The sequence below is a fragment of the Pseudarthrobacter sp. NIBRBAC000502771 genome (assembly GCF_006517215.1).
Taxonomy (GTDB): Bacteria; Actinomycetota; Actinomycetes; order Actinomycetales; family Micrococcaceae; genus Arthrobacter; species Arthrobacter niigatensis.
Genome location: NZ_CP041187.1, coordinates 3,567,340 through 3,797,017, shown reverse-complemented (window position 1 = coordinate 3,797,017; position 229,678 = coordinate 3,567,340). Strand labels below are relative to the sequence as shown.

The following is a 229,678-nucleotide window of genomic DNA, read 5'->3' as shown; positions in this document are numbered from 1 at the left end:
CTGTCCGCGAGCTGGTGGAAGGGCAGGCCCAGACCGGCGAGGAGTAACAATGGTCAGCACGCCCACCCGGCAACAGGGTGCCACGCCGAAGGGCGGCAAACCGCGGCCCGGCTCAACCGCCGTCCGGCAGCCCGCCGCTGCCGGTGCACAGCTGCGCACCTTGTACCGCCGGTTCTGGTCTACGCTGGAGGGCACCGGCAAGTCCCGGAACGGGTCCACCTATTACCTCATTCTTGGCGCCACCCTGGCCCTGACGGCCATTGGCATCATGATGGTCCTTTCAGCCTCAAGCGTTGAATCCATCGCCGCCGGGAAGTCCCCCTATGGCGACGCCCTCAAACAGGGCGTCTTCGCCGCAATCGGCATCTTCACCATGTTCGTGCTCTCACGCATCAATGTCGTCTGGCTGAAGCGCCTCGCATGGCCCGCCGTCGGGGCAGCCGTGCTGCTCCTGGGCCTGGTCCAGGTGGTGGGTACCGAGATCAACGGCAACCGGAACTGGATCGATCTTGGCGGCATCACGTTCCAGCCTTCAGAGGCGGCCAAACTTGCCCTGGCCCTGTGGCTGGCGACGGTGCTGGCGAGGAAAGGCAAGCTGTTGAGCCGGTGGCAGCACGTGCTGGTACCCGCCATACCCATGGCGGCCATCGTCATTGTCCTGATCCTGGTGGGCAACGACCTCGGCACGGCCATGATCATCATGATGATCATGGCCGCCGCGCTGTTCTTCGCCGGCGTTCCGCTCTACCTCTTCGGCATTGCAGGCATCATCGCGGCCGCCGGCACTGCCGTCATGGCCGTCACCAGTTCCAACCGCATGTGCCGCATCACTTCCTGGTGGACCGGGCAGTCCTGTGCCGACGGCATTGACGCGAACTACCAGGCAACCAACGGCATGTACGGCCTTGCCTCCGGCGGCTGGCTGGGGGTGGGCCTGGGGCAGAGCCGGCAAAAGTACAGCTGGATCCCCGAAGCCCACAACGACTTCATCTTCGCCATCATCGGCGAGGAACTCGGCCTGGTGGGAACCGTCGTCGTCCTGGTCCTCTTCGCCATCCTTGGCGCCGCGATCTACCGTGTGGTGGTGGCACAGGAAGACATGTTCCACCGCGTCCTTGCCGGCACCATTATGGTCTGGCTGTTGGGACAGGCCACAGTGAACATGTCAGTGGTCACCGGCCTGATGCCAGTCATCGGCGTTCCGCTGCCGTTTATTTCCTATGGCGGCTCGGCACTGCTGATGTCACTGTGTGCCGTAGGCGTGGTCCTGTCCCTGGCCCGCGAGCAAATGGCGCCTGCCATGCGGCCCAAACGGATGCTGAAGTTCAGGCCCAAGCCGGGGCGGGACAACAAACAGCCCAAGAATTCCAGAAAGCGTGCCTAACCCCCTATGACTCCGACACACCCTTCCATTGTCCTGGCAGGTGGCGGCACGGCCGGCCATATCAGCCCGCTCCTCGCCATCGCCGCGGCCCTGCGCAGCGAAGCCCCGGATGCCTCGATCCTGGCGGTTGGAACGCCATCGGGAATGGAAACCCGGCTGGTCCCCGCCGCCGGGGTCCAGTTGGCCACGATCGACCGCGTGCCGTTTCCCCGCCGGCCCTCCGCCGACCTGCTCCGCCTGCCGGGGCGGCTCGCCGGGGCAGTCGGGCAGGCCGGTGCCATCCTTGACCGGGCGCAGGCCGACGTACTGGTTGGCGTCGGCGGCTATGTCTGCACCCCCTTGTACCTGGCGGCACGGAAACGCCGCATTCCCATCGTGATCCATGAAGCCAACGCCCGCCCCGGGCTGGCAAACCGCGTGGGCTCCTTCTTGAACGGCCGGGTTGCCGTGGCTTTCGAGGGCACACCGCTCCGCAACGCCGTGCACGTGGGCATGCCGATGCGCAAGGAAATTTCCGGCCTGGACCGGAAAGCGGCAAGGGCAGCGGCCCGCGGGGCCCTTGGGCTCGATCCCCAGCAGCCCACCCTGATCGTGACGGGCGGATCGTCAGGAGCACAGAGCATCAACCGGGCTGTTGCCGCTTCCGTCGGGCTCCTCGCGGACGCCGGCATCCAGACCCTCCACGTCACCGGCCGCGGAAAGACCGTCCTTGACCCCTCCGGCCAACCCCTGGCCGCCAAGGGCTACCGGCAGGTGGAGTACATCGACGGCATGGAACACGCCTACGCCGCGGCCGACCTCCTGCTGGCCCGGTCCGGGGCTGCCACGGTATGCGAAGTTGCCGCGGTGGGCGTCCCGGCAGTCCTGGTGCCACTTCCCATTGGAAACGGGGAACAGGCACTGAACGCGGCGGGCCTGGTGGCCGCAGGCGGCGCGGTGCTGGTGGCCGACCGGGACTTCACGCCGGAATGGGTCGCCCGGGAACTGGTCCCGCTCGTCACCGACAAAGCCCGGCTCGCCGCCATGGAAGCGAAGTCCTACCGGCTCGGTATCCGAAACGCCGACCAGCGCATGGCTGGTCTTGTCCTGGAAGTGGTATCTGCATGAACGCCCACACCACCCCCCAACTGGCCTCCCTCGGCAGGGTGCACTTCATCGGTATCGGGGGAGTAGGAATGTCCGCCGTGGCCCGCATCATGGTGGCACGAGGCGTACCGGTCAGCGGCTCCGACGCAAAGGACCTCCCCGTAATGGCGGACCTGGCCGCGGGCGGTGCGCGCATCGCCGTCGGATATGACGCCGGCAACCTGGGCGATGCGGAGACTGTTGTGGCGGGGTCGGCCATCCGGGACGACAATCCGGAACTGGCGGCGGCGCGGCAGTCAGGGCTGCCGGTACTGCACCGTTCCCAGGCCCTGGCGGCCACCATGGGTGATGACACCGTGGTCACGATAGCCGGAACCCACGGCAAGTCGACCACCACCTCCATGGTCACAGTCCTGCTGCAGGCGGCGGGACTGGACCCGTCGTTCGCGGTGGGCGCCACGATCCCCGCGCTGGGCGTCAATGCCGCGCACGGCACGTCCGGCATCTTCGTGGCCGAGGCTGACGAATCCGACGGGTCCTTCCTGAATTACCGGCCCCGCATCGCCGTCGTGACCAATGTGGAGCCCGACCATCTTGACTACTACGGCACGGCTGAGGCCGTGTACGAGTCGTTCGACCGCTTTACTGCCCTGCTGCCGGCCGACGGCCTCCTGGTGGCCTGCGCGGACGACGCGGGGGCGCTGGCCCTGGCGGAGCGGACCAGGGCGAGGAGCAACACGCGGGTCCTGCTGTACGGCACCAACGCGGCTGCGGACATACGCCTGCACGACGACGGTCCCGGCCAGGTTGCGGTGGAGGCACACGGCGCCCGGTACGGGCTGTCACTGCAGGTTCCCGGACGCCACAACGCGCTGAACGCCGCGGCAGCGTTTGCCGTGGCCCTGGAACTTGGCGTGGAGCCTGCGGCAGCCGCCGCCGGCCTGGCACACTTCGCCGGCGCCTCACGCAGGTTCGAACTGAAGGGATCAGCGCGAGGCGTCAGGGTCTTCGATGACTACGCGCACCATCCCACGGAGGTCCGGGCGGCCCTCACCGCTGCCCGTTCGGTAGCGGGCGGCCACCGGGTCCACGTCCTGTTCCAGCCGCACCTGTTCTCCCGTACCCGGGAGTTTGCGGAGCAGTTCGCGGAGGCCCTCAACCTTGCCGATACCGCACTGGTCCTGGACATCTACCCCGCCAGGGAGGACCCCATTCCGGGCGTCACCAGCCAGCTCATCGCAGACCACCTCGCCGGAGGAGGGCGGCTCACTGCGGCGTCCGACGCCGTCGGGACCCTGGCCGAAGCCGCGGCGGACGGCGATGTGGTGCTCACCGTCGGCGCGGGTGACGTCACAGCCTACGGCCCGCTGATCGTGGAGGCGCTGCGTGCCTAGCTCCCGCCGGCCCACCTACGCCCCGCCCAAGCGGAGTGTCCGCCCCGACGCGCCGGCCGCGGACAACACGGAAACAGCGGCGCGGGCCGCCACATCCCCAAAGGGCACCTCCGGTTCTGACGTTATTACGGCATCCCGCAGCATCCCGGAGCCGTCGGCGCCCAAGCAGGCGAAGGTGGAAAAGCCCTCCGGCGCAACGGTCCTGGCCTTTCCCGAGCCCAAAGGGCGGCGCCGCAGGAAGAAAGTCCTGCTCGCCGCTGGAACAGTGCTGGCGCTGGTGGCGGGACTGCTGGCCGCCGCCATTTACTCACCGGTCCTGGCCCTGCAGACCATTGCGGTCACGGGGACGCACTTCGTGGCGCCTGCCCAAGTGCAGGCGGCGCTGGAACCCCTGCGCGGCAAGCCGCTGCCCCAGATCAGCGACGACGACGTGCGGGGCCTCCTCGGGTCCCTGGTCCAGGTCAAATCCATATCAGTCGAGGCGCGGCCGCCATCCACCCTCGCCGTTGCCGTGCATGAGCGGGTGCCGGTGGCCTTGGTCAAGCAGGGGGAGCAGTACCAGCTGGTTGACGTCGACGGCGTCCAGCTGGCAACCACGGACGATCCGGCGTCGGCGTCGCTTCCGGTGATCGACGGCGGTGCCGGCGCGATCGGCCAGGACCTGTTCCGCGCCACCGCGGCAGTGCTAGGTGCGCTTCCGGCCGACATCCTGGCCAAGCTGTCCAATGCGTCGGCGCAGTCCGTGGATGCCGTGGAGCTCAAGCTGGTTGATGGCCAGACGATCGTGTGGGGCAACGCCTCGGAGAAGGAACTTAAGGCCAAGGTCCTGGCCGCCCTCCTCAAGGCTCCGGTGGACCCCAAGAACCCGGTCAGGGTCTACGATGTCAGTGTGCCCCGGCACCCCGTGACGCGCTGAGCGCTTTCTTTCCCGGTATTAATCCGACACGCGGACCCGGTTATTGAATGTCGGAACCAGAGGAAATACCGTCACAGACAAGAGTTACTTGACATAACTATAACCTTCAACTCGAAGGTTAAGGTTTCAGCCTTTAAGCTCTCCATCAGTTTTCGCAATAAGACACGAACAAGGGACACGTAACGTGGCAGCTCCGCAGAATTACTTGGCCGTCATCAAAGTCGTCGGCATCGGCGGCGGTGGCGTGAACGCAGTCAACCGCATGATCGAGGTCGGCCTCAGGGGTGTTGAATTCATCGCCATCAACACCGACGCCCAGGCCCTGCTCATGAGCGACGCCGACGTGAAGCTCGACGTCGGACGCGAGCTGACCCGTGGCCTCGGTGCCGGTGCCAACCCCGAGGTGGGCAAGCAGGCCGCCGAGGACCACGCGGACGAGATCGAGGAAGTCCTCCGCGGCGCCGACATGGTCTTCGTTACCGCCGGCGAGGGCGGCGGCACGGGTACCGGCGGCGCACCCGTCGTAGCCCGCATCGCCCGCTCGCTGGGCGCCCTGACCATTGGCGTGGTCACCCGTCCGTTCACCTTCGAAGGCCGCCGCCGCGCCGGTTCGGCCGAGGCAGGCATCGATGCGCTGCGCGACGAAGTGGACACGCTGATCGTGATCCCCAACGACCGCCTGCTGTCCATCAGCGACCGCAACGTGTCCGTCCTTGACGCGTTCCGCTCCGCCGACCAGGTCCTGCTCTCCGGTGTCCAGGGCATCACCGACCTCATCACCACCCCGGGCCTGATCAACCTTGACTTCGCTGACGTCAAGTCGGTCATGCAGGGTGCAGGCTCGGCCCTCATGGGCATTGGCTCCGCGCGCGGCGAAGACCGCGCCGTGAAGGCCGCGGAACTCGCCATCGCCTCACCGCTGCTCGAAGCGTCCATCGATGGCGCCCATGGCGTGCTGCTGTCCATCCAGGGCGGTTCGGACCTTGGCCTGTTCGAAATCAACGAGGCCGCCCGCCTGGTGCAGGAAGTGGCCCACCCCGAGGCGAACATCATCTTCGGTGCCGTCATTGACGACGCCCTGGGTGATGAAGCACGCGTCACTGTGATCGCTGCAGGCTTCGACGACGTCAAGGCCACCTCACCCTCCATGGACCAGTCCCAGCCGCAGGCCGCGCCCCAGCGGCCCGCTGCCCCTGCTGCTGCTCCCGCCTCGGCCCACTCGAACAACGGGAACCACCAGCAGAACGTGCAGCCGATCCACGCTGGTGTTGGCGCCGCGGGACTGAGCAACTGGGGGCAGCAGCGTCCGCAGGCCGTTCCCGCTGACTCCGGCTTCGACGTGGACCTGCCCTCCGTGGTGGAGCCGGACCTGACCGGAACCCACCCGGATGACCTGGATGTTCCCGACTTCCTGAAGTAGGCAGCGGATTGTTCCATTGGCGCGCCGACATCCTTCCCGGGGTGTCGGCCGCATTCACCGACACGCGAGCGGGCAACCTTGCCCTGCACGTGGGGGATGATCCCGCCGCGGTCCGGGAGCGCCGGTCGCGGCTGGAAGAGTCCATTGCCGCGGCGCCCGGCTCGCTGCGCTTCATGAACCAGGTCCACGGCAATACCGTGGCCATCATGGACGCCGGGTCACCTGCGCCCGAAGCCGACGCCATGGTGTCCCGCGGCTTGCCCCTGGCTGTCATGGTGGCGGACTGCATTCCGGTGCTGCTGGCGGGGGAGTCCGGGAACGGACCCGTCCTTGCCGCCGTGCATGCCGGCCGCCCCGGGATCGCCAACGGCGTCCTGCCGGCCGCCGTGGACAGCATGAAGTCCCTGGGCGCCGCCCGTATCCGGGCCTGGCTGGGTCCGTCGATCTGTGGGTCCTGCTACGAAGTCCCCGACGCCCTGCGCGCTGAGGTGTCAGCCCTGGTTCCGGCAACCCGGAGCACCACCGCCTGGGGCACGCCGGCGCTGGACCTGCCCGCCGGTGCCCGGGCGCAGCTGGAGGCTGCGGGGGTTCAGGTGGAATATGCGGGCGGCTGCACCCTGGAAACGGACTCGCTGTACTCCTACCGCCGGGACCGGAACACGGGCCGCTTCGCCGGATTGGTCTGGTGCCATGGTTGAGCGGCCGGACGACGGGCCGGAACACGATCCCCGCAGCGCAGAACTCGCCGACAGGCTCGCCGTGGTGCGGAAGCGGATCGCCGCAGCGGCCGGCGAAGCGGGCCGCAGTGGCAACCTCCCCTCGCTGATCGTGGTCACCAAGTTCCACCCCGCAGCTGACATCCGGCGCCTGGCCGCCCTCGGTGTCACGGATGTGGGCGAGAACCGGGACCAGGAGGCTGCCGCCAAGGCGCTGGAGCTCGCCGACCTAAAGCTGGCGTGGCACTTTGTGGGCCAGCTGCAGACAAAGAAGGCCAGGTCCGTGGCGCGCTACGCGGCCGCCGTCCATTCGGTGGACCGGCCGCAGCTGGTGGACGCCCTGGCGAAGGCCGTGCGGAACGAGATGGATTCCAGTGGGCGTGCCCAGCTGGAGTGCTTCATCCAGGTCAGCCTTGAGGACGACGACGGCGGCACGCACCGCGGCGGGGCAGCACCCGCCGACGTGCCACTCCTGGCAGAGCGGATTGCCGGTGCCGATGGCCTCAAGCTGGCAGGCGTCATGGCAGTGGCTCCGCTGGGCGCCCCGCCCGGGCCGGCGTTCGAAAAACTGGCAGCCGTTTCCGCCCTGCTGGTGGCGGCGCACCCCGGTGCCGTTGCCATCTCAGCCGGTATGAGCCAGGACCTGGAGGCTGCCATCAAGTTCGGGGCGACACACCTGCGAATCGGTTCCGATATTCTCGGTTCCCGTCCTGCCGTGGGGTAGCGTCGGTCCTATTGGAAGTGATGGGCGGGGGACTCCAGTGCTGTCAAATCATTGGGCGGCCCGCTTACGGGACACGATTAGGAGTCGACCATGGCCGGCGCTCTGCGCAAGACAATGATCTATCTTGGGCTCGCCGACGGCGATGAGCATTACGAGCCCGAGCAACAGACCACACGTAAGGATGAGGACGAACCGATGGAAGTCGACCGCGAAGAACGCCGTGCCCCGGCGCCGGTCCGCGAAGTCAGCCGCGAGGCGTCCTACGCCCCTGAAGAGGAATACCGCGCCCCTGTGACCCCCATAAAGCGTGCGGCCTCAAGCCGTGAAGAGAACACCGGCCTGCGCCAGATCACCACCATCCACCCCCGCTCCTACAACGATGCCAAGCTCATCGGCGAGAGCTTCCGGGATGGTATTCCGGTGATCATGAACGTCACGGACATGGGTGAGGCCGACGCCAAGCGCCTGGTGGACTTCTCGGCAGGACTCGTCTTCGGCCTGCGCGGAAGCATCGAACGGGTCACCAACAAGGTGTTCCTGCTCTCACCGTCCTACGTCGAAGTGATTGGTGACGACAAGAAGGCCAGCGACACGCAGGCCAGCTTCTTCAACCAAAGCTAAGCACCACAGGCTGTTCACAGATGCCAGGCAGGGACACCTGTCTGGCATCTGTGCTGAAATAGACAAGACAACAGCAGTACGACAGCGTCCGCCGCCAGGGCCGGGCCGCATGAATATGGAGATATGAAATAAGTCATGGGAATTGTTTTCGGACTTCTCTATCTCGCCCTGCTGCTGTTCTTCGTGGCCCTCATCATCCGCCTGGTGTTCGACTGGGTACAGATGTTCGCAAGGGAATGGCGGCCCCGGGGCGCTGCGCTGGTGGCAGCGCACGCCGTCTACTCCATCACGGACCCTCCACTGAAGGGCCTGCGGCGGCTGATCCCGCCGCTCCGGCTTGGCGGAGTCTCCCTGGACCTGGGCTTCCTGATCCTGTTCATCGGCGTCAGTATCGCCATGAACGTCACCAGGGGACTGGCCTGATTTTTCCGCCAGGCCCAGCAATGCAGCCTGTTCCCTCCCGGAACGGCTACTGTAAAGCGAAGAAACTCCCGTTTGACACCGCAGTGTTGAATTAGAGTAAGCAGACCAAATTTAGGTACCTTAGTTTTGACGGCCGGAAGGCCTACTGACTAACCAGACCAGTGAGGTGACCAGATGGCTTTGACGCCAGAAGACGTTGTCAACAAGCGCTTTCAGCCCACCAAGTTCCGTGAGGGCTATGACCAGGACGAAGTTGACGACTTCCTGGACGAAATCGTCGTCGAACTCCGCCGCCTGAACCAGGAAAACGACGAGCTCCGCAAGAAGCTCGCCGAAGCAGGTTCCAGCGTTCCGGCAAGCTCTGCCGCCGCTCCCGTGGTGGAGAAGGTCCCCGCGCCGGCCAAGTCCGACAAGGACGAAGCCCGCGAGAAGGCAGAGGCAGAGGCCAAGGCATCCGAAGCCAGCAAGAAGAAGGACGTCCAGCCGGCCGCCCCGGCTGCAGCTGCACCGGCCGCGCCCGCCGCTGTTGCCACGCCTTCTGCTGAATCCGCCGCCGGCCTGCTGGCCATGGCACAGCAGATGCATGACCGCCACGTCGCCGACGGCCAGGCCCAGAAGGACAAGATCATCGCCGAAGCGCAGATCGAAGCCAGCAGCCTCGTCAACGACGCGCAGGAAAAGTCCCGCAAGATCCTCGGTGCCCTGGAACAGCAGCGCTCCGTCCTGGAACGCAAGGTGGAGCAGCTCCGCGGCTTCGAACGCGATTACCGTTCACGCCTCAAGGCCTACATCGAAGGCCAGCTCCGCGACCTGGATGCCCGCGGCTCCGTCGCGACCCCGGAAGTCAGCGAAGCCAACTAAGGCTGGCAGCACGTATTCTGAAAGCCGGTGGCTGAGGATTCCTCGGCCACCGGCTTTTGGCATTCACACCCAAGTTCCACGAATTGAAAGCACCATGACTGACGAACTTGCCGCCGATGCGGCACGCCCTGTCCCACCTTCGCCGCGCCCCCGCCGGGCGGTGCTGCTGTCCCTCTTCGCGGGGTTCGCGGTCTTCGCCTACGTCCTGGACCAGCTGACCAAACTCTGGGTCACTTCCACCATGGTGGAAGGGGAGCGGATCCCGGTCCTGCCCCCACTGCTGCACTGGTACTTCATCCGGAACTCCGGGGCTGCCTTCTCCATCGGCGAGAACGTCACCTGGGTGTTTTCGATCATCATGGCCGGTGTCGCCATCGCCATCCTGTTCCAGGTCCGCCGGCTGGGCTCCGCCTGGTGGTCCCTGGCCCTGGGCCTGCTGCTGGGCGGGGCGCTGGGGAACCTTACCGACCGGCTCTTCCGTGAACCGTCCTTCGGCATGGGACACGTGGTGGACTTCATCCAGCTCCCCAATTTCGCGATCTTCAACATTGCCGACTCCGCCGTCGTGTCCGCCGTCGCCATCATCTGCATCCTGACCATCCGCGGGATCGCCCTGGACGGAACGCGGCTGGGGAGCGCACACAAGGACACGGCCGGCCATGACTGACCACGTGGTTATCCCCGAAGAGTACGGCGGGGCACGTGCTGATGCCGGCCTGGCCGGGATCCTGGGCGTCTCGCGGTCCGTCGCCGCCTCCCTGCTTGCCGACGGCCACGTGCTCAACCGGGGCAAGGCCCTGGGCAAGTCGGCAAAACTCGTCACCGGGGACACCCTGGAGGTCACCGTCCCGGAACGGCGGGACCCGCTTGAAGTCGTGGAGGAAGCCGTGGAAGGCCTGAATATCCTGCTCGATGACGACGATTTCGTCGTCGTCGACAAACCCGTGGGCGTGGCGGCCCATCCCTCACCGGGCTGGGTGGGGCCGACTGTGGTGGGCGGCCTTGCCGCCGCCGGGTACCGCATCTCCACCTCGGGTGCCCCGGAGCGTGCCGGAATCGTCCACCGGCTCGACGTCGGCACCTCCGGGGTGATGGTGGTGGCCAAATCCGAGCGCGCCTACACAGCCCTCAAGCGCGCCTTCAAGGAGCGCACCGTGGACAAGGTTTACCACGCCGTGGTGCAGGGCCTGCCTGATCCCTTGACCGGAACCATCGACGCCCCGATCGGCCGCCACCCCGGGCACGACTGGCGTTTCGCCGTCATCGAGGACGGGCGCCCCTCCGTGACCCATTACGAAGTCCTGGAGGCGTTCGGCAAGGCCAGCCTGGTGGAGGTCCACCTCGAAACGGGCCGCACGCACCAGATCCGTGTCCATTTCTCCGCGCTCCGGCACCCCTGCGCCGGTGACCTGACCTACGGCGCCGATCCCCGCCTGGCCGCCACCCTGGGATTGACCCGGCAGTGGCTGCACGCCCGTCAACTTGCCTTCGACCACCCTGTGACGGGGGAGCGGGTTACGGTCAGCAGCGAGTACCCGCAGGACCTGGCCTACGCATTGGAAGTGCTGGAGTCCGGCCAGGCCTGACACGGCCGGCCTGGCCGGACCGCCCGGGGGCAGCGCTTAGAATAGTGCGGTGAGTTCCAGCAATGATTCGTTTGTCCACCTGCACACCCACACCGAATATTCCATGCTGGATGGAGCTGCCCGCCTGGGGGAGCTGTTCGATGAAACCGAGCGCCTGGGAATGCCGGCCCTCGCCACCACCGACCACGGCTACCTGTTCGGCGCGTTCGATTTCTGGCGCAAGGCCACGGACAAGGGCATCAAGCCGATCATCGGCGTCGAAGCGTATGTAACGCCCGGGACTGCCCGGACGGACAAGGAACGCGTGCGCTGGGGCGATGAGTCCCAGCGCAAGGACGACGTCTCCGGCGGCGGTTCCTACACGCACATGACGCTCCTGAGCTACAACAACGTGGGCATGCGGAACCTCTTCCGGGCCTCGTCCATCGCCTCCCTCGACTCGGTCTTCGGCAAGTGGCCCAGGCTGGACCGGGAGCTGCTCAACACGTATTCAGAGGGGCTCATCGCCACCACGGGCTGCCCTTCCGGCGAGGTTCAGACCCGGCTCCGTCTCGGCCAGTACCGCGAAGCACTGGAGGCCGCGGCCGAGTTCCGCGACATCTTCGGCGCTGAGAACTACTTCTGCGAACTGATGGACCACGGGCTGGACATCGAACGGCGGGTCACCGGCGACCTGCTGCGGCTCGCCAAGGACCTGAACCTGCCCCTGGTGGCCACCAACGACCTGCACTACACCCACGAGCACGACGCCAAGGCGCACGAGGCCCTGCTGGCCATCCAGTCCGGCTCCACTTTGCTGGAACCCACCTATGACAACGGCGGCTCGAGGTTCGCGTTCTCCGGCAGCGGCTACTACCTCAAGTCCCCGCAGGAAATGCGCGAGCTCTTCCGCGACCACCCCGACGCCTGCGACAACACCCTGCTGATCGCCGAACGCTGCGAGGTGTCCTTCAACACGGATGCCAACTTCATGCCCCGGTTCCCCTGCCCGCCCGGCGAGGACGAAACCTCCTGGCTGGTCGAGGAAGTGGACAAGGGCCTGCAGTACCGCTACCCGGGCGGTATCCCGGACGAGGTCCGCAAGCAGGCTGATTACGAGCTCGGCGTCATCACGTCCATGGGGTTCCCCGGCTACTTCCTGGTGGTCGCCGACTTCATCAACTGGGCCAAGAACAACGGCATCCGCGTTGGCCCCGGCCGTGGCTCGGGTGCAGGCTCCATGGTGGCCTACGCCATGCGCATCACCGACCTCGACCCCCTGCGCCACGGCCTGATCTTCGAACGCTTCCTCAACCCGGACCGCGTCTCCATGCCCGACTTCGACGTCGACTTCGATGACCGGCGACGCTCGGAAGTCATCGACTACGTCACCCGCAAATACGGTGACGAACGCGTGGCGATGATCGTCACCTACGGCACCATCAAGACCAAGCAGGCCCTCAAGGACTCCTCTCGCGTCCTGGGCTACCCGTTCAGCATGGGCGAGACGCTGACCAAGGCGCTGCCTCCCGCAGTCATGGCCAAGGACATCCCCCTCGCGGACATCCAGAACCCGGACGCCAAGCGCTACAGCGAGGCCGGCGACTTCCGGCAGCTGATCGCCACCGACCCCGAGGCTGCCAAGGTCTTCGAGACGGCCCTCGGCATCGAGGGCCTGAAGCGGCAGTGGGGCGTGCACGCCGCCGGCGTGATCATGTCCTCGGACCCCATCATCGATGTCATCCCCATCATGCGCCGCTTCCAGGACGGCCAGGTGATCACCCAGTTCGATTACCCCACGTCCGAGGGCCTGGGCCTGATCAAGATGGACTTCCTGGGCCTGCGGAACCTGACGATCATTTCCGACGCCCTCGAGAACATCAAGATGAACCGCGGCATCGACCTGGACCTGGAAAACCTGGAGCTCGACGACGCACCGTCCTACGAGCTCCTGGCCCGCGGCGACACCCTGGGGGTGTTCCAACTCGACGGCGGACCCATGCGGTCCCTGCTCAAGCTCATGAAGCCTGACAACTTCGAAGACATCTCCGCCGTGCTGGCGCTCTACCGGCCGGGCCCCATGGGCGCCAACGCGCACACCGACTATGCGCTGCGCAAGAACGGGATCCAGGAAGTCATTCCCATCCACCCGGAGCTGGAGGAACCGCTCAAGGAGATCCTGGGCGGAACGTACGGCCTGATCGTGTACCAGGAGCAGGTGATGGCCGTAGCCCAGAAGCTGGCCGGCTACTCGCTGGGCCAGGCAGATATCCTCCGGCGCGCCATGGGCAAGAAGAAGAAGTCGGAGCTGGACAAGCAGTTTGCCGGCTTCTCGCAGGGCATGCAGGACAACGGCTACTCCATGGAAGCGGTCAAGACCCTCTGGGACATCCTCCTGCCCTTCTCCGACTACGCCTTCAACAAGGCACACTCGGCAGCGTATGGAGTCATCTCCTACTGGACCGCGTATTTGAAGGCGCACTACGCACCCGAGTACATGGCAGCGCTGCTGACGTCGGTCGGTGACGACAAGGACAAGTCCGCCATCTACCTGAACGAGTGCCGCCGCATGGGCATCACGGTGCTTCCCCCGGATGTCAACGAGTCCGCCCTGAACTTCACCCCTGTGGGCAATGACATCCGCTTCGGCATGGGCGCCATCCGCAACGTCGGTGCCAATGCCGTCGAGGCCATGGTCACGGCACGCGAGAGCGAAGGCGCCTACACGTCCTTCAAGGACTACCTGATGAAGGTGCCGGCGGTGGTCTGCAACAAGAGGACCATCGAATCCCTGATCAAGTCCGGGGCGTTCGACTCCCTGGGCCACCACCGGCGCGCGCTTGCAATGATCCACGAAGAGGCCATCGACTCCGTCATCACCTTGAAACGGAACGAGGCGATCGGCCAGTTCGACCTCTTTGCCGGCTTCGAGGAGGCCGAGTCGGAGGCGTCCCTCAGCATCGAGATTCCGGACCTGCCTGAGTGGGAGAAGAAGGACAAGCTCTCCTTCGAACGCGACATGCTGGGCCTGTACGTCTCCGACCACCCGCTGCAGGGGCTCGAAGGCCTCCTGGCCCAGCACGCCGAGATGAGCATCACCACGATCCTGGGCGAGGACGGCCCGCAGGACGGGGCCATCATCACCATCGCGGGCATGATCACCTCCCTGAGCCGCCGCATCGCGAAAGCCAGCGGCAACGCCTACGCCCGTGCGGAAATTGAGGACCTGGGCGGTTCGATTGAAGTCATGTTCTTCGGCCAGGTCTACGGACCCATCGCCTCCGTGCTTGCCGAGGACCTGATCGTGGTGGTCAAAGGCAGGCTCCAGAAGCGCGACGACGGCGCCATCACCCTGAACTGCATGGAGCTTTCCGTTCCGGACCTCAGCGAAGGGCTGCACGGGCCCCTGGTGATCACCATGCCCACGCACAAGGCCACCGAGGCCGTGGTCACGGAGCTTGGGGACGTGCTGCGCACCCATCGGGGCAACTCGGAGGTCCGGCTGCACCTGCAAGGTGACACCCGGACCGAGATCATGGGCCTCCCCGTCCACCTTCGGGTGAACCCCAGCCCGTCGCTGTTCGGTGACCTCAAGGTCCTGCTGGGCCCGGCCTGCCTGGACGCCTGACAAACAGGCGGCCGACGCCGGGAATCACCTCCCGCCGTCGGCCGCTCCTTTGTGCCGTTCCACCGAAGCTGTCAGATCTCGTAGTCCAGCGGCACCGGCTGCCCATAGGCGCCCCCGTGGTACAGCAGCGGCGATCCTTCGCCGCCCACCTGGCCGTCCACCACCTGGACCACCACGACGGCGTTGTTCTCGAAGGAAAGGCGCATCTGGATCTCGCCGATCAGCCACCCGGCGACATCCTTGAGGATGGGCACCCCGTGCGGACCAATTTCCCAGTGGTTGCCTTCAAAGCGGTTCCCGGGGCGGGCGAAGCGGGCAGCAAGTTCCTGGTTGTCCAGGCCCAGCATGTGCACTCCCAAGTACTGCGTGTTGGCCACGGCGGGCCAGGACCTGGAACTGCGCGCCATGTTGAAGGTGAAGCGCGGCGGCTTTGCCGACAGGGAAGCCACCGACGTGGCGGTAAAGCCATAGGGCTCGTCCTGGTAATTCACGGTGATGATGGCGACGCCCGCGGCATGGCGGCGGAACATCTCCCTGAACGTCTGCTCGAACGGCTCGCTGTTGTCGGTCACCGGAACTCCTGGACTAGGTGGCGTAACTCTTTCCCCAAGCGTATTGGCCCGCGGTCATGGCCGGAAAACAGGCGGCGGGAGGACCGGCTCGAATGACCTTGCAGGAACCTTTGTTAAGGTGTGTTGCATGACGAACTTCGCCCGCCCCGCCAGGCGGCGGCTGCCCTGGTCCCTGCTGCTGGTCCCGGCGGCGGCTGGCATTCCGGCGGGACTCCTATGGTGGATCCTGGCGCCGGGCGGGTTGAACCTGATTACCCGGGACCCCGCCCTGGCAGCCGGAACGGCGCCCCTGGTGTGGCTTCCCCGCGACCTCACCCTCGCAGGCATCCTGGTTGTGGCCGGCTGCCTGCTGGCCGTGTTCCTGGCCGACGGCAAGCGTTCCGACCCGCAGGTGGCCCTGCTGGCCGGGCTGGCCGGGGCGCTGGCGGGCAGCGCCGTGGCCTGGGGGACAGGGGTCCTGGCCGGACGGCTGTGGGGCCCTGCCGTGGACACCGGAGCGAATGCCAGCATCGCCTTCTCCCTGCGGGCATGGCCGGTCCTCCTGCTCTGGCCCGCCGCGACCGCCGTGTCGGTCTTCATCCTTGAACTGGTTACAGCGGCCGGCAGGCAGCCCGACGAAGCCGGGATGGAAACGGCGGGGGCGAACAGCCCCGTAAAATAGAGCGGTGACCACATCCCCGGATTTCCCCGCCCCCGTGACAGCCGCCGTCGACTTCCGCACCATTGACCTTCGGGGCCGCAACCTGACCCTGCCGGCTCTTCGGGCCGCGGTGCCGCGTGCCAAGGGCCAGACCGTGGCGGACGCCGAGGAGAAGGTCCTGCAGATCATTTCCGCCGTCCGGCAGGGCGGCTTCGCGGCGCTGGCAGAACTTGCTGAACGGTTCGACGGGGTGGAGCAGCAGCACCCGCTGGTTCCCGGGGAGGCAATCGCCGCAGCACTGGACCAGCTTGACCCGGCCGTGCGGGCCGCACTCGAGGAATCCATCAGCCGCGCGCGGAAGTTCGCGGACGGGCAGCGTCCCCGCAATGTCGACATCGAGCTCGGCGACGGCGCCGTGGTGAGCCAGAACTGGGTGCCTGTGGCCCGCGTGGGACTGTACGTTCCCGGCGGCCTCGCCGTGTACCCGTCGTCGGTGATCATGAACGTCGTGCCCGCCCTGGCGGCCGGCGTGGAATCCATTGCCTTGGCCTCGCCCCCGCAAAAGGAATTCGGCGGCCTGCCGCACCCCACCATCCTGGCGGCGGCAGCGCTGCTGGGCATCACCGAGGTTTACGCCATTGGCGGAGCCCAGGCCATCGCCGCGTTCGCCTATGGCATCGAAGCCGCTGAGGCTGGTCCGGCACTGGAACCGGTGGATGTGGTGACAGGTCCCGGCAATATTTTCGTCGCCACGGCCAAGCGCCTGGTCAAGGGCGTGGTGGGCATCGACTCCGAGGCGGGAACCACGGAGATTGCGATCCTCGCCGACGATTCCGCCCAGCCCGCCCTGGTGGCCGCCGATCTTCTCAGCCAGGCCGAGCACGATCCCAAGGCCGCGTCAGTGCTCATCACCGACTCCGAAGACCTGGCCGCCGCCGTGCGTGCTGAACTGGCGCTGCAGGCCGCCGCTACCAAGCACTCGGCCAGGGTGCAGGAGGCGCTGTCCGGCCCGCAGTCGGGCGTGGTGCTGGTTGCCGGCCTGGAACAAGGGATCGCTGCCTGTGACGCCTATGCCGCGGAACACCTGGAAATCATGACCCGGAACGCCCCCGCCGTGGCCGCCCGCATCCGCAATGCCGGCGCCATCTTCGTGGGAGATTACAGTCCGGTCAGCCTTGGCGACTACTGCGCCGGCTCCAACCATGTGCTGCCCACCAGCGGGACGGCCGCTTTTTCCTCCGGCCTGAACGTGACCACCTTCCTGCGGGCCATCCAGGTCATCAACTACAGCCGGGACGCCCTGGCTGAGGTCAGCGGGCACATCGTAAGCCTGTCCCGGGCCGAGGACCTTCCGGCCCACGGGGACGCCGTCACGGCACGGTTCCCGGGCGACCAGTGACCACTACATGTAGTAATTACAGGATTGTTATTACCCCACATCTGCCCGTAAACTGGGTCATGCCACGGCACCGCCCCCCGGCGGTGCTGCTGGCTTCCACACCGTTGCACACCACGAGCGAAAAGGGGGAACGCCATGTACTGCCCGTTCTGCCGAAACCCTGATTCCCGCGTGGTGGACAGCCGGATGACGGACGACGGCTCGGCCATCCGCAGGCGCCGTCAGTGCCCCGAATGCGGCCGCCGCTTCACCACGGTGGAAACCACCAGCCTGTCCGTCATCAAGCGCTCCGGCGTCGGTGAACCGTTCAGCCGCAGCAAGGTGATCAACGGTGTGCGCAAGGCCTGCCAGGGCCGGCCCGTGAGCGAGGACGACCTCGCCATGCTGGCCCAGGAAGTCGAAGAGCAGATCCGTGCATCCGGGGCCGCTGAAATCGAAGCCCATGAAGTGGGACTGGTCATCCTTGGACCGCTGCAGAAACTCGATGAGGTGGCCTACCTCCGCTTTGCCAGCGTGTACCAGGCCTTTGATTCCCTCGAGGACTTCGAGACTGCCATTGCACTGCTCCGCCACGAGGCCGGCGAAGGCGCCAAGGGCGCAGCCGGTGCCGCAAAGAGCTCCGAGAAGAGCCCCCTCTAAAACTCCGGTGGCGGCAGCGGAGGGGAAGCCGCAGCCGCCACCGGCACCACTCCTACTTTGCCAGCTTGTGCTGGAGTGCGATCTCCAGGGCTGCGCCCACAATGCCTGCCTCGTTCCGCAGGACAGCCGGGACAATCGGGGTGCGGAGCTTGAGGTTGGGAAGGTACTCGTCGGCGCGCTTGGAAATGCCGCCGCCCACGATGAACAGTTCCGGTGAGAACAGGAACTCCACATGCGAGAAGTAGCGCTGCAGGAGCACGCTGTACTCGTCCCATGACAGGCCGTCCCGTTCGCGGGCAACGGCGGACGCCTTCGATTCGGCGTCGTGGCCGTCAATTTCAAGGTGACCCAGCTCTGCGTTGGGCACGAGCTTTCCATCGAAGATGAAGGCTGAACCGATGCCGGTACCGAGCGTGATCACCAGGACCGTGCCGGAGACTCCGGCGCCGGCACCGTACCGCGCCTCCGCCAGCCCTGCGGCGTCGGCGTCGTTGATGACTTCCACCGGACGGCCAAGCCGGGCGGTGAGGAGGGCGTCGATGTCCGTGTCCAGCCAGCTCTTGTCCACGTTGGCGGCGGAGTGGACCACGCCGTGCTGGATGATTCCCGGGAAGGTCACGCCCACGGGGGAACCGGCCTCCGGAGCTTCCGGGCGGGCCGAGAGTTCGGCCACCACCAGGGCTACGGCCTCGGCGACTGCTTCAGGCGTGGCGGGCTGCGGGGTCGGCACCCGGAAGCGTTCGCCCAGGAGCTTGCCCTTCTTCAGGTCGACAATGCCGCCCTTGATGCCCGTACCACCGATGTCGATACCGATCAGCGGTGCGTTCTTGTGCGACTTCTCGTCCTTCTTGGCCAATGGGATTCCGTTCTTGACAGGGGCGGGCAGGATAGTGGGCTGCTGGGGTGCGGCCCGTGGCAGGCGGCCGGGTGGCACCTGCAACATGCCCGGTAGCGGGCATGGGCGGGGCTACGGCAGGGTGAGGATTTCGGCGCCGGTCTCGGTGACCAGCAGGGTGTGCTCGAACTGGGCGGTGCGCTTGCGGTCCCGGGTGACCACGGTCCAGTCGTCGCTCCACATGTCCCAATCCACCGTGCCCAGGGTGAGCATCGGCTCGATGGTGAACACCATGCCCGGCTCGATCACGGTGTTGTAGGCGGGGGCGGCGTCGTAGTGGGGGATGATCAGTCCAGTGTGGAAGGCTTCCCCGACGCCGTGGCCGGTGAAGTCGCGGACCACGCCGTAGCCAAAACGTTTGGCGTAGGACTGGATGGTCCTGCCAATCACGTTGATTTCACGCCCGGGCGCCACGGCTTTGATGGCGCGGTTCAGTGACTCCTGGGTTCGCTCCACCAACAGCCGCGATTCTTCGTCCACGTCCCCCACCAGGAACGTGTAGTTGGTGTCTCCGTGGACACCGTTGAGGTATGCGGTGATGTCTATGTTCAGGATGTCGCCGTCCTGGACCACGGTGCTGTCCGGAATGCCGTGGCAGATGACCTCGTTCAGGGAGGAGCACAGGGACTTGGGGAATCCACGGTACCCGAGCGTGGAAGGGTAGGCGTTGTGGTCCAGCAGGAATTCGTGGCCCACCTTGTCCAGCTCGTCCGTGGTGACGCCGGGGCGGATGTGCTTGCCCACCTCCACGATGGCCTGCGCCGCGATCTTCCCGGCAATCCGGATTTTCTCGATGGTCTCCGCGCTCTTGACCTCGGAGCCGGTGAATTTGGCGGGGGCCGGCTTGCCGACGTACTCCGGACGGGGGATGGACGCCGGGACGGGACGCTGCGGACTCAAAGTACCCGGGGTGAGGGTGCCAATGGGTGCAGTGGAGGCAAGGGAAGGCATAGATTGATCATATAAGGGACCACAGAACGCCTAACAACCGACAAGCTGGGAGGGCGCGCGTAAGTGTCTGTGTTACGTGGATCACCCCGGTTTCCTGTCCTGAACGAGGAGCAACGATGACTGAGTACTGGTTCAACATCAACACCCACGAAGTGGAAGAAGACCGGCTCTCGGACTGGAGCCAGCTCATTGGGCCCTACAAGACCCGCGCAGAAGCGGAGCACGCCATCGAGAAGGTCAAGGCGCGCAACGACGCCTGGGAAAAGGGCGACGACGACTGACCGGCCGCTTCCTGCCTAGAAGGAGTGCTCCGGGCCGGGGAACGTACCGGAGCGGACATCGTCCCCGTAGGCGGTGGCGGCGTCGTGCAGGGTGCTGCGCAGGTCCGCGTACTGCTTGACGAATTTGGCCATCCGGCCGCCGCGAAGCCCCGCCATGTCCTGCCACACAAGGACCTGGCCCGTGGTGGCCTTCCCCGCACCGATACCCACGGTGGGGACGGTCAGCGCCGCGTCGACCGCCGCGGCCGTCTCCGCGGGAACCATTTCCATCAGCACGCAGAACGCTCCGGCCTCTTCAAGTGCGCGTGCGTCCTCGATCAGCCGTTGGGCGTCATCGCCGCGGCCCTGGACGCGGTAGCCGCCCAGGACGTGCTCGCTCTGCGGCGTGAAGCCGATATGGGCCATCACCGGGATGCCGGCCTGCACCATGGCGCGGACCGTGGGGGCGTAGTATTTTCCGCCCTCGATCTTCACCGCGTGGGCCAGCCCTTCCTTCAGGAACCTGACGCCGGCGGCGACAGCCTGTTCCGCGCTGACCTCGTAGCTGCCGAACGGCAGGTCTGCCACCACCAGGGCGCGCTTTGCGGACCTCGCCACCGCCCGGCAGAGGGGGAGCAGCTCGTCTACGGTCACCGGCAGGCTGGTTTCATTGCCAAAGACGTTGTTGGACGCCGAGTCACCGACCAGGAGCACTTCAATGCCCGCAGCGTCAAAGATCCCGGCTGTGTACTGTTCGTACGCCGTAAGCATGGCGAACCTGGTGCCGTCCCGCTTGGCCTGCTGAAGGTGGTGGATACGGACCTTGGCGGGCTTCCGTTCGGCAGGAACCGGCACGCCGGGGCCGTTGCCGTACGGGGCGGGTACTTCTGCGGACGCGCTGGAGCCGGAGCTGTTGGAAGCCATGGGATGAGCGTAGTGCGGTACCGGCCGTCCTAGCTACCGCGGGCATCCCCGCCAAAAGGTGATAAGCGCCATAGCTGCGTCCCTGATCGGGCCCGCATACCGCCGCCGGCGCCGGTACGGAGGCCCGATTGGGCAACCGCCAGGTTAATGGTGTGTTACGCACGGCGCAGGCTCAAGCATCGGCGCCGAATGATTAGTACAGTGATGGTGAACTGCTGCCGGCTTTCCCCTTTGCGCGGACCCGGAGCATGGACGTTGACCGGAGAAGAGGCCATCATGGACCGCCAGCAAGAGTTTGTCCTGCGCACAATTGAAGAGCGCGACGTACGTTTCGTGCGCCTGTGGTTCACCGACGTCGTGGGTTCGCTGAAGTCCGTGGCGCTGGCACCGGCGGAAGTGGAAGGTGCGTTCGAGGAAGGCCTCGGATTCGACGGCTCCTCCATTGAGGGACTGGCCCGTGTTTTCGAGTCCGACATGCTGGCCCAGCCGGACCCCGCCACCTTCCAGATCCTGCCATGGCGCGGCGAGACCGAGCAGACCTCCAGGATGTTCTGCGACATCCTTACCCCTGACGGCGAGCCCTCCGCGGCCGATCCGCGCAACGTGCTCAAGCGCACCCTGGCCAAGGCTGCGGACATGGGCTTCACCTGCTACACGCACCCCGAAATCGAGTTCTACCTGCTCAAGTCGCACGAACCGGGTCCGAACGGCGCTCCGGTACCCGTTGATGAGGGCGGCTACTTCGACCACGTGCCGGGCGGCGTGGCCCAGGACTTCCGCCGCACCGCGGTGACCATGCTGGAATCCGTGGGCATCTCGGTTGAATTCAGCCACCACGAGGCCGGCCCGGGCCAGAACGAGATCGACCTTCGCTACGCGGACGCCCTGCAGACGGCCGACAACATCATGACGTTCCGCACCGTCATCAAGGAAGTGGCGCTGCAGCAGGGCACGTATGCCACCTTCATGCCCAAGCCGTTCACCGACCACCCCGGGTCCGGCATGCACACGCACTTCTCGCTCTTCGAAGGCGACAGCAACGCGTTCTTCGAGGCAGGAGCGGAGTTCCAGCTGTCCAAGACGGCCCGCCAGTTCATCGCCGGCATCCTCAAGCACGCCCCGGAGTTCACCGCGGTCACCAACCAGTTCGTCAACTCCTACAAGCGCCTGTGGGGCGGCGGCGAGGCCCCCAGCTACCTCAGCTGGGGCCACAACAACCGCTCCGCCCTGGTCCGCGTGCCGCTGTACAAGCCCGGCAAGGGCCAGTCCGCCCGGATCGAGTACCGGGGCATCGACTCCGCCGCCAACCCGTACCTCGCCTACGCTGTCCTGCTCGGCGCGGGCCTGAAGGGCATCGAGGAAGGCTATGACCTCCCCGCCGCAGCCGAGGACGACGTCTGGTCGCTGAGCTCGGCCGAACGCCGCGCCATGGGCCATGATCCGCTCCCGGCCAGCCTGCACGACGCCATCCGCTCCATGGAGGACTCCGAGCTGATGCCGCAGATCCTTGGCGAACAGGTCTACGAGCACTTCCTGCGCAACAAGCGGGCCGAGTGGCAGGACTACCGGCTGCAGGTGACGCCCTACGAGCTGCAGCGCAACCTCGGCATCCTCTAGGTGCCCGGCGTGAGCCTGGCACGCCGCCTCATTGCGGCCGGATTCAGCGACCTGGAAAAGGGCGAACGGTTCCTTGCCGCGCGCGAACTCGAAGGCCTGGACCAGGACAGGCTCTTCGCCGGACTGCAGCTTGCCGCCAGCCCCGATACCGCCCTGCAGTCCCTGGTCCGGCTGATTGAAAAGCACCCGCAACTCCGGAACCTGGCAGCTGCCGACCTGGAGGAAAGCGAGCCCATGTACCGGGTCCTGGGCGCCTCCGAGGCCCTGGGGGAGTTCCTCATCAGGCACCCGGAGCACCTGGACGCGTTCGAGGTCCGGGCCAGCCCCGAGCCGCTGCCAGCCGATCCCGGACGGCTGCGTGCCACCCTCCTGCAGTCCGTGGGCGCCGACCCACGTGCCGCCCGGCCCGTTGCTGCCGCCACGGGAACGGACGCCTACGCCGCCCTGCGCACCGCCTACCGGCGCGGGCTGGTGGACCTCGCCGTGAAAGACCTCTGCGCCGCGGACCCGCTGGACTTCCTGCCATCGGTGGGCGGCGAACTGGCGGACCTGGCCGCTGCCGCCATCGAGGCCGCGCTGGCGGTCTCCCGCGCCGAAGCCGCGGAGCAGCACAGCGCAGCCGACATCGCCGACGTCGGCCTCGCCGTCATTGGCATGGGCAAATGCGGAGCCCGGGAGCTGAACTACATCTCCGACGTCGACGTCATCTACGTGGTGGACGCCGGAAGCCTGGAGGACGCGCAGGCCAACACCATCGGCACGGCCCTGGCCAGCGGCATCTCGCGGGCCATATCGTCCGTGGCGCGGGAACCGGGTCTGTGGGAGGTTGACGCCAACCTGCGGCCGGAGGGCAAGTCGGGGCCGCTGGTGCGCACCCTCGCCTCGCACGAGACGTACTACGCCAGGTGGGCCGAGAGCTGGGAATTCCAGGCGCTGCTCAAGGCCCGTGCCATCGCCGGCGATGCCGCACTGGGCCGGGCCTACGAAGAAGCCGTGGCCCCGCTGATCTGGAGTTCGGCCGGGCGGGACGGCTTCGTGGAATCGGTGCAGGCGATGCGCCGCCGGGTCACCGAGAACATTCCGGCCGCCGAGGAGCAGCGCCAGATCAAGCTGGGCCGCGGCGGGCTGCGCGACGTCGAGTTCACCGTCCAGCTGCTCCAACTGGTGCACGGCAAGGCAGATGAGACATTACGACGGCGGGACACCACTTCGGCGATCGCCGCACTGTCAGCGGGCGGTTACATTGGCCGCTCCGACGCCGCCGCCTTTGACAACGCCTACCGGTACCTGCGCCTCCTGGAACACAGGATCCAGCTGTTCCAGCTCCGCCGCACCCACCTCATGCCGGTTGCGGAGCCGGCGCTGCGCTCCCTGGCCAAGGCGGTGCTGGGGCCGTTTTCCAACGAACGGCCCAGCCCGGACACCCTGCTGTCCGCGTGGCAGCGCACCAAGCGCTCGGTCCGCGAACTGCATGAGCGCATCTTCTACCGGCCGCTGCTCAACACGGCGGCCAAGCTAAGCAGCGAGGACGCCAGGCTCACCCCCGAGGCGGCGCAGGGACGGCTTGCGGCTCTGGGCTACCAGGACCCGCGGGGCGCGATGCGGCACATTGAGGCGCTCACGGCAGGGGTGAGCCGCAGGGCAGCCCTGCAACGCCAGCTCCTGCCGATCCTGCTCGATTGGCTCGCCGAGGGGGTGGACCCGGACGCCGGCCTGCTTGCCTTCCGCCGCGTCAGCGAGGCGCTGGGCACCACGCACTGGTACCTTGGGCTGCTCCGGGACTCCAACGCCGCTGCCGAACGGCTGTGCCACATGCTGTCCAATTCCCGGTTGATCGCCGACCTGCTGGAGGTTTCGCCGGAGTCCGTGGCGTGGCTGGGCCAGGACAAGGACCTGGTTCCGGTGGGCTTCGAAGCCCAGTGGCAGGAAATCACCGCCAAGATGTCGCGGCACGAGGACCCCGAGAGCGCCATGCGCCTGATCCGGCTGATCCGGCGCCGGGAAATCCTCCGCATCGCGATCGCCGATTCCGCCGGCCTCCTGGACCAGGACCACGTGGGCAGGGCCCTTGCCGACACCGACCGCGCCGCAGTCCTGGGCGCCTTGCGGGTGGCCGAAGGGATTGTCTCCGCCGGCGGACCGCTCAAGACCACCGTGCTGGTGGTGGCCATGGGCCGCCAGGGCGGCAGGGAGATCGGCTACGGGTCCGACGCGGATGTCATGTACGTCCACCGTGCCCTGCCGGGTTTCTCCGAAGCGGAGGCGCAGGAACAGGCCGCCCGCATCGTGGCGAAGGTGTCCAGCCTGCTCACCCAGCCACTGAAGCCGGCCATCATGGCAGAACGCGTCCTGCAGATGGACGCCGACCTTCGTCCCGAGGGCAAGAACGGGGCCATGGTGCGTTCACTGGACTCCTTCGCCGAGTACTACCGCCGCTGGTCCCTCATCTGGGAGGCGCAGGCCCTGCTGCGGGCAAGGCCCATGGCCGGCGACGATGCCCTGGCCGCTGATTTCCTCAAGCTGATCGATCCCATCCGGTACCCGGAAGCCATAGCGGAACAGGACGTACGCGAGATCCGGCGCATCAAGGCCCGGGTGGAATCGGAGCGGCTGCCGCGCGGCGCCGACCCTGCACGGCACCTCAAACTGGGCCGCGGCGGCCTGAGCGACGTCGAGTGGCTGGTGCAGTTGCTGCAGCTCCAGCAGGCCGGGAAACACCCGGAACTCCGGACCACCTCCACGCTCGAGGCCCTTGGAGCCGCAGCGGATCTTGGCCTGCTGGACGCTGCAGACGCCGGCCTGCTTGCAGAGGCCTGGCGGCTGGCCAGCCGCATCCGGTCGGCCAACGTCATCTGGAGCGGCAAGGCCTCCGACCTCCTGCCGTCCTCGCGCCGCGACCTCGAGGCCGTGGCGCGCTGGTGCGGCTACGAGCCGGGCCATGCCGCAGCGCTGGAGGAGGACTACCTGCGGGTGAGCCGGCGGGCCCGGGCCGTCTTTGAACGTGTCTTCTATGGGCACTGACTGGGTTTGGCTCATTCCGCTCCGTGACCTGGACGCCGACGCCCGGGCCATCCAACTCGGCGCGATCGCGGACATGTCGCTGCTGCCCGGCCAGGAACGGTTCGTGGGCGACCCCCTGCGTATGGCCCTGGCAGGGCTCGCGGAAGAGTCACGGCACCCCTACGTCGTAGAGTCCGGCGGAAACGCAGCCGGTGTCCTGACCCTCCAGGCGGGGGCGGCAGGCCTTGCAGGGTGGCCCGACGAGAGCTCAGCCTGGCTGCTGCGGGGCTTCCTCATCGACAGCCGGCACCAGGGGAAGGGGCTGGGCACCCTGGCGGCTACCGCCGCTGTGGAGGCCGCACGCAAGCTCACCGCCCGGCACCAAAGCTGCGAGTCCGGCGTCGTACTTTCCGTCAATGAGGAGAACCCTGCGGGTTTCTTCGCGTACAGCCGCGCCGGTTTCGTCGACACAGGGCGGTACCTCGGCGGTTCGGCGGGGCCACAGCGGACCATGTTCCGCAGCTTCGCAGGCGCCGCGCCGGCGTAACGCGCCGGACCGGCATTGCGCTCAGCAAGCGTTTGCCCGATCATGTGGATTGGCGGTGTTCTTCAACCTTGTTGGGGGGAAGGCTGTACTGAGTCTTCGTCTCGGGGGGCATTCGTCAGGGGGTCCGGCTCCCGGTCTCAGCACGTCTGGAGGCGGGCCCCCACCTTAACGGTCTCAGTCCGTGGCATCGCGGCCCGGACAACGCGAAAGGCGGCCACCGGTTGAACCGGTGGCCGCCTTTCGCTGCTTCAACGCTCCTGCGGTGCAGGCCGCAGACTAGACGCCGTAGTAGAGCTCGAACTCGTAGGGGTTCGGGCGCAGGGACAGCGGGCGGATCTCGTTCTCGTACTTGTACTCGATCCAGGTGTCGATCAGGTCCTGGGTGAAGACGCCGCCGGCCTGCAGGAACTCGTTGTCCTCGCGGAGGGCCTCCAGGGCTTCCTCGAGGGTGCCCGGAGCCTTGGGGATGTCCTTGGCTTCCTCGGCGGGGAGCTCGTAGAGGTCCTTGTCGATGGGAGCCGGGGGCTCGATGCGGTTGCGGATGCCGTCAATGCCGGCCATCAGCTGGGCAGCGAAGGCCAGGTACGGGTTGGAGGAGGGGTCCGGTGCGCGGAATTCGATGCGCTTGGCCTTGGGGTTTGAACCCGTGATGGGGATACGGATACCGGCGGAGCGGTTGCCCTGCGAGTAGACCATGTTGACCGGGGCCTCGAAGCCCTTGACCAGGCGGCGGTAGGAGTTCACCGTCGGGTTGGTAAAGGCCAGGACGGCGGAGGAGTGCTTGAGCAGGCCGCCGATGTACCAGCGCGCGGTGTCGGACAGGCCGGCGTAGCCCTTCTCGTCGTAGAACAGCGGCTCGCCACCGTTCCACAGTGACTGGTGGCAGTGCATGCCGGAGCCGTTGTCACCGAAGACCGGCTTCGGCATGAAGGTCACGGACTTGCCCCAGGCGTCAGCGGTGTTCTTGATGACGTACTTGAACTTCTGCAGGTCATCGGCAGCGTGGGTCAGCGTGGTGAACTTGTAGTTGATCTCGGCCTGGCCGGCGGATCCAACTTCGTGGTGGCTGCGCTCGACCTCGAGGCCGGCTTCGTCCAGGGCAACGCACATGGCGTCGCGCAGGTCAGCCTGCTTGTCGGTGGGGGAGACCGGGAAGTAGCCGCCCTTGACCGGGGTCTTGTAGCCCAGGTTGCCGCCCTCTTCCTCGCGGCCGGTGTTCCAGTGGGCTTCCTCGGAGTCGATCTTGTAGAAGCTGCCCTCGGGGGAGGACTGGTACTGGACGTTGTCGAACACGAAGAATTCGGCTTCGGGAGCGAAGAACGCAGTGTCGGCGATGCCGGTGGAGGCCAGGTAGGCCTCGGCCTTTTCGGCTACGCCGCGGGGGTCGCGGTGGTACGGGTCACCGGTGCGCGGGTTGACGATCGAGAAGTTCAGCGCGAGGGTCTTCTCCATGCGGAAGGTGTCCAGAAACGCGGTGGTGACGTCCGGGATCAGCTGCATGTCAGATTCGGCGATGCCCTGGAATCCGCGAATGGAGGAACCGTCGAAGAGCTGTCCGTTGACGAAGAAATCAGCGTCGACACTCTTCGCCGGGACGTTGAAGTGCTGCTGGACACCCGGAAGGTCGGTGAAGCGGATATCGACGAACTTTACATCTTCGTCCTTGATGAACTTGAGGACTTCGTCCGCAGTCTTGAACATCTATGCTCCTAACGCATATGTAAATATGGCATGCACGCCACGTGATCCAGCGCAATCCAAAATCAGGGAGAACGCCTGTTGTCCCTGTCGCGTGTACCTGCCGGGGGATTGCTTGAAACTTCTAACAGACTATGGATCCGGGATTTCCCGTCCGTGTCCGCATTGTTTCGGGCAGGTTACAGAATGCCCTGCTATGACCACGGTATCGTCCGTCCACACTGTGGTCGAGCCCTATCCACAGTGTGGGCGCGCCGCCGGCGCGTGGATCGGTAAACTTGGACAGTGGTAGATCGCAAAGACATAGGCTCCTGGCTCACCGGACCGGACACTTCCGGCATCTCCAAATATCCGGGGGAGCGCCTGGGCCTGCCGGAGTCAGGTCCAGGGTCCATCGCCCGGGCAGGGCGGAGGATCGTTGCGATCATGATCGACTGGGGTATCGCCCTGCTCATCAGCAACTTTGCCTTTGGTGGCGATTCCTGGGCCACCCTGGCCGTCTTCGCCATCGAACAGACCCTGCTGGTGGGAACCCTCGGATACAGCATCGGCCACCGCATCATGGGCATAGCCGTGATCAAGCCGGGCGGCGGCACCCCCGGGCCGTTGGCCGGCCTGGTGAGGGCAGTGCTCCTCTGCCTGGTCATCCCCGCCGTCATTTTCGACCCGGACCAGCGCGGCCTGCACGACAAGGCCATGAATACGCTCCTCATCCGGCGCTGATCCCCACCCGCCGGCAGGTATCGGCGTTCTAGCGGCGGGGCAGTTGCCTCCCGCGTTGCTGCCGCCGGAATGCCGGCGCGTTCGTGAGGACCACACCGCCAACCACAATGGCGCCACCCACAAACTGCGCGGCCGTATGCACGGACCCGGCGAGCATGGTCAGGACGGCGGTGAAGACGGTGATCAGGTTGAGGAACACCCCTGCTCCTCCCGCCGGCAGGACCGTCAGTGCGCGGTTCCACAGCACGTAGGACAGTACCGACGGAAAGAATGCGATGAAGAGCAAGGACGCCAATCCACTGTCTGTGGCGGGGAGGGCCAGGCCGCCCCTGGCGAGGTGGACGGGCGCCAGCAGGGCCACAGCCAGGGCTGCCTGGACGGCCGTGGCCGTAATCGGCGGGACCTTCGGTGCCAGGCGGCCGACGACCGTGTAGGCCGTCCACACCACCACTGCACCCACCATCAAGACTTCCCCGGTGCCAAAACCGGCAGTGGCCAGCCGGCCCATGTCCCCTCCGCTGATGACGATGAGGACGCCCGCCAGCGCCGTCACGACGCCGGCCACAGCCAAAGGCGTGAGCCGTTCGCGCAGGAACACCGCCGCCGCCAGGGTGATCAGTGCCGGGTTGAAGGCGTTGATCAGTGAGGCGTTGAACGCATCGGTATGTTCCAGGGCGAAGTACAGGAGGAGGTTGTAGCCGAGCAGCCCGCACACGCTGAGCGCCAGCAGCCACGGCCACGCAGCCAGAACCGCCCGCCACGACGGCCGCTCCACCAGCTGGGCGATCAGCAGCAGCGGCACCAGCGCAATGGCCCACCGCAGGAAGACCAGGCTGAGGGGGTCGATGCTGTGGACTGCATCCGCACCCACCACATAATTGCCGGCCCAGAACAGCGTTGCTCCCAGCAGGGAGAGAACGGCCACCGTACACTTGCGCCGCGGGTGACCGGCGGCCCGCACCTCCGCCGCGTCGGACGGCTGTGCCGTCAGTCCCTGCTCAACGGATTCCACAGCGGTGTCCCATTCGTTAGGCGCGGCTTGATTCGAGGGCCGTGGCGGCGTCCGCTGCTTCGACTGCGGTGAGGTACCTGCGGCGCCCGGCCCAGCGTTCGAACAACAGGGTGGCGAACGGAAAAATTGCCGAGAACCCGGCCAGCGCTGCCACCCGGAACGGCCAGCGCTGCACGCGCCACAGCATGAGCGCGGCAACCCCGTAGCCGATGAAGAGGGCGCCGTGGATGGGGCCCGCCACCTGGACGCCGAGTTCCGTGGTGCCGGCAATCCATTTGAAGTACATGCCGGCAAGGAGTGCTGCCCAGCTGCAGGCCTCGGCCACGGCGAGGATGCGGAAGGCGCGGATCATCGTTGTCCTGAGGGGCATGGTCATGTCCTGTCGTGGTGTGATCAGCGGAGGCGCAGAAAGCGGAAGCCCTGCGCGCGGCGGGGAGGGCGCAAAAAAACGCCCCGGCCACCGGCAGGGCCGGTACCGGGGCGTTCTACCAGCTAGCGTCCGCGGTTGGGACGGGCTTTGTACGGGTCAATGCCTTTGGGAATGGGAAGCCTGGTACCGATGGACGCGATGCGCTTGGAGACCGTGCTCACTTCGAGCTTGGTCAGTTCGTTCTTCATCTTGCCCATCTGCTTGGCCACCTGGCTCAGCGGTACCTGGCCTTCGCCGCGGCCGGTCTGGATGGTGTGGACCGGAACGTTGGGGAGGATGCGGGCAAGGCGCTTGCGCTCGGCATCGAGCAGGGGCTTCACCCGGTGGGTGGGGCCTTCGCTGACAAGGACGACGCCGGGACGGCCTACGGCGCGGAACACGGCATCCTGCGTGCGGGGGTTAACGGCAACGGGCTGGTCTTCGGTGATCCAGCCGCGGCGCAGCGTCCCCAGGGCAGCGCCCGAAGCGCCGGGCTGGTTTTCGATCTGCGCGAACGCAGCACGCTCGGCCCGGCGGGACAGGATGAACGTAGCGGCCAGCAGGCCGAGCGGGATCCCGATGATCAAGCCCGTGATCCAGTTGTCCAGCCAGAAACCCACCAGGAAGCTCACGGCCACGACGCCGAGGAACACCAAAAGCATCAGCCACGGAACCATGGGATCGTGGCGGCGGGTCATGGTGAAGACCTCGCCGATCTGCTTGAGCCTGCTGGGCTTCTTGGCCTTCGCTTCCTTGGGCTTGCGCGTGAACAGGCCGCGCTTCACCGCGCTGGAGCCCGCCGGGGTGGAGTTGCTGGAGTCAGGGGATTTCGCCATAGTGCCTCAATTCTACGTGACTAAAACCAAAGGGCCGGACGCTGGATTCTTCCAGAGCCCGGCCCTATGCCACTTCATAAAGGAGAGGTCACGAGTGTGCGGCGAGGAGGGTGGCGGCTTCCTGGCGGGTGGTGCCGGAGTCCTGGATGCCTTCTGCGATGTGGGCGAGTTCGGCGGGGATGTCGCGGCCTTTTTTGCGCATGGCGGTGGCCCAGAGGCGGCCGGCGCGGTAGGAGGAGCGGACCAGGGGTCCGGACATGACGCCGAGGAAGCCGATTTCTTCGGCTTCGTGCTGGAGGTCCACGAATTCCTGGGGTTTGACCCAGCGGTCCACGGGCAGGTGCCGTTCGGAGGGGCGGAGGTATTGGGTGATGGTGATCAGGTCGCAGCCGGCCTGGTGGAGGTCGCGGAGGGCTTCGCTGATTTCTTCGCGGGTTTCGCCCATGCCCAGGATGAGGTTGGATTTGGTGACCATGCCCAGGTTCCGGCCCTGGGTGATGACGTCCAGGGAGCGTTCGTAGCGGAACGCGGGGCGGATCCGTTTGAAGATCCGGGGGACGGTTTCGACGTTGTGGGCGAAGACTTCGGGGGCGGAGTCGCAGATCGCCTTGATGTGGTCGGGGTTGCCGGAGAAGTCGGGGATGAGCAGTTCGACGCCGGTGCCGGGGTTCAGTTCGTGGATCTTGCGGACGGTTTCGGCGTAGAGCCAGACGCCTTCGTCTTCGAGGTCGTCGCGGGCCACGCCGGTGACGGTGGCGTAGCGCAGCTGCATGGATTGGACGGAGCGGGCCACCTTGGTGGGTTCGAACAGGTCCACGGGGGAGGGTTTGCCGGTGTCGATCTGGCAGAAGTCGCAGCGGCGGGTGCATTCGGAGCCGCCGATCAGGAAGGTCGCTTCCTTGTCTTCCCAGCATTCGAAGATGTTGGGGCAGCCGGCTTCTTCGCAGACGGTGTGCAGGCCTTCTTTTTTGACCAGGTTCTTCAGTCCGACGAACTCGGGGCCCATCTGGACCTTGGCCTTGATCCACTCCGGCTTGCGCTCCACCGGGACCGCAGCGTTGCGCTGCTCGATCCGCAGCATCTTCCGGCCTTCAGGTGCCAATGTCACAGTAGAGCTCCTTCAGGGCTCGAAACCAATACTTCTTCATGCTTGCGGAATTCCTCCACGAACCGCTCCGCGATGTCCGCGGGGTGGATTTCCCTGCCCGTTTCAAGGGACATGGTGGTCACTCCGGCGTCGGTGATGCCGCAGGCTATGATCTGGCCGTAGGGCGCAAGGTCGTTGCTGCAGTTAATGGCGACGCCGTGCATGGTCACGCCGTTCAGGACACGGATGCCGATCGCAGCGATCTTGCGGTCGGGGCCTTTTGAATCGGCCTTGATCCATACGCCCGCGCGGCCTTTGATGCGTTCTGCGTTGATGCCGTAGTCCGCCATGACGGCGATCATGATCGCTTCAAGGCGCTCCACGTAGTCCCTGATTCCGGAGCGGTTCTTGAGCTTCAGGATGGGGTAGGCAACCAGTTGGCCCGGGCCGTGCCACGTAAGTTTGCCGCCGCGGTCCACCGCGACGACCGGCGTACCGTCAAAGGGCCGCTCGTGGTCCTCGGTAAGCTTGCCGGCCGTATAGACCGCGGCGTGCTCCAACAGAAGGACTGTGCTGGGCGCACTTCCCGCGACAACTTTGTCATGGAGTTCGCGCTGGGCATCCCAGCCTTCCATGTAGTCAATGAAGTCGGGGGCAAGACCCAGCTGTGAAAACTCAAGAGTCATGGCATCCAGCTTAGACCCCGCAGCCGCACCGGCCCGGTTTAGTGTCCAAGCTCACCGGCGGGACTCAATGTGACCACGGCTGCCGGAGGCTGTGGATAACTTCTGCGGCGCGGCCGGAAGTCGGCTAGACATGGACCATGGACGATGCACAGGCACCCGAAGTACCGGGCTACGACGTCGGCAGGCTGCTGGGGCGGGGCGGCAGCGCGGATGTGTGGCTGGTACGGGAGCGCCGGACCGGACAGGAATATGCATTGAAGTGCTTCCGCGCCGACGGCACCGGCGCGGGCAGCAGTCCGGGAATCACCCAGGAGGAAGTGCGGCGGGAGATCCGCATCCTGTCAGTCCTGGACCACCAGCACCTGGTCAAGGCCCACGGGGCGGTGCAGGGCACCGAACCCGGCAGCGGTGCGGCCCTGACCATGGACTATGCTGCCGGCGGTTCACTGGCCCAGCTGGTCGCTTCCCGGGGCAGGATCAGCGTGGGGGAAACGGTCACGGTGCTCACGCCCATAGCCCAGGCCCTGGCCTACCTGCATGCCAAGGGCTTCACGCACTCGGATGTGTCGCCGGGAAATGTCCTGTTCACCGGGCAGGGAAAACCGGTGCTGTCGGACCTCGGAATTGCCCGGATGCTGGGCGATCCCGGCCGTGCGGGGGCCGCCGGAACCGGAGGATTCGTGGATCCGTCCCCGGTGGACGCCGTCCGCGCCGGCCTGCAGCCGGAACGCGACGTGTACTCGGTGGCCGCCCTGGGCTGGTATTGCCTGACGGGTGAGCCGCCGGGACGGACCGCCGACCGGCCTCCGCTGTCCCTGCTGGTTCCCGGTGTTCCCAAAGACTTGGCAGCCGCCCTGGAAGCAGGACTGAACGATGAGCGGAGGCTGCGGCCTGACGCACTGGCGCTGGCCACTGCCGTGTACCGCAGTGCTGAACCACAACCCGTGGACCTCTCCGGCGCCGTTCACCCCAGCGTCCTGCCGGAGCTGCTGACCCGCCGCCACGTTCCCCCTGTGTCGCGGGGCAGCGGACTCCGGGAGAAAATCCAGGGGCTCCGCCGCCGGGCGGAGGCCTCCCGGTGGTCCGCGTGGCCGGGCGCGGCAACAACCACAACCCCGCCCGCCAGGGGAAAGCACGCGGTGGGCCCTGCCGGTGGCCAGGTGCTGCGGCTTCTACGCCGTTCCGTGCTGCCGCTCGTGGCCGCGGCTGCCGCAGTGCTGTGGTGGCTGTCAGCGTCCGCAGTGCACGGCATGTGGCCCGGGAATTCTGCGCACGGTCCGGTCCCACCAGGTGCGTCCCCGGCCGCAACAGGTGGCGGTGGCCGGGAGGCCGTGCCCCTGGACGTGGCGCGGGAGCAGGCAGGGGCAGCTGATCCCGTAACAGCCGCGCAGGGGCTGGCGGCGGTTCGCGACTACGCCTTCAGCAGCGGTGGAATGGAACTGCTGGCAGACGTGAACGCCCCAGGGTCGGCCGCGGCTGCGGCTGACCAGAGGATCTCCAGCCAGGTCGCCGCTGGCCGGCGGCTCGCCGGATTCAGCACCACGCTTTCAGGGTTGACTGTCGAGGACGGGGCCACCGGCGTCCACGCGGTGGTGCGGGCCGTCTCCACTACGTCCGGGTACCAGGTGTTGGACCCGGATGACACCGTGCTGGCCACGGGGCCCGCGAGCCGGCCGCAGCCGCTGCGGCTGGTCCTGGTGTCCGTCGATGGCCGGTGGCGGGTCAGCGACATCCTGCCCGGCCAGTGAACAGCCCTTAGTGAACAGCCCGGGGAACCCTGGCATCCAGCATTGCCGGGTCGCCCCACTGCCTAGCCCCGCTGGACCGCGCCGGCCTTTCCCGCCACCCATTGGGCAGCATCTGCCAGGTGCCCGTGCTGCCACCGGAACCCGGCAGCTGCCAGGACGGCCGGCTCCATCCGCTGGCTGTACAGCAGGAGCTCCTCACCCAGGCCGGGCATCACGGTCCGCAGCACCGGGGCGGGGACCCGCAGCAACGCCGGCCGGTGCAGGGCCCTGGCCAAGGCCGCCACGATGGTATTCACATCCGCCTGTTCAGGGGCGGCCACATTGACCGGCCCGGAGACCGGGGAGGCCAACAGGAACAGGAATGCGGCCGAAACATCGGGAAGCGTTACCCAGGGCCAGAATTGCCTGCCGTTGCCAAACGGGCCGCCCACCCCCAGGCGCAGCAGCGGGAGCAGCTTGCCCAACGCCCCGCCGGACTGGCTGAACACCACTCCGGTCCGCGGCGTCACCACCCGTACGCCCGCCGGCGCCATCAGCGCGGCCTGCTCCCACTCAATGCAGATTTGCGCGAGTGTCCCCTCGCCTGCCGCTGCATCTTCCCGGAGGACGGTGTTGCCCGCGTCACCGTAGTAGCCCGAACCGGACTGGCTGATGAAGGCTGCGGGTGGAGCGTCGGACCGTGCCATAGCCTGCACCAGGGTCCTGGTGGGTCCCAGCCGGGAACTGAACAGTTCCTCCACGCGGTGCCGGGTCCACGGCCGGTCGCCGATGCCGGCGCCGGAAAGGTTGACCACTGCGTCCGCGCCGGACAGCACCGCGGGATCCAGGACCCCGGCCGCCGGATCCCAGCGAACTTCGCCGGCATTGGCCGGGGGCCTGCGGACCAGTGTCACCACAGAGTGGCCGGCACTGCGGAAGGCTGCGGACATGGAGGTGCCGATGAGCCCGGAGGCGCCGGCCATGACGATATGCATGGTCCATCTCACCACGGCAGCACCGGTTGTGTATCTCCCGCGGGGCAGGGGAGGGGATGGCTATGATCGAACGATGACCTCTTCCAGCTACTTCCGTTTCCCGCATCTGCACGGTGATCTGGTCACTTTCGTGGCCGAGGACGACGTGTGGATCGCGCCCCTGGACGGCGGCCGCGCTTGGCGTGTCTCCTCCCTCCAGCTCCCTGCCCGCAACCCGCGTTTTACCCCTGACGGCAAGCGCCTGGTGTGGACCGTAGTCCAGGGAACGGCGCCGGAGGTAGTGTCTGCACAGGTGGACGGCGGCGGGTACCGGCAGCTCACGTATTTCGGCCACAGCACCACCAAGGTCAAGGGATTCACCACGGGCGGTTCCGTGGTGGTCACCAGCGCGTTCCGCCAGGCCGAAAGCCGGCATACCCACGCCTACAGCGTCCCGCTCGACGGCGGCTGGGCCCAGGAGCTGCCCTATGGCCCTGTCGAGTCCGTTGCCTTCGGCCCCGAAGTCGGCGATGAACGCCCCGTGGTCCTGGCCAGTGTTCTCTCCCGCGAACCTGCATGGTGGAAGCGGTACCGGGGTGGAACTGCTGGGAAGCTGTGGATCGACCGCGACGGCAACGGCGAATTCGAACGCCTCCTCCCGGACCTTGACGGCAACCTCACCGACCCCCTCTGGGTGGACGGCCGGATCGCCTTCCTGTCCGACCATGAGGGCTACGGCAACCTGTACTCGGTCCTGCCCAGCGGTAAGGACCTGCGCAGGCACACCGACCATCAGGACTTCTATGTCCGGCACGCGGCCACCGACGGCAAACGGGTCATCTTTGAATCGGCCGGCGAACTCTGGGTCCTCCACAACCTTGGCTCGGACGCAGTGAAACTGGACATTAGCCTCGGATCCGCCAGCCAGACGAGGCGCCCCGCACTGCTCGACGCCGTCAAGCACCTCGGTGCGGTGGCACCGGATGTGGCGGGCGCCGCCAGCGCCGTCGAATCCCACGGCACCATCCACTGGCTGCGGCACAAGGACGGCCCGTCACGCATCATCGAGGCCACCCCGGGTGTCCGCGCCCGGTTGCCGCGGCCGCTGGGAGACGGACGCATTGCCTACATCGCCGACCATGACGGCGTCGAAGCACTGCATATCAAGGACATCGCCGCACCTGTTCCGCACACCGCTGGAAATCCGGGCACCCAGGCGCCGGATGCCCCCGCCGGGGCAGCAGCACCCGTTGAGGATGAAGCGGAGGCGGTCAGCCTGCCCCAGCCTGTCCCGGCGTCCGGCGCCAAAGTGCCGGCGGCAACAACGGCCCACGCGTCCACCGATGACGAGCAGCAGGCGGATGTGGCGCCCCAGGCCGATGCCCCCGGCACCGAAGCCCAGGCTCCGGCGGCGGACGCCGGTGTCACCGTGCCGACGCCGTCCCGGGCCAGTTCCCTGGAGCCGAGCCCCGACGGCCGGTGGGTTGCCCTTGGAACCTCCTTTGGTGATGTCTTCGTGGTGGACACCCGCACCGGAGACCTCACACCGGTAGCCAGCATCGGGGAGGGCAGCATCTCCGAACTGGGGTGGTCGGCGGATTCGCGCTGGCTGGTCTGGTCCGAACCCGTCACCTCCTTCGGTTCGCGCAGCCGGCTGCGCCTGGCCACCGTGGACCGGCTCGACGCGGAACCCGTGGAGGTTACCGACGGCCGCTTCCGCGACGCTTCCCCGGCCTTCACCCCGGACGGGAAATTCCTTGCGTTCCTGTCCAACCGCAGCTTCGACCCCGTGTACGACGGGCACTCGTTCGACCTCTCCTTCCCCAGCCCCATCAAGCCGTACCTTGTGGCGCTTGCTGCCGGGACGCCGTCGCCCTTTGGCCCTTCGGTTGATCCCGCGGGCCAGGAGCCGGACGCAGAAGCCGCGGACGGTGCCGGGGACGGCGCGGTGCCCGCCGTCACTGTCGATCCGGAGGGCCTTGCCCACCGCGTGATCGGCGTTCCCGTGCCGCAGGGTAACTACAGCTCATTGAAGGCCGTTGACGGCGCGCTCCTCTGGCTCGACTCCGTCCTGGCGGGCGTAACCGGCGACGGGAAGGCCAGCCAGGAGGACAAGGACGCCCGTCCCAGCCTGGTCCGGTATGACATCGCCCGGCGCAAGCAGACCACCCTGGTGGATGCCGTGGACAGCTACCGGCTCTCGGGTGACCGCAGCAAAGTGGTGGCGGTCGCCGATAAGCAGGTGACCGTTGTTCCGTCGGACGCCAAGACGGACGAGGAATCCGGCAAGCTGGTCAAGGTGGACCTGGGCAGGATCCGCGTCCTGATGGACCCGCTCAGCGTTTGGGGACAGGCATTTGACGAGGCCTGGCGCCTGCAGCGCGACTTCTTCTGGGCCGAGGACATGGCCGGCCAGGACTGGGAATCCATCCACGCCCGGTACCGCCCGCTGGTGGAACGGCTCGGCTCCCATGATGACCTCGTGGACCTCCTGTGGGAACTGCACGGCGAACTGGGAACTTCCCACGCCTACGTGCGCCCTGCAGCCGTCACCGAACGCGGCAGCCGTGGACAAGGCAGGCTCGGCGCCGACCTCGTACACACCGCCCGCGGCTGGGAGATCACCCGCGTCCTGGCGGGCGAGTCCTCTGACCCGCTGGCGACGTCGCCGCTGACCAGGCCCGGCGTCGGCGCGAAGGCGGGGGACGTCCTCCTGGCCGTCGACGGCGTCCCGCTGTCCGAAAGCACCACCCCCGCCATGCAGCTGGTGGGGGCCGCCGGCCGCGCCGTGGAGCTCACGCTCCTCAACGGCCCCGGACACGGCGGCGCTGAGGGCACCCAGCGGAGGGTCGCCGTCGTGCCTGTCAAGGATGAGGAACGCCTGCGGTACCAGGAATGGGTTGCGGGCAACCGGCGGACGGTCCGTGAGGCTTCCAACGGAACCTTCGGCTACCTGCACATCCCGGACATGATGGCCAACGGCTGGGCCCAGCTCCACCGGGACCTGGATACCGAAACGGCATTCGATGGCCTGATCGTCGATGTGCGCCGCAACCGCGGGGGGCACACCTCCCAGCTTGTTGCCGAGCTAATTGGCCGCAAGGTCACAGGATGGAGCATGCCGCGCGGCGAGAAGCCGCGCACCTACCCCCACCATGCGCCGCGGGGGCCCGTGATCATCCTCGCGGACGAGTTCGCCGGGTCCGATGGCGACATCATCACCCAGGTGTCAAAGCTCCGCGGCATCGGCCCTGTGATCGGAACGCGCACCTGGGGCGGTGTGGTCGGCATCGACAACCGGTTCACGCTGGCGGACGGCACCGGTGTCACCCAGCCCCGCTATGCCAACTGGTTCGGCGGCGGCGTGGGCTGGAGCGTGGAGAACTACGGCGTTGACCCGGACATCGAGGTCACCTACCCGCCGCACGCCTACGCCGCCGGGCGGGACCCCCAGCTGGAGTACGGCATCGGGGCGCTGAAGGAAATGATCCAGGAACTGCCCACCGACCGGCCGCCGGCGCGCTCCGGCTACCGGAAGCTGAAGCCTGCCCCGCTTCCGGCGCGCCGGCACGACGGCTAACCCGGGCCGGCAACGGCAAAGGCCCTGCCCTTCCGGATGTCCGGAAGGGCAGGGCCTTTGCGTTGTGCGGGGTGCGGAACCTAGGACTTCAGCGTGGCGTCGAGGGTGATCTCGATGCCGGCCAGGGCCTGGGACACCGGGCAACCCTTCTTGGCGGCCTCGGCAATGCGCTGGAAGTCTTCTTCCGAGATGCCGGGGATGCGGGCGTTGAGGGTCAGGTGGCTGCCGGTGATACCGGTTCCGGGCTGGAAGCCGACCTCCGATTTGGTGTTGACCTCTTCCGGAGTGAAGCCCGCCTGGCTGAGTTCGTGGCTGAAGGCCATGGAGAAACAGGCCGAGTGGGCCGCTGCGATCAGCTCTTCCGGGCTGGTCTTTCCGCCGGCAGCCTCCGTGCGCGCCTTCCAGGTGACATCGAAGGTGCCCAGGCCCGAGCTGTCCAGGGTGGTGTTGCCCGAGCCTTCGGTCAGGCTTCCGGTCCATACGGTGTGGGCATTGCGTGTTGTAGCCATGTCTCTCCTCAACGTCGATTCGGTCCGGGTCCGGCAGCAAGGCCGGGCCCACCGTTTCCCATCCTAGGGATCCGGCCCCTGCGGTGCACGGATTGTCCGCTCTCAGAGGATTATGACCGGTCCCCGGACGGGCTTTACTGCCAGATGGTGGCGATGGCGATGTTGACCAGGGCCAGGCCGCCTACGCCGTGGGCGAGGCCGGTGGACACAGGCTCACCCTTCTTGACCTTGCGGGTGCCGATGATGGCGAGGACTGCAACGACGATGGCAATGACGAACTTGATGCCCAGCTTGGCGTAGTTCGGGTCCTTGTCCGGCAGGAACGGAAGGATGCCCATCATGGCGATGCCGGTAAGAAGCTGAAGGAAGGCGCCGTCACGCTGGCGCGGGTGCACGGTAGGGGTCCGCATCGTGGCGATCCAGTAGCCCACGATCATGGCCGCGCCCACGACGTGCAGGAAAACCAGGATGTTAAAGAGGATAGTCATGGCTCCAGCTTAGCCAGTCAGTTCTACCGCCTGTAGCAAAGCCACGCTGGCCACCCACGCCTGGGTGCCCATTAAACAACGACGGCGGCGGGTGCCTCCGGTGGATATCCCACCGTTTGGCACCCGCCGCCGCTGCTCGTGGCTGGCTGTTACAGCCCCAGGTCCGCTTCGAAGGCGCCTTCTTCGAGGCGTGCCTTCAGCGTCTGGAGGAACCGGCCCGCGTCCGCGCCGTCCACCAGGCGGTGGTCGTACGTCAGGGACAGGTACATCATGGAGCGGATGGCGATCGAGTCGTCACCGTTTTCGTCGGCAACCACAACGGCACGCTTGACGATCGCGCCGGCACCCAGGATCCCTACCTGCGGCTGGTTGATGATCGGGGTGTCGAACAGTGCGCCAACCGAACCGATGTTGGTGATGCTGAACGTGCCACCGGACAGTTCATCCGGACCGATCTTTCCGTCGCGGGTTCGCGAGGCAACGTCCGCAATTTTGCCTGCCAGTCCGGCGAGGTTCAGGTTGCCGGCGTCGGCGATGACCGGAACCAGCAGGCCCTTGTCGGTGTCGACGGCGATGGCCAGGTGCTCGGCGTTGTGGTAGGTGATTTCCTGCTTGTCCTCGTCGTACGCAGCGTTGAGCTTGGGGTGCTGCTTGAGGGCCTCGGCCACTGCCTTGGCGATGAAGGGGAGGAAGGTCAGCTTGACGCCGTTCTGGGCCTGGAACGAGTTCTTGGCGCGGGCGCGCAGCTTGGCCACCTTGGTCATGTCCACTTCGTGCACCTGGGTGAGCTGGGTGGAGACCTCGAGGGATTCGCGCATGCGGCGGGCGATGACCTGGCGGATGCGGGGAGCCTTCTGGGTGGTTCCGCGCAGCGACGAGGCAGCTGCAGCCGACGCGGCCGGGGCGGAAGCGGCAGGGGCGGCTGCCGGAGCCGCTGCCGGGGCAGCCTTGGCTTCAGCGGCGGCCATGACATCCTGCTTGCGGATGCGGCCGCCAACACCGGTGCCGGACAGTGAAGCGATGTCCACACCGTGCTGGTTTGCCAGCTTCCGGACCAGGGGAGTGACGTAGCCGGATTCCGAACCTGCGGCCGGGGCGGCTTCCTGGGCTGCGGGTGCAGCCTGCGGGGCGGGAGCGGGAGCTGCGGCGGGGGCCGGTGCTGCGGCCGGAGCGGGAGCTTCCTGCTTGGGGGCTTCCTGCTTGGTGGCTTCCTGCTGGGGAGCCGCGGGTGCAGCCTGCGGGGCGGCGGCAGCGGGGGCACCCGAGCCGATGACGGCCAGCACGGAACCAACCTCGGCGGTCTCGTCCTCGTTGACCCGGATTTCCTGCAGCGTGCCGGCAACCGGCGAGGGGATCTCGGTGTCTACCTTGTCGGTGGAGACCTCGAGCAGGGGCTCGTCGACCTCGACGGAGTCGCCCACGGCCTTGAGCCAGCGGGTGACGGTGCCCTCGGTGACGCTCTCGCCGAGGGCGGGGAGCGTCACTTCATGGCTTTCGCCGCCGGCAGCCGGAGCGACCTGGGCGGGCGCTTCCTGGGCAGGTGCTGCTTCAGCGGGTGCTTCCTGGGCCGGGGCCTCCTGTGCCGGAGCGGCAGCGGGAGCTTCTTCGGCCGGGGCGGAACCGCCGCCAGAGCCGTCGCCGATGCGCACCAGCGGTGCGCCGACCTCGGCGGTCTCGTCTTCAGCGACCAGGATTTCTTCAATCACGCCAGCTACGGGAGAGGGGATTTCAGTGTCTACTTTGTCGGTGGAGACTTCGAGCAGCGGCTCGTCCACCTCTACCCGGTCACCTACCTGCTTGAGCCAGCGGGTGACGGTTCCTTCGGTGACACTCTCACCGAGGGCGGGCAAGTTAACGGATTCAGACATGTCGTCCCCGTTCTCCTTATTGATCTTTAGTGCGAATGATTGCTGCCTTGTTGGAAGCCTAGTGCACCCGGCCTGCGCGGCCGGGTGCACCGGGCCTGGTAATGCTGGGGGAACTAGCCGTGCAGCGGCTTGCCGGCCAGCGCCAGGTGGGCTTCGCCAAGGGCTTCGTTCTGGGTGGGGTGGGCGTGCAGCAGCTGCGCCACGTCCTCAGGGTAGGCTTCCCAGTTCACGATCAGCTGGGCTTCGCCCACCTGCTCGCCCATGCGGGCACCGATCATGTGGACGCCGACGACGGGGCCGTCCTTCTGGCGGACCAGCTTGACCAGGCCGGAGGTGCCCAGGATGGAGCTCTTGCCGTTGCCGGCCAGGTTGTATTCCTGGGTCTGGACCTGGTCTTCGCCGAACTTCTCCTTGGCAGCCTTCTCGGTGTAGCCAACGGTGGCGATCTCGGGCTCGGAGTAGGTGACCTTGGGGATGTTGATGTCCTCGACGACCACCGGCTTCAGGCCGGCGATTTCCTCGGCCACGAAGATGCCCTGCTGGTAGCCGCGGTGTGCCAGCTGAACGCCGGGGACGATGTCGCCGACGGCGTAGACGTTGCCGACGCCGGTGTGGAGGCGCTCGTCGGTGATGACGAAGCCGCGGTCGATGGTGATGCCCGCTTCCTCATAGCCGAGGTTCGCGGTGACGGGGCCCCGGCCGACGGCGACCAGCAGCAGGTCGGCTTCGAACGTCTTGCCGTCCACCAGGGTGACCTTGACGCCGTCGTCGTTCTGCTCGACGCCCTGGAAGAACACGCCGGTGGAGAACTTGATGCCGCGCTTCTTGAAGGCACGCTCGAAGTTCTTCACGATCGTGGCGTCCTCATTGGGAACGAGGGAGGGGAGGCCTTCGACGATGGTGACGTCCACGCCGAACGACTTCCAGACCGAGGCGAACTCGACGCCGATGACGCCGCCGCCCAGGATGATGGCGCTCTTGGGGATGTAATCCATGGTGAGGGCCTGGTCCGACGTAATGACCTTGCCGCCGATTTCCAGGCCGGGCAGGGTGCGGGAGTAGGAGCCGGTTGCCAGGACGATGTTCTTGCCCTTGTAGGCGGTGCCGTTCACGACGACGGTGTCGGTGCCCTGCAGCTTGCCTTCACCCTCGATGACGGTGATGCCCTTGGACTTGATGAGTCCCTGCAGGCCCTTGTACTTGCCGGCGATGATGCCGTCCTTGTACGCGTTGACAGCGTTGATGTCGATGCTGTCCAAGGTGACGTTCACGCCGTACTTGGCGGAGTCACGGGCGTGGTCGGCGAGCTCTGCAGAGTGCAGCAGGGCCTTGGTGGGGATGCAGCCGTTGTGGAGGCAGGTGCCGCCCAGCTTGCCCTTCTCCACGAGGCCGACGGTGAGGCCGAGCTGTACCGCACGCAGGGCCGCAGCGTATCCGCCGCTGCCGCCACCGAGTACCAGGATGTCGAATTCTTGCGCAGTTGCCTGATCGGCCACTAAAACGCTCCCTCGCGTGAACGATGACGCGTTCAGCGCGCATCATCTGGTCTTGGAACTTGCACTGCCGTGATTATGTCAGCAGGGCAACTCTCTTGCATTTGTGACTACCGTGGTTCACCTTAGCGAACCACCTATCCATGCTCCACCTTGGCACTGCGTTTGTGGAGCGCTTGTGTCCAGTGTCACGCGGCTCTGTGGCACAGGAATCACCTGGCCGCAGGGCCGCGTGGCACGGGGGCTGCAGCCGTTCTCAGGCGGCGGCCAGGATGTCCTCCACGTAGGCCACCAGGGTCCGGACAGTGCATCCGGTGCCCTGCTTGTGCGTGTAGCCGTACGGGCTCCCGTTATTAAAGGACGGTCCCGCGATGTCGATGTGCGCCCAGGGGATCTGTTCGCCTGCCTTGTCCTTACCCACGAACTCACGCAGGAACACGGCTGCGGTCATCATCCCGCCGTGCCGTTCGCCGATATTGGCCAGGTCCGCCACCTGGGAGTCCAGCGTGGGGCGCAGTTCCTCCGGCAGGGGCATGGGCCACACCAGCTCGCCCGCACGGTCCGCCGCCTCCTTGAGCGCACCGGTGACGCTGTCCGAACCCATGACGCCGGCGGTGCGGTTGCCCAGTGCGATCAGCTGCGCGCCGGTCAGGGTGGCCACGTCGATGATGGCGTCGGGGAGTTCGCGGCTGGCAGCGACGATGCCGTCGGCCATGACCAGACGGCCTTCGGCGTCGGTGTTGAGGACTTCCACGGTCTTGCCGCCGTACATGGTCAGGACGTCGGCGGGGCGTGAGGCGCCGCCGCCGGGCATGTTCTCGGCAATGCAGAGCCAGGCGGTGGCCTTAACCGGCAGGCCCAGTCCGGCGAGGGCCAGGACGGTGTTGAGGACGACGGCGGCGCCTGCCATGTCGCTCTTCATGTCACCCATGTTCAGGGCCGGCTTGAGCGAGATCCCGCCGGTGTCGAACGTGATGCCCTTGCCAACGAGCGCGATCTTTGCGGTTGCCTTGGCGGGGGCGTACTCGACCTTGACCAGGCGGGGCTGGCGCGTGGAGCCCTTGCCCACGCCCATGATGCCGCCGAAGCCTTCCTTTTCCAGGCGCTTCTCATCCCACACGGTGACCTTCACGGGCAGGCCCTTGGCCAGGTCCTTGGCTGCCTCTGCGAAGGATTCCGGGTACAGATGGCTGGGCGGCGTGTTGACCAGGGAGCGGGTCTGGTTCACGGCCCTGGCAACCAGTCCGGCACGCTTGAGGGCGGCTTCGAGCTCTGCGCTGCCAGCGAGTTCGGTGAAGATCATCGCGTTGCGGACCGGATCCTTGAGCCCGTCCGTTGAGGACCGGAACTCGGTGAAGGAGTAGGCGCCCAGCGCGGCACCCTCGGCGACCGCCGCCACGTCCTGGACGCCCGCCGTCGGGAATGCCAGGGTGACCGTGGCCAAACCGGCCAGCTGCCGCACGGCCGACCCCGCTGCCCTCCGAAGTGCCTCACCTGTGAGCGCCCCCGCAGCGGGGACCTTTCCGACGCCGGCCAGGACCAGGATGCCGGCACCGGTCTCGGGCAGGCCCGGCAGGCGGACCAGCTGGTCTGCAGCGCCGGTCACTCCGAGTGCCTTAAGTGAGTCTGCGAGTGCCTCTGCGGACTTTGCCGTCAGCGGGTTCTCCAGCAGGACGGGGCCGTCAGTTCCCTGCCCCACCCCGATGACCACTGCGTCGCTGGGGCTCTTCTTCAGGTCCCGCGAGACGGTACTAAGGTTGACTTCAGTATTCTTGACCACAGGGATGAGTCCTCAATTCTCGAAACGTTCGGGCAGGGATGCATGTTGGGCGCGCTGCCATAATGGCCCGGATCCGGCCGTTCCGGACGGTCACGGGGTGGGTTCAGGCCCGGCTGGCAGGCCAGTTCCGATCGTAGCCCTTCCCCGGCGCAGCATGGGAATTTCCTGAGAGGTGCGCCACACCGGCCCGAGGAATGCCGGGTGCCCGTGCAGCGTTATGAATGATGTCCACCCGCACCCCTGAAAGGAACATGCCGTGCTTGAACGGATTTCCGGCTCCCTGCTGGACCCCGACGCGCTCTATGCCAGCAACATCGAGCTGTTCCACAGCCCCGACCTGCAGGGGTTGAACCTGGTCATGGGTTTCACCGGGTTTGCCGACGCCGGCCACGTGGTGAAGCAGATCAATGCGGAACTGCTGGATTCCCTTGATGCCCAGCCGGTCGCGGTCTTCGACGCGGACCAGTTGATTGACTACCGGTCCCGGCGGCCGCACCTGAGCTTCGTTGAGGACCACATCGAGGACTACCAGGAGCCCCGGCTGGCCCTCTACCGCCTGGTGGACGGGCTGGGGAAGCCGTTCCTCCTCCTGGCCGGCTTCGAACCGGACCTGCAGTGGGAACGTTTTGCCCGTGCCGTGGTGAACATCGTGGAGAAGCTGGACGTCAACCTGGTCACCTGGATCCACTCCATTCCGATGCCCGTGCCGCACACCCGGCCCGTGGGCGTGACGGTTCACGGAAACCGGCCTGAGCTGATCGAGGGCATTTCGGTATGGAAGCCCACCGTCGAAGTTCCTGCCGCCGTCGGCCATATCCTGGAGCTGCGCCTCGTGGAGGCCGGACGCAACGTCGCCGGGTACGTCATCCACGTCCCGCACTACCTGGCTGAAGCTGAATACCCCACCGCCGCCGTCGCCGGCCTGGAATACCTGGGCGCTGCGGCGTCCCTCATGCTGCCTACCGACCGGCTCCGCGAATCGGGCCGCGAGGTCAGCCGCCAAATCGCCGAGCAGATCGAGGCCTCCGAGGAGGTCCAGCAGGTGGTGTCCCGCCTCGAAACCCGCTATGACGAGAAGGCAGACGGCATGGTGCGGCGCTCGCTCCTGGCCAACGAAAACGACGAGCTTCCCGACGCCGACGACCTCGGTGCCGCCGTGGAGGCTTACCTGGCCAGGGAGAACCCCGGGCAGTAGCGCGGCGTCACAGCATCCGCGGGGGCGCCCGCGGGCCGGGCATAATGAAGGAGTGACTGCACCCCGCGCCTGGCTTATCTGGACCATTGGAATTTTCGGGTACCTGGTTGCCGTGGCGCAGCGGACATCGTTTGGTGTGGTGGGCCTGGAGGCGACCGAGCGGTTCCACGCCACCGCCTCTGCCATCTCCTTCTTTACCGTCCTGCAGCTGCTGGTCTACGCGGGTCTCCAAATCCCCGTGGGACTGCTGGTGGACAGGTTTGGATCGCGGGCCATGATCGCCGGCGGTGCGGTCCTGATGGGACTCGGACAGCTGCAGCTCGCCTTTGCCGAAAGTATCCCCGGCGGAGTCCTGGGCCGCGTGCTCGTGGGCGCCGGCGACGCCATGACCTTTATCTCCGTGATCCGGCTCATTCCGCTGTGGTTCGCCCCCGCCCGCGTGCCCTTGGTCACCCAGCTGACAGGGATGTCCGGGCAGCTGGGGCAGCTGTTCAGTGTCCTGCCTTTCGCGCTGGTGCTGCACCTGTCCGGATGGACCCCGGCCTTCCTGATGCTGGCAGGAATGTCCGCTCTCGCCGTCGTACTTGTCGTCCTGATGCTGCAGGACGCGCCGCCGGGCAGCGAACGGCCGCACGCCCGGCAGGGGCTCAGGGCCACCGGGGCATCACTTGCCCGTGCCTGGCGCCAGCCCGGCACCCGACTGGGCATGTGGAGCCATTTCACCATCCAGTTTTCGGGCACAGTCTTTGCCATGACCTGGGGCTATCCGTTCCTGATCTCCGGGCAGGGCCTGGATGCCGGAACCGTTGCCGCCCTGATGGCGCTCTACGTTGCGGCCGCCATGGCCGTGGGCCCCTTCATTGGACGTTTCGTTTCGCGGCACCCGCTGCGCCGTTCCACCATGGTGCTGCTGATAGCCGGGGGAACCGCCGCTGCGTGGGCCGCCGTGCTGCTGCTGCCGGGCCGTGCCCCGCTGTGGCTGCTGGCCGGCCTGGTGGTGGTGCTCGCGATTGGCGGCCCGGGGTCCATGATCGGCTTCGACTTCGCCCGGACCTTCAATCCCGCGCACCGGATCGGCACCGCCACCGGGATCGTCAACGTTGGCGGCTTCATCGCGGCCCTGGTGTCGATCTTCCTGATCGGCCTGGTGCTCGACGTCCTCTACGCTTCCGGGTTCTCCCAGGGGGTGCTGTACGGCCTGGACCCCTTCCGGCTGGCACTGAGCGTCCAGTTCCTGGTCCTTGCTTTCGGCGCCGCCGCCATCCTCGCCTCACGGCGGAAGGTGCGCCGCCAGATGGCGGCACAGGGGATCGTGGTGCCGCCGCTGCGCAGCGCGCTGGCCCGCCAGCGCCGCGAAATCCTGGCGCGCCGCCGCCAGACAACGCCCAGCGACGACTGACTGCTCCTGCACAGGCCGCGTTTGATGCGGGCTGGACCAGCATGGGTCCATGGGCGGCCGGACTTGTCCACATACGGCCGGGACTCCCTTACGCTGTGCCGCGTCCGGACAAAGGCTGGAGCCATGACAGCTTCAGAACGATTAACAGTCCGCGGACCGGAAGATATTCTCAGTTTCATTCCACATTCCCTGGGGTACTGGCCTGCCTCCAGCCTGGTGGCCATCACCCTCCACGGCACGAGACTCGGCGCCACCCTGCGGCTCGACCTCCCGGGCCCGGATATCCAAGCAGACCCCGCCGGTTTTGCCGGCGCCGTCCGGAGTTACCTGGAGTCCGACCAGGAGGCTGACGGCTCCTTGCTGGCCGTCTTCACCAGCGACGCGATGATGGCTCCGCCATCGGCGTACCACCGCCTGGTCCTGGTGGTGCAGTCAGTCCTGGGCCGGGCCGGGATGCCCGTCCGGGACGCCTGGTTCGTGGGGGAGAAGTACTGGCGTGACGCACTGTGCGCCGATCCTTCGTGCTGCCCGCTTCCGGGGCGCCCGGTGCAGCAGATCCGGGACAGCACGCTGAACACCGAAATGGTGTACAGGGGCAGCAGCGTCGGCCCGGCTCCGGCAGCAGGCCCGCCGGCAGCGGCCGTCCCCGCCATCCACCGTGCAGCTGTCCTTCAGGCGCAGGCCGGCTGGGAGGAAGAGCTTGGCAGGCTCTCCGGGAGCAGGCAGCAGTTCAATGCCGTGCTCGACTTCTGGGAGATGCTGCTGGAGCGGACCGGGTCCGGGCCGTGGATCCCGGACGTTGAGCGGGACGCCTTCCTCAGGGCCACCCTGCTCTGCCACACCTGGCGTGATGCCGTGCTGGTGATGGCAGCCGCCGGCAGGACCGCCGCGGCGGCCGGGGCCGTCCACTTTGGTGTCTTTGAGGACCCGACGGGCGACGGCATTGACGCCTCCGTGGTGCCGTTGCCGCTGGTGCCGCCGGCAGCAGGTGCGCGCCGGAATCCGAGGGGAGGCCGGGCAGGGGCCGCTTCGGCAGGGCCCGCGGCGCTCCGTCCACGGGTGCCGCTTCCCGCACGGGGAACAAGGGCACGCGCCGAATCCGTTCCCGCAGGCTACGGAGAGGTCCTTATGGGCATGGCACCCGAGGTTCCCGATTGGGAGGCCCTGGAAGCATTGGACCGGGTCCTTGGGCAGTTGGCTGCCTTGGGCGGGCCTGCGGCCGCGGCAGCCCTGACGCTTCGGGGCTGGGTCTCGTGGTGCCGGGGCCGCGGCTCGTACTCGGCTGCCTACCTGGGGCAGGCCCTTGAGCTTGAGCCGGGCTACCGGCTGGCGGAACTACTGCTGGACCTCGTGGGCAGAGGAACCCTTTGCGGCTGGGCTGCGCGGAAAGACGCGGCCTGGCAGAAGTTCCGGGAGGTCCCGGCCGGGGAGTGAGCGGAGCCGTATCCTGCCGGCACGGAGATATCCACCCATGGAAGGGGCGCGCGGCCGCGCGGCGCGGCGGCACTGTCAGCGGCACCATGCGGGGCAGGAGTAACGGATGGCGGCAGGAGAGGCCGGATCCGGGCAAATCATGAGACAATGGATGCCGAGACCCGGTTGGGTCCGTGTACCGAGTGCTTGTAAGCGGTCCCGCAAGGGAACATTACAGCCGCTCCGGGAGTTGTCTTAAGTGACTCTGCCGGCCGTGGTGGCGCTTGGTTTTCATCACGGACTTGACAGGGTCATAGTGGTGTTGCCCGTATGGTGATTCCACAGACCACCGCTAGAAAGGTTTTCTGTGACCCCGTCTTCCACGAAGAAGGATTCCGCCGCCCAGGATGTCTTGTCCCCTGAGGAGAAGCAGGCCGCGACCAATGCCAAGCGGGCAGCCACACGTGCTGCCAACAAGGCTTCGGCAGGCGAGGCTGCAGCGGACGGCAAGCGCGAGCCCAAGAAGCGTGGGCCCAAGCCCGGCGCCAAGGCTGCAGCAGCGGCCGCGGGAAAGTCCGCCGGTGACACCGACTCGGATGAGGTCGAAGAAGTCGAGGAAGACCTCGACGTCCTCGAAGGGCCGGACGCAGTAGAGGATGCCGATACCGAGGCCGATCCCGTCAAGGGTGCAGCCGGCAGTGGCAAGGGCTTTGTCTACTCCGACGCGGACGACGACGACGCCCCGGTGCAGCAGGTCATGTCTGCCGGTGCCACGGCCGACCCCGTCAAGGACTACCTGAAGCAGATCGGCAAGGTGGCACTGCTCAACGCGGAGCAGGAAGTGGACCTGGCACTGCGGATCGAAGCCGGGCTGTTTGCCGAGGAGAAGATCGCCGCGGACGACGGATCCATGGACCCGAAGTATAAGCGCGAACTCGAATTCATCATCCACGACGGCAAGCGCGCCAAGAACCACCTGCTCGAGGCCAACCTCCGCCTGGTGGTCTCGCTCGCCAAGCGCTACACCGGCCGCGGCATGCTGTTCCTGGACCTCATCCAGGAAGGCAACCTGGGCCTGATCCGCGCTGTCGAGAAGTTCGACTACACCAAGGGTTTCAAGTTCTCCACGTACGCCACGTGGTGGATCCGCCAGGCCATCACCCGCGCCATGGCTGACCAGGCCCGCACCATCCGTATTCCGGTCCACATGGTCGAGGTCATCAACAAGCTCGCCCGTGTGCAGCGCCAGATGCTGCAGGACCTGGGCCGCGAACCCACGCCCGAAGAACTGGCACTGGAACTGGACATGACCCCTGAAAAGGTTGTCGAAGTCCAGAAGTACGGCCGTGAACCGATCTCGCTGCACACCCCGCTGGGCGAGGATGGCGACTCCGAGTTCGGCGACCTGATCGAGGACTCCGAGGCCGTTGTCCCCGCCGACGCCGTGAGCTTCACCCTCCTGCAGGAGCAGCTGCACTCGGTGCTGGACACCCTCTCCGAGCGCGAGGCCGGCGTGGTTGCCATGCGCTTCGGCCTGACCGACGGACAGCCGAAGACTTTAGACGAAATCGGAAAGGTCTACGGCGTGACCCGCGAGCGGATCCGCCAGATCGAATCGAAGACCATGTCCAAGCTGCGCCACCCCTCCAGGTCGCAGGTGCTGCGGGACTACCTGGACTAAGTCCCCGCAATGGCCAGGCAGGGGCCGTCCGGGACTCACTGAAAAGTGGGTCCCGGACGGCCCCTGCTGTTTCGCTCTGTTGTCTCCTGGTCTGCAGCGCCATGTCCCGTGCGGGCCGGGCCCAGTCCGGCCAGGGGTCCTTAAACGCCTGCGGGACCCCTCCGAATGGAAGAGTCCCGCAGGGTCGTTGTTACCGATGCCTCATCTAGTCGATTTCCACGGCAGCTTTCTCGTGAAGCTTTCCCGTCTCGTCGTGCCAGTCGGAGCTCAACGGCTTGAGCGTCGCTTCGACTGCACGGGCGTGGTGGCCGCAGAACAACAGCTCCCCGCCGGAGGACTCGAGTACAACCCGGACATATGCCTGGGCTCCGCAACGATCGCACCGGTCCAGTGCGTTGAGCGTGCGGTCTGCCACTGCTGTTGTCATGTCGGCCTCCTTAGTAGATCAGTACATCTATATAACCAGCATTCGTATCCAATCCATCGCAAGGATGGGGCAAGTTCGCTGTGCGCGTATCCGCAAGGTTCGGTCAAGAACTTCCCAGTTCCGCCCGCCACCACGGTCCGTGGCGCGCCGCACACCGGGCGGCGGGTGTGGCAGACGGTTCTGCCCGCTGCAGCGGACTACCCTAGAAGGTGCGGTCCCAGCGCCGCATCGACGTCCCTGAAGGAGTTCATCACCAGTGGCACCAAGCTCTGAGTACACCGCCCGGCACCTTTCCGTCCTGGAAGGCCTCGAAGCCGTCCGCAAGCGCCCGGGCATGTACATCGGCTCCACCGACTCGCGCGGCCTCATGCACTGCCTCTGGGAAATCATCGACAACTCCGTGGACGAGGCCCTGGCCGGGTTCGGCCACGACATCCGGATCATCCTGCACGCGGACAACTCCGTGGAAATCCACGACGACGGCCGCGGCATCCCCATCGACAAGGAGCCAAAGACGGGGCTCACCGGCGTCGAAGTGGTGTTCACCAAGCTGCACGCCGGTGGCAAGTTCGGCGGCGGGTCCTACACGGCCTCCGGCGGCCTGCACGGTGTGGGCGCATCGGTGGTCAACGCCTTGTCCTCGCGCCTGGACGTCGAGGTGGACCGGGGTGGCAAGACTTACAGGATGTCCTTCCGCCGCGGTGAGCCCGGCCGCTTCAAGGACACGGGGTCCCGCCTGGATCCGGCAGCTCCGTTCACGCCGTTCGTCAACGACTCCGTGCTGGACGTGGTGGGCAAGGCCAAGCGCGGCGTGACCGGAACCCGGATCCGCTACTGGGCTGACCGGCAGATCTTCACCCCCGATGCCAAGTTCTCTTACGAGGACCTGGTTGCCCGCGCACGCCAGACCTCGTTCCTGGTGCCCGGCCTCAAGCTGACCGTCCGGGACGAGCGCAGGGTCCCCGGGACCCCGGGTGAAGCAGGTCCCTTCGAAGAGGTTTTCCACCACGACGGCGGCATCTCCGAGTTCGTCGAGTTCCTTGCGGCCGATCCGGCCGTCACGGACGTTTGGCGGCTTCACGGTTCCGGAAAGTTCAAGGAGACGGTCCCGGTCCTTGATGAGCGCGGACACAGCCAGCTGGCCGAGGTCGAGCGCGACTGCGAGGTGGACGTGGCGCTCCGCTGGGGGATCGGCTACGACAGCTCCGTGCGGAGCTTCGTGAACATCATCGCCACCCCGAAGGGCGGCACCCACCAGTCCGGGTTCGAACAGGCCCTGATCAAGACCTTCCGGAAAGCCGTGGAGGCCAACGCCCGGAAGCTCAAGGCCGGCAACGACAAGATTGAAAAGGACGACATCTTCGCCGGCCTGACGGCCGTGCTGACCGTCCGGCTCGCCGAACCGCAGTTTGAAGGCCAGACCAAGGAAATCCTGGGAACCAGCGCCGTCCGCGCCATCGTGACCAAGGTGGTGGAGCGCGAAATCTCCGCCAAGCTGTCCTCCAGCAACCGGAACGACAAAGCCCAGTCGGCGCTGCTGTTGGAGAAGATCGTCAACGAGATGAAGTCCCGCATCTCGGCGCGCGTGCACAAGGAGACCCAGCGGCGCAAGAACGCGCTGGAAACTTCCTCCATGCCCACCAAGCTTGCCGATTGCCGGACGGACGACGTCGGGCGTTCCGAACTGTTCATCGTGGAAGGTGACTCCGCGCTGGGCACGGCCAAGCTGGCCCGTTCCTCGGACTTCCAGGCGCTGCTGCCCATCCGCGGCAAGATCCTGAACGTCCAGAAGGCCTCGGTGGGGGACATGCTCTCCAACGCCGAGTGTGCCGCCCTGATCCAGGTGGTCGGGGCAGGTTCCGGCCGCAGCTTCGACATCAGCGCCGCCCGCTACGGCAAGGTGATCCTCATGACCGACGCCGACGTGGACGGCGCCCACATCCGGACACTGCTCCTGACCCTGTTCTTCCGCTATATGCGGCCGATGATCCTTGAGGGCAGGGTTTTCGCTGCGGTGCCGCCCCTGCACCGGGTGGAGGTCATCAACGCCGGCCAGAAGGCCAACGAGATGATCTATACCTACTCCGAGGCCGAGCTCCACGTGTTGCTGGCCCGCCTGGCGAAGGAGGGCAAGCGGTACAAGGAGCCGATCCAGCGGTACAAGGGCCTGGGGGAGATGGACGCCGAGCAGTTGGCCGAGACCACCATGGATCCGCGGCACCGTACCCTTCGCAAGGTGGGGATCGAGAATGCGCAGCAGGCTGAGGAGATTTTCGACCTGCTGATGGGCTCGGACGTGTCGCCGCGCAAGGACTTCATCATTGCCGGCGCCTCCAGCCTGGACCGGGAGCGTATCGACGCCTGACCGCCGCCGGTTTTCGCGAGGCTGAACCACCGGGAGGCAGCGCGCGACGGCGGCGCCTCAGCCGAGCAGTCCGGGAACCACCAGCAGGGCGGTAGGCAGCGCCAGCAGGAGGATGCAGCCGGCCAGCACGGCGCTGCGGACAGCGGCAGGAAGCTGGGGCTGCGGCGTCAGGAGACGGCTGACCCGGGAGGCAGCCGTCCGGACCGCATCCGAGCCCGGGCCGCCCGATGCCGCCTCGAGGCCCGAAAGGGCAAGGGTAGGGGACGACGGCCGGATGTCGCCGCCCCCGGAGTTGCCCGCCGAACCGCTGGCCACAATGGCGATGGCCTTGATGAGCGTCGCTTTGCTTTCCGTCCGAAGGGCGACGTCGTCGGCCAGCATCTCGATCAGCGAATTCACCGACTCCTGCGCAAGCCGGGTGGTGGGCAGCCAGGGGAGGGCCTGCCGCCAGGCCGCGAAGGCCCACAGGAGCAGGTGGTGCCGCTGGCTCAGGTGGGCGTTCTCGTGGATGAGGACGGCACGAAGCTCAGCCGGTTCAAGGGCAGCCATCAGGCCATCCGACAGTACGGTGACCGAGCGGGCGCCTCCCGGAAGGCAGTAGGCAACAGGGGAGTCGTGGCTGATGACCAGAGTTCCGGCGTCCTGGCCTGACGGGGAAGCCAGGATGGCGAGCAGTTCGCGGTGCCGGCGCCGCTGCCGCTGGATCTTGTAGTACGTCAGCAACAGGGTGAAGACCAGGTGGGCCGTGAGCAGGGCGGCAGCGGACAGGGCAAAGATATGCCAGAACCCCAGCGCCGTGGTGGGGGCATTGAAGAGCACCATGCCGGCAAGGGCGCGCAGCCCCGCGATGAGGTTGTCACCCACAGGTTCCAGGCCGTAGACCAGCATGGCGCCGATCATGGAGAGACCACCTGCGAGTGCGATCGCCTGCCACAGCAGCATGGCCGTGAAGGGCGACCTGGCCGGCCATTGTGCCCGTGACAGGAGGATTGGCACCGGCCACGCCAGGATTATCGCAAGGACCGCCAGCAGGTATGAGGCCCAGAACATGGTGTGCTAGAGATGACCCAGCAGTTTGCGCAGCGTTTCGGCTTCACCTTCGGAGACAGACCCGATGAAGCGGGCCAGCACGGCCTCGCGGTCCGGGGCCGACCCAAGGACCTCATGCATGAGTTCGGCGGTGTGGTCTGCACGGCTGGACACTGCCTGGTACCGGTGCGGGCGGGTGCCGCGTTCGCGTTCGACCAGGCCCTTCTTTTCCAGGCGGGAAAGTACGGTAAGCACCGTGGTGACGGCGGGTTCCTTGCCTTCGTGGCCGGGGCCGCCCTGCGCCGCCGACGTGCGCGCCAACTGATCCCTCAGGGTATTGGCCGTAGCCGCTTCCTGGCCCGCCCAGAGCAGGTCCATCACTGCCCGTTCCAGTTCACCAAGACTAGCCATGTCACTTTTCCTTTTATTTCCCCGCACCGTGCGCTGTGCGCCAGGTGACGTCACGCGGTTGTTCAACTACACAACTAAATTTACCCCGAAAACGCCGAACCTTCTACATCGGGTAGAACATCTGGCGCGCCGCGCCCAGGTGGGCGATCCTAGGGAGGACGGTTGGTTTTCGTCCGCCGCCGACCATGTTCTACACTTTGTAGAAGTTACAGTTCTACGAAGCGTAGAAAACTGCATTGGCTAACAGTAGGGACTGCCATGGACGCCTTGGAAATCGCACGCTGGCAATTCGGCATCACCACCGTCTACCACTTCATGATGGTGCCGCTGACCATCGGCCTGGGCCTGGTGGTCGCCGTGATCCAGACGGCCTGGTACCGCACCGGCAAGCCGGAGTACCTGCGCATGACCAAATTCTGGGGAAAGCTTTTCCTCATCAACTTCATCATGGGCGTTGCCACCGGCATTGTGCAGGAGTTCCAGTTCGGCATGGCCTGGAGCGAGTACAGCCGCTTCGTCGGTGACGTCTTCGGCGCCCCGCTGGCCCTCGAGGCCCTCCTGGCCTTCTTCGTCGAGTCCACCTTCCTGGGCCTGTGGATCTTCGGGTGGAAGCAGCTCAAGCCCGCCATCCACCTTGCCTGCCTCTGGGTGGCCGTCGTCGGCTCGGCGCTGTCCGCCTACTTCATCATCGTGGCCAACAGCTGGATGCAGCACCCGGTGGGCGTGGAAATGATCAACGGCCGGCCCGTCATGACCGACGCCTGGGCCGTGTTCACCAACAACACCGCCCTGGTTGCCGTACCGCACACCCTGTTCGGCGCCCTCGCCGTGGCGGGCGGCTTCCTCCTGGGCATCGCCTGGTACCACCTGTGGCGGAGGCGGCACGACGGCGTCGACACCGTAGGCGCCGACGGCCGGATCATCCCCGGCGAAGACGCCAGCATTTCCGGCCGCGACCGGGCCGACTACAAGGTGTGGATCCGGTCCCTGCGCATCGGTGCCGTGGTGGCCATGATCTCCTTTGCCGGCACCGCCGTCACCGGTGACCTGCAGGGCAAGCTCATGTTCCAGCAGCAGCCCATGAAAATGGCCGCGGCAGAGGCTGCGTGCCACGACGGCACCGGCTTCTCCGTCCTGAGCGTCGGCAACGTGGGCTCGAAGAACTGCGACGACGTCGTGGCAGTGATCGAGGTCCCCGGCATCCTTTCCTTCCTGGCCAAGGGTGACTTCACCACCGAGGTGAAGGGCGTCGACAGCCTGCTGCCCGAGTACAAGGAAAAGTACGGAACCACGCTCCCGGACAACCCGATCTACGGGGACCGCGCCGGCCAGGAGATCCAGTACGTACCCGTCATGGAAGTCACCTACTGGGGCTTCCGGATGATGATCGGCTTCGGCGGCCTCGCGGCGCTGGCTGCGCTGGTGGCACTCTGGATAACCCGCAAGGGGACGGTGCCGGAATCCCGGTGGCTGATGCGCCTGGCAGTGTTTGGCATCCTTGCACCCTTCGGTGCCAACGCCGCCGGCTGGATCTTCACCGAGATGGGCCGCCAGCCGTTCGTGGTGGCACCCAATCCCGACCCGAGCGGCATCGACCAGGTGTTCATGTTCACCGCCGCCGCCGTATCACCCGGTGTGTCCGCAGGGGAGCTGATCGCCTCGCTGGTGGCCCTGACCGCCGTCTACGCCGTCCTGCTGGTGGTGGAAGTAAAACTGCTGGTCAAGTACATCCGCGGCGGTGTGGTCTCCGCTATGCCGGAACTCGGCCACGCCCCGGTGGACGAGAACGAGGATGAAACCCCGGGCCCAGGCGGCCCCAAGCCCGCCGACGACGTCCTGGCCTTCGCCTACTAGCAGAGGAAACACACAATGGAACTGCTGCCCACCATCTGGTTCATCGCCATTGCGGTGCTGTGGACCGGCTACCTCTTCCTCGAAGGTTTCGACCTGGGCGTAGGGATGCTGATGAAGCTCTTCGCCCGCAACAACACCGAACGCCGCGTTCTCCTGAACACCATTGGGCCCGTCTGGGACGGCAACGAGGTGTGGCTGCTGACTGCCGGCGGCGCCACCTTCGCGGCCTTTCCGCTTTGGTACGCGTCCTTGTTCTCCGCGCTCTACCTCCCGCTCCTGGTGGTCCTGCTCGCCCTGATCTTCCGCGCGGTGGCATTCGAGTACCGCGGCAAGGTGGACACCGACAGCTGGCGGAACCGCTGGGACTGGGCCATCGCGCTGGGTTCCTTCTTCGCCGCATTCGGCGTCGGCGCCGCCTTGGCCCTTACCACCACCGGGCTGCCGCTGAACGCCAACGGTGACCGCGAAGGCGGCCCCATGGCCTGGTTCAGCGGGTACGCCCTCCTTGGCGGCGCGGCAGTGGTGGGCTTCTCGCTCCTGCACGCGCTGGCATTCCTGGCACTAAAGACGGACGGGGATGTCCGGCACCGTGCCCGCCAGTGGTTCGTGCGGCTCCTGCCGGTCCTGCTGCTGCCCATCGCCGCATGGGCGCTGGCCATCCAGTTCATGGACGGGAAGCCCTGGACCTGGGCCGCCGTCGTCCTGGCCGTCGCCGCCGCCATCACTGCCTGGCTGCTGGCCCGGAAGGGCGCTGAAGGCAGGGCCTTCCTGGCCCTCGGCGGCTTCCTGGTGCTGGGCACGGCATCCATCTTTGGTGCGGTCTTCCCCGTGGTGCTGCCCTCCACGCTGGACAGCGCCTTCGACCTCACTGTCTCCAACGCATCCTCCTCGGACTACACGCTGGGGCTGATGAGCATCGTGGCGGCATTCGGCCTTCCCCTGGTGATTGCGTACCAGGCATGGACCTACTGGGTGTTCCGCCGCCGGGTAAGCACCGCGCACATCCCGGAAGCCCACAGCTTCCTCCCGGCGGTCGCTGCCAGGGCCTTCACCACCAAGGGCTGACGTGCGGCCAACATTTCCCGCCGGTCCGTCCACCCGCTCGGCGATCTACTGGCTGGGACTCCTGGCGGCGCTCAAGGCCCTGTCCCTGGTCCTGATCGGCCAGGCAGTGGCATCGGTCCTGGCCGGACTCGTCGCCGGGAACCCGGCCTGGGGGAGCCAACTGACCGCCGGACTTGCCGGCGTCGTGCTTCGGTCCCTGACCGTCTGGGGCCAGGCCGTCGCTGCCCGCCGCGCTGCCCTGGGCGTGAAGGAGGAACTGCGCGCCGAACTGCTGGAGCGGGCACTGCGCACGGGTGTGCGCGGATCCGGCCCGGGCGACGGCGGGCTGGCGGTCCTTGCCACCCGCGGCCTGGACGCCCTGGACAGCTACTACACCCAGTTCCTTCCCGCACTGGTCAACTGCGCCGCCGTTCCGCTGCTGCTGGGGGCCCGGATCCTCTTCGCGGACTGGGTCAGCGCGCTGGTGATCGTGCTGACAGTTCCGCTGATCCCGGTGTTCATGGTGCTGATCGGCAGGTACACCGAGGACAGCGTGCGGGAAGCCCAGGCCACCATGGCGCGGCTGTCGGCGCACATGCTGGAGCTGGCCAAGGGCCTGCCGGTCCTGGTGGGGCTGGGACGTGCCACTGCCCAGCGGAAGGCCCTTGAGGAGATCTCGGAGGAGTACCGCTCCCGCACCATGGGCACCCTGCGCACTGCTTTCCTGTCCGCCCTGGCCCTGGAGCTCATAGCGACCATCTCGGTGGCAGTGGTGGCCGTCTTCATCGGTGTCCGGCTGGTGCATGGCGACATGCCGCTGGAAGCCGGCCTGCTGGTCCTCCTCCTGGCACCTGACTGCTACCTTCCGCTGCGGGAACTCGGCACCGCCCACCACGCCAGCGACGACGGCAGGGTCGCACTCGCGGAAACGGCCGCCGTGACCAGTGCCCCCGAGCCGGCACCGCTCCCGGCCGCCAAGGCCGGCAGGCCCGGTGCCCCGCTGGAAGTCACCGGACTGACCGTGACATACGCCGGGCGGTCCGCAACCGCCGTCGGGCCCATGACGTTCACCGCGCCGCTGGACAGGATCACGGCACTGGACGGCCCCAGCGGCGCCGGCAAGAGCACCGTCCTGGGCGTCCTTGCCGGGATCATCGGCCACGGTGGCGGGACCAGCGTCACCGGCTCCATCAGCGGGCTTGACCGCCGCTCCGTGGCATGGGTGCCGCAGCACCCGGTCATGGTGGCCGGAACCGTCCTGGACGAGGTACTGCTGTACCTGTCGCCTGACTCCGGCCACGGCCCGGACCGGTTCGCCGCCGAAGATGCCGCCCGCCGCTGCCTGGCACGTGCCGGAGCCGGGCACCTGGCCCCAAAGCACCAGGCGGAACTGAGCCCGGGTGAGCTGCGCCGCGTCGCACTGGCCCGCGGCCTGGCCAGGATCGAGGCCGGTGCCACCCTCCTGCTGCTCGACGAGCCCACCGCGCACCTGGATGACGCGTCGGCCGTGATCGTGGAGGACGCCATCCGGCGGCTCCGCGGCCAGGTCACGGTGGTCCTGGTGGCCCACAACCAGCGCACACGGCAGCTGGCGGACCTGCTGGTACCGGTGGCGCCTGCGGCCCGGACCCACGCAGCGGCCCGGCAGGACGACGCCGATGCCGCGTTGCTGCCGGCGGCCCCCGCCGGCGCCCCGCATGGAGCCAGCGCTGCAGACGGGGCGGCCACGGACCGCGCTTCGACGGACAACCCCGTCACACGGAACCCGGCCGTACGTGCCGCTGAAAAGGCTGCCCCCGGGGCCTTCCGCCTGCTGGCAGCACTCCTGGCTCCGGTGCGGGGCAAGTTCGCCGCCGCCGCCTTCGTCGGCACCCTGGCGGCCGTCTTCGCCGTCGTGCTTTCCGGCCTGTCCGGCTGGCTCATCATCCGGGCGAGCGAACAACCGCCCATCCTGTACCTGTTGACCGCCATCGTCGGGGTCCGGTTCTTCGGCATCGGCCGGGCCGTGTTCCGCTACTGGGAGCGGCTGCTGCTGCACGATGCCGTGTTCGCCGCACTCACCCGGCTCCGCGGCCGGCTCTGGGAGTCGCTGAGCCGGCGTGCCCTCTCGCTGCGCCGGCTGCTGCAGGGCGGTAACGTTCTGGGTACGGTGATTGACGACGTCGATACCGTCCGGGACCTCCTGCCCCGGGTGGTCCTGCCGCCCGCCACCGCGGTGGCGGTGTCCGTCCTGGCCGTGGCCGCCACCGGCGTCCTGGTACCGGATGCACTTCCCGCCGTGGCCGGTGCGGCCGTCGGCGGCCTGCTGCTGGCGCCCGCCGCGGCCTTGTGGGGCGACCGCAAGTCCGCTGCCGCCGAGCAGTCCCTGCGCTCGGGCGTGCTGCGCCGCGTCACCGCTGCCCTCGATGCCCGCGCGGAACTGCACGCCAACGGCGTGGCACCACGCGTGCTCGAGGCGCTGCTGGCGGAAGACCGGGACGCCACCCGCGCTTCGCGGCGCTCCGCCTGGGCGGACGGGCTGGGCCATGCCGTTGCCACAGCAGCCTGTGGGACGGCAGCCCTGGCTGCTGCCTGGCTGGCGGGGCCCGCAGTCCTCGCGGCCCAGGTGGCACCGGCGGCCGCCGCCGTGGTGGTCCTTCTCCTGCTTGCCCTGGTGGAACCCTACGCGGCGATGACGACGGCGGTGCGCCAGTACCCCGCCCTGCGGTCCGTCATGCGCCGGGTGGGGGAGTCCGGCGCCCTGGCGGCCGGCAGCGAACCACGCGGGGGCCTGCAGCCCGTTTCCCGCCGGGCCGGGGACACGCCGGGCGTTGAGCTCATGGACCTGGCAGCGGAATGGCCGGGCGGCCCCCCGGTCTTCTCCGGCATCACTGCTGTGGCAGTTCCCGGGCGCTGGCTGGCGGTCACCGGACCGTCCGGCTCCGGCAAATCCACTTTGCTGTCGGTGCTGCTGGGCTTCCTGCCGCCGGCATCCGGACAGGTCCGGGTCACCGGCCGGGCAGCGTGGTGCCCGCAAGAGGCCCACCTGTTCGATTCCACGATCAGGGGAAACCTGCTGCTGGGACGGCCGATCGAGGACGGCCCGGCGCCGGCGTCCGACCGCGAGCTGGAGGCGGTGCTTGCCGCCGTCGGCCTTTCCGCGCTGGTGGGCAGGCTGCCAGCCGGGCTGGACACCCGCATCGGCCCCGGCGGCGCCTTCCTCAGCGGCGGCGAGCGCCAACGCCTGGCTGTGGCCCGGACCCTGCTGACGGGGGCGGAAGTGATCCTGCTCGATGAGCCCACCGCGCACCTGGATGCGGAGTCCGCGGCCACCATGCTGGCGGACCTGCGCGCCGGACTGCGGGACCGCACCGTGGTGCTGGTGACCCACAACCCGGCCGACATCCAGGCCGGTGATGCCCGGCTGGAACTTTCGGAGCCGGCCGGACAGTCCAGGGGCTCCCTGGCGCCTTCCCGCTAAGCGCTGCCGGACGCGCTGCCGCCGCGGCTTCGGCGGCCAAGCGCGCTTCCGTCAGCCATCGACGTCGTGCAGGTGGTGGACCACGTCGTGCAGGAAGTACTGCGAGAGCGTCAGGACGGTGAACTCGGAGCCGTTGCTGCGCACGCCCTTGCGCCCCCAGTCCTCATCGGGGACGCCGGCGAAGGCTTCGGCGGCCTCGTGTCCCTCCGCTGCCAGCTCCGGACCCACCTCGGACGGGTCGGCGTTGGCGTAATCCTTCTCGATGGCCGTCCGGTCCTGGTCCCAGTCAGCGAAGCGGGCGTCATCCTCGGCGAGCATCAGGTTCAGCCTCTGGTTGAACAGGGTAAAGACGTCCCGCACATGGCACGCGTACTCCACCGCGGACCAGGTCTGTCCGTTCGGGCGCTCCGCCGCGTCCGGCCGCCGAAGGACGGCCAGCCAGCGGGGAATCATGCTTTCGACGCTTCCCGGAACCGTGGCGGGCGTGGCGGTTGGGGCATGGAAGTTGCACTCCGGGCAGGGCCGGGAGAGGACCCAGGTCCAGTCCTTGTCATCAGGCACGATAGGCATGGGAGCAGTCTAAGCTGTGCGGGCCAAAAGACTCTGGGCCGCAGGGAGCGTCCCGGCTAGCGTGGCCGCATGAGCCCGGAAGCGCGCAAGGACGCGCAAAGCATGGTGCAGCTGGCCGGCCTGACGAAGCGGTTCGGCCGGAACACGGCGCTCGACGACGTGACCCTTACCATTGGGTCCGGCGAGGTGTTCGGCTACCTGGGTCCGAACGGGGCAGGCAAGACGACCACCATCCGGCTGCTGATGGGAATGCTGCGGCCCACATCCGGAACGGCGTCCGTCCTGGGAATGGATACCTGGCGCGAATCCCGCGACGTCCACCGGGTGGTGGGCTACGTTCCCGGCGAGCCGGCGCTCTACGACCGCCTGACCGGCCACCAGCACGTGGCCTACTGCGCCCATCTGCGGCACCGGGACGACAGCGGGCGTGCGGCAGAGGTGGCGGACCGGCTGGAACTGGACCTGGGAAAACCGGCCCGCACGCTGTCACGCGGGAACCGGCAAAAGCTCGCCATCGTCCTCGCGGTCATGTCCAGGCCGCGGCTGCTCGTGCTGGACGAACCAACCAGCGGGATCGACCCGCTGGTGCAGCAGGTGTTCCACTCCATCCTGCGTGAACACACGGCCGGCGGCGGGTCCGCCCTGTTCTCCTCCCATGTCCTGGGCGAGGTGGAGCGCGTCGCAGACCGGATCGGGGTGGTCCGGGGCGGCAAACTGGTGGCGGTGGAGCGGCTGCAGGACCTGGCCGCCCGCTCCCTGCACCGGGTGCGGGCCAGATTCGCCGGCGACGTATCCGTGGCCGAGTTTACCGGCGTCCCCGGGGTACGGGACGTGCTGGTGGACGGCCGGACCCTGAGCTGCAACGCCCCGCAATCGGCCCTGGACGCCCTGCTGAAACGGGTCAGCGCCCGGGAGGTGGAGGACTTCGAATGTTCCGAGGCCCCGCTGGAGGAGACGTTCCTGAGCTATTACGGGATGGAGCGGGCGGACGGCAGAGCTGCGCCCGGCCCAGCGGAACGCGCGGCCGGAGCGGTGGTGCACCGTGCTGGCTAGCGTCCTGCTGAAAACGCTCCGGGACCAGGGCAGGCTGCTGGTCGCCTGGGCCGTCTCCCTGGCCCTTGTCGTGGCCATGTACGCAGCCGTCTGGCCCTCGGTGAAGTCCCAGCCCTCCATCAGCGCCTTCATCGAGCAGATGCCGGAGGCGTTCCGTTCGCTCTTTGCCACTTCCAGCGCAGACCTGTCCACCCCCACCGGGTACATCCAGGTGGAACTGCTGTCCTTCATGGGTCCCATCGCAGTCCTGATCTACGCCGTCAGCTCCGGTGCGGGAGCCATCGGCGGGGAAGAGGACCGCCACACCATGGACCTGCTGCTCGCCAACCCCGTGGGCCGGGGAAGGGTGGTGGTGGACAAGTTCCTCGCCATGGTGGCGGGCACGTTCCTGCTGGCGGCCGTCATGGGTCTGTCCCTGGTGCTTGAAGGCAACCTGGTGGACCTGGTCCTGCCGGCAGACAAGGTGGCAGCGGCCATGCTGCACCTGGCGCTCCTGGGCGTCGTGTTCGGGGCGCTCGCCCTGGCGTTGTCAGCGGCAACCGGTCGGACCGGGCTCAGCCGCGGCGTCCCTGCAGTGCTGGCGGTCCTGGCCTACATCGTCAATGCCCTGGCACCCATGGTGGACGTTTTTGACCGGATCCAGAAGGTCTCGCCGTTCTTCCAGTACATCGCCCACGACCCGCTCCGCAACGGCACCGCCTGGGACAGTGTGCTGGTATCTGCCGTGACCATCGCGGTGCTGGTGGCGCTCGCCGTCGCCGGATTCCGGCGCCGGGACGTCGCCGGCTGAGCCGGCCACGCCGCCGGCACTACTCCGCGGTGTCGCCGGCTGCGCCGCCGTCCATCCACGCCATGGCAGGGCCGACTGCTTCGACGGCCTGGGAGAGCGGGACGCCCGAGCCGTCGCGGCGGCCATGCTCCTGGGGCAGTGACCGCGCCACTCCTGCCGCGGAGGACGCCTTGGCCGGCCCGTGGCCCGCCCAGGCCAGCAGGAGCATGTCCTCGCCCTTGAGGAACCGGTGCGACCGGACCCCGGCAGTGGCGCGCCCCTTGGCCGGATATTCGGAGAACGCCGTGACTTTGGCCGTGCCCGGGGCAGTGCCCGGAAGGGCGCCGTTGGTCCCGGCGATGGTGACCACGACGGCGGCCTCATCCTGGGGCTGTACGGCACCAAAGAAAATCACCTGGTCACCAGCGGCGAGTTTGATTCCGGCCATGCCGCCGGCGGTGCGGCCCTGGGGGCGGACCACGGCGGCGGGGAACTTCAGCAGCTGGGCCTCCCGGGTGAGGAACACCAGTTCGGTGTCATCGCCGCCGGCGGGAGCGACTCCCACCACCACGTCCTTGTCCTTGAGGGTGATGACTTCCCAGTCTTCCCGGTTCAGCGGGTAGTCCGGCTGGACGCGTTTCACCACGCCCTGGGCGGTGCCGACGGCCAGGACTTCATCCAGCCGCACGAACGCCACCAGGGTTTCACCCTTCACCAGGGTGAGGAACTCCTTGGCAGGGACGCCGCCGGCCAGGTTGGGCAGGCCGGCCACGGGCGGCAGGACCGGCATGTCCATGACCTGAAGCCGCAGCATGCGGCCCTGCGAGGTGACCGCCGCGATTTCGCCGCGGGCCGACGTCTTGACCACCGAGGTGTATACGTCGTGCCTGCTCCGGGGGCCTGCCTCGGCGAGCGGTTCCTGGTTGCTGGTGCGTGCCACCTGCCCGGACGCGGTGAGGATGGCCCAGCAGGGGTCGTCAGCGATTTCCAGGGAGAGCGGGGCAGCCTTGCCCTTCTTGGCCCCGGCGAGCTCGGCGGCGGCGACGGTGGGGGACACGGCCTCGGACTCCAGGAGCACGGTGCGGCGCGGGGTGCCGTGTTCCTCGGCGATCGCGCCGAGTTCGTCGGAGACCACGGTGCGGAGCAGTTCCTCGGAGTCCAGGATGGCCTGCAGTTCCGCGATCTCGCGGCGGAGTTCGTCCTGTTCTTTTTCCAGTTCAATCCGGGAGTACTTCGTCAGCTGCCGCAGGCGGAGTTCAAGGATGTAGTTGGCCTGGACCTCGGTGAGGTCGTAGATGGACATCAGCCGCTCACGGGCCGCCGCGGCCTCGTCCGAGGACCGGATGATCTGGATGACCTCGTCGATGTCCACGATGGCGATCAGGAGGCCCTCCACCAGGTGGAGGCGGTCCTTTTTCTTGCCCAGGCGGAAGACGGTCCGGCGGCGGACCACGTTGATCCGGTGGTTGACGTAGACGCTCAAAAGGTCCACCAGGCCCAGCGTCTGCGGCTGCCCGTCCACCAGCGTGACGTTGTTGATGCCGAAGGAGTCCTCCATCGGCGTGTACCGGTAAAGCTGCTGCAGGACCGCGTTCGGGTTGAAGCCGTTCTTCAACTCGATCACCAGGCGCAGCCCGTGCTTGCGGTCTGTCAGGTCCACGATGTCGCTGATGCCGGTCAGCTTCTTGGCGTTGACGGCGTCCTTGATCTTTTCGATCACCTTTTCCGGGCCCACCATGTACGGCAGTTCGGTGACCACCAGGCCGGTGCGGCGTGCCGAGAGCTGTTCGATCTCCACCTTGGCCCGGGTCTTGAAGGATCCGCGCCCGGTGGCGTAGGCGTCGCGGATACCGTCCAGGCCCACGATCCGGCCGCCGCTGGGCAGGTCCGGGCCCGGGACGAACCGCATGAGGTCCTCCAGGGTGGCGTCGGGGTGCGCAATCAGGTGCCGGGCTGCGGAGATAACCTCCACCAGGTTGTGCGGGGCCATGTTGGTGGCCATGCCGACGGCGATGCCGGTGGCGCCGTTGACCAGCAGGTTGGGGAAAGCGGCGGGCAGGACGTCCGGCTGGGTCAGCTGGTTGTCGTAGTTGGGGACGAAGTCCACCACGTCTTCGTCCAGGTGGTTGGTGAGCGTGAGGGCGGCCGCAGCCAGCCTGGCCTCGGTATACCGCGGTGCTGCCGGGCCGTCGTCGAGCGAGCCGAAGTTGCCGTGCCCGTCGATCAGCGGCAAGCGCAGGGAGAAGTCCTGCGCCATGCGGACCATGGCATCGTAGATGGCGGCGTCGCCGTGCGGGTGCAGCTTGCCCATGACCTCGCCCACCACGCGGGCGCTCTTGACGTGGCCGCGGTCAGGGCGCAGTCCCATGTCGCTCATCATGTACAGGATGCGGCGCTGGACCGGCTTAAGCCCGTCGCGGGCATCCGGCAGGGCCCGGGAGTAGATCACCGAGTACGCGTACTCCAGGAAGGAGCCCTGCATTTCGGACGTCACGTCGATATCGACGATGTTTTCCGTGTAGCTGTCGTCCACGATGGGTTTTGAACTTTGCCGGCGGGCCATGGGGTTTGGTGAATCCTTCTGCGGTTACTGCGCAGCCTTGGGGTGTGCTGCGATAGTTTTTGGCTAGGCTAAGCCTATGGTGGATCAGCCCGGGGACGGCGAATATCCGGAACATTGGGAAGCCGATGTCGTCCTGCGTGACGGCGGGACAGCGCATCTGCGGCCCATCCACCCGTCGGACGCGGACGCCGTCCAGGCTTTCCATACCGGGCAGTCGCAGAATTCAATCTACATGCGGTTCTTTGCGTTCAAGGCCCGGCTGTCCGCCAAGGAGCTCAAGCGGTTCACCGAGGTGGACTACAAGGACCGGGTGGCGTTCGTCATCACCATCGGCGGCGAAATCATCGGCATCGGCCGCTATGACCGGCTCAGCGATCCCACCGAGGCGGAGGTCGCGTTCAACATCGCGGACTCCCACCAGGGGAGGGGTATCGGCTCCATCCTGCTGGAGCACCTTGCCGCCGCAGCGCACGAAAACGGCATCCGGAAGTTCACCGCCGAGGTCCTGCCGGAGAACCGCAAGATGCTGATGGTCTTCTCCGACGCCGGCTACGACGTCAAGCGCCACTTCGACGACGGCGTCGTCAGCCTCGAGTTCAACATTGACCCCACCGAAAAATCCCGTGCCGTGATGGAATCCCGTGAGCACCGCGCTGAGGCGAAGAGCGTCCGGGAGTTGCTGGCGCCGTCGTCCGTTGCCGTGATCGGTGCCAGCCGCCGGTGGGGGACCGTGGGTTACCAGCTGCTGGAGCACATCATCGAGGGCGGTTTCCACGGCCCGGTGTACGCCATCAATCCCGAGGCGCTGGAACTGGCGGGCATGTTGTCCTACGGCAAGCTCTCCGAGGTGCCCCAGCCGGTCCAGCTGGCCATCATCGCGGTGCCCTACGAGGAGGTCGCCGGCGTGGTGGAGGAGTGTGCGGCGGCCGGCGTCAAGGGTGTGGTGATCGCCTCCGCAGGCTTTACGGACGACGGCGAGCGCGGCCTGCTGCGCCAGCGCGCCCTGGTGCGGCAGGCCAGGGCCAACGGGATGCGGGTGATCGGGCCGGCCTCGCTGGGCATCGCCAATACCCACCCGGACGTGTCCCTGAACGCCTCCATGGCCCCGACGATGCCCCTGCGCGGGAGCCTGGGCCTGTTCAGCCAGTCGGCGGCCATCGGCGTCTCGCTGTACGCCGCCTCGAGCCGGCGGAAGCTGGGCCTGTCCAGCCTCCTCTCGGCAGGCAACCGGGCTGACGTCTCCGGCAACGACATGATGCAGTACTGGGAGGACGACGCCGACACCTCGGCCGTGGGCCTGTACCTGGAGTCGATCGGCAACCCGCGCAAGTTCTCCCGCATCGCACGGCGGCTGGCACGCACCAAACCGGTCATCGTGGCCAAATCCGACACCATGGGGCTCCGCCTGCCGCCGGGGCATGCCGTCCGAACCACGCAGGCGCCGGCGGGAGCGCTCGACGCCATGCTGCGCCAGTCCGGGGTGATCCGCGTCGAAACCGTTGAACAGCTGGTGGACGTGGCACAGGTGGTATCAGCCCAGCCCCTCCCTGCCGGGCCCGACGTCGCCATCTTCAGCAACTCCCAGGCCCTGGGCAACGTGGTGGCGGACAGTGCGGCCGCGCATGGGCTGGGAGTGGCGCAGGTGGTCTCCGGACTCGACCTCGACGCCGGCCAGTCCGTGGCCCTGCCCCTGCTCCGGAAGGCCCTCTTGGATGCCCTGGCCTCCGACGCCGTGCACGCCGCGGTCGCCGCCCTGCTGCCCGCGCGCGGCCTGACCGTCGACGCCGTGGCCGAAGTCCTCGCGGAATGCTCCGCAGCAGCCGGGAAACCGGTAGTGGCGGCGTTCACTGGGATCCTGGACCCCACCATCACCGTGGAGGGCCTGGTGGGAACGGAAGGCTGCACCGTTCCCTGCTTCTCCAATCCCGGTGCAGCCGTGGCCGCCCTCGCCGCCGTGGTCCGCTACGCGGAATGGGCCGCGCGCGACCATGGGCACTTCGTGGAACCCGACGGCTGCGACCCCCGCCAGGCGGCGGCTGAACTTGATGGACTGCTGGCGGACGTCAGCGGCGAGCAACTCAAGCAACTGGACCCGGCGGCAACGACTTCACTGTTGGGCCATTACGGCATTTCCGTCCTGCCCTCGGCACCGTTCACCACCCCGGATGAAGCCGTTGCCGCCGCCGACTCGCTGGGCTGGCCGGTGGTGCTCAAGACCACCGAGCCCGCCCTCCGGCACAGGCTGGACCTTGGCGGCGTGCGGCTTGGCATCGAGGACGCCGAATCGCTGCGCCTGAACGTGCTGCAGATGCGGCGTGCGCTCGCCGCCTACGGAAACCCGGCGCTCGAGGTCCAGGCCATGGCCCCGGTGGGCCAGGCGTGCACTTTCCGGGCCATCGAGGACCCGCTGCTGGGTCCTGTCATCTCCTTTGGCCTTGCCGGTGACGCCGTGAACCTCCTGGACGACTGGGCCCACCGCGTTCCACCGCTCTCCGCAGCGGACGTCCACGACTTCATCCGCGCGCCCAGGGCGTCCCGGAAGCTCTTCGGCTACCAGGGCCTGCCTGCCGTCGACGTGCAGGCCCTGGAGGATCTTGCCGGCCGGCTGGCGTGGATGAAGGACAACCATCCGGAGATTGCGCTGGTGGAATTCAACCCTGTCCTGTGCGGCCCGGCGGGTGCCACCATCCTTGCTGCCGACGTGCGGATTGGCAACGCCGCGCAGCGCACGGACAGCGCGCGCCGGGCGATGCTGGGCTGAGGCGGTTAGCAAGTGACCGGACGATCTGTGAAAATGGGGGCATGAGCTTCCAGCCTTCCGCTTCGGCGCCCGAAACGCCCGGCAACGAAAACCAGGCAGTCCGCCAGCACAGCTCACACAACCACGGAGTCCAGGGCCAAAGCCTGGAGGACGCGCTGCAAAAGGCCGGCTTCTACCCGCGCCTGGTGTCGGACGTCGTTGACGATGCACTCGACGGACGCGACTGCGTAGCCCACCTGGTGCACCTGGAAACCCACTTCGACCGGGCAGAAGTGCGCCGCCACATTACGGTCCTGGTCCTGACCGCGGACATGCTGGTCATCACCCATGTGGACGACCAGCAGTTGGACGAGGCAGGGGAGCAGATCGTGGCCCAGATCTCCACCGAGTCCGTTCCCGTTGCCCAGATCCGGTCTGTGGTGCTCAGCTACATGTACGCGCAGCCGCAGAATTACAAGCCCTCCGACCCCGTCCGGGAGCTGACGCTGTCCATCGCATGGTCGGGCGGCCAGCGGCTGGACATGGGCCCCGCCAGCTGCGGCGATCCGCAGTGCGAGGCCGACCATGGCTACACCGGAACCATTGCGCAGGAGGACATCGTGCTGCGCATCAGCGCCGAGGCGGACGGACTGCAGGCCGTACAGGACGCCAAGCTGTTTGCCCGGGCACTGCGTGCGGTCAACACCGGTTCCGCCGCTCCTGTATCGCACGCCCAGTCCATGGGGCCGCGGCCGCGGTCCGGGGTGTTCGGCAACCGGCTCAGCCGCGGGCACCAGCAGCGCTGATGCCCGACGACAGCCACCAAGCCGCAGTAACCACTGGACGCATTCCCGACCTTCCGCCTGCTCCCGCCTACGGGCACCGCTCCATCGCCGAGGTCCTGACCAGCGCAGCGGCAAGCCTTGGCGTGGACGGATTCACCAACACCCTTGGACTCCCGGTGGCCTCACGGGTCTGCGTGGTCCTGGCGGACGGCTTGGGCCGGAACCTCCTCAAGCAGAAATCCGCGCACACACCCTTCCTGCGCTCTGTGCTGCAGGCCGGGCAGGGCGACGTCCCGGTGTGGCTGGACTCCGCCTTCCCTTCCACCACAGCAGCGGCCCTCTCCAGCTTTGGGACCGGGCTTCCCGCCGGCCAGCACGGCATGGTGGGCTACGACGTCCTGGACCCCGGCCAGGACAAGGTGGTCAACCTGCTGGGGAACTGGGATCCCGGCGTGGATCCGTCAGCGTGGCAGCCCTTTCCCACCGTGTTTGAACGGATTGCCGGCCAGGTGGACGTCAGCACCGTCAGCCTCTCCCAGTTCGACGGCTCGCCGATGACCCGGGCCGCCCTCCGCGGCGGCAGGTTTATTCCAGGGACAACAGCTCACGCCCGGACGGCCGCCGCTGCCGAAGCCATGGCGGCACCCGGCCCGGCCCTCATGTATTTCTACGTCAACGACCTGGACAAGGCCGGCCACCGCTACGGCTGCCGCTCCGAACAGTGGGAGCACCAGCTCGAAGAGCTCGATGCCACAGTCAAGCGCCTGAACTCCACCCTTCCCACGGGCACCACCATCCTGCTCACGGCAGACCACGGCATGCTCGACGTCGACGAACCGCAGCGGATCGACTTTTCCACCGACCCCGCGCTGGTGCAGGGCGTCCGCCACACGGCAGGGGAACCACGGATGGTGCACTTGTACCTCGAGGAAACCCACCTGTCGGACGGCGGCGCGGAGCGGCTGCTGGCGGCCTGGAAGGCGCGGTTCGGCACCCGGATCTGGGCCTTTACCCGCGGGGAGGCCATCGCGGGAGGACTCTTTGGTGCTGACGTCCGGCCCGCTGTTGAGGGCAGGATTGGTGACGTCATGATCGCGGCGCGGGACGCCGTCGCGCTTTACGACGGACGGCGCATGCGGCCAACTGCCATGGAGGTGGTGGGCCAGCACGGCTCGCTGACCAAGGCGGAGCGGGAAGTCCCGCTGCTGTGCTTCACTGCTGAAGGAAGGACGCGGCGGCGTGGCTGAGCTCATCTTTTTCTCCGGCACCATGGACTGCGGGAAGTCCACCCTGGCCCTGCAGATGGACTACAACCACCGGGCCCGCGGCCGTGGCGGCGTCCGGTTCAGCCGGAATGACCGCGCCGGCGAGTCCAGGATCTCGAGCCGCCTTGGTTTGGAGACGGATGCCGTGGAGGTCCTGGACAGCACCGACTTCTGGGAGGAAGTCATGCTGCGCCGCACCCAGGGCCAGCGGGTTGACTACCTGATCTGCGACGAAGCCCAGTTCTATACGCCCGAACAGGTGGAGCAGCTGGCCAAGGTAGTGGACGAGATCGACGTCGATGTCTTCGCGTTCGGCATCACCGCTGATTTCCGCACCCGGCTGTTCCCCGGTTCCCAGCGCCTGATCGAGCTCGCCGACCGGGTGCAGGTGCTCCAGGTGGAGGCGCTGTGCTGGTGCGGCCGACGGGCTACGCACAACGCCAGGACGGTCGACGGCGTGATGGTCACCGAAGGTGCGCAGGTGGTGGTGGGCGACGTGGACATGGTGATGGAAGCTGCTGCCCCTGAAGCCGGGCACGTACCCGTGGTGGGTTACGAGACATTATGCCGCCGCCATTTCATGCGGCGCGTGACGGCGCACGGAGCGTCCTTGATGGCACAGCAGGACCAGTTGCTGCCATTCGAGGTCGATGCCTGCCTCTGGCACGGATCGGGCGGGCCGGGCGAGAGCCGCGGGCCGGGGAGCAGAGGTTGAGAGACTGAAGGGTTCGCTCTCGCGGTGGTTGGTGACGGTGCCCTTTTGTGGTGGCTCCTGGTGTCGCGTAAGGGGATCCTTCACTGGGACATCTCGAGCAGATGAGCTTGTCGGACGGAGGATTTCGGAGGTTGGCCTTGATAATTCGACGCCTGAGAGCCATTAAGGTGACAGCATGAAGGTACTCACACATGCTCCTGCTGACCTCGTCATCGGAACGAGCGATGGTGTCGACGCGCGCTTCGCCGGAGTCCAGTTGAAAGACAAGCCGGGCGACGTCGGTGGTGCCAATGCACGAAGGGCCGGTATCCACTTGTTCCTCAGCGGTGTGCGCGGTGAAGAGACGATGTCGCGGGACGTCTTGTTCGAACGGGACCGCGATGAGTGGGCGGAACGGCGTAAGGCTGCGGGAGCGGATACAACCGAGAACGCGCCAGCGATGCCTGGTGTCGCTGTCTTCGAGCGGCTGACCGCCGTTGTGTCCGATGACCTCGGGACCGAGTATCAGTGGTCAGGAGGCCAGGTAGCCGGCGGCGGCACGGAATGGGAAGCCCACTGGATCTACATCCCAACTCCACCCGCGGAGGCCAGGACGCTTCGTTTCGAGTTCAACATCGACGGGCAGCCAACCGGACGGTACTGCGAGCTCAAGCTCTCCGAGTCCGACGCCGCCGGCCTCTGAAGGTCACTCTGCCCGTCGGAGGATCCCCTACAGGGCGCTTGAAGCGTTCGCTAGGCCACCGGCCTACGGGCGGTATGCAAGGTGAGCAGCGATCGAATCCGACCGCAATAGTAGGGTGCGAGGTGAACCAGACGGGAAGGCTTGTAGTCGAAGGGGAACCGTGATCTCAGCGCTCAATCAACTCGTCGATTTCATCGACGGCCACCTCACTGAGGAGATCGACATTGATGACTTGGTGGTCAGTCTCGGCACAACGGAGTACCACCTCCGCCGAATGTTCTCATCGCTGGCCGGCATGCCGCTCTCCGAGTACGTCCGCAGGCGCCGCATGACGGTGGCTGCAACGGACATTCTCGAAAAGGGCGAGCTGCTAGCAATCGCGGTGCGGTACGGCTACGGCTCGACCGAGGCTTTCAGTCGGGCATTCCGATCAGTGCATGGCGTCGGACCCGGCGACGTGCGCCGGGACGGAGGCCCCCTTCGCACGCAACCGCAGCTCAGGTTCCGCCTGACCGTAGAAGGGAACACCACAATGGACACTCGCATCGCAGATCGGCCGGCATTCCGGCTCATCGGCCATTCAGCCCGCGTGCCGCTTATCCACCATGGCCCAAACCCGCACATCCATGCGCACATCGCCTCACTACCAGCAGCAGAGCACTCCCGGCTCAAGGAATTGAACAACACAGACCCCGCTGGCCTGCTCCAGGTGAGCGCCGACGTCGACCCGGACTACACGGAGGGCAGCGAACTGACCTACCTTCATGGCGTCGCCGTCACCGAAACTACAACGGTGCCCGAGGAGCTCGACGCGATCGAGGTCCCCGCGGGAATCTGGGCGGTGTTCCACGCCGAAGGGGCGTACCCGGGGGTTCTGCAGTCCGTCTGGGCCTCCACTGCCACCGATTGGTTCCCGTCCAACCCGTGGCGACTGCGCCCGGGCCCCTCGATCGTGGCAGTCCTTGATCGCGCCGCCGACTTCAGCACAGCGAGCTGCGAATTGTGGCTCCCAATAGAACGCGCGTGACAGACCGCCCGCCGGCAGGACAATGCCGGCGGGCGCACGGCTTACTTTCCTGCGGGGTTCGAGTGCCCGGCGAAGGATCGGCTTACGGGCGTGCTTCTTGATTCCCAGCTCTGAGTCGTTGCATAGGATCGCTGGATGGGTCAAACAAGGCGTGTCATCCGAGCGGGCGATGGCGTTGGAATAAGCTACGTCGTCATTGACGGGAGTGAACCTGCCATCCTGATCCTCCACGGACTGGCTGGAAGTGGACAAGAGTTCTTGCCCACGGCACGTGCCCTACCCGGTCGGAAGATCATACTTGTGGACCAGCGGGGTCACGGCAGGAGCACGCGGCTACCCTCTGACACCTCGCGTGAGGCGTTCGTAAGTGATGTTGTCACAGTCATTGAAGGCGAGGCCTCCGGCCCTGTTCATCTGGTCGGGCACTCGATGGCTGCTCACACGGCAATGCTCGCCGCTGCGGCGCGCTCCGACCTAGTCCGGACCCTTGTACTCCTTGAGTGTGGCGAAGGGGGCGGCAGCGACCAAGAGCATGCAGCACTCGGTGAATACTTTCGTTCCTGGCCCGTGCCGTTTTCGGACCCTTCGGCGGCAGCCAAGTTTTTGGGGGACGGCCCGCTGCAGCGTGCCTGGGTAGAGGATATGGAGCACCGGGAGGACGGGCTGCACCCGCGCTTTGACCCGGAGGTGATGGTCGCAGCGCTTACCCCTCTCTCCGAACCGAGGTGGACGGAGTGGACACGCGTACAGACGCCCGCACTGGTCGTCTACGCTGACGACGGGATGTTCACCGAGGAACAAAAAACACAATTTGTGGAGCGAGGTAACAACGTCACACGCGTCGACCTTGCCGGGGGATCGCACGACGCGCATCTTGACGCATTCGAACAGTGGATGGAAGCGCTTACGGAGTTTCTGGACGTCCGGTAGAGGATCCTTTACCGCACAGGTTCCACTGAGCGGTAAATGACCTTCAACCTTGTCCCTCGTCGCTGTTCTCCAGGTTATTTATGCAACTCCATTTCTTCGGTCAGACGCCGACGATGTCCGTCGCCGCAAGCAGGTTGACCAGGAGAAGAGAACATCTGGGCAGATGATCTCCGGGAACCGGGCAATGTGCATCTGCAGGTGGTGAGAGCCTAAATCCTGACAAGCCAGCGCCAGTGCGTGTCCCCACTGTAAAAGACGCGGTTCGCCGCTCGATACGGGCTCCCCGAACGGGACGGAGTTGTTTCGCAGACTTCCGGTCATGCAAGAATCGCCGTATGGATCAGGATGGGCGGCACAGGGAAGAATTAATGATCCTTGAGGCTCTGATGCAGGCGATGGATCGGCGCGACGAGGTCTTCCAGGTGATTGAGGATTCAGAGGACGTGGACGAAGCAACCCGTCGCGTGGGTCGACTGTTGGGCGTGGGAATGGTGGGGAGCCGGGCAGTTCTAGACTTGCAGGCCAGGAGATTCACTCGCGGCCAGCGCCAGCGGTGCGCTTTTCGGGCAGAAGAACTCAGGACGATGTTGCCCGACGGGAGCTGAGTTGGCCGAGCGCAATTCGGCCTCTGCGTGATCGTCTTGGCATCGCGCCCCAGCTTCCAGTCCGGCCATGACTTGCGTCATGAGGTCCACCTGAGAAAGGCGCCCGTAAGCCGATCCTTCAGCGGGCGTACTTTTGCTACGCCGCTATGCTCACGGATGTGAGCCTTCCATGGATGCCGTTGCCACCGCTCGGGTTAGATCCTCGGCGGCCGTCCTCAACCGTGTCGTCCCTTATGCACAACGCCCAATAGCTTCTGAAAGCTCGTTCGGAGTGCTTGATGAGACCAGGACAGCGGTACCTCCGCGGGTGTTGATACGCACGGAGGGACCCCCCACCAAGTAGCCAGTCGTCGCATGCGGCAGTATGCGCAAGCCCATTCCCTCACGAACTCCCGTGGTCCGGTCGGGGGCAGCCCCTGTTATCTGGTCATAGGGGATGGTCGTCGTGAAGACACCCGCGACCCGAATATGCACCCCATGGATCCCAAGGCGCACGACCACTCGCATCACAAAGACGGCAGTGAACAGAGCTGCAAGCAAGATCGCGAGGACCAGGCTCGTCACTATCGGGATCTCTGCGCTCAGCGGAATCACAACCGCAGACGTGGTGATCAAGCCGAGAATGAGAACACCCACCCGGTACTGACCTGGCATGCGTCTGAAAAATGTTAGATCCGAAACGTCATGTCCTTCGTTCACCCCTCTATCGTTGCCGGAAGCGGTTCGGCCGTCCAACCAACTCACGCCCAGTCGCATCGCAGGGACCGCCCACCGCATCAGCAAGAGTAGAGGCGCCCAATTCGTCCTTCAACAGCTGCCCGTAAGCCGATCCTTCACTGCAACGCACCTGCGGTGTCGAGGCAGCTACTCGCTGTATTCCACATCCGCGAATGCCTTGACCTCTGCCCGAAGTTGCTCGGCGATAAGTGCGCCTTCAGCCTTCCAGGCCAATTCCTTGGTACGTGAACTCCAACCGTTCTCATAAAGATTCTCGACATCCCAAGCGTCGTACCAGGCACGGAGTCGGTCAGTTAGGTTGTCTGACAGTCCGAAGTCTGCGGGCTCCATCGTGTATTTGCTCGGATTGCCGGGGGTGCTGTTCTCCCAAAGTGGCCACCGGTGCCCGTAGTCAGGGAACAGGCGGATGACTCGACGGGCGGCGTCGTCTGACATGGCCAAAGACTAGCCCAAAGTGGCCGTCCTAATGTCGGCTCTCCGGTCTCGATCAGTCTGTCCGTATGCCGATCCCCTACGGACCACCCGGGATTAGTGCAGCGTCCAGAGGTGGCAAGCCTTCGGGATCTTTCGTCGGGGTGCGACGCTGAGCCTTTCACCCTGGGGCTCACATCATTGCCGACGCGCTTGCCCATAGCTGACTTTCGGGACCGGTTTCGGTGGCGGGAGCACCACGATTAACAGTGTGGCGAAAGGGCCGATGAAGACGGAAATGAGGAACCATACGATCCTGCTGCGGTTTTTCTGTTCAGCCAACCCGGCATTTATTAAGGCGATGGCGAACCAAACTGCTCCACCGGTCGAATAGTCATTCATAGAGCTACTCAATCACAGCAGAATCTCTGTGTTCGGATATGCCGGCTCGTCGGTACGCATCAAACAGGAGCCTCCGCTCGCTCGCGCCCATCTTGCAGGTACGCGCGGCTGACGTAACGGCCGTCGCTGTCCCGTAAGGGGGCCGCCCGCTAACTGTCCCGTAAGCCGGTCCCTTACCGCTATAACCTTGCTCTGACGTGCGGTGTTGCAGGCGCGCAGTTTGGGGTGTCCCGTATACCCGGCCGGCAAAAATGCCCGGTGAAGGTGCCCTAAACGCTACATACCATCGCACTGGTCTGGTCCTCCTCGAGACCCGTTAGCAGGTCCACGATGGACCCGCCGATGTTTGCTTGGGGGCCGCTTCAAAGATACCGGGGGAGTCTGTCCCGTTTGCACGCCGGCGGCCCTGGCTGAGGCGCTCAACATGGTTCCCTGCTGCGGATAGCGGCGCCAGGACCGATCTGTCACGGTTGGTATTGATCTAGGGAAGCAGACCCAAAATGCGTGGGCTGTCCGGCGAAGTCGAAACACAGGGCTACGGTACCCACCTGACCCCCGTGACCTCGTCGGCTGATTAACTCCCGATAATGCCCGTGTAATTGTCAGACCCCCTTGTCATGATGGCTTTATGGGGACAGCAGCGGTGGCCAAGGCTTATGCGGACATCAGGTCTGCCCTCGCCGTGCTGGACGCGGAGGTTGACGGCCAAGGCTCGTTACCGTTTTCTGCGGTTGACCCTCTGGCTGGTTTGGCGGATGGGTGCCTGGATGTTCTGGCTGGTGCGCGGGAGGTGGAGGCCGGGTTCGCGGCGTTGAAGGCGAAGGCGGCGGTGAAGTATTCGGAGTCTGCTTGTGCCGTTGCGGGTCCGGATGTGCCGGTGGTGGCGCAGGAGATGGCGGTCGCGGCGGAGATCGGGTGTGTGTTGGTGTTGGGGCCGCGGGCCGCGGGGTCGTTCCTGGCCACCTCCCATGCCTTGACGGCCGGGTTGCCGCTGACGTTGGCGGCGTTGCGGGCCGGGACGGTTTCGTGGCAGCACGCGGTGGTGATGGCCGATGAAACCGCTGGCCTGGATGCTGCCGGGGCGGCGGCGTTGGAGGCGCATTTCCTGGACCCTGGAGTGCCGGATGGTGCGCGGGGTTGCCCGGTCGGGGAGTTGCCGGCGCACCGGTTTCGGGCCAAGGCGCGGACATGGCGGGAACGCCACCATGCGGAGTCGATCGAGACGCGCCACGCCAAGGGGGTGGTGGAGCGGCGGGTGGAGTTCCGGCCGGACCGGGACGGGATGGCCTGGCTTAGCGCGTGCCTGCCCGCGGATCAGGCGGTGGCGGGCTGGAACCGGCTCACCGCCGAGGCCCGGTCAATGCAGGGTCCGGACGAGACCCGGACCATGACCCAACTCCGCGCCGACCTGTTCGCGTCCGCGGTTCTGGGCAGCGGGATTCCCGCCAGCACGGACGCCAGTGGTACCGCGGCCGGCAGCGTTGAAGAAACAGATGTCCTGCCGACATCAATAAGGGCGCAGGTGCTGGTCACCGTTCCCGTGTTCTCGTTGCTGGGCGTGACCGGTGAACCGGCAATGCTGGACGGGTACGGGCCGATCCCGGCTTCGATGGCCAGGGACCTGGTTGCGAGCGGCAGTGAGTCGTTCCACCGGGTCCTGGTGGACCCGCGGGACGGGGCACCGCTGGAAATCGGCAGGACCAGCTACCGCCTCACGAAAGCCATGCGAGCCTGGCTAAGGTTGCGCGACGCCAAATGCCCGTTCCCCGGCTGCAGCAACCACTCCCTCGACAACGAGGCCGACCACCTCCTCGCCTGGGCCAACGGCGGCACCACCGGAATCAGCAACCTGGGACAACCCTGCCCGAAACACCACAAACTCCGACACACCACCGGCTGGAAACCCACCCCCGCCACCAAGAACGAACCACCAGGCTGGACCTCACCCACAGGCCGGCACTACGCCAGCGAACACCAGGACTGGGAACCACCCCACTGGCCGAAGGGGTGGCCGTCCGGGTTATTGCCCGGGGCCGGCAACAGACTTGGAGAACAGAGCCTTCTGGAAGATGCCCTCGTCCAGTACCTTGCCGCGTGACGCACCCGCTTGCAGCGGGCCGCCGGCTGAGCAGCGCTGACAGCTACTGGTGCGTCCGGCGGTAGCGGATGTGGGTGGCCAGGGGAGAGTGGAGCACCTCAACGGGTTCGAAATCGAAGGACGCAATCCCGTCGAAGATCCGCTCACCTGATCCGAGCAGCACTGGTGCGATGTCGAGGGTCAGTTCGTCAACCACCCCAGCCGCCAATGCCTGCCGGACCGTGGATGCCCCTCCTGCAATATCAACGCCCTTGCCGCCGGCCGCCTCGAGCGCCGCAGCGTACGCCGCCTCGAAGCCGTCGGTGACGAAGTGGAAGGTTGTCCCTCCCTCCATCTGGATCGGATCATGCGGGTAATGGGTAAGGACGAACACCGGTGCATGGTAGGGCGGCTCGGGGCCCCACCATCCGCTCCATTCCTCGTCCCAGTCCCCGCGGACCGGACCAAACATGTTCCGGCCCATCACGTAGGCGCCCCGCGGTCGCATCAGCCAATCAGCCGCGATCCCGTTGGCCTCATTGGCGCGGGGATCGCCGATGTGCCAGCCGTGGAGTTCCAGCCCGCGCTTGCCCAGCGGGTTCTCGCGGCTTTGGTCGGGCCCGGCGACGAACCCGTCCAGGGACATTGACATGTGGCAGGTGGTGTCCGGCACAGCGAACCTCCAGGGTTAAGTGCAGCTTCTGACCGATCGGGTGCGGGGAGCCTAACATGCAGCAGTGGCAGGAACTACCCCCGGGAACGGGACGAAGGAAAGGTCCTAATCGCTCCGTGTGCCGAACACGATTTCGTCCCAGGACGGGACACTGGAACGCTTGGGCCGGGCAGGGCGCTCCGGGGCTTCGGTCTCCGGCAACTGCCCGGTGGAGGGGACGCATCGTTTTGCTTGGGTGCCGGACGGCGGGGATTGCTGCCCAGCAGTTCATCCAGGCCGGCCCCGCCGGAATTGCCGGATCCGGCAGCAGGCGCGGAACCGGACGGCTTTTGCGGGGACGCCGCAATGGTGATTTCCCGGGTGTCGGTGCTGACGCCGTCGTGAAGCCGCAGGGCGTCGTCGTTGCCGTCCCGGTGCGGCGGAAGCAGGCTCAGCCGGGACAACATCGACGGCCTCGCATCTCGGCGGCGGATGAACGAATCACCCTGCGCTGCCGGTGTTTCCTGCGGCCCGTCCTGTGGTTCGGTTTCTTCCGGTTCCGGCTCCGCCGGCGCCTCGGCGACCACCTCGGAAGGCCGTGGGTGGGCAGCCGGTACGCCGTGCGCCAGGAGCAGCGCCAGGGCGTCGTCCGAATCCTCGTCCACACCCAGCCGCTGGCCGCGCCGTGACCGGAGCATGTCCAGGAGCCCGTCGGATTCCTTCCCGGGGTCCTGGGCAGGGCCCTGGCTGCCGGGAGATGTCTTTGCGCTGTCCGCGTCAGTTTCAAAATCGAACGGGCGGTCGGAAACCGCAGTGAGGCGGCGGGCCGGAACGGGGCCATCCAACGGTTCGAGTTCGCTCAACTGCTGGGCCCAGCGGTTGGTGTTCTGCAGCGACTTGCGTCCTGGGCTGAAGGTCCAGAGCGCAGGCGGCTCTTCCCCAATGCCGGTGGTCCCGCCGGGTTTTGCCTCAAAGTTTGCCGAGACTGTCCAGGTGCCGTCCTGGCGCCGCCAGGAGTCCCATTCCACGGTGGCGGGGTCGATGCCATGCGCAGAGAGGCGGTGGGCCACCATGTCGTCCAGGGTTGCCGGGTTGTCGCCAAACGCGGACCGGAATGCGTCATGGCCGGGGGAGGGTGCCGCGACTTCAACCTTCCGTGCCTGCTGTGCAACGTACTCGCGCTCAGCAAGGACCGGGCCCTCGTAGCGCTCCACTTTGGCCAGCGGCATGCCGGACAGTTCCGCTACGTCGGCAGCGGTGGCGCCGGCACGGATCCGGGCCTGGATGTCCCGTGGAGACATCGGAACGGCTGGCCGCTCCATCCGCGGTTTGGCCGTGGACCGGCTGGCCGTCCTGAGGGCTTCATCGATCGGCAGCTGGAACATCTCGCCGCCGGCCCCGCTCAACAGGAGATGTGTCCCGTCGTCGTGCACGCCTACAAGCCGTAGATCCTGCATACAAAATCCTCCACCCTGGCATTACTATCAATCGAAACTCTGCCACCCGGCAGCGCTGAATTGGCTCAAGGAACAGGGCGCGCCGTGATTTTCCGCCGGATCCGGGCCCGGACGTGGAGTGAAGGCAGCGTTATGGCGTGGCCAGGGCGGCCGTCAGCTTGTCCGGATGCCGGGTGGAAGCCAGCCAGTAGGGGGTTTGGTCGGCAGGGTCCGTGATTTCGATTTTCACCACGGGATCGATCCAGCCGCGGATGCAAAGGTAGGCCAGGCCGTTGAGCCGGGTGCCGCGTTCCGCCGTCGCTTCGCCGGCTTCAAAGTGCTGAACGCTTCCCACGAACCGGCGTTCGATGGTGGCCCGTCCAACCGTGAGGGCATCCGCCGTGACGGTAATGGCGGGGGTGGAAAGGACAAGGAGCGCCGTAATGATGGCCAGCAGTATCAATGCCGCTGTGTAGCCCGCCGCCATGCTGATAGGTGCGAAGACCAGGATGCCTGCTGCAGAAACACCGGCAGCGATGACCCAGATCCAGGCGTTGGGCCACAGCTTCTCCCGGTAGATGACGGGTGCCCCGGCGGAGGGTGTGCTGGGAACGGACGCGGGCGAGCTTGATTCGGGCATAGGCCAAGCTTTCCACCTTTGGCCCGCTATTTCACCTTGGGTGGGGCCGCCGGGAGGTCCGCCCGCCACGGGTTCCTTAGGACTGTTCCGTGGGCGCGGGTTAGAGTGAGTGACTGTGACTGATCATCCCGCCACGGTAGACATTGCCCCGGACACAGCATTGCCAGCGCCTGCTGTTCCCACCCTCCAGGTCCAGTTGAAAATGCTGGATCCGGACCTGGAAGCGCCGACCTACGCACATCCGGGTGACGCCGGCGCGGACCTGCGTGCCCGCGAAGGTGTTGTCCTGCTCCCCGGGGAGCGCAAGCTGGTTCCCACCGGCGTCGCGATTGCGCTGCCGGAGGGTTTCGTGGCGCTGATCCACCCCCGCTCGGGCCTCGCCACCAAGCACGGCCTGACCATTGTCAACGCTCCAGGCACCGTGGACGCGGGCTACCGGGGCGAGATCTCGGTGACCCTCCTGAATACCGACTTGTCCCAGCCGATAGCGCTGCGGCGCGGCGATAGAATTGCCCAAATGGTCATCCAGCGGGTTGAGTACGCCCAGTTCATTCCTGTCAGCGAATTGAGCGGTTCCGTGCGCGGCACGGGCGGCTTCGGGTCCACGGGCGGATTCACCGTTCCTGGGGCCTGACCCCGCAAACGCATCCGCTGCCACGCCAGCACGTACGACGGCGGGACCTCCACGGGTCCCACCGGCACCATCCAGAACTGGCACATTTCAGGAATAAGGAGTCACCCATGGTCTTTGGGCTCGGCAGGAAAGCAAAGAACGAAGAACCGGCGCAGCCGGCTGAAGAACTGACGATTGCAGAGGACGGGGAAGGCGAACCGGGCACCGCTGCCCGCCGCCAGGACGGCCCCTTCGACGAGGCCGAAATCAGCAGCCGTGACGGCTTCGTTGACCTGGGCGCCCTGCTGATCACCCCGAGCGAGGGCCTCCAGCTCCGCCTTGAGGTGGAAGAAGCCACCCAGCGGGTGGTGGCAGTCACCCTGGACCTGAACGGCTCCAGCCTCCAGCTTCAGGCCTTCGCCGCCCCCAAGACGGAAACACTGTGGGACGAGATCCGGGAACAGATCGGCCAGTCGGTGGGCGCGCAGGGCGGACAGGTTGAGGAAGTGGAAGGCGCCTTCGGCACGGAACTGGTGGCCAAGCTGCCGGCCGGGCTGCCCGATGGCAGCCAGGGCTACCGCGTGGCCCGGTTCATCGGCGTGGACGGACCCCGCTGGTTCCTGCGCGGTGTCCTGGGTGGACCCGCGGCGCTGGAACGCCCGGCCGCCGAGCCGCTCGAGGCCCTGTTCCGGCAGGTCGTGGTGGTCCGCGGAGACAGCCCCATGCCGCCGCGCGACCTCTTGCAGCTGCGGCTGCCCAAGGATGCCTCAACCACTCCTCCGCCCGCCGCGACCACTTTGGAGGAGCCCGAACGTGGTCCCGAAATCACCCAGATCGGCTAAGTCCCCGGAGAACGGCAGCGCGCAGGCGGGACGCGGAATCACTCCTCTGGGCCAGTTGCCGGACCGGGGCAGGGTCCTGTGCCAGGGGCATATCGAATCAGTGACATTCGTCCCGGCCGACCGGACGGCCGAATTCAGCGCCATCGTCACGGAGGACGACGCTGTCCGTCCCGCCGGACCGGGGCAGGGCAGGCCCCCGAGGCTCCGTGTTGTCTGGCTGGGCCGCCGCCGGGTTCCGGGCATCGAAGCCGGTGCGGAAATCCGGGTTGAGGGGATGCTGGCCCGCGGCAAGGACATGCCCACCATCTTCAACCCCCGCTACGAGATTCTGTCCCGCCAGGAGAACGAATGACCGAGCACCAGCCCGAACAGCCAACCGGCCCCGAGAACCCCGGCAGGACCGGGCCGCAGGGCAGGCCGCAGGATGCCGGCCCCTCTCCGGTTGCAGGACTGGCCGCCGGGTACGCGGCCAAGGCCGGACTTCACCGCACCCATGACGGACAGGTGGACGTCCTCCGGAGCGCCGGGGGAGTGCAGGGCATTGCCGAGAGCATCGTTCCCGGCCTGGTCTTCCTGGTCGCCTTCACCGTCACACGTGAACTCAGCCTCTCCCTGGTGGCCGCTCTGGCTTCGGCCGCCATCTTCACCGTCGTCCGGCTGGTGCAGCGGCGTCCGCTGACCCAGGCGCTGGCGGGCGTGGCCGGCGTCGGTATTTCCGCGTGGCTGGCCAACACCACCGGCAAGGCAGAGGATTTCTACCTCCCCGGTTTCTTCACGAACGGAGCGTACATCCTGGCGATGGTTCTCTCCATTGCGGTCAAGTGGCCCGTGGCCGGCCTCCTCTTCGGCTTCATCCGCAACGAGGGCGTGGAGTGGCGCAAGGAACCGTCCCGGGTCAAGGCCTACCGCCTGGGCACGTGGATCATCGTGGCAGTCCTGGCCCTCCGGCTCATCGTCCAGGTGCCGCTCTACCTCATGGGCACGGACGGGCTGGCCGCACTGGCCACCACCCGCCTCATCATGGGCGCACCGTTGTACATCCTGGGCATCTGGGTGGCCTGGCTGGTAACCCGGCCGGCACCCAAAACCGCGCCGGCGGACTAACCGTCGAAGCCGTCGTCGTCCTGCGCGTGGCCGTGGCCGGCCGCGGCGGCCGGCTCGGCGTCGCCCACGGCCCGCTCCCCGGTGTCAATACTGCCCGGGGCGGAGGAGAGGAGCTCACGCAGCCTGTCCTCGGCCGCAATGGTGGTCACGAAGAAGAGCTCATCCCCGCCGTCGATGACGTCGTCCCGGCTGGGCGTGATGGGTGCCTGGTCGCGCAGGATCGCCACCAGGGTGGCGTCCTCGGGCCAGTGGATGTCTCCCACTGTCATGCCGATCACGTGGGAATCATGGGGAACGGTGAATTCCACCAGTGAAGCCACCCCGGTCTGCAGCGTCAGCAGGCGGACCAGGTCGCCGATCTCCACCGCCTCCTCCACCAGGGCGGTCATCAGCTGCGGCGTGTTGACGGCGACGTCGACGCCCCAGGAATCATTGAACATCCAGTCGTTCTTCGGGTTGTTGACCCGGCCCACGGTGCGGCCAACCCCAAACTCTGTCTTTGCGAGCAGGGACACCACCAGGTTGACCTTGTCGTCGCCGGTTGCGGAGACCACGACGTCGGCGTCCTCCACCTTGGCGCCCTGCAGGGTGGAGAGTTCGCAGGCGTCGCCCACCAGCCAGTGGGCGCCCCTGAGCCCGCTCCGGCCGATCACCTCGGGCTTGAGGTCGATCAGCAGGATCTCGTGCTTGTGCGCCAGCAGTTCCCGGGCAATGGATGATCCGACGCTGCCGGCGCCGACGATAACGACTTTCACTGGTACTCCTTGGCAGGGGCTTTGGCGAGGATCTGGGCGATCTGGGCGCTGCGGTCCACCTGCAGCATGGCGTGCACGGTGTCCCCGTCCTGGTACGCCGTTCCAGCGTCAGGGAGCAGGCCCTCGCCGAAGCGGGTCACATAGGCCACCCGGACGTCGGCAGCCTTTTCGATGCTGCTGATCCGGTGTCCAATCCAGCCGGCATCGAGGTCCAGTTCAGCCAGGACCAGCCGCCCGGAAGGTTCACGGAAATCACCGGCGAGGTGCTGTTCGGGAAGGATGCGGCGCAGCACCTGGTCCGCGCTCCAGCGGACGGCGGCCACCGTGGGGATGCCCAGGCGCTGGTAGATCTCGGCACGTCCCGGATCGTAGATCCGGGCGACGACGTGCGGGACGTGGAAGGTTTCGCGGGCCACCCGGGTGGCCAGGATGTTTGAGTTATCACCGCTGGAGACGGCAGCGAAGGCGTAGGCCTCGCCCACGCCAGCCTGCTTAAGGGTCTCCCGGTCAAAGCCCACACCGGTGACCTTCCGGCCGGTGAAGCCCTGGCGGAGCCGGCGGAACGCGCGGTCATCCTGGTCGATGATGGCCACGGAATGGCCGGCATCCTCCAGCGTGTGCGCCAGCGTTGCCCCCACCCGGCCACATCCCATGATCACGAAATGCGCCACCGTATCTCCTCTGTATCTGTGTCAGGATCGTGCAGCTAGAACTCTACCGGCATGGCACCTGTTAGGCCTGGCAGGCGCCCGTCATGACATCGACCGCGAATCAGACTAGCTTTGTGGGGTGTTGACAATACTGAACGCCGTCAAACGCGTCCTGGTGGGCAGGCCCTTCCGGAATGACCGCCTGGCCCATACCCTGCTCCCCAAGAAGATCGCCCTCCCGATTTTCGCCTCCGACGCCCTGTCGTCGGTGGCCTACGCACCGGACGAGATCCTGCTCACCCTGGCTTTGGCCGGCGTCAGCGCCGTGGCCATCTCGCCCTGGGTTGGCTTGGCCGTCATGGTGGTGCTGCTGACCGTGGTGGCCTCCTACCGGCAGAACGTGCACGCCTACCCGTCCGGCGGCGGCGACTACGAGATCGCCAATGTGAACATGGGAAAGTACGCCGGCCTGACCGTGGCCTCGGCCCTCCTGGTGGACTACGTCCTGACGGTTGCCGTGTCCATGTCCTCGGCTGCGGCCTACCTCACCACGGCTGTCCCGTCCCTGCACGGCCAGCAGGCAATCATTGCCACCATCGGCGTCGTGATCCTTGCCTTGGTGAACCTTCGCGGCATCAAGGAAGCGGGCAGCGTCTTCGCGGTCCCCACGTACATCTTCATGGCCTCGATCCTGGGCATGACGGCCGTGGGCATGTTCCAGGCCGCCACCGGGCAGTTGGGGCAGGCGCCGTCGGCCGCGTTCACCATCGTCCCGGCCGAGGGCTTCGACCAGGGCCTGGTGGGCCTGGCCGGTGCGTTCCTGCTGCTGCGGGCCTTCTCCTCCGGCGCCGCGGCGCTCACCGGCGTCGAAGCCATCAGCAACGGCGTCCCCAATTTCCGGCATCCCAAAAGCAGGAACGCTGCCACCACCCTGCTGCTGCTGGGCATGATCGGCGCCGCCATGCTGGCCGGGATCATCTACCTGGCCAACGCCACCAAGGTCCACATCGTCCTGGACCCGGCCAAGGAATTCCTGCTCAATGGGAACCCGCTGCCCGAGGGCTACATCCAGAACCCCGCCATCAGCCAGATTGCGCAAACGATCTTCGGCGCGGGCAGCATTCCCTTCTACATCGTGGTGGCCGCCACCGGCGTCATCCTGGTGTTCGCTTCCAACACTGCCTTCAACGGCTTCCCGGTCCTGGGCTCCATCCTCGCCCAGGACGGCTACCTGCCCCGCCAGCTCCGCACCCGCGGCGACAGGCTCGCGTTCAGCAACGGCGTACTGGCCCTGGCGGCAGGCGCGCTGATCCTGATCATCTCCTTCGATGCCGACGTCACCAAGCTGATCCAGCTCTACATCGTGGGCGTCTTTATCTCCTTCACCCTCAGCCAGCTCGGGATGATCCGGCACTGGGGCCGCGAACTGAAGCTGGCCAAGGACAAGGCCGTCCGGCGCAAGATGATCAAGTCGCGGACCATCAACAGCATCGGTTTCGGCATGACCGGACTGGTGCTGGTCATCGTCCTGATCACCAAATTCCAGCAGGGCGCCTGGATCGCGCTGCTGGCCATGTTCATCCTCTTCCTGATCATGTGGAGCATCCGGGCCCACTACGACAACGTCGCCAAGGAACTCGCGGTGGACGAGGACTCCTCACCGCGCGCCCTGCCCACCAGGGTCCACGCCGTCCTGCTGGTCTCGCACGTCCGGAAGCCCGTCCTGCGTGCCCTGGCATACGCCCGCGCGTCCCGCCCCTCCCGGCTGGACGCCATCACCGTGGACATCGACCCGGACGAGACGGCGCACACCATCGCCGACTGGGAAAAGCTTGAGATCCCGGTGCCGCTGACCGTCCTCGCCAGCCCGTACCGCGAGACCGTCACGCCGATCATGGACTACGTCAAGCAAATGCGCCTGGACTCCCCGCGGGACCTGGTGGTGGTGTACATCCCCGAGTACGTGGTGGGTAAGTGGTGGGAGCAGCTGGTGCACAACCAGACAGCCCTCCGCATCAAGACCCGGCTGCACTTCGAACCGGGCGTCATGGTGGCCAGCGTTCCCTGGCAGCTCAAATCCTCCGAAGAAGCCAAGAACCTCCAGGACGTCCAGTGAGCACCAGAACTTCCCGCGCCATCCAGCCGGCAGCTGCTCCGGCGGAAGGGGACCAGGCCGGCCACACCGGCCAGGAGGCCGTGCTCGACGTCGGACCGGTAGCCCACGGCGGGCACTGCGTGGCGCGCCATGAGGGCCGCGTGGTCTTTGTCCGGCACGCCGTTCCGGGCGAGAAGGTCCGGGTCCGGCTGACCGATGCGGGCGACGATGCCAAATTCTGGCGCGCGGACGTCATCGAGGTTCTCGATCCATCCCCGGACCGGGTGGAGCACTTCTGGCACGTGGCAGATTCCCTGCGTGCCTGGGGCCACGGCCACCCGCCGGTGGGAGGTGCCGAATTCGGGCACATGGCCCTGGCCAAACAGCGCAGCCTGAAGGCGGACGTCCTCGCCGAGCAGCTCACCCGCCTTGCCGGCTTTGAGCAGGTGCCCTCCGCGTGGAACGGTGCCGTGGAACCCGTCGGGGAAGCGGACGACGGCGGCACCGGCCTTGGATGGCGCACACGGGCCAGTTTCTCGGTCACCCCCGGCGGCAGGCTGGGCATGCACGCGCACCGTTCCGACTACATTGTTCCGGTGCGGGAGATGCCGCTTGCCAGCGAAGCCATCAACGCCCTGCGCCTCTGGGACCTGGACCTGCAGGGCATCGACCGGGTGGAGGTGGCCGCTCCGGCCAACGGGTCCCGCCCCCTGGTACTCCTGGCCCCTTCGCCCGGTACCAAGGACAAGCGGCTGCGGGCCATCGCCGCCGCGCTGCCGGCCGACGCATCGGTGGCCGCCTTCGATCCGTTGGCCGGCACGGTCGTGCAGCTCCGGGGGCGCACCTGGGTGCAGGAATCCGCCGTCGGCCATGACTACCGGGTGACCGGCGAGGGTTTCTGGCAGATCCACCGCGACGCGCCCGGGACCCTTGTGGGGGCTGTCACAGAATTCCTGCATCAGGGGGACTACCTCAACCCCGGTGCGGTGGTGGCTGATCTCTACGCCGGTGCGGGACTCTTTACCGCCGTACTGGCGGACGCCGTAGGCGGGACGGGATCCGTCCTCTCGGTCGAGGGGGCCCCGGGCACAAGCCGCGACGCCCGGAAGAACCTGCATTCTTCGCCCCAGGTGGAAGTGGTCCAAGGGCGCGTGGAGCGGGTCCTGCGCCAGAAACCGCGGAATTTCGACGCGCTGGTCCTTGACCCGCCGCGCGCCGGTGCCGGGAAAGCCGTCGTCGGGCAACTCGTGGCCGCCCAGCCCCGGGCCATCGCCTACGTGTCCTGCGATCCGGCGTCGTTCGCACGTGACCTCGGTTACTTCCGCCGCTCCGGGTGGGGACTCGCCGGGCTCCGGGCCTTCGACCTGTATCCCCACACCCACCACCTCGAGACGGTCGCATTGCTGGCTCCGGCTCCGTGATGCCGCTGCGGTTATCGACTACGATTGCCGTAGTAGTCCCACGTCGCGCCCGAATTCTCGGCCGGCCGTGTGCAAATTTTCGGGCCCTTGAGCTACTTAGGGCTTCCTAACTAGCAGGCGGTCAACCGCGCGACAAAGATGAAACTGTTGCGAGAGGAGTCCTGCGATGAGCACTGTGGACAGCTTCGGTTCAAAAGGCAAACTTAATGTAGCCGGAACCGAGTACGAAATTTTCCGGTTGAACTCCGTTGAAGGTGCAGAAAACCTTCCGTTCAGCCTCAAGGTATTGCTTGAAAACCTGCTGAGGACCGAGGACGGCGCGAACATCACTGCCGATCACGTCCGCGCTTTGGCAGGCTGGGATCCGAATGCGGAGCCCGATACAGAAATCCAGTTCACGCCGGCGCGCGTGATCATGCAGGACTTCACCGGCGTTCCCTGCGTGGTCGACCTTGCCACCATGCGTGAGGCAGTCAAGGACCTGGGCGGCGATCCGAAGCGGGTCAACCCCCTGGCCCCCGCCGAGATGGTCATCGACCACTCCGTCCAGATCGACGCCTTCGGCAACTCCGGCGCACTGGAGCGCAACATGGAGATCGAATACCAGCGCAACGGTGAGCGTTACCAGTTCCTGCGCTGGGGCCAGACCGCGTTTGACGACTTCAAGGTTGTTCCTCCGGGAACCGGCATTGTGCACCAGGTCAACATCGAGTACCTGGCCCGCACGGTCATGACCCGCGAAGTGGACGGTGCGCTGCGCGCTTACCCCGACACCTGCGTTGGCACCGACTCGCACACCACCATGGTCAACGGCCTGGGCGTACTGGGCTGGGGCGTCGGCGGCATCGAAGCCGAGGCAGCGATGCTCGGCCAGCCCGTCTCCATGCTCATCCCGCGCGTCGTGGGCTTCAAGCTCAGCGGCAGCATCCCCGCCGGCGCCACCGCAACCGACGTGGTGCTGACCATCACCGAAATGCTGCGCCAGCACGGCGTGGTGGGCAAGTTCGTCGAGTTCTACGGCGAAGGCGTCGCAGCAGTGCCGCTGGCCAACCGCGCCACCATCGGCAACATGAGCCCCGAGTTCGGTTCCACCGCCGCCATGTTCCCCATCGACGACGTCACCCTGGACTACCTGCGCCTCACTGGCCGGTCCGACGAGAACGTTGCCCTGGTCGAGGCCTACGCGAAGGAACAGGGCCTCTGGCACGACCCCTCCCGCGACATCAAGTTCTCCGAGTACCTCGAGCTGGACCTGTCGACCGTCGTTCCGTCGATCTCCGGCCCGAAGCGCCCGCAGGACCGCATCATCCTCACCGAGTCCAAGGCGCAGTTCCGCGAGGACCTCCGCAACTACGTCAAGGTGGACCTCGCCGACGGCAGCCTGGACGAAGCGATCGACGAGAGCTTCCCGGCGTCCGACTCACCTTCGTTCACCGCCACGGCAACCCACCTCACCGAGGAAGCCCCGCACGCCCACGGACCGAAGTCCAACGGCCGCCCGACGAAGAAGGTGGCTGTCAAGACCGCTGACGGCCGCGAATTCGAGCTGGACCACGGTGCGGTGTCGATCGCCTCGATCACCTCCTGCACCAACACGTCCAACCCGTCCGTGATGCTGGCGGCAGCACTGCTGGCCCGCAACGCCGTCGAAAAGGGCCTCGCCGCCAAGCCGTGGGTCAAGACATCCGTTGCCCCCGGTTCCAAGGTTGTCACCGACTACTACAACAAGTCGGGCCTGACCCCCTACCTGGAGAAGCTCGGCTTCTACATCGTTGGTTACGGCTGCGCCACCTGCATTGGCAACTCCGGCCCCCTCGACGCCGAAATCTCCGAGGCCATCCAGGCCAACGACCTCTCCGTCACCGCAGTCCTCTCCGGCAACCGCAACTTCGAAGGCCGGATCAACCCGGACGTCAAGATGAACTACCTGGCCTCCCCGCCGCTGGTCATCGCGTACGCCCTGGCCGGAACCATGGACTTCGACTTCGAGAACGACGCACTGGGCCAGGACGAAGCCGGCAACGACGTCTTCCTGAAGGACATCTGGCCCAACCCGGTCGAGGTCCAGCAGGTCATCGACTCCTCGATCGACAAGGGCATGTTTGCCCGCGGCTACGAGGGCGTCTTCGACGGCGACGACCGCTGGAAGGCCCTCGACACCCCGGCCGGCGACACCTTCGCCTGGGATGAGAAGTCCACCTACGTCCGGAAGCCCCCGTACTTCGACGGCATGAAGGCCCAGCCCGAACCCGTCAAGGACATCTCGGGTGCCCGCGTGCTCCTGAAGCTCGGCGACTCCGTCACCACCGACCACATCTCCCCGGCCGGTTCCTTCAAGTCCGACACCCCCGCCGGCCAGTACCTGCTGGCCAACGGCGTGGAGCGCAAGGACTTCAACTCCTACGGCTCCCGCCGTGGCAACCACGAAGTGATGATCCGCGGCACGTTCGCGAACATCCGCATCAAGAACCAGCTACTGGACGGCGTTGAGGGTGGCTTCACCCGCGACTTCACCCAGGCCGACGGCCCGCAGGCATACGTCTACGACGCCGCGCAGAACTACCAGGCAGCCGGCACCCCGCTGGTGGTCCTGGCAGGCAAGGAATACGGTTCCGGATCATCGCGCGACTGGGCCGCCAAGGGCACCGCCCTGCTGGGCGTCAAGGCCGTCATCGCCGAGAGCTACGAGCGCATCCACCGCTCCAACCTCATCGGCATGGGTGTCCTGCCGTTGCAGTACCCGGCCGGCGAGAACGCTGCCAGCCTGGGCCTGACCGGCACGGAAACCTTCTCGGTTGAGGGCGTCACCGCCCTCAATGAGGGCACCACGCCCAAGACCCTGAAGGTCACCGCCACCGCAGAGGACGGCTCCTCCAAGTCGTTCGATGCCGTGCTGCGCATCGATACCCCGGGTGAAGCGGACTACTACCGAAACGGCGGCATCCTGCAGTACGTGCTGCGCCAGATCTCCGCGAACTAGCGGGTTCCAACAGCAGCAACGATCCACCCCGAAGCCCCGGCCGGTCACCGACCAGCCGGGGCTTCGGCTTTGCATTCAAGCCAAGGCGTTAGAGTTAAACGGCACGTCTACCACCCGAAGGAGGGGTCATTGGGAATCTTGGACACCATCCGGAATCCGCAGGACCTGAACGAGTTGACCGAGGAACAGCTGGAACAGCTGGCCTCGGAGATCAGGGATTTCCTGATCACGAACGTCTCCCAGACGGGCGGCCACCTCGGGCCCAACCTCGGCGTCGTGGAACTGACCCTTGCCGTGCACCGCACCTTCGAATCTCCCCGCGACAGCATCGTCTTTGACACGGGGCACCAGTCCTACGTCCACAAGCTGCTGACCGGACGCCAGGACTTCAGCACGCTCCGCCAGGAAGGCGGCCTCTCCGGCTACCCGGACAGGGCGGAATCGGAACACGACATCGTGGAAAGCTCCCATGCGTCGTCATCCCTGTCCTGGGCGGACGGTATCTCCCGCGCCCGCCAGCTCACGGGGGAAGGTGACCGGCACGTCGTCGCCATCATCGGCGACGGCGCCCTCACCGGCGGGATGGCCTGGGAAGCCATCAACAACATCGCGGCGGACAAGAAGCGCCGCGTGGTCATCGTCGTCAACGACAACGGCCGCTCCTACGCCCCCACCGTCGGCGGGTTCGCCGACTACCTGGCGTCCTTGCGCCCCACCATCGACTCCTTCCGCGCCGCCCCGGCCTACGAAGGCGCGCTCGACTGGTGGAAAAAGAAGCTGCAGGACGGCGGCCCCGTGGGGCAGTTCACCTACAAGAGCCTGCACGCCATGAAAAAGGGCATCAAGGACTGGTGGGCGCCGCAGGGCATGTTCGAGGACCTCGGCATGAAATACATCGGCCCGGTGGACGGCCACAACCTCCAGGCCATGGAGCACGCACTGTCCACCGCCAGGAACTACGGCGGTCCCGTGATCGTCCATGCCATGACGGAGAAGGGCCACGGCTACGCGCCCGCGCGTGCCCACGAAGCGGACCAATTCCATGCTGTGGGGATCATCGACCCCGAAACCGGCGAGCCCACCGGTACCGGCGGCGCCCAGTCCTGGACCTCGGTGTTTGCCGACGAGATCTCAGCCATCGCCGACGAACGCGACGACATCGTGGGCATCACCGGAGCCATGCTGATTCCCGTGGGCCTGCACAAGTTCGCCGCCAAGCACCCTAAGCGCGTCATCGACGTCGGCATCGCGGAACAGCACGCGCTGACCGCCGCCGCAGGCATGGCCTTCGGCGGCCTGCACCCGGTGGTGGCCGTCTACGCCACGTTCCTGAACCGGGCCTTCGACCAGCTGCTCATGGACGTGGCCCTCCACAAGGCAGGCGTCACCATCGTCCTCGACCGCGCCGGCGTTACCGGCCCGGATGGCGCCAGCCACCATGGCATGTGGGACATGGCCATGGTCCAGATCGTCCCCGGGCTGCACCTCGCCGCGCCCCGCGACGCCACCCGGCTCCGGGAGGAACTGCGTGAAGCTGTGGCCATAAACGACGCGCCCAGCGTTGTCCGCTTCTCCAAGGGATCCGTCGGCCCGGCCGTCGAGGCAGTGGAACGGCTCAGCGACGGCGTGGACATCCTGGCCCGCCGGCCGTCAGGTTCCACCGAGAACGACGTACTGATCGTCAGCGTGGGCGCCATGGCCGAACTGGCCCTCGACGTCTCCAACCGGCTCGGCGCGCAGGGCATCAGCACCACCGTGGTGGACCCCCGCTGGGTCCTCCCCGTCCGCCGTTCGATCATCGCGTTGGCCTCGCACCACCGCCTGGTCATCTGCATCGAAGACGGCGTCCGCGCGGGCGGCGTCGGCTCCCGCATCCGGCAGGAGATGCGCGCTGCCGGCGTGGATACGGCACTGAACGAGGTAGGCCTGCCCGTGGAGTTCCTGGACCATGGCACCCGCAACCAAGTGCTGGAGCGGGTTGGGCTGACCGCCCAGCAGATCACGCACGACGTCGTCGCGCAGGTCCTGGGAACCAAGGTCCCCTTCGCGCGGCCCCTCCCCGGGCAGCAGCACCCCACCACCGGCAGCCTTCCGATCCTGTGAGGGACGGAGACGAGCTGAAGTATCCCGGGCCGGCGGGGGAGTCCGGACCAGTCCTGCACACCACCACCACGCGGGTTCCGAATGGTCTGGAGCCGGGCCAGCTGGTGGTCTCCAGGAACCGGAAATGGAACGGCAAAGCCCACTGGGTGGTCCCCGGGCGGTACCTCGGCGAGGACCGGCACGGATGGTGGATCTTCCAGGGAACCAACGAATTCTGCTCCCGCCCAGGCGCTGCGTTCTATACGCGCTCGGACGCTGTCCTGCTGGTGCCACGGCAGGGGGACTGGGTGGCCACGTTCTACGACTCCGCGCACCCCGGTGGAGTGCGGGTCTACATCGACCTCGCGGTAGGCCATGAGTGGACACACATCCGGCCTGCCGTGACCGAGTTCCATGTGATCGACATGGATCTGGACGTCATCCGGACCGAGGCCCGCGGCGTCTTCATCGACGACCAGGACGAGTTTGCGGCGCACAGCGTCTCCATGCACTACCCCCAGCGGCTGATCGAGGATATCCAGGCTGCCGCAGACGGGCTCTACCACGCCGTGAAGGCACAGCACGCGCCATTCGACGGCACCGACGTCGAATGGTTTACCAAAGGACGCACCATATGAGCGGCATTGTCAGGGTCTACAAGCGCGACGACGACGGCGCCCTGCACTTCAGGGAGGCCTGGTTTGACGAGGAATACTCCCAGTTCGTCATGAACTTCGGTGCCGTGGGTCACCAGAGCAAGACCGAGGAAACCGATGTCCCCGACGCCGCCGCTGCCGACGGCCTCCTGGACGCCTTCGCAGCCCAGTGCGCCGAGGACGGCTACGCTGAGGTCCCCAACGAGGAGCAGTCCTGGGTGGTGGCCCAGTTCGCCCTCAAGACCAAGGACGGCACCGACCGTGACCGCCGCCTTGAACAGAAGGCCAAGGACGCCCTGGTCAGCCACCTGGCCTGGCGCGGCCTGGGAACGGTGGAACGCTCCGAATTCACCGACTACAAGCTCAACATCTTCTGCCTGTGCCCGGATGTGAACAAGGCCGTCAGCGCCATCAAGGTCTGCGCCCGCAACGAGGACCTCGACTTCACCAAGCTCAGCATCGGGGCTGCCCCGTACAGCCAGCCGGACCATTACAAACTCAAGCATTCCGCCAAGCCCGCCAGCAGCTTCAGCCTCTAGGAGACGTTCGTGACCAGTTACCGCCGTGTTGGAGAATCAGGGCTGACGGTCTCCACCGTAGGCCTGGGCTGCAACAACCTGGGCCGCGCCAACACCGCCACCGAGTCGCAGGACGCAACGGACGCCGTCGTGAACGCCGCGATCGACGCCGGCATTACCCTGTTCGACGTCGCAGACAACTACGGCAAGGAACCCGGGCTCAGCGAAACCATGCTCGGCAAGGCGCTCGGCCGCCGGCGCGGGGACGTCGTCGTCGCCACCAAGTTCGGAATGGACACCCGGGGCGCCAACGGCCCCGACTTCGGTGCCCGCGGCTCCCGGCGGTACATTATCCAGGCAGCCGAAGCGTCGCTGCGGCGCCTGGACACGGACTGGATCGACCTTTACCAGTTCCACACCCCGGACCCACTGACGCCCATCGACGAGACCCTGTCAGCGCTGGACACCCTGGTCCGCAGTGGCAAGGTCCGCTACATCGGCCACTCCAACCGCTCCGGGTGGCAGATCGCCCAGGCTGAATACGTGGCCCGCGAACTGGGGACTTCCCGGTTCATTTCATCGCAGAACCACTACAACCTGCTGGACCGCCGGGCCGAGCTGGAAGTGACCCCGGCCGCGGAGGAGTTCGGCCTGGGCGTCCTGCCCTACTTCCCCCTGGCCAACGGCTTGCTCACCGGCAAGTACTCCCCGGGCCACGCCCCCGAAGGGTCGCGGCTCAGCCACACCCGCACCAACATGGTGGACGACGCCGACTGGGACCAACTGGGCAGGTACAGCGCCTTCGCGAAGGAACGCGGCCTCACGGAGATCGAGGTGGCCTTCTCCTGGCTCGCCGCCCAGCCCTCGGTGGCCAGCGTCATCGCCGGCGCCACCCGGCCGGAGCAGGTCCGGCAAAACGCCGAAGCCGCGAACTGGACCCCCACCCCGGAGGACATCGCCACCCTCGACGACATCTTCCCCGCCGTGCCCAAGGTCGCGCTGTTCTAGGCCACGATGCCCGCCTACCTCCTTGATGTCGATACCGGCATCGACGACGCCCTTGCCCTTGCCTACCTTGCCGCGCTCCCGGACACGGAGTTCGTGGCGGTCACGGCCACCCCCGGCAACGTCGATGCCGACCAGGTGGCCCGGAATACCCTGGCACTGCTGGAGCTGTGCGGCAGGCCGGGCGTCGAGGTGGCCATCGGGGCGCGCGGGCCGCTGTCCATTCCGCTCACCACCACACCCGAAACCCATGGGCCGCAGGGGATCGGCTACGCGGTGCTGCCCGGGCCCGCCGGACAGGTCTCGGCGCGGAACGCCGTTGACCTGTGGATCGAACACGCCCGCGCCAGGCCGGGTGAGCTCACCGCCCTGATCACGGCGCCGCTGACCAACTTCGCCCTGGCACTGCGGCGGGAACCGGAGCTCCCCGACCTCCTTGCCAAGGTGGTGATCATGGGCGGGAGCTTCTACCACCAGGGCAACACCACCCCCACCGCCGAGTGGAACACCCATGTGGACCCCCATGCGGCCAAGGAGGTCTACGCCGCGTACCGGGGACGGCAGCCGGAGAAACTACCCATCGTCTGCTCCCTGGACACCACCGAGCGGATGGAACTGCACCCGGCCCACGTTGAGGCGCTGGCACGGGCGGCAGGCGCCGCGGCTCCGGAACTGGTCCTCCCGGGGGACCCGGAGGGGCTCCGCAGCACCTCCGGCAACACCCTGGTCAGGCACCTGTCCGATGCCTTGCGTTTCTATTTCGAGTTCCACCGGCACTACGACCAGGGCTACCTGGCCCACGTCCACGATTTCTTTGCGGCCGGGGTGGCCGCGGGCACGCTCGAGTACACCGCCCGCCCAGCCACCGTAGACGTCGAAACGGACTCCCCGCTCCTGATGGGAACCACCGTGGCCGACTTCCGCGGACTGTGGGGAGCACCCCCAAACGCGCGGGTCGTGTCCGGCAACAACCCGGAGCAGGCGTTCCGCGAACTCGTGTCCGCCGTCGGAAGCCTGGCCCGCCGCGTGGGCTGAGGAACGCCCCTCCGTGGGCAATCGCCGGTAGAATAGGCTCCGGACCGGCCCGGCGCAGTTGCCGCCGGATTCTGCCGAGGTGACATAGGCAGCCACACTCCGGCCCGGTACTGCCGGGCCCACCGCCTGCACCCAAAGGAACATTCCCCATGTCATCGCCCTCTTTGACGCTCCCGTCCCAGGAACGCCCCGCGGCACGCCGCAGGCTGCTGGAGATCCTTGGCGCCCTGGCCATCGCGGCCACCTACGTCTACCTGGTCCTCAACCAGCCGGCAGACATCACCGGCGGCCCGGGAAGCGCGTCGGCCCTGATCGCCCTCACCGGGTTCCTGGCAGGGGCGGTCCTGCTGATCATTGCCGTGCTGCCCACCCTGCCGGCGTCCACCCTGGTGCTGATCCCGGTCGCACTGGTCCTGAACATCGTGCTGGGACAATTCGTCGGCAGCACCCTTGTTCCCTTCTACCTCGACGCCATCGGCACCGTGCTGATCGCCGTCCTGGCCGGGCCGGCCGCCGGTGCCGCCACCGGCGCCCTCAGCAGCATCGTCTGGTCCTTCTTCAACCCCACGGTGCTGCCGTTCGCCGCTGGCGCCGCGCTCATCGGCTGCCTGGCCGGCCTCGCGGCACGCTACGGCCTCTTCCGCCGGTTCTACCTGGCACCAGTGGCGGGTTTCATCACCGGCATCATTGCCGGTGTGGTGTCCGCCCCCGTGGCAGCCTTCGTCTTCGGCGGAACGTCGGGCGTGGCCACCGGCGCCATCGTCAGCGCCTTCCGGGCCATGGGGGACACCCTCCTGGCGGCCATCACCAAGCAGGCACTGCTGTCCGACCCCATGGACAAGGCCATCGTGTTCACCATCGTGGCCATCCTGGTCTACGCGCTGCCCCGCCGGGCGCGCCAGCAGTTCCCCTTCATCCGGCGCCACCGGGTGCTCGCCGGCACCAACCCTGCTTCGACGCCGGAGGGAACCCGGGTGGACGCTTCAGCGCCGGCACCCGCCCACGGGAATGGGTCCGGGCCGGCCAACGATTCATCACTGAACGGCTGACCCGGGCACCGTGACGGCACCCCCGGCAGGCAACCCGGCAGCACCGGCAACGGCGGGGCGGGAGCGGCTCAACCCGCTGACCTCCTTCGCCGTCGCAGGCAGCACGGCAGTCATGACGACGGCGGCGGCAAGCTGGCCGTGGTCCCTCACCGTGGTTGCCGCGTGCATTGTCCTGTCACTGGCTGCGGGGACGGCACACCGCGTGCTGCCGGCGGCGGCGGCGGTCATGGTTCCGCTCGGCCTGTCCCTGCTGGTCCTGCACGGGCTGTTCTTCCCGGAAGGCAGGACAGTGCTGGCAGCGTGGGGGCCTGCACGCATCACGGCAGAGGGCCTGGACTTTGCCGGGCAACGCACCCTGCAACTGGCCGCCGTCGTCATGGCCCTGCTGGTGTTTTCCTTCAGTGTCAGGGTCCCGGACCTGGTGGCGGCGTTGTCTGCCCGGGGCGTACAGGGCCGGTTCGCTTTCGTGCTGGCATCCACGCTGACCCTGCTTCCGGCCATCGCCGGGCGGGCACGCAGTATCCGGCAGGCCCAGGAATCGCGGGGCTTGGTCATCTCCCGGAGTTTGGTCTCCAGGGCGGCGGCGTTCCGGCTGCAGGCCATTCCGCTGGTCCTCTCCCTGATTGAGGATGCGGGTACCCGGGCTGCTGCCCTGGAGGCCCGTGGGCTGGGCAACGCCGGGCCGCGGACCAGTTACCGGATGGTGCCGGATTCCACGCTGCAGCGGGCGGCACGGTCCGTCCTGGTGCTCCTGGCACTGGCCTCCGTGGTTGTCCGTGTGGTCCTGGCAGGTACGGGTGGCTGAACACATGGTCACGGGCGGCTCCGGCATTCCCAACAGTGACGGCAAAGCCGGCAGTGCGTCCGCTCCCGTCCTGGCTGCCGGCATCAGGGACTTCACCTTCCACGAGGCGCCCGCCCCTGTCCTGCGGGATATCACTGTTTCGTGTCCACCGGGCTCGTTCACGGCCATCCTCGGCGCATCCGGAAGCGGCAAGTCAACCCTGGGCCGGCTGCTGTCCGGCTGGCTGCCACCGGGTGGGCACGGCACGCTGGCAGGCTTCCTCGAATTGGCCGGTACGCGGCTGGAGTTCGACGGCGGACCGGGGGACCCGCGGATTGATCCGGCCCAGTGGGGCCGGCACGTGGGGTTCGTGCCGCAGGACCCTGCCGCCGTCCTCTCCACAGTCCGGGCCACGGTGGCCGAGGAGCTCGCGTTTGGTTTGGAAAACACCGGCATGGACCGTGCCGGGATGGAAGCCGCCGTGGAGCGGACCGCCCGCCTGCTCGGACTTGGCAGCCTGCTGGGCCAGGACCCCGCGAGGCTGTCCGGCGGCCAGCTGCGGCGGCTGGCCATCGGCTGCGCGATCATCCCCGGGCCCCCGGTGCTGGTCATGGACGAGCCCTTCGCCTCCCTGGACGCGGCAGGGACCAACGAGCTGGCGTCCTTGGTCCGTGAGCTGATCAGGGGTGGGACCGCCGTCGTCATCCTCAGCCAGGCTGTTGACGCGCTGCTGCTGGAAGCCGGCACGTGGCTGGTCCTCGCGGATGGCAGGCTCGCCGGCGGCGGGCCTCCCGCGGCGATGCGCCCTGGCTCCGGGCTGCTGCCGCCAGCCATCCGGTGGCCCGGCGGCATCCAGGCCACAAGGCCATCCACCGCCGCAACGTCCAGCCGCCCGGGGCAGATGCCGCCAGCGAAGCCTGCAGCGCTGGAGCTGCGGGACGTGTCCTTTGGCTACCCGGACGCTCCGGTAGCCCGATTCAGGCACCGGAGGCGGGAACCTGGCTGCCGGGCGATGGTGCTGGCCGACGTCCACCTGGCAGTCCACCCGGGCGAAATCGTGGCTGTCACCGGGCCCAACGGTGCCGGCAAGTCCACCCTGCTGCGGCACTTCAACGGGCTGCTGCGCCCCACTTCAGGGACTGTGCTGGTCCGCGGCAGTGACATTGCCGGAGCTCCAGTGGGAAAAACAGCAGCGTCCGTGGGCCTGCTGTTCCAGCAGCCCCGCGACCAACTGTTCGAACGGACCGTGCTGCGGGAGGTCGGGTTCGGCCTGGACCGCCTGTATGGGCCGGCCCTGGCGGTGGAGCGCGCCGGCGCGGCACTCCAGGCTGTTGGCCTGGCGGATGCGGCCCGGGAGCATCCGGCCGAGCTTCCCGCGTCCGCCCAGCGGCTGCTGGCCCTGGCCACCGTCCTGGCCCGCCGGCCCGCCGTCCTGGCGCTGGATGAACCCACCGTTGCGCTGGACGGGAACGGGCTGGCCCTGCTGGACGCTGCCGTGCGCTCGGCAGCGGACTCGGGCGCCGCCGTCGTGCTGGTCACCCATGACCTGGGCTATGCACACGCGGCGGCGCACCGCATCCTGGCGCTCGACGGCGGCCGGCTGCACCCCGCCTGACCGCCGCTGCGCCTAGTCCCGGGACTTGCTCGACGCGATGCCGGGCTGCAGGAAACGCTTGCCGTTGACCCGCTCCGATGCACCCACCCGGTCCAGGTACGGCGTGATGCCGCCCAGGAACATGGGCCAGCCCGCGCCCAGGATCATGCACAGGTCGATGTCCTCGGGTCCGGCGACGACGCCTTCGTCCAGCATCAGGCCGATTTCCTCCGCCAGGGCATCCTGGACGCGGTGCAGCACCTGCTCCGCGGTGGACGGGCTGGAGCCAAAGGACAGCAGCTCAAGCGTGGACTGGGGGATGGTCCGGGAACCGTCCGGCGCGGTATCCCAGAGTGCCTTGACGTTGTTGTCGATGAGCTTCTTGAGGTTATCGGAGACCGGGAAGCGGTCACCGAAGGCGGCGTTCAGGGACTCCTGGACATGCTGCGCCACGGGCAGGCCCACCATGGCCAGCAGCGTGAACGGCGTCATGGGCAGCCCCATGGGCCGCAACGCGGCGTCCGCAACCTCCGCCGGGGTGCCCTCGTCGAAGGCTGCCGTCACTTCGCCCATGAGCCTCAGCAGGATGCGGTTGACCACGAACGCGGCCGCATCCTTGACCAGCACACCGGTCTTCTTCAGGGCCTTGGCCAGCTCGAAGGCGGTCGCGAGCACGGCGTCGTCGGTCCGCGGGGCACGGACAATCTCCAGCAGCGGCATGACGGCCACCGGATTGAAGAAGTGGAAGCCCACCAGGCGCTCCGGGTGCTTGAGGTCCGCGGCCATCTCCGTCACCGAGAGCGATGACGTGTTGGTGGCCAGGATGCACTCCGGCGACACGATGGCCTCCAGTTCGGCGAAGACCTGCTTCTTGATGTGCAGTTCCTCGAAGACGGCCTCGATCACGAAGTCGGCGTCCGCGAAGGCTTCCTTTGACACCGAGCCGGTCACCAGCGCCTTGGTGCGGTTGGCGGCGTCCGGGCTGACGCGCTTCTTCGCCAGGAGTTTGTCCACCTCGCCATGGACGTAGGCCACACCCTTGTCCACCCGGGCCTGGTCGATGTCGGTCAGGACCACCGGTACTTTCAGCTGCCGCGCGAAGAGCAGTGCCAGCTGGCCGGCCATCAGGCCCGCGCCCACCACGCCCACCTTGGTGACAGGCCGGGCCAGTTTTCGGTCCGGAGCGCCGGCGGGCCGCTTGCCGCGCTTCTGCACCAGGTCGAGGAACGCGTAGACGGTGGACCGGAACTCATCGGTCTGCATCAGGTCGGCCAGGGTTTCGCATTCCAGGGCCGCGGATTCCGCGGCGGTCATGGTGCGGTTGGCTTCGAGAATGTCCAGGACCTTGGCGGGGGCCGGAGAGGCGTTGGAGGTCTTGCCCTCCACGAACTTCCGCCCCGCGGCCACGGCGGCGGTCCAGCGGGCGGCAGCCTCCGGTGAGGCGGGGTCGACGGCGTTGGGCCGCTCCGGGACCACGTCGCCGGAGATGACTCCCGCGGCCCAGGCCAGCGACTGCTCCAGGAAGTCGGCAGGCTCGAAGACGGCGTCCGCGATTCCCATGCCGAATGCCTGTGCACCGGTCAGTGTCCGGTTGTTGCTCAGCGGGTTCTCGATCATGACCTTGACCGCGTTTTCCGGACCCACCAGGCGGGGGAGGATGTACACGCCGCCCCAGCCCGGAACCAGGCCCAGGAAACCTTCCGGCAGGGCCAGGGCGCTGGCCCCCGTGGAGACCGTGCGGTACGTGGACTGCAGCGCGATCTCCAGGCCGCCGCCCAGTGCGACGCCGTTAATGAAGGCGAAGCTCGGGACGCCCAGGTTGGCAAGGGTGGCGTAGACGTCGTGGCCCAGCTGCGCCATCCACAGTCCGTGTTCGCGCTTTTCGAGCGACTTCACGGCGGAGAGGTCCGCCCCGGCCACGAGGTAGTGCGGCTTGCCGGTGACGCCCACGCCCACGATTTCGCCGCGGGCTGCGCGTTCCCGCAGGCCTTCAAGCGCCGTGCCGAGCTCCACGAGGGTGTTGGGGCCAAGGGTGGTGGGCTTGGTGTGGTCCAGGCCGTTGTCGAGGGTGACCAGGGCAAAGGTTCCCGGGCTGGGCTTCCCTGCAGTTCCCGGCAGGGCGATGTCCTGGACGTAGGAGTGGGTCACGGTTTCGTTGGGGAAGAGGTCCGCCAACGTGCGGTAATCTGCGGCGCTCATGCCATGGCTCCTTCGGAAGCGGTAGCAGCGGTCTCCCCGGCGGGAGTTCCACTGTAGTCGGGGTGGTTCGGGTTCTCCCAGATCACAGTGCCGCCCATGCCAAGACCCACGCACATGGTGGTGATCCCGTAGCGGACCGATGGGTCTTCCTCGAACTGGCGGGCCAGCTGGATCATCAGCCGGACGCCGGAGGACGCCAGGGGGTGGCCTACGGCGATGGCCCCGCCGTAGCGGTTAACCCGGGGGTCGTCGTCGGAGATGCCGTAGTGGTCCAGGAAACTGAGGACCTGGACGGCGAAGGCCTCGTTGATTTCGAACAGGCCAATGTCATCGATGGTCAGTCCGGCATTCTTCAGGGCTTTTTCCGTGGCCGGCACAGGTCCGATGCCCATGACCTCCGGCTCCACTCCTGCGTAAGCGTAGCTGACCAGCCTCATCTTGACCGGCAGGCCAAGTTCGGCGGCCGCATCAGCGGAGGCCAGGACGGCAGCGGTTGCGCCATCATTCAGGCCGGCGGCGTTTCCGGCGGTGACCCGGCCGTGGGCGCGGAAGGGGGTGCGGAGGCCGGCAAGGTCGGCCAGGGTGGTGCCGGGCCGGGGCGGTTCGTCCTTGCTGTGGACCGTCCAGCCCTCTCCGGGCCTGCGGGCAGCAACGGGAACCAGGTCCGGCTGGATCCGGCCGTCCTGGTAGGCGGCGGCCAGCTTGTCCTGCGAGGCCACGGCGTAGGCGTCCGTGCGTTCCTTGGTGATGGCGGGGAACCGGTCGTGGAGGTTCTCCGCGGTGTTGCCCATGTTCAGGGCTGCCGGGTCCACCAGCCGTTCGGACATGAACCGGGGGTTCGGATCGGCGCCGGAGCCCATGGGGTGGTGTCCCATATGTTCCACTCCGCCGGCAACCACCACGTCGTAGGCGCCGAAGCCGATGCCGCCGGCCGTGGTGGTGACAGCGGTCATCGCGCCGGCGCACATGCGGTCGATGGCGAAGCCGGGAACAGTCCGTGGAAGGCCGGCCAGGAGTGCGGCTGTCCTGCCGAGGGTAAGGCCCTGGTCGCCTGTTTGGGTGGTCGCGGCGATGGCCACCTCGTCGATCCGCCCGGCGGGCAGCGACGGGTTGCGGCGCAGCAGGCCGCGGATGCATTTCACGATCAGGTCATCGGCCCGGGTCCCGGCGTAAATCCCTTTCTCGCCGGCCCTGCCGAAGGGTGTGCGGATGCCGTCCACAAAGACGACGTCGCGGACAGTGCGCGTAGATGCGCCGCTTCCGTGCTGGCTCACGTGTAACTCCTCATCGAGATGTGGCGCGCCGGTGCATGCCGGAGTGCGGCAGCAGCCAAGCGTCGGTCACACCGATGTTACTCGTGAGTAACTTAGCCTGCAAGGGCTTGGTCCAGGAAGGTTACTGGCCGCCGGCCACTGCGACGGGTTTGGGTTCCTTGGGCGGCAATGGCTGCGGGTTCAGGAAGGCGCTGGAGATCAGCGGGGCGGTGAGTTCCACCTGCCACTTGCGCGCACCGAGGGCCCGCAGCTCAGCAGCAATCGAGTCCTCGCTGACGTCTGCAGGAGGCCGCCACGCCACCCGCCGCAGGTAATCGGGTGTCAGCAGGTTCTCCAGCGGCAGGTTCAGCTCCTCGGCTTTTGCCTGCAGCAGGGGCCTGGCCGTGCCCAGGCGGGCAGCCGCCTCCGGATCGCGGTCTGCCCAGACCCTCGGCGGCGGTGGGGCGTTGGTGGCCAGGTGCAGCGGTGGGAGTTCCTGCATGTCCCGTGCAGCGGCGATGCAGCGCAGCCAGCGCGGAGCCTCGCGCTGGGCGGCGCGTCCATGGAATCCCTTGGTGCCCAGAAGCTGCGGGACAGTGGCCGGCATCGCCTTCGCGGCAGCCACCAGGGCCGAATCGGGAATGAGGCGGCCAGGCGCCACGTCGCGTTTTTGCGCCAGGGAGTCGCGTTCCAGCCACAATTCGCGGACCGCAGCCAGTTGGCGGCGGTCCCGGATCTGGTGCAGGCCGGAGGTTTTCCGCCAGGGGTCCACCCGGGGCGGAGCGATGCCGGCTTCGAGGATGGCGGCAAACTCCTGCTCGGCATATTCCAGCTTCCCGTCGGCCTGGAGCAGCTCAATGAGTTCCTCACGCAGCTCGGTGAGGACCTCGACGTCCAGGGCGGCGTACCGGAGCCACGGTTCGGGCAGGGGGCGGGTGGACCAGTCGGCCGCTGAGTGCTCCTTGGCAAGCCCGAATCCCAGGAGCTGTTCGATGACCGCCGCCAGGCCCACCCGGGGCAGCCCGGCCAGGCGCGCGGCGAGTTCGGTATCGAAAAGCTTGTCCGGCCACATCCCGAGTTCGGACAGGCAGGGGAGGTCCTGGCTGGCAGCGTGCAGGATCCATTCGACCCCGCGCAGGGCGTCGTTGATGATGTCCAGGTTCCCGAACGGTTCGGGGTCGATCAGCCAGGTCCCTGCGCCCTCGCGCCGGATCTGGACCAGGAAGGCGCGCTGGCCGTAGCGGAACCCGGAGGCGCGTTCGGCGTCAACACCGGCCGGCCCGGTGCCGGCGGCGATGGCGGCGGCGCAGCGTTCCAGGCCGGACTGGGTTTCGATGACCAGGGGAACGCCGTCCCGGGGTGCGTCGAGATCGATGATTTCGGGGATGGGACTGTCAAAGCCCTCCACCGTGATGTGGGGCGCGGCAGCAGCAGCCGGGACGCCGGCTGTGGTGTTTTCCGGAATGTTTGGGGTCATGATGCCCCCAGTTTACCGGGCTGCCCCGAAACCGTTCGGCTGGCCCCGCCGCCGGGGCGGCAGGGCCGTGACGCCGTCGGGCAGCGGCGGCAGGCCTGCGAACGTGCACACCATGTCGGACCAGGCTTCCAGGTGCGCCTGCACATCGGAGGAACCCGGCGTCCAGGAGGCCCGGAGCTCGATGTCGATGGACCCCGGCCGGCCGGCCAGGGTGCCGAAGCTTTCGGACAGGACGCGGGTGGCCGCGCCACCGGCCGCCCGGTACGGGGCCTTGTGGTTTTCCAGCGCTTCCACCAGCCACGTCCATGCCACGGTGCCCAGCATTTGGTCGTTGCCCATTTCCGGTTCCAGCTCGGCCCGGATGTAGGTCACGATGCGGAACTCGCCGTCCCAGACCGCTGAGCCGTCCGGGTCATGCAGGAGGATGAAACGTCCGGTGGCGAGTTCGGTCCCGTCCTCGTCCGCAGTTCCGGCCCCGGCTGGACCGCCGGCCGCGGCGAAAGCCAGGGCCGCCGGCCCGTGGACCGGCGTCGAAGGGGCACCGGTGCCGGGCGCCATGACTTCAGCGCCCAGCGCGACGGCGAAGGGGGCCAGCCGCGCGGGGGCAGGGATCTCGGCCAGGCGCAGTTCCTTCCGGCACCGGGCTTTCCTGAGGGTTCCCAAGGCGTGGAGAAAATCCGGGGGAACCTGGTCAAGTGCGTTCACCTTGGCAGATTACGGGGCGGGGCGCGGCCGGGGAGGAAGGCTCGCCGTCAACGGCCGGTCACCCTGCCCGTCCGTCCCGGTAATCCCGCAGCTCACGGCGGATGGCAGCGGCGAACGCATCAACATCCTCCTCCGTGGTGTCAAAGGAGCACATCCAGCGGACCTCCCCTGCTGCCTCATCCCAGTCGTAGAACCTGAAGGAAGTGCGCAGCCTGTCCGCCACGCCGGGCGGAAGGATGGCGAAGACGCCGTTTGATTCGGTTTTCTGGGTGGGGCGGACGCCCTCGATGGTGTCGACGGCGGCACGCAGCCGGGCTGCCATGGCGTTCGCGTGCGAAGCGGAGCGCAGCCAGAGCCCCCCTTCGAGCAGGGCGATGAACTGGGCAGACATGAAACGCATCTTGGACGCCAGCTGCATATTCATCTTGCGGAGGTAGACCAGGCCGTGGGCTGCCTCGGGATTGAGGGCCACCACCACTTCGCCGAACAGGAGGCCGTTCTTGGTGCCGCCGAAGGAGAGGATGTCCACGCCGGCGTCCTTGGTGAAGGCCCGCAGGGGAACGCCCAGGTGGGCGGCCGCGTTGGCGAGCCGGGCACCGTCCATGTGCAGCTTCATGCCCTTGGCATGGATGTGGTCGGCGATGGCGCGCACTTCCTCCGGGGTGTAGCACGTGCCCAGTTCCGTCGTCTGGGTGATGGACACTGCCAGCGGCTGGGCGCGGTGCTCGTCGCCCCAGCCCCAGGCCTCCCGGTCAATCAGCTCCGGGGTCAGCTTGCCGTCCGGGGTGGGGACCTGCAGCAGCTTCATGCCGCCGATGCGCTCGGGTGCCCCGTTTTCATCCATGTTGATGTGCGCGGTGGACGCACATACCACGGCGCCCCAGCGGGGGAGCATGGACTGCAGGGACAGGACGTTGGCGCCGGTACCGTTGAAGACGGGGAAGCATTCGATGCCCGGGCCGAAGTGGTCCACCATGAGTTCCTGGAGCCGCGCGGTGTAGTCGTCCTCGCCGTAGGACACCTGGTGGCCCTCGTTGGCGGCGGCCAGGGCTGCCAGCACCTCGGGGTGGACGCCGGAGTAGTTGTCGGAGGCAAAGCCGCGCACGTTCGGATCGTGCAGCCGGAGCGCCGAGCCTGTTTCTGCTGTGGTGGTCATGGGGTTGTTCACGCTTTCAGTCTAGGTACAGTCACGGCCACGCTCAGTCGGCCAGCCTGAGCCGGGCGCCGTTGAGTCCGGCCGCCGGGGTGTCGAAGAGCCGGACGACGGCGGCAGCCAGGTCAGCCACGTCCGTGGCCCCGGGGAACTTCCGCTCGGGGTGGGCGCGGCGCAGTTCGTCGTCAACCAGTGCCTTGACCACCAGGATGGTGGCAGCGGCAAGGCTCCCGCCGTCCCCGGAGGCGCGGCGGAAGCCGTCCGCCATGGCAATGGTCCAGGCCTCCGCGGCCGCCTTGGCCGCCACGTAGCTGGCCACCGCCGCGGTGGGTTTGTCCAGTGCGGTGGAGGACACCATGGCGAACCTGCCGGCAGGCGACGCGGCGATATCGTCAAAAAAGACGCGTGAGACATTCCGGAGCGTGGTGACCGCCCCGCGTTCCAGGAAGTCCCAGTCTTCGTCGGACTGATCGGCGATGCCCTTGGCTCCGCGCCAGCCGCCCACCAGGTGGATCACCGCGTCAACCGGCCCGAAGGCTCCGCCGAGCTGCTCCCGGAGCTGCCGGACGCCGTCGAAATCCGCGAGGTCGCACGTGAAGGGGGCGACGCCGTCGCCCGCCTTCTCTGCCGCCGCCGCGATCCGGGCGTGGTCCGATCCCACGGTGGCCACGCGGTGGCCCGCGGCAGCGAGGGCACGCGCAACGGCGACGCCGGACGGCCCGCTGCCGCCGGTGACCAGGACGCGGGCAGCGCCGGGGCCGGTCACAGGGCGGAGTGGCCGGTGATGCCGGCGGTCGACTCGATGACGGGGCGCATCTTCTTCTCCAATGCTTCGTAGAACATGGACAGCGGGAATTCGTCGTCCAGGACCTGGTCCGTGAGGCCGCGGGGCGTCCCCGCCAGCGGCAGCGCGTCCGGGCCCTTGGCCCACACGGAGGCCGGGTTGGGGGTGACGGTGGCCGATACCAGCTGGTAGGCCGCCAGCCAGTGGGCGGTCTTGGGCCGGTCGATGGAGCGCCAGTACAGATCGTCGATGCCGGCTCCGAGGGCGATCACGGCGTCGGCCACCTCATCCCAATCGATGGTAAGCCGTGTGTCCGTCCAGTGCAGCACATGCTGCTGGTGCAGCCAGGCGAACAGGAGCTGGCCACCGAGGCCGTCGTAGTTGCGGACGCGGCTGCCGGTGATGGCAAAGCGGAAAATGCGGTCAAAGATGATGGCGTACTGGACCAGCTTGGCGTGCCGGCGGGCTTCGGGGTCGGCGTCATCGTCTTTTTCGATCCGGACGGATTCGCGGAAGGCGGTGAGGTCGCAGCGCAGTTCCTCCAGCGAGTACAGGAAATAGGGCATCCGCTGCTTGATCATGAAGGGATCGAAGGGCAGGTCGCCGCGCATGTGCGTCCGGTCGTGGATCAGGTCCCACATGACGAAGGTCGCTTCGGTGAGGTCCTGGTCAACGAGCAGTTCCGCGGCGCCCGCCGGGAGTTCCAGGGAGGTGATCTCCGCGGCGGCCTTGAGTACCCGGCGGAACCGGGCAGCTTCCCGGTCAGCAAAGATGGCACCCCACGTGAAAGTGGGGGTCCGGCTGACAGCCACGGTCTCGGGGAAGAGCACGGCCGAGTTGGTGTCGTAGCCCGGGGTGAAGTCCACGAAGCGGATGGGGACGAACAGTTTGTTGGAGTACCCGCCGGCTTCCAGGCCCGCGATGAACTCCGGCCAGATCACCTCCACCAGCACGGCCTCCACCAGCCGGCTGCTGCTGCCGTTCTGGGTGTACATGGGGAACACCACCAGGTGCTGCAGGCCGTCGCGGCGCTGTTCCTGTGGCTGGAACGCCAGCAGCGAGGACAGGAAGTCCGGAACGGCGAATCCGCCCGCGGCCCATGCCCGGAAATCAGCGCACGCGGCCTCGAGGTAGGCGGCATCGTGCGGAAAGGCAGGGGAGAGGGCCGTGACGGCGTCCACGATGGTTTCCACGTGGCGTGCAGCTGTCGCGTGGTCCGCCGCCTCGAGAATTGATCCGTCCTGGACCTGGAGGGCCTGGAGGGCGGTGGCTGCGCCCTTGAGCCGCAGCCAGTCCTGGTTCTGCGCGGAAATACCGGTAATGGCGGTGGTCAGGGTCTCTGTCATCGTCGGCTGCCTTTCTGGTTGCTTGCTTCTCTGGCGAGCGTAGCAAGCAACCAGTAAGACTTATGCCCGGCTGGCCTTTGCATAAGCAGAACTTAGCCTAGTGCCGTTGCCGGCTGGATCGAGACCGTGCTTTGGCTGTGGGATCCGTGGATCCAGGGCTACGCCCCGTTAGCCCTGCGCCCCATGGTCTGCCCCCTGGTTTTCCGTCTCATCCTTGGTGACGAGCCGGAGGGAGACGGAGTTAATGCAGTAGCGCTGGTCCGTGGGGGTGCCGTAACCCTCGCCGTCGAACACGTGGCCCAGGTGCGAGCCGCAGGAGGCGCACCGGACTTCGATCCTTTCCATGCCGAGCGTCCGGTCGTGGATGTAGCGGACCTTGCCCTCGGCCAGGGGAGCCCAGAAGGACGGCCAGCCACAATGGGAATCGAACTTCTCGTTGCTCGTGAACAACTCGGCGCCGCAGGCGCGGCACTGGTACGTGCCCTCCGTGTGCGTATCCCAGTACTCTCCCGTGTAGGGCCGTTCCGTGCCGGCCTGCCGCAGGACGTGGTATTCCTCCGGGGTCAGTTCCTCACGCCACTGGGCATCACTTTTCCCGACGGACCCGGCTTGGGCCGCAGCCTCCTGCGCGGTGCCCTGCCGTGTCCCGCCGTCGACGCCCGGTGCCTTGTTGCCGAAGATGCTGTTTCCAAAGATGCTCATAGTTTTACCAACGCCTAGGAGTCGCCGATAAATCCCGAACCTGCATAGAGGTGGAGCACGGGCACTCCGAGCTGGTCCTGGGCCTTGTTGGCCCAGTCGGTGTGGAAGGTATCGGCCACGGCGTGCGGCCTGGTGATCACCACTGCCTGCGAGGCGCCCGTTTCCCGGACCTTGGCCACCAGGGCGTCCACTGCCTTTCCGTCCACCACCTGGCCGGTCACGTCCGAGCCCAGTCCCTGCAGCGCTGCGAGCGAAGCGGCCAGGGTCTCGCCGGCCTGGGCCCGCTCTGCGGCGGCGTCCGGGTTGCGTGCCGCCAGTTCGCGGAAAGCCTTGGCAACGTCCAGCATGGACAGGTTCTCGAGGAAGTCCACCAGCAGGTGGCGCTCTGTGTTCGCCGGCACCAGGACCACCAGGCGGCTGTCCGCGCCGTCCACCAGCCGTTCAATGTTCAGGCGGTCGTCCGCGCCGAGGGGTTCTTCAGTCAGGATGACGATGGGATCACTCATGGCCTTAGCCTAGTCCCGCCCGCGTGCCACATGCACTGACTGGCCATTCCGCCGGTTCCGGCCCACTTCCGGTTCCGCCTTGACCTTGCCGCGCCGTTCCCGTCCGGTTCCCGAATGCAGGCATCTGCGGCGGTGCCGGTAACAATAGTCACATGGCACCTTTCCGGCGAGCGCGCCCTGCAATGACTGCACCTTCCAGGGATACCGGCGGCGTGTCGCCGGGAGCCAAGTGGGCCATTGGGGGAGCCATCGCCGGGGGATCGGTGGCGAGCCTGCTGGGGGCCGGCTCCTCGGCGCTCGCCGTGTACTTCGCGCGCCGGGTCATCACCCCTGCCCGTCAGCGGACGGCGGACAAGGAAGTCCTGGCCGTGATCCGCGACGGGCAAAAGCAGCAGGTGATCCTGGCCGCCAATGAGGACACCACGGTGGACGGGGTCTATGGATTCTTTTTCGACGGCGGGAAGGGGCATGCGCGCATCGGCCGCATCGTTTCCTACTCGCCGGCGGACCGGACGGTGCTGCGCGAGGTGGAAGCCGTCTACAGCGGGGATCTTTCCACTGCACGCTGGGGCTGGTGGAGCGGGGCCACCTACCCGGACCCGGCCGCCGCCGGAATTCCGGCCGAGGACGTCCTGGTCCCCGTTGAACGCGGTGAAGCCCCCGCCTGGCTGGTCCGCGCCAAGGGAACCGCGCGGACCTGGGCCATCATGGTGCACGGCCGCGGGGCAACCCGCCAGGAAGCGCTCCGGGCGGTAGGGCCGGCCCTGGAACTGGGCCTGACCAGCCTGCTGGTGTCCTACCGGAATGACGGGCTGGCGCCCTCGGCGGACGACGGACGGTACGGCCTGGGGTCCACCGAGTGGCAGGACATTGAAGCCGCCATCGGGTATGCCCTGGCCAACGGTGCCGAGGAAGTTGTCCTGTTCGGCTGGTCCATGGGAGGGGCCATCTGCCTGCAGACCGCCGATCTCTCCCGCTACCGCCACCTGATCCGGGCGATGGTGCTGGACGCGCCGGTCATTGACTGGGTGACGGTGCTGGCGCACCATGCGCAGCTGAACCGGATTCCGTCCCTGGTGGGCAAGTATGGGCAGCTGATGCTGGGCCACCCGCTGGGACGGCGGCTCACGGGTCTCTCGGCGCCAGTGGACCTCAAAGTCATGGACTGGGTCTCCCGCGCCGTGGAGCTGAGGACGCCCAGCCTGATCATCCACAGCGTCGACGACGAGTACGTGCCGTACGGACCCTCGGCCCTGCTGGCCGAACGGAACCCGGAGATGGTCACGTTCGAGACGTTCAACCACGCCCGCCACACCAAGGAATGGAACGTGGACCCCGAGCGCTGGGAGCGGCTGGTGAAGGCGTGGCTGCGCCAGCAGCTCGCGCCGCGCCTCAACCCGGGATCCGGCCCGGACCCGGGCCTTAACTCGAACACGCCGGCCCGCCCGACGCCCGCGGGAGCGTAAGGTGCCGAAACAACGTCCGGCGGGAGCCGTAACCGACCGTGGCAGGGAACTGGCCGCAGGCCTGGCGGCCCTGGTGGCGTCATCCCCGGGCAGGCCGGTCCAGGCCTCGCACGCCCCCTTCGACGGCACCCTGCTTGGCGAAGTACCCATCAGCACGCAGGACGACGTCGGGGCCGCCGTCGAGACTGCCCGGACGGCGCAGCAGCTCTGGGCGGCCCGCTCCCTGGCCGCACGCCGTGCCGTGGTGGCGCGGTTCGTTGCGCTGCTGCTGGACAGGGAGCAGGACATCCTTGACCTGGTGCAGGCAGAGAGCGGCAAGTCCCGGCTTAGCGCCTTCGAGGAGTTCGCGGACGTCATCCTCACAGCCCGCTATTACGAACGCAACGCCGGGCGGCACCTGCGCCCACGCCGGCGCAAGGGCGCGGCTCCGGTCCTGACCCGCACCACCGAATACCGTATTCCGAAGGGGGTGGTAGGGGTCATCAGCCCCTGGAACTATCCACTGACCCTTGCCGTTTCGGACGCCATCCCGGCCCTGCTCGCGGGCAACGGCATCGTCCTGAAACCTGACTCACAGACGCCCTTCACGGCGCTGCTGATGCTCAAACTCCTCAGGCAGGCAGGCCTTCCGGAGGACCTGTTCCGGATCGTCACCGGGCCGGGAACCTCCATAGGCCCTGCCCTGATCGGGCAGGTGGACTTCCTGATGTTCACCGGATCCTCCCAAACCGGCAAGACCGTCGCCAGGCAGTGCGCGGAACGGCTGATCGGCTTCTCCGCCGAACTGGGCGGGAAGAACCCCATGCTGGTACTGGCGGACGCCGACATAGCCAAGGCAGCCGCCGGTGCCGTGTACGCCTGCTTCTCCAACTCAGGGCAGCTTTGCGTCAGCATCGAGCGGATCTACGTGCACGCCGACGTCCATGACAGGTTCCTTGCGGCGTTCACCGCCAAGGTGGAGGGGATCCGCATGGGCGCCGGGCCGGACTGGGAGATTGGCATGGGGTCCCTCATCAGCGCGGCACAGGTGGAGCGGGTGGACCGCCATGTCCAGGATGCGCTCGCCAAAGGCGCGCGGCTGCTCACAGGCGGACGGCGCCGGCCGGACCTGGGCCCGTTGTTCTATGAGCCGACCGTCCTGACGGGGATCACGGACGACATGCTCCTGGCCAGGGAAGAGACCTTCGGGCCGGTGGTCGCCGTCTACCGTGCCGCGGACGATGATGCAGCAGTCGCCCAGGCCAACGATTCGGAATTCGGGCTCAACGCCAGCGTCTGGTCCGCCGGCCATGGCGAAGAGGTGGCCCGAAAGCTGCTGACCGGGACTGTCAACGTCAACGAAGGCTACGCCGCCACCTGGGCATCCCATGATGCTCCGATCGGGGGCATGAAGGACTCCGGTGCCGGCCGCCGCCACGGCCGGGAGGGCATCCTCAAATACACGGAACCGCAGACCATCTCCGTGCAGCGGCTGCTCCCGGTAGCCCCTGCCCGGGGAATGTCCAACCACGCCTACGCGCGGATCATGAAAGGCGCCATCACGCTGATGGGCCGCCTGCCCCGAAACCGCTGACGCAGTCAGAAGAAAACCCAAGGAGAACTGGGATGGCCAAAGGAACCCGACTTGCCGGCGCAACACTGCTGGTCACTGGAGGCGGAAGCGGGCTGGGCCGCCGCATGGCGCTCGGCGCCGCCCGGCGCGGGAGCCGGGTGCTGATCTGGGACGTGGATGCGGCGGCGGGCGCAGCGGTGCGCGACGAGATCCGGGCGGCCGGCGGACAGGCCGACGCCCAGTACGTGGACGTGACTGACCGGGACGCGGTCAAGGCTGCCGCGGCAGAGGCAGGCACGGTGGACGTCGTGGTCAACAATGCGGGCGTAGTCAGCGGACAGCGGCTCCTCGATGCCACGGAAGACGCCATCGAACGGACCATGAACGTCAACGTCCTGGCCCTGTACTGGGTCACGCGCGCTTTCCTGGGCGGGATGGTAGGGCGCCGGCGCGGCACCGTGGTCACCGTCGCCAGTGCCGCCGGCCTGGTGGGAGTCGCCCGGCAGACGGACTACTCCGCCAGCAAGTTCGCCGCCGTCGGCTTCAACGAGTCACTCCGCGCGGAGCTCCGGGCGGACCGCGCGGACGTCAACACGCTGGTGGTGTGCCCTTTCTACATCAACACCGGGATGTTCGACGGCGTCCGGACCCGCTGGCCCCTCCTGCTCCCCATCCTCGAGGAAGAGGACGTGGCAGCCAGGGTCCTCGACGCGATCGAGGCCGGGCACCGGAAGTTGGTCCTGCCGCCCTCGTGAACCTGCTCCCGGTCCTGCGGGTGCTTCCGGTCGGCGTCTTTGACCGGCTCATGGATGTCCTGGGAGTCAACCGGACCATGGACCACTTCACCGGCCGCGCCCCGGGCCGGACCAGAGGACATTCGGGGTAGGTCCGCAGCTTTGTGCGGGGGCCCGTGACCCTGTGACAGGCCGGCGCAGAGGTCTATCCTGCTGCTCAAGGGGGGAAACCTGCGAAGAAATGGGGCCCCGAAATGCGCATGACAAGACGACAACTGTTACAGGCCGGCGCTGTGGCCGGGGCGGGACTCCTGGCCCCGCCCGGCATATCTGCAGCCGCGGCGCGCGGTCCTGCGGCCGGCCAGCAGGCCATGTTCACCGAGCAACTGCCCACCCTGGCCGAGCTGGGCGTCCTGGACATGCGGGGCGGGGGCCGTACCGCGCTGTGGGTCCGTAACGCCTCCCACCGGTTCCAGGAAAACATGGGCCCGGCGAATACCCTGGCCTACCAGGAGGCCGGCTCGTCGAGGACCTACCTTGGGCCCGTCATCATCGCCAGGAGAGGAGTTCCGTTTGAGCTGAAGGTCCGCAACGCAGCCGAAGGCCATCCCCTGGCTTCCGCCATCGACAGCGAGCTGGTCCCCCGCGGCAGCAACGATGCGAAGCGGCCGCGGACGTCAGTACACCTGCACGGCGGCAACGTCAGCCCGCAGTCGGACGGCGGCCCGGACCAGGCCTTTGCGCCCGGCGATTCCTACACGTACCACTACGCCAACAACCAGGATGCTGCCGGGCTTTGGTACCACGACCACGCGCTTGGAATGACCAGATTGAACGTCTACGCAGGACTTGCCGGCAGCTACCTGCTCAGGGACGGGTTCGACACCGGGGACGGCACGCAGCTTCCGCCACCGCCGTACGAGGTGCCGCTGATCATCCAGGACAAGATGTTCAACCCCGACGGTACGCTAGCCTACCCGCCAAACCCGGACCTGAAGGGCCCGGACGGGGCCCCGCGCCCTTGGGCGCCCGAGTTCTTCGGGGACGTGGCGACGGTCAACGGCAAAGTCCGGCCGAACCTCGATGTCGCCCGAGGCCGGTACCGCTTCCGCGTCTTCAACGGCTCCAACGCCCGGTTCTACGACTTCACGTTCGACGCCGGCGGCCCGGCACTGGCCTTCCACCAGATCGGGTCCGACGGCGGGCTCCTCAACGCGCCCGTCCGGCTGGACCGGCTGGTGATTGGCCCGGGGGAACGGGCGGATCTCGTAGTGGACTTTGCCGGGCTCCGGGCCGGATCGCGGGTGGTCCTGCGCAACAGCGCCCGGGTGCCGTACCCGGACGGGCCGGAATCCGTGGCGGGCGGCGCCATCCCGCTCCCGCAGGTCATGCAGTTCACCGTGACGTCCCGGACCGGCTATACCGTGCCCCTGCCTGCCCGGCTGCGGGACAAGGGCGGGGAAGTCACCAGCCTTCGGGAGGCAGCGCCGGCGAAAATCCGCCGGATGGCGCTCGTGGAGGTAGCCAACCCGGACGGCGTTCCCGTGATGGCCCTGCTGAACAACAGGATGTTCGACAGCCCGGACACCACCGAGGTGGAGGGCGACACGCTGGAACAGTGGGAGCTCATCAACACCACCGAGGACGCCCACCCGATCCACCTGCACTTCACCCAGTTCCAGGTGCTCAACCGGCAAAAATTCCATGCGGACGCCTACCTGGAGGAGACCGGCTACATTGATCCCGGCACCGGCCTGGTCACGCCGGGACGGGGCAAAGCGGTGGAAGTCGAGCGTTTCCTTATTGGCCGGCCCAGGGATGCGGCCGCCAACGAGCAGGGCTGGAAGGACACCGTGGTGGCGCTTCCGGGCGAAGTCACCAGGATCCGGGTTCCCTTCGGTGCGGGGGCGGCAGGCGGAAAGCCCCTGGCGATTGGCTCATCGTTCAAGGGCGACTACGTGTGGCATTGCCACATCCTGGAGCACGAGGACAACGACATGATGCAGCGCTACACCATCAAGTAGCTGCCCGTACCAGGACCGGGTGGTCAGGACCGGGGATTGCCGGCGGCCAGGGAGCTGATGGGCGCGGTGACGGCGCCCGTCAGCCTGGCCAGGTCAGCCGGGGCCAGCTCAATATCCAGGCCGCGGCGGCCTCCGGACACCAACAGGGTGTCCAGTGCCGCGGCGCTGGAATCCAGGACAGTGGGGGAGGGCTGCCTCTGGCCGAGAGGGGAAATCCCGCCCAGTACGTAGCCGGTGCGCCGCTGGGCCGCCGCAGGATCGGCCATGGCTGCCTTCCTGGCGCCCAGCGCCGCCGCCATGGCCTTCAGGTCAAGGGTGCCGCTCACCGGGACGATGCCCACCGCGAGCCTGCCTTCCACGTCCACCACCAGGGTCTTGAAGACCCGGGACGGGTCGATCCCCAGAGCTTCGGCGGCCTCCGTGCCATAGCTCGCTGCCGAGGGGTCATGGGTGTACGGATGCAGCACAAAGGGAACCCCGGCCGCGGTCAGTGCCGCTGTGGCCGGGGTTCCCTGGGAGTTGTTCCTGCGTGCCATGCAGCGTGGTCAGGCCCGGCTGCTGGATGCGGCGGCGACCTTGCGCTTGATCCGGCCCAGCATGGCCGTCATTCCCCGCATGCGCAGGGGGGTAATGGCGCGGGTGAGGCCGAGCAGTTCCGGCATGTCGTCGGGCACGGACAGGATCTCCGCCGCCGTCAGGCCATCCAGCCCCTCGTGCAGCACACCGGCAAAACCGCGGGTGGTGGGTGCCTCGGGCGGCGCCTTGAAGAACAGGTGGACCGCGCCGTCGTCGTTGGTTCCCGTCTCAATGGTGAGGAACAGCGGCGACTGGCACTCCACAACCTGCTCAAGGAGCTCAGGGTGGTCTTTCAGCCGGTCCGGAAGTTCCGGAAGTCCCTCCGAGAACTCCAGCAGCAGCTGCAGCCTCTCGGGTTCGGACACGGACTGGAAGTCGTCCACGATTGCCGCCAGGGCGGAAGGCAAAGCTTGAGTAGTCATCGTTCCAAGTCTACGCGGGGGGCGTGGTCAGGCGCCGACGACGACCGGAACGGAACCCCGCTCAGCGCCCTTCACGATCGGCACACGGACGGCGTTCCCCCACTCGGTCCACGATCCGTCATAGTTGCGGACGGTCTCGAAGCCCAGGAGGTACTTCAGGGCGAACCAGGTGTGGCTGGACCTCTCGCCGATGCGGCAGTAGGCCACCACGTCGTCGCCCTCGGCCAGGCCGGCCTCGCCCAGGTAGATGGCGGCCAGCTCTTCCCGGCTGCGGAAGGTGCCATCCCCGGCGGCCGCGCGGGCCCAGGGGATGGAGGCTGCCGTCGGGATGTGGCCGCCACGCAGGGCGCCCTCCTCCGGGTAGGCCGGCATGTGGGTGCGCTGTCCGGTGTATTCCTCGGGGGAGCGGACATCGATCAGCGGGCCGGTGCCCAGGTGTGCCAGGACGTCGTCCTTGAAGGCGCGGATCGGGGCGTCGTTGCGCTCCACCACGGGGTAGTTTCCGGGAGCCGGAGCAGGCCGCTCCTTGGTCAGTTCGCGGCCTTCGGCAACCCACTTGTCGCGGCCGCCGTCCAGCAGCCTGACGTCCTGGTGGCCGAACAGGGTGAAGACCCAGAGGGCGTAGGCGGCCCACCAGTTGGACTTGTCGCCGTAGATCACCACGGTGCTGTCGCGGGAAATACCCTTCGACGCCGCGAGTTCGGCGAAGGCCGCGCCGTCCACATAGTCCCGGGAAACTTCGTCGTTCAGGTCAGTGTGCCAGTCGATCTTCACCGCGCCTGGAATGTGGCCGGTTTCGTACAGGAGAACGTCTTCGTCGGATTCGACCACGATGAGGTCGCCGTTGGCCACTGCGCCGCTGCTGATGGCGGCCGCGAGCCAGTCGGTGGAAACGAGCCGCTCCGGGTGGGCGTAGGCTGCGAACTTCTCATTCTGTTCAACCGGGTATGGCATGGCTTGGCCTTTCAGTAAGAGCACGGGAAACCGTGGAACATGCATTGGAACCTGTTCCCACCCTAGCCAGCGCCTGAAGGGTTGTCCGTATTCCGTTAATAGGGCGAAATGTTGCCTTCGTCACGCCCAGGGGCGACTGGGCGGCGTTCCAACCGGGTACGGCCCGCATTGCCGGTATCCTTTCTGGGGACCAACCACCAGCAGAACGGACCACCTTGGTACAGATCGAACAGCTTGCCGCCCGCACTCCGGCAGTTTCGGTGGATGAACTCCTCAAGGGCTTCTACCCGTCGCCCCGGTTCGGAAAGGTTTCCTTTTCCAGCTACCGCCCGGACCCCAAGCAGCCCAGCCAGGCCGCCGCCGTGCGTGCCCTTGAGGGATTTGCCGACGGCGTGGGGTCGGGTAACGGGGGCGGCCTGTTCAAGAAGCTGTTCGGCAAGAAGGACGAATCCAGGGCGGGAATCTACCTGGACGGCGGTTTTGGTGTGGGCAAGACCCACCTGCTGGCGTCCCTCTGGCACGCATCACCGGGACCCAAGGCCTTCGGTACATTCGTCGAGTACACCAACCTGGTGGGTGCCCTCTCCTTCCGCAAAACCGTCGATGCCCTGAGCAGCTACCAGCTGGTGTGCATCGACGAATTCGAACTGGACGATCCGGGCGACACCGTCCTGATGTCCCGGCTCATGCGTGAACTGGCAGACGCCGGCGTCAAGCTTGCCGCCACGTCCAACACGTTGCCCGGTTCCCTGGGCGACGGCCGCTTCGCCGCCGTGGACTTCCAGCGTGAGATCCAGGTCCTGGCGGACCAGTTCGACGTCCTCCGCATCGACGGCGAGGACTTCCGGCACCGCGGCCTCCCTGCCGCACCGGCACCGTTGAAGAACAGCGAACTCAATGCGCACATGAAGGCGGAGTTCGACGGGAAGACGGTGGCCCAGGACGAGTTCTCCACCCTCATCCACCACCTGGCCGGCGTCCACCCCAGCCGCTACCGCCAACTGGTCGACGGCATCGACGGCGTGGTGTGGCGCAACGTGGAGACCATCACGGAGCAGGCCGTGGCACTGCGGTTCGTTGTCCTTGCCGACCGGCTCTACGACAAGGACGTGCCCATCCTGGCCAGCGGCGTCCCCTTCGATCAGCTGTTCACGGAGGAAATGATGACCGGCGGGTACATGAAGAAGTACTTCCGCGCCGTGTCCCGCCTGACCGCCCTGGCCCGCGAAGGCCAGAACCACGAGCCTTCCTAGGCGGACTTCCTGCCGGCCCGGCCACCAGGCCGGGGTTGCAGCACCAGCCGGACCACCAGGCCCGCCAAGAGCGCCCAAAAGGCCGACCCGATCCCGCCGAATACCAGGCCGGAGGCGGCCATCAGGAACGTGACGGCGGGGGCAATCCGGTCCTCGGCGTCCGCCAGCGCCGCCGAGGCGGCCGAGGCCAGGGTTCCCAGCAGTGCCAGCCCGGCAACGGCTTCAAGCATCCCGGCCGGTGCCTTGCTGACCAGCGATACCAGGGCCGCCGAGAAGGCTGCCAGCACCAGGTACGCCGCGCCGGACGTGAAGCCCGCGATCCATCTGCGGCTGCGGTCCGCGCCCGCTTCCTCCCCGGCCGCAAGGGCGGCGCTGAGTGCGGCGAGATTGATGGCGTGGCCGCCGAAGGGTGCACCGGCGAGGGTCCCTGCCCCGGAAACGAGCATGGCCGGCCGCCACGGTGTTTCGTAGCCAAAGGACCTGAGGACGGCCACCCCTGGAATGTTTTGGGAGGCCATGGTCACCACGAACAGCGGTACTGCGATTCCGGCCATGGCCTGCACGCTGAATGTAGGCATGGTCCACGCCAGTGCCGGGACCAAAGCGGCAGGTGCAGCGGGCGTTCCTGCCGACGCCAGCGACACTCCGATGACGCCCAATGCCACCAGCAGGGCGGCGGGCACCGCCCACCGCGGGGCGAACTTCATCATCAGCAGCCAGCACAGGATCACCGGTGCCACGAAGAGGGGCACCGAACCAAGGGCCTTGAACGGTGCCAGGCAGAGCTGAAGCAGGACACCGGCCAGCATGGCCTGGGCCAGGGATGGCGGGATGCGGGCCATCAGCCTGCCGAGCGCAGGCACCAGGCCGGTCAGCGCCAGCAGCAGCCCCGCCCCAAGGAAGCCTCCGACGGCGGCCGGCCACCCGCCGTCGGGCACTCCCGATGCAGCAAGCAGCGCTGCGCCCGGTGTGGACCAGGCCAGGGTTACCGGGACCCGGGAACGCCACGAGAGGAAGAGTACGCCAAGGCCAACAGTGAGCGTCACCGCCAGCAGGCCGGACGCCGCCTGGGCGGGATTGGCACCCACCGCCGTGAGGCCGGCCAGGACAACAGCGAACGATGAGGTGAATCCGACCAGTGCGGTGACGATCCCGGCGATGACCGGCCTGGAATCGGTCCGGACCAGGCCGGGACCGGCGGATGTGGCGGGTGCGGGGGACTTGGGCATACCGGCAGGGTACCGGCGCAGGTTTCCCAACCGGCAATCGGGAGCTCCGGAAGAAGCCGTTAAACGCCAAAGGTGCGGGTGCCGCCTCCCGGCGGGACCCGCACCTCCTTGACGTGCCGGGCAAGAGCCCTGGCCGAATCCTTTACGGAGCCCTGTCTACCGGCGGAACCGGATTACCAGGAGCTGCCGGGGGAACCTGCTCGGTGGCAGGTGCGTGCCCCGGGGTGCCGTTCTGGTCAACAAGCTTGGAAGCGCCATCCTGGATCTTGTCGACGTGGCCTGCGTACTTGCCGCCGGTCTTGGTGTCGACGAAATCGCCGGCTTTGGTAATGCCGTCCTTGATAGCCTGCTCGTTGCCGCGGATGAGACCCTGAGCCTTGCCCTTTAGATCGTCAATCAAACCCACGGACACCTCCCTTCTATCGCGGAGCCAGGTCGCTCCTCGCGCATTCGATCCTAGCCGGGCGCGGGAGGCGTGCCAAGGGAATGCCGTTCGCCTGCAGCGGATACCCGGAAACGAAAAAAGCAGCTCCGGAGAGCTGCTGTTCGTGTGTGGGCGATACTGGGATCGAACCAGTGACCTCTTCCGTGTCAGGGAAGCGCGCTACCGCTGCGCCAATCGCCCCGAAACCGGAAGACCGGCTGTGGGATGTAAGAGAGCGGACGACGAGATTCGAACTCGCGACATCCACCTTGGCAAGGTGGTGCTCTACCAGCTGAGCTACGTCCGCATTTGTGCAGGTTATTCCGGAGGATCCGGTGGTACTGCCGGCAAGTTGCCTTGCCGAGTGGGCGATACTGGGATCGAACCAGTGACCTCTTCCGTGTCAGGGAAGCGCGCTACCGCTGCGCCAATCGCCCATTGCATCCGGAAATCCGGAAACCCTGGTTTTCACCGAGGTGGGTACGGGATTCGAACCCGTGTATACGGCTTTGCAGGCCGCTGCCTCGCCTCTCGGCCAACCCACCGTGCTGGCGCCGATTCCGAAGAATGTTTGCCGTGACAGTGTCCTGCGAGCGGACGACGAGATTCGAACTCGCGACATCCACCTTGGCAAGGTGGTGCTCTACCAGCTGAGCTACGTCCGCATTTTGGAGGCTTGATTCCTTGCCGTTTCCGGCATTTCCTCGCGTTCCAACGAGTAAAAACAATATAGGAGGTTCCGGGAAACTCCAAATCGGAGGGAGCCGCGCAACTGCCAACCGCCGTCCTTCCCAGCGTCCACGCGGATTTTGTCGAGTTACAGGCGTGTAATTTCCGACGGCGGCGGTTGGCTTCCCGGGTCAAGGGATTGGAAGGTGCCGCGTTCGGCAGGCCGGGGGAAGGAGCGCTCCGGGCTGCGGCATCACCGATTTTTGAATTGGGGCAGACGTGGGCTAGCATTCAAATGCATCGGGGCGATTGGCGCAGTGGTAGCGCGCTTCGTTCACACCGAAGAGGTCACTGGTTCGAACCCAGTATCGCCCACCGCAGAGGTCCGTTTCCGCTCATCAGCAGCGGAAACGGACCTTTTTTGTGTGCGGCTCCGGACCCCCGGAGCTTTTGTCGGCCCCCTGTGAAAGAGTCTTTTGTATGACTGATCCGCTTCTCGCCCACGCCACCGAATACGGCCGGATGTACGCACGGTCAACGTCTGAGCAGTTCTCGGTGCCTTCCATCACCACGGTAATCAGCCAGCAGCCGCATGGGCTCGACGGCTGGTTCGGCTACATGGGCGCCAGCAGCCTGGCCAACGATCCGCTGCTGTCCGACTGCCTGGGGAGCCCTGCCAAGATCAAGCAGGCCATCAACCGTGCAGCCAAAGCCGCCGAAACCTACCGGGATGACGCCGCACGCCGCGGAGACCGTGTCCACAACTACTGCGAACAGGTGGCACTAAGGGCACTGGGCCGCCCCCATGCCATGAAGGAAGCCCGCGAGGCGCTGGCCGCCAACGGTGAGGAAGCCTTCGCTGTTCGGTTCGACGAGTGGTGGGAGCTCTTCCGCGTGGAGCCCATCGCTCCGGAAATCACGGTCTGGAACGACTCAGTGGGATACGCCGGCACCCTTGACCTCGTGGCCAGGATCAACGGGCGCATCTGCCTGATCGACTACAAGACCAAGGGAACAACGCGGGACGGGCAGGTCAAGCCGCTGGACGACAAAGTGGTCATGCAGCTGGTGGCCGGCATGAAGGCGGAAGAGAGCCTCGTGGACCCGGAAGCGGGAACCTGGGAACCCTGGAAGTACGGCGAGGACCCGGTCCTGCTGGCCGTGGCCATCGGCGAGACGGAAGTCCGCCCGGTCCGCGCCAACCCGGAAGTCCTTAAGCACCACTGGTGGAAGTTCTGCGCCCTGCGCCGCGTCTGGGAGCTCTCCGCAGACACCCTCAGCGCCGGCACCGCGCTGTTGCCCATCGCGCCTCCACCCCTGGCCCGCACCGCCTAACGGAACGGTGCACGTGGAGAGACTGCACCTAAACTGGACAGGTTCCCTTTTTGCCGCCAACCGTGAGGACACACAGCGCATGGCTATTCTGAATATCCGCATCATCGGCGATCCTGTGCTGCGCACAGTCGCCGATCCCGTGACGGAATTCGGACCCGACCTTGCCAAACTGGTCGCCGACATGACCGAAACCATGGAGGACGTCGAAGGCGCCGGCCTCGCCGCTCCCCAGATCGGCGTCAGCAAGCGCATCTTCACGTACCGGATCGACGGCGTCGAGGGCCACATCATCAATCCTGTCCTGGAAAACAGCGAGGACTACCAGCCGGACCATGTGGAGGGCTGCCTCTCCATCCCGGGCCTCGGCTTCCCGGTGCGCCGTTTCCGCGCCACCCGCGTCACCGGTGTTGACATGCACGGCAACCCGGTCGCCATTGACGGTGAAGGGATGCTGGCGCGCTGCTTCCAGCACGAAAACGACCACCTGGACGGCATCCTCTACACCGACCGCCTCGAGGGCGAGGACAGGAAGGCGGCGCTCAGGTCCATCCGCAACGCCAATTACGACGCCGTCGCCGGACGCACCACAGCCAAACGCGCCAGGAGTGTCGGGTCAAGCTTCGGCGGCGCCAGCTTTGGTGGAACCAGCACCCCCGGCTCCAGCTTCGGCGCAGCCGGGTGAGGGTCCTCTTCGCGGGGACACCCGCCGTCGCAGTCCCATCCCTGGACGCGCTGGTCAACGCCGGCTTCAACGTCGTTGCCGTACTGACCCGGCCCGACGCGCCGCTGGGCCGCAAGCGCGTGCTGACGCCGTCGCCCGTTGCCCAGCGGGCTGCGGAACTGGGCATCGAGGTCATCCGTGCGGCGCGCGTCGACGCCGATGCCATAGCCGGCATTTCCGCCGTGCAGCCGGACGTCGCGGCCATCGTCGCCTATGGCGGACTGGTTCCCCCTGATGCCCTGGGCATCCCGCGGCACGGCTGGGTCAACCTGCACTTTTCCCTGCTGCCGGCCTGGCGCGGAGCGGCGCCGGTCCAGCGATCCATCATGGCCGGAGACGACGTCACCGGCGCCGTGACGTTCCAGCTGGAGGAAGGCCTGGACACCGGTCCCGTCTTCGGCACCCTGACCGAGGCCGTCAAGCCCCAGGACACCGCCGGTGAACTCCTGGAACGGCTGTCCCACAGCGGCGCGGTCCTGCTGGCCCAAACCCTGTCCGCCATCGACGCCGGAAAAGCAGCGCCGCAGGCACAGGCCGGCGATGTGTCGCTCGCGCCGAAATTGACGTTGGAGGACGGCCACCTGAACTGGGCGCATCCGGCCCTGGCCATAAGCAGGCAGGCGCGCGGCGTCACCCCCGAGCCCGGTGCCTGGACCCTGCTCAACGGGCAGCGGGTCAAGCTCGAGCCGGTCCGGCTGCGGCCGGATGTTTCCGGGTTGGCCCCGGGAGCCGTGGAACTGAACGGCAAGGCCGTGCTGGTGGGAACGGGGTCGCACGCGGTGGAACTGACGCGTATCCAGCCTGCCGGGAAAAAGATGATGGCCGCCCCCGACTGGGCGCGCGGTTTGGCTTCACTGGAGAGCGTGGTGTTCGAATGACCGGGTCCGGAGGCAATACAGGCGGACGGGGCAGCGGCGGGAAAGGCGGGCAGGGCGGCAGCGGCGGACCTCCCGGCGGCGGCCGTGGCAACGGCGGTCCCCGGGACGCCAGCCGGCGGAACGCCAAGGGCCGCGAACGCAACCGCGGGCCGCAGCGGAGCTTCACCGGGCAGGCTCCGTCCCAGCGCACCAGGCGCGCGGATCCCGCCCGCCTCGTGGCCTTCGAGGTGCTCCGCGCCGTCGCGGCGGAGGACGCCTACGCCAACCTCGTGCTGCCGGCCCGGATCCGGCACCACCACCTGGACAAGCGGGACGCCGGGTTCGCCACCGAACTGAGCTATGGCGCACTCCGCAACCAAGGCACCTATGACGCCATCCTGGCACGGTGCGTTGACCGTCCCCTGGCCCAGCTGGACCCGGCCATCCTTGATGCGCTCCGCATCGGTGCCCACCAACTGCTTGCCATGCGGGTCCCGGCCCACGCTGCCCTGGACCAGACCGTGGGGCTCGCCCGCGCGGTGATCGGCGCCGGACCGTCAACACTGATCAACGCCGTCCTGCGCAAGGTCGCCGCCCGGAGCCTCGAGGAGTGGCTGGACCTGTTGGTGGAAGGCGAAACCGACGCTACGAAGGTAGCAGCGGTGAAGTACGCGCACCCCGAGTGGATCGTGCGCGCCATGCGCCAGTCCCTCGTGGCCCACGGCCGCTCCGCGGCGGAGATCGACGAGCTGTTGGAAGCTGACAACGCCGCCCCGGTGGTCAACCTCGTTGCGCTGCCCGGCCTGGGCAGCTTGGACGAAGCACTGGAAAGTGGCGGCGCTCCCGGGGAGCTTGTTGAAGGCTCAGCGCTTTCCAGTGGCGGCGACCTTGGCCGGCTGGCTTCCGTCCGCGCCGGCACCACCCGTGTACAGGATGTCGGTTCCCAGCTGGTGGCCAGGGCCCTGGCCGCGGTGGATCTTGGCGGGCCGGCGGACGGAAGCGCGGCCGTCAGCGCTCCGGCGGTGGACGGCGACGCTGAAGCGTGGCTCGATCTTTGTGCCGGTCCCGGCGGGAAGGCGGCGCTCCTGGGTGCGCTGGCGCACCAGCGGGGCGCCACCCTGCTGGCGAACGAACCGGCGCCGCACCGGGCCAAGCTGGTCAGCCAGGCATTGTCCGCCGTGCCGCATGGCAGCTGGCAAGTCCGCACCGGCGACGGCCGTGAAGTGGGCGGTGAGCAGCCGGAGCGTTATGACCGTGTCCTGGTTGACGTTCCCTGTACCGGCCTGGGCGCGCTTCGCCGCAGGCCGGAGTCCCGGTGGCGTCGCTCGCCCAAGGACATCGCGGACCTTGGGCCATTGCAGCGCGAACTGCTGGCGTCGGCCCTGGCCGCCGTCCGGCCAGGGGGAGTGGTGGCCTACGTGACCTGTTCACCGCATCCGGCGGAGACAACAGCGGTGGTATCAGACGTCCTGCGCAAGCGCACCGACCTTGAACTCCTTGACGCCGGAGCCGCCCTGGACGCGGTCAGCCTGACCGGGTCCCTTGGTGCCGGCCACGAGCTGACTGCCCAGCTCTGGCCCCACATCCATCACACCGACGCGATGTTCCTTGCCCTGATCAGGAAGAAAGCCTGACCATCAGGAACGGCGCGACACCCAGCAGCCACGGCGTGATCCATGCCGTGGGACCAGAACAACCAGCGAAAGGCATTTCCGTGACGCAGTGCTGCATCAACCCGAGCATCCTCTCCGCCGACTTCGTCAACCTTGAGGCTGAACTGCAGCGGATCAGCAATGCCGATGCCGTGCACGTCGATGTCATGGACAACCACTTCGTTCCCAACCTGACTATCGGGTTGCCCGTGGTGCAGCGGATCCAGGCCGTCAGCCCCGTACCGCTCGATGCGCACCTGATGATCGCGGACGCGGACCGCTGGGCGCCAGGGTTCGCGGACGCCGGCCTGGCTTCCGTGACGTTCCACGCGGAAGCATCCGTTGCGCCCATCAAGCTGGCGCGGGAACTGCGCAGCAGGGGGGCCAAAGCAGGGATGGCCCTGCGCCCCGCGACGGCTGTGGAACCGTACCTGGACATGCTGGCGGAACTGGACATGCTGCTCATCATGACCGTGGAACCGGGCTTCGGCGGCCAGGCGTTCCTGGACATCACCCTGCCCAAGATCCGCAGGGCCCGGGCGGCCGTGGAGGGTTCCGGGCTGGGGGTTGCCATCCAGGTGGATGGCGGCATTACCGAAGAGACCATTGCCCGCGCCGCCGAAGCCGGGGCGAACGTCTTTGTGGCCGGTTCCGCTGTGTATGGCGCCGAGGATCCGTCCGCTGCGATCGACCTGCTGCGCGCCAAGGGCAGCCGGACATTACGTGCCGCGACGGAATAACCGGGAGGCCATCCGGGTTGTGGCACAATAACAACACACATACGTGCTCCGGGGTCGGTGTAAGTCCGAACCGGCGGTGACAGTCCGCGACCCGCGAGCCGGTGTCCTCCCAGGAGGATTCCGGCAGACGGTTGAACCGGTGGAATTCCGGTACCGACAGTTAAAGTCTGGATGAGAGAAGCACGTACAGCTGTATCTGCGCAGCCTTTGGGCTCCGCAGCGTTCTGCTGTCGTATCCCCGGAGCCATCGCGGTTCGACAGGGAAGGAACGACGCACAATGAACCCCCAGCGATGGCTCTTAAACGCCGCAAGTCCTGCCGCTTCCAAGGCAGGCAACTACTCCGCATCGGCAGCCGCATGACGGGCGCCGCGAAACTCCAGCCGGACGCCGGCGTGGTCACAGCCTTCAGCGCCGCCGAAACGGGCGCCATGGAAGACGCCCTCAGGGCAGCACTGGAAGGCCCCCGCGGCGCGAATCCCCTCGTGGGGGCGGTCGTCATCGGGCCTGACGGCCGGCAGCTGGTTTCCGGCCACCACCGCGGTGCCGGGACCGCACATGCCGAGGCCGACGCGATAGCCCAGGCCGCCGCCGTCGGACTGGATCTGTCCGGCTGCACCATGGTGGTCACGCTCGAACCCTGCAACCACGTGGGCCGCACGGGTCCCTGCACGGAAGCGATCATCGCCGCCGGGATCACGGACGTGGTGTACGCCGTGGACGACCCCCATGACCCTGCTGCCGGGGGCGCGGCGACACTGCGTGCAGCAGGCATCCGGGTCCGCAGCGGACTGGGCGCCGATGAAGCCCTGGACCTGAACCGCCAGTGGTTCGAGGCAGTGGCTGCCAAGCGGCCCTTCGTCACCCTCCACATCGCGCAGACCCTTGACGCCCGCATCGCTGCCGAAGACGGCACCAGCCAGTGGATCTCCAGCCCGGAGTCCCTGGCGGACAACCACGGGATCCGCGGCCGCATCGATGCCATCCTGGTGGGCACCCAGACCGTGATGGTGGACAACCCGCGGCTGACCGCCCGGGATGCCGCCGGCAACCCGGCATCCAAACAACCCGTTCGTGCGGTCATGGGCCTGCGTGCCATCCCGGAGGACGCCGCAATCCATGGGGACGACGGCCGGGCCGTCCACCTTCCCACCCGCGATCCGCACGAAGCCCTGTCAATGCTGTATTCGTCCGGCATCCGGCACGTCATGGTGGAGGGCGGGTCCAGCATCCTGAGCTCCTTCCTGGCGGCCGGCCTGGTGGATGAACTCATCGTGTACCTGGCGCCCACACTGCTGGGATCCGGCACCCCTGCACTGAACGGGCTGGGCATCACCAGCCTTCCCGACGCCCAGCAATGGGAATGGGACGCGTCCGACGGCGGCGCGGTGCGGACGCTGGGCCGGGACCTCAGGCTCCACCTCAGACCGCAACGGCATGTTGCACTTGACCACCCACCAACCCGCGCAGCCGCGGAGCCAGCCCAGGGAGGCTACTGATGTTTACCGGAATTATTGCCGAGCAGGGGCAGGTGCTGTCCGTCGAGCGGGACGGCAACACCAGCGCCACCGTCCGGCTGCATGCGCCCGCCTCCACCGAGGGCCTGGCACTTGGGGGCTCCATCGCCGTCAACGGTGTCTGCCTCACGGCAACAGCGATTGACGGCAAGGACTTCAGCGTCGACGTCATGGGGGAGACCCTGGTGCGGAGCACCATCGGCGAGCTCACCGCAGGCGACTCCGTCAACCTGGAGCGGTGCGTTCCCGCAGGCGGCCGCCTGGATGGCCACGTGGTGCAAGGCCACGTGGACGGCGTGGGTGTCCTGCTGGAACGGGAAGCCCAAGGCAACTGGGAGCGGCTGCGCTTCGGCGTTCCCGCCAACCTGGCCCGCTACGTCGCCGAGAAAGGCTCCATCGCCATCGACGGCGTCTCCCTCACCGTGACAGCCGCCAGCCCGGCCGCGGAGCAGGAACCCTGGTTCGAAGTGGGCCTGATCCCCACCACCCTCGCCGAAACCGGCCTGGGCACCAAGACCACCGGCAGCCGCGTGAACCTCGAAGTGGACGTCCTGGCCAAATACACCGAACGGCTGCTTGCTTTCCGCGGCGCCGGCTCACCGGCAGGAAACGGCGAAGCCGCCCTGGCGGGAGGTGCACGGTGAACGCTGCAGTGCGCCTGGAACCCGCCGTCGCGAACGATCCCCAAACCAGCCAGCCGGTAACCGATGGCTCCGCCGCGGGCGGGGCGTCATCCGGACCCGCCCGGGGACTGGACTCCATCGCGGACGCCGTGCGGGCCATGGCTGCCGGGCGCCCGGTGCTGGTGGTCGACAACGAAGACCGCGAAAACGAAGGCGACATCATCTTCGCCGCCCAGCACGCAACTCCGGCGCTGATGGGCTGGACCATCCGGTACAGCTCCGGAGTGATCTGCGTGCCGCTGACCGGGGACCGCGCCGACGCACTGGCCCTGCCTCCCATGACGGCTGTCAACGAGGACGCTAAAGGCACCGCCTACACCGTCTCCTGTGATGCGGCCATCGGTGTCAGCACGGGAATATCCGCCACGGACCGGGCCCTGACCGCAAGGATCCTGGCCGACCCGCAGGCCGGACCGGCGTCCGTGACCAGGCCGGGGCATATTTTCCCGCTCCGTGCCGTTGATGGTGGTGTGCGGGAACGCCAGGGCCACACAGAGGCCGCTGTGGACCTGTGCCGCCTCGCGGGCCTTGAGCCTGTCGGGGTGATCGCGGAAGTGGTGTACGACGACGGCGAAATGATGCGCCTGGACGGGCTCCGTTCGTTCGCAGCTGAACATGGGTGCCCCCTCATCTCCATCGAGGACCTGGTGGCGTATCTTGAAGCCGGGGCCGGGGGCGCCCTGGATGAGGATGCCCGGGTGGTCCCGGGTGGAGAAAAGGAGAAACGATGACGGCAGCGGCAGCCAGCGACGACAGCCAGCACAACGGTCACCGCAAGTCCCACGCGGTGTCCGGCGAGGCGCCCCATCCCGTCAGCGGAGGACCGGTAGTGCAACTGCCCACCGCCTTTGGCGACTTCGTGGCGCAGGCGTGGACCGACCTTGTGACCGGTGTTGAGCACCTGGCCGTCAGCTCGCCAAACGCTCCCACCGACGGAAAAGCTCCCTTGGTCCGGCTGCACTCCGAGTGCCTTACCGGCGATGTCTTTGGCTCCTACCGGTGCGACTGCGGCGAACAGCTCGCCTTCGCGCTGGAGCTGATCCGGGACAACGGCGGAACCCTGCTCTACCTTCGCGGCCAGGAAGGCCGCGGCATCGGCCTTGCCAACAAGATCAAGGCCTACGCCCTGCAGGAAGCCGGCTTCGACACCGTGGAGGCCAACGAACAGCTGGGCCTTCCCGTTGATGCCCGCTGCTACAAGGCCGCGGCCCAGATCCTGGCCGAAATGGGCCTGCATGAAGTACGGCTGCTGAGCAACAACCCGGACAAGCAGAACAGGCTGGCCAAGGCCGGGGTGACGGTGGTGGAAATGGTTCCCACGGAGGTCCCCTCCCGTGAACAGAACATCCGGTACCTGCGCACCAAGAAGGACCGCATGGAACACCGGCTGCTGCTGGACTCCCAGGTGGCACCCGTGCCCGTCCCGGCTTCCGAAACCCCCTACGACCACGAACAAGACTGACGTCTTCACGAACGAACGGAACACTGAAAACCCATGAGCGGACACGGCGCCCCCGACATCGACCTCAGCACCCTCAACCCGGCTGAAACCTCGCAGCTGAAGCTGGCCATCATTGCAGCCAGCTGGCACACGCAGATCATGGACGGCCTCCTGGACGGGGCACTCCGCGCCGCCAAGGACGCCGGGATTGCCGAGCCCACCGTGCTGCGGGTCCCCGGCAGCTTCGAACTTCCCGTTGCCGCCGCCCGCCTGGCACCTCACTTTGACGCCGTGGTTGCCCTCGGCGTCGTGATCCGCGGCGGCACGCCGCACTTCGACTACGTCTGCCAGGCCGCGACGTCGGGACTCACCGACGTCAGCGTCTCCACCGGCGTGCCGGTCGGCTTCGGCGTGCTCACCTGCGACAACGAAGAGCAGGGCCTGGACCGCGCCGGCCTGCCCGGCTCCAAGGAAGACAAGGGCCACGAGGCCGTCACCGCGGCGCTGGCCACCGCCGTCGTCCTCAAGCAGTACCGCAGGTAAGCGGCACCGCGCTGCACGGGCGCGGTGTGTATTCCCTCACATCGCGCCCGTCATGCAACCGCCCGGGAAGCGCCGCTGCGTCCGCAGCAAGTAGGCTGGAGGGCGTGAAGAATTTCGAGACGCTGTTCGCTGAGCTCAGCGAGAAGGCAGCCACCCGCCCGGAAGGCTCCCGCACCGTCGCTGAATTGGAGTCCGGTGTTCACGGCATCGGCAAAAAAGTCGTTGAGGAAGCAGCCGAAGTCTGGATGGCTGCCGAATATGAATCCGATGAAGCTGCGGCCGAGGAAATCTCCCAGCTGTTGTACCACCTGCAGGTCCTCATGCTCGCAAAAGGCCTGACCCTGGAAGACGTCTACAAGCATCTGTAGCCACCGGCCGGCGCTTTGCCGCCGGCCTGCTGTGGCCTGCATTGCCTGAAACCCAGACCTTCCACCCAGAAAGAATTTCCCATGCTGCGAGTAGCCGTCCCCAACAAGGGCTCCCTGTCCGAAGCCGCGTCCGCCATGCTCTCCGAAGCCGGATACCGCCAGCGGCGCGACAGCCGCGAGCTGGTCATGGTGGACCCCGACAACGACATTGAGTTCTTCTTCCTCCGCCCCCGCGACATCGCGGTCTACGTGGGCCGCGGAACGCTCGACGTCGGCATCACCGGCCGCGACCTGCTGCTGGACGCCGAGGTGGAAGCCGAAGAGCTCCTGCCACTGGGATTCGCCGCGTCAACGTTCCGCTTCGCCGGCCCGGTGGGCGATTTCAGTTCGGCCGCCGAACTCGAAGGCAAGCGCCTGGCCACCAGCTACGACGGCCTGCTGCGCAACTACCTGGCCGAACGCGGCATCAACGCCAGGGTGGTCCGGCTCGACGGCGCCGTTGAATCCTCCGTGCGCCTCGGCGTCGCGGACGCCATCGCTGACGTCGTGGAAACCGGCAACACCCTCAAGGCCGCCGGCATGGAAATCTTCGGCGAACCCATCCTCAAATCCGAAGCCGTCCTCATCCGGCGCACCGGTTCCGGCGGGGAAGCGAACGGCACGGCCAAGGAAATCGACGTCCTTATCCGCCGGCTCCAGGGCGTCCTGGTGGCGCGCCAGTACGTGCTGATGGACTATGACATCCGCAAGGAGCTCGTGGAGAAGGCCGCCAGCCTGACCCCGGGCCTTGAATCGCCCACCGTCTCCCCGCTGCGCGACTCCGACTGGGTGGCGGTCCGGTCCATGGTTCCCAAGAAGGAAACCAACCGGATCATGGACGAACTGTACGACCTCGGCGCCCGCGCCATCCTGGTCAGCAGCATCCACGCCTGCCGCATCTGAGCACCGGCGACCCCCAGCAGCACTGAATATCCAGGAGTTCCCATGGCAGTAGCAGTCCGCGTCATTCCCTGCCTCGACGTCGACGCCGGGCGCGTCGTCAAGGGCGTTAACTTCGAGGGCCTCCGCGATGCCGGCGACCCCGTGGAGCTCGCCCACCGCTACGACAACGCCGGTGCCGATGAACTGACCTTCCTTGACGTCACCGCTTCCTCGGGCAACCGCGAGACCACGTTCGACGTCGTCCGGCGCACCGCTGAGGAAGTCTTCATTCCGCTCACCGTTGGCGGCGGCGTCCGCGGCGTGGCAGAGGTGGACAAGCTCCTGCGCTACGGCGCGGACAAGGCCTCCATCAACACCGCCGCCGTGGCCCGGCCCGACGTCATCGACGAAATCACCCGGCACTTCGGTTCCCAGGTGCTGGTCCTTTCCGTTGACGCCCGCCGCACCCGGCCGGGGTCCCAGCCCACACCGTCGGGGTTTGAAGTGACCACCCACGGCGGCCGCACCGGCACCGGGATCGACGCCATTGAGTGGGCCAGGGAAGCGGCCGACCGCGGGGTGGGGGAGATCCTGTTGAACTCCATCGACGCGGACGGCACCAAGGACGGCTTCGATCTCGAACTTATCAAGCTGGTCCGCGCCGCCGTCAGGGTTCCGATCATCGCGTCCGGCGGAGCGGGGGAGCCGGCGCACTTTCCGCCCGCCGTCGCGGCCGGTGCGGACGCGGTCCTGGCCGCCTCGATCTTCCACTGGGGACCGGACAACATGATGTCCCAGGTCAAGGACGCGATTCGCGAAGCAGGCTTCGAAGTCAGGTAGTCCCCACCCGCTCCCTCACCCCGCTTCGGCCAGGGAACCCTGCGGGCGCTGGCCCAGCCTTTAGAGTCCTACTTCGGCTGACTGGAGGAGGGCGACGGCGTCGGGCTGGCCTTCGAAGGTGACCAGGGCGTGGCGGGTGCGGCCATGGGCGTGCATGAGCAATTCACCCGGCTCACCGACGATTGCCACCGAAACAGGTGCCCGCTTTGCGACGTGGCGGGGGCCGGACGGACGGACCAGGACAATGCCAAGGTCCACGCCGCGGTAGAGGATGGCGGCACGCTTGACCAGTTCGTCCCACAACGCATCCGAGTAGGCCTCGTCCAGGGCCCTGGGCGCCCACCGGTCCACGGCACGGCGGACGTCCTCCGTATGGACGAAGTATTCAATCAGGTTGGCGCTCTCATCCAGCGCAGGGATGCTCATCGGAGAGAGGGCAGGCGGCCCGGCGCGGAAGGTGTTCACCAGCCGGGCGTAGTCCTCGTTGGTGGTGAGCTTGGCGGCCAGCTTCGCGGTGGCCTGGTCAGAGGCCTTTGCCAGGCGCTTGATGATCAAACCGAGCCCGACGGCGGCCTTCCGCTCGCGCAGGTAAAGGTGCGCGGCAAGGTCCCTGGTGCGCCAGCCCTTGCACAGCGTGGGCGCATCAGGGCCGGCCGCAAGCAGGGTTTCGGCAAGGACTTCTCGGGACGGTTCGACGAAATGCATCACTTGTGAAACTAGCACGAGTGGTGTGGAGATGGGCAGCACTGCGGCGGCCGGTGGCGTGCCGTTGTTCACAACAGGAGAACGCTCCGGCGGAGGCACTAGACTTGAGGCGATGTCTGAGCAGCCAACCCCCGTCCAAACCGCAGGATCCGCCGTGTCCCACGTGCCGGCGTCGTCCGTCGGCCCCTCACCGGCGAGCCCGCTTCCCAAGGAGGTGGCCGCCGCCCTCAAGCGCGATGGCGCGGGCCTGGTGGCCGCCGTGGTGCAGCAGTATGACACGAACGAAGTGCTCATGCTCGGCTGGATGGACGACGAAGCCCTGCACCGCACCATGACCACCGGCCGCGTGACGTTCTACTCCCGCTCCCGCCAGGAGTACTGGCGCAAGGGGGACACCTCGGGACACGTCCAGTGGGTGAAGTCCGTAGCCATGGACTGCGACGGCGACGCCCTCCTGGTGCGCGTCGACCAGGTTGGTGCCGCCTGCCACACCGGGACCCGGACCTGCTTCGACGGCAGGGACCTTGACGTCGTCGCGGGCCAGGCAGGCTAGGCCGAATACATGGCCCGGGCCGGCCCGCAGCCGGCTGCGGGCATCCCATGCAAAGCACATCCAAGGAACCGGCGCTGCCGGGCCTTTCGAAGAACAGGCGGACAAGCACAGCCATGCAGGACCTCGGAACCATCAGCCCCAGCCTTGAGGAGTTCCGCGAACTCGCCGGCCACAGCCGCGTCATTCCCGTCCGGCTCAAGGTGCTCGCCGACGCCGAAACCCCCATCGGCCTTTACCGGAAGCTGGCCCAGGGGCAGCCCGGCACCTTCCTCATGGAATCGGCCGCCGTGGGCGGAGCCTGGTCGCGCTATTCCTTCATCGGTGCCCGGTCGCGGGCCACGCTGACCACCAAGGACGGCCAGGCGCACTGGCTGGGCGAGCCGCCCGCCGGGGTACCGGCCAGCGGCAGCCCGGTGGATGCCATCCGCGACACCATCGAGGCCCTGCGCACGGACCGGTTCGAGGGGCTCCCGCCCTTCACGTCCGGCCTGGTGGGCTTCCTCGGCTGGGAAACTGTCCGCCACTGGGAGCGGCTGGTCAGTCCGCCGGAGGACGATCTGCACCTGCCCGAGATGGCCCTGAACCTGGTCACGGACATGGCGGTGCACGACAACGTTGACGGCACGGTCCTGCTGATTGCCAACGCCATCAACTTCGACAACAGCTCCGAGCGCGTCGATGAGGCCTGGCATGACGCCGTCGCCCGGGTCAAGGAACTCCTGGCCAGGATCAGCGCGCCCGTGGTGCAGCCGGTCTCCGTGCTGGCACCGGCAGCCCTGGACTTTGCGTCCAGCGTCCAGGAACGCTGGGACGAAGCCGAGTACCTGGCAGCCCTGGACCGCGGCAAGGAAGCCATCGTTGACGGCGAGGTCTTCCAGGTGGTGATCTCGCGCCGCTTCGAGATGGAGTGCAAGGCATCTGCCCTGGACGTCTACCGCGTGCTCCGTAACACCAACCCCAGCCCGTACATGTACATCTTCAGCCTTGAAGACGCCGGGGGCCGCGAATACTCCATCGTCGGGTCCTCCCCGGAGGCACTGGTAACGGTCACCGGCGAGGAAGTCATCACCCACCCCATCGCCGGTTCCCGCCCCCGCGGCAAGACCGTCGAAGCGGACAAGGCACTGGCCGAGGAATTGCTGGCCGACCATAAGGAACGCGCCGAGCACCTCATGCTGGTGGACCTGTCCCGCAATGACCTCTCCAAGGTCTGCGTTGCCGGCACCGTCGATGTCACCCAGTTCATGGAGGTGGAGCGCTTCAGCCACATCATGCACCTGGTATCCACCGTGGTGGGGCAGCTCGCCCCGCAGGCCAAAGCCTATGACGTCCTTAAGGCCACTTTCCCGGCCGGCACGCTCTCCGGGGCCCCCAAGCCCAGGGCGCTGCGCCTCCTCGATGAACTGGAACCGCACCGCCGCGGCATCTACGGCGGCGTGGTGGGCTACCTCGACTTCGCCGGCGACATGGACATGGCCATTGCCATCAGGTCCGCGCTGCTCCGCGAGGGGCGCGCCTACGTCCAGGCCGGGGGCGGCATCGTGGCAGACTCGGTGAACCCCACCGAGGCCATGGAAACCGTCAACAAGGCCGCCGCCCCGCTGCGTGCGGTCCACACCGCCGGATCCCTGCACAACATTTCGGCGGAATCCCTCCCCGGCGGGACCGATTCCTGATGACGAGTTCCGGAGCAACGGTTGACCCCGCAGGCAACGCCGGCACACCAGGCGGTGCCGGCAAACCCGGGACGCGCCGCGCCACGCCCGCGTGGGCACGCAAGTCCACGCTGGTGCTGCTGATCACGGTCCTCGCGCTGGCAGCCTTCGGCAGCACCACGCAAACCTGGATGACAGCCACCCTTGACCCCAACCAGGTAGGGCAGGCCGGCGCCGCGCAAAGTGTCATCCAGGTGCAGGGCAGCAAGGCCGCCACCACCGTTACGGCCCTGGCGCTGGTGGCCCTGGCCGGCGGACTTGCCGCTGCCATTGCCGGCAGGATCGCCCGGTGGGTCATCACCGCCATCATCGTCCTGGCCTCCGCCGGCGTTGTTACCGCCGCGGCGATCGTCCTGGCGGACCCGCTCGCGGCCGCGCAGGGCACCATCGCAGGCGCCACCGGGATCTCCGGCAGCCAGGCGCACGTTGAGCTCACCCCCTTCCCGGCACTCGCCGTCGTCGCCGGCTGCCTGCTGGCGCTGGCAGCCCTGCTGATCCTGCCGGCATCCCGCCACTGGAAGACACGGACGAAATATGACGCACCCGGCGCCGCCGGGACCGCTGCAGCGGCCGGGCCGGTGGATGAGATCGACAGCTGGGACCGGCTTTCCCGCGGCGAGGACCCGACCTAAGGCCTTCGGCCGCCACCGCCGGGCAAGGGCCTCCAGCCCTGCGGTACGCGGGCGGCGGCCAAAAAATGGCAGAATGTAAGCAGTATCCACCCTGAGGAGATTTTCCATGAGCAAAGCACCTGCGTCCGTTTCCAAGTCCGGCACCCGCCAGGTCGCCCCGGGCGCCATTGACCACAGCCAGGAACTCGGCCACGGCAACAGCCCGGCCGCATGGACCTGCGTTATCGTCATGCTCGTCGGCGCGCTCATCGCAGCCATCGCCTTCGTCATCGCCAGCACCCCCATCTTCATCGGCGGCGCCGTTGTCATGGTGATCGGCCTGATCCTCGGTTACGTCATGCGCAAAGCCGGCTACGGCGTTGAGGGCAGCAAGCTGAAGAACTCCGGCCACTGATGGCCACTGTTCTCGATGACATCAACGCCGGTGTCAGGGAGGATATGGACGCCAGGAAGCGCCTTGTTACCCTGGCCGAGCTGAAGGACCTGGCCCAGGCCGCGGCACCCGCCCGCGACGCCTGGGCAGCCCTCGGCGGGACGTCCCCAACGCGGGAACAGCTGAAAGTCATCGCCGAAATCAAGCGCCGCAGTCCCTCCAAAGGCGATCTCGCCAGCATCGGGGATCCGGCGTCGCTCGCCAGGCAGTACGCCGACGGCGGTGCCTCCGTCATCAGCGTCCTCACCGAGCAGCGCCGCTTCAACGGGTCCCTGGCCGACCTTGATGCCGTGCGCGCCGCAGTTGACATCCCGCTGCTGCGCAAGGACTTCACGCTCGACGAGTACCAGGTCTGGGAGGCCCGCGCCCACGGCGCCGACCTCATCCTGCTCATCGTGGCGGCCCTGTCGGACGCCCAGCTCTCCGAGTTCAGCGCCCTCAGCCGGGAGCTCGGCATGAACGTCCTGGTGGAGACGCACACCGAGGAGGAAATCGAGCGGGCCGTGGCGGCCAACGCCCGGATCATCGGCGTCAACGTACGCAACCTGAAGACGCTCGACGTCGACCGTTCCGTGTTTGCCTCACTCGCGGGAATGATCCCCGCAGAGGCCGTGGTGGTGGCCGAGTCAGGCGTCCGGGACGCTGACGACGTCACGCATTACGCCGCCAGCGGTGCCAACGCCATACTGGTGGGCGAGGCCCTGGTGAGCCACGCGACCCCCCGGGAGCGGATCGCCGAATTCACTGCCGCGGGTGCCGCCGCGATCGCTGCCCGCGCCTGAGGCACACAGCATTCATCCTGCGGGGCCGCTGGCGGGCCGGCAGGGCAGGCACATATTTCCGGCCTCCGGCCGGAGCCGCACACTTTTGACCACTACCAACCGAACAGGACAGGACTGATGGCTGACGCACCCTCGGGAAACGCTGACAACAAGACCGCGGAAGCATTCCTGCAGGGTGGATCCCTGCGCCACGCCCCCGGGCCGTACTTCGGCAACTACGGCGGGCGATGGATGCCTGAGTCGCTCATCGCTGCCCTGGACGAACTCGAAGAGACCTTCAACAAGGCCAAGGACGATCCCGAATTCCGGGCGCAGATCGCCGACCTGAACAAGAACTACTCAGGCCGTCCGTCCCTGCTCACGGAAGCCAAGCGGTTCTCCCAGCACGCCGGGGGAGTAAGGGTGTTCCTCAAGCGCGAGGACCTGAACCACACGGGCTCGCACAAGATCAACAACGTCCTGGGCCAGGCACTGCTCGCCAAGCGCATGGGCAAAACCCGCATCATCGCCGAAACCGGCGCCGGCCAGCACGGCGTGGCCAGTGCCACCGCTGCCGCCCTCATGGGCCTGGAGTGCGTGGTGTACATGGGGGCCGAGGACTGCCGCCGCCAGGCCCTGAACGTTGCCCGGATGGAGCTGCTGGGGGCCAAGGTCATTCCCGTGACCAGCGGGTCCCAGACCCTCAAGGACGCCATCAACGATGCCCTCCGTGACTGGGTAGCCAACGTTTCCACCACCCACTACCTCCTGGGCACCGCCGCCGGAGCCCACCCGTTCCCCGCCATGGTCCGCTACTTCCACGAAGTCATCGGCGAGGAGGCCCGCGCCCAGATCCTCGAGCAGGAGGGCCGGCTCCCGGACGCGGTCTGCGCCTGCATCGGCGGCGGCTCCAACGCCATCGGCATTTTCCACGGGTTCCTGGACGATCCCAGCGTGAAGATCTACGGGTTCGAGGCCGGCGGCGACGGCGTGGAGACCGGCCGTCACGCAGCCACCATCACCCTGGGCAAGCCCGGTGTCCTGCATGGCGCACGCTCCTACCTGATGCAGGACGACGACGGGCAGACCATCGAGTCGCACTCCATCTCCGCCGGACTCGACTACCCGGGCGTCGGCCCGGAGCACTCCTACCTGGCCGACATCGGACGCGTCAGCTACGAGCCCATCACGGACGGTGAAGCGATGGAAGCCTTCCGTCTCCTCTGCCGCACCGAAGGCATTATCCCGGCCATAGAGTCCTCGCACGCGCTGGCAGGAGCCATCAAGGTGGGCCAGCGGCTCGCCGCCGAAGACCCGGCCTCCGCCGGCGACAAGATCGTGATCGTCAACCTGTCCGGACGCGGCGACAAGGACGTGGCCACCGCCGCGGAATGGTTTGACCTGTTGGACAAGAATTCCGCCGAATCCGAAATCGGCAAAGAGGGGGAGCAGCTGTGAACAGCGCAGACATCGCCAGCCAGGCAGGAACCACCAGCAAGTCGGCAGCAGCCATCGACAGGGCGCGCGCCCAGGGGCGCTCGGCCCTCATCGGTTACCTCCCCGCCGGCTACCCCACCGTTGAGGACACCATTGCCGCGGGCATTGCCCTCGCGGAGAACGGTGCCGACCTGATCGAAATCGGCATCCCCTACTCCGACCCCGTCATGGACGGCCAGGTCATCCAGGCCGCCACCACCGAGGCCCTGGCCAAGGGCTTCCACGTCAGCCAGGTGTTCGACGTCGTTGCCGGTATTACCAGCAAGACCGATGCTGCCGTCCTGGTCATGACCTACTGGAACCCTGTGGTCCGCATGGGCGTGGATGAATTCTCCCGGCGCCTCTCCGAGGCCGGCGGCGCCGGCCTGATCACGCCGGACCTGATCCCGGACGAGGCCGCCGAATGGATGGCAGCCTCTGACAAGTACGGGCTGGACCGGGTATTCCTGGTGGCTCCGTCCTCCACGGCGGAGCGCATGCAGCGGACCGTGGACGCGAGCCGCGGCTTCGTCTACGCCGTGTCCATCATGGGCGTCACAGGTGCCCGGACATCCGTCAGCACGGCCGCCAAGGATGTTGTGGCAGCCGCACACGGAGCCGGCGCAGAACGCGTCTGCGTGGGCCTCGGCGTCTCCACCGCTGACCAGGTCCGCGAAATCGCCGCCTACGCCGAAGGCGTCATCGTGGGCACCGCCCTGGTGGCAGCGCTTCGGGACGGGGGAGTGGACGCCGTCGGCGCCCTCACCAAGGACCTCGCCACCGGCCTGGCCCGGGAATCCGGCCTTTCGCGGGAATCCAGGGCGTAGCCGTGCAGCCGCTCCTTCAGGCAACCGCCCTGTCACCCACGTTGGTGTCCGCCAGCATCCCCAGCCCGGACTGGTCCGGCTTCGACATCCCCCTCCCCTGGGGCAGCCTGCGGATCCACGCCTATGCGCTGTGCATCCTGGCCGGCATTGTGGTGGGCCTGTGGCTGACGTCAGTCCGCTGGGCCAAACGCGGCGCCCCTGAAGGCAGCGTCTGGGACATCGTCATCTGGGCCATTCCCTTCGGCATCATCGGGGGCCGGCTCTACCACGTGGTCTCGTCCCCGGACGCTTACTTCGGCCCCGGCTTCAACGGCACCGGAGACCTCTCCCTGATCCCCCAGATCCAGCGCGGCGGGCTGGGAATCTGGGGCGCCGTCGTCCTCGGTGCCGTGGGTGCGTGGATTGGCTGCCGGCGCAGCGGCGTGAAGCTGAGCGCCTTCGTCGATGCCGCGGCGCCGGGACTGCTCCTGGCCCAGGCCATCGGCCGGTGGGGCAACTACTTCAACCAGGAACTCTTCGGTGGGCCCACCACCCTGCCGTGGGGCCTGCAGATCGACGCCAACAACCCCAACTTTCCCGCCGGAATGCCGGCCGACACCCTTTTCCACCCGACATTCCTCTACGAGTCGCTGTGGAACCTGGCCGGCGTGGTGATCCTGCTGGCCCTGGACCGCCGGTTCAGTTTCCGGCGGAGCAGGCTTTTCTGGCTGTACGCCATGTACTACACGCTGGGCCGCGTCTGGATCGAAGCGATGCGGATCGACGACGCCGAGCAGATCAGCATCCTGGGCATCACCACCCGGCTCAATGTCTGGACCAGCATCTTCGTGTTCCTGGCAGCCCTGGCGTTCTTCGTTATCCTGGGGCTCAAGGGGCGCCCGGATCCGGACACGGTGTATCTCGCGGGCCATGAACCGGACCAGCCGGTCACGGCCGGCCCACATTCTGAGACCGTCACAGAGGTCCGGGATCCGGACAATGTTGTCTCAGATAGTGATTCGCGTGGTAATCTCCCTGATAACCACAGCGGTTCCAGGCATGCTTCCGACCCCACGGAAGAAGCCGCGGCGGCGCCGGCCGGCTCAAAGCCCGGAACGGATGCAACGGCTGCCGGACATTCCGGCAGCACAGCCACGGGATCCGCGTCGGAGGCCGGCACCGGAAAGTAGGGTGCCGTCCAGGCAGGGCAGTAGAGCCACCGCTCGAAGAGCCCGAAACCACAATGTCGTGGCATGGGGCACCGTCCGGACAGCGTGAAGCTGCTGTCCGGTGTTGCCCCGGGCAGGTGCCTGCGTAACCGTTAGTTCAGCAGGCTGCGCTGACCTACAATTTCCAGTAATCAACACTTTGTTGTGCCCTTGCAACGGCGCCGACGAGTGGGGCCAACGGTGTCCCTTCCATACGCACGATCAGGAGGAAGGACGTCTCCCATGACCCAAACTCTTAACACTCCCAGCTGGTCCGGACCGGATCAGCCTGAGGTTGCAGTGTCGCCGTTCAAGCGCTTCGCAGCCATGCCGGAGGCCGCCGGGCTGTACAACCCGGAACAGGAGAAGGACGCCTGCGGACTCGCCATTATTGCGACGCTCCGCGGCGAACCCGGGTACGACATCGTCGATGCCGCCTTGACCGCGCTGCGCAACCTTGAGCACCGCGGCGCCGTGGGCGCCGACGAGGGAACCGGCGACGGCGCGGGGCTGCTCATGCAGATCCCCGACGAGTTCTTCCGGGCCGTCACCGAGTTCGAGCTGCCGGCTCCTGGCCAGTACGTGGCCGGTACCGCGTTCCTTCCTGCCGAGCAGCGGGAGGCCGACGCCGCCAAGGCAGGCATTGAAAGCCTGGCCGCCGACGAAGGCCTGAAGGTCCTCGGCTGGCGTGAAGTGCCGGTGGTTGCCGACCTGGTAGGCGCCATGGCCCGTGCGTGCATGCCGTACTTCTCCCAGCCCTTCCTGGCTTCCGCCAACGGCGAGGAACTGGACCGCAACGAGCTGGACTCCCGCGCCTGGCGGATCCGCAAGCGCGCCCAGAACAAGTTCGGCGTGTACTTCCCGTCGCTGTCCTCCCGCACCATTGTGTACAAGGGCATGCTCACCACCGCGCAGCTGGAGCCGTTCTACCCGGACCTGTCCGACAAGCGGTTCAAGACCAAGCTCGCGATCGTGCACTCGCGCTTCTCCACCAACACCTTCCCGTCCTGGCCGCTCGCGCAGCCGTTCCGGACCATCGCCCACAACGGTGAAATCAACACCGTCAAGGGCAACCGGAACTGGATGCGCGCCCGCCAGTCGCAGCTTGCAAACCCGCTGCTGGGTGACTCGCCGGAAGAGCTGTACCCCATCTGCACCCCCGGCGCCTCCGACTCCGCATCCTTCGACGAGGTGGCGGAGCTGCTGTGGCTCTCCGGCCGCCCCATCACACACTCGATCATGATGATGATCCCGGAGGCCTGGGAAAACCACGCCACGATGGATCCGGCCCGCCGTGCCTTCTACGAGTACCACTCGCTGCTGATGGAACCCTGGGACGGCCCCGCCGCCGTCTCCTTCACCGACGGCAACCTGGTTGGCGCCACCCTGGACCGCAACGGGCTGCGTCCCGGCCGCTTCTGGATTACCGAGGACGGACTGATCGTCTTCGCCTCCGAGGTGGGCGTGATCGACGTCGAACCCTCCAAGGTGGTCAAGAAGGGCCGCGTGTCTCCGGGCAAGATGTTCCTGGTGGACACCGATGCCGGCCGCATCATCGACGACGAAGAGGTCAAGGCTGAAGTTGCTGCGGCCAACCCGTGGGCCGAGTGGGTCAAGGACAACCTGATCGACCTCAACGACCTGCCCGAGCGTGAGCACGTGGTCCACACCGCCGCGTCCGTGAACATCCGCCAGCGCACCTTCGGCTACACCACCGAGGAACTGAAGATCCTGCTGGGCCCCATGGCCCGGACCGGCGCCGAGCCCCTCGGCGCCATGGGTTCAGATACCCCCGTTGCCGTGCTGTCCAAGCGTCCGCGCCTGCTGTTCGACTACTTCGTGCAGTCCTTCGCGCAGGTCACCAACCCGCCGCTGGATGCCATCCGCGAGGAGCTTGTCACCTCGCTGACCTGCGCCATCGGACCCAACGGCAACCTCCTGGACACCAAGCAGGTCCGCCAGCCGCAGGTCCAGCTGCCGTTCCCGGTGATCAACAACGACCAGCTCGCCAAGATCGCCAACATCGAGGACGCCGACGGCAACCGCGTTGCCATGAAGGTCCGCGGCCTGTACCGCCCCGAAGGCGGCGAGAACGCGCTCCGCGCCCGGCTCACGGAAATCTGCGAGCAGGTCTCCGGCGCCATCAACCGCGGCGTGCAGTACATCGTGCTCTCCGACCGTGACTCCAACGCCCAGTGGGCGCCGATCCCGTCGCTGCTGCTGGTCAGCGCCGTGCACCACCACCTGCTGCGCAGCGCCAACCGCACCAAGACCGCCCTGGTGGTCGAGGCCGGCGACGTCCGCGAGACGCACCATGTTGCAGTCCTGATCGGCTATGGCGCCTCCGCCGTCAACCCGTACCTCGCCATGGAATCCGTGGAGCAGCTCATCGCGGCCGGGGACGTCACCGGCGTGACCCCGCAGGACGGCGTCTACAACCTCATCAAGGGCCTGGGCAAGGGCGTCCTGAAGATCATGTCCAAGATGGGCATCTCCACGGTGGCCTCCTACACCGGCGCCCAGACGTTCGAGGCACTGGGCCTGGGCCAGGACCTGGTGGACGAATTCTTCGCCGGCACGCACTCCCAGCTGGGCGGCGTGGGCCTGGACGTCATCGCCGCGGAGGTCTCCGCCCGCCACCAGATGGCCTACCCCGAGGGCGGCATCGAACAGCCGCACCGCCCGCTCCTGGGCGGCGGCGAGTACCAGTGGCGCCGCGACGGCGAGCCGCACCTGTTCAACCCGGAGACCGTCTTCCGGCTGCAGCACGCCACGCGTGAACGCCGCTACGACATCTTCAAGGCGTACACCAGGGGAGTGGACGACCAGTCCACCAACCTCATGACCCTCCGCGGCCTGCTCAAGTTCAAGAACGAGCGCCCGTCCGTTCCCCTTGAGGAAGTGGAGCCTGTCTCCAGCATCGTGAAGCGGTTCTCAACCGGTGCTATGAGCTACGGCTCCATCTCCCAGGAGGCCCACGAGACGCTGGCCATCGCCATGAACCAGCTGGGCGGCAAGTCCAACACCGGTGAGGGCGGCGAGGATGTGGACCGCCTGCTGGACCCGAAGCGCCGCTCCGCTGTCAAGCAGATCGCGTCCGGCCGCTTCGGCGTGACCAGCCTCTACCTGACCAACGCCGACGACATCCAGATCAAGATGGCGCAGGGTGCCAAGCCCGGCGAAGGCGGCCAGCTGATGGCGCAGAAGGTCTACCCGTGGGTGGCCCGCACGCGGCACTCGACCCCGGGGGTCGGCCTGATTTCCCCGCCCCCGCACCACGACATCTACTCGATCGAGGACCTGGCGCAGCTCATCTACGATGCCAAGCGCGCCAACCCCTCGGCGAGGGTGCACGTGAAGCTTGTCTCCGAAGTGGGGATCGGCACCGTGGCGTCCGGCGTGACCAAGGCCAAGGCCGACGTCGTACTGGTCTCCGGACACGACGGCGGCACCGGCGCCTCGCCGCTGAATTCGCTCAAGCATGCCGGTGTTCCGTGGGAGCTCGGCCTGGCCGAAACCCAGCAGACGCTGATGCTCAATGGCCTGCGCGACCGCGTGGTGGTCCAGGTGGACGGCCAGCTCAAGACCGGCCGCGACGTTGTCATCGCCGCCCTGCTGGGCGGTGAGGAGTTCGGTTTCGCCACCGCCCCGCTGGTGGTGGAAGGCTGCATCATGATGCGCGTCTGCCACCTGGACACCTGCCCGGTGGGCGTCGCCACACAGAACCCCGAACTGCGGGCCCGCTTCAGCGGCAAGCCGGAGTTCGTGGTCAACTTCTTCGAGTTCCTGGCCGAGGAAGTCCGCGAAATCCTGGCTGAGCTTGGGTTCCGGAGCCTTGAGGAGGCCATCGGCCACGCCGAGGTCCTGGACACCCGCGACGCGGTGGACCACTGGAAGGCCGACGGCCTGGACCTGGACCCGATCCTGCATGGCCTGGAGTTCGACGACGACGCGCCGCTGCGGAACATGACCGGCCAGAACCACGAGCTGGACAAGCACTTTGACCAACGCCTGATCACCATGGCCACCGAGGCGCTGACGGACCGTAGCCCGGTCAAGATCACCGTGGACGTCATCAACACCGACCGCTCGGTGGGCACCATGCTGGGCCACGTGGTTACCAAGACCTTTGGTACCGACGTCCTGGCCACCGACACCATCGACGTGACGCTCAACGGCACCGCCGGCCAGTCCCTGGGCGCCTTCCTGCCTGCGGGCATTACGCTGCGGCTGTACGGCGACTCGAACGACTACGTGGGCAAGGGCCTGTCCGGCGGCCGGATCATCGTCCGCCCGGACCGCACCAATGTGTTCAATGCGGAGACCAACGTCATCGCCGGCAACGTGATCGGCTACGGCGCCACCAGCGGCGAGATGTTCCTGCGCGGCCAGGTGGGCGAACGCTTCCTGGTCCGCAACTCCGGTGCCACCGCCGTCGTCGAAGGCATCGGCGACCACGGCTGCGAGTACATGACCGGCGGCCAGACGCTGATCATCGGCCGCACCGGCCGCAACTTCGGTGCGGGCATGTCCGGCGGAACCGCCTACGTCCTGGACCTGCGGACCACCCGCGTCAACAAGCAGGCGCTGGAGTCCGGCGAGCTGCAGCTGCGCGAGCTGGACTCGGAGGACCGCGACATCGTCCACAACCTGCTGGTCAAGCACGTGGAAGAAACTGACTCCCAGCTGGCGGCACGCCTCCTCGAGAACTTCGATGACACCGCTGCCCGCATCACCAAGGTGCTGCCGCGCGATTACGCGGCCGTGCTGCAAACCCGTCTCGACGCCATCGAAGAGGGCCTTGACCCCGACGGCGAAGAAGTATGGTCTCGAATCCTGGAGGTTACCGGTGGCTGATCCACGCGGATTTCTGAAAGTACGCCAGCGTGAAACCCAGCCGCGCCGTCCCGTTCCCGTCCGCATCATGGACTGGAAAGAGGTCTACGAGGCGCAGGAAAAGGGCACGCTGAAGGCCCAGGCCGGACGCTGCATGGACTGTGGTGTTCCGTTCTGCCACCAGGGCTGCCCCTTGGGAAACCTTATTCCCGAGTGGAACGACCTCATGTGGCGGGACAAGGGCGATGAAGCAATCGAGCGCCTGCACGCCACGAACAACTTCCCCGAGTTCACGGGCCGGCTCTGCCCGGCACCCTGCGAGGCGTCCTGCGTGCTGGGAATCAACCAGCCCGCCGTCACCATCAAGCAGGTGGAGGTTTCGATCATTGACGAGGCCTGGGACAACGGCTGGGTCAACCCGCTGCCGCCGGCGCGCCTCACCGGCAAGACTATTGCGGTGGTCGGCTCCGGTCCTGCCGGCCTGGCCGTCGCCCAGCAGCTCACCCGCGTGGGCCACACCGTTGCCGTCTACGAGCGGGACGACAAGATCGGCGGCCTGCTGCGGTACGGCATCCCCGACTTCAAGATGGAAAAGGAGCAGGTGGACCGCCGGGTCGAGCAGATGAAGGCGGAAGGCACCCGCTTCCGGACCGGCGTGTCCGTGGGGACGGACGTCACCTGGGAGCAGCTGCGCAGGCGCTACGACGCCGTCGTGGTCTGCACGGGTGCCACCGTGCCACGGGACCTGCCCATCCCGGGCCGCGACCTGGACGGCGTCCACTTCGCCATGGATTATCTGGTGCCCGCCAACCGCGCGGTGGCCGGGGAAACCATCGAGAACCAGATCAACGCCCACGGCAAGCACGTGGTGATCCTGGGTGGCGGCGATACCGGTGCCGACTGCCTGGGCACAGCGCACAGGCATGGCGCCGCGTCCGTGACTACGCTGGCGATTGGCAAGCAGCCCCCGGCTGAGCGGGCCAGCCACCAGCCGTGGCCGACGTTCCCGACCCTGTTCGAGGTTGCCAGTGCCCACGAGGAAGGCGGCGAACGCACCTACCTCGCCTCCACCGTCGAGTTCGTGGGCGAAAACGGCAGGCTTACCGGGGTGAAGGTGGCCGAGACCGAGTTCGTGGATGGCAAGCGGCTCCCCAAGGCCGGCACCGAGCGGATCATTCCCGCCGACCTGGTGTTCCTGTCCCTCGGCTTCACCGGCGCTGAACCGGCCGGAATCACCGAGCAGGTAAGCGCTGAATTCGACGGCCGCGGAAACGTGGCGCGCGATGGCTACTACATGACCAACACCGAAGGTGTGTTCGTTGCCGGTGACGCCGGCCGCGGGCAGTCCCTGATCGTGTGGGCCATCGCCGAGGGCCGCGCCGCCGCGGCCGCGGTGGACAAGTACCTGATGGGAAGCACCATCCTTCCTGCGCCTGTAGCGCCAACGGACCGCGCCATCGCCGTCCTCTGACCGCTGTCCCGGGGGATGCATCGAGGGTTCACCTCGCAGACAACTTAACCAATGCAAGAGACCAATAGGGTAGGTATATGAGACGCGCAAAAATTGTGGCTACGTTCGGCCCGGCAATTGCCAGCTACGAAAACACCCTCGCGGTGCTGGAAGCCGGCGTTGACGTCGCCCGCATGAACATGAGCCACGGTGACTACACCGTGCATGACAACACCTACGAGAACGTCCGCAAGGCCGCGTCCGACCTGAGCAAGGCAGTGGCTATCATGGCCGACCTGCAGGGCCCCAAGATCCGCCTGGGCCGCTTCGTTGACGGCCCGCACGCCCTCGCTGTTGGTGACATCTTCACCATCACCACCGAGGACGTTCCGGGTACGAAGGACATCTGCTCCACCACACTGAAGAGCCTCACCGAGGACGTCAATGTGGGCGACGCCCTGCTGATCGACGACGGCAAGGTGGCACTTCGCGCCATCGAGGTTGACGACGTCAAGGTGGTCGCCGAGGTCACCGTCGGCGGCATGGTGTCCAACAACAAGGGCATCAACCTCCCCGGCGTGGCAGTCAACGTCCCCGCGCTGAGCGAAAAAGACGAGGACGACCTCCGCTGGGCCATCCGCCGCGGCGTTGACCTGGTGGCGCTGTCATTCGTCCGGGATGCCTCGGACATCACCCGCGTGCACGAGATCATGGACGAGGAAGGCCGCCGCGTGCCGGTCATCGCCAAGATCGAAAAGCCGCAGGCCGTGGAGCAGCTGCCCGAGATCATCGACGCGTTCGACGCCATCATGGTGGCGCGTGGCGACCTCGGTGTGGAACTGCCGCTGGAGGAAGTGCCGATCGTCCAGAAGCGCGCCGTGGAGCTGGCACGCCGCTGGGCCAAGCCGGTCATCGTGGCCACCCAGGTCCTGGAGTCCATGATCGACAACCCCCGCCCGACCCGTGCAGAGGCATCCGACTGCGCCAATGCCGTGCTGGACGGTGCTGACGCCGTGATGCTTTCGGGTGAGACCAGCGTGGGCAAGTACCCCATCGAGACGGTCAAGACCATGGCCCGGATCATCGAGTCCACCGAGGTCCATGGCCTGGAGCGCGTTCCTCCGCTGGGGACGAAGCCCAAGACGCGTGGTGGCGCCATCACGCGTGCCGCCGTCGAAATTGCCGACCAGCTGGATGCCAAGTACATCTGTACCTTCACCCAGTCCGGTGACTCGGCCCGGCGCCTTTCCCGGCTGCGGCCCATCAAGGCCGTGTTTGCCTTCACCCCGGTGGAGCACGTGTGGAACCAGTTGGCACTGACCTGGGGCATCCAGCCGGTGCTGGTCCCCATGGTGGGGCACACCGACGAGATGACGTCCCAGGTTGACCGCAGCCTGCTGGAAATGGATCTGGTGGACGACGGCGACCTGGTGGTAATTGCCGCCGGTTCCCCTCCCGGAAAAGCCGGCTCCACGAACATGCTGAAGGTCCACAAGGTGGGCGACCTCGCCGACGCAGGCAGCCAGGGCGGCGAGCCCGGCAGCAACCGTGAGAAGCTCGGCCCCTGGCCGGAAAAGAAGAAGAAGAACCAGGCCACCCAGGCCTAGGCTTCAACGAAAAGGACCCCTGCCGGTTGGCAGGGGTCCTTTTCGTTGTGCTGGCCGTTTGGTGACCGTTCGAGCCTTGGGGCCGGGCCGTCGTCGTACTATCCCGGCCCGGCCGGGGCCTAGTTGACCTGGTTGATGATGGTTTCGGCGACCTCGCGCATGCTGAGGCGGCGGTCCATGGAAGTCTTCTGGATCCAGCGGAACGCTTCCGGTTCCGTCAGGCCCATCTTGGTGGTCAGCAGGCTCTTGGCTCGTTCGACGAGCTTCCGGGTGGCGAACTGCTCCTGGAGGTCGGAAACTTCGCTTTCGAGGGCCTTGATTTCCTCGTGGCGGGAGAGTGCGATCTCGAGGGCCGGGATGAGGTCAGCGGGTGTGAAGGGCTTGACCACGTAAGCCATGGCGCCGGCGTCGCGGGCACGCTCCACCAGTTCCTTCTGGCTGAAGGCGGTCAGCAGCACCACGGGGGCGATGCGGGCCTTGACGATCTTCTCGGCCGCGGAAATGCCGTCCATGACGGGCATCTTCACGTCCATCAGGACCAGGTCCGGCTTCAGTTCCTCGGCGAGCTGGACGGCCTTCTCGCCGTTGTCCGCCTCGCCCACGACGTCATAGCCTTCACCGCGCAGGATCTCGATGATGTCGAGGCGGATGAGGGTTTCATCCTCTGCCACAATGACGCGGCGCGCCGGCTGGGACGTGGGCTTGGACTCCGTCTGTTCAGTCACGGGATCTCCTTGAAAAGGTACGGCGGGACATCACTATCTTAGGTGCCACCGCGGCTGTACTTGGCTTGCAGGGTTCGTTTGCGGCGACGGCGGCGCGATTCTGGAATTCAGCCTATCTGCATGTAGAGTAATTCCGCGTACGTGAAGCGATCGCGTTGCTCACAGTCAGCTGTGGGCGTACTTTCGGTTCATGTAATCCGCGCCCGAGTGGCGGAATTGGCAGACGCGCCGCACTCAAAATGCGGTATCGAAAGGTGTGTGGGTTCGAGTCCCACCTCGGGCACAGCGTTTCCGCAGGTCAAGGGCCTGTTGAAGGAATGTGCGTGTACAAAATCCGCCGAAGTGTGTACACGAGCGTACCGTTTTGTGTGTGGCCAGCATCAGTACTCGCACCAAAAAGGACGGTTCGAAGTCCTACATGGTTCGCTGGCGGGACAAGAAGTCCAAGACCGCCCAAGGCCTTACCGTAGCCACTCTTACCGAGGCGGAAACCCTTAAGCGGCTGTTGGACGCCAACGGCCAGTCCTTTGAGATCGCTCAGCACGCCATCCTGACGAATGAGAAACGTCCGCCCACTGTGGCGGAAGTCATCCAGGAACACATCGACCTGCTAGTCCGCCCATCGAGCGGAACGGTCAAGACGTACCAGACCATGCTGGACCTCCACATCCGGCCAGTCATCGGTCATGTTCCCGTGGACAAGCTCGACTACCGCGTCATCGCGCACTGGGTGAAGTCCATGATGGCTAAGGGCAAGGCACCCAAGACAATCCACAACATCCATGGTCTGATATCGGCTGCGATGAACACCGCCGAGATGCTCGGCTACATCGGCCGCAATCCCTGCCGCGGGGTGCAGTTGCCGAACATTGAGAAGGCTGAAGATGAGGCCATGTTCCTGACTCATGCCGAGTACAGACTCATCATGGAGGGGATGGGGGAGAGGTACAGGGCCTTCACGGACTTCTTGGTCATGACCGGTACGCGCTTTGGAGAAGCGACAGCCTTGACCGTGGCGGATGTAGACCTGCTTTCCAAACCACCTACTGCCCGGATCAACAAGGCTTGGAAGCGGGATGGTCAAAATCAGTTCTATGTTGGCGCGACCAAGACCGGAGCTGGCAAGAGGACCATAGGGCTGAACCCGGCGTTGGTGGAGCTGTTGATCCCGCTCGTGGCAAGCAGGCCAGGAAAGGAACTGGTGTTCACGACGCCCACGGGCGGCCGGATCGTCCACAAGCTCTACTGGGCTGACTACTGGGTGCCTGCCGTTCGCACGGCCCAGGCAATCGGCTTGACCAAAAGCCCGCGAATCCACGACCTGCGCCACACGCACGCGTCCTGGCTGATCCAGGACGGCGTCCCCCTGTTCACTATCTCGCGCCGGCTCGGGCACGCTTCCACGAAGACCACGGAGCAGGTTTACGGGCACTTGATGCCTGAGGCATTGCAGGTGGGTGCCGACGCCACTGAGCGGTCCGTGACGGCTTTCCAGCGGCTGTAGCGAGCCTTAAGGGAGTCGGCGCCGGCGACTACGGATCTCGGTCATGTTGGCGAGTCCTGCCGGGTGCATGAACTGGGAAACGTGCACCTATTCCTGGGAGACGCTGTGGATATCGAATTTTTTGAGCCTGCCGAAGCAGCAGCGTTGATGCGCTGCACTGAGTCTTGGCTGCGTGACGGCGCGACCAGCGGAAAGTTCCCTCACGCCTGCTGGGGCAAGGGAAAGATCATCTTTACCTCAGAGCACATCCGGGAAATTGCGAGATTGAGCGAGATCCTTCCTGGTGGCGCGGAGTCCAAGCAATCAACGGAGCAACCCCTGACCAAGCAGCGGCTGATAGGGACCCGTTCCAAGGCCCGCCTGGCCACGGTGAATTGATTCGGCCTGCCAGGGGCTTCCTGGTTCAGTCCTTACACTTGCTCCGGTGTGGCGGGCACGACATGTCCTCTTACCGCTTGCACAAGGTGGCCGAAGTTAGTGTGAAGCAACTCGCCTCAATACGGAAGGGCCGTTCAAATCATTCGCTCGATTGCCCCAGCCCTGACAGTCGCTGCCGCCCTCTTGCTGGTCGGCCCGCTTGCCGGCTGTGACGCTGCCGCCCATGCCATAGAGGGCATCGGAACCGCTCCAAGTACCTCTGCTGGTCAGTCTTCGGGCGGTGGCGCTGCCCGAGAGGCAGGACAAGCCCTCGTCCAGCTTGAGACCATCCCGGTCAAGGGCCGAGCCCCAAAGACTGGTTACACCCGCGATGAGTTCGGACCCGCCTGGGCCGACACAGACCACAACGGCTGCGACACACGTAATGACATCCTCGCCCGCGACCTGACCGAGGAGACGTTCAAACCCGGTACCAACAACTGCGTCGTCGCGACAGGCACACTGGCCGACAAGTACACGGGCACCACGATCAACTTCGTCCGCGGGCAGGACGCCAGCTCCGACATCCAAATTGACCACATTGTCCCGCTTAGCGACGCGTGGCAGAAAGGTGCCCAGCAGCTGAGCGCAGATCAGCGCAAAGAGCTCGCGAACGACCCACTGAACCTCATGGCCGCCGACGGCCCTACTAACAGCGCCAAAGGCGACAAAGACGCCGCAACATGGCTTCCCCCGAACAAAGCTTTTCGGTGTGAATATGTCGAGCGGCAAACTGACGTCAAGGCCAAGTACGCGCTTTGGGTCACCCAACCCGAGCATGACGTCATTGTCGGCGTCCTGAAGAACTGCCTTTAATCCTGTCGGGGGCCCTTAGCCGATCGCTGTGCTGAGCCGAGGCCATTCCAATGCTGACGACCTTTGACCTCTTGGCGGTTCTAAGCAACTCTGTAATCGGACGAGTCGAGCTGGCATTGCGCTAACAGGCAAGCCGATGTGGTGATTTCCAGATCGCGTGGTCGAACTTCTGAAGCTCAACATCGGGGCGCTCCGCGGCATGCACGGCGGCGACAATTCGCCTAGCAGTTTCCGCCTTCACAGGCGCCAGATGTTGTTCTTTGAGTGCGGCATCGACAAAGCCACGGATCATTCGGTCTGCCTTGATCCCGGGCTGGCCAAGCAGCATGGTGAGGTACTCGTATGTCACGTCGCCGAGGCCCTTTACCTCCGTGTAGGCACTTCTGTGGTCCGGGTCGAGTGCATGGAGGTGCGTCGCGCTGCGAACTGGGGGAGTGAGAGAAAGAAAGTTGTCGGCCGCTTGGATGATGCACTCGCTCTTGAAGCGTCCGACGGTTTTACCGTTCCCCATGACCTCCCTTATTCGCTTCTCGCCTAGGTTGCGCAAGCACTCAAGGTCGTTTGCGGCGTCGGGGTAGGCGTCTCGGAATAACTTCGCCCTGCCGAGGACGCCTTTGGCCGGGTGCTTCGTCTTATAGACGGCTCGGATGGAGAACACGGCATCGACGAGAGACAAACCGATTTGGTCAGGCCACCCGCCCGGCCACGCGCTGAAATTCTTTTCGGGAATACTCTTCAATGCCTTCGCTACGGCCGCTATTGCCTGCTGTTCGTCAATTTGCCCCACCTCGCCTTTTTACGGTCAGAATATCCGACACCTTCGGCATAGCCGGATGTCGCCGCAGCCGGCGTGCGGTGACCGTTAGGAGCACGGCGTGACCGCCGGTGCGCGGCCTTCAAATTCGGCTTCGTAGCGTAGCGTTTGGGTTTATCACGGGTATCAGTGGTGTGGGCTGCCACAAGGAATCCCCCCGCCGTCGCCGCGTGCACAAGCGCTTGCACATCTGTGTCGCCGAGGGCGCCGCGTAGCACATCGATCAACTCGTTCACGTAATGGATTCTGGAGTAGTCGCCCGGTAAAGAGTTGCGAACCCTTCCGCGAAGTGTGAGACCAGAATCCGCCCATGAGCGGAGAGCGCGTCTTGTGGGAATTCCGGAACGAAGAATCGATCGCCCAGACCGATGCCGTGGTTGCCGAGCAGTTCAGTCGCCTCAGGAATAGCATCGCCCAGGTAAGGGACAGTGCGGCACGCCGTGTGCAAGGGGCGGTCTCGCGACTGTACATGAGCTGACTCCGCCAACGCGCGAGTCGAACCGGAGCAGGGACAAGGCAAGATCCTGCAGACCTCTCCGGTTGTGTCCGTCGGCGCCGAGCTTTTGTCAGCGACGCGTTAAAGACCACGCCTATACCTTAACGACACTCATAATAACAGTCCACTCGGCCCGAAAATTTACAATCAGTCCTTATGTTTGCGGGGTTTCTGGGCGGACCTTAACAATCGGAAGCCCGTGCTTTCCGCCAGTAAATTAACAATTCGTCTACCCTCAGAGGGACATCCGCGACCGCCCGCGGGAGACAAGCTTGTTTCAGCCGCAGGTTCCGCGGTTCGCAATAGGCGGCCACCTAGACTTCCTTCCATGCGCGTCTTCGACATCGCCTTCGACTACCTTCTCGACACCACGCCTCCGGGAACGGACGCGGACTCCAATAGTCCGCGGCTCAAGGCTGACCATCAGCTGCTCTGGACGAAGGAGCTATGCGGGGGCCAGCTGTTCGAACTGGCGGTCTCGGAAATTCCCAAGGTGCGTCGGAAAAACTACCTGATGTTCGAGCAGACGCCCGACAAATCGATCACGTTCGGCAGTGACGCCATCACGAACTCCTACACCAGGTGGGTGAAGCCCAAGGCCTTGGTCGAGGCTAAGGCCCAGTTGAATGAGGAGCAGAAGCGCCGCTATTTCGACCCGCCGTACACGATCGGCAGCGCCATGATCTGGCCCGTCAGGGGAATACACCTGCCCACCCTCAACACCGCCAGGGGAATGCGAGCAAAGATTGCGGACCGGATGGACCTGACGCTGGAGTGCATCCGGCGCCACTACGCCAAGGAACCAGACAGCCCCCTCGCCGACGTCATCACTAACTATTGGGACTTCTTCGAACTCTTCGGCACGTTCGAGAAGTTCGTGGAGTTCTTCCATTTCCAGGATCTCGTGACGCCGGAGGGGAAGATCGCCTTCTTCCTCGAGGAGGATGACGAGGATAAGGTCTTCACGCGCTCCGGCGTCCCGGTCACAAAAGACGAGTACATCAGGGTTCGGGAAGCCTCGCTGAAGTTCATAGCGTTGCGGGGCAACCGGATGGCCGACTGGGTCGAGGAGAACCACCCCGACATCAAGGTGCGGCGGCAATAACCGGGAATGCCCGGGATGCCTCGCCGCGATAAGTGGGGCCTGGCGGTTCAAGTCCCTATGTGACGCGCCAGGGACGCGTGAACTTCCTAGACTAAACAAGAACCGCTTGGTACACGTCATGGTTGCACTACCTCTGAAGTCTCCGCCAATAGCTGTACCTGCCTTCGTACTTCAGGCAGTTGGTAGATCCTGCCATTCATTTCTGTCTGTGTAACGGCGCTGAAAGCATGGTCCTGTCTGCCTGGTCCTTGGATGCGTCAATGGCCCGGTGGGCTTGCATGTACTAAGTGGCAAAGTAGGCGCCCGAGCCGCGGGTCGAGCATCCTAATGATCGCTCGACCGTCGGGTGGCACGTGCCGGCGAGCTTGCGACTCCACTCTCATCCTCTATGGCGCCGGAAACAGACGACTCCATTTTTGAAGTTTCAGAGCAATCCTCAAAAAATCGATCCGACCTTGTTCAGCTGGTTTCCTCCGACGTTCCTGGGCATTCGCAGGAGTGGAACGGCGATTCGGACGAGTGCGCGTCCTCATGGTCTGGGTTCCTGAGGTCGGTAACAGGACATTGGAACCCGGCGGATAGCTCCTGAAGATGCTTCTCAATTAGGTCCACTTGGGCGCCGAAGGTTCCTGCTAGCGGGGTGATTAGACCGGCGTCGCTCAGCAGCGTGATCTGTCGACGGACGGTCGACTGCGAAAGTCCCAGGGCACGAGAGGCATGCCCGCAAGACGCTGGACCATGCACGATTAGGAACCGAAGGAGTCGGCTTCGCGTCCGGTTCATCAAGATGTCCTCTGCCACGGAGACCCCCGCCGAATGACTGAGCTGAACGACCTGTAGACGGGTCTACAGGAGAACGATACGCTCATCCGTAAGGGGATGGAAGCAACCCGCAAGCCTTATTGCAGGCGGCGTTCCGCAGAGGAATACTGGCACCAGGGTCGGCGTGAACCATCGCACCAGAAGGGAGGCGGGTCTTGTCTTCTGACCAAGAGGCATTCAGTGCTGGCTCGTCTCCACAGGCAGAGTTGGCGCGACGCCTGAACCTTCTGCTTGATGTTGTGGTTGCCGAGCGAGGTCAGCCGGTCACGTTCCGTGAGGTTCAGCAGAAGCTGCAGAGCAGGGGAATCAAGCTTTCCAGAGCCCGCTGGTTCTACATGAAGGACGGCACGGGGAGACTCGTCAGTGACCCGGCGTTGCTGGGAGCTCTGTGTGAAATCTTCAATGTCGACCCTGGGTATCTGCAGGGAGGCGAGGCCGCTGACCTGCCCGAGCGCATTGATTCACAGCTTGAGTTTGTGAAGTCCCTGCGCGCAGCTCGTGTGAAGACGTTTGCGGCCAGGACTCTTGGTGATGTGTCCCCGGAAACGCTTCGTGTCATCACAGAGTATTTGAACAGGGACATCAGCCGGCGGCCGGAAGGTGAGCAAGCAGCGGCGGGTTCATCGTCAGACGCGGGTGAAGCAGCGGAATAGATCGAACAGGCGCTACCGCCGTCGCAAACGTTGCCACTACTTCTCGAGCAGGTAGCCTAGGTGCGCGTCGAGCAGTTCCTTTATTCGGGCTGCGTTGGCAGAGTACCGGGGCGAGCGCCCGTGCCGGCGCCCAGGTTCGACGTCGACTATCACCACGCCTGCGTCCTCCAGGGCGGTGAGGTGCTTAGCTACGCTCGGTTCGCCGGCGCTGACGGCTGCGACAATGTCGCCTCGCGTCGCCGGTCCATTCGCCGTGAGGAATCGGAGAATCTCGTTCCGCGACCGGTTGCCAAAAGTGGCGACGGCAGCCTCAACGTCAGCCGACCAGGCGGCGTCGTGTGGCTGGGTAATCCGCGGCATAGCCACATTCTTCCCGAAGGTTGACCAAAAAGTAAGAACGGCACCCTTGACGATACTTTAAGTATCTTCGACAATAACTTCTATAGCTTCTACTGGTCGTTGGTGGATCTGCGCATCCACATCCGCGAGTTGCTCTACCCGCGACTCTGCTTACTACTCGATCTGAACAAAAGCGGTGAAGTCGTGGAACTCGACGCCAAAGCAAATAAACCCATCCGGGAACCAGTTAAGACCATCACTGTCGACGTCTCATTGCTAAACCCTCCTGCGGCAGGGGAGTGCAATATCCCGATCGACCGCATCATGAGCGCGGTCAACAGTGTTCAGGGTTACGTGGTTTCCCGTCTTACGCGGATTGGGCGCATGTGCGATGTGGACGACCTCATGCAGGATATCCGGGTCGCCGTATGGGACGGCGTGACGAAGGGGCGCTACCGGGAGTTGCCCGGCATTCCGTTCGAAGCCTGGGTCCAAGGTGTCTGCAACAAGATCTGCGCGGCACACGTCCGGCGCGAACTTAGTCATCAGACTTTGCCGCTGCTCATGGATTTCACGACGGCGGAACCCTCACCTGAAGTGCTTGCTGTCGTCAGCGCCGGGTTGGGTTGGGACAGCACGGAGAAGTATGTCGATCACGCCTGGGCTCAGGCCATGCTTGGCCTGGTGCAAAAAAACGTGAGGGAGGATACCTGGCAATTGGCTGTCTCAAGCTTAGTCGGGCCAAGGCATTACGGGCCGCCCTCGCCAAGGGACAGGAGGCGCTGGCATGCCGTTACCGTCGTGCGGCAGACCGCCATGACTATCAATGCTGCTTTGAACTGCCACCCCGAGCCGGGGGTCAGCATGGAAGGTCTTTGCCGGTGCGCTGCGGATTGCCTTCCCACGGCTGTTCTGAGAAGAGTCGCGGAGACCATAGTCCGTCCAGGGTTGCGCGGCCTGCCTAGGTCTGTGCAGATGGCGGCGCTGGCGACGGAGCTTGGTGTCACTGAGCGGTATGTCGCCGTGAATATCGGTTTCGCGCGGCAGTTGTACCGGACAGCTTGGCGCGTGCTCCAGCACGAGGCCAACAGGCAGACTGCATAAGTCATGGTTGGCCGGGGACTGCGTGCACTCCTTCCGGTGGGCCGTCAGCGCTCGTTCGTTGCCGGACTCTTCGTTGTGTTGCTGATAGGCGGCCTTGTCATCCTGTTCCGGCCGGTCGGTAGGTCCGCTGCGGCGCCGGTCCCAAGCCCGACACCAAGCATGCCTCCAGCGTCAGTACCTTCCGGGACGCCCGCAGCAACGGGCGCGCCCTCTGCTCTCCCTGGCGAAACCAATGTGGCCGCACTGGCCTCGCCTGTTGATCTTTCGCCAACGCGCGACTTCCGTGCGCTCGCTTTAGAGGCAGCAAGGGGAATCTACACCTGGGACAGCCGCTCGTCGTCGTATTCGGATGTGTATGCACGGGTGCGCTCGTGGTGGGAGTTGCTTCCCGATGGATCCAACCCCTTATCGGTGTTAGTCAAAGAGTTCGAGGCCACTGGTGTGACTGCCACTTCCTTCGCGAGCCTTGGACGGGAGTCGGCGCGCCGGACCGGCACAGCGCAATCTGTTCGCTGCGATCTTGAGTTGGCCAAAGTTCAGGAATTCCCACCTCCCTGGGTAGGCCTTCATGTCTGCACTGTGATCGTGCAAGTGGTCGATGAGACGAGCAGGGACCAAAACGCTTATTCCGCACCTATAACGGTGATGCTGAACTGCCCGCCTGCGATTACAGCTCCGGCTGACCGCTGCGTCATGGTGGCCTTCTATGCGACCGCAGACCGGATCGTCTACTGATGCTCGGTCCTATGGCCGTGGCCGGTCTGGTTAAAAGGCGGGCACTCCTCAAGGGTGTCGCTGCCGCTTCGACTGTCCTTGTGCTTCTCGGCCTGATGGCGTTCGTCGCGGGTGTGGCTCTACTTGCTGGTCTGAGAAGGGAGCCAACTGTCGCTTGTGTTCCGGCTGATGCCGCATCTATCAGCACGGGTACGGGGACTGGCGGTGGCCTGGAGGTCCGCGATGGCAGCCAGGTCCTATACGAGCTGAACTCGCGACAGGAAAGCGTGGCGCGCGCGTACGTCGGGGTCGGCAAACAGCTCGGCGTACCCCGGTCGGGACAGATCATTGCCATCATGATGGCAATGCAGGAGTCGGGATTGCGCGTACTCGCAAACCCCAGCGTGCCGGCTTCCCTGGGCTTTCCGAATGACGGCGTCGGCAGTGACCATGACTCGATAGGATCGGCCCAACAGCGTCCCGGGGCGGGCTGGGGGAGTGTCGAGCAGCTAATGAACGCTTTCTACAACGCCCGCGCCTTCTATGGCGGCCCACTGGGACCAAACCGAGGAAGTCCTCGAGGGCTGCTCGACATACCGGGGTGGCAGGCAATGGACAAAGGCCTGGCTGCCCAGGCGGTCCAGGTATCTGCTTTCCCCGAGCTCTATGCGCGTTGGGAACGGGCAGCGACAGCCGTCGTTGCGGCCTTGGAAACAGACACATCGCCGGCTCTTTGCTCATCGTCACCGCCCGTAGAGCGGTCTGGGGCCCCTTGGCAAAATCTAAGTCAGCTCCGCCAGGACATCCTACGGTTCACGCAGGAAGGTCTAGGCGGACGGTATGTGTGGGGCGGTACTGCATTTAAGGCATGGGACTGTTCAGGTTACGTGCAATGGATCTACCGTCAGGCCGGTATCGAACTGCCCCGGGTAGAGCAGTGGCGTGTTGGGGTACAAACGGACACCCCGAAGCCGGGGGATTTGGTGGTTCAGAATCCGCAGGGACCGAACAACTGGGGGCACGTTGGCATCTACGCCGGCAACGGCATGATGTGGAGTGCCTTGAACCCTGCCGTGGGTACATTACTGCACCCAATCAGCTGGAATTCTGGCACCGCCTATTTTGATCTGCTTCCGCGCTGACTGCTCCTGTCGCGATTGGTGGGGCATCTGGCGTCAGACCCACCTCCCCTCACTGAGCGGTGTGACTGCAGGTTACGAGGTGGGTGCCCGCCTCTGGCCCCCAAAACTTTCGGAGTGTGGTCGATGAGACCCGCTTCCGGGACACCGACCACTGCGAGATCCCAACCGATCTACCATGCCTATATAGAGGAGCATGGAGAGGTGACGTGGTGACGGAGATCGCCTACTCATGAGACCAGTACCTTGATCAAGGATGGCAGGGGGACACCTGCTGCTCACAAAGGCGCAGATGGCGCTGTCACTCGCCGACTTTGCCCGTGGGGCTAAGGAAGACGGTGCGTAGCCGGTTCGCGGGTTACCGACATGGAATTGGCCTTTGATATCGCCATGGACTGTCTCGAGCTCAGACTTGGGAGCGATCGTGGACGAGGTGGGCTGGAAGACCGAGGCCGGCCCAAGCAGGCAACCGAGGCCCGCGCCGCCTTGATATCGGAGCCCTACGACGGCACGGGCGCCGCGACAAATAGGTGCCCGTCGAATTCGTTCGGCTGCACCACCGCATCCCGAATCAGTCGACGAACTGAGAGCAGCCTTCGCAGAGAAGCGGAGCCTGCAGTGGCAAAGAAAATCAGGCCTGCCTGACGGCAACGGGCTGATCATGATGGTCCGAGTCTACTCCACCGCAGGAACCCGCCGGCGTGTGGCGGTCGGAGGATTCCGAGCGTAGCGCCCCTGGCCGTTCAAGGTGCAGTACAGGGTTGCCGGCGGACGCCGAATTCCCGACTGCTTAGGGATGACTTCTGGTCCAATCGCAAGCTCGCGTCAGCGCCGGTCTGGATTGCCCCCGAGTGCCGTCAGACGCTCTTGCTCGCGACGGATCGCGATGGCGGCCGCGACAGTGGCCCCGGAGCGAATGGCCTCCGGCGGGATCGGCCGCAACGCGATGGCTTTAGCGGCGGCCTCGGAAGAAGCCTGCCCCTTTTTACCTTTGCGCTCCATGGGATCAATTCTAAATGTGGTCACTGCTACGCGCTGAGGCGTTCACGCTTCGGATCATCCACGCATGTCCCTCTCGCGTGCTAGTGGCTTGATCTGCCACCCGCGGATAGGGCGGCCCGTCGGGCCGCTTGCGGGAACTGTCCTTCCCACGATCTGGCTCGGAGCAAGTCGGTGTAGTGACATTTGCCGTTGGGTCCCTGATAAGTGCGCTTATCGGGGCATGGAGGAAGACCGCCCTCGCGTGACGCGGTGAGGGAAAAACAACCGCCGCACCGTCCCGGATAAGATCACGGGGAGGTAGTGCGAAGAGAAATCTAAGACCTGATCAGACTCTGATCGATTCGCCGCTCACCATGACCCGCCCTGGATGCCAGCCGCCTTTTTCCCGGTTCTTCAAGCCCCATCCGAACGTCCGTACCTTCGCGTGACGCGACGCTCTTGCCGAACCGGGCCCCAATGGGACAATCAGGAGAATGACGACGGCACTCCCTGAACTCTGGACCGACTGGTGCACCGTCGCAGGTGTACCCGATTTTCGGCTCGACGAGCCGACGCTCACGCTGTTCTCGCGGCAGGCGGATCCGCCAAAAGCTGTGCTCGCATCACTGCGCCGGCTGCTCGCCCCCGAACCCCAGACTGCCCCGGCCTGGCCGCGCCGGCGCCGGGACGACCCCAATTCCCTTCAGCGGCTGATCCAGCGCGCGACGGCGATCATCCAGCACCCGGACACCCACTGGGTCTTCCGGCTGCGGCTGCGCCGGATGCTCTTCGCTGCGGTTCTGCTGGCACCGCCCTCCCACGGAGGCCTCGGGCTGGACAGGTCAGGTGCGCTGAGACTGCCGCCGGACGCAATGAACCGGGTGCGCGGGCAGATCGGCGTCACCCCGGAACCGGATGCCTGTCCGGCGTGCGTCACCTGGTCGTGGCTCGATGTGCTCGGCACCAACTACGGATGGTCGCACGGTTCCGTCCGGGCCCTGGGGCACCGCCGCGACGAAGAAGGACCTGCGCACCGGCACCTGCGGCCAGACCCCAATCCGGACTGGCACCTCTGCGTCGGCATGCTGCCCGCCGTCGATCGCTGGGGGTGGATCGACCCCTACCACTCCATGCACCCGTCCTCGCTGTCGGCTGTCATCAGTGCCGCTGCCCTGCTGCTCGACGGTCCGGAGCCCGCACCTGGGCCGGGGCCTGCTGCGGCTGCGATGCAGGCCAGCCTCCGGCGGCAGATGTCGCGCGAGGAGGAAGAGCAGGTCCTCAAGCGCGCCGACGAACTGACCGCGCGTGTCGAGGCGATCCTTCGCGAGTTCGATAACGGCCGATAAAATCGTGTGCATGGGATTCGACTGGGAGCAGCTCCTCGGGACCAGGGGCGCAGGCATCTCGGACGCCTACGAACAGATCACCTCCGACGCGCTGTACCAGGACCACCCGAGCGCAGCTCCGCCCTCGGCCACCGAAGACCCGGGCGATGCGGTCGTCCAGCTGCCGTTCGACGAGATCTGATCCCGGACTCCCTCGCCCGAATGCCTGTTTAGGGACATAACCGCATTCCAGAGCGCATGCACACTTAAGTGCGCGGTCCTCCGGGGGTATGTCCTTAAGTAATTATGTGATGTGTTCCCTGTAATTACGGGCATTTCTCACCATGCGGAGCAGTGCTCTTCGGGTAGACAGAGCCCTTTCCGAGCTCCTGCCCGGCGCTCGTCATGCACGACGTGCGACCTCAAAGCTGGGATGACGACTCAGCGACATCGCCGCGCACTTCGGACTCGCAGAGGAGCCAGAAGATGGGTAGTCAATTACCCGACTGCGATTCCTAATCCTCAGCGTCAGGATCGTCACCCGATGCCAGCTTCTGCCGCAGGTAGTCGATATAGTCCGTACGGAGCACGTGCCGGGCTCGCGGGCGCTTCCCGCCGTTGATGTCCCGGACGTACTGCGCCAGCCGCTCCGGATTCTTGCCGGCCCACCCTTGAGCAAGGGCCCAGCCCTGCATGGCGTCGGCGTCCATCGGGATTCTGGCGTCGCGCAGCGCCAGGAGTACGCCGACCACCTGATCCTTCTCAAAGCCGGCCGATATCGTGTTGTTGTGGTTCACCGTAAGCGTCAGGCTTCTCAGAGCCTCCATGACGATCGGGTCGAGTTCGGCGGAGGGAGGCTTCCAGTCCGAGCCGTCGCCAAGAATGTCCGGTTTCATCGCCGTGACCCACGAGCGGATTCGGTCGGCGTTCCAAGTGATGACGCAGATGGCGCGGATCCCGTGGCCGTAGCGCACCAGCTTCCCGATGTCGTCCATGTCCGGCCAAGCCATCAGCACGGTACCGGTACCTTGTGGCGTCCCGCCACCACGACCGGTGATATGCGACACGTTGCTGTGTCGCTGCACGAGGCGCTCCAAGGCGTCGCAGTTGCCGAGGTTCGACTGTAGTGCCGTCCAGACAGAGAGCGTGTCATCCGTCTGCATCTGTTCGACGCACCAGTCGATCGCCGCGCTGATGCCCTCGTCATCGTAGCTCGCTACGGCTGTTGGGTACTCGGTGTCTCGGTCAAACATGTGTCCCCCTAATAGTGTCGTCAGGCTTAACGCTAACTAGGAGGTCCGACAAGAACAGCGGTGTCACGCGTAGATGAAGCAGGCAGGACTCGCCGCCAAGAAGGCTCCGTATCTTCAGATGCGCGGCGGCCACGGTCTGCCCGGTTAGCGTTTCGAAGGCGATGTGATCGTGGACCGTCAACGAATCGTCGCTTGAGGCGACAGACAGCTCGGCGACCTCAAAGGTACAACCAACTCAAGGGCCGCCCACAGGGCCGACGCCTCATGGTCGTCGATGGACTCGGCCTTGAGCCGCCTCCAGCCATCCATGGAGGCGTTGTACGGGACTACGTCTTCCCACGGCACTTGAGCCGGGAACGAGGGACGTTCTCTTCCCTGCCCGGTGGATGGCCGTGCAAGTGACGGATGTCGACCCGGAATCTTCGACCCTCCTGGTGCACCGCCACGATGTGCACCCGCTCGGACGGCGCATCGTCACGCAGCCTGTAGGCCCACTCTTCCCTTGGGCTGGGGCTACGTGAAACATCAGCTTTTGGTTCCATTGCCGCTCATTATCCGTCCACCCCCGGCTGCTGTCTCCTAGCAGATCCGTGCCCGCAGGGACAGGGGCCGGATCAGCCGTTGCCCAGCCTGCCCTAAAGCCTTGGGGGAGGGTGTTGATGGGCACTGTTTCTGCGGTTCTTCCGGCCGTGCGCTTGGGGCATCGACCTGGTGATAGCGCTTACCGCTCTGCTTTCGACCGTGAAGCATGTGACTTAGCGCCCAATACCTGTGCTGGTGGGGAGATTTCCCCCAAGTCAGGTCTGTCAATGGCCATTTGTTTCTGCCCACGGGCGGCCAGTTAATCGGCCCGCTGGTGGCCAGTAAAACTGCCCGGTGATGGCCAACAGATCTGCCCACTGAGGGTTGTCGGTGGGGTTGGCCATCGTGGGTCTGTTATTTCAGTTGGGTGACTCCTTTTCCCGCGAGGGCTTGGGTGAGTCGGATGGAATCGCCGCTGGTTTGGCAGACGTGGGCGTGATGTAGGAGCCGATCAACTGTGGCTGTGGCCAGGGTTTTGGGCATGAGTTCGTCGAAGCCGGCTGGGTGCAGGTTCGAGGAGATCGCGACGGAGCGTTTTTCGTAGGCGGCGTCCACGACTCTGTAGAGTCCTTCGGCGGCGTCGGTCGCCACGGGCAGCAGGCCGATGTCATCGATCACGACGAGTTCGGCGCGGAGGATTCTGGCGACGGCCTTGGTGACGCTGTCGTCGGTGCGATGCGCGCGGATGAGCGCGCCGAGGTCCTCGAGTCTGAACCAGGCAACGCGCATCCCGGCTTCGACGGCTTGCTGGCCGAGGGCTTCGAGGAAGAACGTTTTCCCGGTGCCGGAGGGCCCACAGACGACCAGGTTCTCCCTGCGGGTGATCCATTCCAGGGTGCGCAGGGCCTGCTGGGTCGGCGCCGGAATCGAGGAGACGGCCGGGTCCCAGACGTCGAAGGTCTTTCCGGTCGGGAAGCCGGCCGCTTTGCGCCGGGTGGCGAGCATCGACCGCGCCCGTCCTGCGGCTTCCTCGGTGAACAGGGCCTTGATGATCTCGGTCGGTTCCCAGCGCTGGGCTCGTGCGGTAGCGATCAGCTCCGGGGCCAGTGCCCGGGCGTGGGGCATCTTCAGTTGCCGCATTAGCGCTTCCAGCTCGGCTGGCAGGGCCGGGGCGGTGGTGTTCGTGGTTGTGACTGGGGTCATCGGCTCTGCTCCTTCGCTGGGGTGCTGGACGGACCGGCGCCGAGGCCTGCCCAGGCGCTGGTGCCTTGGGTGAGGGACCTGGTTTCGTCCGCAATGTGGGTGGTGGTGCGGCGGATGTTCGCGTTCAGGATGGACGGCAGGTCGCCGTGGGCGAAGCGGCCATGGAGCGCAGCATCACCCAGGGCACGGTCCACGGACTCGGTCCCGGCGATTTTGGCCAGGGTCACGGCCTCGGCCATTTTCACGTTGATCCGGCCTGTTCCTGCCGCGGCGGCTTCCACGAGCCAGGTCTTGGCGCCTGCGCCGATGGCAAGGAACTCGGCTTCTCCGGCGGTGCGTGCTTTCACGGCGTAGTCGCCCGGGATCCTGGTCCTGGTTTCGGGGAAGTGCTCATCGATGATCGCGGGGCTGCCGGGCCTTGCCCGGCCATGGCGGGCGACTTCGACCGGGCCGGTCGGGCCGTGGTGGACGATGATGACCTGTTCATCAGGCCCGGTGCCGTGGGAGCGGACGAACACCCTCGCGCCGAGCAGATGAGACGGCACGGAGTATTGGGCGTTCTCGAAGGAGACCATCGGGGTGTTCTCCGGGACTATACGGGCCAGCCCGAACGCGACCGTATGCGCGGTCTCCGGGACCCGGTGCAGCCGGGGCGCTTCCTCCGCCAAAACTACTGCGGGTTTGCGGCGGGTCGCCCGATGTTCCCGGTTGTTGACCTCGTCCATGAAGACCTGGCAGGCGGCCTCGAGCTCGGCGAAGGAGGCGTAGCTGGGCCTCAGGTTAGTGTCTGTGGGCACGAGGTCGGCTTTGGCCAGTTTCACCGACGCTTCGACTCCGCCTTTGGTGGCGGGGTCTGCGGGTTGGCAGGTCAGCACGGTGACCCCGTAGTGGCGGGCGAAGTCCAGGGTCTGCTGGTTCCGCACCGGGACCCCTGCGACGTGGGCGGTGGTGACGGTCTTCTCGTTATCGGTCAGAACATACGTCGGTGCTCCGCCCAGGATCCGGAAGCACCGGTCGAGGGCTGCGAACACGCTCGGCGCGGTGCGGTCCCTGAGCGGTATCACGATCCGGAAGCGGGAGAACGCCAGCCACGCAACGAACAGGATGGTGTTCACGCCGCCGATTCGTGGCCCGTCGCCGAAGTCGTACTGCAGCCACATCCCGGGCTCGGTGATCCACGGCCGGTGGACGCGGGTGTGTCCGAGCCGCCAGGCGGCTTTGACCTGAGCGATCGCGCGGCGGGTGGACCGCTCCGACCCTTCATAGCCCAGGGCGAGGAGCTTCTCGTGGGCCTTGTCGGCGCGAATCCGGCCCTTGGACGCCTCGATCCATTCCTCGATCTTGGGCAGGTAGGCGTCCGTGACCCTGGGCCGGGGCGCTGGTTCTGCGATTGGCCGGCCGGCGTCACGGGCTGCGACGTGTCTGGCAACAGTGTGGTGCGAGCAGCCTGTGAGCTCCGCGGTGGCGCGCAACGATCCGGTCAGATCGTAGGCAGCAAGAATTTCCATGATTTCTCCGTCATGCTTCATACAGGGCCTCTTCCTGGGACGACATTTGGTGCGACTAGACACCGTCATCAAATCCCGGGGAGAGGCCCCTGCCGCTTAAGACGCGGCAGGTTCAGTAAGGAAGTGGGCAGATCTCATGGCCACCGCTGGGCAGTTCTACTGGCCGTCAGTGGGCAATTACGTGGCCGCCTATGGGCAGTTTTTCATGGCCGCTTACACAGGTCGCCGGAGATCAGACAGCGAATGAAAATTGCGCTGGGCGTAGAAGCCCCTACACTCCTGCAGGACGAACGAGCAGCCGTGTTCCTCACCTCCCCTCCCAATCTGCGGTAGGTCCACAGCTCCGGGATTGCGTCATGCCAAGGAATGTCCGAGCTGACGGATAGAGTAGCCACATCTGAGCAAGGAGGAGCCGCATGGCGCTGACTACATCTCTGGCGGGGCGCGTCCGGAATACGAGCCTGCCGAAGAGCCATGCGCTCCTGCCTCTCCTGGAGGCTGTCGTCAACGGCGTCCAGGCCCTTGACGCGCGCTTCGGCGACGCAATCGAGCGGGGGCGTCTGACGGTCAAGGTCCGGCGCAGCCCGCAGGACGATCTGGGCTTCGGCTCAGCCGGTCCCGGCCGTGCGCTGAATCCGATCGTCGGCTTCAGCATCGAGGACAACGGTGTCGGCTTCACCCCGGAGAACATGGCCTCATTCGAAACCTTGGACAGCGACTACAAGGCTGGGATCGGTTGCCGTGGCGTCGGACGTCTGCTCTGGCTCAAGGCATTCGACAGGGTCTCGATCCGCAGCGCCTACGAAGACGGTGCAGCAGGGATGCTCCGTGGACGTCAGTTCAGATTCTCCATCGAGCGGGAGGTAGAGCATGTCGAGGACCCGGATGGATTCGAGGACACCGGCACGGTAGTGCTCTTGGACGGATTCAAGGATGCGTTTCAGCGAAACGCGCCGAAGACCGTCGACGCCATCGCCCGGGAAGTGTTCGAGCACTGCATCTGGTACTTCCTCCGGCCGGGCGGTGCGCCGGAGGTCACGATCGTCGAAGACGATGAGGCCGTGTCGCTCAAGGAGTTGATGGACGACTTCGTGTACTCCGAGATGCCGACGACCACGATCGACGTCAAGGGCGAGAAGTTCGACATGGTCAATCTGTGCCTCAAGTCGTCCACACGGAACCCTGCGCCGAAGCTCTATTGGTGTGCCGCGAGCCGCGTGGTCCTGGAGGAGAACATCACAAGCAAGGTACCCGGGCTCTACGGCAGGCTCAAGGACGAGACATCCGCCGAGTTCACGTACGTTTGCTATCTGTCCTCCGATTACCTTGATGCTCATGTTCGCTCGGATCGAACTGCCTTCGACATCAGTGAACGGGTCGCGGGCACGCCTCTGGTGGACGATATTTCGCTGGACGATATCCGCGCTGGGGTGCTGCAAGAAGTGGAGAAAATCCTCGCCGCTCCGCTCACCGCAGCCCGTAAAGAGGGCGCGGCCCGGGTCAACGACTTCGTGAGCAATCGTGCGCCGCGGTACAGGCCAGTTCTGACTCGACTTGAGTCACTGGGCGTTACAGTCGACCCATCCATAAAGGATCAGGACCTGGAGCTTCTTCTCCACAGAAACCTGCAGAAACTCGAAGCCGACGCCATCGCCGAGGGCCAGGTTGTGTTCGCTGAAGTTGGCTCCGTGCCTATGGAGAACTACGAGGAACGCCTCACCCACTACCTTGACACGGTTACTGAGATCAACCAGTCAGACTTGGCCGCGTACGTGTTTCGACGGCGTACGATCCTCGACATCCTCGCCCGCCTGATCAGGTCCGACGAACAGGGCAAATACAGGAGAGAGGACGTTATCCACTCGCTGCTTATCCCTATGCGGACCACCTCGAACGAGATCGGGACCGACGCCTCAAACCTGTGGATTATCGATGAGCGGCTTGCGTTTCACGACTACCTCGCCTCTGACAAAACGCTCAAGAGCATGCCGATCACCGGGTCCGATTCCATGAAGGAACCGGATGTGATCGCGACTCGGCTTGTTGACACTCCGGTACTTGCGGCAGAGGGGGAGAAGCTCCCGCTGCCGTCGATTGTCGTGATTGAAATCAAGCGGCCGATGCGCAACGACGCTTCGGAGGACAAAGACCCGATCCAGCAGTGCCTGGACTACGTCAAACGTGTACGCGCCGGCGGGGTTAAGACAGCATCCGGACGCCCGATCCCTGAGACACCGGAGCTGCCCGCGTTCTGCTACGTCGTCGCAGATCTTACGCCGACGATGATCGACCGGTGCAAGTATGCGGGCCTGCGCCCGACCCACGACGGCCTCGGTTATTTCGGCTTCAACGAACCGTATAAGGCTTACATCGAGGTCATGAACTTTGACCGGCTCGTCAACGCGGCCACTGAACGGAACAGGGCATTCTTCGACAAGCTGGGCTTGCCCTCTAGCTAGCGCGCACGTTTTCGTATCGTCCCAGTCCGCGCAACTGATTTGGCCATTGTCGCCGAGGTGCTCCCGGTGCAAGGCAGAAGAAAATTCCCCACGTGCGCATCGTGGAGAGGCATGGGGGATATGGTGCCAACCTGTTAGCCGAACGAGAAACCATCAGCTGGAACTGCGCAGGACCTGGCTTTTGTTCAAAGCTACGTTTTCGGGATGATGTCCGGCCTGTTCCTAGACTTGGGTGACGCTGTGGACGAGCATTGAATAATGAGCGTCGGCGAGACTGCCCCGGTCGACGACCAGACACGTGAAACCGGAAAACTGCTGAAGCGAGTACCTGGGCGGGCGCGGCCCCAGAAGGAGGCGCTCCGGGAGTTCGAGAAGGCTGTGGCCGAGCTACGGCAGCGGTACCAGCCGGTGTTCTGGCCTCTCTTCGTCCCAGAACCCAAGGACATGTTTCGCTGGCGCGTCCAGTTGGAGTGCGGATGTACACGCGAGGTCTACACGCACGGAGAGGACAAGTATCCGGACGATCGCAGCTACCTCGACCTCATCACCCGATGCAGGCTTCCCTCAGGAGAGTACTGGTGCACGACCGACCACGGGCGTACCCAGAAGCCATATCGCGACATCGTCGAGTGGGTTGATCGGAAGGTCACGGAGTTCCCGGCTGATCCCGAGGAACCGGAGTACGACTGGATGGATGCTGAAGACTGGGCGAAGATTCGGAAACCCGAGCCGCACTCGTCGGCGTTTTGGCGGGTCAAGCTCGCCTGCGGGCACTACGCGCAGGTCTGCACCGACGTGGACTGGAAGCCTGAGAACGGGCCCAGGCTGGTGTCCGAGGAGCGCATAGAGGAGATCCGCCGCGACTTCGAGGAAAGCTGGGCCGCGGAAGGGCACACTGGTTGGCCACACGAGGGCCCCGAGCGAGACCACATCCGGAAGATGATCGACCTGCGCTGGCCGCGCCCCGAACCAGAGAGAGACTGCTTCACGTGTACGCACGTCCGGCGGATCACTGGCTACCAGCGGATCGGCTGGCTAGTCTCGAAGACGAGTCCGGCACCGGCCCCGTCGCCAAACATCGACCGGAAGAAGATTGCGGCCCGACTTGCCGCGGCCGAGGCCGAGGTCCAGCGGCTGCGTAAGCAACTCGATAACCCAGACGATGCCTGAATCCGCATTCTGATCCCCATCGTCGCTGCTGGATCGGATCCTAGCTTCCACAACGCTCACGTGGCCGCTTTCCACGACGATGCCGCAGTTGTTACGGCACGGCCTGCTTGCGCTGCTCCAGTCGTTTTCGCTGGCCGTACCGTGTCATGCCCCGAGGCTTGTAGATGGCCAGGGCGGTTGTCAGAAGCAACACCAGGAGGCCACCGCCGGTGTGCAGCAGGGTAGAGGGAAAGCCCAAGCCGGACATCGCCTGGTTTGCCGCCGTGCCCGCTACTGTGCTGATCGTCTGGGTGTACAGCACCAGCACGACGGTCGCGATGAGCGTGAGGACGAGCTTGAAGAGCACCCAGTAATGCCGGAACAGACCCCACACCGTTCCGAGCGCGAGAATGAGGCCGGTCAGCAGGGAGGCGAAGGCCAGCGGAACGAGCAGGGACCAAACGGACGCCTGCAGGGCCAGCCAGAGGACGCGTCCCAGCTGAGGGTCCGGCCCGGGCAGGGCCGCAATGTCGAGGACGACGAAAACAGCGACAGCTCCGGTCCAGCCTACTGAGGACATGACATGCAGGGTCAGCACAAATTTCCGGGTCGCGGATGTCAGGAGCATCGGAGGCTCACATCTGGCCGCCGTCATGGCGGAACGCGGGCGGGTCAGGCTGGCTTTGCACAGCAGCGGGGGGTGAGACGGGTGCGGCAATGCCGAATCCGTGTCTGGCGGGGCCGTGCTGACCCCCGGTGAGCAGCATGACGGCAATGACGACAAGGATCAGGATGCCCGCAACGATCGCGGAGACTTTGACCCAGCGGGGCGGACCGGTCAGAGTCTCTCTGTCGCGTTCTGTGCCCATTTCTGGGCGGTTTCGCTCGTTTGTCATGTCGTTTCTCCCGTGCAGTCGTTAGCCATAGCGGCCGCTTCTTATAAGACAGTATGTATCGTACCCGTCAAGATGTCCAAGGCGCGACGAAGCGTATAATTCAGGAATGCCGAAACTCTGGAACCAGACCATCGAGACGCACCGGAGCGCGGTCCGGGCCGCCATCCTGGACACCACAGCTGCTTTGGTGGGGGAGCAGGGGCTGGCCTCGGTGACGATGTCGCAGATTGCCCAGTCAGCCGGGATCGGGCGGGCTACTCTGTACAAGTATTTTCCCGATGTTGACGCCATTCTCGACGCCTGGCACGAGCGCCAGGTCCAGGCACACCTGGAACAACTGGCCCACGTCCGGCACAGCGCCGACGGCCCTGAGCGGCAGCTCGAAGCCGTTCTCCAGACCTACGCCATGATTTCCTACTCGCGCCATGGCGGGGCAGAGGCGGCGCGGCTGCACCAGGGCCAACATGTGAGCCGCGCTCAGCAGCACCTCAACGACTTCCTCGCTGACCTGCTGCGCGAGGGCGCAGAGGCGGGGGTCTTCCGTGACGATGTCGCTCCCGACGAGCTCGCCGGGTACTGCCTGCACGCCTTGGAGGCGGCAGCCGGGCTGACCTCCCGCGAAGCCGCCCACCGGCTTGTTAGAGTCACGATGAGTGGACTGCGGCCACCGGCGGGAACACCGCATCTCCGGCCGGAGGAGATCGGCTAGCAGATAGATCAGCCAGCCGGCAGCGGGCGGCGGCCCGGTGTCTCACCCCACCGCAGTCAGGAGTGCGGCGCAGGCGTCTTCGCAGCGGCGGCAGACCTCGGCGCAGATCCTGCAGTGTTCGTGCATGCCGGCGTGCTGCTCGCACTCTTCGGCGCAGGCGGCGCAGGCGGCCCGGCAGGCTTCAAGCAACGCACTCGTAATGGCTGTATTGGTGGAGGTTTGGCGGGTCAGGATGTTGCCGGTAGCGGCGCAAATGTCGGAGCAGTCCAGATCCATGCGGATACAGGCTGCAAGGTCGGCGACCATCTTTTCGCCCAGGCAGGCGTCAGCGCAGGCCGTGCAGGCCTGCGCACATTCAAAGCAGGCTCCGATGCACTCGGCCAGCTTGTCCTGATCAAGAGTGCCGACCCCCTTAGGGTGGGCACCGAGCATCGCACTGATGTGATGAGTCATGATGCAGCTCCTGTCACTGCGGCCGGGCCATTGCCGGCCGTCACGCCCCACCCTAGACCCGCCGCGGTCACGCCGTCAGCCTCTCTCGCTGGCACCACCAGGCGACAGGCGTTCTAGCGAAGGATCAACTTGGCCAGCACGACGAAGAGTCCAGGCAGGAAGAGCACCAGGCGAAGGAACGATCCGACTGCTTCGGCGGCCCTGACCTGTTCCGGCTCTGCCGGCACCGCGGTGTCGTACAGTGCTGCTGCGATCCGAAGCTGGTAGCTCAGGACCTCCTGGCGGAAGATGAACCACACGACGGCGAGGACCATCATGGCAAAGCCGAGTTCCACGGTGATGCCGGACACCGCGGAGGGCGAGGTGCCGATTCCGTAGACCACGGCGATGTAAAGACCGGCCGCGGCCACGGCCACGCAGCTTGCAAGTCCCCAGCGGTGGCGCACCCCTTTAGCTGCTGTCTGGTCCTGCCGGTTCGCCCCGGCGCGCGGTCGGTCGGCCGCGGTCCGGATGCCGCCTCTGGTCAGGGCAATCCCCGCTGCGATGGCGGCCGCAACGATGGCCACACCGAACAGGAGCAGGAACGGGTCACGCATGGTCAGGCCCTCCTGTCCCGGCTGCCCTGGGGCCGGGCATCGGACGGCTTCCTGGGAGGCAGCTAGGATCTGCGCTTTCAGTGCCATGTGGTGCGCCCATGCTCGTAGACATCGCGGCTGCGCAGCGCTGCCTGGCGGGAGACTTCGGCGAGGCGGACGCGTCCCGCCGCCCGGTACAGGTCACTGGCCCATTCGAACTCGGCGGCGGCATCCCCGTACCGTGCCTCGTCGAAAAGGCGTCTGCCGATGTGGTGGCGGACCAGAGCCTCTCTGGTGCCCGTGGCCGCCAACCGCAGCGCTTCCTCCTGCAGTCGGGCGACGTCTCCCCACCGGTACCGGCGTTGGTGGGCATGGGCGAGGACCAGCAGCGGTTTAAAGCAGTCTTCAGAGCTCTCCAGCAGCTGGTGGCCCTCTTCCAGGGCCTCCTCGTGCCGGTCCAGCAGTGACAGAATCCACACACGCTCCAGCATGGGGCAGTCCCCGAGCCGGGCTTCCACAGCGTCCCGGTCCACGATGACATCGCGCAACGTGGCGGGATCTGTGCGCCAAATATCGCCGCCCGCCGTCACTCCACCATGCCTACGGTCCCGGGAGCGGCCGGACTCTGGGCTGTCCGGTGCCACATCATCCGTTGGCCCCTCCGGTGCAGGGAGCACCGGGTTCCGGTGCCTTGGGTGACTGGGCATAGGCGGCGATGAAGGCCGTAAGGCGGGAGTCGCTGGCTTCCTGCACCGCCAGTTGCGCGCCCCAGGCTGTCGCCGTGACGGGCGCTTTCTGTTCCTTGTCGGGGCTGAGCAGGACATAGGGCTTCCCTTGGGCCAGATCGGTGAGCTCGGTGACCTCGGCGGCCGGCAGGGCAGGGTTATAGGTCAGCCATACGGCGCCGTGTTCCAGGGAATGGACGGCGCGTTGTTCACTGATGGGTTCGGTGTAGACGCCGCAGTTCGTCCACGTGGCTGAGTGGTTCCCTCCCACGCCCGGCTGCTGGGGGTATGTGACGGCACCCTGGACATGATCGCTGGATAGCCCAGTGAAAGTCTGCAGACCTTCGATGGGTTTTTTGGCTGCCTCAGCGGCGGCCTTCCGTTCCCGAATGGAGCCGGTGACGGCAACGGCGACGACGACGATAGCAGCCAGCACCAAGCCGAAGCTGCCGTAAAGGAGGATGCTCCATCGGCGCTGTTTGGCTTTTTGCTTGGCCCGGACAGCGGCAACGATCGCCTGATGTTCTGCACGTCGTTCTCTGGCGTTGCTCATGCGGATGCTCCTTTGCGATGCTGGGCGGAATCCTCCGAATTATCGGCGTCCGCCTTGCCGACGGAAGAACGGGGACGTGACCTGAGGCGCTGGAAGAAATCTGTTGATGCCGAGGATTGCATGGGGATCCGTCATTTGATGTAGGAGAAGAGGGCCATCATGCCCCGTTCTGCGTGGTAGGCGTTGTGGCAGTGCGCGAGCCATTGGCCGGGGTTGTCGGCGTCAAAGATGACGGTGACGGTCTGCTTGGGCAGGACAATGACAGTGTCTTTACGGGCCCAGTCGAGGCCGACCTGGAAGGTATGCCCATGGAGGAGGTGCATGGGGTGCCACATGTCGCTGTCGTTAATGAATTTGACCTAAACTCCGTTCCCCCGTCCTGACCTTGAAGGGCTTGTCGAAGGGCTTTTTCATATCGAAGCGGTGCCCGTTGATATCTGCCTTCATGCCCTCGAAGCGGCCGCCGGTCTGACATCGCCGGAGGCCGTTCACCGGCTGGTCAAAGTGACCTTGGCCGGGCTCCGCCCGGTGCCCTGAGCAGGAAACGTTTCCTTGGGACCTGCGCCTGTCGGCAGCCCGGGACCGGCCGCCGCGGTCCACCCCGGGGCTGTCAGTCTGGGCTCCGATCAAAAGTGCCACAGGCGCACCGGTACATCAGCACGCCCCCAGATAGCTCAGGGGCGTGACTGACCAATGCCTCCGGGAAGAGAAGTGCAGGCATTTTGTCGGCTGGGACCAGACGCATAGGCTCACCGCAATGCATGTGGGTGATCAGCATTCGCCGCAGTTGCGGGTCGTCGACTGTGCTCCCGGACGGGGCAGCTATCCCGGCCAGGGTGCTGCCGGCGGGTGGGATGGACCCTTGACTCGGGGCTGAGGACTGCCTGGGTTTCATTTATTCCTTTCGACGGACGATGGCGCCACGGTCGAAGAGATCCGTGGCGCTGGTCGCGCCCATACGCGGATTAACGATTCGACTGGCATTTTCATCCCCTGGATGCTCCGGTGGCAGTGCTCAGGGACGCATTGGGGTTGCCTTAAGTCCGGGATGCTGCAGGGCAGGCCTTCCCGCGGGTGCCGGAAGGCGTTGGATCTCCGGTCACCGTTGGGTAGGGCCCTGGGGCAGGGTCAGCCGAGCGAGCTGAGAAGGTCGTTGCATGCCTTTTCGCAACGGCGGCATGCCTCGGCACAGAGCCGGCAGTGTTCATGCATGCCTGCGTGTTGTTCGCATTCCTCGGCGCAGGCTTTGCACGCTGTGGCACAGGCCTGGAGCACCGCGCGGGTGACGTTGGCATCAAAGGCGGTGTGGCGGGAGAGGACGTTTGCCGTGACCGCGCAGATGTCTGCACAGTCAAGATCGGTGCGGATGCATTTGGTCAACTCGGCGACCATGTCTTCGCCGAGGCAGGCATCAGCGCAGGCGGTACAGGCCTGTGAGCAGTCAAAGCACGCTGCAATGCATTCGGCGAGCATGTGCTGATCGATGCCGCCAAGATCCTTCGGGTAGGCATCGAGCATCTTGTGGGTGCTTCCGTGTGTCATTTCTTTCTCTCTTTCCAATACTGAACGGGAGGAACCTGGTGCGGAGACCGGCTGATGTTTCTGATGTGCCGGCTGTTTGGCTGATGTTCTCTCTCGGGCCTCCTTCTGATCGCTGAAGGCAGGACCCAAAGGGCGGCCGCACGCGGTGTTTACGCCAGCCTGGTCGAAGGGTGCCACTTGCAGGCCCTATGGCCTGGCGTTCGCGCGGCCGGACGTGGAGAACGTGCCCTTTTATGTCCGACTGACAGACAGTTGAGTTAGGGTTAGCGCCTGCCGGCTCAGCGGTGCTTGGGGCCTGTTAGCGATGTGGGATGCCGGGGGCCGGGCGCGCGGACCCGCGAAATCAGGGAGGAGCACTCCGGGCCTTGGCTGCGCCGCGTCGGTCACAGCAACGGGCCACGACCGTGGACTGACTGACCGGGTGTCTCCGGCCTCGTGGCACCCGCTGCGCGGGACCCCGCGGAGCACGTCGGAGGCGGATTGGGCTCCGACCGGCGTCACTCTGTCCGAACGTCCCCGAGGATTCTCCTGTCCCCCGGGGATCAAAGTCTGGCGCTGGCGCTGTGCGGCGGAGTAAGGGCTAGGGTCGGACACCCCCACCACGTGGGCCTGCCCATTACAGAAGGCAACTGGCCCGGCCACTAGGAGGACGATCACGAGGCAGGAAAGGACAGCCCGCAGCGCCGCAAGCCTGCGGACCAGCAGTGGAGGCGTCGAACGTTGAAGGGCCATCTGGTCTCTCCTGGGGGCAAGTCTCGCCCAGCGTATCCTTCCGGTGCCCCGCCAGTCACCATCCCTGCCCCCTTAAGCCCGGAGCGCCTTTGATAACGGATTTGTAACCTACGCCGACGCTTCGCTAGAGTCGTACCAACACATACCCCCAACGGGTATGGATGTGACCGCTTCGCCAAACCCCGCCGGCGGTCCGTGATCCTGATCTTTCTCAGGCGGGGGCGGAGGACCCACATACGGTGTGCCATGGTGCACCTTGGGGTGAAGCCGACCCTGTGACCACGCGTCCCAATCGCGTCCTGCAGGGCAGCCGGACAGTCCACTCGTCCGAATCCGACAGCTAACTTCGCCGGCGCCGAGAGGACCGCTATCTTGTCTGCCCAGCCAAAACACGGCCGTCGCCGCGCACTTCCGGCCGCTGCCTCAGCACGCCGCCCGCCGTTCTTCCGTGAACCCACGTTCCGGCTCCGCAGCCAGCAGTTCGGCCTAACAGCAGCCGTCACGGGAATGATCGCCCTCACTGCCCTGTCCGCGGCGCAGGCAGACCCCGGCAGCCGCGCTGCGGCCCAGCCCCGGCCAGCCGCCGTGGCAGCCCCGGCCCCGGAAACGGCGGTCACGGCAGCAGCCGACACTGTCCTCACATTTGACCGCCCGGAGGTGACCTCCCAGCCAGCGCCTGCGCCCGCTGCGCCGGCGCAGCCCGCAGGGGCGGTCAAAGCACCCGAGGTCGCCCACGCCCCGGCATCCCCTTCCAAGGGGTTGCGTGCCCCGCTCGCGTCGATTAACGTCAGCTCCCCCTTCGGCTTCAGAACCAGCCCGATCACCGGGGCCGCCGCGGAGCTGCACACCGGAATCGATTTGACCGGTGCGTGCACGACGGCGGTCTTCGCCGCCGGTTCCGGCGCCGTCACCGAGGCCGGCTGGAGTCCGTACGGCAGCGGCAACCGGATCGTCGTCGATCACGGCAACGGACTGAAGACCACCTACAACCACCTGTCCACTATCGGTGTCTCGGTCGGGCAGTCCGTGGCTCAGGGCCAGCAGATTGCAGGGGTAGGCACAACCGGTGCCTCCACCGGCTGCCACCTTCACTTCGAGGTCATGGTCAACGGCCAGACCGTCGACCCGGCTGCCTTCATCTAAGAGGTAGATGGCTGCGCTGACTGCTGTGAAAAGCGGCAGCCGCGCAATGAAGCGGTACAGTAGCGGGTGCGTCCTGCACCCTGTTTCTCTGCGGTCCTGACGGACCGCGCTCAGCGGGCTCGGGCGGATTACGCACGAGGGCCATCTGCGGGCGCCCACACAACGAGCCGGACAAAGGACTATACAGTGCAAATCCCAATTGTTGCCGCGGGTCTTTACGCCTTGGCTACGACGCCGGCCCCGGCTCCAGGCAACGAGGGTCTGAGGCCAGGGCTGGACGCGGATCAGGTAACTCCCGGATTCCTGGGTTTCGCGATGACGGCGTTCATGGTCATCGGAGTTGTCCTGCTCATGGTTTCCATGACCAGACGAATCCGGCGTGTACGTTACCGAGCGCAGTTCGAGCAAGGAAGCGAACCCGTTTCGGAAGAAACGGATGATGCCCGCAGCCAGCCTGGGGTCAACGAAACCGAGGCGACCAACGGAAGCGGACCGGGCGGTGAGGGCCCCGGACGGGGATGAGCCCGCGGCTCCCGCGGCAGGCCGTGTCGCCCAGGTACCCGGTTGGGTGGTTCCTCGCTCAGCACATGGCCGTGAAGGCCATGGCGGGCGTAGCCCCGGCCGGGGGAACTGAGTGCCTGTTGGTGCTTGGCCTCACTTTGCCGTAGTGACGATCAGGACAAGACGGCCAGCATGATGTCTGCGCCCAGAATCAGGGTGCACACCACAATGGTCAGTGTTCGCCCCCGCCGTGTGCGGGACTCCACCCGCAACGGGAAGAGCAACTGCCGGCCCAGGGTGTAGACCATGATGGAGCCGACGAAGACCAGCCCGGGAATGCTCGGTGGCCCTGCCAGCGTCACGGCCAGCGTTCCGAGGCCGATCAGCAATGACAGAAACGCCTCATAGAGCTGGACAGGGTACCTAAGCCGTCCTACCCGACGGTCCGAGGACCATAGCCCCCATCGCGAGGCGGTGGGGCGCCCGTAACAGCACCCGCTAAAGAAACATCCGGTCCGACCCAGGGTCATGCCGAAGAAGAGTCCGACCGCCGTCGCGTCCAGGATCCGGCCCGTCGGCAATCCAACGACCAGCGACCCGACGATGATGGTGGCCAGCGCACCGGCCAGGAACCCCTGGATGCACGCACCGGTTTTGAAGAACCCGCTCAGCGGCTGGCGGTTCAGGGCAAGCGACCAGAGCCGGGCACACACCCCGCCAACCGCGTTGGCCAGTACGGTGAGCCACACAGGAACTGCCGGGTCAATGCCCTGCCTGGTCAGGAACAGGGCCTGAACGAGAATAGCCAGGACCGCGCCCAGACCCAGTAGTACAGGCCAGGACCAGGCGTGGACGCCGGGCCCCTGGGCGAGGGCGTGAAACCTGGTATGAACCGAGGCTCGCTGCGGCAGGCATCCACTAAGAGCTGCGGCGCGACGCCGAGGGTCACTGTCGTTACGGGGGACCGGCGTCGCGGTGACATTCCATACCCCGCCGGTGATTCCGGATATGCGGGAGGTGACGGCGATCCGCCCGGTTCCCGGCTTGATCGAGTCGACATCTTCATACACTTCGAATCGTTCCGGCGGCGCCCCGACGCCTCCATCGGCCCGGTTACCGAAAAACCGGACAGAGAGATCATTCGGCCCCTCCCATGCGGCGGTGTCGAGCCAATACGTGGCGACCAGCCCCTGCGGCTCAAGCGGGTCGAAGAGCTTGGTACTGCGGCCTGTTTCTTTGGTGAGTGAGTGCGCGGTCGGGGCTGGCTGCGCTGCGGCAGATGGGCGGCGCGGGCCGGGACGTGCCGGGGTATGCCTGGCCGGGGAGTGCCCGGGTCTTTTCGGGGCCGGCCTCCGCCGTTTCTTAGTCATCGTGAATATGTCCTTCTGTGATGCGACCGCAGGGGATCAGAAAAGCGGTGAGATACGGTCGGAACGATTGGACAGTTGTCCGGCGTCCACAGGGCTTTCCGTCCCTCCTGGGGACGTCGTGCCGCGGTGGGGTCGATTTGGAATGCAAGGCTCATTCGGCAGGGCTGGAGATTTCCTGTTCTGTGCTACCGGGCTCATTGACGGCACGGGAAGCGGGACCGAGCACGAAAACCGTGGCAAATGAGGCCAGGGCGGCGACAATCACAACTCCTGTCAGCATCTCCAGGGACCACAGGACGCTCCGTGCCATGTTTGTTGCCAGGAGCTGGCCCGGCCAAACCAGCAGGGGCAGCAACGAAGCCAGCACAAGCTCCTGTGGGCGAAGCGGGACGCTGAGCCGCCGCAATGCAAAAAGAACGACATCGAGGAGCGCTCCGGCCGCCAGGGCTGCGATCACCGTGCCCATGTTGCGAAAATCCCCAAGGACGGCAGCCAGCAGGGCTACCGAGGTCACCACGATCAGTGCCGTCCCCGGCCTCGCGAGCCGGAAACGAATCAAATACGCCAGGGGAACGACGAGGATCAGCGAGGTCAGCACGTAACTTGCCAGACCCGCCGACGCTAAACCTTCCGCAATGTTGTGCGCATCAGTACCCTCAGGTGCGTGCCCGACGGCGACGGTCGCTGAATCCGTGATGAATCCGGAGAGAAAGCTCAGAGCGAACGCCGCGATGCCGGCGATCCCCAACACACCCAGCGTCGGCGCCAAGCGCCCGCTCATCGACAAGGGGAGGGCCCGAAGACGGAACGCCCGGACCGGACCTGACAGCAGGAGGGCACCACCCATGAACAGCAAAAGATGCGTCGGACTCAGCAGCGCGTCGAGTCCGAATTCCACCCCGAAGATCTGATGCCAGACCATGTCCAAAACGCCGCTCACCGCGAACAGTGCGGCACCGACAGCGGCCAGTCCATAGCCGGCGGGGAGGCGGGCGGGGCGATCAAGCCTGTACCGTGTTGCGGTGCGTCTGCTGATGACAGCCAGCCACACGATGAGCAGCAGCAGCCCCCCGTACAGAAGTGCATGCCACGGGGTGAAAAAGGAGTCCGGAAGACCGAGAACGTGAGCGCGTCCATCCAGATAGACGGCCGTGACAACGGCGATGCCGAGAGCCGCCGCGATCAGGTCTTCGGCAGCGGTGCTGGCGGGCGTGTTCTTGTGCGGATCTGCTCCGGAGCGTTTCCCCGGCTGCAGAGGCTCAATTCGGGGGTTAGAAACCATACCGACCTCCGTGAGATGGATCCATGCGCTTCGCATGCGGTCGTTCCCGCCCCGACCCCGGTCGTTTGTGGAGTCTGGGCATTTGGGCTCTCGCGTCACGAAATGTGGCGTTCAATAAATCAAAAATATACCCCCGGGGGTATTTGTCAAGGGTGCAGCGGGTCTGCTCCGCGGCTGCCCGCATCCTCCGTTGTCATGGCCTTCGGAAGCCAGCCGCCACATCCGAGGCTCCGCGGCCTTCACGCCGCTTATTGCAGCCCCTGCCCTTGGTTCCGCGTCGGCCCGGCACCGTCGCTGAGGGGCTTGATTGAGGGGAACGTACTGGGTTATGGCCAGCAGGATGCCGCTGTCCTGGTCGTCCATTGGTGACGTTCTGGCCTGCCCGTTGCTGGCCTTCCAGTGCGTCCCCGAAGAACGAAGCGGTGGCCAGACCTGTGGTGTAGCCGACCACCCAGGTCGCGCCGTTGTTGTTCGATGTCCCGGTCTTCGCCGCCACGGGTATCTGGGATGGGATCTTCGGGTTGATATAGACTCCTGAGCCGCGTTTGAGCACGTCCTGGAGTACGTAGTTCATGCCCCTGGCAACGTCAGGTTTAACGGCTTCCCTGCAGGAGGCTTCCGGCACCGGAAGCTGGCTGCCGTCGGCCGCGGACACCGCCTGCAGCGCCCTCGGGGCGCAGTACTGACCGTTGTTTGCGAAGGTTGCAAACGCGCTGGCCATATTCAGCGGGGACACGCCAATGGCACCGAGCAGATTCCCGAGCTGGTGCATGTTGACGGGGGTGCCATCCAGACCGTTGCGGATTCCCACGGCGTCAACCACCTTCTGAATTCCGCAGAAGTCCAGCTGCGCCGCGGAGGCGAACGTGGCCGTATTGATCGAGTTGTAGAGGCCGTAGTTGACCGGCATCGAGCGGTAGTACCCGTCTTCAGCGTTCTGGAGGTCGTCGGTTGCGTCCAGTCCGGCGGCTTTTTGGGCCTTGCTGTATGCGCCCAGGACTTTACCGCAGGTGACGAAGTTTCCCTCACCACGCCTCCTGGAGTGGTGCCAGCTGGCAGCACGAGGATGCCGCTTCCGGCCCGACGGCTTGTCCTGATCGGCGCAGCCTGCATGCTCGTGGGGATTCTGGCAGGCCGGTTCATCTTTGGCGGCCTTGTCCTGGCTTCGGCAGGAACCGGGACCCTGGCCGTGGCGCTCTCCTACAGTGCCGGCCCCAGATGGTTCTCCCCATTGTCCTGGCTCGTCAGCAGCGCCGGTGCGATCTGGACAGCAGCAACGGCGGGGTACTGGTGGGTCATTACCGCGGCCGCTGACGCCTCTGCGGCCGCACCAGCCATCGCGCCGGCCTTGTTCTACATCGGCCTCGGGGCACTCATCACCATGGCGGCCGGCTGCTCGCAGCCATGATCCTGCGGACAGTCCGGAGCCGGGGAGCCAGTCCGGGCCTGGAGCTGACAGAGGAACCCGGGAAAGGACAAGGCTCCGCCGCTCAGCCGCAGCCTCACCAGGGCGAATGACAGTGGGCAGGACGTGCGACACGCTTGCTTAACGGGGCTGGGCACAACACAGCCCCGACAGCCGTCAGTGCGGGAAGGGATCCCTTGAGCCGTAGAGTTCACTGCGTGAGGTTGAACTACTGATGGGCCACGGACACACCCACTCTCTTACCGAGACGGATCCGTCATCGGAGGCGGTGGCCCTGAGGCGTCGGGCAAACCGGCTGCTTTTCGCCGTCCTGGTACCACTGGCTCTGCTGACGTTGGCCGCCATGATCCTGATGTGGCCCTCCGGGGGCAGAGAAGGCCTCACCCTTGCCAACCCGTACGCCGGTGCGCCCGGCGCTACCTTTGAGACCGGCAAGATCCAGCGCGTGGTTCAGGAAAGCTGTACCCAGGAAGCAGACCCGGATGCCGGCGGACAGGGTGCATCCGAATGTGTCTTTGCGTTTACCGAGCCGGATAAAGGTGGCAGCCCGGTCAAGGTGATTATTAACCCTGACGTCGCGAAGTCCCATGGGGTAAAGGCCGGAGACAACATCAGCTACGTGGATTTGACGGCATCCGTAGGTGCCGGCGCCGGGCAGCAGGCCACACCCCGGTTCATTTTTGTCGACTTCGTCCGTACCGTGCCGATTTTTCTGCTGGCCGTCCTGTATTCCGTCGTGGTCGTCGCCGTGGCTCGCTGGCGCGGGCTCCGGGCTCTGGTTGGACTGGTGGGCGCATTCGCCGTGCTGGCCGGGTTCATGCTCCCCGGCCTGGTGGAAGGCAAACCCCCGCTGCTGATCGCAGTCGTAGGGTCGACCGTGATCATGATCGGCATGCTGTATTTCGCGCACGGGTTCTCCGCGCGAACATCCACCGCACTTCTGGGCACCATGTTCGGGCTGGGCGTCACCGCGCTGCTGGCGGCCTGGACAACGGACGCGGCGAATCTGTCAGGTCGCGGAAGCTTCGAGGCCGCCACCTTGGCCAACATATCGGGCGACATCTCGATCTCCGGCATCGTTCTGTGCGGACTGATCATTTCCGGGCTTGGCGTGCTCAACGACGTCACCATCACCCAATCGTCCGCGGTATGGGAACTCTACGAACTGGCTCCGGAAACCTCCGCCCGCAAGCTCTTCAGCTCCGCAATGCGGATCGGACGCGATCACATTGCCTCCACCGTCTATACGATTGCGTTCGCCTACGCAGGCGCCGCCCTTCCCATCATGATCATAGTGATGCTCTACAGCCGCCCCCTGGGCGAGGCGCTGACCAGCACCGAGATGTCGGAGGAGGTGGTCAGAACCCTGGTCGGCTCCGTGGGGCTGGTGCTCGCCATCCCTGTCACGAGCTTCATCGCCGTCCTGGTTGTCAAAGCAACAGGGCCCCGGCGATCCTTCCCTTGGGCCCGTTCCGCAGGTGCGAACGCTTCCCGAATTACAGGTGTCGACACAATCCTTTCCAGGGGCAGGGACCAGCTGCCGACAAATGCACCGTTGAAGTCCAAACCGGATGCGAGATAGACGCAAGGGCACTTCCATTGAGAACAGATGTCGCGACGGTGCGGATAGGCTTCCCTGACGGCCCAGACCGCGGCGCTGCGAGACTAGTCTGCTGAACGCAGCAACAGCCGGGGATGTGGCTGCTGCCTAGCTTCCGCATTTTGTGTCGTATCCCTGTCCGTCTTGGCCGGGCCGGCTGCTGGCGGACCGGGATGCAGGTAATTCAGGTGAATTCGTAGCCTGGTTGGGAGCACCTGGTATGTACGCGTGATTGTCAATAGTGCGTGGGGAAGCGTTCGCGCCCAAGTGGCTGGGACCGCTTCATTTGGTGAGGGACAAGGGCCGGGTTGTCCTGGTGCTCACCCCTTGTGGGCCGGGCCTGGCAGTGTCCAGCCTGTCGTTGGCAACAGGCCGCGGCACGCAGAGACATGCGCGGGTTGGTCACCGCAGGACGATGTGTTCGACTGGAGATTACAGCCGACGTCGAGCCTGATGAGCAAAGAGGAAATGTATGAGGCCCTGCGTCATACACGCCCACTGCATCAGCGACGTTCAGTTTCCGGAGGACACGTTGGATCTGCTGCATACCAGCGGGGTGGCCGTGGCGGTCATCGGGCTGTGCCTCCTGATAGGGAGGCTCGGGGACCGGCTGGGCGCGGATCTGCTGCTGCCGCTTCGCGGCGCCGGGGCGATGACGCTGACCCTTTACACGGTGCACGTGGCCGTGGTGGCGTCGTTTCATCCCCAGCCGCTGCCGCCGGGATGGACCGAGGAAGGAATGTACTACACCCAGGCCACGCTGGTCGTGCTGATAGGAATGGTCTTTGCGCTCCTGAAGACCCGTGGTCCCCTCGAATGGCTGGGTCATGCAGCCAACCACGAGGGACGCAACGATCCGGACAGGCTCCGCTAGAAGACATGACCATGAGATTGGTTGCCGAAGGTTGCCAGTAACGTGGCAGGCTGCGCACTCCGCGGCCAGCTCCAGCGGCTGGCATTCAGCCGGGTAGCTGACCTGCACGTCCACTATCTGCCTACAGCGGCCTTAAGGAACCCGGGAAGCGATAGCCCGTTTCGGCCGAAGGCTGCACCCCATCGAGCAGCTTGCCTGAACCCTGACCTAAACGCCCACGAATGTCAGACAACTCGAACAACTGAACCCACTGCCTTCCTTGATACCCCACCCGACGAGGATCGCCGGGTGGGGTATCGTCGATCGATCAAAATAACGCAACTCAGGATGGGCCGATGTTGTCCTTCGCTGTCTATGGGTAGTGGAAACGTCGTCGAGCATGCTGGCGCTCGGGGAAGGCCTTCCAGGCTTCGGCGCAGGAATCCGCTCCGGTCATCCCTAGCTGGGAGGGGAGGCCGCGGGTCGTCGGAATTCGGGGGGAAGGGCGGAATCGGCTTTGGCTGCGGACTCCGGGGCGCACCGCTCCAGGGCGTTCCTGGCCACCAGCAGCAGTCCCACGGGTCCTCCGGTTTCGTCGTCGATGGGGAAACGCGCGTCCGGGTAGCGGCGGGAGAACTCGACCATCATCTCGACGTCCTGGTCCAGCTTTTGCCGGGTCGTCTCGTCGATTCCGGCCTGGCACTGGGAGGCAAGTTCGTGCAGGGCGTCGTGGACCCGGTCTACTTCCGCAGATGGCACAGGGGAGCCGGTGGCGGGTTCGGTGATTCCGGGATTGGGGCCGGTGGAGGCCGGACGAGGCCCGGCCAGCAGCATGCCGGTCAGCAGCGCGCCGAGGATCAAGGCGGGCAGGCAGAGGACGATGATTCCGGCGAGAGCGACAGGGCGCCCTCCTGCCCGGCGAAATGAGCGGGTCCACGCCAGGAACCTGCTCATCAACGGCCCGGGATGAGTCGGCATCTGCTCAGGTCCACCTTCCACAAAAACGTCCCCCCACTTTACCCGCTCCACGGCTGCGCCGCTCACGGGAGAAACAGGAGAAGTCCGGCGATGACGTGGACGAGCGGTCCGCAGCCCCTGGATGACGTCGATGTCGAACAGCGCCTGGCGTGCAGGTCCCGCTTTCCTCCGGCGTGTTCAGTTCACGGGGTGCTCCGGGAGCCTAGCGGTCGCTGAAGGCCTTGGCTATGCTGGCCCGGAGGTGTTCGACCCGGAAGAGCCGGGATCCGGTGTATGGGCTGAGTCCCCGGTTCCGCCTGGCGGCCTCCGGGCGGTGGCGGCATCCCCCTTTGCCCGCCACTCGTTGCCGGTTCCGCGGACCCGGGTACCTTGGCCTGCAGCACGTCGCCCTTGTGGCGGACCGACGCAGCACTTGCCCCCAAAGGCCGGGGCTGCGGAGAACTCGAAGTCGAACTAATCGAAAGGCGGCAAAAGTGACCCACGCAAGCGTACACACCATGCTCGATACATACCCGAAGGACCTCGGCAACATCGACCAGCACAAGCTGGCCGAATGCATCGACACCTGCCTCGAATGCGCCCAGACCTGCACGGCCTGCGCGGACGCCTGTCTCAGCGAAGACATGGTCGCGGAACTGGCCAAATGTATCCGGACCAACCTTGACTGCGCCGACATCTGCCTCACGACCGGGAACATCCTCTTCCGCCATACCGGCTATGACGCGAACATCACCAGGGCCGTCCTGGAAGCCTGTCAGACCGTTTGCAGAGCGTGCGCGGACGAGTGCGAACGGCACGCCGGCATGCACGAGCATTGCCGGGTATGCGCCGAAGCGTGCCACCGCGGCGAGCAGGCGTGCGCGGAGCTCCTGGCCTCGCTCGGCTGAAGCATGCGGAACGGGTCCGGACTGCAGGGACAGGCGCCCTTGCCATCCGGATCCGGCGTCCGTCCCCCGGCCTTAGCAGTTCCGCAGGGTCCTGGCCCTCGCATTGTCCTCCGGGCAGTTGCTGACTCCGTGGTGCCCGTGGGGTTTGGCGGTGCTCCAACGCCGCCTCCCGTACCGCTTGTGGGGCCAGACCCGGGTCGTCGTCGATGGTGCCGGGGCTATAGCGGGATCGGGCAGGTCGGTGCTGCAACTCTGGGGGACGGTGGGCTGCCGTTGTACTCCGCGGCGTGCGGGTACTGTGGGCTTCTACGCCGGAAGTGCTTGCCGTCGGGCCTTCCAGCGCCTCCACAGCCGTGACTGGCCGCGCTCTGAGGCACCCATGATCCGCGCCGCGATGGCCCAATACGCGATGCCTGCGGCCACGGACAGCACCAGGGCCAGTTCCGGCTGGCCCTCCTTGAAGTCCGGGAACACCACCCAGTGGGTCACGTAGATGTACAGCGACGCGCTGGCAACCACTCCCACAGCACGGTGAAGAACCCTAGGCAACGGGATGGCCGGAATCCACGTGACCATTAGGATGCCCGCCAGGATGGTTGCTTCGCGCCAGGGGTCCCCGAAGTAGCCTGGCAGGGTCAGCGCCGCCAGGATGGAAAGCGCCAGGCGCTGCGGCCACGTCCGGGCCCGGGCAATCGCCCAGCCCAGGGCGAAGAGCCACAGCACGGGGCGCGTGTGCAGGATGTCCAACGGCACCAGGTTGTAGCGGAACACCAGCCCGAGGCCCACGAGTGCCAGGGGAAACGCCAGCGGGAAGCGTTTCTCCGCGCGGTGCGCCCAGGGGATGGACAACAGCGCGATCATGCCCACCAGGACGTACACCAGCACCTCGATGAACCAGAAGTGCCAGGCGTCAGTCCATCCCGCGGGCCCAATCATCGTGTTAAGCAGAAAAAGGTTGGCGATAGTGTAGTGGAACTTGTCGCCGGACAGCAGCATCACCGCGCCGATGAACGCCACCGTGGGCAGCACCACCCTGGCCAGGCTGCGGAGTTGGCGCCGGAACCGGGGAAGCCGCTCGCCGCCCAGTTGGAAGCGCGCGAAGTTGTATCCCGCCACCGCCACCAGGACATGGGCCGTGCCGGGCCAGCGGATCAGGTCGATGTGGGTGCTGATGATGGTCAGGATCGCGACCGCCCGCAGCACGATGCTGGTCTCGAGCGGCGCGATGATCCGCCTGAGCCTGCGTTTGGGCTGGCTTGGCCGGCGCGGCGTAAGGTCTTTGATGGGCGTCACGTGCCAGTTGGCCGGCAGATGGCCCAAAGCCCGCTCCAGCCGGAGCGACGCCGCCACGTAGGACAGCGAGTCGCCGCCCAGCGAGACGAACGTATCGTCGTCGCCGATGTCCTCACGCTCCAGGGCGTCGGCGAAAATCCGCTTCACGTCCCCGGGCGGGCCGCCCGCGGCAGGGTCCCTGCCGTCGCCGGCAGTTCCGCTCCCGTCCGCGACGGCGGTGCCAGCTGCCCCGGTGCCGCCCACACCGGTGCTTGACCCCGGAATGAGGGCTGCAGGCAACTTCGTGCTTCCGGGAGACGCAGCAGCGAGGGTAAGGACGGCGGGATAGTCGGTCTTGCCGGTCGCCAGGCGGGGCAGTTCGGCGACGGCGTGAACTGTGACAGCAGGGCGCGGCAGGCCCAGCTCCTGCGCGAGCATTTTGGCGAGCATCCGACCGTCGTGGGTTCCTTCGACGGCAGCCACGAGCTGGGAGTCCGTCCCGGTGCAGGCTGCACTGATGCCCAGGCCGGCGAGGACCTTTTCCACCTGGCCGAGGTCGATCCGCAGGCCCACGATTTTAACGAAGCGGCTGCGCCTGCCCACCACCTCGAACAATCCGTTGGAGTGCTGCCGGGCGAGGTCACCTGTGCGGAGCTCCCGGACGGTCCGACCCAGGGCCAGGTCCGCGGGCTCCTGGGCGTAGCCGAGCATCACGTTGGGCCCGCTGTAGACAAGCTCGCCGGGCCCTGGTCCGGGGTCAATCGGGCCTCCAAGGTCATCCGGGCCGGGGACAGGGTCGATCCGGAACTCTCCTCCGGGAACCGGGATGCCGATGGTTCCGGGGTTCTCCTCGGCCAGGTGCGGTGGCAGGTAGGCCATCCGGGCCGTGGCCTCGGTCTGTCCGTACATGATGAACAGGTCCCAGCCCTTGCTGCGGCCCAGCCGTGCGTAGCGGGTAACGGCCTCCGGCGCCAAGCGTCCGCCCGCTTGCGTGATGTAGCGCAGGGTGGGCAGGTCCCGGCTAGCGAAGCCCGCACGGTCGAGCAATTCGAAGGTGTAGGGCACGGCCGCAAAGGACGTGGCGCCGCGGTGCTGGAACAGCTGCCAGAAGCACTCATCCACCACGGACAGGCCGGTCAGCACCAACGCCGCGCCGCGAAGCAGATGGCTGTTGATGACCGAGAGCCCGTAGCAGTAGTACATGGGCAGCGTGGTCATGGCCCGGTCATCGGGGGTGATGCCCAGGTACTCGGCAATGGACTCGGCGTTGGACTGAAGGTTGCTGTGCGAGAGCCGCACCAGCTTGGGTGATCCCGTGGAGCCGGACGTGCTGATCAGCAAGGCCAGGTCCGGGTGCAGCTCGTGGATGGTCGCGGCCCGGATCTCCTCCAGCTGCAGCGCACCGGTCCCGTTCGCGCCGGGCGCAGGACGGATGACGACATCGGGATCGTAGGCGGCCACGAGCGAGGAGAGGGCGGCCGGGTTGTCCGCCGGGGCCAGGAGCAACGGATGACCGCTGGAGAGCGCGGCCAGGTAGGCCACCAGGGTGTCGATGCTGTTGTCGGCGGCGAGCACGACCAGCCGCCGGAAGGTGCCCAGACGGTGCGCGAAATCCTGCACCCGTCCGTCCAGTTCACTGTAGCTGACGGCCCGGGAACCTGTGAGGATGGCGGGTCGGTCACCATGGCGGGCAAGCCCCGCGGCAAAGGTAACCCCCGTGATTTCAAGGGGGAGAGTCACTGCGCCACCATAGAGGGAAGGCTTGCCTAACTTCAACTGGAATAATTAGGAAACGCTTGTGTGACGTATCATGTAGTTCCATCGGGGCCGCACTTCCGGTTCGCTCGAGGCACCACGGTCTGTGAACGATCGTTCAGCGAAGAACATCCCCCTGGCCGGGACGGCGGGGCGATCCTCACGGAGCGGTCCACTGCTGCGCGGTCGATGCGCTGGAGAGATACGACACCAGGACGGTGACGCCAAGAATCCACAGGTTGGGTCCGCCGCTTTGCCAGGGAACGGTCGCCAGCTATGAGGAGTCTCGCTGGGAACACAGTCAGTCACGTTACAGCGCGGCGCCGAAGGGACTGTTCGGGATTGCCGCCCGTGCTGTTCACCGTTAAGCGTGTTCTCCAACATTTCCAGGCTGTGGCCGAACGAAACCGGCGGCCCGATGCTGTACAGCGTTACACGCGTAGCTGGTTGCCGGCGGAAAACCGCGTGAGCAAGGGCGAAGAAATCTGGATCACGGATCGCGCGACGCTTCGCGACGTCGTCGGGGACCGGCAGGCTCCGAAGCAACGGCTGCGAGGACCGCGCAGCTCTGAAACGGGTCTGGGTCCTATCCCTCCTGGGGCACGAGGACGCCGCCCTCGCTGAGGGTCTCGCGCTGCTGGTCACCTCCAGTGAGAGGCTCCGGCCCTTGCTCCTACTCGCCCAGGCCTATCAGCGCCAGTACCAATGGCATGAAGCAGCCCGGCTGCAAGAGGACGCCCTTCGCCTAGCCAGGAGTGCGGCCCTGGAAGCACTAGTTCGCCACCAGATCGGCCGGCGCCTCTTTGATGAAGCCCGATATCGGGATGCAGCAACCGAATTTGAATGGGCCCACGACCTCTACCGTACGGCTGGCCGAGACCGCCTCGCAGGTGTTTCAGGGCCAGCAAGAGATCGGGCCCGGCAAGTCCTGACACAACAGCCACATCAGGGGAACGCCCATGAGGCAAACCAATAGCCGGGTTGAAATCGCGGCCACTGAATCCGGTTAAGAACACGCAGCCCCGGCCTGGCCTCTCCAGTTAAGGCGGCAACTTATGCCCTCATCGGAGGTGCCAGCGCCAGAGATCCCATAGGGCCGCGTACCAGCCCGTACTCTTGGCCGTCAGGACGACCTTCGGTTTTCCGGGAGCGTGGACTGCACCGAACTCGGTGAACATCTCTACTTCTTCCAGCGTGAGGAGAGCCAGCAGATCAGGCACCCCGGCCATCTCGGCTACCTCCAAAGTGCAGCGCGTGCACTGGGCCAAATGCAACTCATATGCAATCCGCTCCGATGGAGCCAGGGAGCCAAGAACATAAGCAGCGGCCCATCGGCCATAGTTGTCATTCTCGTTATTCATTTGTTCGGCGGCCTCCCCAAACGGAACGGAATCGGGCAGGTTTCCTGCAGGACAGGCGGCTCACCTGTTTATCTATAGACGTCAGCGCTACGGTTCTTGGTTCACATAACCTGCGTTTTCATGGGGTGTGGACCGGCACAACCTGGCCGAAATGCGCAGACACCTGCTTCGAATGCGGCGCAGACCTGCGCTGCCTGGGCCGCATGCACGAGCATTGCCGCATCTGCGCCGAAGCGTGCCGCCGCTGCGAGCAGGCGTGCGCGGAACTGCTGGCCTCGCCCGGTTAGAGCCCGTGGCAGGCCGGAATGCAGGCGTAGCCCGGCCCTCACGGACGCCCCTGCCGGGGTGCCGTGGGCCACGCAACAGAGCGCCGGGTTCGAAGCCACCTCCTTTGGAGAGCCCGAAACGTCTATTCCGGCTCGGGCGTCACCTGCCTGCGCGCTACTCTGTCCCGTGGCGGCAGTCCGGAAGAAGAACACTTCGCCTCATGCCTGAGCATCCTGCTTTTGACTTCTACAGCCCTGAATAGGAGTGAAGGCCGTTGAAGAACTGGTTGACGATGGTGAAATTGAAGACCACGCACAAGTAGCCCACGATCGACAGCCAGGCCGCGCGGGTCCCGGTCCAGCCGCGGGTGGCCCGGGCGTGCAGGTAGCCGGCGTAGACCACCCAGATCACGAACGTCCACACTTCCTTGGTATCCCAGCCCCAGAAACGGCCCCAGGCCTTCTCCGCCCAGATGGCGCCGAACATCAGCGTGAAAGTCCAGCCGATGAAGGCTATGGCGTTGATCCGGTAGGAGAGGTTTTCCAGACTCAGGGCTGACGGCACCAGGCGCATGAATCCCAGTTTGTCAGGGCCGCCGGCGGCGAGCGTCTTCTGCCGGTGCGACTGGACCAGCTGAAGCGCCGACATGGCAAAGGTGAGGGTGAACAGGGCCGAGGAGAGCACGGCGATGGAGACGTGGATGATCAGCCAGTAGCTCTGGAGCGCGGGGACCAGGTGCCCCACCGGAGTCCAGTAGGCCACGGAGGCAGCAACCAGCATGATGATGGCCAGGCCGAGCACGAAGGTGCCCAGGAAGCGCAGGTCGCGGCGGATGAGGGCCAGCAGGAACACGGCCGCCACCAGGAACGCGCCGGTTGTGAGGAATTCGTACATGTTGCCCCACGGCACACGCCCGGCACCCAGGGCCCGGGTCAGCACGCCGGCGGCGTGGATCGCGGCGCCCAGGACGGTCAGGGCGACGGCGACCCGGGCGGGTACCCGGCGTTCCGTTGCGTAGCGCATGTCCCCGGCGGCGGTGCCGTCCTCGACGGTGAAGCCTGACGTCGGGCGCTCCGCCCGCCCTTCCGGTCCGTCGGCGTCGTTCCCGCCCCGGCGCCCGGCAGCCACCGGAATCCTGACTTCGGCAGCGGCCGAATAATTCGCTTTCAGGTCCACGGCCTGCAGCATCTTGGAGCTGTTGGCGAGGTCCCAGGCGAAGGCGATGAACGCCACAGTGTAGGTGCCGGCGGCGAGCAGCATGAACAGTTCGCTGTACTGGCCCATAGTTTCGTTGAGGGGGAGCATTACTGATCCTTCCTGGTGGTTGAAGAGAGGAAGTCGGAGGTATCGGAGGCAAGCTGCCACTGGCGGGTGAGGAGTTCGTGGATCGCGGCGGCCTCGCCGGCCAGGCGGTGGTCCTCGCCGCGGGCCAGCAGCCCGTATTCGACCATGGTGCGCCCGTCTTCGTGGGTTCCCGTCCTGACCCACACGCGGCGGCGGTTCACGTAGAGCGAGGTGATGAGTCCGGCGACGGCCAGGAGCGAAAACACCAGGACCCCGGCCTGGCCGGGCGTGGACCGGACATCGAGCCCGATGTAGCGTTTGAGCCCGTCGAAGCTGATGCTGCCCTTCCCATCGGGAAGAGTGTAGGTGGCGCCGGGGGCGAGGGTGATGCCTGGTTCGGTATTCGGTGGGGTAGTTGTAGTCATGGGTTGTCTTCTTGTCTTGACGGGCGGGTAGGTTGCGGACCAGTGGGGGGAGAATTCCCTAAGGTGCGTTAGTCCGCGTCCACGGCCTCGTTGACGGCGCCCTCGATGAGGGATTTCAGGATGCCCTGGTCGGCCAGGCCCAGGATCCGGGAAGCGACCCTGCCCTGTTTATCGATCACGAGCGTGGTGGGGACGGCCTGCGGTGGGACGTACTGCGTCATGGCCAGCAGGATGCCGCCATCCTTGTCCTGCAGAGTGGGGTAGGTGACGCCGAAGGTCCGCTCGAAGGCGGTGGCAGCAGGTTCTTCATCGCGGACGTTCACGCCGTAGAACTGGACTCCCTTGGACTTGAACTGTTCGGAGAGGGCTTGGAGCCGGGGTGTTTCAAGGCGGCAAGGGGCGCACGCCGCGTACCAGAAATTCAGCACGGTCACTTTGCCGGCCCAGCCGCGGGAATCGACCGCAGTACCGTCAAAGAGGGCGCCTTTCAGGACGATCGGCTGCTTGCGGTCCGCCGGAGCATACTCGGTAACGGACCCATCGCCGGCGATGTAGTTCTTGTTATCACCCGCTTTGGCCTGCTGCGACAGAGCATCGCCGCTGCTGCCGCACCCGGACAGCAAAAGAGCCCCAACCCCGGTCAGAAGGGTCGATGAGATGAGTCGTCGACGCGAGAGGAGGGCCGGATGCTGCTGCGCACCCGCACCCGTGGCTGATGGTGTTGTGGCTGGGGGATCAAACATGGCAATCCTTCGAAATTGTAACTTCCGGTTGGTCTTGGCTAAGGCCACGTGCACACGTCGCCGGGGCGGGAGCGCCAGGCCACTGGACCGGTTTCGATCTGCACTTTGAGGTCATGGTGCACGACGGGACCGTCAATCCGGCCTCGTTCATGCGGGAGGCCCCCCAGCGCGGGCTGGAGCCGTGCCGGATGGGGCGGGCAGTTCAGCGCTCATGAGTGCCCTCCCGCAGGCGGGGACCTTTGAGGTGTTCCCGGTTCAGGGCCTCCAGTTCCTCATCCGTGAGCTCATCGAAGGTCCGCGCTTCGCGCCGGTCGCTGCGGGCGAAGCGGACGAACATCAGGATGATCAAAGGCACATCCACGGCTTCGGCCAGGAACCACAGCAGGTCCCCGGCAAGCTGCTGGTCCCGCAACGGGTTCGGCAGCCAGACCGGGTGGCCGGCCACGACCTGGGTTGCCCCGTCCAGAACCTGGGGGCTGATCCGCAGCAACACTCCCGGCAGGGCATCTGCGACGAGTTCGATGAACACGAAGATGAACTCAACAATGATCAGGGACGTGGCGTCCTTTGTTGATCCTTCTTCGATGATCGGTACCACCATCAGCATGCCCGCCAGCGGGACGAGGACGGTCAATGCCGAGTCCCACACGGGGTCCGTCCGCATTGGGTAGAACGCCGGGGTCAGGAAGAGAGTGAACAGGGCCAAGCCCAGCAACGCCGCCACGACGGTGTTGCTTAACACCCTGATCACCCGATGCCCCAGAAACGCCTGCAACCGCTCTTGGCCGGTGTCCCCCAGCACTTCCCGGGCCAGGGTCAAGGGCTTGCCGGCGGCGACGAGCAGCGGGACGAGGAACAGGTATGAGGTGATCTTCAACGTGAAGGCCCAGCGCAAATCATGGCTGTAAGCGCCGGTGAACCCGAAACTCAGCACTGCGAAACTGCCAAGACCCGGACCGAAGAAGATCATGGTCCTCCACCACGGCCACCGCACGTTTCGGCGCCTGGCAGTCCGCAGGCCCAGCGCATACAGAGCACCGGCCGCTACCGTGATGGCCAGGGCCGGCCAGTTTAGCGTCCACGAGGACACGACCACGTCCCAGGGCGGCATGATCAGCTCTTCTTCTTCTTAGTCTCTGTCCGGCCGGCAAGGATAGCGCCGATCATGATCAGGGCCGCTCCGGTCGGATACCCGGCGTAGAGATCCAGGGTCAGGCTGGGTTGCTCGCCGGACGGTGCCAGGTGCAGAATCCAGTGCCAGATGGCGACCCCGGCACCCGCGGCCATGAGCACCTGGCCGAGGCGCACGAGCCGCCGGTGACGACGATGCGCGGCCTCATGGTCTGCGACTGCCTTGTTGTCTTTCATGGGTTCTCCCTTTCGATGATGTGACCGTGCTAGACGATGTGACCGTGCTCAGCCGTTGCTGCCGCCGGTGCAGGCAGCACCGGGTTCCGGAGAGTTCGGCGACTGGGCGTAGGCGCTGATGAAGGCGGGGATGCGGGTGTCTGCGGCGTCGTCCAGGGTGAGCTGGGTTCCCCATGCGGTGGCTGTGACGGGCGTGGTCTGGTCTTTGTCCGGGCTGAGCAGCACGTAGCGGTTGCCCTTGGCCAGTTCCGTGAGCCGGCTGACCGCTTCCGGTGGGAGGTCCGGTTTGTAGGTCAGCCACACGGCGCCGTGTTCCAGGGAATGGACCGCGCGTTGGTCATTGACCGGCTCGGTATAGCTGCCGCAGTTCGTCCAGACCCCTGCATGGTCTCCGCCGACCCCGGGCTCCTGGGGGTAGGAGACGGCGTCCTGAACGTGGTTGCGGGACAGGTCCGTGAAGGTTTGGACTCCCTCGATGGGCTTCTTCGCTGCCTCGGTGGCGGCGTTTCGTTCCTGGACGGCTCCGGTAACGACGATCGCGACGGCGGTAATGATGGCAGCCAGGACCAGGCCGAAGCTGCCGTAGACGAGGATGTTCCATTTGCGCTGCTTGGCCTTCTGTTTGGCCCGGAGCTCGGCCAGGATGGCCTGGTTCTCAGCGCGTCGCTTGCTGGCATTACTCATGCAGGGTCTCCTTTACTGGTGTGAGAAGAGGGCTGGGGTTCCTCCGGCCGCGTGCCGGGCACGAAGGACCGGGGACCGGATCTGAGGATCTGAAAGAGGGCCAGCCCGGCCAGGAAGAGCAGTCCGGAGACCCAGGTGTTCACGCGCAGGCCCAGGATGAGGTTGGCGGGGTCCGAACGCATCAGTTCGAAGGCGAAACGTCCCGTGGTGTAAAAGACGATGTAGAGCGCGAACACGGACCCGGCACCGAGGGAATACTTCCGGTCCAGGAACATCAGCAGTGACGCTGCGGCCAGGCACCACAGCGACTCATAAAGGAACGTGGGCTGAAAATATCCGAGGACTTCCGGTGTGCCGTCGGCTGAGAGGACGGCCTGCCCGGTGGCCTGGTCCATGTCATAGATCTGGAGTTTCCATGGCAGGTCGGTGGGTCCGCCGTAGAGTTCGTTGTTGAACCAGTTGCCCCACCTGCCCAGGCCTTGGGCGATCAGCAACCCGGGCGCTGCCGCGTCCACGAACGCCGTGAAGGGGACTCCTGCGCGACGGGCGCCGATGGCTGCCCCGACCAGGCCCAAGGCCACGGCGCCCCAGATGCCCAGTCCGCCTTCCCAGATCCGGAACGCGCCCCAAGGGTCCCTGCCGGGGCCGAAATACAGCTGGTTGTCGGTGATGACGTGGTAGAGCCTGCCCCCGAGAATGCCGAACGGCACGGCCCAGACCACGATGTCCAGGGTCTGGGATGTCGTGCCGCCGCGGATACGGAGCCGGCGGGCCGTGAGCCAGGTGCCGATCACGATGCCGGCCAGGATGGCGAGTGCGTAGAAGCGGATGGTTAGCGGCCCCAGCTCGAAGGCGCTGATGGTCGGGGACGGTATGAAGAAGTCCGTGGTTGCTAAGGGTCGCATGATACCTGTCACTTGATGTAGGAGAAGAGGGCCATCATGCCCTTTTCTGCGTGGTAGGCGTTGTGGCAGTGGGCGAGCCACTGGCCCGGGTTGTCCGCGTCAAAAATCACGCTGACGGTCTGTTTGGGCCTTACGATGACGGTGTCTTTGCGGGCACCGCCGTCACCGACCTGGAAGGTGTGGCCGTGGAGGTGCATGGGGTGCCACATGTCGGTGTCGTTGATGAACTTCACTTCCACGCGTTCACCGGCCTTGAGCTCGAAGGCGTTCTCGAACGGTTTGGCCATGTCGAAGCGGACGCCGTTGATGCCCCAGTCGTATTTCTCCATTCCGCCGGTGAGTTTGAGCTCGTGGGTGCGGTCCGCGGTCCTGGCTTTGAGGGTGACCGAGGGGTCGGCCTTGAGCTGCCCGCCGTCGACCGCGGTTCCGTCCAGTTCGTTCGGCAGCACCGCCGGCAACGGCTGCTTTCCCGTGCCCGTGCTGATGAACCCAAGGGCCTGCCCGATTTTTCCTTCGGGCAGCGCCAGCACCGGGGTGTACCCTTCCCGGACCGTCAGCAGCGCGTCGACGCGTTCGCCCATGCCCAGCACCACGGCGTCGACCTCCTGGTGTTTGACCGGGAATCCGTCCGTGTGGGTGAGGGCGAGTTTCTGCCCAGGGATTCCGACACGGTAGGCAGTGTCCCCGGCGGCGTTGATGATCCTCAACCGGATCACGTCCCCGGCCCTGGCGGCCTGGATCTCGGCCTGCTCCGGGGTTTTTCCGTTGAACAGGTGGAACGGGTAGCCCACGTCCCCGGCATCCCCGCCAAGGAAATCGCTGCGCGAGCCCATCAGCATGTGCTTCATCTGCGGAACTGCTGATTCCGTTGGCCCCGGGAAGGAGCCGCCGGAACCTGACCCCATGGAGCTGTGGTCCATGCCGCCCATGGACATTCCCTGGGAGAGTTCGGCCAGGACCTCGTCCGGGGTCCCCGTGATGCCGTCCATCCAGTCATCGAGGACTATGACCCAGTCCTTGTCGTATTTCAGTGGTTCCGCCGGGTCCTCGATAATCATCGCCCCATACAGTGCGCGTTCGCGCTGCATGTCCATATGGGAGTGGTACCAGTACGTGCCCGGGTGCGGGAGCCGGAAGTCATAGGCAAATCCGGCTCCGGCGGCGATCGGATCCTGCGTGACATGCTGGACGCCGTCCTGGTCGTTCCTCAGTGCCAGCCCATGCCAATGGATGGCCGTCTCCTCGTCCAGTCCGTTCTCCAGGTTTACCGTGAGCCGGTCGCCGGCCTTCGCCCGGATCGTGGGGGCGACAAGATTCCCGTTATAGCCCCAGGTCGTAACCGATTTCCCGGCCACTATTGCTGTAATGGTGCCGGCGTTCAGGTCCTGGCTCACGGTCGCCCCGGTGAAGGGCCGGTCTGCTTCGAGGTCCGCGATGGCGGGGTCGGTTGGCAGTACCCGGACGGCATTTGAGACCGGCGTATTCGAGCAGGCTGCCAGGGCGGCAGCCGCCGCGCCGGCCACCGACAGGCCCAAAAAGAAGCGGCGGTTCAGATTAATGTTCATGAATAGTCCTTGGTGCGGCGGGAGGTATCGTTCCGCGCGGTTGTCAGATGGGGGTAAGGAAAGTCCCGGAGAGGTTTTGCAGCTGGTAGATCCACTGCACCCAAACACCGGTGACCATGAGCACACCGAGGATCATGAGCATGGCGGCGCCGGCGATGTTGACGATCCGGACGTGCCGGCGCACGAAGGCCAGGGCTGAACTGACCCAGCCCAGTCCCATGGCCGTCAGGGTGAAGGGAATGCCCAGGCCCAGGCAGTAGGCGAACGCGAGCAGGGCCCCGCGGCTGGCGCTTCCGGTGGTGACACTCAACGACAGCACGGCACTCAGTGTCGGGCCCATGCACGGTGTCCAGCCGAGACCGAACACAATGCCGAGCAACGGGGCACCGGCCAGCCCGGTCCTGCGGCTAAATGATATTTTCCGGGTCTGCTGCAGCCAGGGCACGAACCCGAGCAGCGCCAGTCCCATCAGGAGCACCACGGCGCCAAGGACGCGCATCAAAGTGTCCTGCCACTGCAGGAGCCAGGCCCCGATGGCCCCGAACGCGGCCCCGTAGAGGGTGAATACGGCAGCGAACCCCAGCACGAAGAGTCCGACCCCGGCCAGGACCCGGCGGCGGTTGCGCGGCTGGGTGGGGTCGGTCAGTCCTGACACGTACCCGAGATAGCCGGGAACCAGCGGCAGGATGCAAGGCGACAGGAAAGACACCAGGCCGGCAACCATGGCCAGCGGTATGGCAATGACCAAGGCACCGGAGGTGACCGTGGACGCGAAAAACCCGCCGATGTTCATGGCATCAGGAGGCATCGGCGAGCCGCAACGAGTACGCCCGTGGTCACAGCTGACCGGGGGACGTTCGGGCCGGGAGCCGGGGGCTGGCGTCGGAATTCTTCCGTCCCGACCATCATCACCGCCCCCTTATGGGAGGCGATGATAAGGGCGGGCTTGGACGGGTCAGCACCCTGCGCGGTGTCGAGCTTTTGCATGTCCTCCGTCCCCATGCCAATCATGCTGTAGGCCGGGGACCTCGTTGCCGGCTCGTTCCGGTTCTGCCGCCACACGGTCATTTTGTCGATCTCGGGTGCCTGCGCCGTGTTTTTGGTAGCCAGGGCGGTGACGGCGTCCGGATTGCCCTGTTTTTTGACCACCGTGTCTTTCATCTCCACGGCCTGACAGTGTGCACGATGGTCCGGTGCTCCCGCCGGGGCTGGCTGTAGGGCCGGGGCACTAGCCGCGGGGATCGCGGCAGCCGGAGGAGGATATAGGTACTTCTTATCCATGGAAAGGTTTGTCCTTCAAAATTCAGCAGACCGCCTCATGCGGGGTTGTCAACGCGCCCCGGTAAGGGGCGGGGGAAGATCCGCCAGGCGGGATACATGTTTCGGGCTTGGAGCTCAAATGCTGCGCCGGGCAAATGCCGACGCCGCCGGGCCCTTTACGTCCTGCTGATGGAAAGGTCGCCTGGAGAAGGACTTCCGGCGACGTAAAGGCTTTCGGCCGCGGGAACGATCGCGACCGGGCCGTATAGCACCGCCAAAGAGAGACCGGGCGGAGGAACTGCCAAAGACGCGGCGTCATGTGAAGGGACGCAGACTGCATCCATCCCGGCCATCGTGGCGCAGCTCTTGAAGTCGAAGCATGGGCTGGGCTCAAGGGGGCTGCTGCACGATGCCGGGGGCGCTGGCTCCGCGGCCCGGGAAACTGCCCGGCCAGTCTGTGTAGATGCCTGTCCCGGGAGCGTCTGTAGTGCTGCTGGTCCGGGTTCTGTGACGGCTCCGGACACGCTAGGGGTGCCGGTTAAAAGGTGCATTCCGACGATTCCGGCGATGAGTGCCAGCAGCAACACCATCAGACCCGCACGGTGCAAGGACGCCGGGGTCAGGGACCGGCTCGCTGCAGGTGCGGACATGGCGTTCCTCCCTTCCGGACAGGCGTGATTTCGTTTAAGGATACCGTGTCGCGTCAGACACGCAGGCCGTTCACCCTGGTCCGCGAATACCCGGCCGCGGCTGGTTTCATCCGGCCCCGCAGCTGCGCTTTCAGCGGACGCCCTAATCGGGCACGGAAAACAGGCATGCCACGGGGGACTGGCGGGTGAAAAACCGCAGCGATGCGTCGTGCCCTGGATGCGTCGCGAACTGCCGCAGGTCCGACATTCGACTCAACAGGTCATACGCTCTGCCTCGACCGCTCAGGACCTGCGCGTCATTCCAAGCAAGGGCGGGGCCATTCACCCATACTTTGAATGTGACCCCGGATCCCTTCCCTGTGCCCTCCCTGTCTCCCTTTGACGAGTCCGCCCTTCGGGAGCTGGTTTTACGCTGGCGGGAGGATCCTGCCGGCACCTACAGGACATGGTTCCTCTGGCCTGAGCGCGTCAAGAATTTCCGCTCCCTTCGCCGTGGGATTGAGCTGGTGAGTGCGGAGATCGAGGCCGGCACGTTCGGTACCGCTTTCCGGGGTTCTTCACTTGAGACGGTGGTGCATGGGGTCGCCGAGCAACGGCAGATCTTCAAGGGTGCAGATCACGCGTTTCTTTGGAAACCCAAGCTGCGGATCCCCGACATCTATGAGGACCGCGAGAACCAATTGGCGTTCGGCCGGATGTTGGAGACGTGCCGGTGCTGCAATACGGAGGCGCAATTGCTGGCGGCAGTGAGGTCGTTCACCCGGCGGAAAGTCAAGGGGCTGGGCCCGGCCGCCGCTAATCTGCTGTATTTCCTGCACCCCACGCTGATGCCGCCGTTCAACACCGCGATCGTCAAGGGCTATAACGCGTTGACCGGAAGCAAGGTGAAGCTCGGAAGCTGGGACGAATACCTGAGCATGCGCGAGGGCGTGATGTCCATCAACACTGCATTCCGGGATTTGCTCTCGAACGACCTCGGCGCGATCGCCGGCTTGCTCTTCGACATCGGGAGCGGCCGTTTCCCTGCCCCACCGCTGCCGGGTCCCGAGACAGCCGCAGCGAGGGCAGCGTGGCATGCCGACCTTGCCCGGGTCCGTGAGGAAGCAAGGCTGGACAAGGCGCAGGCCGTCGCGGAGCGCGATGACCTCACTCACACCGAAGTGCAGGGGTGGCTGCGTGACCTCGGACTCTCGCTCGGGTTCGATGTGTGGATCGCCAGCAACGATCGCGGCAGAGCCTACGCGGGAGGCCGCCTGGCCGACGGCTGCCTGACGGAGCTGCCGGCAGGGCTGGTGAACGGCACCGCCGCCAGCGCCATCAGGCTCATTGACGTCCTGTGGCTGGAACCGGGCGGAAGCGTGACCGCCGCCTTCGAAGTTGAGCACAGCACATCGATATACTCAGGAATCGTCCGCATGCTTGATCTGGCTCTCTCGGGTGAAACCGGGGCAGTAGAGGCACTGTATCTCGTGGCTCCGGATGCCCGTGAGGAGGAAGTTCGGACCCAGCTCCGGCGACCGGCCTTCAGCCGGATCACTGATCTGCACGTCCGATACCTGCCCTATGGGGAGCTCGAGACGAACCGGCACGCGATAGCCCGTTTCGGGCGTGGCCTGCATCCTGTCGAGCAGCTTGCCCGCGACCTGGGCTGAACATCTCGGCCACGACGGCGCATCTGCAGGATGAGGACTATCCTGCCGAGGGACCGAAGCCGAGACAAGACTCACGGGGTCGGTACGGCGACCTTCTGGTCGTCCGGATCCGTCCGCCGGGCAACCCAGAAATTGGCAGCACCGAATCAACAAGAACCATCGCCAGTGCGCTTCCTGTCCAATTATTCGTGCGCCACCAGAACAGGGCCAGAAGAACGTAGGCAAGGAACAGCGCACCGCGGACCGGACCCAAACCTGAATTCCGCAGCCTGTCCCGTCAAATACTTCACCATCATTGCCGGAATGAGCACCAGCCATGAACAGTTTCAGCCGCGGCCAGCACCCGGGATCACGCAGAAATCCTTTGGAAGGCCGTAGGAGCCTCAGGCGCTGAAGGAATGCCGGACAAACGCATCATCGGCCATGCATAGGGTCTGCCTCCGGCTCGGCCTCTTCGTGCCCGTTAGGGGAGTTGTGGCCGCGGTCGGCACGGCACGAAGGCGGCCCTGAAATCGTGCCTGTTCATAGTGGACCTTGCCCGGCCAGCTAGTGCAAGAGGTGGCAGAACCTTGTCCGGGTCACGGCGCTGCAACGTCCATTTTCCGTCCGTTCGGCCGCCGGGATTCGTCTGCTGGGCTGTTTCTAGCTTCGGGGCTTGACGGCCGGGGCGTCCAACGATGCGGGCACCGCGTCCGCCGGCTCACCGCTTGCCGCCGGTTCCGAAGCGGGCCTGGCGTCATGGCGGCCGAGGCGTTTGTGCCACCAGCGCAGGAGGTGGTCGATGACGATGCCCACAACGACTGCGAACGCCACGGCTATGCCGGCGCTGAGCAAAGGGTTGCTGTGCAGCCAGGGGAAGGAACCGGCCAGCATGCCGAGTCCGACCGAATACACCACCCAGGTGATGCACGCGAAAGCATCCAGGAAGAAGAACCGGCGGCGCGGAAAGGCGGTGGTGCCCGCAACATAATTCACGGCCACGCGCCCCCACGGGATGTAACGCGCCGTGAAGATCAGCACGGCGCCGCGCTTCTCCAGCTCATATTGTGCCCAGCCAAACACCTTCCGGACCTTCGGTTTACGCATCCACCCCCACCGCTCCAGGCCGATTTTCCGGCCGAGCAGGTAGGCCGTATTGTCCCCCGCGATGGCTCCGAGCAGGGCGGTGACGCCAAGAATCCACAGTCTGGGTTCGCCGCTTTGCCGAGAGAAGGCCGCCAGCGCGACGATGAGGGTCTCGCTGGGGACGACCATCGCGAAGCCGTCAACAAAGAAGAAGACGAGCAGAAGCGGGTAGATCCACCATTGTCCGGCCGCATCGAGCACGGTTTGACTAATAATCTCCATGCGGGCATCTCCCAGACAAAATAGAGGCGATGGAAATCGCTCTTCAGTGTCTCATGGCCCGGCGTCGGCTGTGACCCAGGCACGGTCCGATCCGAAGCGCCCGGGTTTGACGCCGCGGTGAAATCCGCCAATGAGCCCCACATCTCCTGCCACGCTCTGGGCGATGTTGGCTGGGGTTATCCTGCCCGGAAAGCGTGCAGCCCGGAATCAGAGAGTTCTCATCAACGCGGCGACCCACACGTGGCCCACTAATCCTTGGGGCCGGGCCAGGTTCTGCGGTAGCTGACCAACCGCGACAGGGCGTTATGTTTGAAGGCGCCTGCGTCCGTACCGCGTCACGGCGTAGTGCTTGTAGATGAAGGGCAGTGTGGCTTTCAGCAGCCCCATCGGGCCGGCCCCGGCGACATCCTTGAGCTCGGGTCCACCCTTGCTCAGAGTGCCGGTCTTGTCGAACAACTCGACGTCGATGGTCCGCATGCTCCTGGTCTTGCTCAACACCCCGGCCGCGGCTGCCGCTCGGCGCGTTGTCGGGGGTGCCCGGATTCACCAGGGTGGCAGGCGAGTCTGTACTGTTTGAGTGCTGGATTCACCAAGAAGATGGTGTCAGGCGCATCGGGGCGGTCGTTCGGTGGCCACGCCCGAAACCACGATACTAAGGAATAGAGAAACCCGATGAGTGATAAGGAAGAGATGCCCCGCATGTCAGAAGCGGTCCCGGTCACGGGTGCAGGCGGGCCCCAGATGCCGCTCGGTGCCCGGCGCCTTTTCATCATTGGATCCCTGGGCGTTCTCGCTGGAATAGTGGCAAGCCGTTTTTACTTCAGTGGCCTAGTCCTGGCCGTCGCAGGCATAGCGCTGCTGGGCGTGGCGCTTTCGTATCGGGACAAGAAACCATGGATGTCGCCGATCTCGTGGGTTGTCTGTGTCGCGGGCGGGCTGTGGACGGCTATCACTGCAGCTTATGGCTGGTCGATCAGCACGGAGGCGGATGCAGCGTCCTCGCATTCTGAGTTCGCCGGATGGTTGTTCACATCCGGATACGTCATGTTCGTTGTCATGGCAATTGGCGTCGCATCGGCGGTCGTAGTCAGGATCATTCGGCGGCGCCCCAAAGCCCATCCTTGAGCAACCATGACCGCCCCGTGTCCATGGACCTCATGGGCTGCGCCCCGCCGCTACTTGGTGGCCGACGACGGTCAAAGCCGGCCGCTTTGTCTTTGAATCAATGCGCCCACACGTTGCCGGCACGGTCAGGACGCCTGCAACGTGACTGCGGCTCCTTCGGGTTGCGCGCGCAGATAACCGGGGGAGCGGGGCGCCCCTGAGTGCTGCTGACCGGCCGCAGGGGGTGGATAGGTCTTTCCCCTGGGGCTAGGCACCCTCGCCGGAAGAGGGAGAAGTAACGACCGAGGCACGAATTTCGGGATGGTCCGGAGTCAGCTGGTTGAAATGAACCGACCCGCGCTTGCCTGGGCATGCGGACCACCGAGCAGGGCATCGAAACCGGCGCTTGTACCCTCGAACATGGCAGGAATCCCCAGATTTTGGATGTGCCTTTACGTGTTCGGGATGCCCACGTTTCGCTTTGAAACGGCAGTTTCAGCCTCAAAAGCCGGCTGCCATATATCCTTCCGGGCCCAGCGCGGGGGCCATCCCACGCACCGGATAGGGTGGACAAATGCGCCCGCTCCACAAAATTACCACCGTCAGTGGTCCCATCCGATGGTTCGGTCTTCCAGCAGCAGCGGCAATCCTGGTTGTGATCACAGCCTGCTCCCCAGTCGTGGACGTAACACCCGCGAAGGATGCGGCAAACCCCGCTTGTGCACCGATGATGGTGGCTCTTCCCGACGCTATCGGGGATGCCACCCTACGCAAGACCAACAGCCAGGCCACGTCCGCCTGGGGAGATCCATCCCGCGTGATCCTCCGCTGCGGTGTCAACGTACCTGGCCCCACAACTGACAGGTGCGTCAGCGTCAACGGCATCGACTGGGTTATCAAGGAAGGGGACCCGGTGTGGACACTGACCACCTTCGGCCGCGAGCCTGCTACGGAAATCCTGATGGATCCGGACAAGATCAGTTCGGCAACAGTCCTGGCCGATCTTGCCGATGCGGTTGGAAAGATCCCGGCAACAAGGAGGTGCCTCGGGCAGGAAGACACCAGATGAGGTAGGAAAGAGCCGCCACAGTGCGTCCCACAGACCTCGCCAAGCATGCAGATCCGGCCAAACGCACCCCTCCCTCGCGGTGACTCCGGTCAATGACCGTGAAGGGCCGGACCGTAGCGGCTTCGGTCCTGGGTTCCCAGTTGGCTGTGCAGCATGCGGCTACGGCTGGCGAATTCTACGCGCGCTGCGCTGGACCCGGCGCCAAGAAACTTCAGGGTGCTGAAGTTTCGGGTTCACCGGTGTGCCACAGCGTGAACTGCGTTTATGCCGAAGTCGTCGGGGCGGAGCAGGGCCAGGACGATCAATCAACTGGCACTCAGGGGCTACCTGGTCACGCTCGACTTCGCAGGCCGAGCCAAGGACTCACGACGAAGATTAATTTCGCGGTCAAGACCGGCAGTTTTTCCTGTACGGATTCGGTTGTGTTGCCGAATAAGAGAACGGCCCGGACCCAGGGTTCGGAAGGTCGCATCTGGTGTGGCTCGAGAAGTCCGCGCTGATGCCCATCGAAAACCGTGATCCCTTGGCGGTCCGAATTCTTGGGTGGGCGGATCCCGGTTCTCAATTGTGATGCTGGACTTCCTCGACCGGTCAACGGTGACCATCCATGGCGTCGAGGCGGCTGGTTCCCGCCGTTCCGTAAAAGGAGTTGGCACGGCAGGCGGGAACGGTGGACCCTTCCGTGCGGCGGCCGGCTCTTGCGGAATCGAAAGCGCGGCGGCTATGGAGACCTGTAGCCTTGTTGGAAGAAGAAGTCGCACTGATGTGCGTGGTGTGACGGCGCACAGTCAAGGAGAATCCATATGGCCGGATCTGAAAACCCCCGCAGGACCATGGAATCCCCGCGAGACGCTCCCGGGATTCCGCCACAACCGCTGGCGGGAGGCCAGGAAACCGCCGGCGACATCACCGGCCGCCCCGGGGATCCGGTCCGCCCAGCGACAGCCGGGCCGGGCATCGGGGGATCAACCAGCGACTTGCCCACCAGCGCAGACAGCGCACCTTCGAGGGGGCACGCGGCCGTCCCAGGATCCCTGTTCCGACGATTCCTTCAGGTCCTTGTGGCGGTGTTCTTCCCGGTGATTGTGGTCGCCGGTGCCGTCCGGGCTGTGACTTCGCCGTTGTTCCTCTGGGTCGAATACCAGCGCCCCGGATTTCCGGCTGACAGCTTCGGCTTTTCCACCGAAGAACGCCTGATCTACGGCTCTTACACACTCGATTATGTTCTGAACCTCGCCCCGGCCGGATACCTCGGCAGACTCGTGAACGCAGAGGGCGGAAGGTTGTTCCTTGAAAGCGAAGTGGGACACATGGCGGACGTCAAGGGTGTCCTCTCGGTCTCCTTCCTCGTGGCGTTCGTGATGCTTCTGGCCGCTGTAGCCTCGTGCGTGTACCTCGCCCGCAAGTATCACGGAGCGGTCCGAAGGGCCCTGTTCTCCGGGGCGGCGCTGACGCTGGCCCTGATCGTGGCGCTGACGGTTTTTGCGGTCCTGGCCTGGGAAGCTTTCTTTACTCAGATCCATGCGTTGTTCTTCGCCGCCGGTACCTGGACGTTCCGGGTAGATGACACGCTGATCAGGCTGTTTCCCGAACAGTTCTGGACCGACGCGGCGATGACGATCGCCGCCCTCGTGTTCCTCGTCACCACGCTCACTGTTGCCTTCGGCTGGCCCGTCCGGCGGCCACGACTTCCCGAGGACGGCAACAGAGGCATGACAGCGCATGCCCGGTGAACTTGTCCGGCCGGCATCCTGTTCAGACTGGGTGAACTGGCACGGAGATACCTCTGAATCGCAACGTCAACGGACAAGGCCTCGAAAGACACGAGCCCAGCCAAACTTTCCACCACCCATCAGACCCGATGCCGGCCGATTGCTGCCATCGCTCCGGCCTCTTTATGAACCCTCTGCTGCCAGCCGATACCCGTACACCGGTCAGGATTTTAGAAACCCTGCACTCAGCTGGCGTGCGCTTTGACGATGGCGCCCAGCGTCTGTTGATGTCTTGAAGGAAATTTTCATGAACAAGAAGTACATGACCATCCCGGCCGCTGCGATCGCCGCAGCCATCGCGCTGGCTGGCTGCTCAGATGGCTCCGGCGGCAGCATGCCCGGCATGAACCATGGCGGCTCCGCCATGTCATCCGGTTCCGCATCTGCGGCCACCTCCCCGCCGGCCACGGCGCCGGCAGCTGCCGTCCCGGATCAGGTCAGAGGACCCAATGATGAGAACGCGCCCCTGGTCGCGGGGATCGCGGCCGCGCTGCTGGCACTGGGCGGGGGCATCTTCTACGTGGCGCAGCGCCGGGCCAGAAACTCAGGTGCCTGAGGCCGGCCGTCGGCGGTCGAAAACGGATCATTCCTGATTCTTTCCGGGAAAGCGGACCGGGTTAGCCGTCGAGGCAAGGACCGCCCCCAGATCGAAGAGCGGCGAGGAGTAGTCCAAGCGGCAGCGGGTTCGCCGGTGCAGCGTACGTCTGCACCTTCGCTGGCTGGTCCGACGCGGCGTTCATCATCAATATATCGGGGTTGAACTCAACAGCGCCGGGCAGATTGTCAGCAAATTCGCCCAGGTCCACGCAGGCACCCGCGTCCCCAAGTGCGGGGACGCCTTTGTCCAAACCCCTGACGACCCTCAAGCGCGGCCTTCCCGTACCAGACCGGATCTCGATGCATCGGCTAAACCCACGAACGTACTGTTTCCAGCACGGCCCCAAAAGCCCGTTGACCGATACGCCGCCCAGCGGTATACCTTGGCGGTGTTGGCAGAGCCAGGCGAAGACCCGTCCCTTCCGGAAGCCAACAGAGGAGGTCCTTCATGAAGGTGCGGTCCAGCAGCGAGTCCTCGTCGTCCGCTCAGCACAGCGGCGCCGTGCCAGGGCGGGCGGTGCCCACACTGGTGGCCGAGGATCTGGTCACATCGGTTCTTGGTCTTCTGATTGTGACCGCCGTATACCTGGATGGGCGTGCCCATGTTCTTGGCCTGCCTGATTCCTTCTTCACTCCATGGCATGCCTTCCTGTATGGGGGCCTGTTGATGCTCGTGGGATGGCTGGCCGTGCTTGGCAGGCGCGCGGCCGCTCGCCAGCGAGTGGCCCGCCTGGCCGTTGTTCCCGCCGGCTATGGGCACGCCGTTGCGGGCGCCGCCGTCTTTGGCGTGGGAGGCATCTCCGACATGGTCTGGCACCAGCTTTTCGGTGTGGAGTTCGGAATCGACGCCCTGCTCAGTCCCACGCATCTGGTCTTGTTCGCCGGGGGCGCCTTGTTGTTCTCCGGACCCATCAGGGCTTCCCGGCTGCGGGCCGGTTCATCCTCACGGCTGACGGGAGTTCCTGTCCTGCTCGCCGTAACGGCGATAACCGCCGTCGCCGCTTTCGCCCTCAGCTACCTGTCCGGGTTTCTGGCGGACCAGGCGACCATGGCCATATCACATGCCCCCGAAGGAACAGCTGAACACATAACGGGAGAGGCGATCGCGTCCGCCGGTCTTGCCAGCTACCTCGTGACGTCGCTGGTCATCGTGGTTCCCCTGGCGCTCCTGATTCGTTTCGGACTGGCCGTCCCGGGAACAGTGACCTTCCTCGTCACATCACTTGCCCTCTTGGCCTCCGTCCTGGCGGACTTCCCCAACCCCGGCGTCATCATGGCCGCCGCGGCCGCGGGCGCGGGCGCTGACCTCGCGCTTGCAGGTTTGGGTGGGCTTGGTGCCTCTGTGCGGGTTCGGGAACTCGTAATGGCACCCCTGCTGCCTCTGCTGCTCTGGCCGGGACAGCTTGTTGCGGTGGCCGCCGCAGAACCCGTTCTGTGGTCTCCGGAGATGGTTACAGGAGTAGTGATCGTCTCAGCGGGGGTGTCCTTCGCCGCCGTCTTCGTCCTTGGAATGACATCGTCGAATGTGGCCAGGTCACCGGAGTAAGCAGTTCTGGCAAGGAGCCAGCGGCACCGAATATCCGGGGCGCTGTTGAAGGACAGTCCGTAAAGATCCGGTCTCGATGGCGGTTCCGCATACCTGGATGCGGTGGGGGTGCCCGGGATCGGCGCACCGTATCTACGCTGAAGCATGCGCAGGATTTGGCTGGCCACAGCTTTGCTGGCCGCGGCATGCGTGTCACCGGTCACGTCATGCCCTGCGATTGCCCAGGCCCCTGTGGTGACGGTGACTGTCCTGCAAAGCTATGTCCCGGCGGTGCGCATTGTCCACCTGAAGGCATGCCAGTCCGGGGTGTGCAAGGAGGGTGACCTGGCGCTGGCTGCCGGCACCAAGCCCGTGAACGAAGGCTGCGAGGGCCCTGATGCCGTGTGCCCTCCGACCGCGTCTCCCGACGGGACACTCTATGGCCACCTTTGGCTGGATCTGATCACGGAGGATCCTATTGACGCCACGGTGTCGGGTGTCGGCGCCGATGGGTCACCGTTGCCCGTCCGCACGATTACCTTCACGCCCAAGCTCACGCAGTGCCCAAAGTTCATCACCGCAAACCTTCTCCTGGACGCCGACGGCGTGCGTCAGGCCTGAGCCGCACCCACTGAGCATCCGACCACGTTGAGAACGATTCCGGCACCGATCAGGACCATGGCACCAAGACCAGGCCTTGCGGGAGGGGGTTCCGGTGGCCCAAAACTCATTCAACAAAACCGCAGCATACCGCTGGCCCGGTATCCGGAGAGGGCTACACAGTGTGCGCAGCCCTGGACCAGGACTGCCGTCATTGTCAGGGGTGTGCCCGTGGGCGCGGAGATAAGTGCCATCGTGCGGGCCTCGATCCCCCGACGCACGCAACCACCCCCCTCAGGCTCCCTTACGGCTTGGATCCGGTCACCAACAGTCACGTCCTGGTTCTGGCCGGAACGAAAACGTTGTGCATGCGAAAGATCTAAAACGGCCCGTTAGCTGGAGACAACCCAGATCGAAGCGGCCGCGGCCGATCCGAGATCGATTTCGTTTCCGCTGTCCTCAACGCGGACGCTGGTGACGTCGGCGTAGGGGCGCTGGCCGAGGACGGTCAATCGTGTGTTTGGCCGGAGTCCAAGTTCGGAGAAGTATCGGAGCATGTCCGGGTTGGCGTCCGAGATCCTGGTGATGGTGACGCCGCGGACGGGGGTCACGGTGGTTAGCTGGCCGGCGGCCGGAAGATGGGGCTGACCGTCCGCAGTCGGGATCGGGTCACCGTGCGGGTCATGCGTGGGATGGCCGAGGTGGGCGTCGATTCTCTCGATCAGGGCGTCCGACACCGCGTGCTCGAGCACTTCGGCCTCGTCATGGACTTCATCCCAGCCATAGTGGAGCACCTCGACCAGGAACGTCTCCAGCAGCCGGTGCCTACGGACCATGGTGAGTGCATGCTCCCGTCCGAGATCGGTCAGTTCGATGCTGCCGTAGGGGGCGTGGGAGAGGAGTCCCTGCCGGGCCAGTTTCCGGATTCCGTCGGAGACCGTGGGCGGGGTCACCCCCAAGCGCTCGGCCATGACCCTAATGGTGATCGGCGTGGCGGACCATTCGGTGGCGGTCCAGATCAGCTTGAGGTAGTCCTGGGCGGAATGGGTCAGGTCGGAAACAGGCATAACAGAGATTTTATCAACAAAACATGAATGTTAGACTTCTCAAACAATGATGTTTGAAGATGGAGGTCCTGTGGACGCCCTGAAATCGGCAAAGTCCAAAATGCCGAGCAGGCGGGCGATGCTGTCCGGTGCCGCCGCCTTTGCTGCCGTGCCCGCGCTGTCGGCCTTTACCGCACCGGAACCCAAAGGCCCGGGGGAAACCTCAGGTCCGGAAGGCATGAATCACGGCGCCATGCAGCCACCGGCCGCCAACAAGCCTGCGAACGCAGGCACCCCGGCATCGGTGGCGATGACACAGGCCGGGCATGCCGGATTCCCCACCGGATCGGTGCCCGTGGAGCGGGCAGGGATTGACCCTTCGTCCATCCTGCGGGACTTTGACCGCGGCAAAACCAGCACCCTGCCGGACGGGCGGACCCTGCGGGAGTGGGACATCGTGGCGGTGGACAAGGATTTCGAGATCGCTCCGGGGGTGACGTTTCCGGGCTGGAGCTATAACGGCCGGATCCCCGGACCCTCGCTCTGGGCCCGGGAAGGCGATGCGCTGCGGATCAACTTCACCAACGCAGGGGCGCACCCGCACACGATGCATTTCCACGGTGTCCACAGGGCCGAAATGGACGGCACTCCGGGAATCGGCCCAGGGTCCATTTCCCCTGGGCAGAGCTTCACTTACGAGTTCAATGCGACCCCGTTTGGCACGCACCTGTACCACTGCCACCAGTCACCGCTGGCCCCGCATATCGCCAAAGGCCTCTACGGGGCCTTCATTATCGAACCCAAGGAGGGCCGGCCCAAGGCCGATGACGAGATGGTGATGGTCATGAACGGCTACAACACCGACGGCGGGGACGACAACGAGTTCTACTCCGTCAACGGCTTGCCCTTCCACTTCATGGACTACCCGGTCCAGGTCAAACAGAACGAACTCGTGCGGATCCACCTGATCAACGTGCTGGAATACGACCCGATCAACTCGTTCCACGTCCACGGGAACTTCTTCCATTACTACCCCACCGGGACCATGCTGACACCGAGCGAATACACGGACACCATCTCCCAGGTTCAGGGCCAGCGCGGCATGCTTGAGCTGCGCTTCCCGTATCCGGGCAAGTACATGTTCCACGCGCACAAGACCGAATTCGCCGAACTGGGCTGGATGGGCTTCTTCGAGGTGAGCGCATCATGACACGCACGCACACCACACCCGCCGCACCGGCATCAACGTCAGCGTCGGCATCCAGGTCAACAGATCAGACAGTCGTCCGGCGGCCGAAACCCCGGTGGCTGCTCGGTCTCGGACCCCTGGTCCTGATAGCCGTCCTCCTGGGCCTGTTTTCCCTGCTGAACGGCCCGGGCCTGTCCCGGCTCGGCCAGGGAGTTCCACCCAAGGAAGAAGTGGCGGTGGAGGACGTCCGGCTGACCCCGGGCCAGATCATCATCACTGTCCGCAACGAAGGCCCGGACCCGGTGGCCATCGCCCAGGTCGACGTCTCGGACTACTACGCAGCCTTCACCCAGACCACCGAGACCATGGCCCCGCTGCAGACCAGCACCATCACCGTCAGCTACCACTGGGTGGACGGGGACCCCTACGAGATCGCCCTGGTGACCTCCATCGGGGGCAAGATCCCCGCCGCCATCGACGCCGCCGCGCTGAGCCCCGAACGCGACGGCTCCTTTTTCGGCCTGATGGCACTGCTCGGCGTCTACGTCGGAGTCATTCCGGTGGCGCTGGGAATGCTCTGGATGCCTTTCGTCCGGCGCTCCTCCGCCGCCTGGGTGCGCGGACTGCTCGGCGTCACCGTCGGGCTGCTGGCCTTCCTGACCTTCGACGCCACCCTTGAGGCCTTTGATCTCGTCGCCGGCACCAGCGCCTTCGGCGGACCCCTCGTCGTGATCCTGGGGGCGCTGCTGTCCTACCTGGTGCTGGAGGCGACCGACGCCTGGATGCGCCGGCACCAGGACCTGCACACCACAGGGGAGCCCGCCGCACTTTCGCCGCGCAGGCTGGCCCTGCTGATCGCCGTCGGCATCGGGCTGCACAACCTCGGAGAGGGCCTCGCCATCGGCTCGGCCTACGCCGTGGGCTCCTTGGCCCTGGGCGCCTCCCTGATCATCGGCTTCGCCATCCACAACACCACCGAAGGCCTTGCCATCGTCACCCCCATGGCCCGAACAAGACCCTCCCTTGCCCGCCTCGCCGTCCTGGGCCTGATCGCCGGCGCCCCTGCCGTGCTCGGGGCACTGATCGGCTCCACCGTGTACCAGCCCACCCTGGGCGCATTCCTCCTCGGTCTCGGCGCCGGGGCCGTCGGCCAGGTCGCTGTCAAGCTCCTGCCAATGCTCAAGGACCCCGAAGGAAAGACCTTCACGCCGCTGACCGCCGGGGGAATCGTGGCAGGCCTGGCCGTCATGTTCGGCACCGGCCTGCTCGTCGTGGCCTGAAACCGGCCAAATCCGTGCCGGCGGAGGCCTGTGCCATGCCACCTGACCATGGCAGCCGTTGAGACAGTAGGGATCCATCCCGCCGGTCCCGACCTGTTCGATCAGGTTGTTGTCCTGATGGATCAAGCTGGCGCGGGATAATGAGGCCATGGCCAAGACTCCCGCCCAGCGCATCAAAAAACACGGCAGCAAAGCCACGGTCCCCGCCCACCAACTGCCTCCTGTGATCAACTCCACAACCAGCCGGTCGCCGCAAAAGGCGCAAGGTAACAGCAACCTGATCGTTGTTGCCGGCGTCGTAGCCAGCCTTTTCTTGTTCTGGTACCTGCACTTGCTCACGCTGAACCAGATGACGCAGTTGTCCGGCGGTCTCGCGATGCCGGATTCCCTTGTGGGCGGCTTTTCCACCGAGTATGTTGGGCAGCTGCGCGCTGCCATGGACGATGACGCCCGCGGGCAGCTCGGCTACGTCCACAAAACCGCGGGGACGCTGTTTCCTCTCATTTTCGGCTTCAGTTGGCTCCTGCTGATCGGCACGAACGTGGCCGTCAAGACCGTGCGTTGGGCGTTGTGGATGGCGCCGATACTCTTCGTCATCATCCGACTGTGGGCCAACGCTGCCGTTGACGCCGCCCTTGCTCCTGCCACGCCCGATGCCAGCGCGGTGGCTGCGGCGTCAGCCCTCACGGTCGGGGGCTGGGTGCTTCTCATCCTGAGCCTGATGGCGGGAGGGGCGGCGGTGTTCCTGGGACGCCGGGACGCCCGGCGGAAGCCCAGGCTGCCCTGACGATCCGCTGTTCCCACCGGAGAATGCGAAGGTTTCCACCCGAACGAACTGCGGGTGAAGTCAGTATTGCCGGTCTCATGTGGTTCGGACGGGCCCTTCTGGCAAATGAAAGAATCAAGTCCGACGTCAGAGCTTCCGCAGCCGCCGCCACATGGGGCAAAGGCGGCAGACGGCATCAAAGGCGACGGGCCGATAGTGGTCAAGGCCAAATGATGGCGTTCCGAATCCTTAACCATATTTAAGCGACGATGAGCAGCACGGGATGGGCGAGACCCCGACTCCTCCAGTTGCGCTGACCCGGCGCACGTAATGCCGTGACGCCCCTTCCGCAAAGCTAACGGAACGATTACGGTCCGATTAGTCAGCTATAGTGGAGCCTGAAGCATCGATACCAAAGCGTTACCTGATCCGGAGCCAAGCTCTGCCAGCGGATCAGGTGCACGAGTCACCAACTGGCAGAGGCGGAGGAACCATAACCGGCAGTCGCAGGACTGCCTTGGGGTGAAGTCCGTCAGCAGCAAGCCCTCATCCAGCTAAAAATCCTTCCGGGGACATCTCTGCGCAGAGTGCTTGTTACGGCGGACCGGGTCTTTGAACTCTCTGACCCGAATCCGACAGCTAACTTCGCAGGCTTACCCGGAGAGGAAAAAATCTTGGCCAGGCAATACTCCAGGGGCCGCCGACGCGCGACAGGCCCCGCTTCGGCGCGCCGGGCGACCGAGGTGTTTACCGCGGACAGGCCCCGCGATCCGCAGCGAGAAGCACGCCGTCGCCGGGGACCCTTCCGCCAGATCACTGATTTCGCCGCCTCCAGCGGTATCGGCCAGAAGGGCGGCATCGCGTTGGCAGCAACGGGCCTGGCACTCACCGTGACTGTTCCGGTGACCGGCCCTGTGATGGCCGCCCAGGAACCCGTTCAGGCCGCGTCCGCCGTTTCCGCCGCCCCACAGCCTGAAATTTCCGCGGCGCCGGGAGCTCGAATCGACTTCAGCCGCTCCCCGGTAGCCACGAAGGCGGACCCGGACGGCAAGTTGAAACAACTGCTCAGTGCCCAGTCGGCCGGTGCCCTCACCCGCGCAGCCTCCGCTGGAACTCTTGGCGCTCCGCTCGCTGCGATGACCACAGTTTCGCCGTTCGGGCTCCGGGTCAGTCCCATCACAGGCGGTTCAGGAGATTTCCATCGGGGACAGGACCTCGTCGCCCAGTGCGGCACTTCCGTCCTGGCCGCTGCCGCAGGCACCGTCACCTTCGCAAGTTGGGACCAGTATGGCGGAGGGAACCGCGTGGTCGTGGATCACGGCAACGGCCTGAAAACCACATACAACCACCTGTCTTCCTTCAACGTGACCAAGGGGCAGGCAGTATCCCGGGGAGACGTGGTGGCCTTCAGTGGGACCACGGGCGCCTCCACCGGCTGCCACCTCCACTTCGAGGTTGAAGTCAACGGGAAAGTTGTCGACCCCACCGGCTGGCTCTAAATTCAACTGATAGCGGGCTCCGCGCAAGCTTGCTCGCAGCGGCGGCCGGCTTCCATGCAGATACGCCAATGTGCTCGTGCATGCGATTCGCACTCGTCCGGGAGTCCGTGCAGACGGTCTGACAGGCTTTCAGGACGGCCCTGGTGATGTCCGATTTCGTAGCCGGTGTGCCGGGACAAGATATTCCCGGTAATGCCGCAGATGTAGGCGCTGCATATGGCCCAGTGCACTCGCTGCACGTCAGAGGTAGCCGGGATGGCCGTGCGCCTGAGCTGCCGGCACTCCTGACGCTGGAAGAAGTGGAAATGATCACTGAGTTCGGCGCAGTCCACGTTCCCGGAAAACCCGGGTCGTCCTGACGGCCACAGTCCGGGCTGGTGCGCGGCTCTACCGTGGAGCGTCGGGATCTGATGCGATCTCTGGCGCTGGCTCCTGGCGATGAGGGCAAAAGTTGCCGCTGATGCGAACGGAGAGATGCCCTGCAGCCGGACGGACTCCGGGCCGGGATCACCGAAGCTGGGGCGCTTTCGCACAGGACCTAGCGGTCCAACGCCGAGCCCGTGCCGAGCATCTTTCCGCCACGCCGATGACATGCTGGGCAGGGTCGGCCCGCTACCCGCCGCCTCCAGGCCTCGGGCCGAATTTCGTCACACGCTAATCATGTCCCCTGGAAGCTTCGCGTTTATACCGGCGATCGGTAGCGCAAGCGAGGGGATCCAGGCCGGCGCAGAAGTGAAAGATGCACGCCGCCATCTCTGATCTCCGAAGTACGGTCGAGGCCCGGTCCGGGGCGCGTCCGGTCACTCACCAAAGGTCATCGAAGCCGGGCTGGGCAGAACAGCTTACGCAGTGTCAGCAATCTGGAAATTGCCGGAGGCGGATGCGTCCGGGCCGCTGGATCGCCAAAAAGTTATGGTAAAAAGCCTAGGCGGCAGGAAGCGATTCGATAATGTTGATGAACCGGGTAGTGACGAGGGGTGATGGGTGATGGCTGTCGCTGCTCTCATCCTCACCGGAGTTTTTGCCCTGCTCGACGTCGCGCGCCACGTGATCCAGCGACGCAGCACGGGCGACGCCGGGATCCGGCAGTTCTCGGTCGGGCCTGGATCCCTGCAATGGTGGGCGCACTGGGGCATGGAATTCGGCACCCTGATCACGGGCGTGGCCGCGCCTATCGCAGACCTGACCGGACTCGCGCCGCTCGAGGTTCTGGACCACCCGGTGGCTCGCGGTGTCGGCACGGCACTTGCCGTGCTCGGCATCTTGGCTACCTTCGCCGCCCAACTTGCGATGGGAGCATCCTGGCGTATCGGTGTGGACGAAACCGAGCGAACCGTCCTGGTCACCTGGGGCCCGTTCCGGCTCGTCCGCAACCCGATCTTCAGTGCCGTGTTCCTGGCGTTCCTGGGCCTGACGCTGATGGTGCCCAACGTGGTCGCGGTCGCCGGGTTCGCCGCCATCCTTGTCGGCACCCAGATGCAGGTGCGGCGTGTCGAAGAGCCATACCTGCGCCGTACGCATGGCACCGCATATACCGACTACGCCTCACGGGTGGGCCGATTCCTACCCGGCATCGGACGGCTACGGTCTGATCAGCGGAATGAGCGTTGATGTCTGGCACGGGACGGCAGTCTGTAACCCCGGCAGGCAGCTGATGCCGTCCACCCGGGACCGCGCACCGCTTCAGCTGCCGACGCCACCCGCTACTTAGAGGAAAGCACCAGGGAAAAACACTGTTCCCGTGAAGGGCAACCGTGGCATCCGCGCACAAGAACCCGACCCTCATATGGTCGCCTCGGGATATGTAGCTGTCTTCGACAGGGACATCCTGCACGCCGGCCAACCGAACCTAGCCCCGCCCGCTGCGCTGGGCCAATGACAAGGACGGAAACCATGAGGAATGGGGCAGAATTCGCGCAGCACTTTGAGAAGCTCAAGGTAGGAAATCGCCTCTGCGGCAGCCGCCCCAACTGCAGATCTCCGGCTCTTTCAGGTCGACAAGACGCACCATCAGTCTCAGCAAACACTCGGGCCCCGGACATCACCCTGTTACCTTGCCGTTATACGTTGTTGAGGACCGATGCTTCCCCTCCCTAGAAGGAAATCATGGCCTTATCGTCTGACCTGTCCGATACCGTCGACCCTTCCGCCGTCGCGCCGCCCCCGGGCGCTCCACACAGGGGCGCGGCCCCGCGCGGGAGGAGGACGTTCCTACACGGCTTCAGGGACGATGCCCCGGCCTCGCTGGTTGTCTTCCTGGTGGCGCTGCCGCTGTCCCTGGGCATCGCCGCGGCCTCCGGAGCTCCGGTCATGGCCGGTCTCATCGCTGCTGCGGTCGGTGGGATCGTTGCCGGCGCCCTGGGAGGCTCGCCGCTTCAGGTGAGCGGGCCGGCGGCCGGCCTGACGGTCGTCGTTGCCGGACTCGTGGACGAGTTCGGCTGGGCCGCGACTTGCGCGATCACGGCCGCCGCTGGTGTGGTGCAGCTGCTGCTGGGCTTCAGCCGGGTGGGGCGGGTGGCACTGGCCGTCTCCCCGGTGGTCGTCCGGGCGATGCTCGCCGGGATCGGCGTCACCATTGTCCTGCAGCAGCTCCAGGTCCTGCTAGGCTCCAAGCCAGCAGGGTCACCGCTGGAAAACCTTGCCCGGCTTCCCGAGGCGATCACAAATGTGGAGCTGCACTCGGCGGTGCTCGGCCTGCTGGTCATCGGGCTGCTCGTTGCATGGAAGCACCTGCCGCAGGCCGTACGGAAGGTCCCCGGCCCTTTGGTGGCCGTCGTCGCCGGCACCGCAGTCTCGACAGCGTTCGCGCCCGGGATTGAACGGATCACCTTCTCCGGGTCCGTGTTCGATGCCGTGGCATTGCCGGAGCTGCCCGAGGGGAGTTGGGCGACGGCGGGCATGGCGGTCATTTCGGTGGCGCTCATTGCCAGCATCGAATCGCTGCTGTCCGCGGTAGCCGTGGACAAGATGCACACCGGTCCCCGCACCGACCTCAACCGGGAACTCGTGGGCCAGGGCTCGGCAAACCTTGTGTCCGGGATGCTCGGCGGCCTCCCCGTGACCGGGGTGATCGTTCGCAGCGCAACCAATGTGGAGGCCGGCGCCAGGACGCGGAAGTCCGCCGTGCTGCACGGTGTCTGGGTCTTGCTGTTCTCCGCCCTGTTCGCCGGACTGATCCAATTGATCCCGCTGGCCGTGCTGGCCGGGCTACTGATCGTGATCGGCGCCCGCCTGATCAAGATCGCGGACATCAGGACCAGCCTGCGCACCGGAGAGATCTGGGTCTACGCCGTGACGCTTTTGTGCGTCATCTTTCTCAACCTCCTGGAAGGCGTCATGATCGGACTGGGCTTCGCCGCCGTGCTCGTGTTGTGGCGTGTCCTTCGCGCCACCATCCATGTCCTGCCGCCCAAGCCGGGCCCTGACGGTATCTGGCGCGTCGGAATCGCCGGTTCCTGCAGTTTTTTTGCGTTGCCCCGGTTGAACCGCGTGCTGCACTCGATCCCCGAAGGCATGGACGTGCTGGTGGAGCTCGGCGCGGACTATCTCGACCATGCGTTCCACGAGGCCCTGCTCGCTTGGAAGAAACAGCACGCCGCGACCGGGGGCACGGTCCGTCTCGAGGAGTACGGAAATACTGTGTTCCGGGACGCGGCAGGCAACACTCCCCAACGTCAGGAGGCCCTGGAACTCCCGCTGCCGCCAAGGGCGAACTGGCAGTCCGGCGACGCGGACGACGTCGAGCAGTTGGGACTGCGGTCCATCCTCCTTGGCGTCGACAAATACCACCGCCGGCACGCGGACAAGGTACTCCCGCACGTGCAGGATCTCGCAGACGGCCAGAACCCAGACACCCTGTTCATCGCCTGCGTAGACTCACGGGTCAACCCCAACCTGATCACCAGCAGCGGCCCGGGCGACTTGCTCACCCTGCGCAACATCGGCAACGTGGTCTGCAACGACGGACAGGACACCTCCATCGAATCGGCCCTGTCATTCGCCGTCACCGGACTGGGCGTGGATTCCCTTGTGATCTGCGGCCACTCCAACTGCGGAGCCATGAAGGCCGTCATCGCAGATGCCGAATCCGGCACCGGGCCGGATGCCTCCGGCCTGGGCCAGGCCTTCAGCTCCTGGCTCGAACACGCCAGTCCCAGCCACCGTGCATACCTGGACGGGCATCCGGTGGCAGCCGCTGCAGCAGCTGCAGGCTTCGGACGCCTGGATCAGCTGGGGATGGTCAACGTGGCCGTGCAGTTGCGCAAACTGGAAGACCACCCGCTGGTGGGACCCGCACTGGCAGAAGGCCAACTGCAGGCCACGGGGCTCTTCTTCGACATCGCAACAGCCCGGGTGATCCTGGTCACCGCGGACGGAATCCAGCACCTCGACCAGCCAGCCGGGCAGTCCCTGAGGATTTAGCACCGTCCACGTCTCTTGGTCTGAGGACCCATAGGCCATCCCGCTCCCGGGATGGCCTATGGGTCCGGCGGCACGATTTTGGGCCCGGCCGGCGACCGGCACTCAGCCGATCCCTGATTTACACGTTCGATACCTGCACTACGGGCGACCCCACCGAAAACCGGCGAGAGAACAAGCCGTTTCGGCCGCGTTCTGCATCGCTTCGCATCGCATCGGGCAGCCTGCCAATTACCTGAGCTGAACACGTTCTCGGCTGGCGCGTGCTGAACGACCGAGGGTTTGGCGGACTACGGGACGGGTACGGGGACCCTTCGGGCGCCCAAATCCGTTCGTCGGGCAACCCAAAAGCCGCCCGTCGGCAGTACGGAATCTACAAGAACAATGGCCAGTACCCGGCCGGTCCACTGATTTTTCCGCCACAGGAACAGGGCCAGAAGTACGTAGGCGACGAACAGCGCACCGTGCACAGGGCCCAAGAGTTGAACTCCGCCCGCCTGCCCTATCCCGTACTTCACGATCGTTGCCAGGATAAGCAGCAGCCATGACGCAGCTTCAGCCACGGCCAACACTCGGAATACACGCAGAAAGTCCATGGGACCAAAAGTTAGCAGCATTGGCTGGGAGAATGCCGGGGAGCGTTCTGATCCGATCCGCCAGCATGACCCGTACCACTGCCGCGTCAAAGTCCGGGACTACCTGCCCGCGGGCTCCGGCGGAAGTATGGCCTACCGTGACCATCGGGCGGCCGCTTCGCGTTACGGCGCCGGGGCGGTTCGCTGTAACGGGTAATACAAGTCGGTGCACGAAGCCATCACCTGAGCTGTGATGGCGCCCTTGCCGCAAGCTGACGCCTGGCGCTTCGCCGCACCCAGGTTAGGCGCCTCGTCGCTGGGTCGCCAGGGGTGGCTTTCAGCGGCTGTTGGCCGGCGCACGGTTTGCGTATTACTATGAGCCTTAGTAGACGAGGAAGACGGCGGCGCCAATGCGCTCCTGGACAAGGATATCTACCGTCGGCGACGACGCTTCGTTGCTTTCGGTCGTAGCTTCAACAGGCACCGCGCTTGCTGTCGGCACGGGGCGGATGCACGAGCAGATGACGTACGGCATGCCGGACATGGCCGGCGGCCGACCGGAAGCCCTCAGACACGTACCTGAGAATTATGGAGGCTTACTATGAGTGAAGTGCTTCTTCCCTTGGCTCTGCTGGCATGCCCGCTGACCATGGGGCTGATGATGTGGTTCATGATGCGTGGTGGTAAAGACAGCTTGGAGCCGTCCCCGCCAGCTGACAACGACGCCGAACTGGCAGAACTCCGTGCCCAAGTTGACCAACTGCGCGCGGCCCAGCGGGAAGCCGCAGACACCACCGTGGAGCCGCCTGCCACAGCTGACGGATTCCGATGAGCGGGCTTGTGCTCGCCGCGGCGGTCCTTGTGGCATCGCTGGCCCTGACGTACTTCTTCTGTCTGCGTCCGATGCGCCGGGGCCGGTGCGCCATGGCGCCCAAGGCCCAGGCCGACGGACATTTCGCCGCTCCGGTGGATCGCGAGGCTGAAATCGCCCGCCTGCGCGACGAGATCGCGGCGCTGCATGCGGCAACCCCGACCCGCGAATCCCGCTGACCGCCATAGTGACCTGACGGCGGAAGACCGAAGCCCGGCAACGGCTGACTTATCTGGTGCTGCCGCCGCGGTCTGCCTCTGCCCGCACACCATTCGACCCGGACAGGCCATCCATCCGGCATCTGCCCCAAACTGCAAGGATCAATACGTGCCTACTGCATCCAAACCCACTGCCATCAAAAAACCCCAGCCGAAAACTTCCAAATCCGGGCGCAGGATCAGCCGACGATGGGTGGCCATCGCCACCGCCGCGGTGATCGCTCTCGGCGCCGGGATAGGTTTCTTCCTGGCCACGAGCGGTGGGTCCAGGGACGGGACTGCGGCCGCTATCAAACCGTACGTTGGTGGGGACCTGCACGTGCTGACAGCCCTCGGGGACCGGCTTTATGTCGGCGGGCACGACGGCGGGGCTGTCTCCGCCGACAACGGCAGGACCTGGACTCAGCTGGCCTCGTTGAAGAGTGCGGATCCGATGGGTGCGGCAGCCAGCGGCGATACGACGCTTATCGGGGGGCACCCCGGCCTGTTCCGGTCCACGGACGGGACCTCCTTCAGCAAGGTCACGGGCCAGGGCGGGCTGGGGGATGTCCACGCCCTTGGCGGTGCCGGAGGCACCGTCTACGCCGGAACCGCGGCGCGGGGGTTGCTGGCCAGCAACGACGGCGGTGGGAGCTGGGAGGCCCGTAACGCCGAGGCCGGCAGGATGTTCATGGGCGTGATCCTGGTCGACCCCGCTGACCCGCAACGGCTGATCGCCCCCGATATGTCGGCCGGCCTTGTGGCCAGCGCCGACGGCGGCGTTACCTGGAAGCCGCTGGGCGGTCCGGGCGGGGCGATGGCAGCCGCATGGGACCCGACCAACACCCAGCGGCTGCTTGCCGTCGGCATGGCCGAAAGCGCCCTGAGCAGCGACGGCGGCAAAACCTGGACCCCCCTGACGGTGCCCCAGGGCGCAGCCGCAGCGACGTTCTCCCCGGACGGCACAACAATCTATGCCGCGGCGCCCGAAGGCACGACCGCTGCCGTCTTCGCCAGTACCGACCAGGGACAGACCTGGAAGGCTCTGAACTGAGTCCCGACCGGCCAACGTACGGACGCTGCTTTAGAGCTGCTGGTTGTGGATGCAGGACCGGGCCTGTAGCCCACTTCAGCTGTCCTGTCCGCCGAGTCCTCAGCGTTAGGGGCCTGGGGGATTACTATGGAACATAGTTGAGTCCGGCCGCTCCGGCCGGACACGGAGAGGCGCGGGTTGTGGCACGTCAGCTAGGGGAACTGGAACAGCTGGTCATGGACCGGATATGGTCCCGGGACCATCCCGTTGCCGTGCGCGAGGTCCTCGAAGACCTGCAGCGCGAACGGGTCCTGGCCTACACGACAGTGATGACCGTGATGGACAACCTGCGCCGCAAGGGCGTGCTGACGCGGAAAAAGGCCGGACGGGCCTTCCTTTACCGCCCTGCGCAGACCCGAGAACAGCACGCGGCCGCCTTCATGGGCGAGGTCCTGGCCGGCAGCCGTGACCGGCAAGTGACGCTGCTGCACTTCCTGGAACAGATACCCGCGCATGAGGCGGCCCGACTGCGCGAGGCGCTGGACGCGCGCCGTCCGGAAGGGAACGAGGCCAGCCGATGATTGCTCCGGTGATGCTGATTCTTCTTGGGCTGATGCTGGCGCTGCTGGGCCCTGTCGTGCTGCGGCGGAGCAGCTGGCTGGAGCGGTGCCCGCGAATAGGCATTGCCGCCTGGCAGGCTCTGAGCTTTTCGCTGGTGTCCACGGTCATACTCGCCGGTGCGGCGGTGGCAGTTCCGGTGGTGCCGTGGACCACGGATCTGGCGGAACTCGTCCGGGCCTGCGCGATGGCACTGGTTGAGCAGTATTCCACTCCGGGCGGCGCCGTCGTGAGTACTACCGGCGTCCTCGCCGTTCTCGCCGTGCTTGCCAGGGTCGGATACAGCGCGGCCAGGGGCCTGAGAGCCGCAGCCAGTACCAGAAGCCGGCAGCTGCAGTCCCTGGCGTTGATCGCCCGTCCCCACCGTGACGTGGACGCGCTTGTGGTCGAACATCAGGCTGCGGCCGCGTACTGCCTTCCCGGCCGGGGCGGCAGGATTGTTTTGACCAGCGCCGCCTTGGCGGCCCTGGACCGCGGTCAGCTCGACGCCGTGATGGCCCACGAACGGGCACACCTGAATGGACGCCACCATCTCATTCTTGCAGCGGCCGATGCCCTGCGTCATGCCTTCCCGGGCGTGGCGGCCTTCCGCGAGGCCCGGAGCGCCCTGGGGCGGCTGGTGGAGATGCTGGCCGACGACAACGCCGCCCGGTGCGCCGACCGCCTGACAGTGGCCACGGCCCTGGTTCGGATGGCGGAGCACGGCGCGACCCCCGCGGCAGCGCTCGGAGCCGGGGACGAATCCGCGCTGAGCCGCGTCCGGCGTCTCGTCGCACCTGCCCGGCCACTGGGGGCAGGGCAGACCGTTGTCGCAACGCTGGCAACCGGGGCATTGCTGGCCCTGCCGATGTTCTTCGCGGTCGTCCCCGCGTCCGCGGCCGGCGCGATGCCGCCCTGCCCTGCCGATGGCATCGCAAGAGCGACTTGACCTGGACCGGTTATGCTTTCCCCGCGTTTAGGCGGGGCCCGGCAATCCCGAAGCGCGTGCCGACCTACGCGACTGGCACGCCTCGGCGCGGGCACTAAGAGATGCAGCACATAGAAGAGACGGTGTGCTCAACCACATCGACTACGAAATCGTCCTCGCAACCGGGTTCGGGCTCAACACGCTGAAGCCGGTCGACGGGATCCTCCGCGGCTACTTCGGGCGGCTAACCTCCCAAACGTCCGGCTCCGGCGTGCTGGTCGACGCCATCACCCTGCTGCGCCTCGTGCGGGCGACGTTGCCGCGAGGCGGGACCACCATCACATCGAATGAAGCGGAAGCATGAGCTGCGTGCAAGCGCCCGGGATGAATGCGAAGGCGGGCCTGCTGGCAGCCGGCGCGATCCTCGCTCTCGGTCCCTGGGGCTTCACGCCGGAGGAGCTCCACGAAGTCTCCGGCCCTGGTCCGTTGATCTCGGAGATCCACCAAAAACTGAGCGCCGCCAAGCGGGAAGGACGCGGGCTCCCGGCTGTGCCGTCCGACGCGGAGCTGCGCGACCTCGAAGCAGGCATGAGGCATTTGGTCGACCTCGTGGAGTCTCCCGGCGGCTCCGATGGTACCCCTGGATGACCTATGTCGATCTTCGATTTCACAGCGCCTGCCCTAATCGACCACCCTGACTATCTCAAGGTGCGCCAAGCGCTGGACTATGTAACGATCGAGCGCTCGGGGCGGGCTTCGGCAGAAGATCGGGCACAAAGTGGCACCGTGGCCCTCCAAGGAGACCGGGCCTTGGACGCGACGCGCCTCGTGAGATTCATTCCGCGATCCGTGTCGTCGTCTGTGGCTTGTGCCGGGCCGCTATCGATGGCGAAACGCTCCGTGGCTGCGGTGCCGGGTCGTGCGCAAGGGCGGGCGGTTCCATCAGTGGCCCTCCTTCGGATGGTGTTTGGGGTGCGGGCGAGCGGGACGACGAGGACAGACCGGTGCTGGCGGTGGGTGAGATGGACCGCGACGGACTCGACCAGCGACTCCTCTGCGACGGTGTCTCTGCCAAGCTGGTTGACGACTGTGGCGGGATCGACGGGAGTGGTCCGCAGGCGCTCTGAGCCGGTCGCCGACATTCAGGCGGCAGCGAAATTGCTGCGTCGCGGGTGGGTTCCCGTGAGCGCAGCCACCTCGCCACCGCCCTCTCCGATCAGGGTTAGCGGGACGGCGAGGCTGAAGGTGCCGGCCTCGCTGCCGTAGTTGGTGGGCTTGAGGGCTGGTTCCTGATCATCGTCTCGGGCGGTTCGGGAAACGCTTCCGTGGAGTACAGGCCGGCGACCTGAGACATGTAATTTGCCCACTGTGGGCCAGCGATCATGTACCCGTCGATGCCTTTGTAGAACTTGCCGTTGATGCTTACGTTTTGTCCTGCGTTGTTGTCCCTCCAGCGCGTCCCCGAAGAAGGAGGCTGTAGCAAGTCCTCGAGTGTAACCCACCACCCAGGTGGCGCCGTTGTTGTTTGAAGTACCCGTTTTAGCGGCGGCCGGTGTTCCGGCGGGGATCTTAGGTGTGATGTATACCCCCGAGCCTCGTTTGAGGACATCTTGAAGCACGTAGTTCACGCCCTTGGCGACGTCCGGTTTGAGGGCCTCGCGGCAGGTGGTTCCCGGGACGGGGAGTTCGCTTCCGTCGGCCTGCGTGATGCGAACCAGGGCTCGGGGTTCACAGTATTGCCCGTCGTTGGCGAATGTAGCGTAGGCGTTGGCCATGTTTAGAGGCGATACGCCGGTGCCTCCCAGGAGATTGCCGAGTTGATGAATGTTCACGGGCGTGCTGTCCAGGCCGTTGCGCACCCCCAGAGCGTCGACTACTTTCTGGATTCCGCAGAAGTCCAGTTGGGCTGCCGAGGCGAATGTGGCGGTGTTGATGGAGTTGTACAGCCCGTAATTCACTGGCATGGGCCGGTAGAACCCTTCCTCGGCGTTCTGGAGGTCGTCCGCGGCATCCAGACGGGCAGCTTTCTGGACCGTGCTGTAGGCGCCGGAAACCTTCCCGCACGTCGATTTCCATGGGAAGCCGACCGGGTAGACGCGTTTGGACGCATCCACTGTCACGGTGATGCTTTTGCCCTCGTTTAACCATTGGGCGAATATGAACGGTTTCATGGTGGATCCAGGTTGAAAGCCACCGGCCCCGTTAAGGTCGTTCCCGGCGGCGTCTTTGGCATCGACATTAAAGTTCAGCTGCGTGTCGAATTTCCCGTCCTGCGGCAGGTACACGGTGTTTTGGGCCATGGCCAGGATCTTCCCGGTTCCTGGCTGCACGGTGATAAGGGATGCGCCCCACTTGCCAAGGTTTGGCCCGGCAGTGGCATCGACTTGCTGTTGCGCCGCGTTCTGCAGCCTGCTGTCCAGAGTGGTATTGATCGTCAGGCCGCCCCGGTATAGCCTCCTTTCCCGTTCCGACACGTTGGAGCCGTAGGCCGGGTCGTTGAGCACCAACCGCGCAACGTAGTTGCAGAAGTACGGTGCCATTTGGGCGCCGGCGCAGCCTTGCCGGGAGGGTGTGAGCTGCAGGTCAGGTCCGGTCGCGACCGCGGCGTCGTACTCTGCCTGTTGTATTTTCCCTTGCGCGAGCATGTTGCCCAGGACCTGGTTCCGGCGGGCGATGGATTTGTCCGGGTTTACGGCTGGATCGTAGAAACTCGGGCTGTTCACCAACCCGGCAAGGAGGGCGGCCTGCGGCAGGGTTAATTCCTTCGCGGTCGTGTTGAAGTAATACCGGGCCGCAGCTTCGGCGCCGTAGGCGTCCCGGTTGAAGAACACAATGTTCAGGTACCCCTCAAGGATCTGTTCCTTGGAGAACTTTTTCTCCAGGGCGATGGCCAGCTTCATCTCCCGCAGTTTGTCGCCAATTTCCTTTTGCCCGTTGAGGACTATTTCGGATTCGCGGCCCGAAGAAGCAAGGGATTCGTTGATGACGTTGGTGACATACTGCTGGGTCAGCGTGGAGGCGCCCTGCCGGGCGCCGGTGGTCAGGTTGCGTGCCAGGGCACGCAGGATACCCTGCCCGTCGACTCCGCCGTGCTCGAAAAACCGGCTGTCTTCAATCGCCACGATGGCGTCCTTGAGGTACGGAGACATCTCATCCAGCGGAACGCTGGAGCGGTTCTCCGCGTAAAAAGTGGCGATGATCTGTCCGTCCGAGGCCAGGACCTTGGTGGATTGTGAAGGAGGTTCGACCGCCAGTTCGGCCGGCAGACTAGCGAACAGCGCATTGGAGCCGCTCAGAGCCGCCCCTGCCACCGCTGCCCCGGGCACCAACAAACCAGCAACCAGGACGCCCGCCAGAACGCAAACCCAGCAGCTTCCCCGGCCCAGTTGCACGCGTGCCGGACCACCGCCCAGCCGGTGGAATATCGCTCATAACATTTCCCTTCTACAGTTCTGATGCTTGCTGAAATCAACCCGGTCTTCGGCGCCCGGTACTGTCACGCGCACGGCTTGTGCCCGGCTACCTGATCTGGTCCGCCGGCAGGGCACTGTAGGCCGGGACGGAACCCGAATGTCGGGTATGTGGCGGATGGGGTCCTGAAGACGCGGAGCCTCCGGTGCCGCGCCAAGAGGGTCTCCTCCCTGCCCGCGAGCCTGAAAGCCACACTCCAGCGCAACCAAGCGCCTTGGGAACTGCTCCCGATGTGGAGTGGGCCTGGTTGTTGTAAGGAGAGTTGTGTCCCGGATTCAGACTGTCAGCAGTGGGGACGTTGGCGTGAATTTGCCGCAACGGTCCCGGGGCTGCGCCGGGAGAGCCTTTTTTATCTCCGGCTAATTGTTTATGTCCGGCTGATACAGAAGTCACCGGGCGACGGCGCAGCACCTAGATACACATAGTGGGGGCGCTCGTCATCAGTCCTGGGCGCGGCCTGGGTGTCAAACGCTGCAGAAGGTGGCTGCGCCGACAATGAAGTCTTGGCTGCTGAGAGGACGCAGCTCGAGCCAGTGTGTGACATGTTGGGGCAATCAGCGGCAGTGATGCAGGAAGACCGGCCGCCGGCTTTGCCCTCACCACCAGCCGAAACGGGGGAGTGAGCACTCTCGGCGGCGGCGGCGATGTTTGGGCCCCCCGACACCGAGGTATTGGCCGCCGTGGCATGAGCGCCGGCCAATATGTGCAGAGCCAACATAGCGGCAGCGACGGACAGAAGAACGGTCACCAAGCCCGCCCGCCGGAGAGACGACGCGACGGGGCCGATTCGGGCCACAGTCATAGGGTCCTCCTTCCGCAAAAGCACTGGCACGTATAAGAGTAGCGGCAGGCGCCGAAAGTGCCGTGCACTTCGGGCACCTGCCGGTACAACTAGGTGTATTGACCTGAGAGGTTGATGACGCGGCTGGCCGGTGTCTTACCTTTGAGTGCAGTGTGGGCTCGATGGTGATTGTAAGCATGGAGCCAGTCGGGGAAAGCAGCAACTCGCTCGGCTTCTGAGCGGTAGGGGCGGATGTAGGCCCATTCCTCAAGCATGGTGCGGTTGAACCGTTCGACTTTGCCGTTGGTTTGTGGTCTGTAGGGGCGGGTGCGTTTGTGTTTGATATTCGGACCCAGCGCTTCGGCGAAAGCATGGGACCGGTAGCAGTTCCCGTTGTCAGTCAGAACACGTTGGACGGTAACTCCGTGTTCTTTGAACCAGGCGTTTGCCCGCACCCAGAAGCCTGCTGCCGTTTCCTTGGTTTCGTCAGTGAGGATCTCGGTGTAAGCCAGTCGTGAGTGGTCATCCACGGCATTGTGGAGGTAGTGGTAGCCGGGCCGGCGGTTGGCCTTGGTGCCGGTCTTGTTCTTCCAGCCAGCGGTCCTGCCCACGACTCGATGTCCGCCGCCATCGGGGATCCGGCCCAGCTTCTTGATGTCCACGTGGACCAAATCCCCCGGCCTGTCGTGTTCATAACGGCGGATCACTCGTCCTGTGCCGCGATCGAGCCAGGTTAGTTTCGCCAGCC

202 protein-coding genes, 7 tRNA genes, 6 pseudogenes and 3 riboswitches (2 of these 218 running past the window's edge) are annotated in these 229,678 nt (G+C 66.0%); of the genes and pseudogenes, 129 read left to right on the top strand and 86 right to left on the bottom strand.

All coding sequences use genetic code 11. From position 1 onward, the window contains the following. From murD to dnaE, 14 genes are all read left to right on the top strand, one after another. Positions 1-47, top strand: the end of a protein-coding gene (murD, locus tag NIBR502771_RS17690; RefSeq protein WP_210411249.1) for a UDP-N-acetylmuramoyl-L-alanine--D-glutamate ligase. It extends 1,531 nt beyond the left edge of the window; only the last 47 of its 1,578 coding nucleotides appear in the window; the start codon falls outside the window, past its left edge; the stop codon is at positions 45-47. A 2-nt stretch (positions 48-49) separates the two neighbouring features. Continuing rightward, entirely contained in the window at positions 50-1,384 is a 1,335-nt protein-coding gene (gene ftsW, locus NIBR502771_RS17685) for a putative lipid II flippase FtsW (protein WP_141160851.1), read from the top strand. A gap of 6 nt (positions 1,385-1,390) precedes the next feature. After that, positions 1,391-2,491 carry an undecaprenyldiphospho-muramoylpentapeptide beta-N-acetylglucosaminyltransferase gene (gene murG, locus NIBR502771_RS17680; protein WP_141160850.1) on the top strand — a complete coding sequence of 367 codons (1,101 nt, stop codon included), beginning with the start codon at positions 1,391-1,393 and terminating at the stop codon, positions 2,489-2,491. After that, the gene (gene murC / locus NIBR502771_RS17675; RefSeq protein ID WP_141160849.1) at positions 2,488-3,864 is read left to right on the top strand and encodes a UDP-N-acetylmuramate--L-alanine ligase; all 1,377 of its coding nucleotides are present in this window, start codon (positions 2,488-2,490) and stop codon (positions 3,862-3,864) included. Before murG ends, murC begins: the two co-directional genes overlap by 4 nt. Continuing rightward, a complete protein-coding gene (locus tag NIBR502771_RS17670) occupies positions 3,857-4,780 on the top strand; it encodes a cell division protein FtsQ/DivIB (RefSeq protein ID WP_141160848.1) in 924 nt (307 codons plus the stop codon). The genes murC and NIBR502771_RS17670 overlap by 8 nt, the downstream gene beginning before the upstream one ends. Positions 4,781-4,964: 184 nt before the next feature. Next, a complete protein-coding gene (gene ftsZ, locus NIBR502771_RS17665; protein WP_141160847.1) occupies positions 4,965-6,200 on the top strand; it encodes a cell division protein FtsZ in 1,236 nt (411 codons plus the stop codon). A gap of 8 nt (positions 6,201-6,208) precedes the next feature. Continuing rightward, the gene (locus NIBR502771_RS17660; RefSeq protein WP_141160846.1) at positions 6,209-6,898 is read left to right on the top strand and encodes a polyphenol oxidase family protein; all 690 of its coding nucleotides are present in this window, start codon (positions 6,209-6,211) and stop codon (positions 6,896-6,898) included. Continuing rightward, positions 6,891-7,640 carry a YggS family pyridoxal phosphate-dependent enzyme gene (locus tag NIBR502771_RS17655; RefSeq protein ID WP_141160845.1) on the top strand — a complete coding sequence of 250 codons (750 nt, stop codon included), beginning with the start codon at positions 6,891-6,893 and terminating at the stop codon, positions 7,638-7,640. Before NIBR502771_RS17660 ends, NIBR502771_RS17655 begins: the two co-directional genes overlap by 8 nt. A 90-nt stretch (positions 7,641-7,730) precedes the next feature. Continuing rightward, positions 7,731-8,261 (top strand): cell division protein SepF, encoded by a 531-nt coding sequence (locus NIBR502771_RS17650; RefSeq protein WP_141160844.1) that lies wholly within the window; start codon positions 7,731-7,733, stop codon positions 8,259-8,261. 135 nt (positions 8,262-8,396) lie between these two features. Further along, a complete protein-coding gene (locus NIBR502771_RS17645) occupies positions 8,397-8,684 on the top strand; it encodes a YggT family protein (RefSeq protein ID WP_141160843.1) in 288 nt (95 codons plus the stop codon). Between the two features lie 174 nt (positions 8,685-8,858). Beyond that, positions 8,859-9,545 carry a DivIVA domain-containing protein gene (locus NIBR502771_RS17640; protein WP_141160842.1) on the top strand — a complete coding sequence of 229 codons (687 nt, stop codon included), beginning with the start codon at positions 8,859-8,861 and terminating at the stop codon, positions 9,543-9,545. Positions 9,546-9,639: 94 nt separating this feature from the next. Beyond that, positions 9,640-10,212 (top strand): signal peptidase II, encoded by a 573-nt coding sequence (gene lspA / locus NIBR502771_RS17635; protein ID WP_141160841.1) that lies wholly within the window; start codon positions 9,640-9,642, stop codon positions 10,210-10,212. Continuing rightward, the gene (locus tag NIBR502771_RS17630) at positions 10,205-11,131 is read left to right on the top strand and encodes an RluA family pseudouridine synthase (RefSeq protein WP_141160840.1); all 927 of its coding nucleotides are present in this window, start codon (positions 10,205-10,207) and stop codon (positions 11,129-11,131) included. The genes lspA and NIBR502771_RS17630 overlap by 8 nt, the downstream gene beginning before the upstream one ends. Positions 11,132-11,180: 49 nt before the next feature. After that, positions 11,181-14,738 carry a DNA polymerase III subunit alpha gene (gene dnaE / locus NIBR502771_RS17625; protein ID WP_141160839.1) on the top strand — a complete coding sequence of 1,186 codons (3,558 nt, stop codon included), beginning with the start codon at positions 11,181-11,183 and terminating at the stop codon, positions 14,736-14,738. A gap of 71 nt (positions 14,739-14,809) precedes the next feature. Here dnaE and NIBR502771_RS17620 read toward each other — a convergent pair whose 3' ends face one another. Further along, positions 14,810-15,310, bottom strand: a complete 501-nt coding sequence (locus tag NIBR502771_RS17620) for a flavin reductase family protein (RefSeq protein WP_141160838.1) — start codon at positions 15,308-15,310, stop codon at positions 14,810-14,812. A 127-nt stretch (positions 15,311-15,437) separates the two neighbouring features. On the opposite strand from NIBR502771_RS17620, the gene NIBR502771_RS17615 reads away from it, so the two are divergent. From NIBR502771_RS17615 to nrdR, 3 genes are all read left to right on the top strand, one after another. Continuing rightward, positions 15,438-15,971, top strand: a complete 534-nt coding sequence (locus NIBR502771_RS17615) for a hypothetical protein (protein WP_141160837.1) — start codon at positions 15,438-15,440, stop codon at positions 15,969-15,971. A gap of 4 nt (positions 15,972-15,975) precedes the next feature. Next, the gene (gene hisD / locus NIBR502771_RS17610; protein ID WP_141160836.1) at positions 15,976-17,349 is read left to right on the top strand and encodes a histidinol dehydrogenase; all 1,374 of its coding nucleotides are present in this window, start codon (positions 15,976-15,978) and stop codon (positions 17,347-17,349) included. 135 nt (positions 17,350-17,484) lie between these two features. Next, positions 17,485-17,988: a transcriptional regulator NrdR gene (nrdR, locus tag NIBR502771_RS17605; RefSeq protein WP_141160835.1), complete on the top strand. Its 504-nt coding sequence runs from the start codon at positions 17,485-17,487 to the stop codon at positions 17,986-17,988. Between the two features lie 52 nt (positions 17,989-18,040). Here the strand turns inward: nrdR and ppgK are convergent, their stop codons facing one another. Both ppgK and map read right to left on the bottom strand, forming a co-directional pair. Then, a complete protein-coding gene (ppgK, locus tag NIBR502771_RS17600; protein ID WP_141160834.1) occupies positions 18,041-18,844 on the bottom strand; it encodes a polyphosphate--glucose phosphotransferase in 804 nt (267 codons plus the stop codon). 111 nt (positions 18,845-18,955) lie between these two features. Then, entirely contained in the window at positions 18,956-19,834 is an 879-nt protein-coding gene (map, locus tag NIBR502771_RS17595) for a type I methionyl aminopeptidase (RefSeq protein ID WP_141160833.1), read from the bottom strand. A 116-nt stretch (positions 19,835-19,950) separates the two neighbouring features. Here map and NIBR502771_RS17590 point away from each other — a divergent pair, with 116 nt between their 5' ends. Then, positions 19,951-20,115 carry an SPOR domain-containing protein gene (locus NIBR502771_RS17590; protein ID WP_141160832.1) on the top strand — a complete coding sequence of 55 codons (165 nt, stop codon included), beginning with the start codon at positions 19,951-19,953 and terminating at the stop codon, positions 20,113-20,115. Between the two features lie 15 nt (positions 20,116-20,130). Here the strand turns inward: NIBR502771_RS17590 and panB are convergent, their stop codons facing one another. Beyond that, entirely contained in the window at positions 20,131-21,018 is an 888-nt protein-coding gene (panB, locus tag NIBR502771_RS17585; protein ID WP_141160831.1) for a 3-methyl-2-oxobutanoate hydroxymethyltransferase, read from the bottom strand. Between the two features lie 276 nt (positions 21,019-21,294). Here panB and glnA (NIBR502771_RS17580) point away from each other — a divergent pair, with 276 nt between their 5' ends. The 3 genes from glnA (NIBR502771_RS17580) to NIBR502771_RS17570 are packed head-to-tail and all read left to right on the top strand — an operon-like array spanning position 21,295 to position 26,182. Further along, on the top strand, positions 21,295-22,635 hold the full coding sequence (gene glnA, locus NIBR502771_RS17580; RefSeq protein ID WP_141160830.1) for a type I glutamate--ammonia ligase: 1,341 nt from the start codon (positions 21,295-21,297) through the stop codon (positions 22,633-22,635). Positions 22,636-22,644: 9 nt separating this feature from the next. After that, a complete protein-coding gene (locus NIBR502771_RS17575) occupies positions 22,645-25,656 on the top strand; it encodes a bifunctional [glutamine synthetase] adenylyltransferase/[glutamine synthetase]-adenylyl-L-tyrosine phosphorylase (RefSeq protein WP_141160829.1) in 3,012 nt (1,003 codons plus the stop codon). After that, the gene (locus NIBR502771_RS17570) at positions 25,646-26,182 is read left to right on the top strand and encodes a GNAT family N-acetyltransferase (RefSeq protein WP_141160828.1); all 537 of its coding nucleotides are present in this window, start codon (positions 25,646-25,648) and stop codon (positions 26,180-26,182) included. The genes NIBR502771_RS17575 and NIBR502771_RS17570 overlap by 11 nt, the downstream gene beginning before the upstream one ends. 276 nt (positions 26,183-26,458) lie before the next feature. Here NIBR502771_RS17570 and glnA (NIBR502771_RS17565) read toward each other — a convergent pair whose 3' ends face one another. Further along, positions 26,459-27,883 (bottom strand): type I glutamate--ammonia ligase, encoded by a 1,425-nt coding sequence (glnA, locus tag NIBR502771_RS17565; protein ID WP_141160827.1) that lies wholly within the window; start codon positions 27,881-27,883, stop codon positions 26,459-26,461. A 282-nt stretch (positions 27,884-28,165) separates the two neighbouring features. On the opposite strand from glnA (NIBR502771_RS17565), the gene NIBR502771_RS17560 reads away from it, so the two are divergent. Next, positions 28,166-28,603, top strand: coding sequence for an RDD family protein (locus tag NIBR502771_RS17560; protein ID WP_141160826.1), 438 nt, complete (start codon positions 28,166-28,168; stop codon positions 28,601-28,603). 28 nt (positions 28,604-28,631) lie between these two features. Here the strand turns inward: NIBR502771_RS17560 and NIBR502771_RS17555 are convergent, their stop codons facing one another. From NIBR502771_RS17555 to lipB, 5 genes are all read right to left on the bottom strand, one after another. Beyond that, the gene (locus NIBR502771_RS17555; protein ID WP_347887675.1) at positions 28,632-29,615 is read right to left on the bottom strand and encodes a DMT family transporter; all 984 of its coding nucleotides are present in this window, start codon (positions 29,613-29,615) and stop codon (positions 28,632-28,634) included. Between the two features lie 16 nt (positions 29,616-29,631). Continuing rightward, the gene (locus NIBR502771_RS17550) at positions 29,632-29,985 is read right to left on the bottom strand and encodes a DUF3817 domain-containing protein (RefSeq protein WP_141160825.1); all 354 of its coding nucleotides are present in this window, start codon (positions 29,983-29,985) and stop codon (positions 29,632-29,634) included. 122 nt (positions 29,986-30,107) lie between these two features. After that, a complete protein-coding gene (locus NIBR502771_RS17545; protein WP_141160824.1) occupies positions 30,108-30,860 on the bottom strand; it encodes a DUF4191 domain-containing protein in 753 nt (250 codons plus the stop codon). An 88-nt stretch (positions 30,861-30,948) separates the two neighbouring features. Then, the gene (gene lipA, locus NIBR502771_RS17540) at positions 30,949-31,968 is read right to left on the bottom strand and encodes a lipoyl synthase (RefSeq protein WP_141160823.1); all 1,020 of its coding nucleotides are present in this window, start codon (positions 31,966-31,968) and stop codon (positions 30,949-30,951) included. Beyond that, entirely contained in the window at positions 31,965-32,633 is a 669-nt protein-coding gene (lipB, locus tag NIBR502771_RS17535; protein WP_141160822.1) for a lipoyl(octanoyl) transferase LipB, read from the bottom strand. The genes lipA and lipB overlap by 4 nt, the downstream gene beginning before the upstream one ends. A gap of 137 nt (positions 32,634-32,770) precedes the next feature. Between lipB and NIBR502771_RS17530 the strand changes: the two genes are divergently transcribed. Further along, positions 32,771-34,381, top strand: a complete 1,611-nt coding sequence (locus NIBR502771_RS17530; protein ID WP_141160821.1) for a serine/threonine-protein kinase — start codon at positions 32,771-32,773, stop codon at positions 34,379-34,381. A gap of 62 nt (positions 34,382-34,443) precedes the next feature. Here the strand turns inward: NIBR502771_RS17530 and NIBR502771_RS17525 are convergent, their stop codons facing one another. Beyond that, positions 34,444-35,355, bottom strand: coding sequence for a TIGR01777 family oxidoreductase (locus NIBR502771_RS17525; protein ID WP_141160820.1), 912 nt, complete (start codon positions 35,353-35,355; stop codon positions 34,444-34,446). Between the two features lie 73 nt (positions 35,356-35,428). Here NIBR502771_RS17525 and NIBR502771_RS17520 point away from each other — a divergent pair, with 73 nt between their 5' ends. Then, positions 35,429-38,914 carry a S41 family peptidase gene (locus NIBR502771_RS17520; protein WP_141160819.1) on the top strand — a complete coding sequence of 1,162 codons (3,486 nt, stop codon included), beginning with the start codon at positions 35,429-35,431 and terminating at the stop codon, positions 38,912-38,914. An 80-nt stretch (positions 38,915-38,994) separates the two neighbouring features. Here NIBR502771_RS17520 and NIBR502771_RS17515 read toward each other — a convergent pair whose 3' ends face one another. The 5 genes from NIBR502771_RS17515 to NIBR502771_RS17495 all read right to left on the bottom strand — a co-directional run bounded on the left by NIBR502771_RS17515 (position 38,995) and on the right by NIBR502771_RS17495 (position 45,052). Next, positions 38,995-39,423 carry an OsmC family protein gene (locus tag NIBR502771_RS17515; protein ID WP_141160818.1) on the bottom strand — a complete coding sequence of 143 codons (429 nt, stop codon included), beginning with the start codon at positions 39,421-39,423 and terminating at the stop codon, positions 38,995-38,997. 134 nt (positions 39,424-39,557) lie between these two features. Next, a complete protein-coding gene (locus tag NIBR502771_RS17510) occupies positions 39,558-39,911 on the bottom strand; it encodes a hypothetical protein (RefSeq protein WP_141160817.1) in 354 nt (117 codons plus the stop codon). Positions 39,912-40,060: 149 nt separating this feature from the next. Then, positions 40,061-41,779 (bottom strand): 2-oxoglutarate dehydrogenase, E2 component, dihydrolipoamide succinyltransferase, encoded by a 1,719-nt coding sequence (gene sucB / locus NIBR502771_RS17505; protein WP_141160816.1) that lies wholly within the window; start codon positions 41,777-41,779, stop codon positions 40,061-40,063. A 113-nt stretch (positions 41,780-41,892) separates the two neighbouring features. Then, entirely contained in the window at positions 41,893-43,275 is a 1,383-nt protein-coding gene (gene lpdA / locus NIBR502771_RS17500; RefSeq protein ID WP_141160815.1) for a dihydrolipoyl dehydrogenase, read from the bottom strand. A gap of 253 nt (positions 43,276-43,528) precedes the next feature. Continuing rightward, positions 43,529-45,052 carry a leucyl aminopeptidase gene (locus NIBR502771_RS17495; protein WP_141160814.1) on the bottom strand — a complete coding sequence of 508 codons (1,524 nt, stop codon included), beginning with the start codon at positions 45,050-45,052 and terminating at the stop codon, positions 43,529-43,531. A 256-nt stretch (positions 45,053-45,308) separates the two neighbouring features. Here NIBR502771_RS17495 and NIBR502771_RS17490 point away from each other — a divergent pair, with 256 nt between their 5' ends. From NIBR502771_RS17490 to NIBR502771_RS17475, 4 genes are all read left to right on the top strand, one after another. Beyond that, a complete protein-coding gene (locus NIBR502771_RS17490; protein WP_141160813.1) occupies positions 45,309-46,247 on the top strand; it encodes a proteasome assembly chaperone family protein in 939 nt (312 codons plus the stop codon). Positions 46,248-46,299: 52 nt separating this feature from the next. Continuing rightward, on the top strand, positions 46,300-47,646 hold the full coding sequence (locus NIBR502771_RS17485; RefSeq protein WP_141160812.1) for a nitrate/nitrite transporter: 1,347 nt from the start codon (positions 46,300-46,302) through the stop codon (positions 47,644-47,646). Positions 47,647-47,769: 123 nt separating this feature from the next. Continuing rightward, a complete protein-coding gene (locus tag NIBR502771_RS17480) occupies positions 47,770-49,080 on the top strand; it encodes a DUF4192 family protein (protein WP_141160811.1) in 1,311 nt (436 codons plus the stop codon). A 346-nt stretch (positions 49,081-49,426) separates the two neighbouring features. Next, a complete protein-coding gene (locus NIBR502771_RS17475) occupies positions 49,427-50,740 on the top strand; it encodes an RNA polymerase sigma factor (protein ID WP_141160810.1) in 1,314 nt (437 codons plus the stop codon). Between the two features lie 205 nt (positions 50,741-50,945). Here the strand turns inward: NIBR502771_RS17475 and NIBR502771_RS17470 are convergent, their stop codons facing one another. Further along, positions 50,946-51,167 (bottom strand): hypothetical protein, encoded by a 222-nt coding sequence (locus NIBR502771_RS17470; protein ID WP_013600696.1) that lies wholly within the window; start codon positions 51,165-51,167, stop codon positions 50,946-50,948. Between the two features lie 256 nt (positions 51,168-51,423). Here NIBR502771_RS17470 and NIBR502771_RS17465 point away from each other — a divergent pair, with 256 nt between their 5' ends. Continuing rightward, positions 51,424-53,532: a type IIA DNA topoisomerase subunit B gene (locus NIBR502771_RS17465; protein WP_141160809.1), complete on the top strand. Its 2,109-nt coding sequence runs from the start codon at positions 51,424-51,426 to the stop codon at positions 53,530-53,532. A gap of 57 nt (positions 53,533-53,589) precedes the next feature. Here the strand turns inward: NIBR502771_RS17465 and NIBR502771_RS17460 are convergent, their stop codons facing one another. Next, on the bottom strand, positions 53,590-54,582 hold the full coding sequence (locus NIBR502771_RS17460; protein ID WP_141160808.1) for a M56 family metallopeptidase: 993 nt from the start codon (positions 54,580-54,582) through the stop codon (positions 53,590-53,592). A 6-nt stretch (positions 54,583-54,588) separates the two neighbouring features. After that, on the bottom strand, positions 54,589-54,972 hold the full coding sequence (locus tag NIBR502771_RS17455; protein WP_141160807.1) for a BlaI/MecI/CopY family transcriptional regulator: 384 nt from the start codon (positions 54,970-54,972) through the stop codon (positions 54,589-54,591). A 258-nt stretch (positions 54,973-55,230) separates the two neighbouring features. Between NIBR502771_RS17455 and NIBR502771_RS17450 the strand changes: the two genes are divergently transcribed. From NIBR502771_RS17450 to cydD, 3 genes are read left to right on the top strand one after another with little or no spacing between them, the layout of a single operon-like run. Continuing rightward, complete coding sequence (locus NIBR502771_RS17450) at positions 55,231-56,826, top strand: cytochrome ubiquinol oxidase subunit I (protein ID WP_141160806.1); 1,596 nt, start codon at positions 55,231-55,233, stop codon at positions 56,824-56,826. A 15-nt stretch (positions 56,827-56,841) separates the two neighbouring features. Continuing rightward, positions 56,842-57,891 (top strand): cytochrome d ubiquinol oxidase subunit II, encoded by a 1,050-nt coding sequence (gene cydB, locus NIBR502771_RS17445; protein ID WP_141160805.1) that lies wholly within the window; start codon positions 56,842-56,844, stop codon positions 57,889-57,891. Between the two features lies 1 nt (position 57,892). Continuing rightward, positions 57,893-61,330 (top strand): thiol reductant ABC exporter subunit CydD, encoded by a 3,438-nt coding sequence (gene cydD, locus NIBR502771_RS17440; RefSeq protein WP_141160804.1) that lies wholly within the window; start codon positions 57,893-57,895, stop codon positions 61,328-61,330. A 51-nt stretch (positions 61,331-61,381) separates the two neighbouring features. On the opposite strand, the gene NIBR502771_RS17435 is transcribed toward cydD, so the two are convergent. Beyond that, positions 61,382-61,900 (bottom strand): DinB family protein, encoded by a 519-nt coding sequence (locus tag NIBR502771_RS17435; RefSeq protein ID WP_141160803.1) that lies wholly within the window; start codon positions 61,898-61,900, stop codon positions 61,382-61,384. Positions 61,901-61,969: 69 nt separating this feature from the next. Between NIBR502771_RS17435 and NIBR502771_RS17430 the strand changes: the two genes are divergently transcribed. Beyond that, positions 61,970-62,953 carry an ABC transporter ATP-binding protein gene (locus tag NIBR502771_RS17430; RefSeq protein ID WP_246839719.1) on the top strand — a complete coding sequence of 328 codons (984 nt, stop codon included), beginning with the start codon at positions 61,970-61,972 and terminating at the stop codon, positions 62,951-62,953. Beyond that, positions 62,943-63,743 carry an ABC transporter permease subunit gene (locus NIBR502771_RS17425; RefSeq protein WP_141160802.1) on the top strand — a complete coding sequence of 267 codons (801 nt, stop codon included), beginning with the start codon at positions 62,943-62,945 and terminating at the stop codon, positions 63,741-63,743. The genes NIBR502771_RS17430 and NIBR502771_RS17425 overlap by 11 nt, the downstream gene beginning before the upstream one ends. Positions 63,744-63,762: 19 nt before the next feature. On the opposite strand, the gene NIBR502771_RS17420 is transcribed toward NIBR502771_RS17425, so the two are convergent. After that, positions 63,763-66,285: a DNA topoisomerase (ATP-hydrolyzing) subunit A gene (locus NIBR502771_RS17420; protein ID WP_141160801.1), complete on the bottom strand. Its 2,523-nt coding sequence runs from the start codon at positions 66,283-66,285 to the stop codon at positions 63,763-63,765. 76 nt (positions 66,286-66,361) lie between these two features. Between NIBR502771_RS17420 and NIBR502771_RS17415 the strand changes: the two genes are divergently transcribed. The 8 genes from NIBR502771_RS17415 (at position 66,362) to NIBR502771_RS17380 (ending at position 75,034) form a co-directional block, all read left to right on the top strand. Beyond that, on the top strand, positions 66,362-69,046 hold the full coding sequence (locus NIBR502771_RS17415; RefSeq protein ID WP_141160800.1) for a bifunctional GNAT family N-acetyltransferase/acetate--CoA ligase family protein: 2,685 nt from the start codon (positions 66,362-66,364) through the stop codon (positions 69,044-69,046). A gap of 41 nt (positions 69,047-69,087) precedes the next feature. Beyond that, the gene (locus NIBR502771_RS17410) at positions 69,088-69,831 is read left to right on the top strand and encodes a DUF5998 family protein (RefSeq protein ID WP_141160799.1); all 744 of its coding nucleotides are present in this window, start codon (positions 69,088-69,090) and stop codon (positions 69,829-69,831) included. Beyond that, positions 69,831-71,057, top strand: coding sequence for an alkaline phosphatase family protein (locus tag NIBR502771_RS17405; RefSeq protein ID WP_141160798.1), 1,227 nt, complete (start codon positions 69,831-69,833; stop codon positions 71,055-71,057). Before NIBR502771_RS17410 ends, NIBR502771_RS17405 begins: the two co-directional genes overlap by 1 nt. Next, positions 71,050-71,790, top strand: a complete 741-nt coding sequence (locus NIBR502771_RS17400; RefSeq protein WP_141160797.1) for a thymidine kinase — start codon at positions 71,050-71,052, stop codon at positions 71,788-71,790. Before NIBR502771_RS17405 ends, NIBR502771_RS17400 begins: the two co-directional genes overlap by 8 nt. Positions 71,791-71,965: 175 nt before the next feature. After that, positions 71,966-72,472, top strand: coding sequence for a hypothetical protein (locus tag NIBR502771_RS17395; RefSeq protein WP_141160796.1), 507 nt, complete (start codon positions 71,966-71,968; stop codon positions 72,470-72,472). Positions 72,473-72,632: 160 nt separating this feature from the next. After that, complete coding sequence (locus NIBR502771_RS17390) at positions 72,633-73,499, top strand: AraC family transcriptional regulator (protein ID WP_141160795.1); 867 nt, start codon at positions 72,633-72,635, stop codon at positions 73,497-73,499. A gap of 135 nt (positions 73,500-73,634) precedes the next feature. Further along, positions 73,635-74,429 (top strand): alpha/beta fold hydrolase, encoded by a 795-nt coding sequence (locus tag NIBR502771_RS17385; RefSeq protein WP_141160794.1) that lies wholly within the window; start codon positions 73,635-73,637, stop codon positions 74,427-74,429. Positions 74,430-74,797: 368 nt separating this feature from the next. Further along, entirely contained in the window at positions 74,798-75,034 is a 237-nt protein-coding gene (locus NIBR502771_RS17380; RefSeq protein WP_246839718.1) for a DNA gyrase subunit A, read from the top strand. A gap of 864 nt (positions 75,035-75,898) precedes the next feature. Here the strand turns inward: NIBR502771_RS17380 and NIBR502771_RS17375 are convergent. Continuing rightward, positions 75,899-76,207 carry a hypothetical protein gene (locus NIBR502771_RS17375; protein ID WP_141160792.1) on the bottom strand — a complete coding sequence of 103 codons (309 nt, stop codon included), beginning with the start codon at positions 76,205-76,207 and terminating at the stop codon, positions 75,899-75,901. Between the two features lie 1,006 nt (positions 76,208-77,213). Here NIBR502771_RS17375 and NIBR502771_RS17365 point away from each other — a divergent pair. Continuing rightward, positions 77,214-78,683, top strand: a complete 1,470-nt coding sequence (locus NIBR502771_RS17365; protein WP_141160790.1) for an HNH endonuclease signature motif containing protein — start codon at positions 77,214-77,216, stop codon at positions 78,681-78,683. A 43-nt stretch (positions 78,684-78,726) separates the two neighbouring features. Here the strand turns inward: NIBR502771_RS17365 and NIBR502771_RS17360 are convergent, their stop codons facing one another. The 3 genes and pseudogenes from NIBR502771_RS17360 to NIBR502771_RS17350 all read right to left on the bottom strand — a co-directional run bounded on the left by NIBR502771_RS17360 (position 78,727) and on the right by NIBR502771_RS17350 (position 81,390). Then, positions 78,727-79,335, bottom strand: coding sequence for a dihydrofolate reductase family protein (locus tag NIBR502771_RS17360; protein WP_141160789.1), 609 nt, complete (start codon positions 79,333-79,335; stop codon positions 78,727-78,729). Positions 79,336-79,440: 105 nt separating this feature from the next. Continuing rightward, positions 79,441-80,771, bottom strand: a pseudogene (gene sepH, locus NIBR502771_RS17355) (septation protein SepH). Between the two features lie 130 nt (positions 80,772-80,901). After that, a complete protein-coding gene (locus NIBR502771_RS17350; RefSeq protein WP_141160788.1) occupies positions 80,902-81,390 on the bottom strand; it encodes a DUF3093 domain-containing protein in 489 nt (162 codons plus the stop codon). Between the two features lie 115 nt (positions 81,391-81,505). On the opposite strand from NIBR502771_RS17350, the gene dut reads away from it, so the two are divergent. From dut to NIBR502771_RS17330, 4 genes are all read left to right on the top strand, one after another. Then, entirely contained in the window at positions 81,506-82,024 is a 519-nt protein-coding gene (dut, locus tag NIBR502771_RS17345; RefSeq protein ID WP_141160787.1) for a dUTP diphosphatase, read from the top strand. A gap of 107 nt (positions 82,025-82,131) precedes the next feature. Further along, positions 82,132-82,845, top strand: a complete 714-nt coding sequence (locus NIBR502771_RS17340) for a DUF3710 domain-containing protein (RefSeq protein ID WP_141160786.1) — start codon at positions 82,132-82,134, stop codon at positions 82,843-82,845. 46 nt (positions 82,846-82,891) lie between these two features. Then, positions 82,892-83,197 (top strand): OB-fold nucleic acid binding domain-containing protein, encoded by a 306-nt coding sequence (locus NIBR502771_RS17335; RefSeq protein WP_141161614.1) that lies wholly within the window; start codon positions 82,892-82,894, stop codon positions 83,195-83,197. Further along, on the top strand, positions 83,194-83,949 hold the full coding sequence (locus NIBR502771_RS17330) for a DUF3159 domain-containing protein (protein WP_141160785.1): 756 nt from the start codon (positions 83,194-83,196) through the stop codon (positions 83,947-83,949). The genes NIBR502771_RS17335 and NIBR502771_RS17330 overlap by 4 nt, the downstream gene beginning before the upstream one ends. On the opposite strand, the gene NIBR502771_RS17325 is transcribed toward NIBR502771_RS17330, so the two are convergent. Together NIBR502771_RS17325 and NIBR502771_RS17320 are read right to left on the bottom strand one after the other, a co-directional pair. Beyond that, positions 83,946-84,704 carry a TrkA family potassium uptake protein gene (locus NIBR502771_RS17325; protein ID WP_141160784.1) on the bottom strand — a complete coding sequence of 253 codons (759 nt, stop codon included), beginning with the start codon at positions 84,702-84,704 and terminating at the stop codon, positions 83,946-83,948. The two genes, NIBR502771_RS17330 and NIBR502771_RS17325, sit on opposite strands and share 4 nt — an antisense overlap. Next, positions 84,701-85,375, bottom strand: coding sequence for a TrkA family potassium uptake protein (locus NIBR502771_RS17320; protein WP_141160783.1), 675 nt, complete (start codon positions 85,373-85,375; stop codon positions 84,701-84,703). Before NIBR502771_RS17320 ends, NIBR502771_RS17325 begins: the two co-directional genes overlap by 4 nt. A gap of 118 nt (positions 85,376-85,493) precedes the next feature. On the opposite strand from NIBR502771_RS17320, the gene NIBR502771_RS17315 reads away from it, so the two are divergent. From NIBR502771_RS17315 to NIBR502771_RS17265, 11 genes are all read left to right on the top strand, one after another. Further along, positions 85,494-87,470 carry an APC family permease gene (locus NIBR502771_RS17315; protein WP_141160782.1) on the top strand — a complete coding sequence of 659 codons (1,977 nt, stop codon included), beginning with the start codon at positions 85,494-85,496 and terminating at the stop codon, positions 87,468-87,470. Then, positions 87,467-88,870, top strand: coding sequence for a class I SAM-dependent RNA methyltransferase (locus NIBR502771_RS17310; protein ID WP_141160781.1), 1,404 nt, complete (start codon positions 87,467-87,469; stop codon positions 88,868-88,870). The genes NIBR502771_RS17315 and NIBR502771_RS17310 overlap by 4 nt, the downstream gene beginning before the upstream one ends. Before the next feature lie 166 nt (positions 88,871-89,036). Next, on the top strand, positions 89,037-91,850 hold the full coding sequence (locus tag NIBR502771_RS17305) for an aconitate hydratase (RefSeq protein ID WP_141160780.1): 2,814 nt from the start codon (positions 89,037-89,039) through the stop codon (positions 91,848-91,850). 129 nt (positions 91,851-91,979) lie between these two features. Then, positions 91,980-93,953: a 1-deoxy-D-xylulose-5-phosphate synthase gene (dxs, locus tag NIBR502771_RS17300; RefSeq protein WP_141160779.1), complete on the top strand. Its 1,974-nt coding sequence runs from the start codon at positions 91,980-91,982 to the stop codon at positions 93,951-93,953. After that, positions 93,950-94,570 (top strand): DUF402 domain-containing protein, encoded by a 621-nt coding sequence (locus NIBR502771_RS17295; RefSeq protein ID WP_141160778.1) that lies wholly within the window; start codon positions 93,950-93,952, stop codon positions 94,568-94,570. Before dxs ends, NIBR502771_RS17295 begins: the two co-directional genes overlap by 4 nt. Further along, positions 94,567-95,127 (top strand): hypothetical protein, encoded by a 561-nt coding sequence (locus NIBR502771_RS17290; RefSeq protein WP_141160777.1) that lies wholly within the window; start codon positions 94,567-94,569, stop codon positions 95,125-95,127. Before NIBR502771_RS17295 ends, NIBR502771_RS17290 begins: the two co-directional genes overlap by 4 nt. Before the next feature lie 9 nt (positions 95,128-95,136). Further along, entirely contained in the window at positions 95,137-96,114 is a 978-nt protein-coding gene (locus NIBR502771_RS17285; protein WP_141160776.1) for an aldo/keto reductase, read from the top strand. Positions 96,115-96,120: 6 nt separating this feature from the next. Continuing rightward, on the top strand, positions 96,121-97,146 hold the full coding sequence (locus NIBR502771_RS17280; protein WP_141160775.1) for a nucleoside hydrolase: 1,026 nt from the start codon (positions 96,121-96,123) through the stop codon (positions 97,144-97,146). A 149-nt stretch (positions 97,147-97,295) separates the two neighbouring features. Then, positions 97,296-98,195, top strand: a complete 900-nt coding sequence (locus NIBR502771_RS17275) for an ECF transporter S component (RefSeq protein ID WP_141160774.1) — start codon at positions 97,296-97,298, stop codon at positions 98,193-98,195. Between the two features lie 10 nt (positions 98,196-98,205). Continuing rightward, on the top strand, positions 98,206-99,000 hold the full coding sequence (locus NIBR502771_RS17270) for an energy-coupling factor transporter transmembrane component T (RefSeq protein WP_141160773.1): 795 nt from the start codon (positions 98,206-98,208) through the stop codon (positions 98,998-99,000). Positions 99,001-99,004: 4 nt separating this feature from the next. Then, a complete protein-coding gene (locus tag NIBR502771_RS17265; RefSeq protein WP_141161613.1) occupies positions 99,005-100,594 on the top strand; it encodes an ABC transporter ATP-binding protein in 1,590 nt (529 codons plus the stop codon). Positions 100,595-100,606: 12 nt separating this feature from the next. On the opposite strand, the gene NIBR502771_RS17260 is transcribed toward NIBR502771_RS17265, so the two are convergent. The 9 genes from NIBR502771_RS17260 to NIBR502771_RS17220 form a co-directional block, all read right to left on the bottom strand. Beyond that, positions 100,607-102,772 (bottom strand): 3-hydroxyacyl-CoA dehydrogenase NAD-binding domain-containing protein, encoded by a 2,166-nt coding sequence (locus tag NIBR502771_RS17260; protein ID WP_141160772.1) that lies wholly within the window; start codon positions 102,770-102,772, stop codon positions 100,607-100,609. Next, positions 102,769-104,046, bottom strand: a complete 1,278-nt coding sequence (locus tag NIBR502771_RS17255; protein WP_141160771.1) for an acetyl-CoA C-acyltransferase — start codon at positions 104,044-104,046, stop codon at positions 102,769-102,771. The genes NIBR502771_RS17260 and NIBR502771_RS17255 overlap by 4 nt, the downstream gene beginning before the upstream one ends. A gap of 121 nt (positions 104,047-104,167) precedes the next feature. Then, positions 104,168-105,502 (bottom strand): HRDC domain-containing protein, encoded by a 1,335-nt coding sequence (locus tag NIBR502771_RS17250; RefSeq protein WP_141160770.1) that lies wholly within the window; start codon positions 105,500-105,502, stop codon positions 104,168-104,170. A gap of 12 nt (positions 105,503-105,514) precedes the next feature. Further along, on the bottom strand, positions 105,515-106,207 hold the full coding sequence (locus NIBR502771_RS17245; RefSeq protein WP_141160769.1) for a DUF3000 domain-containing protein: 693 nt from the start codon (positions 106,205-106,207) through the stop codon (positions 105,515-105,517). A 58-nt stretch (positions 106,208-106,265) separates the two neighbouring features. Further along, positions 106,266-107,363 (bottom strand): low specificity L-threonine aldolase, encoded by a 1,098-nt coding sequence (locus tag NIBR502771_RS17240; protein ID WP_141161612.1) that lies wholly within the window; start codon positions 107,361-107,363, stop codon positions 106,266-106,268. A gap of 43 nt (positions 107,364-107,406) precedes the next feature. Further along, the gene (locus NIBR502771_RS17235; protein ID WP_141160768.1) at positions 107,407-108,126 is read right to left on the bottom strand and encodes an SDR family NAD(P)-dependent oxidoreductase; all 720 of its coding nucleotides are present in this window, start codon (positions 108,124-108,126) and stop codon (positions 107,407-107,409) included. After that, positions 108,123-109,490, bottom strand: coding sequence for a DUF6421 family protein (locus NIBR502771_RS17230; protein WP_141160767.1), 1,368 nt, complete (start codon positions 109,488-109,490; stop codon positions 108,123-108,125). The genes NIBR502771_RS17235 and NIBR502771_RS17230 overlap by 4 nt, the downstream gene beginning before the upstream one ends. A 168-nt stretch (positions 109,491-109,658) precedes the next feature. Next, complete coding sequence (msrB, locus tag NIBR502771_RS17225) at positions 109,659-110,192, bottom strand: peptide-methionine (R)-S-oxide reductase MsrB (RefSeq protein ID WP_141160766.1); 534 nt, start codon at positions 110,190-110,192, stop codon at positions 109,659-109,661. A 14-nt stretch (positions 110,193-110,206) separates the two neighbouring features. Beyond that, positions 110,207-110,698 carry a hypothetical protein gene (locus tag NIBR502771_RS17220; RefSeq protein ID WP_141160765.1) on the bottom strand — a complete coding sequence of 164 codons (492 nt, stop codon included), beginning with the start codon at positions 110,696-110,698 and terminating at the stop codon, positions 110,207-110,209. Between the two features lie 182 nt (positions 110,699-110,880). Between NIBR502771_RS17220 and NIBR502771_RS17215 the strand changes: the two genes are divergently transcribed. From NIBR502771_RS17215 to NIBR502771_RS17200, 4 genes and pseudogenes are all read left to right on the top strand, one after another. Next, positions 110,881-112,164, top strand: a complete 1,284-nt coding sequence (locus NIBR502771_RS17215; RefSeq protein WP_141160764.1) for a S9 family peptidase — start codon at positions 110,881-110,883, stop codon at positions 112,162-112,164. 1 nt (position 112,165) lies between these two features. Then, positions 112,166-113,737, top strand: a complete 1,572-nt coding sequence (locus tag NIBR502771_RS17210; protein WP_141160763.1) for a succinic semialdehyde dehydrogenase — start codon at positions 112,166-112,168, stop codon at positions 113,735-113,737. A 32-nt stretch (positions 113,738-113,769) separates the two neighbouring features. Continuing rightward, positions 113,770-114,569, top strand: a pseudogene (locus tag NIBR502771_RS17205) (SDR family oxidoreductase); the annotation flags it as partial. Between the two features lie 141 nt (positions 114,570-114,710). Further along, entirely contained in the window at positions 114,711-116,474 is a 1,764-nt protein-coding gene (locus NIBR502771_RS17200) for a multicopper oxidase family protein (RefSeq protein ID WP_246839716.1), read from the top strand. Positions 116,475-116,497: 23 nt separating this feature from the next. On the opposite strand, the gene ybaK is transcribed toward NIBR502771_RS17200, so the two are convergent. Genes ybaK through NIBR502771_RS17185 form a run of 3 tightly spaced genes read right to left on the bottom strand, consistent with a single transcriptional unit; the run spans position 116,498 to position 118,426 of the window. Then, on the bottom strand, positions 116,498-117,010 hold the full coding sequence (gene ybaK, locus NIBR502771_RS17195; RefSeq protein ID WP_141160761.1) for a Cys-tRNA(Pro) deacylase: 513 nt from the start codon (positions 117,008-117,010) through the stop codon (positions 116,498-116,500). Positions 117,011-117,019: 9 nt separating this feature from the next. Further along, a complete protein-coding gene (locus tag NIBR502771_RS17190) occupies positions 117,020-117,472 on the bottom strand; it encodes a SufE family protein (RefSeq protein ID WP_141160760.1) in 453 nt (150 codons plus the stop codon). 27 nt (positions 117,473-117,499) lie between these two features. Continuing rightward, a complete protein-coding gene (locus NIBR502771_RS17185) occupies positions 117,500-118,426 on the bottom strand; it encodes a sulfurtransferase (RefSeq protein ID WP_141160759.1) in 927 nt (308 codons plus the stop codon). A gap of 215 nt (positions 118,427-118,641) precedes the next feature. Here NIBR502771_RS17185 and zapE point away from each other — a divergent pair, with 215 nt between their 5' ends. Next, on the top strand, positions 118,642-119,679 hold the full coding sequence (gene zapE / locus NIBR502771_RS17180) for a cell division protein ZapE (protein WP_141160758.1): 1,038 nt from the start codon (positions 118,642-118,644) through the stop codon (positions 119,677-119,679). Here the strand turns inward: zapE and NIBR502771_RS17175 are convergent. From NIBR502771_RS17175 to NIBR502771_RS17145, 7 genes are all read right to left on the bottom strand, one after another. Beyond that, positions 119,676-120,908 carry a benzoate/H(+) symporter BenE family transporter gene (locus NIBR502771_RS17175; RefSeq protein WP_141160757.1) on the bottom strand — a complete coding sequence of 411 codons (1,233 nt, stop codon included), beginning with the start codon at positions 120,906-120,908 and terminating at the stop codon, positions 119,676-119,678. The two genes, zapE and NIBR502771_RS17175, sit on opposite strands and share 4 nt — an antisense overlap. Positions 120,909-121,050: 142 nt before the next feature. After that, on the bottom strand, positions 121,051-121,314 hold the full coding sequence (locus NIBR502771_RS17170) for an antitoxin (protein WP_141160756.1): 264 nt from the start codon (positions 121,312-121,314) through the stop codon (positions 121,051-121,053). A gap of 147 nt (positions 121,315-121,461) precedes the next feature. Beyond that, positions 121,462-121,533, bottom strand: a tRNA-Val gene (locus NIBR502771_RS17165). A gap of 33 nt (positions 121,534-121,566) precedes the next feature. Then, a tRNA-Gly gene (locus NIBR502771_RS17160) sits at positions 121,567-121,639 on the bottom strand. A 58-nt stretch (positions 121,640-121,697) separates the two neighbouring features. Next, positions 121,698-121,769 (bottom strand) — tRNA-Val (locus NIBR502771_RS17155). 37 nt (positions 121,770-121,806) lie between these two features. After that, positions 121,807-121,877: transfer RNA gene (locus NIBR502771_RS17150), tRNA-Cys, on the bottom strand. 47 nt (positions 121,878-121,924) lie between these two features. Then, positions 121,925-121,997, bottom strand: a tRNA-Gly gene (locus tag NIBR502771_RS17145). A 307-nt stretch (positions 121,998-122,304) separates the two neighbouring features. Here NIBR502771_RS17145 and NIBR502771_RS17140 point away from each other — a divergent pair. The 14 genes from NIBR502771_RS17140 to hisF all read left to right on the top strand — a co-directional run bounded on the left by NIBR502771_RS17140 (position 122,305) and on the right by hisF (position 133,618). Then, positions 122,305-122,376, top strand: a tRNA-Val gene (locus NIBR502771_RS17140). Positions 122,377-122,481: 105 nt separating this feature from the next. Further along, positions 122,482-123,336 carry a cytochrome gene (locus tag NIBR502771_RS17135; protein WP_141160755.1) on the top strand — a complete coding sequence of 285 codons (855 nt, stop codon included), beginning with the start codon at positions 122,482-122,484 and terminating at the stop codon, positions 123,334-123,336. 79 nt (positions 123,337-123,415) lie between these two features. Then, positions 123,416-124,018: a peptide deformylase gene (gene def, locus NIBR502771_RS17130; RefSeq protein WP_141160754.1), complete on the top strand. Its 603-nt coding sequence runs from the start codon at positions 123,416-123,418 to the stop codon at positions 124,016-124,018. Continuing rightward, positions 124,015-124,935, top strand: coding sequence for a methionyl-tRNA formyltransferase (fmt, locus tag NIBR502771_RS17125; protein ID WP_141160753.1), 921 nt, complete (start codon positions 124,015-124,017; stop codon positions 124,933-124,935). The genes def and fmt overlap by 4 nt, the downstream gene beginning before the upstream one ends. After that, positions 124,932-126,548, top strand: coding sequence for an RsmB/NOP family class I SAM-dependent RNA methyltransferase (locus tag NIBR502771_RS17120; protein ID WP_141160752.1), 1,617 nt, complete (start codon positions 124,932-124,934; stop codon positions 126,546-126,548). The genes fmt and NIBR502771_RS17120 overlap by 4 nt, the downstream gene beginning before the upstream one ends. 80 nt (positions 126,549-126,628) lie before the next feature. Further along, positions 126,629-127,306 carry a ribulose-phosphate 3-epimerase gene (gene rpe, locus NIBR502771_RS17115; RefSeq protein ID WP_141160751.1) on the top strand — a complete coding sequence of 226 codons (678 nt, stop codon included), beginning with the start codon at positions 126,629-126,631 and terminating at the stop codon, positions 127,304-127,306. A gap of 39 nt (positions 127,307-127,345) precedes the next feature. Continuing rightward, positions 127,346-127,494, top strand: a riboswitch (FMN riboswitch). A 170-nt stretch (positions 127,495-127,664) separates the two neighbouring features. Continuing rightward, positions 127,665-128,804, top strand: a complete 1,140-nt coding sequence (ribD, locus tag NIBR502771_RS17110; RefSeq protein ID WP_141161611.1) for a bifunctional diaminohydroxyphosphoribosylaminopyrimidine deaminase/5-amino-6-(5-phosphoribosylamino)uracil reductase RibD — start codon at positions 127,665-127,667, stop codon at positions 128,802-128,804. Next, positions 128,804-129,466, top strand: coding sequence for a riboflavin synthase (locus NIBR502771_RS17105; protein WP_141160750.1), 663 nt, complete (start codon positions 128,804-128,806; stop codon positions 129,464-129,466). The genes ribD and NIBR502771_RS17105 overlap by 1 nt, the downstream gene beginning before the upstream one ends. Beyond that, positions 129,463-130,236, top strand: a complete 774-nt coding sequence (gene ribB, locus NIBR502771_RS17100; protein WP_141160749.1) for a 3,4-dihydroxy-2-butanone-4-phosphate synthase — start codon at positions 129,463-129,465, stop codon at positions 130,234-130,236. Before NIBR502771_RS17105 ends, ribB begins: the two co-directional genes overlap by 4 nt. Continuing rightward, positions 130,233-130,967 (top strand): GTP cyclohydrolase II, encoded by a 735-nt coding sequence (ribA, locus tag NIBR502771_RS17095; protein WP_141160748.1) that lies wholly within the window; start codon positions 130,233-130,235, stop codon positions 130,965-130,967. Before ribB ends, ribA begins: the two co-directional genes overlap by 4 nt. Before the next feature lie 33 nt (positions 130,968-131,000). Continuing rightward, a complete protein-coding gene (gene ribH / locus NIBR502771_RS17090) occupies positions 131,001-131,489 on the top strand; it encodes a 6,7-dimethyl-8-ribityllumazine synthase (protein ID WP_141160747.1) in 489 nt (162 codons plus the stop codon). Positions 131,490-131,593: 104 nt separating this feature from the next. Next, complete coding sequence (locus NIBR502771_RS17085) at positions 131,594-131,857, top strand: phosphoribosyl-ATP diphosphatase (protein ID WP_009358176.1); 264 nt, start codon at positions 131,594-131,596, stop codon at positions 131,855-131,857. Between the two features lie 81 nt (positions 131,858-131,938). Continuing rightward, entirely contained in the window at positions 131,939-132,799 is an 861-nt protein-coding gene (hisG, locus tag NIBR502771_RS17080) for an ATP phosphoribosyltransferase (protein ID WP_141160746.1), read from the top strand. Positions 132,800-132,841: 42 nt separating this feature from the next. Then, positions 132,842-133,618: an imidazole glycerol phosphate synthase subunit HisF gene (gene hisF, locus NIBR502771_RS17075; protein WP_141160745.1), complete on the top strand. Its 777-nt coding sequence runs from the start codon at positions 132,842-132,844 to the stop codon at positions 133,616-133,618. Positions 133,619-133,678: 60 nt separating this feature from the next. Here the strand turns inward: hisF and NIBR502771_RS17070 are convergent, their stop codons facing one another. Then, on the bottom strand, positions 133,679-134,323 hold the full coding sequence (locus tag NIBR502771_RS17070; RefSeq protein WP_141160744.1) for a TIGR03085 family metal-binding protein: 645 nt from the start codon (positions 134,321-134,323) through the stop codon (positions 133,679-133,681). A gap of 112 nt (positions 134,324-134,435) precedes the next feature. On the opposite strand from NIBR502771_RS17070, the gene hisI reads away from it, so the two are divergent. From hisI to pyk, 11 genes are all read left to right on the top strand, one after another. Next, a complete protein-coding gene (gene hisI, locus NIBR502771_RS17065; protein ID WP_210411247.1) occupies positions 134,436-134,876 on the top strand; it encodes a phosphoribosyl-AMP cyclohydrolase in 441 nt (146 codons plus the stop codon). Between the two features lie 113 nt (positions 134,877-134,989). Then, positions 134,990-136,552 (top strand): anthranilate synthase component I, encoded by a 1,563-nt coding sequence (locus tag NIBR502771_RS17060; protein ID WP_141160743.1) that lies wholly within the window; start codon positions 134,990-134,992, stop codon positions 136,550-136,552. After that, positions 136,552-137,223 carry a Trp biosynthesis-associated membrane protein gene (locus NIBR502771_RS17055; protein ID WP_141160742.1) on the top strand — a complete coding sequence of 224 codons (672 nt, stop codon included), beginning with the start codon at positions 136,552-136,554 and terminating at the stop codon, positions 137,221-137,223. The genes NIBR502771_RS17060 and NIBR502771_RS17055 overlap by 1 nt, the downstream gene beginning before the upstream one ends. A gap of 106 nt (positions 137,224-137,329) precedes the next feature. After that, complete coding sequence (locus tag NIBR502771_RS17050; protein WP_141160741.1) at positions 137,330-137,617, top strand: HGxxPAAW family protein; 288 nt, start codon at positions 137,330-137,332, stop codon at positions 137,615-137,617. Continuing rightward, positions 137,617-138,438 (top strand): indole-3-glycerol phosphate synthase TrpC, encoded by an 822-nt coding sequence (trpC, locus tag NIBR502771_RS17045; protein WP_141160740.1) that lies wholly within the window; start codon positions 137,617-137,619, stop codon positions 138,436-138,438. Before NIBR502771_RS17050 ends, trpC begins: the two co-directional genes overlap by 1 nt. A 117-nt stretch (positions 138,439-138,555) precedes the next feature. After that, a complete protein-coding gene (gene trpB / locus NIBR502771_RS17040) occupies positions 138,556-139,875 on the top strand; it encodes a tryptophan synthase subunit beta (RefSeq protein ID WP_141160739.1) in 1,320 nt (439 codons plus the stop codon). Next, positions 139,872-140,720: a tryptophan synthase subunit alpha gene (gene trpA / locus NIBR502771_RS17035; RefSeq protein ID WP_141160738.1), complete on the top strand. Its 849-nt coding sequence runs from the start codon at positions 139,872-139,874 to the stop codon at positions 140,718-140,720. Before trpB ends, trpA begins: the two co-directional genes overlap by 4 nt. Before the next feature lie 2 nt (positions 140,721-140,722). Continuing rightward, positions 140,723-141,889: a prolipoprotein diacylglyceryl transferase gene (gene lgt / locus NIBR502771_RS17030; protein ID WP_141160737.1), complete on the top strand. Its 1,167-nt coding sequence runs from the start codon at positions 140,723-140,725 to the stop codon at positions 141,887-141,889. A 261-nt stretch (positions 141,890-142,150) separates the two neighbouring features. Continuing rightward, complete coding sequence (gene gltB, locus NIBR502771_RS17025) at positions 142,151-146,764, top strand: glutamate synthase large subunit (RefSeq protein WP_141160736.1); 4,614 nt, start codon at positions 142,151-142,153, stop codon at positions 146,762-146,764. Then, a complete protein-coding gene (locus NIBR502771_RS17020) occupies positions 146,757-148,214 on the top strand; it encodes a glutamate synthase subunit beta (protein ID WP_141160735.1) in 1,458 nt (485 codons plus the stop codon). The genes gltB and NIBR502771_RS17020 overlap by 8 nt, the downstream gene beginning before the upstream one ends. 77 nt (positions 148,215-148,291) lie before the next feature. Beyond that, on the top strand, positions 148,292-149,800 hold the full coding sequence (gene pyk / locus NIBR502771_RS17015) for a pyruvate kinase (RefSeq protein WP_141160734.1): 1,509 nt from the start codon (positions 148,292-148,294) through the stop codon (positions 149,798-149,800). Positions 149,801-149,919: 119 nt separating this feature from the next. Here pyk and NIBR502771_RS17010 read toward each other — a convergent pair whose 3' ends face one another. Continuing rightward, on the bottom strand, positions 149,920-150,525 hold the full coding sequence (locus NIBR502771_RS17010; RefSeq protein ID WP_009358190.1) for an ANTAR domain-containing response regulator: 606 nt from the start codon (positions 150,523-150,525) through the stop codon (positions 149,920-149,922). A gap of 201 nt (positions 150,526-150,726) precedes the next feature. Between NIBR502771_RS17010 and NIBR502771_RS17005 the strand changes: the two genes are divergently transcribed. The 4 genes from NIBR502771_RS17005 to NIBR502771_RS16990 all read left to right on the top strand — a co-directional run bounded on the left by NIBR502771_RS17005 (position 150,727) and on the right by NIBR502771_RS16990 (position 153,262). Then, positions 150,727-150,808, top strand: a tRNA-Leu gene (locus tag NIBR502771_RS17005). An 87-nt stretch (positions 150,809-150,895) separates the two neighbouring features. Beyond that, complete coding sequence (locus NIBR502771_RS17000; RefSeq protein ID WP_109864059.1) at positions 150,896-152,029, top strand: site-specific integrase; 1,134 nt, start codon at positions 150,896-150,898, stop codon at positions 152,027-152,029. 105 nt (positions 152,030-152,134) lie between these two features. Beyond that, positions 152,135-152,407, top strand: a complete 273-nt coding sequence (locus tag NIBR502771_RS16995) for a hypothetical protein (protein ID WP_133247110.1) — start codon at positions 152,135-152,137, stop codon at positions 152,405-152,407. 183 nt (positions 152,408-152,590) lie between these two features. After that, positions 152,591-153,262 carry an HNH endonuclease family protein gene (locus NIBR502771_RS16990; protein ID WP_240617859.1) on the top strand — a complete coding sequence of 224 codons (672 nt, stop codon included), beginning with the start codon at positions 152,591-152,593 and terminating at the stop codon, positions 153,260-153,262. A 121-nt stretch (positions 153,263-153,383) separates the two neighbouring features. Here NIBR502771_RS16990 and NIBR502771_RS16985 read toward each other — a convergent pair whose 3' ends face one another. Beyond that, entirely contained in the window at positions 153,384-154,049 is a 666-nt protein-coding gene (locus NIBR502771_RS16985) for a hypothetical protein (protein ID WP_134164339.1), read from the bottom strand. Between the two features lie 337 nt (positions 154,050-154,386). Here NIBR502771_RS16985 and NIBR502771_RS20775 point away from each other — a divergent pair, with 337 nt between their 5' ends. Beyond that, entirely contained in the window at positions 154,387-154,554 is a 168-nt protein-coding gene (locus NIBR502771_RS20775; protein ID WP_165838089.1) for a hypothetical protein, read from the top strand. A gap of 346 nt (positions 154,555-154,900) precedes the next feature. Beyond that, the gene (locus tag NIBR502771_RS16980) at positions 154,901-155,677 is read left to right on the top strand and encodes a hypothetical protein (RefSeq protein ID WP_134164338.1); all 777 of its coding nucleotides are present in this window, start codon (positions 154,901-154,903) and stop codon (positions 155,675-155,677) included. A gap of 459 nt (positions 155,678-156,136) precedes the next feature. Here NIBR502771_RS16980 and NIBR502771_RS21300 read toward each other — a convergent pair whose 3' ends face one another. Continuing rightward, positions 156,137-156,460, bottom strand: a complete 324-nt coding sequence (locus NIBR502771_RS21300; protein WP_109864169.1) for a helix-turn-helix domain-containing protein — start codon at positions 156,458-156,460, stop codon at positions 156,137-156,139. Positions 156,461-156,654: 194 nt separating this feature from the next. On the opposite strand from NIBR502771_RS21300, the gene NIBR502771_RS16970 reads away from it, so the two are divergent. Beyond that, a complete protein-coding gene (locus NIBR502771_RS16970; protein WP_109864168.1) occupies positions 156,655-157,152 on the top strand; it encodes a hypothetical protein in 498 nt (165 codons plus the stop codon). A 36-nt stretch (positions 157,153-157,188) separates the two neighbouring features. Here NIBR502771_RS16970 and NIBR502771_RS16965 read toward each other — a convergent pair whose 3' ends face one another. Beyond that, positions 157,189-157,512, bottom strand: a complete 324-nt coding sequence (locus NIBR502771_RS16965) for a helix-turn-helix transcriptional regulator (RefSeq protein WP_109864167.1) — start codon at positions 157,510-157,512, stop codon at positions 157,189-157,191. Between the two features lie 102 nt (positions 157,513-157,614). On the opposite strand from NIBR502771_RS16965, the gene NIBR502771_RS16960 reads away from it, so the two are divergent. The 3 genes from NIBR502771_RS16960 (at position 157,615) to NIBR502771_RS21050 (ending at position 160,451) form a co-directional block, all read left to right on the top strand. Continuing rightward, the gene (locus NIBR502771_RS16960) at positions 157,615-158,595 is read left to right on the top strand and encodes a hypothetical protein (protein ID WP_134164336.1); all 981 of its coding nucleotides are present in this window, start codon (positions 157,615-157,617) and stop codon (positions 158,593-158,595) included. 234 nt (positions 158,596-158,829) lie between these two features. Further along, positions 158,830-159,330, top strand: coding sequence for a hypothetical protein (locus tag NIBR502771_RS16955; RefSeq protein WP_133247113.1), 501 nt, complete (start codon positions 158,830-158,832; stop codon positions 159,328-159,330). A 266-nt stretch (positions 159,331-159,596) separates the two neighbouring features. Then, on the top strand, positions 159,597-160,451 hold the full coding sequence (locus NIBR502771_RS21050; RefSeq protein WP_133247112.1) for a C40 family peptidase: 855 nt from the start codon (positions 159,597-159,599) through the stop codon (positions 160,449-160,451). Between the two features lie 822 nt (positions 160,452-161,273). On the opposite strand, the gene NIBR502771_RS20770 is transcribed toward NIBR502771_RS21050, so the two are convergent. Continuing rightward, on the bottom strand, positions 161,274-161,450 hold the full coding sequence (locus tag NIBR502771_RS20770) for a hypothetical protein (RefSeq protein ID WP_165838088.1): 177 nt from the start codon (positions 161,448-161,450) through the stop codon (positions 161,274-161,276). 473 nt (positions 161,451-161,923) lie between these two features. Here NIBR502771_RS20770 and NIBR502771_RS16945 point away from each other — a divergent pair, with 473 nt between their 5' ends. Further along, a complete protein-coding gene (locus NIBR502771_RS16945; RefSeq protein WP_109864164.1) occupies positions 161,924-162,775 on the top strand; it encodes a hypothetical protein in 852 nt (283 codons plus the stop codon). A 10-nt stretch (positions 162,776-162,785) separates the two neighbouring features. Then, positions 162,786-162,956, top strand: a complete 171-nt coding sequence (locus tag NIBR502771_RS20765; RefSeq protein WP_168225760.1) for a hypothetical protein — start codon at positions 162,786-162,788, stop codon at positions 162,954-162,956. Between the two features lie 313 nt (positions 162,957-163,269). Here NIBR502771_RS20765 and NIBR502771_RS20760 read toward each other — a convergent pair whose 3' ends face one another. The 3 genes from NIBR502771_RS20760 to istA form a co-directional block, all read right to left on the bottom strand. Beyond that, positions 163,270-164,007, bottom strand: a complete 738-nt coding sequence (locus NIBR502771_RS20760; RefSeq protein WP_165838086.1) for a hypothetical protein — start codon at positions 164,005-164,007, stop codon at positions 163,270-163,272. A gap of 936 nt (positions 164,008-164,943) precedes the next feature. Further along, complete coding sequence (gene istB, locus NIBR502771_RS16935) at positions 164,944-165,732, bottom strand: IS21-like element helper ATPase IstB (protein WP_141157922.1); 789 nt, start codon at positions 165,730-165,732, stop codon at positions 164,944-164,946. Beyond that, a complete protein-coding gene (gene istA / locus NIBR502771_RS16930) occupies positions 165,729-167,261 on the bottom strand; it encodes an IS21 family transposase (protein ID WP_246839715.1) in 1,533 nt (510 codons plus the stop codon). The genes istB and istA overlap by 4 nt, the downstream gene beginning before the upstream one ends. 395 nt (positions 167,262-167,656) lie before the next feature. Here istA and NIBR502771_RS16925 point away from each other — a divergent pair, with 395 nt between their 5' ends. Together NIBR502771_RS16925 and NIBR502771_RS16920 are read left to right on the top strand one after the other, a co-directional pair. Next, positions 167,657-169,699, top strand: a complete 2,043-nt coding sequence (locus tag NIBR502771_RS16925) for an ATP-binding protein (RefSeq protein ID WP_109864163.1) — start codon at positions 167,657-167,659, stop codon at positions 169,697-169,699. Between the two features lie 258 nt (positions 169,700-169,957). Next, the gene (locus NIBR502771_RS16920; RefSeq protein ID WP_141160733.1) at positions 169,958-170,869 is read left to right on the top strand and encodes a hypothetical protein; all 912 of its coding nucleotides are present in this window, start codon (positions 169,958-169,960) and stop codon (positions 170,867-170,869) included. A 91-nt stretch (positions 170,870-170,960) separates the two neighbouring features. On the opposite strand, the gene NIBR502771_RS16915 is transcribed toward NIBR502771_RS16920, so the two are convergent. Next, positions 170,961-171,428: a DUF2269 domain-containing protein gene (locus NIBR502771_RS16915; RefSeq protein ID WP_246839714.1), complete on the bottom strand. Its 468-nt coding sequence runs from the start codon at positions 171,426-171,428 to the stop codon at positions 170,961-170,963. 55 nt (positions 171,429-171,483) lie between these two features. Then, complete coding sequence (locus tag NIBR502771_RS16910) at positions 171,484-171,744, bottom strand: hypothetical protein (RefSeq protein ID WP_109864160.1); 261 nt, start codon at positions 171,742-171,744, stop codon at positions 171,484-171,486. A gap of 106 nt (positions 171,745-171,850) precedes the next feature. On the opposite strand from NIBR502771_RS16910, the gene NIBR502771_RS16905 reads away from it, so the two are divergent. Continuing rightward, positions 171,851-172,453 (top strand): TetR/AcrR family transcriptional regulator, encoded by a 603-nt coding sequence (locus tag NIBR502771_RS16905; protein ID WP_109864159.1) that lies wholly within the window; start codon positions 171,851-171,853, stop codon positions 172,451-172,453. Positions 172,454-172,495: 42 nt separating this feature from the next. On the opposite strand, the gene NIBR502771_RS16900 is transcribed toward NIBR502771_RS16905, so the two are convergent. The 6 genes from NIBR502771_RS16900 to NIBR502771_RS16875 form a co-directional block, all read right to left on the bottom strand. Continuing rightward, entirely contained in the window at positions 172,496-172,906 is a 411-nt protein-coding gene (locus tag NIBR502771_RS16900) for a four-helix bundle copper-binding protein (protein WP_109864158.1), read from the bottom strand. A gap of 113 nt (positions 172,907-173,019) precedes the next feature. Continuing rightward, positions 173,020-173,502 (bottom strand): hypothetical protein, encoded by a 483-nt coding sequence (locus NIBR502771_RS16895; RefSeq protein ID WP_109864157.1) that lies wholly within the window; start codon positions 173,500-173,502, stop codon positions 173,020-173,022. Between the two features lie 77 nt (positions 173,503-173,579). Next, positions 173,580-174,071, bottom strand: a complete 492-nt coding sequence (locus tag NIBR502771_RS16890) for a hypothetical protein (RefSeq protein WP_240617872.1) — start codon at positions 174,069-174,071, stop codon at positions 173,580-173,582. Positions 174,072-174,126: 55 nt separating this feature from the next. Next, positions 174,127-174,759: a DUF3105 domain-containing protein gene (locus NIBR502771_RS16885; protein WP_141160731.1), complete on the bottom strand. Its 633-nt coding sequence runs from the start codon at positions 174,757-174,759 to the stop codon at positions 174,127-174,129. Between the two features lie 131 nt (positions 174,760-174,890). After that, positions 174,891-175,094 (bottom strand): multicopper oxidase domain-containing protein, encoded by a 204-nt coding sequence (locus NIBR502771_RS16880; RefSeq protein ID WP_240617871.1) that lies wholly within the window; start codon positions 175,092-175,094, stop codon positions 174,891-174,893. A gap of 793 nt (positions 175,095-175,887) precedes the next feature. Continuing rightward, the gene (locus NIBR502771_RS16875) at positions 175,888-176,301 is read right to left on the bottom strand and encodes a four-helix bundle copper-binding protein (RefSeq protein ID WP_109864155.1); all 414 of its coding nucleotides are present in this window, start codon (positions 176,299-176,301) and stop codon (positions 175,888-175,890) included. Positions 176,302-177,196: 895 nt separating this feature from the next. Next, a riboswitch (cyclic di-AMP (ydaO/yuaA leader) is annotated at positions 177,197-177,400 on the top strand. Positions 177,401-177,405: 5 nt separating this feature from the next. On the opposite strand from NIBR502771_RS16875, the gene NIBR502771_RS16870 reads away from it, so the two are divergent. Beyond that, entirely contained in the window at positions 177,406-178,176 is a 771-nt protein-coding gene (locus NIBR502771_RS16870) for a M23 family metallopeptidase (RefSeq protein WP_240617870.1), read from the top strand. A gap of 674 nt (positions 178,177-178,850) precedes the next feature. Here NIBR502771_RS16870 and NIBR502771_RS16860 read toward each other — a convergent pair. The 3 genes and pseudogenes from NIBR502771_RS16860 to NIBR502771_RS21040 form a co-directional block, all read right to left on the bottom strand. Continuing rightward, positions 178,851-180,047 (bottom strand): prolipoprotein diacylglyceryl transferase, encoded by a 1,197-nt coding sequence (locus NIBR502771_RS16860; RefSeq protein WP_141160730.1) that lies wholly within the window; start codon positions 180,045-180,047, stop codon positions 178,851-178,853. Between the two features lie 151 nt (positions 180,048-180,198). Then, positions 180,199-181,329 (bottom strand): hypothetical protein, encoded by a 1,131-nt coding sequence (locus NIBR502771_RS16855; RefSeq protein ID WP_109863962.1) that lies wholly within the window; start codon positions 181,327-181,329, stop codon positions 180,199-180,201. Between the two features lie 193 nt (positions 181,330-181,522). Continuing rightward, positions 181,523-182,341 (bottom strand): annotated as a pseudogene (locus tag NIBR502771_RS21040) (penicillin-binding transpeptidase domain-containing protein); the annotation flags it as partial. A 54-nt stretch (positions 182,342-182,395) separates the two neighbouring features. On the opposite strand from NIBR502771_RS21040, the gene NIBR502771_RS21035 reads away from it, so the two are divergent. The 3 genes from NIBR502771_RS21035 to NIBR502771_RS16840 all read left to right on the top strand — a co-directional run bounded on the left by NIBR502771_RS21035 (position 182,396) and on the right by NIBR502771_RS16840 (position 185,229). Then, complete coding sequence (locus NIBR502771_RS21035) at positions 182,396-182,737, top strand: hypothetical protein (RefSeq protein ID WP_240617853.1); 342 nt, start codon at positions 182,396-182,398, stop codon at positions 182,735-182,737. Between the two features lie 232 nt (positions 182,738-182,969). Continuing rightward, positions 182,970-184,337 carry a YibE/F family protein gene (locus NIBR502771_RS16845; RefSeq protein WP_109863960.1) on the top strand — a complete coding sequence of 456 codons (1,368 nt, stop codon included), beginning with the start codon at positions 182,970-182,972 and terminating at the stop codon, positions 184,335-184,337. Positions 184,338-184,887: 550 nt separating this feature from the next. Next, positions 184,888-185,229, top strand: a complete 342-nt coding sequence (locus NIBR502771_RS16840; protein ID WP_347886651.1) for a hypothetical protein — start codon at positions 184,888-184,890, stop codon at positions 185,227-185,229. 438 nt (positions 185,230-185,667) lie between these two features. Here the strand turns inward: NIBR502771_RS16840 and NIBR502771_RS16835 are convergent, their stop codons facing one another. Further along, a complete protein-coding gene (locus NIBR502771_RS16835; RefSeq protein ID WP_133247107.1) occupies positions 185,668-186,186 on the bottom strand; it encodes a hypothetical protein in 519 nt (172 codons plus the stop codon). A gap of 473 nt (positions 186,187-186,659) precedes the next feature. On the opposite strand from NIBR502771_RS16835, the gene NIBR502771_RS20755 reads away from it, so the two are divergent. Then, positions 186,660-187,073: a four-helix bundle copper-binding protein gene (locus NIBR502771_RS20755; protein ID WP_165838076.1), complete on the top strand. Its 414-nt coding sequence runs from the start codon at positions 186,660-186,662 to the stop codon at positions 187,071-187,073. A gap of 306 nt (positions 187,074-187,379) precedes the next feature. Here the strand turns inward: NIBR502771_RS20755 and NIBR502771_RS16830 are convergent, their stop codons facing one another. Both NIBR502771_RS16830 and NIBR502771_RS16825 read right to left on the bottom strand, forming a co-directional pair. Further along, complete coding sequence (locus tag NIBR502771_RS16830) at positions 187,380-190,085, bottom strand: AMP-binding protein (protein ID WP_141160729.1); 2,706 nt, start codon at positions 190,083-190,085, stop codon at positions 187,380-187,382. A 1,076-nt stretch (positions 190,086-191,161) separates the two neighbouring features. After that, positions 191,162-191,461, bottom strand: coding sequence for an anti-sigma factor (locus tag NIBR502771_RS16825; RefSeq protein ID WP_141160728.1), 300 nt, complete (start codon positions 191,459-191,461; stop codon positions 191,162-191,164). A 200-nt stretch (positions 191,462-191,661) separates the two neighbouring features. Between NIBR502771_RS16825 and NIBR502771_RS21030 the strand changes: the two are divergent. Then, a pseudogene (locus tag NIBR502771_RS21030) lies at positions 191,662-191,748 on the top strand (four-helix bundle copper-binding protein); the annotation flags it as partial. 226 nt (positions 191,749-191,974) lie between these two features. Here the strand turns inward: NIBR502771_RS21030 and ccsB are convergent. From ccsB to NIBR502771_RS16770, 10 genes and pseudogenes are all read right to left on the bottom strand, one after another. After that, a complete protein-coding gene (gene ccsB / locus NIBR502771_RS16815; RefSeq protein ID WP_141160727.1) occupies positions 191,975-193,033 on the bottom strand; it encodes a c-type cytochrome biogenesis protein CcsB in 1,059 nt (352 codons plus the stop codon). Then, a pseudogene (locus NIBR502771_RS16810) lies at positions 193,033-193,404 on the bottom strand (cytochrome c biogenesis protein ResB); the annotation flags it as partial. The gene ccsB and the pseudogene NIBR502771_RS16810, both read right to left, overlap by 1 nt. A gap of 101 nt (positions 193,405-193,505) precedes the next feature. After that, complete coding sequence (locus tag NIBR502771_RS16805) at positions 193,506-194,180, bottom strand: TlpA disulfide reductase family protein (protein ID WP_141160726.1); 675 nt, start codon at positions 194,178-194,180, stop codon at positions 193,506-193,508. A gap of 202 nt (positions 194,181-194,382) precedes the next feature. After that, positions 194,383-195,291: a cytochrome c oxidase assembly protein gene (locus NIBR502771_RS16800; protein WP_141160725.1), complete on the bottom strand. Its 909-nt coding sequence runs from the start codon at positions 195,289-195,291 to the stop codon at positions 194,383-194,385. A 2-nt stretch (positions 195,292-195,293) separates the two neighbouring features. Beyond that, on the bottom strand, positions 195,294-195,548 hold the full coding sequence (locus NIBR502771_RS16795) for a hypothetical protein (RefSeq protein WP_141160724.1): 255 nt from the start codon (positions 195,546-195,548) through the stop codon (positions 195,294-195,296). Between the two features lie 48 nt (positions 195,549-195,596). After that, a complete protein-coding gene (locus NIBR502771_RS16790; protein WP_109863952.1) occupies positions 195,597-196,232 on the bottom strand; it encodes a DUF3105 domain-containing protein in 636 nt (211 codons plus the stop codon). Continuing rightward, a complete protein-coding gene (gene lgt, locus NIBR502771_RS16785) occupies positions 196,229-197,137 on the bottom strand; it encodes a prolipoprotein diacylglyceryl transferase (protein WP_109863951.1) in 909 nt (302 codons plus the stop codon). Before lgt (NIBR502771_RS16785) ends, NIBR502771_RS16790 begins: the two co-directional genes overlap by 4 nt. An 8-nt stretch (positions 197,138-197,145) precedes the next feature. Then, positions 197,146-198,702 (bottom strand): multicopper oxidase family protein, encoded by a 1,557-nt coding sequence (locus NIBR502771_RS16780; RefSeq protein WP_141160723.1) that lies wholly within the window; start codon positions 198,700-198,702, stop codon positions 197,146-197,148. Positions 198,703-198,745: 43 nt separating this feature from the next. Next, positions 198,746-199,495 carry a cytochrome c biogenesis CcdA family protein gene (locus NIBR502771_RS16775; RefSeq protein ID WP_109863949.1) on the bottom strand — a complete coding sequence of 250 codons (750 nt, stop codon included), beginning with the start codon at positions 199,493-199,495 and terminating at the stop codon, positions 198,746-198,748. Further along, positions 199,492-199,863, bottom strand: coding sequence for a DUF305 domain-containing protein (locus tag NIBR502771_RS16770; RefSeq protein ID WP_246839915.1), 372 nt, complete (start codon positions 199,861-199,863; stop codon positions 199,492-199,494). The genes NIBR502771_RS16775 and NIBR502771_RS16770 overlap by 4 nt, the downstream gene beginning before the upstream one ends. A 1,087-nt stretch (positions 199,864-200,950) precedes the next feature. On the opposite strand from NIBR502771_RS16770, the gene NIBR502771_RS16765 reads away from it, so the two are divergent. Beyond that, positions 200,951-202,264: a type II restriction endonuclease gene (locus tag NIBR502771_RS16765; RefSeq protein WP_240617851.1), complete on the top strand. Its 1,314-nt coding sequence runs from the start codon at positions 200,951-200,953 to the stop codon at positions 202,262-202,264. 37 nt (positions 202,265-202,301) lie between these two features. Here NIBR502771_RS16765 and NIBR502771_RS21295 read toward each other — a convergent pair whose 3' ends face one another. The 3 genes from NIBR502771_RS21295 to NIBR502771_RS20745 all read right to left on the bottom strand — a co-directional run bounded on the left by NIBR502771_RS21295 (position 202,302) and on the right by NIBR502771_RS20745 (position 204,088). Continuing rightward, positions 202,302-202,517, bottom strand: coding sequence for a DUF3817 domain-containing protein (locus NIBR502771_RS21295; protein ID WP_165838073.1), 216 nt, complete (start codon positions 202,515-202,517; stop codon positions 202,302-202,304). A 389-nt stretch (positions 202,518-202,906) separates the two neighbouring features. Continuing rightward, entirely contained in the window at positions 202,907-203,611 is a 705-nt protein-coding gene (locus NIBR502771_RS16760) for a DedA family protein (protein WP_109863947.1), read from the bottom strand. Between the two features lie 303 nt (positions 203,612-203,914). Next, on the bottom strand, positions 203,915-204,088 hold the full coding sequence (locus NIBR502771_RS20745; protein WP_165838072.1) for a hypothetical protein: 174 nt from the start codon (positions 204,086-204,088) through the stop codon (positions 203,915-203,917). 195 nt (positions 204,089-204,283) lie between these two features. Here NIBR502771_RS20745 and NIBR502771_RS16755 point away from each other — a divergent pair, with 195 nt between their 5' ends. From NIBR502771_RS16755 to NIBR502771_RS16730, 6 genes are all read left to right on the top strand, one after another. Then, positions 204,284-204,736 carry a hypothetical protein gene (locus tag NIBR502771_RS16755; RefSeq protein ID WP_141160721.1) on the top strand — a complete coding sequence of 151 codons (453 nt, stop codon included), beginning with the start codon at positions 204,284-204,286 and terminating at the stop codon, positions 204,734-204,736. A 553-nt stretch (positions 204,737-205,289) separates the two neighbouring features. Beyond that, positions 205,290-205,784, top strand: coding sequence for a DUF3515 domain-containing protein (locus NIBR502771_RS16750; protein ID WP_109863944.1), 495 nt, complete (start codon positions 205,290-205,292; stop codon positions 205,782-205,784). Between the two features lie 803 nt (positions 205,785-206,587). Further along, positions 206,588-207,517: a TIGR01906 family membrane protein gene (locus NIBR502771_RS16745; RefSeq protein WP_109863943.1), complete on the top strand. Its 930-nt coding sequence runs from the start codon at positions 206,588-206,590 to the stop codon at positions 207,515-207,517. Positions 207,518-207,803: 286 nt separating this feature from the next. Next, positions 207,804-208,112 carry a hypothetical protein gene (locus NIBR502771_RS16740; protein ID WP_109863942.1) on the top strand — a complete coding sequence of 103 codons (309 nt, stop codon included), beginning with the start codon at positions 207,804-207,806 and terminating at the stop codon, positions 208,110-208,112. Positions 208,113-208,601: 489 nt separating this feature from the next. Further along, the gene (locus NIBR502771_RS16735) at positions 208,602-209,699 is read left to right on the top strand and encodes a hypothetical protein (protein WP_109863940.1); all 1,098 of its coding nucleotides are present in this window, start codon (positions 208,602-208,604) and stop codon (positions 209,697-209,699) included. Between the two features lie 144 nt (positions 209,700-209,843). Beyond that, on the top strand, positions 209,844-210,299 hold the full coding sequence (locus tag NIBR502771_RS16730) for a hypothetical protein (RefSeq protein ID WP_165838071.1): 456 nt from the start codon (positions 209,844-209,846) through the stop codon (positions 210,297-210,299). Positions 210,300-210,670: 371 nt separating this feature from the next. Here NIBR502771_RS16730 and NIBR502771_RS16725 read toward each other — a convergent pair whose 3' ends face one another. Further along, on the bottom strand, positions 210,671-211,345 hold the full coding sequence (locus tag NIBR502771_RS16725; protein ID WP_109863939.1) for a metal-dependent transcriptional regulator: 675 nt from the start codon (positions 211,343-211,345) through the stop codon (positions 210,671-210,673). Positions 211,346-211,391: 46 nt separating this feature from the next. On the opposite strand from NIBR502771_RS16725, the gene NIBR502771_RS16720 reads away from it, so the two are divergent. The 6 genes from NIBR502771_RS16720 (at position 211,392) to NIBR502771_RS16695 (ending at position 220,480) form a co-directional block, all read left to right on the top strand. Further along, a complete protein-coding gene (locus NIBR502771_RS16720) occupies positions 211,392-212,534 on the top strand; it encodes a multicopper oxidase domain-containing protein (protein WP_240617850.1) in 1,143 nt (380 codons plus the stop codon). Then, a complete protein-coding gene (locus tag NIBR502771_RS16715) occupies positions 212,531-213,793 on the top strand; it encodes a ZIP family metal transporter (RefSeq protein ID WP_246839713.1) in 1,263 nt (420 codons plus the stop codon). Before NIBR502771_RS16720 ends, NIBR502771_RS16715 begins: the two co-directional genes overlap by 4 nt. A 148-nt stretch (positions 213,794-213,941) precedes the next feature. Next, a complete protein-coding gene (locus NIBR502771_RS16710; protein WP_109863938.1) occupies positions 213,942-214,580 on the top strand; it encodes a hypothetical protein in 639 nt (212 codons plus the stop codon). Between the two features lie 402 nt (positions 214,581-214,982). After that, a riboswitch (cyclic di-AMP (ydaO/yuaA leader) is annotated at positions 214,983-215,229 on the top strand. A gap of 4 nt (positions 215,230-215,233) precedes the next feature. Continuing rightward, on the top strand, positions 215,234-216,058 hold the full coding sequence (locus NIBR502771_RS16705; protein ID WP_109863937.1) for a M23 family metallopeptidase: 825 nt from the start codon (positions 215,234-215,236) through the stop codon (positions 216,056-216,058). Positions 216,059-217,045: 987 nt separating this feature from the next. Continuing rightward, the gene (locus NIBR502771_RS16700; protein WP_141160720.1) at positions 217,046-217,669 is read left to right on the top strand and encodes an isoprenylcysteine carboxylmethyltransferase family protein; all 624 of its coding nucleotides are present in this window, start codon (positions 217,046-217,048) and stop codon (positions 217,667-217,669) included. A 495-nt stretch (positions 217,670-218,164) separates the two neighbouring features. Beyond that, positions 218,165-220,480 (top strand): bifunctional SulP family inorganic anion transporter/carbonic anhydrase, encoded by a 2,316-nt coding sequence (locus NIBR502771_RS16695; RefSeq protein WP_141160719.1) that lies wholly within the window; start codon positions 218,165-218,167, stop codon positions 220,478-220,480. Between the two features lie 287 nt (positions 220,481-220,767). Here NIBR502771_RS16695 and NIBR502771_RS21290 read toward each other — a convergent pair whose 3' ends face one another. Further along, a complete protein-coding gene (locus NIBR502771_RS21290; RefSeq protein WP_210411246.1) occupies positions 220,768-221,073 on the bottom strand; it encodes a DUF3817 domain-containing protein in 306 nt (101 codons plus the stop codon). A gap of 580 nt (positions 221,074-221,653) precedes the next feature. On the opposite strand from NIBR502771_RS21290, the gene NIBR502771_RS16685 reads away from it, so the two are divergent. The 7 genes from NIBR502771_RS16685 to NIBR502771_RS16655 all read left to right on the top strand — a co-directional run bounded on the left by NIBR502771_RS16685 (position 221,654) and on the right by NIBR502771_RS16655 (position 225,326). Continuing rightward, positions 221,654-221,884, top strand: coding sequence for a hypothetical protein (locus NIBR502771_RS16685; RefSeq protein ID WP_141160717.1), 231 nt, complete (start codon positions 221,654-221,656; stop codon positions 221,882-221,884). Then, positions 221,881-222,102: a hypothetical protein gene (locus NIBR502771_RS16680; protein ID WP_141160716.1), complete on the top strand. Its 222-nt coding sequence runs from the start codon at positions 221,881-221,883 to the stop codon at positions 222,100-222,102. The genes NIBR502771_RS16685 and NIBR502771_RS16680 overlap by 4 nt, the downstream gene beginning before the upstream one ends. A 148-nt stretch (positions 222,103-222,250) precedes the next feature. Beyond that, positions 222,251-223,174: a sialidase family protein gene (locus tag NIBR502771_RS16675; protein WP_168225757.1), complete on the top strand. Its 924-nt coding sequence runs from the start codon at positions 222,251-222,253 to the stop codon at positions 223,172-223,174. A gap of 179 nt (positions 223,175-223,353) precedes the next feature. Then, on the top strand, positions 223,354-223,734 hold the full coding sequence (locus NIBR502771_RS16670; protein ID WP_246839712.1) for a BlaI/MecI/CopY family transcriptional regulator: 381 nt from the start codon (positions 223,354-223,356) through the stop codon (positions 223,732-223,734). A gap of 11 nt (positions 223,735-223,745) precedes the next feature. Beyond that, a complete protein-coding gene (locus tag NIBR502771_RS16665; protein WP_168225756.1) occupies positions 223,746-224,699 on the top strand; it encodes a M56 family metallopeptidase in 954 nt (317 codons plus the stop codon). 124 nt (positions 224,700-224,823) lie between these two features. After that, positions 224,824-225,042, top strand: a complete 219-nt coding sequence (locus NIBR502771_RS16660) for a hypothetical protein (protein ID WP_141160714.1) — start codon at positions 224,824-224,826, stop codon at positions 225,040-225,042. After that, positions 225,039-225,326 (top strand): hypothetical protein, encoded by a 288-nt coding sequence (locus NIBR502771_RS16655; RefSeq protein ID WP_141160713.1) that lies wholly within the window; start codon positions 225,039-225,041, stop codon positions 225,324-225,326. The genes NIBR502771_RS16660 and NIBR502771_RS16655 overlap by 4 nt, the downstream gene beginning before the upstream one ends. 574 nt (positions 225,327-225,900) lie before the next feature. Here the strand turns inward: NIBR502771_RS16655 and NIBR502771_RS16650 are convergent. Then, a pseudogene (locus NIBR502771_RS16650) lies at positions 225,901-228,070 on the bottom strand (transglycosylase domain-containing protein). Positions 228,071-229,040: 970 nt separating this feature from the next. Beyond that, positions 229,041-229,678: the 3' portion of an IS481 family transposase gene (locus NIBR502771_RS16645; RefSeq protein WP_141159458.1), read on the bottom strand. Its footprint extends 331 nt past the window's final position; 638 of the gene's 969 nt are visible here — the last part of the coding sequence; the start codon falls outside the window, past its right edge; it ends in the stop codon at positions 229,041-229,043.

What these genes read in the sequence shown, in the direction of transcription:
- NIBR502771_RS17265 (WP_141161613.1), top strand. Translation starts at nt 99,005, where the DNA reads ATGGTCACGGGCGGCTCCGGCATTCCCAACAGTGACGGCAAAGCCGGC.
- NIBR502771_RS17405 (WP_141160798.1), top strand. Translation starts at nt 69,831, where the DNA reads ATGCCCGACGACAGCCACCAAGCCGCAGTAACCACTGGACGCATTCCC.
- NIBR502771_RS16900 (WP_109864158.1), bottom strand. Translation starts at nt 172,906, where the DNA reads ATGACTCATCACATCAGTGCGATGCTCGGTGCCCACCCTAAGGGGGTC.
- NIBR502771_RS16700 (WP_141160720.1), top strand. Translation starts at nt 217,046, where the DNA reads ATGGCTGTCGCTGCTCTCATCCTCACCGGAGTTTTTGCCCTGCTCGAC.
- NIBR502771_RS17070 (WP_141160744.1), bottom strand. Translation starts at nt 134,323, where the DNA reads ATGCATTTCGTCGAACCGTCCCGAGAAGTCCTTGCCGAAACCCTGCTT.
- NIBR502771_RS17590 (WP_141160832.1), top strand. Translation starts at nt 19,951, where the DNA reads ATGACTGAGTACTGGTTCAACATCAACACCCACGAAGTGGAAGAAGAC.
- NIBR502771_RS16665 (WP_168225756.1), top strand. Translation starts at nt 223,746, where the DNA reads ATGCTGATTCTTCTTGGGCTGATGCTGGCGCTGCTGGGCCCTGTCGTG.
- NIBR502771_RS16925 (WP_109864163.1), top strand. Translation starts at nt 167,657, where the DNA reads ATGGCGCTGACTACATCTCTGGCGGGGCGCGTCCGGAATACGAGCCTG.
- NIBR502771_RS17375 (WP_141160792.1), bottom strand. Translation starts at nt 76,207, where the DNA reads ATGTCAGACGACGCCGCCCGTCGAGTCATCCGCCTGTTCCCTGACTAC.
- NIBR502771_RS17420 (WP_141160801.1), bottom strand. Translation starts at nt 66,285, where the DNA reads ATGGCCCGCCGGCAAAGTTCAAAACCCATCGTGGACGACAGCTACACG.
- sucB (WP_141160816.1), bottom strand. Translation starts at nt 41,779, where the DNA reads ATGTCTGAATCCGTTAACTTGCCCGCCCTCGGTGAGAGTGTCACCGAA.
- NIBR502771_RS17615 (WP_141160837.1), top strand. Translation starts at nt 15,438, where the DNA reads ATGACGAACTTCGCCCGCCCCGCCAGGCGGCGGCTGCCCTGGTCCCTG.
- NIBR502771_RS17640 (WP_141160842.1), top strand. Translation starts at nt 8,859, where the DNA reads ATGGCTTTGACGCCAGAAGACGTTGTCAACAAGCGCTTTCAGCCCACC.
- NIBR502771_RS17135 (WP_141160755.1), top strand. Translation starts at nt 122,482, where the DNA reads ATGACTGATCCGCTTCTCGCCCACGCCACCGAATACGGCCGGATGTAC.
- NIBR502771_RS17450 (WP_141160806.1), top strand. Translation starts at nt 55,231, where the DNA reads ATGGACGCCTTGGAAATCGCACGCTGGCAATTCGGCATCACCACCGTC.
- NIBR502771_RS20760 (WP_165838086.1), bottom strand. Translation starts at nt 164,007, where the DNA reads ATGTTTGACCGAGACACCGAGTACCCAACAGCCGTAGCGAGCTACGAT.
- NIBR502771_RS17275 (WP_141160774.1), top strand. Translation starts at nt 97,296, where the DNA reads ATGTCATCGCCCTCTTTGACGCTCCCGTCCCAGGAACGCCCCGCGGCA.
- ribD (WP_141161611.1), top strand. Translation starts at nt 127,665, where the DNA reads ATGACGGGCGCCGCGAAACTCCAGCCGGACGCCGGCGTGGTCACAGCC.
- NIBR502771_RS17550 (WP_141160825.1), bottom strand. Translation starts at nt 29,985, where the DNA reads ATGCCCCTCAGGACAACGATGATCCGCGCCTTCCGCATCCTCGCCGTG.
- NIBR502771_RS16730 (WP_165838071.1), top strand. Translation starts at nt 209,844, where the DNA reads ATGCGCAGGATTTGGCTGGCCACAGCTTTGCTGGCCGCGGCATGCGTG.
- NIBR502771_RS17470 (WP_013600696.1), bottom strand. Translation starts at nt 51,167, where the DNA reads ATGACAACAGCAGTGGCAGACCGCACGCTCAACGCACTGGACCGGTGC.
- NIBR502771_RS16915 (WP_246839714.1), bottom strand. Translation starts at nt 171,428, where the DNA reads ATGTCCTCAGTAGGCTGGACCGGAGCTGTCGCTGTTTTCGTCGTCCTC.
- NIBR502771_RS17365 (WP_141160790.1), top strand. Translation starts at nt 77,214, where the DNA reads ATGGGGACAGCAGCGGTGGCCAAGGCTTATGCGGACATCAGGTCTGCC.
- NIBR502771_RS17340 (WP_141160786.1), top strand. Translation starts at nt 82,132, where the DNA reads ATGGTCTTTGGGCTCGGCAGGAAAGCAAAGAACGAAGAACCGGCGCAG.
- NIBR502771_RS17050 (WP_141160741.1), top strand. Translation starts at nt 137,330, where the DNA reads ATGAGCAAAGCACCTGCGTCCGTTTCCAAGTCCGGCACCCGCCAGGTC.
- ybaK (WP_141160761.1), bottom strand. Translation starts at nt 117,010, where the DNA reads ATGGCACGCAGGAACAACTCCCAGGGAACCCCGGCCACAGCGGCACTG.
- ftsW (WP_141160851.1), top strand. Translation starts at nt 50, where the DNA reads ATGGTCAGCACGCCCACCCGGCAACAGGGTGCCACGCCGAAGGGCGGC.
- pyk (WP_141160734.1), top strand. Translation starts at nt 148,292, where the DNA reads ATGAGACGCGCAAAAATTGTGGCTACGTTCGGCCCGGCAATTGCCAGC.
- NIBR502771_RS16895 (WP_109864157.1), bottom strand. Translation starts at nt 173,502, where the DNA reads ATGCGTGACCCGTTCCTGCTCCTGTTCGGTGTGGCCATCGTTGCGGCC.
- NIBR502771_RS16800 (WP_141160725.1), bottom strand. Translation starts at nt 195,291, where the DNA reads ATGCCGCCCTGGGACGTGGTCGTGTCCTCGTGGACGCTAAACTGGCCG.
- NIBR502771_RS17480 (WP_141160811.1), top strand. Translation starts at nt 47,770, where the DNA reads ATGACAGCTTCAGAACGATTAACAGTCCGCGGACCGGAAGATATTCTC.
- NIBR502771_RS16780 (WP_141160723.1), bottom strand. Translation starts at nt 198,702, where the DNA reads ATGAACATTAATCTGAACCGCCGCTTCTTTTTGGGCCTGTCGGTGGCC.
- lipB (WP_141160822.1), bottom strand. Translation starts at nt 32,633, where the DNA reads ATGACTCTTGAGTTTTCACAGCTGGGTCTTGCCCCCGACTTCATTGAC.
- NIBR502771_RS17415 (WP_141160800.1), top strand. Translation starts at nt 66,362, where the DNA reads ATGGTGGATCAGCCCGGGGACGGCGAATATCCGGAACATTGGGAAGCC.
- istB (WP_141157922.1), bottom strand. Translation starts at nt 165,732, where the DNA reads ATGACCCCAGTCACAACCACGAACACCACCGCCCCGGCCCTGCCAGCC.
- NIBR502771_RS16770 (WP_246839915.1), bottom strand. Translation starts at nt 199,863, where the DNA reads ATGAAAGACACGGTGGTCAAAAAACAGGGCAATCCGGACGCCGTCACC.
- trpB (WP_141160739.1), top strand. Translation starts at nt 138,556, where the DNA reads ATGGCTGACGCACCCTCGGGAAACGCTGACAACAAGACCGCGGAAGCA.
- NIBR502771_RS17230 (WP_141160767.1), bottom strand. Translation starts at nt 109,490, where the DNA reads ATGACAGAGACCCTGACCACCGCCATTACCGGTATTTCCGCGCAGAAC.
- NIBR502771_RS16885 (WP_141160731.1), bottom strand. Translation starts at nt 174,759, where the DNA reads ATGAGCAACGCCAGAGAACGACGTGCAGAACATCAGGCGATCGTTGCC.
- NIBR502771_RS17200 (WP_246839716.1), top strand. Translation starts at nt 114,711, where the DNA reads ATGACAAGACGACAACTGTTACAGGCCGGCGCTGTGGCCGGGGCGGGA.
- NIBR502771_RS16980 (WP_134164338.1), top strand. Translation starts at nt 154,901, where the DNA reads ATGCGCGTCTTCGACATCGCCTTCGACTACCTTCTCGACACCACGCCT.
- NIBR502771_RS16740 (WP_109863942.1), top strand. Translation starts at nt 207,804, where the DNA reads ATGAACAAGAAGTACATGACCATCCCGGCCGCTGCGATCGCCGCAGCC.
- NIBR502771_RS16860 (WP_141160730.1), bottom strand. Translation starts at nt 180,047, where the DNA reads ATGACTAAGAAACGGCGGAGGCCGGCCCCGAAAAGACCCGGGCACTCC.
- hisG (WP_141160746.1), top strand. Translation starts at nt 131,939, where the DNA reads ATGCTGCGAGTAGCCGTCCCCAACAAGGGCTCCCTGTCCGAAGCCGCG.
- NIBR502771_RS16905 (WP_109864159.1), top strand. Translation starts at nt 171,851, where the DNA reads ATGCCGAAACTCTGGAACCAGACCATCGAGACGCACCGGAGCGCGGTC.
- ribA (WP_141160748.1), top strand. Translation starts at nt 130,233, where the DNA reads ATGACGGCAGCGGCAGCCAGCGACGACAGCCAGCACAACGGTCACCGC.
- NIBR502771_RS17435 (WP_141160803.1), bottom strand. Translation starts at nt 61,900, where the DNA reads ATGCCTATCGTGCCTGATGACAAGGACTGGACCTGGGTCCTCTCCCGG.
- NIBR502771_RS17260 (WP_141160772.1), bottom strand. Translation starts at nt 102,772, where the DNA reads ATGAGCGCCGCAGATTACCGCACGTTGGCGGACCTCTTCCCCAACGAA.
- NIBR502771_RS17395 (WP_141160796.1), top strand. Translation starts at nt 71,966, where the DNA reads ATGAAGGTACTCACACATGCTCCTGCTGACCTCGTCATCGGAACGAGC.
- NIBR502771_RS21300 (WP_109864169.1), bottom strand. Translation starts at nt 156,460, where the DNA reads ATGAACCGGACGCGAAGCCGACTCCTTCGGTTCCTAATCGTGCATGGT.
- NIBR502771_RS17515 (WP_141160818.1), bottom strand. Translation starts at nt 39,423, where the DNA reads ATGGCTACAACACGCAATGCCCACACCGTATGGACCGGAAGCCTGACC.
- NIBR502771_RS17220 (WP_141160765.1), bottom strand. Translation starts at nt 110,698, where the DNA reads ATGAGTGATCCCATCGTCATCCTGACTGAAGAACCCCTCGGCGCGGAC.
- NIBR502771_RS17305 (WP_141160780.1), top strand. Translation starts at nt 89,037, where the DNA reads ATGAGCACTGTGGACAGCTTCGGTTCAAAAGGCAAACTTAATGTAGCC.
- NIBR502771_RS16855 (WP_109863962.1), bottom strand. Translation starts at nt 181,329, where the DNA reads ATGGTTTCTAACCCCCGAATTGAGCCTCTGCAGCCGGGGAAACGCTCC.
- NIBR502771_RS17120 (WP_141160752.1), top strand. Translation starts at nt 124,932, where the DNA reads ATGACCGGGTCCGGAGGCAATACAGGCGGACGGGGCAGCGGCGGGAAA.
- NIBR502771_RS17510 (WP_141160817.1), bottom strand. Translation starts at nt 39,911, where the DNA reads ATGACTATCCTCTTTAACATCCTGGTTTTCCTGCACGTCGTGGGCGCG.
- NIBR502771_RS16655 (WP_141160713.1), top strand. Translation starts at nt 225,039, where the DNA reads ATGAGCTGCGTGCAAGCGCCCGGGATGAATGCGAAGGCGGGCCTGCTG.
- NIBR502771_RS16735 (WP_109863940.1), top strand. Translation starts at nt 208,602, where the DNA reads ATGAAGGTGCGGTCCAGCAGCGAGTCCTCGTCGTCCGCTCAGCACAGC.
- lspA (WP_141160841.1), top strand. Translation starts at nt 9,640, where the DNA reads ATGACTGACGAACTTGCCGCCGATGCGGCACGCCCTGTCCCACCTTCG.
- NIBR502771_RS17545 (WP_141160824.1), bottom strand. Translation starts at nt 30,860, where the DNA reads ATGGCGAAATCCCCTGACTCCAGCAACTCCACCCCGGCGGGCTCCAGC.
- murC (WP_141160849.1), top strand. Translation starts at nt 2,488, where the DNA reads ATGAACGCCCACACCACCCCCCAACTGGCCTCCCTCGGCAGGGTGCAC.
- NIBR502771_RS16880 (WP_240617871.1), bottom strand. Translation starts at nt 175,094, where the DNA reads ATGTGGCACCCCATGCACCTCCTCCATGGGCATACCTTCCAGGTCGGC.
- NIBR502771_RS16825 (WP_141160728.1), bottom strand. Translation starts at nt 191,461, where the DNA reads ATGAATAACGAGAATGACAACTATGGCCGATGGGCCGCTGCTTATGTT.
- NIBR502771_RS16775 (WP_109863949.1), bottom strand. Translation starts at nt 199,495, where the DNA reads ATGAACATCGGCGGGTTTTTCGCGTCCACGGTCACCTCCGGTGCCTTG.
- NIBR502771_RS16835 (WP_133247107.1), bottom strand. Translation starts at nt 186,186, where the DNA reads ATGCCGACTCATCCCGGGCCGTTGATGAGCAGGTTCCTGGCGTGGACC.
- NIBR502771_RS17240 (WP_141161612.1), bottom strand. Translation starts at nt 107,363, where the DNA reads ATGACCACCACAGCAGAAACAGGCTCGGCGCTCCGGCTGCACGATCCG.
- NIBR502771_RS17650 (WP_141160844.1), top strand. Translation starts at nt 7,731, where the DNA reads ATGGCCGGCGCTCTGCGCAAGACAATGATCTATCTTGGGCTCGCCGAC.
- NIBR502771_RS17105 (WP_141160750.1), top strand. Translation starts at nt 128,804, where the DNA reads ATGTTTACCGGAATTATTGCCGAGCAGGGGCAGGTGCTGTCCGTCGAG.
- NIBR502771_RS16750 (WP_109863944.1), top strand. Translation starts at nt 205,290, where the DNA reads ATGCGCCCGCTCCACAAAATTACCACCGTCAGTGGTCCCATCCGATGG.
- NIBR502771_RS17455 (WP_141160807.1), bottom strand. Translation starts at nt 54,972, where the DNA reads ATGGCTAGTCTTGGTGAACTGGAACGGGCAGTGATGGACCTGCTCTGG.
- NIBR502771_RS17290 (WP_141160777.1), top strand. Translation starts at nt 94,567, where the DNA reads ATGAGCGGCATTGTCAGGGTCTACAAGCGCGACGACGACGGCGCCCTG.
- trpC (WP_141160740.1), top strand. Translation starts at nt 137,617, where the DNA reads ATGGCCACTGTTCTCGATGACATCAACGCCGGTGTCAGGGAGGATATG.
- NIBR502771_RS16945 (WP_109864164.1), top strand. Translation starts at nt 161,924, where the DNA reads ATGACGACGGCACTCCCTGAACTCTGGACCGACTGGTGCACCGTCGCA.
- NIBR502771_RS16685 (WP_141160717.1), top strand. Translation starts at nt 221,654, where the DNA reads ATGAGTGAAGTGCTTCTTCCCTTGGCTCTGCTGGCATGCCCGCTGACC.
- NIBR502771_RS17060 (WP_141160743.1), top strand. Translation starts at nt 134,990, where the DNA reads ATGCAGGACCTCGGAACCATCAGCCCCAGCCTTGAGGAGTTCCGCGAA.
- msrB (WP_141160766.1), bottom strand. Translation starts at nt 110,192, where the DNA reads ATGAGCATCTTTGGAAACAGCATCTTCGGCAACAAGGCACCGGGCGTC.
- NIBR502771_RS16680 (WP_141160716.1), top strand. Translation starts at nt 221,881, where the DNA reads ATGAGCGGGCTTGTGCTCGCCGCGGCGGTCCTTGTGGCATCGCTGGCC.
- NIBR502771_RS20765 (WP_168225760.1), top strand. Translation starts at nt 162,786, where the DNA reads ATGGGATTCGACTGGGAGCAGCTCCTCGGGACCAGGGGCGCAGGCATC.
- NIBR502771_RS20770 (WP_165838088.1), bottom strand. Translation starts at nt 161,450, where the DNA reads ATGGAGCGCAAAGGTAAAAAGGGGCAGGCTTCTTCCGAGGCCGCCGCT.
- murG (WP_141160850.1), top strand. Translation starts at nt 1,391, where the DNA reads ATGACTCCGACACACCCTTCCATTGTCCTGGCAGGTGGCGGCACGGCC.
- NIBR502771_RS16720 (WP_240617850.1), top strand. Translation starts at nt 211,392, where the DNA reads ATGATGTTTGAAGATGGAGGTCCTGTGGACGCCCTGAAATCGGCAAAG.
- NIBR502771_RS21035 (WP_240617853.1), top strand. Translation starts at nt 182,396, where the DNA reads ATGCCGCTTCCGGCCCGACGGCTTGTCCTGATCGGCGCAGCCTGCATG.
- map (WP_141160833.1), bottom strand. Translation starts at nt 19,834, where the DNA reads ATGCCTTCCCTTGCCTCCACTGCACCCATTGGCACCCTCACCCCGGGT.
- NIBR502771_RS17525 (WP_141160820.1), bottom strand. Translation starts at nt 35,355, where the DNA reads ATGCATATCGTCATGGCCGGCGCCTCCGGGCTCATCGGCACCTCCATG.
- panB (WP_141160831.1), bottom strand. Translation starts at nt 21,018, where the DNA reads ATGGCTTCCAACAGCTCCGGCTCCAGCGCGTCCGCAGAAGTACCCGCC.
- hisF (WP_141160745.1), top strand. Translation starts at nt 132,842, where the DNA reads ATGGCAGTAGCAGTCCGCGTCATTCCCTGCCTCGACGTCGACGCCGGG.
- gltB (WP_141160736.1), top strand. Translation starts at nt 142,151, where the DNA reads ATGACCCAAACTCTTAACACTCCCAGCTGGTCCGGACCGGATCAGCCT.
- NIBR502771_RS17055 (WP_141160742.1), top strand. Translation starts at nt 136,552, where the DNA reads ATGACGAGTTCCGGAGCAACGGTTGACCCCGCAGGCAACGCCGGCACA.
- NIBR502771_RS17655 (WP_141160845.1), top strand. Translation starts at nt 6,891, where the DNA reads ATGGTTGAGCGGCCGGACGACGGGCCGGAACACGATCCCCGCAGCGCA.
- NIBR502771_RS16965 (WP_109864167.1), bottom strand. Translation starts at nt 157,512, where the DNA reads ATGCCGCGGATTACCCAGCCACACGACGCCGCCTGGTCGGCTGACGTT.
- glnA (WP_141160830.1), top strand. Translation starts at nt 21,295, where the DNA reads ATGGACCGCCAGCAAGAGTTTGTCCTGCGCACAATTGAAGAGCGCGAC.
- NIBR502771_RS17280 (WP_141160775.1), top strand. Translation starts at nt 96,121, where the DNA reads ATGCCCGCCTACCTCCTTGATGTCGATACCGGCATCGACGACGCCCTT.
- NIBR502771_RS17350 (WP_141160788.1), bottom strand. Translation starts at nt 81,390, where the DNA reads ATGCCCGAATCAAGCTCGCCCGCGTCCGTTCCCAGCACACCCTCCGCC.
- NIBR502771_RS17330 (WP_141160785.1), top strand. Translation starts at nt 83,194, where the DNA reads ATGACCGAGCACCAGCCCGAACAGCCAACCGGCCCCGAGAACCCCGGC.
- NIBR502771_RS17570 (WP_141160828.1), top strand. Translation starts at nt 25,646, where the DNA reads ATGGGCACTGACTGGGTTTGGCTCATTCCGCTCCGTGACCTGGACGCC.
- NIBR502771_RS16845 (WP_109863960.1), top strand. Translation starts at nt 182,970, where the DNA reads ATGGGCCACGGACACACCCACTCTCTTACCGAGACGGATCCGTCATCG.
- NIBR502771_RS16805 (WP_141160726.1), bottom strand. Translation starts at nt 194,180, where the DNA reads ATGTTTGATCCCCCAGCCACAACACCATCAGCCACGGGTGCGGGTGCG.
- NIBR502771_RS16710 (WP_109863938.1), top strand. Translation starts at nt 213,942, where the DNA reads ATGGCCAAGACTCCCGCCCAGCGCATCAAAAAACACGGCAGCAAAGCC.
- def (WP_141160754.1), top strand. Translation starts at nt 123,416, where the DNA reads ATGGCTATTCTGAATATCCGCATCATCGGCGATCCTGTGCTGCGCACA.
- NIBR502771_RS16790 (WP_109863952.1), bottom strand. Translation starts at nt 196,232, where the DNA reads ATGAGTAATGCCAGCAAGCGACGCGCTGAGAACCAGGCCATCCTGGCC.
- NIBR502771_RS20775 (WP_165838089.1), top strand. Translation starts at nt 154,387, where the DNA reads ATGAGCGGAGAGCGCGTCTTGTGGGAATTCCGGAACGAAGAATCGATC.
- NIBR502771_RS17460 (WP_141160808.1), bottom strand. Translation starts at nt 54,582, where the DNA reads ATGTTCTGGGCCTCATACCTGCTGGCGGTCCTTGCGATAATCCTGGCG.
- NIBR502771_RS16760 (WP_109863947.1), bottom strand. Translation starts at nt 203,611, where the DNA reads ATGGAGATTATTAGTCAAACCGTGCTCGATGCGGCCGGACAATGGTGG.
- NIBR502771_RS17530 (WP_141160821.1), top strand. Translation starts at nt 32,771, where the DNA reads ATGGACGATGCACAGGCACCCGAAGTACCGGGCTACGACGTCGGCAGG.
- cydB (WP_141160805.1), top strand. Translation starts at nt 56,842, where the DNA reads ATGGAACTGCTGCCCACCATCTGGTTCATCGCCATTGCGGTGCTGTGG.
- NIBR502771_RS21290 (WP_210411246.1), bottom strand. Translation starts at nt 221,073, where the DNA reads ATGGACTTTCTGCGTGTATTCCGAGTGTTGGCCGTGGCTGAAGCTGCG.
- NIBR502771_RS17190 (WP_141160760.1), bottom strand. Translation starts at nt 117,472, where the DNA reads ATGACTACTCAAGCTTTGCCTTCCGCCCTGGCGGCAATCGTGGACGAC.
- nrdR (WP_141160835.1), top strand. Translation starts at nt 17,485, where the DNA reads ATGTACTGCCCGTTCTGCCGAAACCCTGATTCCCGCGTGGTGGACAGC.
- NIBR502771_RS17645 (WP_141160843.1), top strand. Translation starts at nt 8,397, where the DNA reads ATGGGAATTGTTTTCGGACTTCTCTATCTCGCCCTGCTGCTGTTCTTC.
- NIBR502771_RS17380 (WP_246839718.1), top strand. Translation starts at nt 74,798, where the DNA reads ATGATCCTTGAGGCTCTGATGCAGGCGATGGATCGGCGCGACGAGGTC.
- NIBR502771_RS17215 (WP_141160764.1), top strand. Translation starts at nt 110,881, where the DNA reads ATGACTGCACCTTCCAGGGATACCGGCGGCGTGTCGCCGGGAGCCAAG.
- NIBR502771_RS16920 (WP_141160733.1), top strand. Translation starts at nt 169,958, where the DNA reads ATGAGCGTCGGCGAGACTGCCCCGGTCGACGACCAGACACGTGAAACC.
- NIBR502771_RS17430 (WP_246839719.1), top strand. Translation starts at nt 61,970, where the DNA reads ATGAGCCCGGAAGCGCGCAAGGACGCGCAAAGCATGGTGCAGCTGGCC.
- NIBR502771_RS16715 (WP_246839713.1), top strand. Translation starts at nt 212,531, where the DNA reads ATGACACGCACGCACACCACACCCGCCGCACCGGCATCAACGTCAGCG.
- NIBR502771_RS17250 (WP_141160770.1), bottom strand. Translation starts at nt 105,502, where the DNA reads ATGACCCCAAACATTCCGGAAAACACCACAGCCGGCGTCCCGGCTGCT.
- ccsB (WP_141160727.1), bottom strand. Translation starts at nt 193,033, where the DNA reads ATGCTCCCCCTCAACGAAACTATGGGCCAGTACAGCGAACTGTTCATG.
- istA (WP_246839715.1), bottom strand. Translation starts at nt 167,261, where the DNA reads ATGAAGCATGACGGAGAAATCATGGAAATTCTTGCTGCCTACGATCTG.
- NIBR502771_RS17410 (WP_141160799.1), top strand. Translation starts at nt 69,088, where the DNA reads ATGAGCTTCCAGCCTTCCGCTTCGGCGCCCGAAACGCCCGGCAACGAA.
- NIBR502771_RS16795 (WP_141160724.1), bottom strand. Translation starts at nt 195,548, where the DNA reads ATGAAAGACAACAAGGCAGTCGCAGACCATGAGGCCGCGCATCGTCGT.
- NIBR502771_RS16875 (WP_109864155.1), bottom strand. Translation starts at nt 176,301, where the DNA reads ATGACACACGGAAGCACCCACAAGATGCTCGATGCCTACCCGAAGGAT.
- NIBR502771_RS17630 (WP_141160840.1), top strand. Translation starts at nt 10,205, where the DNA reads ATGACTGACCACGTGGTTATCCCCGAAGAGTACGGCGGGGCACGTGCT.
- NIBR502771_RS17185 (WP_141160759.1), bottom strand. Translation starts at nt 118,426, where the DNA reads ATGCCATACCCGGTTGAACAGAATGAGAAGTTCGCAGCCTACGCCCAC.
- NIBR502771_RS16745 (WP_109863943.1), top strand. Translation starts at nt 206,588, where the DNA reads ATGGCCGGATCTGAAAACCCCCGCAGGACCATGGAATCCCCGCGAGAC.
- NIBR502771_RS16695 (WP_141160719.1), top strand. Translation starts at nt 218,165, where the DNA reads ATGGCCTTATCGTCTGACCTGTCCGATACCGTCGACCCTTCCGCCGTC.
- NIBR502771_RS16910 (WP_109864160.1), bottom strand. Translation starts at nt 171,744, where the DNA reads ATGACAAACGAGCGAAACCGCCCAGAAATGGGCACAGAACGCGACAGA.
- NIBR502771_RS16725 (WP_109863939.1), bottom strand. Translation starts at nt 211,345, where the DNA reads ATGCCTGTTTCCGACCTGACCCATTCCGCCCAGGACTACCTCAAGCTG.
- lgt (WP_109863951.1), bottom strand. Translation starts at nt 197,137, where the DNA reads ATGCGACCCTTAGCAACCACGGACTTCTTCATACCGTCCCCGACCATC.
- NIBR502771_RS16755 (WP_141160721.1), top strand. Translation starts at nt 204,284, where the DNA reads ATGAGTGATAAGGAAGAGATGCCCCGCATGTCAGAAGCGGTCCCGGTC.
- NIBR502771_RS17385 (WP_141160794.1), top strand. Translation starts at nt 73,635, where the DNA reads ATGGGTCAAACAAGGCGTGTCATCCGAGCGGGCGATGGCGTTGGAATA.
- glnA (WP_141160827.1), bottom strand. Translation starts at nt 27,883, where the DNA reads ATGTTCAAGACTGCGGACGAAGTCCTCAAGTTCATCAAGGACGAAGAT.
- NIBR502771_RS17520 (WP_141160819.1), top strand. Translation starts at nt 35,429, where the DNA reads ATGACCTCTTCCAGCTACTTCCGTTTCCCGCATCTGCACGGTGATCTG.
- NIBR502771_RS20745 (WP_165838072.1), bottom strand. Translation starts at nt 204,088, where the DNA reads ATGCGGACCATCGACGTCGAGTTGTTCGACAAGACCGGCACTCTGAGC.
- hisI (WP_210411247.1), top strand. Translation starts at nt 134,436, where the DNA reads ATGTCTGAGCAGCCAACCCCCGTCCAAACCGCAGGATCCGCCGTGTCC.
- ribH (WP_141160747.1), top strand. Translation starts at nt 131,001, where the DNA reads ATGAGCGGACACGGCGCCCCCGACATCGACCTCAGCACCCTCAACCCG.
- NIBR502771_RS17175 (WP_141160757.1), bottom strand. Translation starts at nt 120,908, where the DNA reads ATGCCCAAGTCCCCCGCACCCGCCACATCCGCCGGTCCCGGCCTGGTC.